General features: G+C 64.7%; 167 protein-coding genes, 1 tRNA gene and 1 pseudogene. 98 read left to right on the top strand and 71 right to left on the bottom strand.

Annotation, left to right across the window (positions count from 1 at the left end):
- Nucleotides 1-161, bottom strand: a 161-nt coding sequence (locus EN853_RS17900; protein WP_135855930.1) for a helix-turn-helix domain-containing protein, incomplete at its 3' end; no start/stop codon positions are given.
- A gap of 184 nt (nucleotides 162-345) precedes the next feature.
- Entirely contained in the window at nucleotides 346-702 is a 357-nt protein-coding gene (locus EN853_RS17895) for a hypothetical protein (protein ID WP_189343890.1), read from the bottom strand.
- 20 nt (nucleotides 703-722) lie between these two features.
- Here EN853_RS17895 and EN853_RS17890 point away from each other — a divergent pair.
- Nucleotides 723-1276: pseudogene (locus tag EN853_RS17890) on the top strand (alpha/beta-hydrolase family protein); the annotation flags it as partial.
- Nucleotides 1277-1392: 116 nt separating this feature from the next.
- On the opposite strand, the gene EN853_RS17885 reads toward EN853_RS17890, so the two are convergent.
- Nucleotides 1393-2394, bottom strand: coding sequence for an MBL fold metallo-hydrolase (locus EN853_RS17885; RefSeq protein WP_127859083.1), 1002 nt, complete (start codon nucleotides 2392-2394; stop codon nucleotides 1393-1395).
- 77 nt (nucleotides 2395-2471) lie between these two features.
- On the opposite strand from EN853_RS17885, the gene EN853_RS33990 reads away from it, so the two are divergent.
- Entirely contained in the window at nucleotides 2472-2636 is a 165-nt protein-coding gene (locus EN853_RS33990; RefSeq protein ID WP_167524510.1) for a hypothetical protein, read from the top strand.
- 149 nt (nucleotides 2637-2785) lie between these two features.
- On the opposite strand, the gene ftsZ is transcribed toward EN853_RS33990, so the two are convergent.
- Complete coding sequence (gene ftsZ / locus EN853_RS17880) at nucleotides 2786-3778, bottom strand: cell division protein FtsZ (protein ID WP_127859084.1); 993 nt, start codon at nucleotides 3776-3778, stop codon at nucleotides 2786-2788.
- Nucleotides 3779-4033: 255 nt separating this feature from the next.
- Nucleotides 4034-4606 (bottom strand): cytochrome b/b6 domain-containing protein, encoded by a 573-nt coding sequence (locus EN853_RS17875; RefSeq protein WP_127859085.1) that lies wholly within the window; start codon nucleotides 4604-4606, stop codon nucleotides 4034-4036.
- Between the two features lie 542 nt (nucleotides 4607-5148).
- Here EN853_RS17875 and EN853_RS34615 point away from each other — a divergent pair.
- The 4 genes from EN853_RS34615 to EN853_RS17855 all read left to right on the top strand — a co-directional run bounded on the left by EN853_RS34615 (nucleotide 5149) and on the right by EN853_RS17855 (nucleotide 8681).
- On the top strand, nucleotides 5149-5298 hold the full coding sequence (locus EN853_RS34615) for a hypothetical protein (RefSeq protein WP_245517072.1): 150 nt from the start codon (nucleotides 5149-5151) through the stop codon (nucleotides 5296-5298).
- 34 nt (nucleotides 5299-5332) lie between these two features.
- The gene (locus EN853_RS17865; protein ID WP_127859086.1) at nucleotides 5333-6118 is read left to right on the top strand and encodes an SDR family oxidoreductase; all 786 of its coding nucleotides are present in this window, start codon (nucleotides 5333-5335) and stop codon (nucleotides 6116-6118) included.
- Between the two features lie 659 nt (nucleotides 6119-6777).
- On the top strand, nucleotides 6778-7458 hold the full coding sequence (locus EN853_RS17860; RefSeq protein WP_245517081.1) for a WecB/TagA/CpsF family glycosyltransferase: 681 nt from the start codon (nucleotides 6778-6780) through the stop codon (nucleotides 7456-7458).
- Nucleotides 7455-8681 carry an NAD(P)/FAD-dependent oxidoreductase gene (locus tag EN853_RS17855; RefSeq protein ID WP_127859087.1) on the top strand — a complete coding sequence of 409 codons (1227 nt, stop codon included), beginning with the start codon at nucleotides 7455-7457 and terminating at the stop codon, nucleotides 8679-8681. The genes EN853_RS17860 and EN853_RS17855 overlap by 4 nt, the downstream gene beginning before the upstream one ends.
- 100 nt (nucleotides 8682-8781) lie before the next feature.
- Here EN853_RS17855 and EN853_RS17850 read toward each other — a convergent pair whose 3' ends face one another.
- Nucleotides 8782-9936, bottom strand: coding sequence for a GNAT family N-acetyltransferase (locus EN853_RS17850; RefSeq protein ID WP_127859088.1), 1155 nt, complete (start codon nucleotides 9934-9936; stop codon nucleotides 8782-8784).
- 259 nt (nucleotides 9937-10195) lie between these two features.
- On the opposite strand from EN853_RS17850, the gene EN853_RS17845 reads away from it, so the two are divergent.
- Nucleotides 10196-11677, top strand: coding sequence for a hypothetical protein (locus EN853_RS17845; RefSeq protein WP_245517444.1), 1482 nt, complete (start codon nucleotides 10196-10198; stop codon nucleotides 11675-11677).
- A 62-nt stretch (nucleotides 11678-11739) separates the two neighbouring features.
- Here the strand turns inward: EN853_RS17845 and EN853_RS17840 are convergent, their stop codons facing one another.
- Entirely contained in the window at nucleotides 11740-12834 is a 1095-nt protein-coding gene (locus tag EN853_RS17840; RefSeq protein ID WP_127859090.1) for a glycosyltransferase family 4 protein, read from the bottom strand.
- Entirely contained in the window at nucleotides 12831-14243 is a 1413-nt protein-coding gene (locus EN853_RS17835; protein ID WP_127859091.1) for a lipopolysaccharide biosynthesis protein, read from the bottom strand. The genes EN853_RS17840 and EN853_RS17835 overlap by 4 nt, the downstream gene beginning before the upstream one ends.
- Before the next feature lie 241 nt (nucleotides 14244-14484).
- Here EN853_RS17835 and EN853_RS17830 point away from each other — a divergent pair, with 241 nt between their 5' ends.
- From EN853_RS17830 to EN853_RS17820, 3 genes are all read left to right on the top strand, one after another.
- A complete protein-coding gene (locus EN853_RS17830; RefSeq protein ID WP_127859092.1) occupies nucleotides 14485-16644 on the top strand; it encodes a GumC family protein in 2160 nt (719 codons plus the stop codon).
- 20 nt (nucleotides 16645-16664) lie between these two features.
- Entirely contained in the window at nucleotides 16665-17774 is a 1110-nt protein-coding gene (locus EN853_RS17825) for a cellulase family glycosylhydrolase (protein WP_127859093.1), read from the top strand.
- 72 nt (nucleotides 17775-17846) lie between these two features.
- Complete coding sequence (locus tag EN853_RS17820) at nucleotides 17847-19370, top strand: hypothetical protein (protein ID WP_127859094.1); 1524 nt, start codon at nucleotides 17847-17849, stop codon at nucleotides 19368-19370.
- 31 nt (nucleotides 19371-19401) lie between these two features.
- Here EN853_RS17820 and EN853_RS17815 read toward each other — a convergent pair whose 3' ends face one another.
- A complete protein-coding gene (locus tag EN853_RS17815) occupies nucleotides 19402-20157 on the bottom strand; it encodes a hypothetical protein (protein WP_245517071.1) in 756 nt (251 codons plus the stop codon).
- A 572-nt stretch (nucleotides 20158-20729) separates the two neighbouring features.
- On the opposite strand from EN853_RS17815, the gene EN853_RS17810 reads away from it, so the two are divergent.
- Genes EN853_RS17810 through EN853_RS17800 form a run of 3 tightly spaced genes read left to right on the top strand, consistent with a single transcriptional unit; the run spans nucleotide 20730 to nucleotide 23580 of the window.
- Nucleotides 20730-21281 carry a MaoC family dehydratase gene (locus tag EN853_RS17810; RefSeq protein WP_127859095.1) on the top strand — a complete coding sequence of 184 codons (552 nt, stop codon included), beginning with the start codon at nucleotides 20730-20732 and terminating at the stop codon, nucleotides 21279-21281.
- Entirely contained in the window at nucleotides 21278-22438 is a 1161-nt protein-coding gene (locus tag EN853_RS17805) for a CaiB/BaiF CoA-transferase family protein (RefSeq protein WP_127859096.1), read from the top strand. The genes EN853_RS17810 and EN853_RS17805 overlap by 4 nt, the downstream gene beginning before the upstream one ends.
- Nucleotides 22435-23580 (top strand): extracellular solute-binding protein, encoded by a 1146-nt coding sequence (locus EN853_RS17800; RefSeq protein WP_127859097.1) that lies wholly within the window; start codon nucleotides 22435-22437, stop codon nucleotides 23578-23580. Before EN853_RS17805 ends, EN853_RS17800 begins: the two co-directional genes overlap by 4 nt.
- Before the next feature lie 7 nt (nucleotides 23581-23587).
- On the opposite strand, the gene EN853_RS17795 is transcribed toward EN853_RS17800, so the two are convergent.
- Nucleotides 23588-24424, bottom strand: a complete 837-nt coding sequence (locus EN853_RS17795; protein ID WP_127859312.1) for an amidohydrolase — start codon at nucleotides 24422-24424, stop codon at nucleotides 23588-23590.
- Between the two features lie 122 nt (nucleotides 24425-24546).
- A complete protein-coding gene (locus tag EN853_RS17790; protein ID WP_127859098.1) occupies nucleotides 24547-25332 on the bottom strand; it encodes an IclR family transcriptional regulator in 786 nt (261 codons plus the stop codon).
- A 159-nt stretch (nucleotides 25333-25491) separates the two neighbouring features.
- On the opposite strand from EN853_RS17790, the gene EN853_RS17785 reads away from it, so the two are divergent.
- The 10 genes from EN853_RS17785 (at nucleotide 25492) to EN853_RS17740 (ending at nucleotide 34892) form a co-directional block, all read left to right on the top strand.
- The gene (locus EN853_RS17785) at nucleotides 25492-26805 is read left to right on the top strand and encodes a sugar ABC transporter substrate-binding protein (protein ID WP_127859099.1); all 1314 of its coding nucleotides are present in this window, start codon (nucleotides 25492-25494) and stop codon (nucleotides 26803-26805) included.
- A gap of 199 nt (nucleotides 26806-27004) precedes the next feature.
- A complete protein-coding gene (locus EN853_RS17780) occupies nucleotides 27005-27901 on the top strand; it encodes a sugar ABC transporter permease (protein ID WP_127859100.1) in 897 nt (298 codons plus the stop codon).
- A 2-nt stretch (nucleotides 27902-27903) separates the two neighbouring features.
- Entirely contained in the window at nucleotides 27904-28770 is an 867-nt protein-coding gene (locus EN853_RS17775) for a carbohydrate ABC transporter permease (RefSeq protein WP_127859101.1), read from the top strand.
- 4 nt (nucleotides 28771-28774) lie between these two features.
- Nucleotides 28775-29872 carry a sn-glycerol-3-phosphate ABC transporter ATP-binding protein UgpC gene (ugpC, locus tag EN853_RS17770; protein ID WP_127859102.1) on the top strand — a complete coding sequence of 366 codons (1098 nt, stop codon included), beginning with the start codon at nucleotides 28775-28777 and terminating at the stop codon, nucleotides 29870-29872.
- A gap of 2 nt (nucleotides 29873-29874) precedes the next feature.
- A complete protein-coding gene (locus EN853_RS17765; protein WP_127859103.1) occupies nucleotides 29875-30996 on the top strand; it encodes a mandelate racemase/muconate lactonizing enzyme family protein in 1122 nt (373 codons plus the stop codon).
- Between the two features lies 1 nt (nucleotide 30997).
- On the top strand, nucleotides 30998-31327 hold the full coding sequence (locus EN853_RS17760) for an L-rhamnose mutarotase (RefSeq protein ID WP_127859104.1): 330 nt from the start codon (nucleotides 30998-31000) through the stop codon (nucleotides 31325-31327).
- Complete coding sequence (locus EN853_RS17755; RefSeq protein ID WP_127859105.1) at nucleotides 31320-32393, top strand: Gfo/Idh/MocA family oxidoreductase; 1074 nt, start codon at nucleotides 31320-31322, stop codon at nucleotides 32391-32393. The genes EN853_RS17760 and EN853_RS17755 overlap by 8 nt, the downstream gene beginning before the upstream one ends.
- An 8-nt stretch (nucleotides 32394-32401) precedes the next feature.
- Nucleotides 32402-32854, top strand: a complete 453-nt coding sequence (locus EN853_RS17750; RefSeq protein ID WP_127859106.1) for a MaoC/PaaZ C-terminal domain-containing protein — start codon at nucleotides 32402-32404, stop codon at nucleotides 32852-32854.
- Between the two features lie 15 nt (nucleotides 32855-32869).
- Entirely contained in the window at nucleotides 32870-33601 is a 732-nt protein-coding gene (locus EN853_RS17745; RefSeq protein ID WP_127859107.1) for an SDR family oxidoreductase, read from the top strand.
- Between the two features lie 13 nt (nucleotides 33602-33614).
- A complete protein-coding gene (locus EN853_RS17740; protein WP_127859108.1) occupies nucleotides 33615-34892 on the top strand; it encodes an L-fuconate dehydratase in 1278 nt (425 codons plus the stop codon).
- Nucleotides 34893-34954: 62 nt separating this feature from the next.
- Here EN853_RS17740 and doeB read toward each other — a convergent pair whose 3' ends face one another.
- From doeB to EN853_RS17690, 10 genes are all read right to left on the bottom strand, one after another.
- Nucleotides 34955-35956 (bottom strand): N(2)-acetyl-L-2,4-diaminobutanoate deacetylase DoeB, encoded by a 1002-nt coding sequence (doeB, locus tag EN853_RS17735; protein WP_127859109.1) that lies wholly within the window; start codon nucleotides 35954-35956, stop codon nucleotides 34955-34957.
- A 5-nt stretch (nucleotides 35957-35961) separates the two neighbouring features.
- Nucleotides 35962-37140 carry an ectoine hydrolase DoeA gene (gene doeA, locus EN853_RS17730; protein ID WP_127859110.1) on the bottom strand — a complete coding sequence of 393 codons (1179 nt, stop codon included), beginning with the start codon at nucleotides 37138-37140 and terminating at the stop codon, nucleotides 35962-35964.
- A gap of 83 nt (nucleotides 37141-37223) precedes the next feature.
- Nucleotides 37224-38216, bottom strand: coding sequence for a cyclodeaminase (locus EN853_RS17725; protein ID WP_127859111.1), 993 nt, complete (start codon nucleotides 38214-38216; stop codon nucleotides 37224-37226).
- A complete protein-coding gene (gene eutB / locus EN853_RS17720) occupies nucleotides 38213-39211 on the bottom strand; it encodes a hydroxyectoine utilization dehydratase EutB (RefSeq protein ID WP_167524508.1) in 999 nt (332 codons plus the stop codon). The genes EN853_RS17725 and eutB overlap by 4 nt, the downstream gene beginning before the upstream one ends.
- Nucleotides 39212-39222: 11 nt before the next feature.
- Nucleotides 39223-39999, bottom strand: coding sequence for an ectoine utilization protein EutA (gene eutA, locus EN853_RS17715; RefSeq protein ID WP_127859313.1), 777 nt, complete (start codon nucleotides 39997-39999; stop codon nucleotides 39223-39225).
- Between the two features lie 5 nt (nucleotides 40000-40004).
- Nucleotides 40005-40664, bottom strand: coding sequence for an ectoine/hydroxyectoine ABC transporter permease subunit EhuD (gene ehuD, locus EN853_RS17710; protein ID WP_127859113.1), 660 nt, complete (start codon nucleotides 40662-40664; stop codon nucleotides 40005-40007).
- Complete coding sequence (ehuC, locus tag EN853_RS17705) at nucleotides 40664-41323, bottom strand: ectoine/hydroxyectoine ABC transporter permease subunit EhuC (protein ID WP_127859114.1); 660 nt, start codon at nucleotides 41321-41323, stop codon at nucleotides 40664-40666. The genes ehuD and ehuC overlap by 1 nt, the downstream gene beginning before the upstream one ends.
- A gap of 231 nt (nucleotides 41324-41554) precedes the next feature.
- Complete coding sequence (gene ehuB / locus EN853_RS17700; protein WP_127859115.1) at nucleotides 41555-42406, bottom strand: ectoine/hydroxyectoine ABC transporter substrate-binding protein EhuB; 852 nt, start codon at nucleotides 42404-42406, stop codon at nucleotides 41555-41557.
- 82 nt (nucleotides 42407-42488) lie between these two features.
- Nucleotides 42489-43274, bottom strand: a complete 786-nt coding sequence (gene ehuA, locus EN853_RS17695; RefSeq protein ID WP_127859116.1) for an ectoine/hydroxyectoine ABC transporter ATP-binding protein EhuA — start codon at nucleotides 43272-43274, stop codon at nucleotides 42489-42491.
- A 136-nt stretch (nucleotides 43275-43410) separates the two neighbouring features.
- Nucleotides 43411-44796 carry a PLP-dependent aminotransferase family protein gene (locus tag EN853_RS17690; RefSeq protein ID WP_127859117.1) on the bottom strand — a complete coding sequence of 462 codons (1386 nt, stop codon included), beginning with the start codon at nucleotides 44794-44796 and terminating at the stop codon, nucleotides 43411-43413.
- A gap of 84 nt (nucleotides 44797-44880) precedes the next feature.
- On the opposite strand from EN853_RS17690, the gene EN853_RS17685 reads away from it, so the two are divergent.
- The 4 genes from EN853_RS17685 (at nucleotide 44881) to EN853_RS17670 (ending at nucleotide 49526) form a co-directional block, all read left to right on the top strand.
- Nucleotides 44881-45372 (top strand): Lrp/AsnC family transcriptional regulator, encoded by a 492-nt coding sequence (locus tag EN853_RS17685; protein WP_127859118.1) that lies wholly within the window; start codon nucleotides 44881-44883, stop codon nucleotides 45370-45372.
- Nucleotides 45373-45495: 123 nt separating this feature from the next.
- Entirely contained in the window at nucleotides 45496-46989 is a 1494-nt protein-coding gene (locus tag EN853_RS17680) for an NAD-dependent succinate-semialdehyde dehydrogenase (RefSeq protein WP_127859119.1), read from the top strand.
- A gap of 31 nt (nucleotides 46990-47020) precedes the next feature.
- Complete coding sequence (locus EN853_RS17675) at nucleotides 47021-48400, top strand: aspartate aminotransferase family protein (protein ID WP_127859120.1); 1380 nt, start codon at nucleotides 47021-47023, stop codon at nucleotides 48398-48400.
- Nucleotides 48401-48422: 22 nt separating this feature from the next.
- Nucleotides 48423-49526, top strand: coding sequence for an alcohol dehydrogenase family protein (locus tag EN853_RS17670; RefSeq protein ID WP_127859121.1), 1104 nt, complete (start codon nucleotides 48423-48425; stop codon nucleotides 49524-49526).
- 37 nt (nucleotides 49527-49563) lie between these two features.
- Here the strand turns inward: EN853_RS17670 and EN853_RS17665 are convergent, their stop codons facing one another.
- From EN853_RS17665 to EN853_RS17655, 3 genes are all read right to left on the bottom strand, one after another.
- Nucleotides 49564-50325, bottom strand: coding sequence for an SDR family NAD(P)-dependent oxidoreductase (locus tag EN853_RS17665; RefSeq protein ID WP_127859122.1), 762 nt, complete (start codon nucleotides 50323-50325; stop codon nucleotides 49564-49566).
- A gap of 36 nt (nucleotides 50326-50361) precedes the next feature.
- Nucleotides 50362-51132, bottom strand: coding sequence for an SDR family oxidoreductase (locus EN853_RS17660; protein WP_127859123.1), 771 nt, complete (start codon nucleotides 51130-51132; stop codon nucleotides 50362-50364).
- A gap of 113 nt (nucleotides 51133-51245) precedes the next feature.
- Complete coding sequence (locus tag EN853_RS17655; protein ID WP_127859124.1) at nucleotides 51246-52079, bottom strand: GNAT family N-acetyltransferase; 834 nt, start codon at nucleotides 52077-52079, stop codon at nucleotides 51246-51248.
- A gap of 333 nt (nucleotides 52080-52412) precedes the next feature.
- Between EN853_RS17655 and EN853_RS17650 the strand changes: the two genes are divergently transcribed.
- Nucleotides 52413-53279 carry a hypothetical protein gene (locus EN853_RS17650; RefSeq protein ID WP_127859125.1) on the top strand — a complete coding sequence of 289 codons (867 nt, stop codon included), beginning with the start codon at nucleotides 52413-52415 and terminating at the stop codon, nucleotides 53277-53279.
- A gap of 112 nt (nucleotides 53280-53391) precedes the next feature.
- The gene (locus tag EN853_RS17645) at nucleotides 53392-54273 is read left to right on the top strand and encodes a hypothetical protein (RefSeq protein ID WP_127859126.1); all 882 of its coding nucleotides are present in this window, start codon (nucleotides 53392-53394) and stop codon (nucleotides 54271-54273) included.
- Between the two features lie 14 nt (nucleotides 54274-54287).
- Here EN853_RS17645 and EN853_RS17640 read toward each other — a convergent pair whose 3' ends face one another.
- From EN853_RS17640 to EN853_RS17600, 9 genes are all read right to left on the bottom strand, one after another.
- Nucleotides 54288-55802: an aldehyde dehydrogenase family protein gene (locus EN853_RS17640; RefSeq protein WP_127859127.1), complete on the bottom strand. Its 1515-nt coding sequence runs from the start codon at nucleotides 55800-55802 to the stop codon at nucleotides 54288-54290.
- Nucleotides 55803-55977: 175 nt separating this feature from the next.
- Nucleotides 55978-57252: an RNA polymerase sigma factor gene (locus EN853_RS17635; protein WP_127859128.1), complete on the bottom strand. Its 1275-nt coding sequence runs from the start codon at nucleotides 57250-57252 to the stop codon at nucleotides 55978-55980.
- Nucleotides 57249-57623 carry a YciI family protein gene (locus EN853_RS17630; protein WP_127859129.1) on the bottom strand — a complete coding sequence of 125 codons (375 nt, stop codon included), beginning with the start codon at nucleotides 57621-57623 and terminating at the stop codon, nucleotides 57249-57251. The genes EN853_RS17635 and EN853_RS17630 overlap by 4 nt, the downstream gene beginning before the upstream one ends.
- 111 nt (nucleotides 57624-57734) lie before the next feature.
- Nucleotides 57735-58823 carry a DNA topoisomerase IB gene (locus EN853_RS17625; RefSeq protein WP_127859130.1) on the bottom strand — a complete coding sequence of 363 codons (1089 nt, stop codon included), beginning with the start codon at nucleotides 58821-58823 and terminating at the stop codon, nucleotides 57735-57737.
- A 200-nt stretch (nucleotides 58824-59023) separates the two neighbouring features.
- Nucleotides 59024-60001: a glycosyltransferase family A protein gene (locus tag EN853_RS17620; RefSeq protein ID WP_245517068.1), complete on the bottom strand. Its 978-nt coding sequence runs from the start codon at nucleotides 59999-60001 to the stop codon at nucleotides 59024-59026.
- Between the two features lie 72 nt (nucleotides 60002-60073).
- Nucleotides 60074-60949 carry a transglutaminase family protein gene (locus EN853_RS17615; RefSeq protein ID WP_127859132.1) on the bottom strand — a complete coding sequence of 292 codons (876 nt, stop codon included), beginning with the start codon at nucleotides 60947-60949 and terminating at the stop codon, nucleotides 60074-60076.
- Complete coding sequence (locus tag EN853_RS17610) at nucleotides 60950-63361, bottom strand: circularly permuted type 2 ATP-grasp protein (RefSeq protein WP_127859133.1); 2412 nt, start codon at nucleotides 63359-63361, stop codon at nucleotides 60950-60952.
- A 6-nt stretch (nucleotides 63362-63367) separates the two neighbouring features.
- Nucleotides 63368-66727, bottom strand: a complete 3360-nt coding sequence (locus tag EN853_RS17605) for a transglutaminase family protein (RefSeq protein ID WP_127859134.1) — start codon at nucleotides 66725-66727, stop codon at nucleotides 63368-63370.
- A 105-nt stretch (nucleotides 66728-66832) separates the two neighbouring features.
- Entirely contained in the window at nucleotides 66833-68023 is a 1191-nt protein-coding gene (locus EN853_RS17600; RefSeq protein WP_127859135.1) for an acyl-CoA dehydrogenase, read from the bottom strand.
- A gap of 106 nt (nucleotides 68024-68129) precedes the next feature.
- On the opposite strand from EN853_RS17600, the gene EN853_RS17595 reads away from it, so the two are divergent.
- Nucleotides 68130-69041, top strand: coding sequence for a LysR family transcriptional regulator (locus EN853_RS17595; protein WP_127859136.1), 912 nt, complete (start codon nucleotides 68130-68132; stop codon nucleotides 69039-69041).
- Here EN853_RS17595 and EN853_RS17590 read toward each other — a convergent pair whose 3' ends face one another.
- The 8 genes from EN853_RS17590 to EN853_RS17555 all read right to left on the bottom strand — a co-directional run bounded on the left by EN853_RS17590 (nucleotide 69042) and on the right by EN853_RS17555 (nucleotide 79739).
- Nucleotides 69042-71360, bottom strand: a complete 2319-nt coding sequence (locus tag EN853_RS17590) for a Tex family protein (RefSeq protein ID WP_127859137.1) — start codon at nucleotides 71358-71360, stop codon at nucleotides 69042-69044.
- Nucleotides 71361-71482: 122 nt separating this feature from the next.
- The gene (locus EN853_RS17585; RefSeq protein WP_127859138.1) at nucleotides 71483-72661 is read right to left on the bottom strand and encodes a serine hydrolase; all 1179 of its coding nucleotides are present in this window, start codon (nucleotides 72659-72661) and stop codon (nucleotides 71483-71485) included.
- A gap of 30 nt (nucleotides 72662-72691) precedes the next feature.
- Nucleotides 72692-73888 (bottom strand): serine hydrolase, encoded by a 1197-nt coding sequence (locus EN853_RS17580; RefSeq protein WP_127859139.1) that lies wholly within the window; start codon nucleotides 73886-73888, stop codon nucleotides 72692-72694.
- A 119-nt stretch (nucleotides 73889-74007) separates the two neighbouring features.
- Nucleotides 74008-75036 carry an extracellular solute-binding protein gene (locus EN853_RS17575; protein ID WP_167524507.1) on the bottom strand — a complete coding sequence of 343 codons (1029 nt, stop codon included), beginning with the start codon at nucleotides 75034-75036 and terminating at the stop codon, nucleotides 74008-74010.
- 40 nt (nucleotides 75037-75076) lie between these two features.
- Nucleotides 75077-75889: an ABC transporter permease gene (locus tag EN853_RS17570; RefSeq protein ID WP_127859140.1), complete on the bottom strand. Its 813-nt coding sequence runs from the start codon at nucleotides 75887-75889 to the stop codon at nucleotides 75077-75079.
- Complete coding sequence (locus tag EN853_RS17565) at nucleotides 75882-76829, bottom strand: ABC transporter permease (protein WP_127859141.1); 948 nt, start codon at nucleotides 76827-76829, stop codon at nucleotides 75882-75884. The genes EN853_RS17570 and EN853_RS17565 overlap by 8 nt, the downstream gene beginning before the upstream one ends.
- Nucleotides 76829-77932 (bottom strand): ABC transporter ATP-binding protein, encoded by a 1104-nt coding sequence (locus EN853_RS17560; RefSeq protein WP_127859142.1) that lies wholly within the window; start codon nucleotides 77930-77932, stop codon nucleotides 76829-76831. Before EN853_RS17560 ends, EN853_RS17565 begins: the two co-directional genes overlap by 1 nt.
- Nucleotides 77933-78077: 145 nt before the next feature.
- On the bottom strand, nucleotides 78078-79739 hold the full coding sequence (locus EN853_RS17555) for an amidohydrolase (RefSeq protein ID WP_127859143.1): 1662 nt from the start codon (nucleotides 79737-79739) through the stop codon (nucleotides 78078-78080).
- Nucleotides 79740-79990: 251 nt separating this feature from the next.
- Here EN853_RS17555 and EN853_RS17550 point away from each other — a divergent pair, with 251 nt between their 5' ends.
- The 4 genes from EN853_RS17550 to EN853_RS17535 all read left to right on the top strand — a co-directional run bounded on the left by EN853_RS17550 (nucleotide 79991) and on the right by EN853_RS17535 (nucleotide 83631).
- Complete coding sequence (locus EN853_RS17550; RefSeq protein ID WP_127859144.1) at nucleotides 79991-80644, top strand: TetR/AcrR family transcriptional regulator; 654 nt, start codon at nucleotides 79991-79993, stop codon at nucleotides 80642-80644.
- A gap of 41 nt (nucleotides 80645-80685) precedes the next feature.
- Complete coding sequence (locus tag EN853_RS17545; RefSeq protein WP_127859145.1) at nucleotides 80686-81717, top strand: histone deacetylase family protein; 1032 nt, start codon at nucleotides 80686-80688, stop codon at nucleotides 81715-81717.
- Nucleotides 81718-82153: 436 nt separating this feature from the next.
- A complete protein-coding gene (locus EN853_RS17540) occupies nucleotides 82154-82864 on the top strand; it encodes a helix-turn-helix transcriptional regulator (RefSeq protein ID WP_127859146.1) in 711 nt (236 codons plus the stop codon).
- Entirely contained in the window at nucleotides 82861-83631 is a 771-nt protein-coding gene (locus EN853_RS17535) for a helix-turn-helix transcriptional regulator (protein WP_127859147.1), read from the top strand. Before EN853_RS17540 ends, EN853_RS17535 begins: the two co-directional genes overlap by 4 nt.
- A gap of 134 nt (nucleotides 83632-83765) precedes the next feature.
- Here EN853_RS17535 and EN853_RS17530 read toward each other — a convergent pair whose 3' ends face one another.
- The 6 genes from EN853_RS17530 to motA are packed head-to-tail and all read right to left on the bottom strand — an operon-like array spanning nucleotide 83766 to nucleotide 88655.
- A complete protein-coding gene (locus tag EN853_RS17530) occupies nucleotides 83766-84203 on the bottom strand; it encodes a hypothetical protein (RefSeq protein ID WP_127859148.1) in 438 nt (145 codons plus the stop codon).
- 20 nt (nucleotides 84204-84223) lie between these two features.
- A complete protein-coding gene (gene flhB, locus EN853_RS17525; RefSeq protein WP_127859149.1) occupies nucleotides 84224-85306 on the bottom strand; it encodes a flagellar biosynthesis protein FlhB in 1083 nt (360 codons plus the stop codon).
- 25 nt (nucleotides 85307-85331) lie between these two features.
- Nucleotides 85332-86348: a flagellar motor switch protein FliG gene (locus tag EN853_RS17520; protein WP_127859150.1), complete on the bottom strand. Its 1017-nt coding sequence runs from the start codon at nucleotides 86346-86348 to the stop codon at nucleotides 85332-85334.
- A gap of 44 nt (nucleotides 86349-86392) precedes the next feature.
- Nucleotides 86393-86779, bottom strand: a complete 387-nt coding sequence (fliN, locus tag EN853_RS17515; protein ID WP_127859151.1) for a flagellar motor switch protein FliN — start codon at nucleotides 86777-86779, stop codon at nucleotides 86393-86395.
- A gap of 30 nt (nucleotides 86780-86809) precedes the next feature.
- Nucleotides 86810-87745, bottom strand: coding sequence for a FliM/FliN family flagellar motor switch protein (locus EN853_RS17510; protein WP_127859152.1), 936 nt, complete (start codon nucleotides 87743-87745; stop codon nucleotides 86810-86812).
- A gap of 34 nt (nucleotides 87746-87779) precedes the next feature.
- The gene (motA, locus tag EN853_RS17505; protein WP_127859153.1) at nucleotides 87780-88655 is read right to left on the bottom strand and encodes a flagellar motor stator protein MotA; all 876 of its coding nucleotides are present in this window, start codon (nucleotides 88653-88655) and stop codon (nucleotides 87780-87782) included.
- Between the two features lie 145 nt (nucleotides 88656-88800).
- On the opposite strand from motA, the gene EN853_RS17500 reads away from it, so the two are divergent.
- The 32 genes from EN853_RS17500 to EN853_RS17345 all read left to right on the top strand — a co-directional run bounded on the left by EN853_RS17500 (nucleotide 88801) and on the right by EN853_RS17345 (nucleotide 118325).
- Nucleotides 88801-89577 (top strand): DUF1217 domain-containing protein, encoded by a 777-nt coding sequence (locus EN853_RS17500; protein ID WP_127859154.1) that lies wholly within the window; start codon nucleotides 88801-88803, stop codon nucleotides 89575-89577.
- A gap of 7 nt (nucleotides 89578-89584) precedes the next feature.
- Nucleotides 89585-90307, top strand: coding sequence for a flagellar basal-body rod protein FlgF (gene flgF / locus EN853_RS17495; protein WP_127859155.1), 723 nt, complete (start codon nucleotides 89585-89587; stop codon nucleotides 90305-90307).
- A gap of 4 nt (nucleotides 90308-90311) precedes the next feature.
- Nucleotides 90312-91718 (top strand): flagellar protein export ATPase FliI, encoded by a 1407-nt coding sequence (fliI, locus tag EN853_RS17490; RefSeq protein ID WP_127859156.1) that lies wholly within the window; start codon nucleotides 90312-90314, stop codon nucleotides 91716-91718.
- The gene (locus EN853_RS17485) at nucleotides 91699-92361 is read left to right on the top strand and encodes a hypothetical protein (protein ID WP_127859157.1); all 663 of its coding nucleotides are present in this window, start codon (nucleotides 91699-91701) and stop codon (nucleotides 92359-92361) included. The genes fliI and EN853_RS17485 overlap by 20 nt, the downstream gene beginning before the upstream one ends.
- An 88-nt stretch (nucleotides 92362-92449) precedes the next feature.
- Nucleotides 92450-92830, top strand: a complete 381-nt coding sequence (gene flgB / locus EN853_RS17480; protein ID WP_124995611.1) for a flagellar basal body rod protein FlgB — start codon at nucleotides 92450-92452, stop codon at nucleotides 92828-92830.
- 2 nt (nucleotides 92831-92832) lie between these two features.
- Nucleotides 92833-93252, top strand: coding sequence for a flagellar basal body rod protein FlgC (gene flgC, locus EN853_RS17475; protein ID WP_127859158.1), 420 nt, complete (start codon nucleotides 92833-92835; stop codon nucleotides 93250-93252).
- Nucleotides 93249-93578 carry a flagellar hook-basal body complex protein FliE gene (locus tag EN853_RS17470; RefSeq protein ID WP_127859159.1) on the top strand — a complete coding sequence of 110 codons (330 nt, stop codon included), beginning with the start codon at nucleotides 93249-93251 and terminating at the stop codon, nucleotides 93576-93578. The genes flgC and EN853_RS17470 overlap by 4 nt, the downstream gene beginning before the upstream one ends.
- Nucleotides 93579-93587: 9 nt before the next feature.
- Nucleotides 93588-94376: a flagellar basal-body rod protein FlgG gene (flgG, locus tag EN853_RS17465; RefSeq protein ID WP_127859160.1), complete on the top strand. Its 789-nt coding sequence runs from the start codon at nucleotides 93588-93590 to the stop codon at nucleotides 94374-94376.
- Nucleotides 94377-94382: 6 nt separating this feature from the next.
- Nucleotides 94383-94913, top strand: coding sequence for a flagellar basal body P-ring formation chaperone FlgA (gene flgA, locus EN853_RS17460; RefSeq protein WP_127859161.1), 531 nt, complete (start codon nucleotides 94383-94385; stop codon nucleotides 94911-94913).
- Nucleotides 94914-95062: 149 nt separating this feature from the next.
- Nucleotides 95063-96151, top strand: coding sequence for a flagellar basal body P-ring protein FlgI (locus tag EN853_RS17455; protein ID WP_245517078.1), 1089 nt, complete (start codon nucleotides 95063-95065; stop codon nucleotides 96149-96151).
- A gap of 80 nt (nucleotides 96152-96231) precedes the next feature.
- Nucleotides 96232-96762, top strand: a complete 531-nt coding sequence (locus tag EN853_RS17450; RefSeq protein ID WP_127859163.1) for a MotE family protein — start codon at nucleotides 96232-96234, stop codon at nucleotides 96760-96762.
- Nucleotides 96759-97463, top strand: coding sequence for a flagellar basal body L-ring protein FlgH (gene flgH, locus EN853_RS17445; RefSeq protein ID WP_127859164.1), 705 nt, complete (start codon nucleotides 96759-96761; stop codon nucleotides 97461-97463). Before EN853_RS17450 ends, flgH begins: the two co-directional genes overlap by 4 nt.
- Before the next feature lie 17 nt (nucleotides 97464-97480).
- Nucleotides 97481-97975 (top strand): flagellar basal body-associated FliL family protein, encoded by a 495-nt coding sequence (locus EN853_RS17440; protein WP_127859165.1) that lies wholly within the window; start codon nucleotides 97481-97483, stop codon nucleotides 97973-97975.
- Nucleotides 97972-98703, top strand: a complete 732-nt coding sequence (gene fliP, locus EN853_RS17435) for a flagellar type III secretion system pore protein FliP (RefSeq protein WP_095777164.1) — start codon at nucleotides 97972-97974, stop codon at nucleotides 98701-98703. Before EN853_RS17440 ends, fliP begins: the two co-directional genes overlap by 4 nt.
- Before the next feature lie 214 nt (nucleotides 98704-98917).
- Nucleotides 98918-99802, top strand: coding sequence for a flagellin (locus EN853_RS17430; RefSeq protein ID WP_127859166.1), 885 nt, complete (start codon nucleotides 98918-98920; stop codon nucleotides 99800-99802).
- 279 nt (nucleotides 99803-100081) lie between these two features.
- A complete protein-coding gene (locus EN853_RS17425; protein ID WP_127859167.1) occupies nucleotides 100082-100966 on the top strand; it encodes a flagellin in 885 nt (294 codons plus the stop codon).
- A gap of 163 nt (nucleotides 100967-101129) precedes the next feature.
- Nucleotides 101130-102788, top strand: coding sequence for a flagellar basal-body MS-ring/collar protein FliF (gene fliF, locus EN853_RS17420; protein ID WP_127859168.1), 1659 nt, complete (start codon nucleotides 101130-101132; stop codon nucleotides 102786-102788).
- Between the two features lie 3 nt (nucleotides 102789-102791).
- Nucleotides 102792-103418: a hypothetical protein gene (locus EN853_RS17415; RefSeq protein ID WP_127859169.1), complete on the top strand. Its 627-nt coding sequence runs from the start codon at nucleotides 102792-102794 to the stop codon at nucleotides 103416-103418.
- On the top strand, nucleotides 103415-104851 hold the full coding sequence (locus EN853_RS17410) for a MotB family protein (protein ID WP_127859170.1): 1437 nt from the start codon (nucleotides 103415-103417) through the stop codon (nucleotides 104849-104851). The genes EN853_RS17415 and EN853_RS17410 overlap by 4 nt, the downstream gene beginning before the upstream one ends.
- On the top strand, nucleotides 104848-106233 hold the full coding sequence (locus EN853_RS17405) for a chemotaxis protein MotC (protein WP_127859171.1): 1386 nt from the start codon (nucleotides 104848-104850) through the stop codon (nucleotides 106231-106233). The genes EN853_RS17410 and EN853_RS17405 overlap by 4 nt, the downstream gene beginning before the upstream one ends.
- Nucleotides 106230-107600: a flagellar hook-length control protein FliK gene (locus EN853_RS17400; protein WP_245517067.1), complete on the top strand. Its 1371-nt coding sequence runs from the start codon at nucleotides 106230-106232 to the stop codon at nucleotides 107598-107600. The genes EN853_RS17405 and EN853_RS17400 overlap by 4 nt, the downstream gene beginning before the upstream one ends.
- Nucleotides 107530-108120 (top strand): lytic transglycosylase domain-containing protein, encoded by a 591-nt coding sequence (locus EN853_RS17395; protein WP_245517066.1) that lies wholly within the window; start codon nucleotides 107530-107532, stop codon nucleotides 108118-108120. The genes EN853_RS17400 and EN853_RS17395 overlap by 71 nt, the downstream gene beginning before the upstream one ends.
- 222 nt (nucleotides 108121-108342) lie before the next feature.
- Nucleotides 108343-109011: a response regulator transcription factor gene (locus EN853_RS17390; RefSeq protein ID WP_127859172.1), complete on the top strand. Its 669-nt coding sequence runs from the start codon at nucleotides 108343-108345 to the stop codon at nucleotides 109009-109011.
- A 196-nt stretch (nucleotides 109012-109207) separates the two neighbouring features.
- Entirely contained in the window at nucleotides 109208-110464 is a 1257-nt protein-coding gene (locus tag EN853_RS17385; RefSeq protein ID WP_127859173.1) for a flagellar hook protein FlgE, read from the top strand.
- A 32-nt stretch (nucleotides 110465-110496) separates the two neighbouring features.
- Nucleotides 110497-111951 (top strand): flagellar hook-associated protein FlgK, encoded by a 1455-nt coding sequence (gene flgK / locus EN853_RS17380; RefSeq protein ID WP_127859174.1) that lies wholly within the window; start codon nucleotides 110497-110499, stop codon nucleotides 111949-111951.
- Between the two features lie 3 nt (nucleotides 111952-111954).
- Nucleotides 111955-113004, top strand: coding sequence for a flagellar hook-associated family protein (locus EN853_RS17375; protein WP_127859175.1), 1050 nt, complete (start codon nucleotides 111955-111957; stop codon nucleotides 113002-113004).
- A 31-nt stretch (nucleotides 113005-113035) separates the two neighbouring features.
- Nucleotides 113036-113383, top strand: a complete 348-nt coding sequence (gene flaF / locus EN853_RS17370) for a flagellar biosynthesis regulator FlaF (protein WP_127859176.1) — start codon at nucleotides 113036-113038, stop codon at nucleotides 113381-113383.
- Complete coding sequence (flbT, locus tag EN853_RS17365; RefSeq protein WP_127859177.1) at nucleotides 113380-113817, top strand: flagellar biosynthesis repressor FlbT; 438 nt, start codon at nucleotides 113380-113382, stop codon at nucleotides 113815-113817. Before flaF ends, flbT begins: the two co-directional genes overlap by 4 nt.
- A 6-nt stretch (nucleotides 113818-113823) precedes the next feature.
- A complete protein-coding gene (flgD, locus tag EN853_RS17360) occupies nucleotides 113824-114231 on the top strand; it encodes a flagellar hook assembly protein FlgD (protein ID WP_127859178.1) in 408 nt (135 codons plus the stop codon).
- Nucleotides 114232-114255: 24 nt separating this feature from the next.
- On the top strand, nucleotides 114256-114522 hold the full coding sequence (gene fliQ / locus EN853_RS17355) for a flagellar biosynthesis protein FliQ (RefSeq protein ID WP_027165133.1): 267 nt from the start codon (nucleotides 114256-114258) through the stop codon (nucleotides 114520-114522).
- A gap of 132 nt (nucleotides 114523-114654) precedes the next feature.
- Nucleotides 114655-116520 (top strand): asparagine synthase (glutamine-hydrolyzing), encoded by a 1866-nt coding sequence (gene asnB / locus EN853_RS17350; RefSeq protein WP_127859179.1) that lies wholly within the window; start codon nucleotides 114655-114657, stop codon nucleotides 116518-116520.
- A 161-nt stretch (nucleotides 116521-116681) separates the two neighbouring features.
- Nucleotides 116682-118325 (top strand): MFS transporter, encoded by a 1644-nt coding sequence (locus EN853_RS17345; RefSeq protein WP_127859180.1) that lies wholly within the window; start codon nucleotides 116682-116684, stop codon nucleotides 118323-118325.
- 26 nt (nucleotides 118326-118351) lie between these two features.
- On the opposite strand, the gene EN853_RS17340 is transcribed toward EN853_RS17345, so the two are convergent.
- The 9 genes from EN853_RS17340 to EN853_RS17300 all read right to left on the bottom strand — a co-directional run bounded on the left by EN853_RS17340 (nucleotide 118352) and on the right by EN853_RS17300 (nucleotide 127149).
- Nucleotides 118352-118720 (bottom strand): cupin domain-containing protein, encoded by a 369-nt coding sequence (locus EN853_RS17340; protein ID WP_127859181.1) that lies wholly within the window; start codon nucleotides 118718-118720, stop codon nucleotides 118352-118354.
- A 9-nt stretch (nucleotides 118721-118729) separates the two neighbouring features.
- Nucleotides 118730-120115 carry an FAD-binding oxidoreductase gene (locus EN853_RS17335; protein ID WP_127859182.1) on the bottom strand — a complete coding sequence of 462 codons (1386 nt, stop codon included), beginning with the start codon at nucleotides 120113-120115 and terminating at the stop codon, nucleotides 118730-118732.
- A gap of 32 nt (nucleotides 120116-120147) precedes the next feature.
- The gene (locus tag EN853_RS17330) at nucleotides 120148-121260 is read right to left on the bottom strand and encodes an ABC transporter ATP-binding protein (protein WP_127859183.1); all 1113 of its coding nucleotides are present in this window, start codon (nucleotides 121258-121260) and stop codon (nucleotides 120148-120150) included.
- Nucleotides 121257-122054 carry an ABC transporter permease gene (locus EN853_RS17325; RefSeq protein ID WP_127859184.1) on the bottom strand — a complete coding sequence of 266 codons (798 nt, stop codon included), beginning with the start codon at nucleotides 122052-122054 and terminating at the stop codon, nucleotides 121257-121259. Before EN853_RS17325 ends, EN853_RS17330 begins: the two co-directional genes overlap by 4 nt.
- Nucleotides 122054-122923: an ABC transporter permease gene (locus EN853_RS17320; RefSeq protein WP_127859185.1), complete on the bottom strand. Its 870-nt coding sequence runs from the start codon at nucleotides 122921-122923 to the stop codon at nucleotides 122054-122056. The genes EN853_RS17325 and EN853_RS17320 overlap by 1 nt, the downstream gene beginning before the upstream one ends.
- 22 nt (nucleotides 122924-122945) lie before the next feature.
- A complete protein-coding gene (locus EN853_RS17315; protein ID WP_127859186.1) occupies nucleotides 122946-124022 on the bottom strand; it encodes a PotD/PotF family extracellular solute-binding protein in 1077 nt (358 codons plus the stop codon).
- A gap of 38 nt (nucleotides 124023-124060) precedes the next feature.
- Nucleotides 124061-124726 (bottom strand): XRE family transcriptional regulator, encoded by a 666-nt coding sequence (locus tag EN853_RS17310; RefSeq protein ID WP_127859187.1) that lies wholly within the window; start codon nucleotides 124724-124726, stop codon nucleotides 124061-124063.
- Nucleotides 124727-124890: 164 nt separating this feature from the next.
- The gene (locus tag EN853_RS17305) at nucleotides 124891-126672 is read right to left on the bottom strand and encodes a chloride channel protein (RefSeq protein WP_127859188.1); all 1782 of its coding nucleotides are present in this window, start codon (nucleotides 126670-126672) and stop codon (nucleotides 124891-124893) included.
- Nucleotides 126673-126849: 177 nt separating this feature from the next.
- Nucleotides 126850-127149: a putative quinol monooxygenase gene (locus tag EN853_RS17300; RefSeq protein ID WP_127859189.1), complete on the bottom strand. Its 300-nt coding sequence runs from the start codon at nucleotides 127147-127149 to the stop codon at nucleotides 126850-126852.
- 124 nt (nucleotides 127150-127273) lie between these two features.
- Between EN853_RS17300 and flhA the strand changes: the two genes are divergently transcribed.
- The 9 genes from flhA (at nucleotide 127274) to EN853_RS17260 (ending at nucleotide 134437) form a co-directional block, all read left to right on the top strand.
- A complete protein-coding gene (flhA, locus tag EN853_RS17295; RefSeq protein ID WP_127859190.1) occupies nucleotides 127274-129361 on the top strand; it encodes a flagellar biosynthesis protein FlhA in 2088 nt (695 codons plus the stop codon).
- A complete protein-coding gene (gene fliR / locus EN853_RS17290) occupies nucleotides 129358-130110 on the top strand; it encodes a flagellar biosynthetic protein FliR (RefSeq protein ID WP_127859191.1) in 753 nt (250 codons plus the stop codon). The genes flhA and fliR overlap by 4 nt, the downstream gene beginning before the upstream one ends.
- Before the next feature lie 5 nt (nucleotides 130111-130115).
- Nucleotides 130116-130499, top strand: coding sequence for a hypothetical protein (locus tag EN853_RS17285; RefSeq protein ID WP_127859192.1), 384 nt, complete (start codon nucleotides 130116-130118; stop codon nucleotides 130497-130499).
- 174 nt (nucleotides 130500-130673) lie between these two features.
- A complete protein-coding gene (locus EN853_RS17280) occupies nucleotides 130674-132200 on the top strand; it encodes an FAD-dependent oxidoreductase (RefSeq protein ID WP_127859193.1) in 1527 nt (508 codons plus the stop codon).
- Nucleotides 132201-132404: 204 nt separating this feature from the next.
- Entirely contained in the window at nucleotides 132405-132944 is a 540-nt protein-coding gene (locus EN853_RS17275; RefSeq protein WP_127859194.1) for a rod-binding protein, read from the top strand.
- Between the two features lie 8 nt (nucleotides 132945-132952).
- Nucleotides 132953-133375 carry a hypothetical protein gene (locus EN853_RS17270; protein ID WP_127859195.1) on the top strand — a complete coding sequence of 141 codons (423 nt, stop codon included), beginning with the start codon at nucleotides 132953-132955 and terminating at the stop codon, nucleotides 133373-133375.
- A 31-nt stretch (nucleotides 133376-133406) separates the two neighbouring features.
- A complete protein-coding gene (locus EN853_RS17265; RefSeq protein ID WP_127859196.1) occupies nucleotides 133407-133928 on the top strand; it encodes a hypothetical protein in 522 nt (173 codons plus the stop codon).
- Between the two features lie 69 nt (nucleotides 133929-133997).
- Complete coding sequence (locus EN853_RS33985) at nucleotides 133998-134141, top strand: hypothetical protein (RefSeq protein ID WP_167524506.1); 144 nt, start codon at nucleotides 133998-134000, stop codon at nucleotides 134139-134141.
- A gap of 11 nt (nucleotides 134142-134152) precedes the next feature.
- Nucleotides 134153-134437: an SCP2 sterol-binding domain-containing protein gene (locus tag EN853_RS17260; protein ID WP_127859197.1), complete on the top strand. Its 285-nt coding sequence runs from the start codon at nucleotides 134153-134155 to the stop codon at nucleotides 134435-134437.
- 61 nt (nucleotides 134438-134498) lie between these two features.
- On the opposite strand, the gene EN853_RS17255 is transcribed toward EN853_RS17260, so the two are convergent.
- Together EN853_RS17255 and odc2 are read right to left on the bottom strand one after the other, a co-directional pair.
- The gene (locus EN853_RS17255) at nucleotides 134499-135206 is read right to left on the bottom strand and encodes an N-acetyltransferase (RefSeq protein ID WP_127859198.1); all 708 of its coding nucleotides are present in this window, start codon (nucleotides 135204-135206) and stop codon (nucleotides 134499-134501) included.
- Between the two features lie 98 nt (nucleotides 135207-135304).
- Nucleotides 135305-136438, bottom strand: coding sequence for an ornithine/lysine decarboxylase (odc2, locus tag EN853_RS17250; RefSeq protein ID WP_127859199.1), 1134 nt, complete (start codon nucleotides 136436-136438; stop codon nucleotides 135305-135307).
- Between the two features lie 540 nt (nucleotides 136439-136978).
- Between odc2 and EN853_RS17245 the strand changes: the two genes are divergently transcribed.
- The 4 genes from EN853_RS17245 to EN853_RS17230 all read left to right on the top strand — a co-directional run bounded on the left by EN853_RS17245 (nucleotide 136979) and on the right by EN853_RS17230 (nucleotide 141093).
- On the top strand, nucleotides 136979-138178 hold the full coding sequence (locus EN853_RS17245; protein WP_127859200.1) for an amidase: 1200 nt from the start codon (nucleotides 136979-136981) through the stop codon (nucleotides 138176-138178).
- A 3-nt stretch (nucleotides 138179-138181) separates the two neighbouring features.
- Nucleotides 138182-139081 carry a LysR family transcriptional regulator gene (locus EN853_RS17240; protein WP_127859201.1) on the top strand — a complete coding sequence of 300 codons (900 nt, stop codon included), beginning with the start codon at nucleotides 138182-138184 and terminating at the stop codon, nucleotides 139079-139081.
- 125 nt (nucleotides 139082-139206) lie between these two features.
- The gene (locus EN853_RS17235; protein WP_127859202.1) at nucleotides 139207-139875 is read left to right on the top strand and encodes a DUF1007 family protein; all 669 of its coding nucleotides are present in this window, start codon (nucleotides 139207-139209) and stop codon (nucleotides 139873-139875) included.
- 6 nt (nucleotides 139876-139881) lie between these two features.
- The gene (locus tag EN853_RS17230) at nucleotides 139882-141093 is read left to right on the top strand and encodes a nickel/cobalt transporter (RefSeq protein WP_127859203.1); all 1212 of its coding nucleotides are present in this window, start codon (nucleotides 139882-139884) and stop codon (nucleotides 141091-141093) included.
- Between the two features lie 15 nt (nucleotides 141094-141108).
- Here the strand turns inward: EN853_RS17230 and denD are convergent, their stop codons facing one another.
- The 4 genes from denD to EN853_RS17210 form a co-directional block, all read right to left on the bottom strand.
- Nucleotides 141109-142083: a D-erythronate dehydrogenase gene (denD, locus tag EN853_RS17225; RefSeq protein ID WP_127859204.1), complete on the bottom strand. Its 975-nt coding sequence runs from the start codon at nucleotides 142081-142083 to the stop codon at nucleotides 141109-141111.
- A 2-nt stretch (nucleotides 142084-142085) separates the two neighbouring features.
- On the bottom strand, nucleotides 142086-142292 hold the full coding sequence (locus EN853_RS17220) for a hypothetical protein (protein ID WP_127859205.1): 207 nt from the start codon (nucleotides 142290-142292) through the stop codon (nucleotides 142086-142088).
- Nucleotides 142293-142337: 45 nt separating this feature from the next.
- The gene (locus EN853_RS17215; RefSeq protein WP_127859206.1) at nucleotides 142338-143339 is read right to left on the bottom strand and encodes a cation diffusion facilitator family transporter; all 1002 of its coding nucleotides are present in this window, start codon (nucleotides 143337-143339) and stop codon (nucleotides 142338-142340) included.
- A 66-nt stretch (nucleotides 143340-143405) separates the two neighbouring features.
- Nucleotides 143406-144092: a GNAT family protein gene (locus EN853_RS17210; protein WP_127859317.1), complete on the bottom strand. Its 687-nt coding sequence runs from the start codon at nucleotides 144090-144092 to the stop codon at nucleotides 143406-143408.
- Between the two features lie 101 nt (nucleotides 144093-144193).
- Here EN853_RS17210 and EN853_RS17205 point away from each other — a divergent pair, with 101 nt between their 5' ends.
- Both EN853_RS17205 and EN853_RS17200 read left to right on the top strand, forming a co-directional pair.
- Nucleotides 144194-145378, top strand: coding sequence for a pyridoxal phosphate-dependent aminotransferase (locus EN853_RS17205; protein WP_127859207.1), 1185 nt, complete (start codon nucleotides 144194-144196; stop codon nucleotides 145376-145378).
- 172 nt (nucleotides 145379-145550) lie between these two features.
- Nucleotides 145551-146000: an SHOCT domain-containing protein gene (locus EN853_RS17200; protein ID WP_210234800.1), complete on the top strand. Its 450-nt coding sequence runs from the start codon at nucleotides 145551-145553 to the stop codon at nucleotides 145998-146000.
- A gap of 27 nt (nucleotides 146001-146027) precedes the next feature.
- On the opposite strand, the gene EN853_RS17195 is transcribed toward EN853_RS17200, so the two are convergent.
- Nucleotides 146028-146780, bottom strand: coding sequence for an SDR family oxidoreductase (locus EN853_RS17195; protein ID WP_127859319.1), 753 nt, complete (start codon nucleotides 146778-146780; stop codon nucleotides 146028-146030).
- A 277-nt stretch (nucleotides 146781-147057) separates the two neighbouring features.
- The gene (locus EN853_RS17190; RefSeq protein ID WP_127859208.1) at nucleotides 147058-147786 is read right to left on the bottom strand and encodes a tellurite resistance TerB family protein; all 729 of its coding nucleotides are present in this window, start codon (nucleotides 147784-147786) and stop codon (nucleotides 147058-147060) included.
- Between the two features lie 187 nt (nucleotides 147787-147973).
- Between EN853_RS17190 and EN853_RS17185 the strand changes: the two genes are divergently transcribed.
- The gene (locus EN853_RS17185; protein WP_127859209.1) at nucleotides 147974-148333 is read left to right on the top strand and encodes a nuclear transport factor 2 family protein; all 360 of its coding nucleotides are present in this window, start codon (nucleotides 147974-147976) and stop codon (nucleotides 148331-148333) included.
- Between the two features lie 17 nt (nucleotides 148334-148350).
- On the opposite strand, the gene EN853_RS17180 is transcribed toward EN853_RS17185, so the two are convergent.
- Nucleotides 148351-149280 carry a rhodanese-related sulfurtransferase gene (locus tag EN853_RS17180; RefSeq protein WP_127859320.1) on the bottom strand — a complete coding sequence of 310 codons (930 nt, stop codon included), beginning with the start codon at nucleotides 149278-149280 and terminating at the stop codon, nucleotides 148351-148353.
- Between the two features lie 261 nt (nucleotides 149281-149541).
- Here EN853_RS17180 and EN853_RS17175 point away from each other — a divergent pair, with 261 nt between their 5' ends.
- A complete protein-coding gene (locus tag EN853_RS17175) occupies nucleotides 149542-150180 on the top strand; it encodes a 2-dehydro-3-deoxy-phosphogluconate aldolase (protein ID WP_127859210.1) in 639 nt (212 codons plus the stop codon).
- 65 nt (nucleotides 150181-150245) lie between these two features.
- Here EN853_RS17175 and EN853_RS17170 read toward each other — a convergent pair whose 3' ends face one another.
- The gene (locus EN853_RS17170) at nucleotides 150246-150995 is read right to left on the bottom strand and encodes an SDR family NAD(P)-dependent oxidoreductase (protein ID WP_127859211.1); all 750 of its coding nucleotides are present in this window, start codon (nucleotides 150993-150995) and stop codon (nucleotides 150246-150248) included.
- A gap of 187 nt (nucleotides 150996-151182) precedes the next feature.
- Between EN853_RS17170 and EN853_RS17165 the strand changes: the two genes are divergently transcribed.
- Complete coding sequence (locus EN853_RS17165) at nucleotides 151183-152076, top strand: AraC family transcriptional regulator (protein WP_127859212.1); 894 nt, start codon at nucleotides 151183-151185, stop codon at nucleotides 152074-152076.
- Between the two features lie 74 nt (nucleotides 152077-152150).
- On the opposite strand, the gene EN853_RS17160 is transcribed toward EN853_RS17165, so the two are convergent.
- The 3 genes from EN853_RS17160 to EN853_RS17150 all read right to left on the bottom strand — a co-directional run bounded on the left by EN853_RS17160 (nucleotide 152151) and on the right by EN853_RS17150 (nucleotide 156081).
- Nucleotides 152151-152224, bottom strand: a tRNA-Gln gene (locus EN853_RS17160).
- 85 nt (nucleotides 152225-152309) lie between these two features.
- On the bottom strand, nucleotides 152310-154160 hold the full coding sequence (locus tag EN853_RS17155; protein ID WP_127859213.1) for a DUF882 domain-containing protein: 1851 nt from the start codon (nucleotides 154158-154160) through the stop codon (nucleotides 152310-152312).
- A 379-nt stretch (nucleotides 154161-154539) separates the two neighbouring features.
- Nucleotides 154540-156081 carry a sigma-54 dependent transcriptional regulator gene (locus EN853_RS17150; protein WP_127859214.1) on the bottom strand — a complete coding sequence of 514 codons (1542 nt, stop codon included), beginning with the start codon at nucleotides 156079-156081 and terminating at the stop codon, nucleotides 154540-154542.
- A 144-nt stretch (nucleotides 156082-156225) separates the two neighbouring features.
- Between EN853_RS17150 and EN853_RS17145 the strand changes: the two genes are divergently transcribed.
- From EN853_RS17145 to EN853_RS17095, 11 genes are all read left to right on the top strand, one after another.
- A complete protein-coding gene (locus EN853_RS17145; RefSeq protein WP_167524504.1) occupies nucleotides 156226-158064 on the top strand; it encodes a M3 family oligoendopeptidase in 1839 nt (612 codons plus the stop codon).
- Nucleotides 158065-158426: 362 nt separating this feature from the next.
- The gene (locus EN853_RS33980; protein ID WP_167524503.1) at nucleotides 158427-159116 is read left to right on the top strand and encodes a proton-conducting membrane transporter; all 690 of its coding nucleotides are present in this window, start codon (nucleotides 158427-158429) and stop codon (nucleotides 159114-159116) included.
- Between the two features lie 158 nt (nucleotides 159117-159274).
- Entirely contained in the window at nucleotides 159275-160420 is a 1146-nt protein-coding gene (locus EN853_RS17135) for an aminodeoxychorismate synthase component I (RefSeq protein WP_127859216.1), read from the top strand.
- Nucleotides 160369-161031 (top strand): aminotransferase class IV family protein, encoded by a 663-nt coding sequence (locus EN853_RS17130; RefSeq protein WP_127859217.1) that lies wholly within the window; start codon nucleotides 160369-160371, stop codon nucleotides 161029-161031. The genes EN853_RS17135 and EN853_RS17130 overlap by 52 nt, the downstream gene beginning before the upstream one ends.
- Before the next feature lie 37 nt (nucleotides 161032-161068).
- Nucleotides 161069-162010, top strand: coding sequence for a DUF3445 domain-containing protein (locus EN853_RS17125; protein WP_127859218.1), 942 nt, complete (start codon nucleotides 161069-161071; stop codon nucleotides 162008-162010).
- Nucleotides 162011-162141: 131 nt separating this feature from the next.
- Entirely contained in the window at nucleotides 162142-163587 is a 1446-nt protein-coding gene (locus tag EN853_RS17120) for a homospermidine synthase (RefSeq protein ID WP_127859219.1), read from the top strand.
- A gap of 187 nt (nucleotides 163588-163774) precedes the next feature.
- Nucleotides 163775-164146: a hypothetical protein gene (locus EN853_RS17115; RefSeq protein ID WP_127859220.1), complete on the top strand. Its 372-nt coding sequence runs from the start codon at nucleotides 163775-163777 to the stop codon at nucleotides 164144-164146.
- A gap of 192 nt (nucleotides 164147-164338) precedes the next feature.
- Nucleotides 164339-166414, top strand: a complete 2076-nt coding sequence (locus EN853_RS17110; RefSeq protein ID WP_127859221.1) for a bifunctional UDP-sugar hydrolase/5'-nucleotidase — start codon at nucleotides 164339-164341, stop codon at nucleotides 166412-166414.
- A 147-nt stretch (nucleotides 166415-166561) separates the two neighbouring features.
- A complete protein-coding gene (gene hemH, locus EN853_RS17105; RefSeq protein ID WP_127859222.1) occupies nucleotides 166562-167626 on the top strand; it encodes a ferrochelatase in 1065 nt (354 codons plus the stop codon).
- Between the two features lie 137 nt (nucleotides 167627-167763).
- On the top strand, nucleotides 167764-168714 hold the full coding sequence (locus EN853_RS17100; RefSeq protein WP_127859223.1) for an SPFH domain-containing protein: 951 nt from the start codon (nucleotides 167764-167766) through the stop codon (nucleotides 168712-168714).
- A 26-nt stretch (nucleotides 168715-168740) separates the two neighbouring features.
- Nucleotides 168741-169205, top strand: coding sequence for an NfeD family protein (locus EN853_RS17095; RefSeq protein ID WP_127859224.1), 465 nt, complete (start codon nucleotides 168741-168743; stop codon nucleotides 169203-169205).
- A 111-nt stretch (nucleotides 169206-169316) separates the two neighbouring features.
- Here EN853_RS17095 and EN853_RS17090 read toward each other — a convergent pair whose 3' ends face one another.
- Nucleotides 169317-170318 (bottom strand): KpsF/GutQ family sugar-phosphate isomerase, encoded by a 1002-nt coding sequence (locus EN853_RS17090; RefSeq protein ID WP_127859322.1) that lies wholly within the window; start codon nucleotides 170316-170318, stop codon nucleotides 169317-169319.
- Nucleotides 170319-170478: 160 nt separating this feature from the next.
- On the opposite strand from EN853_RS17090, the gene EN853_RS17085 reads away from it, so the two are divergent.
- Nucleotides 170479-172257 (top strand): outer membrane beta-barrel protein, encoded by a 1779-nt coding sequence (locus tag EN853_RS17085; protein WP_127859225.1) that lies wholly within the window; start codon nucleotides 170479-170481, stop codon nucleotides 172255-172257.
- Nucleotides 172258-172481: 224 nt separating this feature from the next.
- Here the strand turns inward: EN853_RS17085 and galU are convergent, their stop codons facing one another.
- Nucleotides 172482-173387: a UTP--glucose-1-phosphate uridylyltransferase GalU gene (gene galU / locus EN853_RS17080; protein WP_127859226.1), complete on the bottom strand. Its 906-nt coding sequence runs from the start codon at nucleotides 173385-173387 to the stop codon at nucleotides 172482-172484.
- A 243-nt stretch (nucleotides 173388-173630) separates the two neighbouring features.
- Here galU and EN853_RS17075 point away from each other — a divergent pair, with 243 nt between their 5' ends.
- On the top strand, nucleotides 173631-174851 hold the full coding sequence (locus tag EN853_RS17075) for a lytic murein transglycosylase (RefSeq protein WP_127859227.1): 1221 nt from the start codon (nucleotides 173631-173633) through the stop codon (nucleotides 174849-174851).
- A gap of 112 nt (nucleotides 174852-174963) precedes the next feature.
- Entirely contained in the window at nucleotides 174964-176181 is a 1218-nt protein-coding gene (locus EN853_RS17070) for a DUF459 domain-containing protein (protein ID WP_127859228.1), read from the top strand.
- The last annotated feature ends 286 nt before the right edge of the window (nucleotides 176182-176467 follow it).

The raw sequence follows: 176467 nt of genomic DNA, 5'->3' as shown, positions 1-176467 counted from the left end.
AGCGCCTCCAGCCCTTCATCCTGGTAGCGGTTGAAGATCTTGTAGCCGGTCTTGCGCGAGATGCCGAATGCTCGGCACACCTCGCTCATCCCTTCTCCCTCGAGAAGACGGGCCACGAAACGAAGACCTTCCTCCATCACCGAACACTCTCTCCACGGCATCAACACCTCCGGCCAAAGCCAAAAGTGTTACCCATGTGTCCGGTACGTTCCGTCACCTATGTCTCGGGTCGCTCAAGCGTTAGGCGCCTCTCTCAGGCAATGTGCCCCTGCTTTATCGGCATCACGCTCGGAAGGGGACGACTCATGCACAAAATGGGCGGCTTTCGCGGGCGCCCCCTACCCGTTAGATAACGATATCGCCGCTGACAATTCCGTAGATGCCGAACAGGCACCCAATTACCGCGGCCGCCAGGACGATCCATTCTGCGCCGACGAACACCCGTTCTTTCTGCTCCCGCCTAACCTGAACGTAGAGCAGTGTACCTGGGACATAGAGAGCGGATGACAGCAGCAGAAATTTGAGGCCGCCGGCATAGATCATGAACAGCACATACAAAGTGGCGATGCCAGCGACCACCAAATCGCGCGAACGCCGCGCCGGTTCTGCATCGTTGGTCTCGTCGCGAAGGGCAATAAGCAAGCCGTAGCCAGCGACCAGCAAATAGGGGATCAACACCATAGCGCTGCTGAGCTTCACCATGAGCACAAACGCATCTTGCGGGCGCCATGAACTCCGAACGCGCAACCGACTTGTTCGAGGTCCTCGGAGATCCCTACCAAGGGGCGCTGTGGAGCGGACCACCGTACAGAAGCAGCTTGTGGCGGTCGATCACCGCCGACCGGGTTGCGGGCTCGCCGGCATGGTTGCCGCGTTTTCGCGACGGGTCGATTGTGCGCTTCATGAACCAGGGCGGCACGAGTATCGACGCAGGTTCACCCTGGGGGCCGATGCGGACGTATATCTTCAGTACGCGAGTGACCCGGTGACCTTTTTTGACTATCGCGACCTCTACCGTGAGCCAGATTGGATGAAGAGCCCACGTGGGCCAGACGTCTCATCGGAATTGCAATGGTACCCGGTGGTGACGTTTCTGCAGCTGACGCTCGACATGGCAATGGCCACGACGACGCCAATCGGGCATGGGCACGTTTATGCGCCGGGCGATTACATTAACGCCTGGATAGAGGTGACAAATGTTCACGGGTGGTCTTTGAAGCAGATCGCGCGGCTGAAGCAACGCCTTGCGGCTTCGCTGACGGTTAGCCGTTTATGATTGTAATTTTGCCGACCGCTGGTCGTCGCTGTCATTCAATCACCACCCCCAAAAGCAAGCCGGGCTGCCTGCTCCGACCGTGCGCAATAGTAGGGGCCTTACGAGGGGAACGAGCCTTATCTCGCTATAACGGACCCTCCGCGAAATTCGGCTTCGAATTCGGTCCGCAGCTCGTCCTCACGTCCGAGATACCGAGGCGAAAGGTGTATCTGGTGGGCGGAGATAGCGCCTGCTTGCCTGGCGATCGCGCCTGCCTGCGCGGCAGTCAGATGCTTCTTCGACGCCGCGAGGTCTCGGTCTGCCTCCAGGAATCCGCCTTCGATGAAAAGCTGATCGGCGCCGCGCACCAGGTTACAGAGACGAGTGACGTTCTCCGGACCGAAGGCTAAATCGGTTGCATAGGCGATGCGTTGGCCCGGCGCACGGACCAGCGCCTGAGCCCGCAACAGTTCCCCGAGCGTAACCTTCCTGCCCGCACTTGGCGTGAACTCGGTCGCCGCATCGGCGCCGCGACGTACCGCTCGCTTGGCGTTTGCCAGCCAAGGTCCGACAGGAAGATCGAGTTCATCCAGGCGCGAGTTGTGCACATTGACCCGTAGCTTTTCCTGGAAGGCGAAGGCTAGGCAAGGAATCCCATGATCCAGCGTAGCGGCTTCGATCGTGAACTCCGGATCGTCCAAGGGGAACTGAGTGTCCGGGTTCTGCCTATTCTGCCGCACGAAAGCCCTGCGCGCCCGGAAGGCGGCTGTGGTGGCAAAGCCTGCTTCCGTCCAATCTGAGGCAAAGATCGTAAAGTCCTGCGACCGCTCGTTGAGGAGATTCCAAGTGTAGGCCCTCAGCTTGGCCTCAACGGCATCCGCCAGTCCGGGCGGGCCGATGATATGGACCTGCTTTCCCCGATAGAGCGACACTGCGAGCAGACGATCGAACCCGCTGAAGTGATCCATGTGCATGTGCGACACGAACACGTGCGAAACGCGCAGGATCTCACGTGGCGAAAGCGCCGACACATCGCCGAGGTCAAAGAGGGCTGCCCTACTGCCGAACCGGAAATCGAGAAGCAGTCCCGCGTCGGAAAACGGCTCATTCACCAAGCGCGGCTGGACGAGAAGAGTCATGATAGGGAAGGCAAGAGTTGCATCCTCCAAAATTCAGGACGCATGCCGTTCGTTCCACCGGCCGGTCCGAATAGGCTATGGGGGACGCGCATCGCGCCTACACGGTCGAACGTGTCGCCGGGGATCTCGGCGTCAGCGAAGAGCTCGGGGCTAATGATGACGACGGGATCTTGGCCTTCGCCGATAATGGCACCAAGGAGATCGAACTGCAGCGCGACGGCCGGAGGCGAACGCGGCTATAGCGCTGTATTGACGGTATCCCTCCTCCACTACCATCGCTCACCTTGTGTACAGCCCGAAGACATAGGTAGCGGTTTGTACCTAGGACACGGGCGACAATCTCGTGCCGAACGGATTGTCGATGGTCTGCAAGGCGTTCTGCTCCAGATCCTCAGGCAGTCCTTTGCTCAAGCTGGGCCATGTCTGCGTTCTGCCGCAGGCCCGTTGCGACGACCGAGACGCGGAACTTTCCAGCCAAGGCCTGGTCGAAGATGGCACCGACGATGATGTCGGCATCGGCGTCGACCTCTTCGCGTATCCGTGTCGCAGCTTCATCGACCTCGAAGAGCGTCATGTCCGTCCCGCCGCAGATCGATACCAGCAGGCCCCTGGCGCCGGTCATTGAGGCTTCGTCCAGAAGCGGATTGGCGATCGCAGCCTCGGCCGCCGTCCTGGCTCGGCCTTCTCCGGAGGCCTGGCCGGTTCCCATCATGGCGCGGCCCATGTCCCGCATCACAGACTTCACATCGGCAAAGTCGAGATTGATCAGGCCTTCCTTCACGATGAGATCCGTGATGCAGCCGACACCCGCATAGAGAACGCGATCCGCCATGGCAAAGGCGTCGGCAAACGTGGTCCTGGCGTCGGCAACCCTGAAAAGGTTCTGGTTCGGGATGACGATCACCGTATCGGCACTCTCGCGAAGGCGTTCTATGCCTTCCTCGGCGGCCTGGGTCCTGCGCCTGCCTTCGAACGCGAAAGGCTTGGTGACAACGGCCACCGTCAGAATGCCGGCATCGCGGGCGGCGCGCGCGATAACGGGCGCGGCGCCAGTTCCGGTGCCGCCCCCCATACCCGCGGTGATGAAACACATATGGGTTCCCGCCAGATGATCCATGATCTCGTCGATGGATTCCTCCGCAGCCGCGCTTCCGACGTGGGGCAGAGATCCGGCGCCCAGGCCTTCCGTCACATGCGCGCCCAACTGGATCAGCCGCGACGCCTTCGACATGGTGAGCGCCTGGGCGTCGGTATTGGCGACGACGAACTCGACGCCCTGCAAACCTTCGACGATCATGTTGTTGACGGCGTTCCCGCCGGCGCCGCCGACCCCCACGACGGTGATCTTGGGCCTCATCTCCAGGATTTCCGGCTTGGCGGTCATTATGGTCTCTCTCTACCGAAAGGAGCCGCTGCACCGACGCGCAACCGGAGCAACGAGCGCACGAATCAGGCGACCCCCACCCACATCAGGGAATCAGAACAGCCCCCTCCCTGCAAGGTCCGCTGGACGTCCGCGCAAGCGCAGGCCCCTTCCCTCGACTGGAAGCTTCGAGCGCTGGATACCGGGCTTCAATCGCGTCGAAGAGTGGAGCGAAACAGGGCTGAAATCCCAATCAACCCGGGCGAGGCCGGGACGTCAAAACATGCGAGGAATGACATCCGTTGGTCCATTTTTGTCGATGAGCCTGTGCTTCAGCGAACCGGCCACATGCAGGGCGATGCACGCCAACAGAAGATAGGCACTGTATCTATGGAGCATCTGGAAGACCGCGAAGGCCGCATCGTTTTTAGGGAGCAGCTCCGGAAGATGCGCAATGATGAAGAATGGGACACCATCGCTTTGCGAGAAGCTGCTTGAAAGCGAATATCCGAGTATCGGTACGAGAAGCGTCAAAACGATCAGCGACCTGTGAACCATGTGGGAGAGAATTTTCTCCCAACGCGCGAGAGCCGGAGGCGTCGAAGGCACTATCTTCCTGTATCGCCAGCGAAGCGCGAGATGAACAAGCGCCAACAGCCATACGAGAACGCCGAATTGCTTGTGGTTCGGGTAAAAAAACGAAGCGGTCGCCGTGTCGCTCTCCGGCAGGCGCGTCATATACCAGCCGGATGCGATCAGACAGATCACCAGCACGGCCCGCATCCAGTGCAGACACCGGATCAGTAGAGGGTACTTCGTCGCAGGGCTTTGTCTTGTGGAACTTGACATCCGAAGGTTCTCCGAGATCGACATCTATCCAAATTGCGTGAGGCGAATGGGGCAGGCAGGCGTGTACGCAGCCGTCATTGTTCTCCCCCGGCATTCTTTGAGGGCGAAGAAGACCGCTGCCGATCAGCGTGGCGGCCGATGTGAGAAGCGCGGCATGCGCGGCGGAGAAGGCGCTTTTGCCCGCGCCAACCAACGATCCGGCAAGATCGAACGGTCAGAAATGCCAGCATGACTGCGAACAGGATCGGCCATCTAGCCCTTGGACGTTGCGACGGAGAAGGAGCTCCTTTGGCGCCGAAGGAGACTGTCATTGACCTTACCGCCGTCTACGCACACATCCCGGGACGCGGAGCGCCGCTGCCACCCGTCCGCGCACCCACGCGACAATCAAAATCCGCCTGCCGGCAATTGTCGGTCCGACCTTGCGTTTTGATGGAGAAAGTGTGGAGGTCGTGTGGACCCGAAGGGGTAATGGTTGCGATCGTCGATGACGCGATCGTCGAAACCGTCGAGCGCATCATGGCAGCGGAAGGGCTTTCGCCGTGAAAGCGTCCGTTGAGCCGCTTGATGGAAGCGGCGACCTAATAGTCCAGCGCCGTGGTGAGATCATCGCTGCCCTGCGCGACGGGCTGGCCTATGCCTGTCTGATGAGCCACCATCTCGATTTCGCCCTGCGATTCCTGCCGGAATAGCCGGCTTCCGAAAGTCCATGGAGGAGTTCCCGCAATGAAGGATTTTGACGGCAAGGTCGCTCTGGTGACGGGGACGACCGGAATTGGTCTCGCAACCGCCAGGCGCCTCGCGGCGGGGGGCGCAGCGATCATCGCCTGCGGCATCGACCGCGCGGCCAATGCGGCCATCGAAGCCGAGTTGGAAAGCTCCAAGGCCGGCGCGCTGGTCATTGGCACCGACGTTTCCGTGCCGGACCAGGTTCGCGACGCCGTCGCGGCCGGCGTCGAGCGCTTCGGCGGTCTCGATGTGATCGTCAATTCCGCGGCGGTCCATCCATACGGAACCGCCACGACAACCGACTGGGAAACCTGGAACCGGACGATGACGGTCAATGTCGGCTCGATCTACCTGACGGCGCATTTCGGCATCCCCGAAATGATCCGCCGGGGTGGCGGCGCCATCGTCAATGTCGCCTCGGTGCAGGGTTTCGCCTGTCAGCAGAACGTCGCCGCCTATGCAACGACCAAGGGCGCCATCCACACGCTGACGCGTTCGCTGGCGCTCGACTACGCGGCGGCCGGCATCCGGGTCAATTCGGTCAGCCCGGGCTCGATCCGCACGCCCATCCTCGAGAAGGCCGCGCGCGGTGAAAGCGGCAGCGACGCCGATGTCGAGGAAGCCTACAGGCGCTTCGGCGCGGCCCATCCGCTTGGCCGCATCGGCGAGCCGGAGGAAGTGGCGGAACTAATCGCCTTCCTGTGCTCGTCGAAGGCCGGCTTCTGCACCGGCGCGGACTACAAGATCGACGGCGGCCTGACGGCCGGCATCGGCGTGAAGTAATCAGAGAGATCGGTCTGGCCGCCTGCCCGTCAGGCTGGTGCCACACATATCATTGCCTGCCACCAGTTATTGCCGTGCGGGCTCACGCCCGCATTCGGTCCCACTATCATCTGCAGGTGAAAACAGTCGCCCATTTGGCACGCCAACATAGTCGCGATCGGCCGCAACCGTGCCGCAAATCGTCCAGACAACCGAAACTTAAAGTCAGCAATAAGCAAGCTGCAGTTGCCGATCAGAAGTATCCGATTAGCTTAAAAATATAGTCAATCTTTATACATTAACTAACTATTAATATATCACTTAACTTTTTGATTCTTTTACGTATGGTGCCCATGAAGGGGGTAGTTTGAATATCGGAGAGTGGGGCGACTTCTCCTATGCGAAAAGTTTTAGAAAGTTCAAAAAGAGATTTTGAACAAGACGGCGTTACGACCGGCGGATCGGATCCATTCTACCCCAGCCAACATTTGACGTCCGCGAACCATGAGACCTCTCGTTCTTCCCGGTTGCCCGATCAGGCTTCGACCGGGCACACAAGCGTGACCGCCGTGGCAGAGCTGGAAGCGGCGCCTTCCCGCCAGGATCTGCTTGCATTGCCGACGGTGCAACTCGGCGGGCTGCCGGTCACCGTGATCGACCGGCAGGGCGCCGCGCGCCTGATGATCGCCGCGGCGCGGCAACACCGCCACGGCAATCGTCCGTATTATTTCACGTCCGCCAACGGCGAGGTGATTGCACAGGCGCGCGCAAAGTCCGAGATCGCCGCCCTCTTTCGCCAAGCCGACCAGATCTTCGCCGATGGCCAGCCGCTTGTTCTCGCCTCGCGCCTTCTGTGCAGCACGCCGCTACCGGAACGGGTGGCCACGACCGATCTCTTTCACGACGTGGCAAGGCTCGCCGAGAACGAGGCTGCAACCTTCTATCTGCTGGGATCGACGGAGGCCCAGAACGGCAAGGCCGTGGCCGCCATCAAGGCGAGCTACCCGCGCCTTCGCATCGTCGGCCACAGCCACGGCTATCTCACTGGCGAGGCGCTCGAGAGGAAGCTCGATGAGATCGACGCCCTTGCGCCGGACATATTGTGGCTCGGCCTCGGCGTGCCGCGCGAGCAGATCTTTGTGCGCGACTTCGGATCGCGTCTGTCGAATGTCGGGGTCATCAAGACCTCGGGCGGCCTTTTCGATCATCTTGGCGGAAAAGTCCGGCGTGCGCCGCTCTGGGTCCAGAAGGCCGGCTTCGAATGGCTGTGGCGCATGCTGATGGAGCCGCGCCGGCTCTTCTGGCGCTACGTCACCACCAATCCCCGCGCCCTTTATGCGCTCCTGAGGTATTCGCAATGACCGCCGAACACTCGCCTCGTCCGCTGCCGGCGGGAACCGATACGGAGATCGCCATCGTCGGCGGCGGGCTCTCCGGGACGCTTGCCGCGACCCTGCTCGGACGGTCCGGCTACCATGTCACGCTGATCGACCGCCACCCCGTTTTCCCGCGCGAGTTCCGTGTCGAAAAGATCGCCGGCGACCAGATCGAAAAACTGCGCCGGATCGGTCTTCTGGACAGTCTTTCCACGGCGGCCGCGGCATTCGACGAGATCGTCAACGTGCGCAAGGGACGGGTGCTCGACCGCACGCGCGCCCGCCACTACGGCATCTTCTACGACGACCTCGTCGCAGCGATGCGGGCCGAATTGCCCAAGACCGTACGCTTCGTCGCCGGCCGGGTGAGCGCGGTGGAGGTCGGGCCCGAGCGGCAGCGCGTGTCGATCATCGGGCAACCGGATGTGACGGCTCGCCTGCTTGTGCTCGCCACGGGCATGGGGGACATCCTGCGACGCGATGTGGGTATCGAGCGCCGCTTCGTCCACCAGCGCCAATCGTTGACCTTCGGCTTCAATGTTCGCCCAGTGGGCGCAAGCGCCTTCAAGCATCCAGCGCTGACCTATTACGGCGAGCGGGTCTCCGACGGGATCGACTACCTGAACTTTTTCCCGGCCGGGGGCGTTACCCGCGCCAACCTTTTTGTTTTCCGGGCTCACACCGACCCGTGGGTCAAGGCGCTGCGCGACCGTCCCCGGGAAACGCTTTTCGACACGCTTCCCGGACTCCACAACACATTCGGCGATTTCGAAGTCATCGACCGTGTCTCGAGCTGGCTCACCGACATCACCGTCGCCGAGAATTGCAAGCGCGACGGCGTCGTCCTGATTGGAGATGCCTACCAGACATCCTGTCCGGCCGCCGGAACGGGCGTCAGCCGCCTGCTCACCGACGTCGAACGTCTTTGCATGGTGCACGTGCCGCAGTGGATGGCCTCGCCCGGCATGGCGGCGGCAAAGATCGCAGCTTTCTACGACGATCCCGTGAAGCAGGCGATGGATGAACGGGGCCTCGAGCTGGCGAATTTCCGCCGCAGCCTGACCATCGACACCAACCTGCGCTGGCGCGCGCGCCGGCAGGTTCACTTCAGCCGTCGCCGCATCCTGCACGAGATCGACAAGGTGAGCCCGAGCTTTGCCGCGAGGCTGCGCGGCCTCAAGCGGCCGAGCGTGGAAGCCGCCAGCTGATCACGGATCGTCGGTCGGCGCATTTTGCTCCAAGGCAGGGGCCGGCATGAAGATGCGCTGACGCCTGGCGGCGGGGCATTCAAAACCCAATGCGTCTCGATCAGGGCGATTCGGCAGCCTCATCGGAGGCCGGCGGCATGATGGAAGAAGGCTTGGCCTTCTTGACATGCGCGGCCTCCAGGATACGCCGCGCCAGCGCCTTGGCCGCCGGCAATTTCTCCACCGTCAGATGCGCCGCATAGCCGAGCGGGCTCCCCGCCCGGTAGATTTGCCACATTGGCGAAGGCCGGCCGCCGAAGACGCGCTTGTAGGGTTCGTCGCCGATGGTGAAATCGAGGTGATGGTCGCCACGCTCGATACAATCGCGGGCGATCTGCTCGAACATCAGGCTGCCGATCGACTGCTTCCTGTAGCCGGCCTCGTCGAAACCGCCGAGGATCACCAGGAGCGAGCCGCGGTGCTCCAGCCCGAGCGCGCCGGCGATCGGCCGGCCGTTCATCCAGAATGCGTAGGTGCGGGCGAAGCTGCCGCATCCTTCATTGGCGACGGCCAGGTAGAAATCGAAATAGGAGGGCAACTGCAAAAGGTCGGCGGGGCCGTTGCTCCCGTCGAAGCGTTTGCCGCGATAGAGCCTGAGGGCGTCGAATGTCGTGCGGATGGCGGCAGGACCGTCCACGCATTCGAAGCGCGCCTCGCCGATGCGGTTGAGCTGCCGGGACTTCTTGTCGAGCTCCTTGCGATAGGACTGGTCAAGCCGATGCTCGCGCCAGCCGGCGAACGTCGGCTCCAGCTTGCTGGAATAGGCGCTCATGCCCATGCTGTCGCGCTTGTCGACGCCAAGCAGGCGTTCCATCGCCAATGAACGATCCGCCAGCTTGCCGATGCGCAGCAGATCGTATGGCCGCAGGTGCATGCGGATGGCCGCGACCGTGCGGTCGTCAGCGAGGATGCGGGAGAAGGTCTCTTCATCGGCGACCGGCGACACATAGTCCGAAACCCGCATATCCGCGAATTCCACCACCTTCAGCAGCGTGTAGCGACGCCTCACCAGAGGCAGGACCATCGCGAGCTTTCCGCCTGCACGCGCGCGCACGACGACGATCAGCGGCGTGGCGCCGCCTTGCAGCACGATCTGCTCATAGAGTTGCGCGAGCCATATGGGGTGCTGAAAGGCGGTCGCCGCCGAACTGGCGAAGAGCTCGGCGTATTCCGTCGAACGGAAATCGAACGCATCCTCGGCAGTGACTTCAAACATATGATCCGAACCGGCGGGACAGCGGCCTATCGACGACGTCTTGCGTTTCAGGTCAAGATCGACCGCCGGGATTGTTGGAATCTTGGTATATGCGCAAAGTGCTAATGTTGCGTGCACAGAAGTCAGAGGCATGCGCCAAAGGGCCAGCAAGTCGAGAACTTCGCCCCGTGAAGTGCGAAGTCCGACTTTGCCCGTAACCTCGATGTAAGCATTTTCGACCAGTCTTTCGCTCCACTTTGTCGGAAATCCCGAACAGGATGTGGCCGCGGACTGGAATGGCATGCTGGCGATCGAGGTCATCATTCCGCAATCGGCGCCGCGCCATTGGCAGCAGGTCGCCATAGAGCGCCTGCAGGCGGACGGCCACGATGTCGCGGTAGCACATCAGCCCGGGCCGGCAGGCTGGCCGGCCACGGCAAAGGCCGCCTTCCAGTTCGAGCAACGTCTGTTCCGCCGTCACGGACCCCTCCTCGGCTCCGCGGTCCGGGCAATCCAGGCTCGGCCCGGCAATCGCCCGGCCACCCTGAGGCTCGACCTTGCCGGCAACGCGCCCCCATCGGACATCCCGACCATTGGCCTTCGGTTCGACGGATCCAGCGCCGATCTCTCGGCGGCCATTGCCGTTGCGGCGGGCAGGCTGCCGGTGATCGAAGCCGTCCTCGACGAGAAGACGGTGGTGGGCCAAGCGCGGCCGATGGTGGACAAGCGCGAATCCACGGCGCTCGGCACCGAGGACGTGTTTGCCCGGGCGATAACCCTGGTGCTATCGGTTGCGCGGGCTTTCGCCACGGACCGGCTGCCGAGCGAGCCGATGGCTGAAATCCATGGTCACGGCGGGCGAGCCCGGTTCACGTCCGCATATCTCGGCGCGGCGCTGCCGCGGCTTGGCCGGGAAGCGCTCCGGCGCGCGCGCTTCCGCCATGCGCATTGGCGCGTCGGCTACCGTTTCACCGATGCGCCAGGTGTCGCCGACACGGGCAGGCTCGGGACCGGCTGGTCGGTGCTGCCCGACCTGGGCGACCATTTCTATGCCGACCCGTTCCCCTTCTGGTGGCGGGATCAGGCATTCATGTTCGTCGAGGATTATCCGCACGCCACCGGCAAGGCGGTCATTTCCGTTGTCGCGTTCGATGCGAACGGCGTTGCTGAAAAACCTCGCGTCGTGCTGGAGGAAGCGCACCACCTCTCCTACCCGCAGGTCTTCCAGCGCGACGGCGCGATCTGGATGCTGCCTGAGGCAAGTGCCAGCGGCAAGCTCATGCTCTACCGCGCCGCGGACTTCCCGGACGGTTGGATCCCTGAGACCGTATTGGTCGAAGGCGAGATTTCCGACGCCACCCTGTTCGAGCATGAAGGCCTGCTCTGGCTGTTCGCCACGGATCGGGACGGCCATGGAAGCACTTCCGACACGCTGGTGGTGTTTTGCGCTCCAGCGCTCGCGGGTCCATGGCGGCCACATCCGGCGAACCCGATCCTGATCGACCATCGCATGGCCCGCCCTGGCGGAGCCTTCGTCCGCAACCGCGACGGTTGCGTCCTGCTTCCGGTGCAGGACGGAACGCTGGGCTATGGCGGCGGACTTGGCCTGTCCGAATTGCTGGAGCTCAACCAGCAGGCAGTGCGGCTCTCGGCGCCGCGGCCGATCGATGCGGCCGGCGACTGGCCCTATCCGAAGATCCACACGCTCAATCGGGCGGGCCGCCTGGAGGTGATCGACGGGATCGCCGCCGTGCGGAAGTAGCCAGAGACTGTTTCGAAACTCGCTCCTGCGATGGCCGCAGGAGTGGAGTTCCAATCAGGCTCTCAGACAACGAGCAGCGCCTCATAACCGGCGCACATCCTGGCCGGCGAATATTTGTCGCGCAGCCGCCGCCCGGCGGCCGAAAGCCTTGCCTTGGACTCCGGCCGCGCGAGCAGATCGGCGAGCCCTTCGGCCATGCCGCCGGCGTCTGCCTCGACGAACAGCGCGGCGGGTTCGCCGTCCTCGGCGGTCAGCACCTCGCGCATGACGTCAAGGTTGCTCGCAACGACCGGCAGGCCGGAAATAGCCGCTTCGACGCATGCGAGCCCGAAGGTTTCCGCCATCGACGGAAAAGCGTAGGCATCACCGGCCGCGAGGAATTCGAAGATGCGCGCCGGAGGAACCTCGCCGACAAGATGCAGGCGGTCGGCCACCCCTCGGCTTTCGGCAAAGGCGACGAGCGCCTCGCGCTCCGGCCCCGCGCCGGCGAGCGCGGCATGGACCTCGGGCAGCCGGTCGAGCGCCCCGACAAGCGCGATCTGGTTCTTCGTGCGCGTCAGCCGGCCGGACGAGACGGCCAGCCATACGTTCTGCGGCAGGCCGAAGGCCGCGCGCGCCGCCATCTTGTCGAACTCTTCGCCCGGTACGGGAACGCCGTGATCGATGCGGCGCATACGCCGCCGGTAGGACAGCGGATAGCGATCGAACTGCGCTTCCGTCCAGCCCGAATTGACGACATTGGCCTGGTAAAGGCCGGCCATGCCCATCAGCTTGTCGATCCGGGAGAGCAGACCCATGACGCCGCTGCTGTGCGGGGCGCCGCTCTGGTTTGCGACGATATGCCTGACACCGGCCAGCCGGGCGCCGATCGTGCCGAAGATATTGCCGTAGTGCTGGTAAGTGATGACGGCGTCCGGGCGGGCAGCGCGCAGATATCGCGCGAGACCGACGGTCGCCCGCACCTGTCCCGGTAATCCGCGCGGCTGCTCCGTCAGGATGAAATCCGCATGGGGATCGCCGTCATAGGCTTCGGTCTTCCGGTACATGAAGACGGTGCGCACCGCGTGCCCGCGCGCCCGCAATCCTTCGCCCACCATGTCGGAGATGCGTTGCGCCCCCGCGGCTTCCGCCTGGGTCTGCACCTGGACGATCTTCACGTGCGCCCTCTCAGCAGCGCATGCGGCACGAGCCCGATCCTGTCCAGGGATAGGCCGAGGATCGACGGGTTGATGCCGATCCTGCGCCGGGCGATCGACACCCCGAAGGCCGTCCAGGCGATGACGGTTCCGGCAATGCTGAGCGCTGCGCCAATGGGTCCCAGGTAGTAGGTTGCCACGGCCGTCACGCAAAGCCCCACGATGTTGACGACGACCAGCACCTTGAACAGCGCATGCTGGAGACCGGTCAACTGCAGCAGGACCTCGATCGGGCCGCAGGCGGTGCCGAATGTCGCTCCTATGCCGAAGATGACCAGCGTCGCCCTCATGGTCGGCGTCGCATAGGCCGGATTGAAAATGGACAGGATGAAGCTGCCGAACATCCAGAACGTCGCCAGCACGCATAGCGCAATGGCCGAGCCGCCCAGCGCGGCAAGGCTGGTGATGCGCTGAACGTGAGCCCTGTCGCCGCTGTAGAAGGCGGCCGATATCTGCGGCGCCAGCGCCTGGTTCAGGCCGTTGAGGGCAAGAGTGACGAAACGCGTGGTCCGGTCCGCCACGAAGATCGCGCCGGCCGCCTCGGGCCCCAGGATCATCGCCACGAGGAGCGTGCTTACCTGGCCGAGAGCAGGCGGCAGCGAGGTGACACCCCACAGGCCGAGCGTCACGGTCTTGAATTCCTGCTTTTGCCCTTCGGTGAGACCGCCGCGATCGGCCCGCGACGTGTCGCGCACCAGAATGATTGTCTGCGGGACGACCGACAGGATGAGCAGCAATGCCGTCAGATAGGTGGCGGTGACCGCATCCATCTTCACGTCCATCAGACGCAGCGCCAGAACGGCGGCGATCGTTGCAGCGCGCCAGATGATGTCGCGCGGCAACAGGCCGGATATCAGCGCGTTCTTGGCCCGGAAAGCACCGGAGGTGAATTCCGACCAGCCGAGCGAGAAGGACAGCACCGCGGCCGCCACGCACAGCGGCAGCCATTCCGGCGTTCCCCTCCCGACGAAGGGCAGGAATCCCACCACGACTATGAGCAGGCTGGTGGCGACCAGCCCTGCCAGCGCCACGAGAATGGCGCGCGCCATCAGCCCGTGGGCCGAGGCGAGGTCGCCCAGCCCGGCATATTGGGGCCAGAACCTGAGCACGGTGCTCTGCTGGCCGACCGAAGCGAAAAAGGAAACCAGGCTCGCGCCGGCATAGGTCGCGCTGTAGAGGCCGAACTCCCGTTCGTTCGTCACCATCGCGACGGCCACGAACATGAGGAAGGACAGGCCTGCGCTTGCGAGCTTGATGATGCCGGCGACGGCGCCGCTCTTGGCGAGCGCAGGAATCGACATGCGCATGTCGGCCGCCGGGCTGGCCGCTGCCCCCTGGGCGGCCTCGCGGTTCCCTGTCTTGTCCTTCAACGTCGCCTCCTGAGACGATCGGCGATGGGCCTACCCTGCACCTGCGACGACGCTCAAAACCCAGCCCTGAATAATGCAAAATGCCACAAACGCGCCAGCACGAACGCTTCGCATGGTTACCGCCATCGCCCACGCCGAAAGCATCGTCACGCCGCCACCCTTAACGGATGGCTAACGATAATCCTTAATAATGTGGAGACGAGTGAGGTCGCGAGGTCGCGGCTCTGCCCGAGGAAAATTGATGAAGCCAGCCAGGATCGACGAGCGCACTCTTCCGCCGCTGTTCGACATAGGTGCCGTGTGGGCGATCCTCTGGGCGCGTCGCGTGATGGTGCTTGCCATCGCCGGCGCGGCATTGCTGCTGGCGCTTTCCTATCTTGCGGTGACGAAACCGAGCTATACGGCGACCGCCTCGATACTGATCGATCCCCGCGACACGCGCGCGACCAATTTCAACAACGTGCTTCCCGGTATCGGGTCCGACAGTGCCGCCATCGCCAGCCAGGTCTTCGTCATCCAGTCGCCTGACCTGCTGGGTGCCGTCTTCAAAAATCAGAAGCTGGACAGCGATCCGGAATTTGCCGGCGCCGGCCTGACGTCACGCCTGTTGTCGCTGTTCGGAGCCGGAGCAACCTCGCCGCAGGACGCCGCCTTCAAGCGCTTCCAGAGCAAGGTATCGGTGGAGCGCGAAGGGCTTACCTACGTCATCAATGTCAGCTTCACCTCACCGTCGCCGGAAAAGGCGGCGCGCATCGCCAACGCCATCGTCGACCAGTATCGGGCAGGCCTGGTGGGAGAGCGCGAGACCGCCAACAGTGACGTCAACACGCTGCTGACGGACAGGATCTCCGGCCTGCAGAAGGACGTCAGCGACGCCGAGCGAACGGTCGAGGATTTCAAGACGAAACACAACATCCTGAATTCCACGGACGGCGGCACGCTGCAGTCTCAGCTCGATCAGCTCACGAGCCAGCTGATCGCCGCCCAGAGTGACGCCGACCAGGCCAAGGACCGCTACAACCAGGCGCTCGCGGCGGGAAGTACGCCGGCCGGGCTCGCCAAGCTTGCGGACATTCTCACCTCCACCTCGGCCGTCAAACTGCGCGACGACTACAACCAGCGCGCCACCGAGCTTGCCAGCCTGCAGACCATGTACGGGCCGCGTCATCCGACCATCGGGCGGCTTCAGTCCGAACTGGAGCGGATGAAGCGGCTGATGGCGGCAGAAGCCGACCGGATCAGGCAGCAGCTCAGGGCCAATTACGATCTCGCCGTGCAGAATGTCAGGAAGCTGCAGGACAAGCTCGAAGCCCTGCGCCAGCAGTCCACCAACTCGAACATCGCGCAGGTGCAGCTCAGGCAGCTGGAATCGCAGGCCCAGGCCGCGCGAGCCGTGCTCGACGACTATCTCAAGCGCGCGCAGGAAACGTCCCAGATGCAGGGCGTGCAAACCTCCGAGGCGCGCAAGATCGGCGCCGCCTCGCCGCCGGTGCAGCCGACGTGGCCGAAGCCGGTGCTGCTTCTCCTGGTGAGCGCCGTGCTGGGGCTTCTCGCCGGATGCGGCCTCGCTCTGGCGCTTGGTCCGATCCGGCAGCCGAAAGAGGGACCGCAGGCGCCGAAGGAAGCCGCGTCGGAGCCGGTCATGGACCGCAAGGACAGCGCCCCCGCCAGCCCCCCGCCGTTGCCGATGCCCGCCAATTTCGGCGAATACCGTTTGCCCGGCGTTGCCGGCGGGACCGCCTATTCCAGCATCAAGGCGATCAGGAAGCAGCTGTTCCAGACCGGAAACGAAACGCTGTCGCTCGACGTCCTGAAGATCATGCGGCAGATGGTGCTGCACCTCGACGACCACGGCAAACCCTTTGTCATCCTCGTGTCCTCCATTCGCAGCAGCTTCGAGGCAAGGGTTGCGGGCGCGATGCTGGGCATCGGCATGCAGCGGGCGGATCAGAACGTGCTGATGGTGGAAATCGGCGATCATCTGTCCAACCCGATGACGGACGGAGCCGGATTGTTCATCGATGGCGCGACCGGCTTGCGGACGGTCGTCTGCAGCGCCGTGACGGAGAAGGATGCCGGCGTTCCGGATCGCAACACGTTCCGGGGCATTCTGACCGAGGCCGGGAGCGCATTCGATTTCGTGCTCGTGATCGTGCCCTCGTTCAACGAGGACGGCTGGAATCCGGAACTCTTCGCCAAAGCCGACCTTGCGCTTCTGGCGCTCGGCCCGTCCGAGCAGCCTTCCGAGGCCGCCAAGCTCATCGAGCAGAAATTCGGCGCCGGCCAGATCGGCCGTAGTGCCACGCTTGTCGTCGCGCCGGACGGCGCGCGGCCGGCCGCGGCGGTCGACGGTCCGCGAGCGGCCGGCGAACGGCGCCTCGGCGCCGCTGCCCGGGGATAAGCCGTGGAGGCGGTGGATCGATGACATCGCCGCTCCGGCTGTCGCGTCGACATGCGCTGGCGCTCGCCGCCGGAGCCGTTTTCGCAACCTCCGCTCTGCCGAGATCCGCCGCGCTGGCGACGACCCGCGCGCGCGTTCCGTCACGCGGCTTCAACCTTCCTGGGTGGTTCGATCGAGACGATGGGCCTGCTCCCGCCACGGCCACGCTGGAAAAGCTGCGCCAAGCGGGATTCGAAACGATCCGGCTGCCGGTAGGCGGCGACCTCGTCTCCGGTGGTGACCCGGCAACGCTTCGCCGCATCCAGAACGGCATCAGGGATCTTGTCGGGTTGGGCTTTTCGGTCGTCCTCGACATGCATCCCGCAGGCGAGCTTGTGGCGGCTTTCCGAAACGATCACAAGGCCGCGGGCGAACAGGTGCTGCAGGCCTGGACGGCGCTGCGCGTCGTCGTCGCCGATCTGCCGGCGGATTGGGTTTATCCGGAACTCTTGAACGAGCCCCCCATGGAACGAGCCAACTGGCTGGCGCTGCGGGAAGAGATCACCGCAACGCTGCGCGCAAGCTGTCCGCTGCACACGCTGGTCTGGGGACCAGCGCGGTTTCAGGGCATCTGGGAAATCGCCGACACGCCACCGCTCGCCGACGACAACCAGATTGCCGCCGTTCACTATTACGCGCCGATGGCCTTCACCCATCAATGCGAGAACTGGGACGCCTCGCCGCTCGCCCGCATCGCCAACCTGCCCTTCCCGGCGGCCAGGGAAACGCCGCGGGTGAACCAGTTGCTTTCCAGATTGCGCGCCGCTGGCGACGAGGAGGCCGCGAACCTCGTCGAGGACGAGCTGTCCGCGCCTTGGACGGAGGCGCGGATCGTCTCGGATTTCGCCGACCTGGCGCGCTGGTCCGCGACCCATGGATGCCCGGTCATGCTGAACGAGTTCGGCGTGCTCAATTTCTGCGTGGATGCCGCAAGCCGCGTGTCCTGGGCGCGCGCGGTGCGCGAGGCGGCCGAAGCCAACCATGTGGCATGGACCTATTGGGAGCTCGATCAAGGTTTCGGCTTCATCAAAAGCCGGCAGAGTGTCGAGGGTTTCGACGGTGCGATGATCGCCGCTCTCCTTGGAGGTTAAGCGGGAAGCGGACGTGGACGACAGGGATCATGGAAATCTGCCAGGGCACACAATGACTGGAGCGCGCCGGCGATGAGCACGACGCGGGCCTACTCGCCTGCCCGACTGGGCGTACCGGGCCGCGACACGCCCGAGGCCCTGCTGCATGTCGGCACGGCCTTGCTTGTCGTTGCACTTGCCGTCTCCGCCTTCGCCGTCTGGACCCCGTTCGGGATTGCCGCGACTTTTGTGCTGACGCTGATCGTTGCGAACGCAATGCCTGCCGGCGTTCCAGTGCTGATCATCTGCGCCTTCCTCTACCAGAACCTCGGGGTCGCGTGGTTCACTCCTTACATTCCCGACAACGACACGTTCGACGCGCTGCGCGGCACCAACTTCATCATCCTGATGACCGCATTTGGCACCTTCCTGGCCGCCTCGTTTCAGTACCGCGTCCGGGCGCTGACCGAATTGCGGCCATGGCTGCTGCTGAACATGGCGCTGTGCGGAACGATCTGTTTCTATTTCGCCCTCGGCGTCGTGCATGGCGGCCCGAAGGATGCGGTCGTCTATTTCCGCAACACGATCACGCCGCTCGCCTGCTTCCACGTCGCGGTCCTCGCCGCCAGCCTTTATCCCGTCGACCTGCGCAGGAGTATGCTCTGGCTCGGCGCCGGCGCGATCATCTACGGCTATGTCGAGCTGATCTTCACCATGGATTTCCTCGGCCTCTTCCACGGCGACCTCTACATCGAGCGCAGCATCGCGCGGCAGATCGAGACCGGCGTGTGGGAAAAGGCGCTCCAGGAAACGGGTTTCGTCTACCGTGGGATCGAGGACGTGATGACCACGACCTTCTTCAACACGCCGCTGTTCAACGACATCCTGCCGAGCGTCTTCCGCATCGGCGGCCCGAACTTCCATCCGATCAGCTACGCTTACGCCTTGAGCATCATATCGGCCTGGCTCCTCTTCAAAGGACGATGGTTGCTGCCCCTCGCGGCCTTGCCGCTGTTGCTCGTCATCGGCTCCAAGGGAGCGACCTTCATGCTCTTCGTCGCGATTGCGGTGCGGCTGATCTACAGCCCCTCGCGCGCCGATCTGGCGCTGATCGCCGTGATAGCCCTGGCCGTGGTCTGGACGACGGCGGCGATCGCCTATGGCGCCACGCATGGCGACTACCATGTCCTCGGCCTGATCGCCGGCATGCGCGACTTCCTGGCCGATCCGCTGGGCCAGGGACTGGGTCTCGGCGGCAACCTGTCGAGCACCAGCATCAATCTCAACTGGCAAAGCGCTCAGGCCGAGGGTGCCGCCTCCGTGCCGGTCGAGAGCGCGGTCGGCGTCATGCTGTATCAGATGGGCGTCGGCAGCCTGGTGTTCTTCGGCTTCCTTGCGGCACTGGCGGTGGCGCTGCGGCGGCAGCTCATCGAAACCAGCGATCCGGATTTCCTGTTCGGCTTTGTCGGAATCGCCACCATTTCGGCCAATGCCGTCCTGCAGGAGGAAGCGTTCTACTCCCCTCTCGCCCTCGCCTTCTGCCTTTTGCTCGTCGGCGTCTCGCTCGGAACACGCTGGCGCATCGCCGCGGCGGCAAGGGCCGGGACGCCTGGCTGATGTCAAGGATCGGTCAGCTTCGCGACTTCGTTCAGGAGCCGAACACCACCATCTCGGTGAAGGTCAGATCTCCCGGCGAGGGAGATTTCGGGCCCTTGAAATATTTCAGCCCCTTCTTCGGAAAATACCGGCCGGACAGGCCGGGAACCGGGCCCATCGCGTCGACGAGGCAAAGCAGCTTTCCGCGCCGCAGGAGAAAGCGCCCCACAGCCCCGGCGCAGCGGACCAGATCCGCGTGGGAGCGGCAGTAGACCACCTGGCAGCACGGCAAGACGCCGTGCAATATCCGACGCGGCTTCAGCACAAGCGGCAACGGCAGGCCGTCGCAGATGCAGATCAGCGACAGGCAGCCCAGCGCCGCATGCTCGAGCAGTATATATCTCTCGTTGTCGGTGAATTCAGCCATTTCGGCGAGGTCCGCACGGACCTCCAGCACGCGGTCCGACGGCAGCGCGGAATTGAAAACAGGAAAGAAGGCGACCTGTCCGCCGGAAAACAGGCGAAAGCCGAACGCCTTGTTGAGCCTCACTGTCCCGGGCGACGGGGAGATATTGGTGTAGACCACGTCCTTGCGCATGATAACCGTCGCGATCATCCTGCTGGCATAGGGCCGGAACTCGGCATCCACGGACCAGCTCGAGAGATTGCAGCGGATCTCGTCGCCCTCCGGATCGCTATGCCTGGCATAGAGCGTAAGCACGGCGCCGACGACATGGCCTGACTTTTCAAGCACGAACCCATAGCGCGGGAAATCGGCGACGGCGGGCCTCTGCGACAGGCGGGTCAACGCCTCTATCCAATAGCCCCGGCTGCGTTCCGGAAAGCCCCTGTGCAGGCAGTCCGCAACACCCTCCCAATCCCCCTCATCGAAGGGTCTGCAGCCGACACCGGGAGGGAATGCGCCGAGAACCGCCATAGTCGACTCAAGGAAAAGGCACGGATATGGTTTGAGGTCCTTATTACCTGACGATCGATTACTAACGAATTACGCCGCTGGCGAAGCCAATTTTATCGGCCGGATTGACAGGTGCATGTAGCGCATCTCCGCTGCAACTGAACTCTCTAAATCTATACCCATGACACAGTTAGGAGTTGCAGGGCTGACTGATATTAGCATTTGTTTTGGCCACCTTGACCTGACCCGGGTTCTTCCGGCGCGCCGAGGTGCCTGTCGCGATCCTGCCCGCGAGCGACCCACGGGAATAGCAGAGGCAAAATTTCTGCCCGACCCCGCTTGTAGCGAAATCTCATATGTGAATATAATCTTCACGAGAGAAGATTTGGGGAGGATCGATCGCGCCTGGCTCCGGCCCTGCCCGGACGGCACGGCCTACTCTCCGGCAGCGGACGAACAGGATAGTGACCAGCTTTCCGCCCACCCTCGGCGTCGCTTCGACGCGCCCTTCCGACATGCCGGCCGATCACGCCGAGTTGCCGGTGTGGAATGCCGAAAACTGGTTCTATGAGGATTGGCCGGTCGGCCAGAAGATCCGCTCGCTCCGCCGCACCATGGCCGAAGGCGACAGCCATCTCTTCAACACCCTGGTGCTCGACATCCACCCTTACGTGCAGGACCAGATGTTCGCCGAGCGCGAGGGCATTTTCGGCAGGCGACTGGTGGCGGGCGCGTTCGTATTCTCCGCCGGGCTTGGCCTCGTCGCCACCAATTGCGTCAACGCCTTTTCCTACGGCTACGACAAGCTGCGCTTCATCAAGCCGGTCTTCATCGGCGACACCATCTATTCGATCCGCACCAACATGGCGAAAAGGCCTCGCTACAAGGACATGGGGCTGATCCGCGCCAGCTATGAAGTGTTCAAGGGCGAAGGCGAGTTGGTGCTCTACTGCGAGCATCTGCAGACGGTGAAATACAAGGATCCGGCCGACTTCGCCGGCAAGACGGAGAAGTGACCATGGCCGCCGACCTGCCGCTCTCCGGCCTTGTCGTCGTCGACATGAGCCAGTTCCTGTCGGGACCTTACTGCTCGCTGCGGCTGCTCGACCTCGGCGCCCGCGTCATCAAGATCGAACGGCCCGATGGCGGCGATCTTTCGCGCCGGCTCTATCTCAGCGACACCGAGATCGGCGGCGATTCCACCATCTTCCACGCCATCAACCGGGCCAAGGAGAGTTTCGCGATCGATCTGAAGAACGAGGCGGACCTTGCCGCGCTGCGCGGGCTGCTCGCGAAAGCCGACGTCCTGATCCAGAACTTCCGGCCCGGCGTCATCGAGCGGCTCGGCCTCGACTACGGGCATGTGCGCACGCTCAACCCGCGTTTGGTCTACGCCTCGATCAGCGGCTATGGCGAGGAAGGCCCATGGGTGAAGCGCCCGGGCCAGGACCTGCTCGCCCAGGCGCGCTCCGGCGTGATGTGGCTGAACGGTGACGAGGATCAGGGTCCGGTGCCGTTCGGCCTGGCGATCGCCGACATGCTGGCGGGTGCCGCCTGCGCGCAAGGCATCCTCGCCGCGCTGGTCCGGCGCGGCATCACCGGCCAAGGCAGCCATGTCGAGACCAGCCTTTTCGAGGCGCTGATCGACTTCCAGTTCGAGGTCCTGACGACCCATCTCAACGATGGCCGCCGCCTGCCGCGCCGCTCGTCCTTCCGCAGCGCCCATGCCTATCTGGCGGCGCCCTACGGCGTCTATCCGGCGCAGGACGGCTTCCTGGCGATCGCCATGACGCCGATCCCGAAGCTGGCCGACCTGCTCGGGATCGAGGCGCTGGCGCCCTACCGCGACCAGCCGTCGACCTGGTTTACCGCGCGCGACGAGATCAAGGCGATCATCGCGCATCGCATCGCGCAGAAGCCGGTCGACGACTGGCTGGCGATCCTCGAGCCCGCCGACATCTGGTGTGCGAGAGTGCTGAACTGGAAGGAGATGCTGGAGAGCGACGGCTTCAAGGCGCTCGACCTGCTGCAGACCGTGACGCGCGAGGACGGCGTTGCGATCCACACCACCCGGTCGCCGCTGAGGGTCGACGGCGTGCGCGCCAGGGTCGATCGGGCAGCGCCACTAATTGGCGAACACAGTGCAAGGATCCGCGAGGAATTCGGACTATGACGTCGCTCAAGGGCATGACCTGGAGCCATCCGCGCGGTTACGATCCAATGGTCGCCTGCTCCAAACTGTGGAAGGAAAAGACCGGCGTTTCGATCGAATGGGAGAAACGCTCGCTGCAGGATTTCGAATCCTTCCCAGTGGAAGAACTCGCCCGCGCGTATGACCTGATCGTCATCGATCATCCGCATGTCGGCCAGATCACGGCCGAGAAGTGCCTGGCGCCGCTCGACGTGCCGGGCCGCGAGGCGGAGCGCGAGGCGCTGGCGAAGGCAAGCGTCGGCCGATCCTATCCAAGCTACGCCTGGCAGGGGCGGCAATGGGCCTTCCCGATCGATGCCGCGACCCAGGTGCAGGCTTGGCGGCCCGACCTGATCGGGGCCCCGCCGACGATCTGGACCGAAGTACTGGGGCTCGCTGAGCAAGGCCGCGTGCTCCTGCCGCTCAAGCCGCCGCATTCGCTGATGTGTTTCTACACTCTGGCCGCCGATCTCGGCCGGCCATGCGCCGTCGATGGACAGAGTGATCTGGTCGACCCCGACACCGGCGAAACCACCTTCGAAATACTCCGCGAGATCGCGGCGCTGGTCGATCCGCAATGCCTGACCATGGATCCGATCGCCGTGTTCGAGAAAATGGCTGGGGCCGGCTCGCGAATCGCCTGCGCGCCGCTGATCTACGGCTACGTGCCCTATGCGAAAGACGGGTTCCGTCCGAACCGGCTGGCCTTTTGCGACATGCCGTCCGTGGGCGGCAGCGGTCCGGTCGGATCCGCCCTCGGTGGCACCGGCATCGCCGTCTCGGCCTTCTCCGCCGCCAGCAAGGAAGCGATCGACTTCGCCTATTGGATCGCCAGCGGTGAGGTGCAGCGCGGTCCCTACGCCGCCGCCGGCGGCCAGCCCGGACATGCCGCGGCCTGGGAGGACGAAGCCGTCAACGCCGCAACCGGCGACTTCTATCGCGGCACGCGGGCAACGCTGGAAGGGGCGTGGGTGCGCCCGCGTCACGACGGCTACATGCCGTTCCAGCAGGCCGCATCCGACCGCCTCAACGAGGGCCTTGCCGGCAGGCAGGATGCCCGCCGCGTCGTCGCCGACATCAATCGCCTGTTCCGGAAGAGTTTCGCGCCGGCCGTCGCCGGCTAGTTCGACATTACAGCCGCCAGAGCTTCTTCGCGTTGCCGGATAGGAGCTTTGCGCGCTCGCTCTCGCTCGCGCCGGAGATGAGTGCGTGCGTTGCCGCCACCCAGCTGAGCAGCCCGCCGCCCAACGTGCAGACCGGCCAGTCGCTGCCCCACACGACACGATCCCAGCCGAAGCTGCCGATCGTGTGCTCGACATAGGGCCGCAGCGTCTCGGCCGTCCAGGTCGACGGATCGGCATAGGCGACGACGCCGGAAATCTTGCCGACGACATTGGGGCGCCGCGCGATCGCGGTGATCTGCTCGCGCCACGGGTGCTCGGCCCTGCCCTTGATGTCGGGCACGCCGCAGTGATCGAGGACGAACTGCACGTCCGGCGCCAGATCGACGAGCGCGATCGCTTGGCTCATTTGCCTCGGCAGGACGCAGAGGTCGAAGGTCAATCCGCTGCCAGCGATGCGCCTGATGTTCTCGCGGAACAGCGCGCCCTCCGAAACGTCGTCGGGCACGACATGCAGCACGCGGCGGAAACCCTTGACGAAGGGATCGGCCTTCACCTTGTCCAGCCAGGCGGCGAAGCCGGGCTCTTCCGGCCGGCAGGAGACGATCGCGCCCCTGACCAGGCTGCCAGGCTTTTTCGACAACCCTTCCACATGGGCCGTCTCGGCCGCGATATCGGCCGGGTCGACATCGACCTCCATGTGCAGCGCCAGCTCGATGCCCGCGCGGCGCGCCTCGGTGGCATATTCGCCTTCAGGGAAGTTACGATCGAGCGCCGGCACCCCGGACAGCCACGGATAGCGCAGCGCCGCCTTGTCGATGAGATGCAGGTGGGTATCGACGATCATGGCTTCCTCCCTTGTCGCGCTCATGCATGTCGCCCAGAACCGTGCCGCGGTTTTGGGAAAACGACAGGCATCAAAACATGGATTCGATCATCTCACGGGAGAATTCATCATTCAAATAAGAATTACTCCTTGGGTCTCACATCGGACCCGGCGAGTTGCGACAAGCGCGCTGCGGCGGCCTGGAGCAGCGTGATAGTCTTGGTGATGTCGGGCGCGGCCGGTGCATTGACCAGCGTGATATAGGGTATGGTGAGCGCGGCGATGCCGCGTCCGTCGGGACCGAGCACCGGCGCAGACAGGTTGTAGACGCCCGCGGTCTGCAGCGAGGCCATCATTTCGTAGCCGCGGTCGCGCACCTGGTCGAGGCGGGCAAAGAAGTCGGGCGATAACTTCATCTCCTCATTGCTGCGCAGATGTTCGGCGATCATCATCTCGCGTTCCGCCGGCGAGCGGAAGGCCAGCAGTACATGTCCCGACCCGGTGTCGAACAAGCTGATATGCGAGCCGACGCGGATTGAAATGCCCCAGTATCGCGGCGCTTCCTGCTGGGCGATGACGACGGCGCTGCCGCGATCGAACACGACGAGCTGGTTTGCCTGCCATGAGGTTTCAGCCAATTCGCGCATGATCGAGGTGGCGTAGGAGACCAGCCTTCGCACCGGCGCATGCAACTGGCCGAGCCCGAACAGCTTCAGCGTCAGCGAGTAGCGGTCGCCATCCGGCCGGGTGACGTAGCCGCGTTTCACCAGACGGTCGAGCATCCGGTAGAACTCATTCGGGCTGCGGTCCAGCCGCTTGGCGATCTCCGCCTGGGTCAGGCCGCCGTCGACGCTGGCGAGCAGCTCCAGGATGTCCAGCCCTTTGTCCAGAGCCGGCGCGCGATAGCGGTCTTCCTCGTCTTCCTGCACCGGATGCCCCTCTGGTGAATTTCCATCTTCATATACGCAAGAGCCCCCTCCTTGGAAAGAAGTTTCGGCTTGACGACTGATGAATAGTTTGTTTGCATATGAATGAAGCGACAAGCTTCAGGTCATGACGACCCATGGGGCCGTCCAGGGAGGATATTCATGAACAGACTGCTTTCCGGCGTCGCCGCCGGCGCATTGCTCATGGCGTCGGGCGTTGCATTCGCGGCCGACCTGCCGGGCAAATTTCCCGGCGTCACCATCGACGCCAAGCTGATTGGCGGCCAGCAATACGAGAAGCTCTACGAGCGCATCGGCGAGTGGGAGAAGGCGACCGGCGGCAAGGTCAACGTCATCTCCAAGAAGAACCACTTCGATCTCGATAAGGAGATCAAGTCGGACATCGCCTCCAACTCGATCACCTGGTGCGTCGGCTCCAACCACACCTCGTTCGCGCCGCAGTATCCGGGCATCTACATCGATCTGACCAAGCTGTTGCCGAAGGAAGAGATCGACGCCTTCGTGCCGGCCAACATCGCCGCCGGCACACTCGACGGCAAGCTGGTGATGCTGCCGCGCGCGCAGTTCGACGTCTCGGCGCTCTACTACCAGAAGAGCCTCTACCAGGACGAAGCCAAGAAGAAGGCCTACAAGGACAAGTACGGCGAGGATCTCGCGCCGCCGGACACATTCGACGAGATGGCCCAGCAGGCGGAGTTCTTCGCCAGCCCGCCTGATTTTTACGGCACCCAGTTCGCCGGCAAGGAAGAGGCGATCAACGGCCGCTTCTACGAAATGGTGATCGCCGACGGCGGCGAATATCTCGACAAGGACGGAAAGCCCGCCTTCAACTCCGAAGCCGGCGTCAAGGCGCTCGACTGGTTCGTCAATCTCTACAAAGCCAAGGCGGTGCCGGCCGGCACCACCAACTATCTGTGGGACGACCTCGGCCAGGGCTTCGCGTCCGGCACGGTGGCGATCAACCTCGACTGGCCGGGCTGGGCCGGCTTCTTCAACGACCCGAAGTCGTCGAAGGTCGCCGGTAATGTCGGCGTCAAGGTGCAGCCGAAAGGCTCGTCCGGCAAGCGCTCCGGCTGGTCCGGCGCGCACGGCTTCTCGGTAACCGAGAACTGCGCCAACAAGGAAGCCGCCGCTTCGCTCGTCTGGTGGCTGACCAACGAGGACAGCCAGAAGCTGGAAGCCGCCGCCGGCCCGCTGCCCACCCGCACCAAGGTGTGGGAATGGGATCTCGAGCAGGCGAAGTCCGATCCTTACAAGACCGAAGTGCTGCAGGCCTTCCAGGAAGCCGCCAAGAACGCCTTCCCGGTGCCGCAGACGCCGGAATGGATCGAGATCTCCAACGCCGTCTATCCGGAGCTGCAAGCGGCGATCCTCGGCGACAAGACCTCCAAGCAGGCGCTCGACGACGCTGCCGCGAAGGCGACGCAGATCCTCGAGGACGCGGGCAAGCTCTAATGCATGTCGCCCAAAAGTGCGCAGCGGTTTTGGGAGAACGACATGCATCAGAACAAGGGCTTAAAGCGCGTTGCTCGCCGCGACGCGCTTTAAGCGCCATCCTCCCTGCGGCGCCGGTCCTCGTGGCCGACGCCGCTTTGACCGATGCGGCCGCCGCGCAATTGGAGCGCCGGCCGCGCAGATATCTTTGGGACATTGCATGACGGTCAAGCGGCTCTCCGCGCCAACCCTTCTCCTGCTGCCCGCCGTGCTCGTGTTGGCGGCGGTGGTGGTCGTGCCGCTGTGCCTGTCCTTCTATTCCAGCTTCACGCCGTTCAGGCTGACGCGTCCGGAAACCTTCTTCACCTTCATCGGCCTGCGCAGCTACCGCAACATCCTGTCCGACGCGAATTTCTGGTGGGCCTTCGGCCGCACGGTGCTTCTGCTGACCATTGCGCTCAATCTCGAGATGCTGCTTGGGCTCGGCCTGGCATTGCTGGTCGAGAAAGCCAGCCGCGGCCAGCGGCTGCTGCGCACCATCATGATGTTCCCGATGATGTTCTCGCCGATCCTGGTCGGCTTCCAGTTCAAGTTCATGTTCAACGACAATATCGGCCTGGTGAACAACGCCCTGCAGTCGCTCGGCGTGACGCGCGACGCCATCCCCTGGCTGATCGAAGGCCATCTCGCCTTCGTCGCCATCTCCATCGCCGAGATCTGGTCGTCGACCTCGATCTTCGCGATCCTGATCCTTGCCGGCCTGCTCGCGATGCCGAAGGAGCCGGTCGAGGCGGCGCGGGTCGACGGCTGCACGCCCTGGCAGACCTTCCGCTATGTGACCTGGCCCTTCATCATGCCCTTCGCCTACATCGCCATGACCATCCGCTCGCTCGACGTCGCGCGCGCCTACGACATCGTCAAGATCATGACGGATGGCGGCCCGGCCGGCCGCACGGAGCTGTTGTGGACCTTGGTCGCCCGCACTGCCTACAGCGATGCGCGCATGGGCGTGGCCAATGCGATGGCTTACTTCTCGATCCTGCTGTCGATCGTCTTCACCGTCTATTTCTTTAAAAAGCTCGCCGCGGCGCGCACCCAGATCGGCGCGGAGTGGTGACGATGGACGCCAATGCATCCGCCCGCCTGAAGCGCCGCGCAGCCACGATCGCGCACCGCGTCGGCCTGTTCCTCGCCATGCTCTTCATCTGCTTGCCCGGCATCTGGATCGTGCTTTCCTCGCTCAGGCCGACGGTCGAGATCCTCGCCAAGCCGCCGATCTGGATTCCGCAGCAGGTCTCGCTCGACGCCTACGTCGCCATGTTCAGCGGCGTCGGCAAGGGCGGCATTCCCGTCCTCGACTATTTCCGCAATTCGCTGATCATCTCGGTGACGTCGACGGTCCTTGCCATCGCCATCGGAATGGCCGGCGGCTACGCCTTCGCGCGCTACCGGTTCCGCGGCAAGTCGGCGATGTTCCTCGGCCTGATGCTGACGCGCACCGTGCCCGGCATCGCACTCTCGCTGCCGCTGTTCTTCGTCTATGCGCGCCTCGACATCATCGACACGCATTTCGGCCTGATCCTGGCCTATGTCGCGCTCAATGTGCCCTTCACCATCTGGCTGATCGACGGCTTCTTCCGCCAGGTGCCGAAGGATCTCGCCGAGGCCGCGCAGATCGACGGCTGCACGCGCTGGCAGGCCTTCTGGCAGGTCGAATTTCCGCTCGCCGGACCGGGCATTGCATCGGCCGGCATCTTCGCCTTCCTCACCTCCTGGAACGAGTTCGCGCTGGCCTCGCAGTTGACGCGCTCGATCAATTCCAAGACGCTGCCCGTCGGGCTGCTCGACTACACGGCCGAATTCACCATCGACTGGCGCGGCATGTGCGCGCTGGCCGTGGTGATGATCATTCCGGCGCTCATCCTCACTTTCATCGTCCAGAAACACCTCGTCGGCGGCCTCACCTCCGGCGCGGTGAAAGGTTGATCCGATGGCGATTGTCTCGCTCAAGAAACTGACCAAGCGTTATGGCAGCATGGAGATCGTGCACGGCATCGACCTCGACGTCGCCGACCGCGAGTTCATTGCGCTCGTCGGGCCGTCGGGCTGCGGCAAGTCGACCACGCTGCGCATGATCGCCGGGCTGGAGGACATCTCCGGCGGCACGATCGAGATCGGCGAGCGCATCGTCAACGACCTGCCGCCGCGCTCGCGCAACATCTCGATGGTGTTCCAGTCCTACGCGCTCTACCCGCATATGACGGTGCGCGAAAATCTCGGCTTCTCGCTGAAGATCGCCGGCGCGCCGAAGGAGGAGATGGACCGCCGCGTCGCCGAGGCGTCGGCCATCCTCGGCCTCGACGCGCTGCTCGAACGCCGTCCGTCCCAGCTTTCCGGCGGCCAGCGCCAGCGCGTCGCCATGGGCCGCGCCATCGTGCGCGATCCCGACGTCTTCCTGTTCGACGAGCCGCTCTCAAATCTCGACGCCAAGCTGCGCACCCAGATGCGCACCGAGATCAAGAAGTTGCACGCCAAGGTGAAGTCCACCGTCATCTACGTCACGCACGACCAGGTCGAGGCGATGACGCTCGCCGACCGCATCGTCATCATGCGCGACGGCTATATCGAACAGGTCGGTACGCCGGACGAGGTCTTCCAGCGCCCCGCGACGCGCTTCGTCGCCGGCTTCATCGGCTCGCCGCCGATGAACCTGCAGGAGGCGACCGTCGCCGACGGCAAGGTCGTTTTCGCCGGCGGCCAGAGCCTGCCGCTGCCCATCCGGTTCAAGGCCAAGGTGAATGTCGGCGACAAGGTGGTGTTCGGCCTGCGCCCCGACGATATCTACCCGGCCGGCCACGGCTTGCATTCGGGCGATGCCGCCGATGTTCATGATGTGGAACTGCCGGTGACGGTGACCGAGCCGCTCGGCAACGAGACCTTGGTGTTCGCCGAATTCGATCGCCGCGACTGGGTCTCGCGCATGCTGAACCCCAAGCCGCTGAAGGCGGGGGACCGGGTCGCAATGCACTTCGACCTGTCGCAGGCGCATCTCTTTTCCGCCGAAACCGGCAAATCGCTGAGGGCCTGACGATGGCGAAGATCGAAAAGATAGAGCTTTCGATGGTCGACCTGGCGCCGAAGGTGAGGCGCACCGACGCCATCCAGAGCTTTGTCAGCCAGGAGACGCCGATCGTCACCATCACCGACGCCGACGGCGCGGTCGGCATGGGTTACAGCTACACGATCGGCACCGGCGGATCCTCGGTGATGCGGCTTCTTTCCGATCATCTGGCGCCGCGCCTGATCGGCGAGGACGCCGACCGGATCGAGGCCATATGGCATGAACTCGAATTCGCCACCCACGCCACAACCATCGGCGCCATCACGGCAATCGCGCTCGCGGCAATCGACACCGCGCTCTGGGACCTTCGGGCGAAGAAGCAGAGACTGCCGCTCTGGAAGCTTGCCGGCGGCGCCAAGGACCGTTGCCCGCTCTACACCACCGAAGGCGGCTGGCTGCATATCGAGACGGGTGCCCTCGTCGAGGATGCCGTGGCCGCCAAGGCGAAAGGGTTCACCGGCTCCAAGGTCAAGATCGGCAAGCCGCATGGCGCCGAGGACTTCGCCCGGCTTTCGGCGGTGCGCAAGGCGGTCGGCGACGGCTACGAGATCATGACCGACTGCAACCAGGGCTTTTCCGTCGATGAAGCCATCCGCCGCGCCGAGCGGCTGCGCGACCTCGATCTCGCCTGGATCGAGGAGCCGCTGCCGGCCGACGACATCGATGGCCATGTGCGGCTGTCGAATGCGACCGCGACGCCCATTGCCGTCGGCGAGTCGCTTTATTCGATCCGCCATTTCCGCGAGTATATGCAGCAGGGCGGCTGCAGCATCGTCCAGGTCGATGTCGGCCGCATCGGCGGCATCACCCCCTGGCTGAAGGTGGCGCATATGGCGGAAGCCTTCGACATGCCGATCTGCCCGCATTTCCTGATGGAACTGCATGTCAGCCTGGCCTGCGCGGTGCCGAACGGCAAATATGTCGAGTACATTCCGCAGCTGGATGAGTTGACGGGCAGGAAGATGGTGATCAAGAACGGCCATGCGCTGGCGCCGAGCGAGCCGGGCCTCGGCATCGATTGGGATTTCGATGCGATCAGGGCGCGCGGCATCGCCGAGTTCAGCGTCACCGTCACCGAACGGAGGGATTGAGATGCAGCGCATGGGCATGGTGCTTGGTCTGAAGCCGGAGAAGGTCGAGGAGTATGTGCGCCTGCACGCCGCCGTCTGGCCGGACGTGCTCAAGATGATCTCGGCCTGCAACATCAAGAACTACTCGATCTATCTCAAGCGGCCGGAGAACCTGCTGTTTTCCTATTTCGAGTATCACGGCACTGATTACGCAGCCGACGCGGCCAAGATGGCCGCCGACCCGAAGACCCAGGAATGGTGGGAGTTCTGCATGCCTTGCCAGCAGCCTTTGCCGACCAGGCAGGAAGGCGAATGGTGGGCGATGATGGATGAAGTCTTCCACCATGACTGACACCTTCGATCCCGCCACGCTGGCACAGTCCTGGCCAGCACCTGCGAAGCCGCGCCCGATCGTCACTTTCGGCGCCGGCTCGATCGTAGGCGACGCGCATTTCCCCGCCTACCGCAAGGCCGGCTTTCCGGTTGTCGGCCTCTACGATCCGGACCAGGCCAAGGCGCAGGCACTCGCCGAGACATGGGGCGTGACAGCATTCCGCTCGGTGGATGAAGCGGTGGCGGTCAAGGACGCGATCTTCGACCTTGCCACGCCGCCCGGCCGGCACGCCGACGTGCTGAAGGCGCTACCCGACGGCGCAGTGGTGCTGATCCAGAAGCCGATGGGCAATTATCTCGGCGAGGCCACCGAGATCCTCGAAATCTGCCGCGCCAGAAAACTCAAGGCGGCGTTCAACTTCCAGCTTCGCTTCGCGCCGATGATGCTGGCGCTGAAGGATGCGATCGCCAAGGGCTGGCTGGGGGAGGTCGTCGACTTCGACGCCTGGCTGGCGCTGGCCACCCCGTGGCAGCTCTGGGAATTCCTGCTCAAGGCGCCACGCGTCGAGATCGCCATGCATTCGATCCACTATCTCGACCTGATCCGCCAGCTTCTGGGCGACCCCAAGGGCGTTCACGCGAAAACCCTCGGCCATCCCAATCATCGGGTGGCGCAGACACGCACCAGCGCCATCCTCGACTACGGCGACACGGTGCGCTGCGCGCTCTCGATCAATCACGACCACAAGTTCGGCCGCCGGCACCAGGCCTGCGAGTTCCGCATTTGCGGCACCGAGGGCGCTGCCTACGTCAAGCTCGGCCTCAATCTCGACTATCCGCGCGGCGAGCCTGACGTGCTCGAGATCTACCCCAAGGGCGGGTCGGACTGGGTCAGCGTGCCGCTGGCGGGCGAATGGTTCCCCGACGCCTTCGTCGGGCGCATGGCCAATGTCCAGCGTTTTGCTTGCGGCGACGACGCCGAACTGGTCAGCTCGGTCGAGGATGCCTGGAACACCATGGCGCTGGTGGAAGCCGCCTATAAATCGAGCGCCGCGCCGGCGACTCCGCTGGCCGAGAAACCGTAAGGAACGGCATGGAACAGGTCACCTATTTCGAGGACTACGAGATCGGCTCGTCGCGGCTGACCAGCGGCCGCACTATCACCGAGACGGATTTCGTCGTCCATGCCGGCCACACCGGCGACTTCTTCCCGCATCACATGGATGCCGAGTTCATGAAGACGACGCCATTCGGCCAGCGCATCGCGCACGGCACGCTGGTGTTCTCGGTCGGCGTCGGCCTGACGGCGAGCGTCGTCAATCCCGTCGCCTTCTCCTACGGCTATGACAGGCTGCGCTTCATCAAACCGGTGTTCATCGGCGACACGATCCGCACGCGCACGACCATTGCCGCGAAGGAGGATGACCCGAAACGGCCGGGCTCCGGGCGCGTCATCGAACGTGTCGAGGTTTTGAACCAGCGCGACGAGGTCGTGCTGGCCGCCGATCACATCTATATCGTCGAGCGGCACCCCCGGCTCGGCTGAAAGACGGAGAAAAACATGGCTGATCTGACAGGCAAGGTGGTGGTCGTCACGGCTGCCGCACAAGGCATCGGTCGGGCGAGCGCGCTGGCTTTCGCGAGAGCCGGCGCTACCGTCCACGCCACCGACATCAACGAGGCGGCTCTGGCCGAACTCGGCAAGACGCCCGATATCAAGACCCGCAAGCTCGATGTGCTGAGCGACGATGCTGTCAAAGCCGCCTCCGCCGAAATCGGCCGCGTCGACGCGCTGTTCAATTGCGCCGGCTTCGTCCATTCGGGCTCTATCCTGGAGATGAAGGACGAGGACCTCGACTTTGCCTTCAATCTCAATGTGCGCGCCATGATCCGCACCATCCGCGCCGTGCTGCCCGGGATGCTGGAGCGCGGCGACGGCGCGATCATCAACATGGCCTCGGTCGCCGGCGCGCCGAAGGGCGTGCCGAACCGCTTCGCCTATGGCGTGACCAAGGCGGCCGTGATCGGCCTGACCAAATCGATCGCCGCCGACTATGTCGCCCGGGGCATCCGCTGCAACGCCGTCTGTCCCGGCACGGTCGAGAGCCCCTCGCTCGAAAGCCGCATGCGCGCCCAGGGCGACTACGAAGTCGCTCGCGCGGCCTTCATCGCCCGCCAGCCGATGGGAAGGCTGGGCACGGCGGAAGAGATCGCCGATCTCGCGGTCTATCTGGCCGGTGCGACCTACACGACCGGGCAGGCGTATAATATCGACGGCGGCTGGTCGATCTGACGAGGCAATGAGCATGACCCGGATTACCGATCTTCGCGTCTTCGACCTGCGCTTTCCGACGTCGCAAAGCCTCGACGGCTCGGACGCGATGAACCCCGACCCGGACTATTCGGCGGCTTACGTCATCCTCGACACCGACGCTCCGTCGCTGAAGGGCCACGGCCTCACCTTCACGATCGGCCGCGGCAACGAGATCTGCTGCGCGGCAATCGAGGCGCTGCGCCACCTGGTCGTCGGGCTCGACCTCGACTGGGTGAAGCAGGACCCCAGCCGCTTCTGGCATCACGTGACAGGCGACAGCCAGTTGCGCTGGATCGGCCCGGACAAGGGCGCCATGCATCTTGCGGTCGGCGCGGTGGTCAACGCGGTCTGGGACCTGTGGGCAAAGGAAGCCGGCAAGCCGGTCTGGCGCCTGGTCGCCGAGATGAGCCCGGAGGAGATCGTCCGGATCGTCGACTTCCGCTATCTAACCGACGCGATCACACCGGCCGAAGCGCTGGAGATTCTAAAGAAGGCCGAGGCCGGCAAGGCCGGGCGTATCGCCACGCTCGAGCGCGAAGGCTATGCCTGCTACACCACCTCGGCCGGCTGGCTCGGCTATCCCGACGACAAGCTCAGGCGCCTCTGCCAGGAGGCGGTCGACCAGGGCTTCAATCACATCAAGCTCAAAGTCGGCCGCGACCGCGCCGACGACATCCGCCGCCTCAGGATCGCCCGCGAGGTGATCGGCGCGGACCGCTACCTGATGATCGACGCCAACCAGGTCTGGGAGGTCGATCAGGCAATCGATTGGCTCAAGGATCTAGCTTTCGCCAAGCCCTTCTTCATCGAAGAGCCTACCAGTCCGGACGATGTCGCCGGCCACGCCAGGATCCGTAAATCCGTGGCGCCGATGAAGGTCGCGACCGGCGAGATGTGCCAGAACCGCATCATGTTCAAGCAGTTCATCGCCGGTGGCGCGATCGATATCGTGCAGATCGATTCCTGCCGCATGGGTGGCCTCAACGAGGTCCTGGCCGTCCTGCTGATCGCGGCCAAGTTCGGCCTGCCGGTCTGGCCGCATGCCGGCGGCGTCGGCCTGTGCGAATATGTCCAGCATCTCTCGATGATCGACTATATCGCGGTGGCGGGCACCAAGGACGGACGGGTGATCGAATATGTCGATCACCTGCATGAGCATTTCCTCGAGCCCTGCGTGATCGAGAATGCGGCCTACATGCCGCCGACGGCGCCGGGTTTCTCGATCGAGATGAAGCCGGACACCATTGCCGCTTATCGATTCCAAGGTTGAACGCGGGCGTAACGCAGGTGGGACCTGCGTTACGAGATCGGCGCGGCGTGGGCAGATCAGCGTCAGTCGACCTCGGCGGCGATCACCGAGACACAATCGCCCGCCTTGACCAGGCCGGGGAAGTGACGGGCTGCGAGCAGGCCCGGCATCCTGGCCCTGATTTCCTGTGGCGCGATGCCGGTGCGGCCGGTCGAATGGATGCGCGCCACGACCTGGCCTTCCTCCACCGTCCCGCCGAGATCGATCATCGTCTCGATCATGCCGTCGCTCTCGGCGAAGGCGAAGCAATCTCCCGAAGGCATATCCAACCACTGAGTTCGAGTCTTCTCGACCGCCCCAGCAACAATGCCGGCATGGCGCAGCACGTTGAGGACGCCCCGCCGCGCGATGCTCACCGTCTCCGCGCGGGAGGTTCCCCCGCCGCCGAGCTCGGTGGTGACGAAGATCTTGCCCATCTCCTCGGCCGCCGTGTCATACATGCCGACCGCATCGATCTCGGTCATGCGCATCGAGAACGGCGCCGAGAAAGCCTCGACCGCGGCGAAGGCCTTTTGCTCCTGCGCCTTGTCCGGCAGTGTGTGCGCGGCGCAGAAGGGCACGAAGTCCAGCGTCTTTCCCCCGGAGTGGAAGTCGAACACGATGTCCGCCCGCGGCAGCAATTCGCGCTGGAAATAATCTGCAATCTTTTCTGTCACGGTGCCGTCGGGCCTGCCGGGAAAGCTGCGGTTCATGTTGCCCTTGTCGATCGGCGAGGTGCGCGTGCCGGCGCGGAAGGCGGGATAGTTCATCGCCGGCACGATGATGACCGTGCCGGAGACGTCCTTTGGATCGAGCATGCGGGCAAGCTCATAGAGAGCCAGCGGCCCTTCATATTCGTCGCCGTGATTGCCGCCGGTGAGCAAAGCCGCCGGCCCCTTGCCGTTGCGGATCACGCAGACCGGGATCATCACCGATCCCCAGGCAGAATCGTCGCGGCTGTAGGGCAGGCGCAGGAAGCCGTGCTGCACGCCGTCGCGCTCGAAGTCGACGGTCGGCGCGATCGGCGACGGACGCAGAGCTGCCATCGGGCTCAATCCTTCACGAACAACTTGCGCGGCACATTGGCCAGGCATTCGACGCCGGTCTCGGTGATCAGGATCGACTCGGTGATTTCCAGCCCCATCGTCTCCAGCCACAGCCCGGTCATGAAATGGAAGGTCATGCCGGGCCTGAGCTCGGTGCGGTCGCCGGGGCGCAGGCTCATGGTGCGCTCGCCCCAGTCCGGCGGATAGGAAAGGCCGATCGGGTAGCCGGTGCGGTTGTCCTTGACGATGCCGTACTTCTTCAGGACGGCGAAGAAGGCATTGGCGATGCCTTCGCAGGTGTTGCCCGGCTTGGCCGCGGCAAGGCCGGCCTCCATGCCTTCCAGCGTCGCCTTCTCGGCATCGAGGAAGGCCTGCGTCGGCTTGCCCAGGAAGACGGTGCGCGACAGCGGGCAGTGGTAGCGGTTGTAGCAGCCGGCGATCTCGAAGAACGTGCCCTCGCCCGCCTTCATCGGCTTGTCGTCCCAGGTGAGATGCGGCGCCGAAGCGTCGGCGCCCGACGGCAGCAGCGGCACGATCGCCGGATAGTCGCCGCCGATGCCGGCGACGCCGCGTGTGCCGGCGTCGTAGATCTCGGCGACCAGATCGCATTTGCGCATGCCGACTTCTATTCTGTCGACGATGCGCTGGTGCATGGCCTCGACGATGCGGGCGGCGTTGCGCATGTATTCGATCTCGGTCGCGCTCTTCACCGCGCGCTGCCAGTTGACCAGCGCGGTGGCGTCGACGAAACGGGCATTGGGCAGGTGCTTCTGCAGCGAAGCAAAGGCGGCGGCCGAGAACCAGTAATTGTCCATCTCGACGCCGATCGTCAGCTTGTCCCAGCGACGCTCGGCAAGCACGCTGGCGAGATAGTCCATCGGGTGGCGCTCGGTCGACTGCACGTAGTGGTCGGCGTAGCCGATGATGTTGTCATGGGCGAGATAGGCGGTGCGCTTGGCGCCGTTGGCATCCTGGCCACGACCGTACCAAACTGGCTCGCCTGACGGCGGCACGATCACCGCCTGATGCACATAGAACGACCAGCCGTCATAACCCGTCAGCCATGCCATGTTGGAGGGATCGCTGACGATCAGCAGATCGACCCCCTTGGCCTCCATGGCCTTCCGCGTCTTGGCGAGGCGTTCGGCAAATTCGCCTCGCGAGAATTTCAGGTTTGGCTGCATCGTTCTTAGTCCTCGTTTGTTGGGCCTATTTGAGCGTGATCTTTCGGAAAACCGGTTCCCTCGGATCACGCGCTGGCCAGGCATCAGCTTTCAAAAATCGTTCCGGCCCTCGCCGCCCGCGCGCGGTCGCGGGCCAAGGTGGCGATCGCGGTGTCCTGCACGCCTGTGCCGGTGAGGTCGGCGATGGTGATGTCGCTCGCCGAGCGTCGGCCGTGCCTTTCACCGGCGATGATCTGGCCGAGTTCGGTCACTTCGGCGTCGGCGGCCATCACGCCTGCGTCGATCGCGTGGTGGAGTTCACCCAGACGCCGCGTCTGCTTGGCGCTGTCGGCCACATAGAGATCGGCCATGCGCAGGATCGCCGGCGCGATCTCGTTCTTGTGCTCGGCATCCGAGCCCATGGCGGTGATGTGCTGGCCGGCGGAAACGAAACCGGCCTTGATCAGCGGCTCGGTCGAAGGCGTGGTGGTGACGATGATGTCGGCACCGGCCGCCGCGTTCGCCGCATCCGGCTCGGCCCGCACCATGATGCCCAGTTTCTCGCGCAGGCGGGCAGCGATCGCCTCGGCCTTGGCGGCGTCGCGCGCCCAGATGCGCGCTTCCTCGATCGGCCTGACAAGGCGCAAGGCTTCCAATTGCAGGCCGGCCTGCAAACCGGCGCCGAAAATCGCCGCGATCTTGGAGTCGGCTCGTGACAGATGCTTCGCCGCGACCGCACCGGCTGCGGCAGTGCGAATATCGGTCAGGTAGCCATTGTCGAGCAGCAGCGCCTCGACCACGCCGGTCTTGGCCGAGAGCAGCACCATCATGCCGCCGCCGCTCGGCAGGCCGAGCTTCGGATTGTCGAAGAAGCCGGAGCTTATCTTGACGGCGAAGCCGTCTATGCCGGGCACATAGGCGGACTTCACGTCGACCTCGCCGCGATGCTCGTGAATGTCGAGCCGCAGAATCGGCGGCATCGCCACTGGCAGCGTGGCCAAGGCGCGAAAGGCGTTTTCGACGCAGGCAACGGCATCGAGGTCGAGCGTCACGATCTTGTGAAGATCAGCCTCGGTGAGAATCGTCATTCGGCTCATGTGGCGCGCTCCACTGTTGATGGCGTCTCGCCGCAGACGATCTTGCGATGCAGCGCCATGTCAATGTTGCGGCCGGACAGGATCAGGACCATCGGGCCCGTCGCCCCAATCTTGCCGGCGAGCAGTGCCGCGATGCCGACGGCGCCGGCTCCCTCGACGATCTCGCGCTCCTCTTCATAGGCGTGGCGGATGCCGGCGGCGATCTCGTCCTCGGAGAGCATGACGACATCGTCGAGCAGGCCGCGGCACATGGCGAAGGTCAGTCGGTTGTCGAGACCGATGCCGCCGCCGAGCGAATCCGCCAGCGTAGGCAGTTCCTCGACCTGCACCGGATAGCCGGCATCGAGGCTTGCCTTCATCGCAGCACCGCGCGCCATCGAGACGCCGATGACTTTGGTGCCCCGGCTCAACCCCTTGACGGCCGCAGCGACGCCAGCCGCCAGGCCGCCGCCGGAGAGCGGCACCAGAACGGCCGCGACGTCGGGCACCTGCTCCACGATCTCGAGTCCGAGCGTGCCCTGCCCGGCGATGATGTCGGGATGGTCGAAGGGCGGCAGCATGACGAGCCCGTCCGCCGCCACCAGCCTGTCGACCTCCTGCTGGGCGTCGTCCTGGCTGTTGCCGACGATGCGGATCTCCGCGCCAAGGCGGCGGATGGCGTCGAGCTTGTTTTCGGGTACCAGCTTGGACATGCAGATCACCGCGCGCATGCCTTCGAGCTTTGCTGCGTGCGCGAGCGCACGGCCGTGATTGCCGGTCGACGCGGCGACGACCCCGCGCGATCGTTCTTCCGCGCTCAGCGCGGCGATGGCGTTGGACGCGCCGCGCAGCTTGAACGCGCCGGTGGTCTGATGATGCTCCAGTTTCAGATGGATAGGCTGGCCGATACGGTCCGAGAGGCTCTGCGACGGCACGGCAGGGGTACGCTCGATCTTGCCGGCAATACGTTCGCGCGCGGCGCGAATATGCTGAAGAGTGACTGGCATTTCGGTCATTGGCATTCCGATCACTCAGCCAACGGCTTCGTCATAAGCCGGCCGAACTCCGACCGCGGTGTGTCGTCGCCGCAGAGCCGCAGGCAATTCCAGGCGCTGGCTTGGTTGCTGGTGACGACCGGGCGGCCGATTGCTTCTTCGATGCCTGGAACCGCAAGCGCCGCGCGTAGCGCCGTGCATGAGACGAACAGCGCATCGGCCTGCGTGTGCGTTGCCTTGCGCGCCAGCGCGACGAGGGACGCCGGCGCGATGCGCGCCATCTCGCGGTCGTCCTCGAAGCCAAGACAGGTGAAGCTCTCGATATCGAAGCCGTGCGCGGTGAAATAGGTTGCCATCGGCCGGCTGGTCTCGACGGTGTAAGGCGTGAGGATGCTGACCCGCTTCACCCCAAGAGCGTTCAGGCCACGCACACCGGCCATGGGCGGCGTGACCACTGGAACATTCGGTTTGGCCGCCTGGATCGCGGCTTCGATCTCGGTGTCGCCGATCACAACGGAAGCCGATGTGCAGGAATAGCAGATGGCGTCGAGCGGCTCGTCCGGCAGGATCAGCGCCGCGCCCGCCGTCAAAGACGGCTGCATCTTGCGAAGGTTCTCGGGCGTCGTCGGATTGGCATAGGGAATGCGCGCGACATAGACGCCGATGCGTTCGCTCGCCACCATGCGGCGGAAGTCCACCTCGCTGGTATGGTCGGTGGCCAAGGAGATCAGGCCGACGCGCTTTTCCAGCGGACGCGCGTCGAGGACAGGCCGGCTCGATGCCAGGCGGATTTCGGGCAGCGGGTTCATGACTCTCATCTCTCGATCCTGCCGTAGCGGTGCTCCAGCCAGCGCAAGAGCACGACGGAGCAGAGGCTGATGACGAGGAAGAAGGCGCCGACCAGCGTCATCGGCTCGATGTAGCGGTAGTAGGTGTTGGCGACGCTCTTGGCCTGGTTCATCAGCTCCAGCACGGTGATAGCCGACAGCAGCGGCGTCTCCTTGAACATAGCGATGAAGTAGTTGGCCAAGGCCGGGATCATCGGCGGGATTGCCTGCGGCAGGATGATGTGCGTCCAGGTGTGGCGGCCGCTGAGATTGCAGGCCTTCGCCGCCTCCCACTGGCCGCGCGGCACATTGTCGATGCCGGCGCGATAGACTTCCGCGGTATAGGTGCCGTAGTGCAGGCCAAGGCCGATGACACCGGCCACCAGCGGCGGCAAAAGGATGCCGATGTCGGGCAGCACGTAGAAGATGAAGTAGAGCTGCACCAAGAGCGGCGTGCCGCGGATGAATTCGGCGAACCAGCCGACGCTGCGCGACAAAGCCCGGTTTGGCGAACGCCGCGCCAGCGCTATGGCCAAGCCGACGATCGCCGCCAGGATCGAGCCGAGCACCGTCGCCAGGATGGTGATCTTCACGCCCTGGATCAGGGTCGGCATGATCTCGCGGACAAAATTCCAATCCCATTCCATCAGGCACGCACTCCGTCGAGGCCACGCGCCATGCGGCGCTCCAGCGACCGGATGCCCCAGGAAATGATCAGCGCGAGCCCGAAATAGATGACGAGCACGGAGACGAAGGGCATCAGCGTGCTGCCGGTCTGCGAGCGCACCACCTGCGCCTGGAAGGTGAGATCGGCGAGCGAGATCAGCGACACGACCGAGGTCGCCTTGAGCAATTCGATCGCGTTGTTGCCGAAGGTCGGCAGCATGACCAGCAGCGCCTGCGGCAGGATGACGTGGCGCATGCCCTGCCAGCGGCCGAGGTTGAGCGCGGTGCAGGCCTCGTACTGCTCGCGGCCGACCGAGAGGATGGCGCCGCGCACGACTTCGGCGGCATAAGCGCCGACATTGAGGCCCAGCGCCAGCACGCCGGCCTGCAGCGGCGTCAGCGACAGGCCGGCGAACGGCAGCACAAAATAGGCCCAGAACAGTTGCACGAAGATCGACGTACCGCGGAAGAACTCGATGTAGATCGTCGCCAATGCACGCACGATGAAGAAGCGCGACACGCGCCCCATGCCGGCGAGGAAGGCCATGACCAGCGCCAGCACCGACCCCATCAGCGTCAGCTCGATGGTGACAAGCGCTCCCTGCAATATCAGGCCGAGATAGCCGGACCACTGGGTCATTTGGGTTTAGAACTTCCTGTCATTTTGCGGTTGCGCGAGGCGACGCCGACAGCCCCCTCTCCCCGTTCACGGAGGGAAGATGCCGGTTCACCCCCCGTAGCTGCAGCCCAGCTGCTGCAGGAGGGCAGGTGAATGAGGGACGGAGCCAGCTTCTGAGACCTTGGCGCCGTCCCTCATCCGAGCCCTTCGGGCCGCCTTCTCCCCGTGAACGGGGAGAAGGAAGAGTCGCGCCTACTTCGCCGCGCAGAGCTTCTCGCGCGTCGTCGACATCGCCGCCTTGGCGGAGAAGCCGTAGGGCTCGATGATCTTGGCGAACTCGCCGGACTTCTTCATCTTGGCGAGCTCGACATCATAGGCATCGCGCAGTGCCTCGTCGCCCTTCTTGAAGGCGGCGCCGTCGCAATAGACAGGCGCGCCCTGCACCGGCGCGATCACTTCGAGGTTCGGATCGTTGGCCTTCTTGATGAGATCGTTGATCGACAGAACAGGGAGCGAATAGGCGTCGATGCGGCCGTCCTGCACCATCTTCAGGCCGCTCTGGCCGTCCGGCACGACGATGACGCGATCGCGCGGCACACCGGCATTGAGCGCCAGCTTTTCCTCGGTGCCGCCGCCCGGCGCGCCGATGGTGGCGGACGTATCCTTGGCAATGTCCTCATAGCTCTTGAAGCCCTTCGGATTGCCCTTCTTCACCAGCATCGCTTCGGCATCGCACAGCACCGGTTCGGAATAGGCGACCGCCGCGCAGCGCTCCGGCTTCATGAACAGGCCTGCGGTGACGACGTCGAAGCGGCCGGCCTGCAGGCCGGGGATCATGGCGCCGTATTCGGAGATGGAGGCGACGATGTCGTTGACGCCGAGGCGCTTGAAGATCTCGCGCGCCACGTCCGGCGCTGCGCCCGAGACCTTGCCGTCGGCGGCCACCGCCGTGTAGGGCGGCTCATTGGCAATGGCGACGCGGGCGAAGCCTTGCCCCTTGAGCTGATCCAGCTTGGCGTCGTCAGCCGACTTTGCGCCGGAGGCGAGCAGCATCGTGATCACCGCGAGGCCGGCGACGCCGGCCAGAATGGCAAGTTTCTTCATCGTTCCCAACTCCTTGTTCTCTTCTTGGTTTGCGACGACTACGTCGCCTTGGGACGGCTTGCGCCGCCCATTTGCATTGCGGTCAGACGCGATGTCCGGCCGCGATGATCTTCTTCAGGAAGCTCTGCGTTCGCTCCTGCTTGGGATGGCGGAAAATCTCATCGGGCTTGCCTTCCTCGACGATCCTGCCGCGGTCGAAGAACAGCACCCGGTCGGCGAAGTCGTGGGCAAAGCCCATCTCGTGGGTGACGAGCAGCATCGTCATGTCGGTCTCGGCGGCGAGCTTGCGCATGACATTGAGCACCTCCTCGACCAGTTCCGGGTCGAGCGCCGAGGTGACCTCGTCGAACAGCATGATCTTGGGTGACAGCGCCAGCGCCCTGGCAATCGCGACGCGCTGCTTCTGGCCGCCGGAAAGCTGCGCCGGCATCGCCTTGGCCTTGTCGGCCAGCCCGACCATGTCGAGCAGTTCCAGCGCCCGCTTTTCGGCGGCGGCGCGCGAAACACCCTTGGTCAGCATCGGCGCCAGCGTCACGTTGTCCATGACGCATTTGTGCGGAAAGAGATTGAACAGCTGGAAGACCATGCCGATCTTCTGGCGCATCTTGGCGAGGTGCCGTTCGTCGGCCGGCAGCAGCTGGCCATTGCGCTCCATGTGATAGAGCTGCTCGCCATCGACCTGGATGTGGCCGCCGTCGATTTTCTCCAGCGTCATCAGGATGCGCAGGATCGTCGTCTTTCCGGAGCCGGATGGGCCGATCAGCGCCAGCTTCTCGCCTGGCATGACCTGCATCGACAGGCCGTCCAGCACCTTGAAGGTGCCGAAACTCTTCGAAATGGCGTCGACCTTGATGATGGGCGCGGGCAATCAATTTCCCCGTTCTGGAGAAGCCTATGCCCTTAACGATGCGGAACGCGCTAAATCATGTCAATTAGGAAAATAATATCATGACAATATTTCCGACGCGGCACAATTTCAGGGCAATCTGCGCTCCCCTTGTGCATCAGATGGCGAGCAGGAGATGCTCCGGATCGCCAAGCAGGAGCTTGGCCACAACGCTCAAGCCTGCACGCAGTTCCGCCTCGGTGGTCGATCCGAGCGAGATGCGCACGGCTGGATGCCAGGGCGTGTCGGCGATGCGGAAGGAGGTGCCGGGCGCGATCGCCACTCCGCGCAAGCGCGCCTGCGAGACGAAGCTCTCCTCGGCGCGATCGCCCGGCAGCTCGAGCCACAGATGCAGCCCGTCGCGATGGACGCGGTAGTCGACCCCGGTCAGCATCTCGGCGGCGATCTCCTGGCGTCGCCTCAATGCCGCGCGCTGCCAGTGGACCAATTCCAGCGCAGTGCCGTCGTTCACCCAGCGCGTCGCGATTTCCGCCACCATCGGTGTCGCCATCCAGTTCGAGACGAGATGGCGGTTGGCGACCGCCGCGACATAGCGGTCCGGCACCGCGAGATAGCCGATGCGCAGGCCAGGCACGGTGATCTTGGTGAAGGAGGTGACGTAGAGCGTCCGCTCCGGCGCAAAGGCGGCGACCGCCGGCGGCCGGCCTTCGACCAGCGGACCCAGCACATCGTTCTCGATGATGGCGATGTCATGCTTGCGCGCCACCGCCGCGATCTGCTCGCGCCGCGTGGCGTCCATCAAGGTGGCTGTCGGGTTGATCACCGAAGGCTGGACAAAGACAGCACGAATGTCCGACAGCCGGCAGGCCTCGTCCAGCGCTTCGGGGATCAGGCCATTGCCGTCGATCGGCAGGCCTTCGAGGTTGAAGCCGAGATAGCGGGCGAGCGGCACCAGCGTGTGGTGGCCGATCGCCTCGGTGGCGACGGTCGAGCCGGGTGGGGCGACGCTCATCAGCGCCACCGTCATGCCCGCGGTCGCGCCGTTGGTGAGGCTGATATTCTGCGGCGAAGCCTCGAGGCCGCAGAGCTTCAGCCACTCGACGGCCACCGCGCGATGACGCGGAAACACCATGTTCGGCCGGAACGACAGCGCCGAGCTCGACGGCAGGTTCTCCGAGAGCCACCCCAGCGCCTGCTTCAGCTTCTCCAGATGCATCGGCTCGCAGACCGGCTTCAGGATGGAGAGATCGATGACCTCGCCCAGGCGCTCCGGAATGTAAGGCGGCTCCGGTTCGCGGCGCTGCGTCTGCACGAAGCTGCCGCGTCCGACCTCGCCGGAAATCAGGCCGCGGCGGATCAGTTCCTCATAGGCGCGGCTGACCGTCTGCACCGAAAGTTTCAGGTCGTCGGCAAGGCGACGGTGCGTCGGCAGCCGCGCGCCATTGGCGAGCCGCCCGTCATGGATCGCGCGGGCGAATTGGTCGGCCAGCGAGAGATAGGCCGGTCGTCGGATGAGCGCAGGATCTGGCTGCCATAATGTCATGACTTATTAGAGATCGAAATCAGTGCAATTGACAATCGAAATAATGCATCGTCATGGTGTCCTGGACAATAAGCGGAGCCCCGCATGGCGGCAGCGAAACTCGATCCGATCGACCTAAAGATCCTGGACGCTATCCAGCGCGATGGGCGCATCACCAAGCTGGCTTTGGCCGAGAAGGTCGGCCTGTCGCCGACGCCTTGCTGGATGAGGCTGCGCAAGCTGGAGAAGGCCGGCATCGTCTCCGGCTACCACGCCTCGATCGCCATGCGCATGATCGCGCCGGTGGCGACCGTGCTGATGGAGGTGACGTTGGCCAGCCACCGCCAAGCCGATTTCGACCGTTTCGAGCGCGTCGTCCGCGACATCCGGGAGATCGTCGCCTGCTGGTCGGTGGGCGGCGGCGTCGACTATGTGCTCAAGGTCATGGCTCGCGACATAGACGCCTATCAGCGGTTGGTCGATGGCCTGCTCGAACGCGAGATCGGCATCGACCGCTACTTCACCTACATCGTCACCAAGACGGTGAAGGAGGAGACGGTGTTGCCGGTCGCCGATCTGCTGCCGGGGCAAAGCTAGAGACATTGTCTGGCGCCGCGGGCGATTGAAGACAATCTCTCTAGCCGATGGTGCCGAAACAGCCACTCTGTCTCAACCGCGCGGCTAGTCTCTCCGCATCGCTTCGGCACCGGGAGACAATCGATGTCCGCGCATTTCGCCCGCACCAACCACCACCACGCGCTCGACCGCCTCGCTGACCGCCGCCTGTTGCGCGCGCTCGCCTATGTCGACGGCCATTGGACCGCAAGCGAAGCGGCAGAAAGTTTTGAAGTCACCGATCCGGCCACCGGCGCCACCGTGGCGTTCGTCGCCGCGCTCGATGCAAGGCAGACGACGCAAGCGATAAATGCTGCCTCGCGAGCCTTCCCGGCCTGGCGGGCGCTGTTGCCGCAGGAGCGGTCGAGGATCTTGCGAAAATGGTTCGAGCTGGTCGTCGCCGCCAAGGACGACCTGGCGCTGCTGATGACGCTCGAACAGGGCAAGCCGCTGAAGGAGTCGCTCGGCGAGATCGACTACGCCGCCTCCTTCGTCGAGTGGTATGCCGAGGAGGCAAAACGCCTCAACACCGAGAACATCACCAGTCATCTGCCCAATGCCGAGATGACGGTGCGCCGCGAGCCGCTCGGCGTCGTCGGCGTCGTCACGCCGTGGAATTTTCCGTCGGCCATGCTGACGCGCAAGGCTGCGGCGGCCCTCGCTGCGGGCTGTACCATCGTTGCGCATCCCTCTTCCGAAACGCCATTGTCGGCACTGGCGCTGGCCGAGCTCGGCGAGCGCGCCGGGCTGCCGGCGGGCGTGTTCAACGTCGTCACCGGCGATGCGCGAACGATTGTCGGCGCGATGTGCGCTGACGCCAGGGTGCGCGCCATGAGCTTCACAGGCTCGACCGAAATCGGCAGGCTGATCGCCGCGCAGAGCGCGCCGACGATGAAGCGGCTGGTCATGGAGCTCGGTGGCCATGCGCCGCTGATCGTCTTCGACGATGCCGACATCGACAAGGCGGTGACGATCGCCATCGACGCCAAATTCGCCACCTCCGGCCAGGATTGCCTGGCCGCCAACCGCATCTATGTGCAGCGGCTGATCTACGACCGGTTCTGCGCAGCTTTCGCCCGCCGCATCGAAGGCCTCCGGACCGGCAACGGGCTTTGCGGCGACGCCGATATCGGACCGCTGATGCATGAACGCGCCGTCGAGAAGGTGGAGGAACAGGTTGCCAATGCCCTGGCCCACGGCGCGCGTTGTCTCGCCGGCGGCAAGCGCCACACCGCCGGGCCGCTGTTCTACCAGCCGACACTGCTCGTCGACGTGCCGGACGAGGCGCTGATCATGCACGAGGAAACGTTCGGCCCGGTCGCCGCCGTGACGCCGTTCGACGACGAAGCGGAGGTCGTCGCCCGCGCCAACGCCACCGAATATGGCCTCGTCGCCTATGTCGTGACCGAGAACGGCGCCCGGCAGGCGCGCATGGGCCGCGCGCTGGACTACGGCATGGTCGCGATCAACCGGGTCAAGATCACCGGTGCGCCGATCCCGTTCGGCGGCGTCAAGCAGTCCGGCATTGGCCGCGAAGGCTCGCGCCACGGCCTCGAAGCCTTCACCGATCTCAAATACCTTTGCCTGGATGTTGCGTAGGCCCATCCCGGAATTTTCAGGAGTCAAAAAGATGCTCGAACAGTCCAACGAACTTTCGGCCTGGGACCGCGACCACTTCTTCCACCCCTCGACGCATATGGGCACGCATGCGCGTGGCGAATCCCCCGCGCGCATCATGGCCGGCGGCGAAGGCGTCACCATCTGGGACAACACCGGCAAGAAGAGCATCGATGCCTTTGCCGGCCTCTATTGCGTCAATGTCGGCTATGGCCGCCAGAAGATCGCCGATGCCATTGCAAGCCAAGCCAAAAACCTCGCCTACTATCACGCCTATGTCGGGCACGGCACCGAGGCCTCGATCCGGCTGGCCAAGATGATCATCGACCGCGCGCCGAAGGGTATGAGCCGGGTCTATTTCGGCCTTTCGGGCTCCGACGCCAACGAGACCAACATCAAGCTGATCTGGTACTACAACAACGTCCTCGGTCGTCCCGAGAAGAAGAAGATCATCTCACGCTGGCGCGGCTATCACGGCTCGGGCGTCATGACCGGATCGCTGACCGGGCTCGAGCTGTTCCACAACGCCTTCGACCTGCCGCGCGCGCCGATCCTGCACACCGAGGCGCCCTATTATTTCCGCCGCGCCGACCGCTCGATGAGCGAGGAGCAGTTCTCGCAATATTGCGCCGACAAGCTGGAAGAGATGATCCTCGCCGAGGGTCCGGACACAGTCGCGGCCTTCATCGGCGAGCCGATCCTCGGCACCGGCGGCATCGTCCCGCCACCAGCCGGCTATTGGGAGAAAATCCAGGCAGTGCTGACGAAGTACGACGTGCTGCTTATCGCCGACGAGGTGGTGACCGGCTTCGGCCGTCTCGGCACCATGTTCGGCTCCGACCATTACGGCATCAAGCCGGACCTGATCACCATCGCCAAGGGGCTCACCTCGGCCTATGCGCCGCTCTCCGGCGTCATCGTCTCCGACAAGGTCTGGCAGGTGCTGGTCAAGGGCTCCGACAAGCTGGGCTCGCTCGGCCATGGATGGACCTATTCGGCGCATCCGATCTGCGTTGCCGCCGGCGTCGCCAATCTCGAGCTGATCGACGAGATGGATCTGGTGAGGAATGCCGGCGAGACCGGCGCCTATTTCCGCGCCGAGCTCGCCAAGGCCGTTGGCGGCCACAGAAACGTCGGCGAGGTGCGCGGCGACGGCATGCTGGCGGCGGTCGAGTTCGTGAAGGATCGCGACGACCGCGTGTTCTTTGATCCGGCGCTGAAGGTGGGGCCGCAGATCGCCTCGGCGCTTAGCGAGCGCGGCGTCCTCGGCCGCGCCATGCCGCAGGGCGATATCCTCGGCTTCGCGCCGCCGCTCTGCCTGACGCGCGAGGAGGCCGACACCATCGTTGCCAAGACCGCCGATGCGGTGAAGAGCGTGTTTGCCACTATCTGATAAGTCACATCTGAGAAGCGACATGAATGCCATGACCAGAACCGTTCCTGCAACGATGGCCGCCGTGCAGCTTACCGGCCATGGCGGCATGGAGAAGCTTGTCTACCGCACCGACGTGAAGGTGCCCTCGCCCGCTGCCGGCGAGGTGCTGGTCAAGGTCAACGCCTGCGGCATGAACAACACTGATGTCTGGGTGCGCCAGGGCGCCTATGGCACGGAGGAGGATGCGGCCGCCGTCTCGACCTGGCGCCGGCAAGGCAACACACTCACCTTCCCGCGCATCCAGGGCACCGACACGGTCGGCACCATCGTTGCCGTCGGCGCCGGCGTTTCCGCCGGGCGCATCGGCGAACGGGTGATGGTCGACTTCTCCATCTACAACCGCGACGACGATTCGCTTGCCGACATCGACTATATGGGCCACGGCCGCGACGGCGGTTACGCCGAATACCAGGCGCTGCCGGCCGAGAACGCGCATGTCGTCGACACCGACCTCAGCGACGTCGAGCTCGCCACCTTCTGCTGCGCCTATCTCACCGGTGAGCAGATGCTGGAACGTGCTGGCTTGAAGGCCGGCGAGCTGGTGCTCGTCACCGGCGCGTCTGGCGGCGTCGGTTCGGGCATCGTGCAGCTGGCGCGGGCGCGCGGCGCCATTCCCTATGCCGTCGTCGGCAAGGGCAAGGAGCAGGCCGTGCTCGACATCGGCGCCGAGAAGGTGATCACGCGCGGTGTGGCCGATCTGCCGGCCGCCGTCGACGAAGCGACGGGCGGAAAACCGATCGACGTGGTCGCGGATCTTGTTGGCGGCTCGATGTTCAACGACCTGCTGCGCATCCTGCGGCCAGAAGGCCGCTACACAACGGCCGGCGCGATTGCCGGCCCGGTCGTGCAGCTCGATCTGCGCACCATGTATCTCAAGCAGCTTCAGCTGCACGGCTCCAGCCAGGGCACGCGGGCGGATTTCCGCCGCATCGTGCGCTACATCGAGGAGAAGAAGATCCGGCCGCTGGTCGGCGGCGTCTACAAACTGTCCGACTTCCACCGCGCCCAGACGGACTTCATGGCGAAGGATTTCGTCGGCAAGCTGGTTGTGGTGCCGGACGCGGTGGCTGCCACGAGCAAATAGCGGCGATGGCAGCGGCCGAGCGGCTCGCCCTTCGTGGTCAGCCCTTGCGTTCCTGCAGGATGTTGCCGCCGTCCACGACGAGGACGGCGCCGTTGACATAGCTGGCGCCATCGGATGCGAGGAACAGGACGGCGGCGGCGACTTCCTCAGGCGTCCCGGCACGCCCCAGCGGCGTGTTTTGCGCGGCGACGAGTTCCTCCGGCGTCGAGGCGCCGGTCGCGATCCAGCCCGGTGCGACGGCGTTCACCGTGACGCCGCTGCGGCCGACCTCAAGGGCAAGCGCGTGCGTCAGGCCGACCATGCCCGCCTTGGCAGCGGAGTAGGCGGCCTCTCCTTCGTTGGAGACGTAGGGTCCTGTGACCGAGGCCATGTTGACCACGCGTCCATGGCCGCGCCGGACCATGCCCGCCAGAAAGCCGCGTGTGGCCAGAAAGGCGGTCTTCAGGCTGACATCGATGCCCCGATCCCAGTCGCTTTCGCTGAGGTCGAGAAACCGCCGCTGCAGCGCCGGCTGTGCCACCGTTCCCATCCCGGCATTATTGACGAGGATGTCGATCTCGCCGGCCTCCGAGCACAGCCGTTCGACATCCGCCGAGCGCGTCAGGTCGGCCACGACCGCGCGGACATCGAGCCCGTCGGCCCGCAACTCTTCGGCGCGCTGTTCGACACGTTGCGACGAGGCGGTGATGGCGACCGAAAGCCCGGCTTCGCCGAACGCACGCGCGACCGCGACACCGATGCCGTCGGCGGCGCCCGCGCCGGTCACCAGCGCCGTGCGGGATTTGCGAAACACGACCATGAACCCTCCAGGCGATGAAGCCGATGCCGCCGCGCTTCAGTAGCCGGCGCTGACCCCGAAATCGATCGAAAGCGCGGCCCCGGTGATCGGCGCAGCACCCGGCTGGCAAAGATAGTGGATGAAGGACGCGATCTCTTCCACGGTGATGAACCGCGCTCTTTCTCCTTGCGGGTAGTGCCCCAGGAGGCGGCGCTTATAGCCGTCCGGGTCATTGCCGCCGTAGGTCCTCGCCTGATACTCGATCATCGGCATCGCCGTGTCGCCGGGACACACGGCGTTGACTCTGATGCCATGCGGGGCAAGCTCCAGCGCGAGCGCCTTGGTCAAAAGCACCAGACCGCCCTTGGAGGCGCAGTAGACCGCCGCGCCGTTGTTGCCGACGATGCCTGCGTCGGACGCAATGTTGATGATCACGCCTTGCGCCGCAGCGAGATGCGAAATGGCGGCCGAGATCAGGAAGAAGGCACCTTTGAGATTGACGTCCAGCACCAGATCCCACTGCTCTTCCCGGACCTCGCTTGCCGGCCCCTCAAGCCAGACGCCAGCCGCGTTCACGAGAATGTCGATGCCGCCTCCCCATTCGCTGGCCTTGTCCACCACCTCGCGGCAGGCGGCGACGGAGCGGATGTCGAGTGGCAGAGCGGTCGCTTCGGCGCCGGTCGCGGCAATCCTGGCCACGGCATCGTCGAGTCTTGGGCCAGGCAGGTCGGCGAGGGCGATCCGCTCGCCGTCCGCCGCGAGGCGCAATCCCGTCGCAAGACCCATTCCCCCGGCGCCGCCCGCGATCAGGACCGTCCTGCCAGCCATTCGATAACCTCCACGAAGCGCCGACTACATGCGAACCACGTCCGCAAGACATGTCGCATGCACCACGCCGGACAAACAATGATCACAGGAGATCGAACCGTCCGCTCCGGCGATCAACCCAGCTCCAGCGTCGTGATGCCGAAGACCTTCGTCGGCGCATTGCCGGGCTTGCCGCCCTTGTACATGCGGGTGGTCGTGAAGCCCGGAACCATGCCGGCGGCCTGGAGCATTGCGGTGAAGCCGGCCTGGGTGGCCGGCACGTCGACATGCAGCTCTCCGCCCTCCGTCCTTCCCGCCAGTTCCGCCATCAACGCCAGGGCTATGTTCATCTCGTCGGCGAACAGGGGACCGACCTTGAAACCCTCCCGGCATCGGCGCGCCACGCCATAGCCGGCAATCCCGGCCGACCCGGTGGACATGAGCGCGATCCGGGGCGCCTGCAGCCATTCCCGCAGGAAGGCCTCACGCCGCGCCGGAAAGCACTGACGGTCGTAAGCCAGGATCTCGGCTGCGTTGGCGGCCGTCACGGACCGTGCGCCGCCACCGCCGGTCAGCCCGGCCGCGCGCCCGCTGAAGCGGACGGTCTCGTAGGCAGGCACGAACCCCTTGCGCTGGTAGTTGGCGCGCTGCTCGGCCACGCCGTCGAGGCCGATGATGCGGTTGCCGAGCCGGGTCATGCCGGCGTCCCACACCGCCTTGCCATGGCCTTCGCCACGCCGGTCGGGCCGGCAGATGTAGAGGCCGATGAAGCCGAAATCCGCGCCATAGGCGACGGCGGAAATGCCGGCCACCATCTCGTTGCCGACGAAGGCGCCGATGAAGCCCGCGGGGTCGGCCGCTCGCAACGCGGCAGCGTCGCCGACGCCTGGATTCCAACCCTCGCCCGCCGCCCAGTCGACCAGCGTCTCCACCTCGCTCGCGGTCAGCGTCCGGATCGTTCTCGGCATTGTTTAACTCGGGCAGCGGCCTGGGGCGTAGGATTTCAAGCCGCCACGATAGGGCGCGACCTGCAGCTTGCAAAGGGCTCTTTTCGCGGTGGCCTGACTAGACAGTGAAGACAAATGCCGACGCGCCTCAACCCGGCTGACGGCGCAAACATCTTGACGGCTGCAGGGTTCTGGCCTGATTTCATCGGGAGGGGTTTTTCAAACTGAAGCAAAGAGTTAGCGAGGAGCACGCTGAGCAACTGTCCGTTGTTCCAAAGGGCAACTGGACACAATCGGCGAAGGCTATAAATCTGCATTTGCCGTTGCCTGGAATCGAATGGAGTGCCGCAGGAAATGCCGCTGACAGCCGAAGAGATCGCTAGTCATCCGGCAGCGCTTCGTCATGTTCAGCAGCAGTCGCGCGCGCTCATCCATGTCTACGAAACCAGCCCGCGCCTTGCCGCTGTCTTTGCCACCCAGCAGCGCTGGCTGCTCGGCCATGTCGGGCTCGCCCTGCATTTCAGGCACGACCCCAACGACCGTCGCACCGAAATGACGATGGCGCGTTTCATCGAGGTCGTGCGCCGCAACTCGGTCGCCAGCCGCAACACCGCCGAGGCGTTTGTCAAGGAAATGCTGCACTACAACATCGCCGAATATCTTTCGACGAGCGGCGATGGTCGCGCCCACCCCTTGCGGGTGAGCGCGGCCACTATTGAGACCTTTACCAGCTGGATCCATGCCCATTTGAGAACACTCGATCACATTGACGGCGGAGCACGGCTGGCAACCTTCCTCGAGCGACGCGATATGCTGGCGAAGCTGCAGCCGTTGATCTGTGACGGGCTGCTTGCGTCCATTCCGGTGCGGGAACCCCAACAAACCTTCTCGTTGTTTATCTGGCTGAACAACGGCGGCATTGTCATGGACTGGCTGATGTCGGGGATCGATCCGGACGACGCCAAGCTCGACAAGATTCCGACCGGCGTCATTTCGATCAGCGAATTCGCGCATTGGCTGAAGCTCTCGCGCACGCATCTGGCGCGCAAGCTCCACGACGCCGAAGTGCTTGGCAGCATCGGCTGGGTCGGCCAGCGCGGACATTCCGTCATGTGGGTCTCGCGACAGTTCTTCGAGGAATACATGGCCGTGCAGGCGGCCAAGCTCGCCATCGTCGACGCAGCCTTCGATGCCTGTTTTTCCAGCGCAAGCGAGGACTGAGCGCCCGGCACCTGCATGCTCATCCGGCAAAAACCGGTGGTTGCACTGGCGGGTGCCAGCCGAAACTGCTATCGGCATCGGATATTGCGATGCTTGGCGGGTTCTGGGGGGAATGGCGCTGACGTTCGAAGACATTGCGGGCCATCCTGCGCTGCCCGCCTGCGTCCAGGCACAGGCGCGGGCGATGTTGGTGGCCTATCAAGGAAACCCGCGGGCGTCCTCGGTCTTTGCCACCCAGCAGCGCTGGCTGATGGCCCATATCGGGCTTGCCCTGCATTTCCGCCGAGACCCCAGCGACTATCGAAAGGAGCTGACGGCGGCGCGTTTCGTCGGCGTCACGCTTCAGCATTCGGTGGCCAGCCGCAACACCACCCATGCCTTCATCAAGGAAATGCAGCACTACAATTTCATCGTGGATGCGCCGGGCGGTGACGACGGCCGCATTCGCCCCTTGCGGCCGACGGCCGCGGCATTGGTGGAGCTGACAGGCTGGGTTCTCATGCATCTCAAGACGCTTGACGATCTCGACGGCGCGAACCGGCTGGAGACGTTCCAGGCAAGGCCGCAAATGCTGGCGCAGCTGCAGCCGCTGATCGCGGACGGGCTGGTCTCCTCCGTGCCGGTGCGCGAACCGGAAAAGACATTCTCGCTGTTCACCTGGCTCAACAATGGTGGCGTCGTCATGGACTGGCTGATAGCCGGCGTCGAACTCGAGAATGTCGGCCAGGAGCGTATCCCGACCGGCATCCTCTCGATCGGCGATTTCGCCAGATGGCTGAAACTGTCGCGTACCCACCTGGCGCGCAAATTGCGCGACGCCGAGTCGCTCGGCAGCGTCGGCTGGCTCGGCCAGCGCGGTCATTCCGTGATGTGGGTTTCGAACGAGTTCTACGGCGAGTATGTGACGGCGCAGGCGGTCAAGCTCGCCATCATCGACGCGGCCTTCGCCGCTTGCATGGAGAATGCGGCCAGCGGTTCAGCGTCTCCAGGCTGAACCGCTGGCATATCTCAGTCGATGTCGAACGACACGCCTTGCGCCAGGGGCAGCGCCTTGGAGAAGTTCACCGTGTTGGTAGCCCGTCGCATATAGGCCTTCCAGGCATCCGAGCCGCTCTCGCGGCCGCCACCGGTTTCCTTTTCGCCGCCGAACGCGCCGCCGATCTCCGCGCCCGAGGTGCCGATATTGACGTTGGCGATGCCGCAGTCCGAGCCGTCGACGCCAAGGAAGCGCTCGGACTCCTGCAGGTCGCGGGTGAAGATCGACGACGACAGGCCGGCGCCGACCGCATTGTGCAGGTCGAGCGCCTCATCGAAATCGGAATATTTCATCACATAGAGGATCGGCGCGAAGGTCTCTTCCGTCACCGGCGAAACCTGGGCCGGCATCTCGACCAGCGCCGGATGCACATAGTAGGCTTCCGGGTGTCCGTTCTCGACGCGCGCGCCACCGGTCACCTTGCCGCCATGCGCCTCGGCCTCCTTCAATGCCTTCTGCATGTTGTCGAAGGCGGCCTTGTCGATCAGCGGGCCGACCAGCGCCGACGTCTCCAGCGGATTGCCGACCGAGACGCTCTGATAGGCTTTCTTGAGACGCGGCAGCAGCGCGTCATAGACGCTCTCATGCACGAACAGGCGCCGCAGCGTCGTGCAGCGCTGGCCAGCCGTGCCCATGGCGCCGAAGGCGATCGCACGCAGCGCCATGTCGAGATCGGCGGTGGGCGCCACGATGCCGGCATTGTTGCCACCGAGCTCCAGCACCGCGCGGGCGAAGCGCTTCGCGAGTCGCGGGCCGACCTCGCGGCCCATGCGGGTCGAGCCGGTGGCCGAAACCAGCGGCACCTTGGGATGGTCGACCAGCACCTCGCCGACGGCGCGGTCGCCGATCAGCACCTCGAGCAGGCCCTCCGGCGCGTCGGTGCCGAAACGCTTGGCGGCACGCTTGAAGATCGCCTCGCAGGCAAGCGCCGTCAGCGGCGTCTTTTCCGACGGCTTCCACACCACCGCGTCGCCGCAGACGAAGGCAAGCGCCGCGTTCCACGACCAGACCGCGACCGGGAAGTTGAAGGCCGAGATGACACCGACGACACCGAGCGGATGCCAGGTCTCCATCATGCGATGCCCGGGACGCTCGGTGGCGATGGTCAGGCCGTACAATTGCCGCGAAAGGCCGACCGCGAAATCGCAGATGTCGATCATCTCCTGCACTTCGCCGAGACCCTCGGACGGGATCTTGCCGACCTCGATCGACACCAGCCGGCCGAGTTCCGCCTTGTGCGCGCGCAGTTCCTCGCCGAGCAGGCGCACCAGCTCGCCGCGCTTCGGTCCCGGCACCAGTCGCCAGGCCTTGAAGGCCTTGTGCGCCGCATCGATCGCCTTGCCCGTATCGGCCGCCGAGATCGACTTCAGCGCCGCGATCTGCTCGCCCGTAACGGGGCTGCGTACGATAAGGTCGCCGCCGGAAAGCGCATCCTTGGCGACGCCCAGTTTCTCCAGAAGTGAGGTCGTTTCCTTCGCTATCGTCATTTTTATCCCTTTCAGATATGGCGGGCGTCAAAGCCATACGCCGTGCCTTGCCATGCCCTTGGGCACGTCCGGGCGCTTTTGATGGCGTGGCATTACTCGTTTCAGGGAAAAACCGCCACCCCGGCATGGTCCAAGGCAAAAAGCGCGAAATTGGGCCAGACAACGGAGCCGGGGATCAGCGTGCCTTCTGGATGGGCGACTTGCCGGCGCTTTCCTTGATCAGCCGGTCGATATGCATGCGGATATGAGCGGCCTCGGCGGCGGTGTTGGCGAGCGCGATCGCGCGGTCGAAGGCGACGCGCGCCTCTTCGTTGCGGCCGAGCTGCATCAGCAGACCGCCCCTCAGGCCGAAGAAGTGGAAGTAACCCGCCAGCCGGTCTTCCAGCGGCTCGATCATGGCGAGCGCCGCTTCCGGGCCGCGCACCTTGCTCACCGCGACGGCGCGGTTGAGCGTCACCACCGGCGACGGCTGCATTTGCTCGAGCAGGCCGTAGAGCAGGTCGATCTCGGTCCAATCGGTCTCCTCGGGCGTTGCCGCCCGCGCATGCAGCGCTGCAATCGCCGCCTGCACCTGGTAGGGGCCGGGCTTGCGGTGGCGCAGCGCCTTGTCGACCAGCGCCAGGCCCTCGTCGATCATCTTGCGGCTCCAGAGCGACCGGTCCTGGTCCTCGAGCAGCACGATCTCGCCATTCTCGTCGAACCGCGCCGGCGCGCGCGCATGCTGGAGAAGCAGCAGCGCGGTCAGCCCCATGATCTCAGCTTCCTGCTGGAACAGCCTGAGCAGCAGCCGGGCAAGCCGGATCGCTTCCTCGCAGAGGGGCGCGCGGGCCGGCGCCTCGCCGCCATTGGTCGAATAGCCTTCGTTGAAGATGAGGTAGACCATCGCGGCGACCGCCGCGAGCCGCTCGGAGCGTTCGACCGCGCCCGGCGTCTCGAACGGCACGCCGGCATCCGCAATGCGCGCCTTGGCGCGGGTGATGCGCTGCTCCATGGCGCTCTCGCCGACCAGGAAGGCGCGCGCGATCTGCTTGACGGTGAGGCCGGAGACGATGCGCAGCGCCACCGCGATCTGCTGCGTCGCCGGCAGGTCCGGATGACAGCAGATGAACAGGAGCCGCAAGATGTCGTCGCGATAATGCGCGCCGTCCAGCCGCTCGGCCATATCGCCTTCGGCATCCTCGAGGTCGGAAATCTGGTCCTCTTCCGGCATCGGCGCCTGCTTGGCGCGCTTGCGCACAGCGTCGATGCCGCTGTTGCGGCCGACAAAGATCAGCCACGCCGCCGGATCGCGCGGCGGACCGTTCTTCGGCCAGTTCTTCAGCGCCCTCAGGCAAGCATCCTGGAAAGCTTCTTCCGCGGCGTCGAGGTCGCGGAAATAGCGCAGCAGCGCGCCCATCGCCTGCGGACGGGCGGTGCTGATCGCGTTGCTGATCCAGGCAAGATCGGTCATGCGGGAACCTTGGTCGGATTGAAGATGGAGATCGGCCTGATCTCGTAGGAGCCGCCGCTCGGATTGACCTCGGAGAGCTCGCGGGCGAACTCGACAGCCTCGTCGAGGTCGCGGCACTCGAGCGTGTAGAAGCCGAGGAACTGCTCCTTGGTCTCGGCGAACGGGCCGTCGAGCACGATCGCTTCGCCCTTGACCTTTCGCAGCGTCGTCGCGGCGGTGGTCGGCAACAGACGCGCCACCGGGCCTAGCCGGCCTGCCTTGGCGTATTTGTCCTGCACGTCGAGAAGCTTTGCCATCACCTCGTCGTCCTGTTCCTTGCTCCAGGAGCAGACGACGTCTTCGGAGGCGTAGCAGAGGATGGCGTAAAGCATGGTCTCGTCCTTTCCGTATCAAAGGACGCGACAGTAGGACCCTTCCCGACACAACGTCGATAAAAAAATTGATAGGACGATCACGGACTTACCCTATTCCCTCGCCGCTCGTCAGACCCCGCGCGCCTTGAGCCATCTCAATACCAGCGTCTCTTCCTCATCGAGGCCCGGTATAAGGCGCTTCCGCCCGTTGGCTTGCGCCATTTCGCCGAGCCTTCCCTCGGACCAGGCTTCGAAGACAAGCGGGTGAATATAGCATTTCCGGCAGACGGCGCGCGTGTTGCCCAGCCGTTCGGCAACTTTGTCGACGATCTTGTTCATCACCCGCTTCTGCTGAGTCAGGTTTTCGGGAAGCTCCGCCTGGGCGAACAAGGATACGGCGTGGATCGTTCCACCCCAGGTGCGGAAGTGCTTTGAGCTGAACTCCGCGTCGGACGCCTCGCGAATGTAGCGGTTGATGTCCTCGGAACGCACCGGCCGGCGATTGCCGCCTTCGTCGAGATACTGGAACAGCGTCTGGCCAGGCAGGTCCTGCGCGCCGCGCACAATTCTGGCGATGCGGCGGTCGACGAGCTTCAGCTTCCATTCCTTGCCGGACTTGCCCTTGAAAGCGAAGCGCAGGCTGGAACCGGTGATATCGACATGGCGGTCGCGCAGCGTTGTCAGCCCGAAACTCTTGTTGTCCCGGGCATAGGCGGCATTGCCGACGCGGATCATGGTGTTGTCGAGCAGCCAGACGACCGCTGCGACGACACGTTCCATCGGCAGGCCGTGCCGGCGCAGGTCGACATCGACCTGACGCCTGAGAGCCGGAAGACGTTCCGCGAAAGCGACCAGGCTGGAATATTTGGCGCCGTCCCGCTCCTCGGTCCATTGCGGGTGATAGCGATATTGCTTGCGCCCGCGCTGATCCCGGCCGGTCGCCTGGATATGGCCGTCCGGATCTGGCGAAATCCATACGTCTGTCCAGGCCGGCGGGATGACGATCGCCTTGATGCGGTCAAGCGTCGCCGCATTGACCGCGCTCCCGTTCGGGCCGAGGTAGAAAAATCCCTTGCCTTTCCTCAGGCGCCGGATGCCCGGATCGGCGTCGCTGACATAGCGGAGCAAGGCGCGCTCGGCCGAACTTTGCGCGCCGTTCCTTTGCATTTGCTCGCCACCCGCCAGGCGATCGGAAGACGACTGTGCTCGTTGCAGCATGATGGCTCCACGGAACTGGTCTGGAGATAAGCCGCGCGACCAGCGGCTGGTTCCACGTCCCGGAGAGCGCCCTTCAGCCGTGCCGGGCGCCCGATACAACTCCGGCAGTGGAATCCCCAAGCGACGCGCCTGGATCCGCTGGTCAGTTGGCCGATCCGGTCAACCAATCGCCGGGACTGCAAGCTCCGGCCCGTCGGCCATCAGGCGCTTTGCAACTGGATGTGATGGACTGAGAACCGGCGCCGCGCCGCGATTTTCAACCGGTAGCGCATGCGGCGCCAGATGTCGGCGGAAACCATCGGGGCGGCTTCGGCCACCGCCAGGAATTTTGCCGCTGTTTCGAGATCGCCGCGCGCGTAGTGAACACGTGCGATTTTGAGCGCCACAAGCCCTTCCCGCGCCTTCAGCGACGATTTCGGGATGCCGCAGTCGGCGAGTTCGCGCAGCGCCAGGCGCCATTCGAGGAAGCGCCGCGCGGGCTTGACCGTGAAGCGGTCGTCCGAGCGTGCCGACGACACGATGTAGGTCATGATGGGCTGGGTCACGACCGCGAGCGGTGCCTTGCTCATCACCCGTACCCAGAACAAAGTGTCCTCATCGTAGGCAAGCCCGGTCGGGAATCGCGCGTCGCCGACGGCACGCCGCGAAACCAGCGCGCTGCCGACGGCAATCGACCGCATCCGGCCTTCCAGATAGGCGGAGGCATTGGCGAGCCCGGCAGCCATATAGCCAACCGGCGTTTTGAACTTCCGGTCCAGACCGTCGGTTCGCCGGCGGTAGGCGCCGACCACCATATCCGTGCCTGGCTTGGCCCTGGTCTTGGACAGCAGCGCCCGCAACCCACCCTTGAGATGCAGATCGTCGGCGTCGATCATATAAATCCAGGGAAAGCGTGCTCCGGTCAGCGCTAGATTGCGGGAGCCGCCCGCGTCCCGGCAACTCGACTGGACGACGCGCAGCGGCAAGGCCAGCCGCAAGGCAGCATCCGCGGCGGCGGCCGCCGTATCGTCTGTCGAGGAATCGTCGACCAGAATCACTTCGCCGATGATCTCGGCTTCCGGCGCAAGCGATGCCAAGGTCCGCGCGACGGTCGCCGCGGCGTTGTGGGCTGGAATAATGACGCTAATCGCTGTCAACGAGCGCTCCCCGCCGTCAAATGGAGCGGCAGCATTCAACATCCTCCTGGTCAGGATAGCCGCGGTATCGCGAGAAGCAATCCTTCCCAAAGAGCTATCGGCGCTGTCGCGCCTTCAGGCAGCGACGGGGATGACGTCGACGGCCTGTTCGCCGACCTGGCCGCCGGTGGTTTTCAAGACGCCGACGATCGGCGCCACATCGGAATAGTCGCGACCGTACCCGACCGTAATATGGTCGTTGCTCGCCCGCATGCCGTTGGTCGGATCGAATTCCTGCCAGCCGGCATCGCGGCCGCACCAGGCCTTGACCCAGGCATGCATGGCATCGGCGCCTTCGAGCCTCGGTTTGCCCTTGGGCGGGATTGTGCGCAGGAAGCCGCTGACATAGCCGGCGGGGATGCCAAGCCCGCGCAGGCCGGCGATCATGATGTGCGAAAAATCCTGGCAGACCCCGCGTTTCAGCGCGAAGGCATCGCCGGCCCGCGTCTGCACGGTGGTCGCCTTGCCATCATAGGTGAAATCGCCGTGGATGCGGTTGCAGAGATCGACAGCCGTTGCGACCGCCGACCCGGCGAGGCTTTCCCGCGCATAGGCCGTGATCGCCGTATCGATGCCGACGTGATCGCTGGCGGCAAGAAAATGGTGCGGCGCGACGGGGGACAGCGAGCGCACCGCATCGAGTTCCGCCCGCAAACCGTGGATGTCGGGCGAGACGTCAAGACCGGGTTCCGGCCGCGAAACCGACACCCGCGCGCTCATCCTGATGTCGAGCGTGTCGTGAGCGTCGCGGAATGCGATCGAGGTGACGCTGTTGCCGAAGAAATCGGAAAAATCTGCGCGCTCGGTGGGTATCGGCGCAAATGACAACGACGCGGCGATGACCCGCTGCACGCCGGCGATCGTCTGCGGCAGCACGCGCACCTGGTGCCTGCCGCCGCCGGCAGCGGCAGCATAGTCGTAATGCAAATGAAGCCTGATGTCGTAAAGCATCTAACCGAAATACGCCTTGGCGAGGCTGTTGTAGAGATCGCCGATCTGGTTGGCGAGATCGTCAAGCACCTTCGCGGTCATGTCCTGGGGCTCCATCACGGCGATAGCCGTGTTGAGCTGCAGGATTTCTTTCGCCGCGGGCGACATGTGTCCCTCGCCGCCGACGGACGGCAGCATGCCGATCTCGGCCTTGAGCCGCTCGAGCTGGAACAGGATGGAGCGCGGGTTGAGCGGGTCGAGCGCCAGGAGGTCGATCACGGTGCGCCGGCCGGCCTGCACCGGATATTGCCGGCGGTGGGTCATCACGCTGTCGCCGATCTCCAGCATCATGTCGAGCGCGCCTTCCGGAGCGCTATTTCCGGTCAGCCGCGCCAGAGTGCGGGCGATCTGGATGCCACGCTCCAGCCGGCGGCCGATCTCCAGGAAGCGCCAGCCCGTGAAGCGGTACATGTTCTCGTGCAGCAGGCCCGAGAAGCCGGCGAGCTTGCGCAGCATCACGGTCATCGCCCGCGTCGCATCATCGCCGGGCACCACGGTGGCGGCGAATTTATGGATGGTCTTCGACAAATCCTTCAGCGCCAGCCAGCCATCCGGCGAGAAGCGGTCGCGGATCTGCCCGGCGCTGTAGACGGCGCTGTCCAGCGTGCTGATCAGTCCCAGCGGAATCGCGGATTCAACCTCGATGCCGAACGGTTCGAGATAGTCCCTCATGTCGGCGAGGAGGGGCATCTCGGGATCGGAGGTCTCCGCCAGCCGCACATGATAGGCGCGCAGGATTCGCACCGTGTCTTCCGAGCGCTCGATGTAGCGGCCGAGCCACGTCAGGTTTTCCGCCGCGCGGCTCGGCAGGCTGCCGGGCATGGTGCGGGTGAAGCTGTCATGCTCCTGCGGCAGCAGTGTCTCGCGCTCGACCGGCCTGTCGCTGACCACCCAGACATCGGCGGCCTGGCCGCCGCGCTGCATGGCTATCGCCGTTGGGTCGAGCGAGAAGCCGACGCGGGCGAAGCCGCCGGGCATGACGGTCCAGCCTCCTTCCGTTCGTGCCAGATAGACGCGCAGGCTGGCGGGCCGAGGCTCCAGCACACCGCCGACAAAGACAGGCGTCGTCGAGAGCGTCACGGCCTCCTGGCCGACAAAGCCCGCGCCGTCGGCTTCGATCCGCGCGATCAGCTCCGCCCGTTCTCCTGCCGACAGCAACGAGCCTAGCTGCGTCGCGCCGTCGTCCTCGAAGGCGAGCCGCGTCGACAGCGCCGGGCCAACCACTAGGCGGTCGATATTGGCCAGCACATGGTCGCGTTCGATCTCCTGCCCGCACCACCAGGTGGCGATGCTCGGCAGCCTGAGCTCTTCACCCTGCAGCTCCCGCGCGATCCTCGGCAGGAAGGAAAGCAGCGCCCGTGTTTCCATCAGGCCCGAACCCAGCGCGTTGACGGCCGAGACCGTGCCGCGGCGGATCGCCTCGACCAGTCCGGGCGTGCCGATCTGCGAGTCCGGCTTGAGCTCGAGCGGATCGGCGAAGGCGGCATCGAGCCGCCGCCACAGCACGCCGATTGGCATCAGCCCCGAAACGGTGCGCACCATCAGCCGGCCACCGGACACGGTCAGGTCCTCGCCCTCGAGCAGCATGATGCCGAGATAACGAGCGATATAGGCGTGCTCGTAATAGGTCTCGTTGAGCGGCCCGGGCGTCAGGATGGCGACGCGGCCGCCGGACTCTCTTGCCATGCCGTTCAGCGCATCGCGGAAGCGGCGGAAGAAGCCGGCCAGCCGATGCACATGCAGCTCGCCATAGATGTCGGACAGCGCGCGCGTGGTGGCGACGCGGTTCTCCAGCGCGAAGCCGGCGCCCGACGGCGCCTGCGTGCGGTCGCCCAGCACCCACCAGCGGCCGTCCGGTCCGCGGCCAAGCTCGAAGGCGACCATATGCAGGAAATGACCGCTCGCCGGCCGCACCCCGACGACAGGGCGCAGATATTCCGGACTGGCCGCGATCAGCCCTGCCGGGAGAATGCCCTTCTCGACCAGCCGGTTCGACCCGTAGATATCGGCCAGGATCGCCTCGAACAGGTCGGCGCGCTGGACGAGGCCGGCGCTGATGTCGGCCCATTCCTTTTCGTCGATCAGCAGCGGGACATGCGCCAGCGGCCATTCGCGTTCATTGGCGCCTGCCTTGTCGTAGACGCGGTAGTAGACGCCGGCATCGCGCAAATACTGGTCGGCGCGGGCAAATCGCTGTCCGAGCGTTTCCGCTCCCAGATCGTCCAGCGCCTCGATGAAGGATCGCCAGGCCGGGCGCGGATTGCCTGACGAATCGACCATCTCGTCGACGACGCCATCAATCGGCCGGTAGTGCTCCAGCAGGCTCCGCGCCCGCAGCCTGCCGCCCGCCCGTTTCTGATTCCCCTTTGCCATGGTCGATCAGAGTCTCGCTGGCCGCCTCAGGTCAAGGGTCATGGGAAAGTCTTCAGAGCCTTCTTCGGCATGGAGCACGTAGCCGCCCGGCGTATGGCCGCGCGGCTCGAAGCGGGCAAGCCGCCTCGCTTCCGCCTCGTTGCCGTTCACGGGGAACGTGTCGTAATTGCGGCCGCCCGGATGAGCGACATGATAGACACAGCCGCCGATAGAGCGGCCCGACCAGCGGTCGTAGATGTCGAAGACCAGCGGCGTGTTCACCGGCAAGGCCGGATGCAGGCCCGACGCTGGCTGCCACGCCTTGAAGCGCACACCCGCCACCGCGACCTCACGATTGTCGGTCACCTTCATCGGCACGATACGGCCGTTGCAGACCACCGCGTGGCGTTCCGGATTGAGGCCTTCGGTCCGCACCTGCAGCCGCTCGACCGAGGAATCGACGAAGCGGACCGTGCCGCCGATGGCGCCCTGCTCGCCCATCACATGCCAGGGCTCCAGCGCCTGCCTCAATTCCAGCTTGACGCCGCCTTGGCTGACCTCGCCGCAGAAGGGAAAGCGGAATTCGAGCTGCGCGGCGAACCATTCGGGACGGAACTCGAAGCCGTTTTGCTTCAGGTCCTCCAGCACGTCGAGGAAATCGGCCCAGACATAGTGCGGCAGCATGAAACGGTCGTGCAGCGAAGTGCCCCAACGCACGAAACGGCCGTCGAGCGGGTTCTTCCAGGCTCGGGCGATGATCGCGCGCACCAGAAGCTGCTGCGCCAGGCTCATGCGCGCATTGGGCGGCATCTCGAAGCCGCGGAACTCGACCAGCCCAAGCCGGCCGGTCGGACCGTCGGGCGAAAACAGCTTGTCGATGCAGATCTCCGAGCGATGCGTGTTGCCGGTCACGTCGGTCAGCAGATTGCGGAACAGCCGGTCCACCAGCCACGGCAAGGGCGCCTCGCCCTTGCCCGGGTGCGGCACCTGCGCCAGCGCGATCTCGAGTTCATAGAGCGAATCGTGGCGCGCCTCGTCGATGCGCGGCGCCTGGCTGGTCGGACCGATGAACAGGCCCGAGAACAGGTAAGACAGCGAGGGGTGCCGCTGCCATTGCAGCACCAGGCTTTTCAAGAGGTCCGGCCTGCGCAGGAAAGGGCTGTCGTTCGGCGTCGCGCCGCCGACCACGACATGGTTGCCGCCGCCGGTGCCGGTGTGGCGGCCGTCGATCATGAACTTGTCAGTTCCGAGCCGCGCCTGCCTGGCCTCCTCGTAGATCGCCGAGGTCGTGGCGATGCATTCCTGCCAGTTGGCGGCCGGATGGATGTTCACCTCGATGACGCCGGGATCGGGCGCGACACGGACGATGTTGAGGCGCGGATCGTGCGGCGGGCCGTAACCCTCGATATGCACCGGCAGGCCAATGGCCCTTGCCGCGTTCTCGGCTGCCGCCACCAGCTCGAGATAATCCTCCAGCGCCTCGACCGGCGGCATGAACACGCAGAGCCGCCCGTCGCGCGGCTCGACCGTGAGCGCCGTGCGCACCGCGCCGCCGATCTCGGTCAATTGCTGCTCGACGCGATCCTGCTGGCCGGTCGCAGCCGTGAACGATGCCGCCTGCTGGCGGCGCGCCATTTCGTCGGCGCCTTCAAGCTCAGCCGGAGCGGCTTCCGGCAAGATGGCTTCGCGCACCGGCAACGGACCACGCGGCACCGATGGATCGACTGGCACTATGTAAGGGAATTGCGCCGGCGGCACATAAGGCAGCGTGCCAAGCGGCAAGCGGTAGCCGACCGGTGAATCGCCGGGGACAAGGAACAGGCGGCCGCGCCGGGTCTTCCACTTCTCCGAGCGCCAGCGCTGACCCGCGGCCTGGCTGTTCCAGCGCTGCACCGGCAGCACATAGCCCGACGGCTTGGTCAGGCCGCGTTCGAAGACGCGCGCCATGCGGCTTCGCTCTTCGGGATCCTCCAGCTTCGAATTTGAAGGGTCGACATTGTCCGGCAGCTTGCCTTCCTTGAGCAGCCATTCGGCCGGATCCTCGTAGGCCTCGCTGACCATCGCCTTGTCGATACCGAGTTCTCCGGCAATCGCCGTGAGCAGGCTTTCGGCCTGCTCGGGCCCGACAGGGACGGCGCTCTTTTCGCGCGCGATCAGCGACGGGTCGCGCCAGACCGGCTCGCCATCGGTGCGCCAGTAGAGCGAGAAGGTCCAGCGCGGCAGGCTCTCGCCGGGGTACCATTTGCCCTGGCCGTAATGCAGGAAGCCGCCCGGCGCGAAGCGCTCACGCAGCCGGCGGATCAGCTCATCCGCCTTGTCGCGCTTGGTCGGGCCGACGGCTGCCGTGTTCCATTCGGCGGACTCGAAATCGTCGACCGACACGAAGGTCGGCTCGCCGCCCATGGTGAGGCGAACGTCCTGCTCCAGCAGGACTGCGTCGACCTCGTTGCCCAGCGCGTCGAGCGCTTCCCAGCTCTCGTCCGAGAACGGCTTGGTGATGCGCGGATGCTCGGCGATGCGGTCGACACGCATGTCGAAACCGAAATCGACATTGGCGAAGCTCGCCATGCCGGAGATCGGCGCGGCATTGCGAAAATGCGGCGTCGCCGCCAGCGGCACATGGCTTTCGCCGGTGAGCAGGCCGGAGGTCGGATCGAAGCCGATCCAGCCGGCGCCCGGAATATAGACCTCGCACCAGGCATGCAGGTCGGTGAAATCGACCGCGGTTCCGGGCGGCCCGTCAAGCGAAACCAGATCGGGCTTGAGCTGGATGAGATAACCCGAGACGAAGCGCGCGGCGATGCCGAGGTTGCGCAGGATCTGCACCAGCAGCCAGCTCGAATCCCGGCACGAGCCCTTGGCCGCCGCAAGCGTCTCCTCCGGCGAATAGACGCCGGTCTCCATGCGCACGATGTAGGCGATCTCGCGCTGCAGCCGCGCATTGAGGCCAACCAGGAAATTGACCGTGTTGACCGGGCTGCGATCGATGCTCTCCAGGAATTTCGACAGCAGCGGGCCGGCCGGCTCCGGCGCGCGGTATATTGCGAGGTCTTCCCGTATCTCTTCCGGGTACTCGAACGGGAAATTTTCCGCCGTTTCCTCGACGAAGAAGTCGAACGGATTATAGACCGTCATGTCGGCGACGAGATCGACCTCGATCTTGAGTTCCGTTACCGGCTCCGGGAAGACGAAGCGGGCAAGGAAGTTGCCGTAAGGGTCCTGTTGCAGGTTGACGAAATGGTTCTTCGGCTCGACCTTCAGCGAATGGCTGAGCACCTTGGTGCGCGAATGCGGTGCCGGCTGCAGCCTGATCACCTGGGGGCCGAGAACGACCGGTCGGTCATACTTGTAGTGGGTCAGGTGGTGGACGGCTGCCAGAATTGCCATGGGGCCCCGAGGTTCGGCGTTTCAGTCGCCGAACCCTGACACAAATGAAGACCATTCTCCAAGCAGAGATGTTGCGCTGCACCTAATTTAAGCAGCGTTGCCGGCTTAGAAAAACGCCTGGAGCCCCGTCTGCGCCCTTCCGAGGATCAGCGCATGCACGTCATGCGTGCCCTCATAAGTGTTGACCGTCTCCAGGTTTTGCGCGTGGCGCATGACGTGATAGCCGATCTGGATGCCGTTGCCGCCATGCATGTCGCGGGCCTGGCGGGCGATGTCGAGCGCCTTGCCGCAATTGTTGCGCTTGACGATCGAGATCATCTCCGGCGCCATCTTGCCTTCGTCCATCAGCCGGCCGACGCGCAGCGAGCCCTGCAGGCCGAGCGCGATCTCGGTCTGCATGTCGGCGAGCTTCTTCTGGAAGAGCTGCGTGGCGGCGAGCGGCTTGCCGAACTGCTTGCGGTCGAGGCCGTATTGCCGCGCCCGGTGCCAGCAGTCCTCGGCGGCACCCATAGCGCCCCAGGAGATGCCGTAGCGCGCCCGGTTGAGGCAGCCGAACGGCCCCTTCAGGCCCGAGACGTTGGGCAGCAGCGCCTCCTCGCCGACCTCGACGCCTTCCATCACCACCTCGCCGGTGATCGATGCGCGCAGCGAGAGCTTGCCGCCGATCTTCGGCGCCGAAAGCCCCTTCATGCCCTTTTCCAGCACGAAACCGCGGATCTGGTTGTCGTGCGCTGCCGACTTCGCCCAGACGACGAAGACGTCGCCGATCGGCGCGTTGGAGATCCACATTTTCGAGCCGGAAAGCCGGTACCCATTGGCAGTCTTCTCGGCCCGCGTCTTCATGCCGCCCGGGTCGGAGCCTGCATCCGGCTCGGTCAGGCCGAAGCAGCCGATCCATTCGCCGGAGGCGAGCCTCGGCAGGTACTTCTTGCGCTGCTCTTCCGAGCCGTAGGCATGGATCGGGTACATGACCAGCGACGACTGCACGCTCATCATCGAGCGGTAGCCGGAATCGATGCGCTCGACCTCGCGCGCCACCAGACCGTAAGTCACGTAGTTGGCGCCGAGCCCGCCATATTCCTCCGGGATGGTGATGCCGAGGAGGCCCGCCTCGCCCATCTCGCGGAAGATCGAGGGATCGGTCTTTTCGTCGAGATAGGCTTCCTCGATGCGGGGCGCGAGCTTGTCGGCGGCGAACGCCGCCGCGCCGTCGCGGACCATGCGTTCGTCCTCGGAAAGCTGATCCTCGATCAGGAAAGGATCGTTCCAGACGAAGGCGTTCTTCTCGGCGGCCATGACCTTGGACTCCCGGCATATTTTCTGTGTGCCGGGCTTATCCGCCTCCGCAGGGGAAAAATCAAACAAAATTGCATCACCGATCAATGAGCGTTAGTAATGGATCATGAACGTCCAGCGCCGTCTCTTGCCGAACACCGCCGCGCTTGCCGCCTTCGAGGCGGTGGCGCGCCTCGGCTCCTTCACCGCGGCCGCCCGCGAGCTCGATCTGACGCAAGGCGCCGTTAGCCGGCAGATCAACCTGCTGGAAGAACAGTTCGGCCGCCGGCTGTTCGAACGCGACAGCCGCAATGTCCGGCTGTCGGCGGCGGGCGAGATCTATGCCGAAGCGGTGCGCTCGGCGCTTGGCCAGTTGCGCGATGCCGCTCTTGGATTGATGAGCAATCGGCATAGCGGCGTCCTCAACCTTGCCATCCTGCCGACCTTCGGCACGCGCTGGCTGATGCCGCTCATCCCGGATTTCGTCGCCCGCCACCCCGACATCACCATCAACTTCGCCACCCGCATTGGCCGCTTCGACTTCGCCCGCGAGCGGCTCGACGCCGCCATCCACCACGGCATGCCCGATTGGCCGGACGCGGATTGCACGCTTTTGATGCGCGAGACCGTCATGCCGGTGGTTTCACCCCAATTTCTGGCCAGCCGCGACATCGCCACGCCGGCCGACATCGGCCGCCTGCCGCTGCTGCACATGGCGACGCGCCCAGGCGCCTGGAGCGAATGGTTCGAAGAGCAGGGCCTCAGCGCGCCGACCGGCCCCGGCATGCAGTTCGAGCAGTTCGGCACGGTTGCCCAGGCCTGCATGGCCGGGCTCGGTGTCGCGCTGCTGCCGGAAATCCTGATTGCCGGAGAGTTGCAGCGCGGCCAGCTCGTGCCGACGCCGGGTCAGCCGATGCAGAGCCGCAGCGCCTATTACCTCGTTGTCCCGCATGACAAACGCGGCCACCCGCCGGTCGCCAGTTTTCGCGACTGGCTGCTGGGCCAGGTGGAGAAGGAGCCGGCTTTTCTGGCCTGGTAGCTACTTCCGCTTCATCGCCTCGGCGAGCGCCGCGCCGAAAGCACCTTGCGCCGGCCGTTCGGGCTGGCGCTGCGGCATCGGCGAGCGCGGCGCCGGCTTGCCGCCGCCATTGTCACGCTGGCTGCCACGCGAGGCTCCGCCGTCGCCGTCCTTGCGCATCGAAAGCCCGATGCGGTTGCGCTTGATGTCGACATCGACGACCCGTACCTTCACCACGTCGCCGGCCTTCACCACCTCATGCGCATCCTTGATGAATCGATCAGCCAATTGCGAGACATGCACCAGCCCATCCTGGTGCACGCCGATGTCGACGAATGCGCCGAAGGCCGCGACATTGGTGACGGTGCCTTCGAGCAGCATGCCGGGCTTCAGGTCCTTGATGTCTTCGACGCCCTCGGCGAAGGTCGCCGTCTTGAAGCCTGGGCGCGGGTCGCGGCCCGGCTTTTCCAGCTCGGTGATAATGTCGCGCACCGTTGGCAGGCCGAAACGCTCGTCGACGAAGACACGCGGATCAAGCGCCTTGAGCGCGGCGCTGTCACCCATCAGCGAGCGCACATCGCGGCCGCAGGCAGCCACGATCTTCTTCGCCACGCCATAGGCTTCCGGATGCACCGAGGAAGCATCCAGCGGCTCGGCGCCGTTCGGAATGCGCAGGAAGCCGGCGCATTGCTCGAACGCGCGCGGCCCGAGCCGTGCAACCTTGAGCAAGTCGCGCCGGGTGGAGAAAGGACCGCTGGCATCGCGATGGGCAACGACCGCTTCGGCGAGCGACGGCCCCAGCCCTGAAACCCGCGCAAGCAGCGGCGCCGACGCCGTGTTGAGATCGACGCCGACCGCGTTGACCGCGTCTTCCACCACCGCCTCCAGCGAGCGGCCGAGCCGGTACTGGTCGACATCGTGCTGGTACTGGCCGACGCCGATCGACTTCGGCTCGATCTTGACCAGCTCGGCGAGCGGATCCTGCAGGCGCCTGGCGATCGACACCGCGCCGCGCAGCGACACATCCAGGCCCGGGAACTCTGCCGCTGCCGTGGCCGAGGCGGAATAGACCGAGGCGCCCGCCTCGCTGACGATAACCTTGAGCGGCTTAGGACCGGCACCAGCCGGCAGGTCCGACAGCATGTCGGCGACCAGCTTCTCGGTCTCGCGGCTGCCCGTGCCGTTGCCGATCGAGATCAGTTCCACCTTGTGCTGGCGGATGAGGGCAGCAAGTTCCGCCTGCGTGCCGCGCACGTCGTTTCTCGGCGGAAACGGATAGACCGTCGTCGTCGCCACCAGCTTGCCGGTGCCGTCGACCACCGCCACCTTGACGCCGGTGCGAATGCCCGGGTCGAGACCCATGGTCGGCCGCGAGCCGGCGGGCGCGGCAAGCAGCAGATCCTTCAGATTGCGGGCGAAGACATGGATCGCCTCTTCCTCGGCCCGTTCGCGCAGGTCGCGCATCAGATCGAGCGTCAGATGCAGCGACAGTTTTATCCGCCAGGTCCAGCCGGCGACCTCCGTCAGCCATTTGTCACCCGGCAGATTGCCGCCGATCGCATAGGCATTGGCGATCATGCGCTCGACCGGCTTCACCGGCGACTGATCGTCGGCATCGACCTCGATGTCGAGCGACAGCACCTCTTCGTTGCGGCCGCGCAGCATGGCCAACGCACGGTGGCTGGGCACGCCGGCCCAACGCTCCACATGGTCGAAATAGTCGGAGAATTTCGCGCCCGCTTCCTGCTTGCCGTCGACCACCTTGGCGCGCAGGAAGGCGCGTTCCTTCATATAGACGCGCAGCTTGCCGACCAGATCGGCATTCTCGGCGAACTGCTCCGACAGGATGTCGCGCGCGCCTTCGAGTGCCGCCTTGGCGTCCGGCACCTCTTCGGTGACATAGGCGAGCGCCAGCTCTGCCGGCACCGCCGAACGGTCGGCAAGGATCGCCTCGGCCAGCGGTCCAAGCCCACGCTCCCTGGCGATCTCGGCCTTGGTGCGGCGCTTCGGCTTGTAAGGCAGGTAGATGTCTTCCAGCTCGGCCTTGGTGCTCGCCCCCGCGACCTTGGCCTCCAATTCCTCGGTCAGCTTGCCCTGCTCGCGGATCGAGCCGAGGATCGTGTCACGGCGCGCATCGAGTTCGCGCAGATAGGCAAGCCGCTCGGCAAGATCGCGCAACTGCGTGTCGTCGAGACCGCCGGTGACTTCCTTGCGGTAGCGCGCAACGAACGGCACCGTGGCGCCCTCGTCCAGCAGGCCGATAGCCGCCGCGGCCTGCTCCGGCCGCGAACCGATCTCGGCCGCGATGATTGCTGCGATGCGCTTGATGTCCGATGCCATGCTGGTCCCTGTCGAAAAGAGCGGCGACCATAGGCCGGGATGCTCCGCTCGCCAACCTTGGTGCGGTCACCGGACCCGGAAGGTCCACAGGAAACAGCCGTGAGACGAAGCGTCAGAACAGTTCAGACCATCCCGCTCAGCGCCTCCAGGAAGGCGACGACATCGACGTCGAGCCGGTCGTCGACAGGTTCCGGCTGCGATGACATTTTCGCGATTACCACCTCGGCCTTCGGGTTTACATAAAGCCATTGGCCGTGGATGCCGATGCCGCAGAAGGCGCCGCTGGCTGTGCCCATCTGGTACCATTTGTTGCAGTAGCGCCCCTTCGGGAAAAGGAACGCCATGGTGCCGCGCTGCCAGGCCTCATAGCTGCCGCCGGCGGCAACCGTGTCGCGCACCCAGGCGTCCGGCACGATTTGACGACCGTTGGCCGCCCCGCCCTGCCGCATCATCTCGCCGATGCGGGCGAGGTCGCGCGGCGTCATCGACATGCCGCCCGCCGTGCGCGCGGTGCCCTCCATGTCGACCGTGACCGACATCTCGCTCGCGGCACCGAGCGGCAGCCAAAGCTTTTCGCTGAGCAGGTCGCTGACGCGCTTGCCGGATGCCCGCTCCAGCAGGATGCCGAGCATGTCCGAGTTGGGGGAGCGGTAGCGGTAGGTCTGCCCGTGCGGCTCGGCGAGACGCTGGATCGTCAGCAGGAACGCCGCAAGGCTTTCCGAGCCGCCGCCGGGGTTCCACAGCGTCGCGCGGCGATACCGGGCAAAGGCGCTTTGCGGATCGAGATAGGCCTCCTCGAAGTCGAGGCTGACCGTCATGTCGAGCACATTGCGCACGCTCGCGTCGCCATAGGCCGAGCCCTCGGCTTCGGGAATGTACTCCGTCACCGGCGCTTCCGCGTCGAACACGCCAACGCCTTCCAGGATGCCGGCGAGGATCGCCGTCACCGACTTGCTGATCGAGAAGACGATGTGGCGCTGGCCGAACGGCATATGCGGCGCCGACCAGTCGCCGACCGGCCGGCCAGCCTTCATGATCGCCAGCCCGTCGGTGTCGGAACGCTTGAGGAAGGCCTCGACGGTTTCGGGCCCGCCAGCGAGTGTAACCTTCTCGCCGAGCAACCCGCCCAGAGCTTTCGCCTGTTCCTCGCCACCGGGCGCGGCCGCAACGTGCACGCTCGGCACCAATTCGCCGACATTCTGAAACGACCATTGGCTGAATGGCCTCAGACGCCAATTGTCCAGCCTCACATCCTTGCGGGCAAAGCCATATCTCGCCTCGAACGCGGTCTTGCCGGTCACGATCTCTCTCCCGGGTGTCTTGTCTGCAGGTCAGGTCAGCGCGGCGGCGATGGCGTGCACGGCCTTCAGCGTCGCCACCGAATAGGCGATGTTGGTGAAATCCGGATAGGTCGAAAGCTTCACCACGACCATCCTGTTGTCCCAGTCGATGTGGATCAGCTGCCCGAATACGCCCCGGCACATCAGCGCGCGCGAGTGCGGGTCCTCGATCCAGAACTGGTTGCGGTAGCTGCCCTCCGGCAGGCTGGGATTGAAATCGGGACCGTGCCTGCCGCTGCGCGTCGCGTCGATCCACTCGGCCGGGATCACACCGCCGCCATTGTCGAGGATCAGCTGGCCGAAACGACCATAGTCGCGCAGCGTCGCGTTGAAGCCGCCATCGGCCAGCGCATAGCCGGCGCTGTCGACGGTGAAACAGGCGCTCTCGTCGGCGCCGAGCTTCTGCCAGAGTTCTTCCGAAATCAGTTGTGCCAGCCGCTTGCCGCTCACCCGCTCCATGATGAAGGCGAGCACGTCCGTCTCGATCGAGCGGTATTCGAAGGCCTCGCCATGTTCGCGCACCTTGTCCTTCAGCCGCAGGATCAGCTCGAACAGATGTGACGGCCACTGGAAGTCGGGATCGCTGCCCGGCGGGATCGGCTTCCAGCCGCTGGCGACATCGACCTGGCCGATTTCGGAATAGCGATCGGTGTACTCCTCGGAGAAGCGCACGCCTGTCGTCATGTCGAGCACGTGCTGAACGGTGGCGCCGGCCCAAGCGGTCTCGGCGAGCTCCGGAAGGCAGTCGGTCACCAGCCTGGCCGGATCGATCAGGCCCCGCCCGACCAGGATGCCGAACACCGATCCGGTGACCGACTTCGCCATCGACTGCGACAGATGCAGCGTGCGTTCGTCCATGCCGTTGAAATAGCGCTCATAGGCGACCCTGCCGTTCTTCAGCACCAGGAAGCCGTCCGTATAGGTTTCGTCGAGCAGCCCGGCGAGCGTCGTCGGACGGCCTTCGCTGTCCGCTACTGCCAGGCCGTCGAGATCGACATCGGCGCGGTCGAGGCGGCGGCGATGGCCATGGCCGCGCCAGACCTCGACGGTCGGCAGGAATTCGCTGATGTGCTGAAAGGCCCAGCGATTCCACGGCGGCCGGTCCCAATCGAGCTTCGGCAGCACCAACTTGGGCGGCGAGCCCTGCATGATCGGCGGCCGCGGATCGGAATTGCGATAAGACCTCATGAACCCCTCCCCAATACATGTCACCCAAAAAGTGTGTGGCGGTTTGGGAGAACGACATGCACAGAAACAAACAAAGAAGGGAGGCCGGAGCCTCCCCTCCTGCATGATCTTGCGCCGGACTATTTGCGCAGGTTGGTCCAGATCTTGTTGTAGATCTCTACCACTTCAGGCGGGCACGGCGGCACGAATTCAGGCGCCGACGCGCCCGCCGGCGGGTTGAGTTCCGGTGAGTTGGCGAATTCCGGCGGCAGGAACTTGTGGCTGCCGGCAATGCCGTTGTCGTAGCCCGCGAAGTCCGAGATCAGCGCCGCGTTCTCAGGCGCCATGACGAAGTCCTGGAACAGCTTGGCGTTCTCCAGGTTCTTGGCGCCCTTCAGCACCGCGACATTGTCCATCCAGCCTTCGATGCCTTCCTTCGGATAGGCATATTTGATCGCCGGGATCTGCTTGCGCGAACGATAGGCTGCGCCATTCCACTGCTCGGTCACGATCACGTCGCCCGAGGTGATCTTGGTGATGGTGTCGTAGCTGAACGTCTTCCACGACGGCTTGGCGGCCACGAGGATGTCGTTGACCTTCTTCAGATTGGCCTTATCGGCGCCGCAGCGCGGCACACCGGCATAACGCTCGGCCGCATGCATGACGGAGTTGACGTCGTCGAGCACGTTGATCTGGCCCTTGAGCTCATCCGGCGGATTGAACAGGATCGCCAGCGTGTCGATATCGCCCTTGAACTTGTCCGTATTGACCGAGAACGTCGTCGTGCCGAACTGCCACGGCGTGGTGTAGTGGCGCCCCTTGTCCCAGTAGACGTCGACAAAGCGCGGATCGAGGTTCTTGCCGTTCGGCATCGCGTTGGGCTCGGTCTTTTCGAGCAGGCCCTCTTCGATCATGATCTTCACAGTGTAATCCGACGGCACCACGATGTCGTAGCCGGAATTGCCGGCGCGCACCTTGGACAACATGGTTTCGTTGGAGTCGTAGTCGTCCAGCGTCACCTTGATGTTGTACTGCTTCTCGAACTTCTCGATCAGCTTCGGGTTGGTGTAGTCGCCCCAGTTGTAGATGTGCAGTTCGCCGTCGGCGAGCGCCGGCACTGCCCATAACAGCACGGCCGCGGATACGGCCGCCATCAGTTTTCTAGACATTTTATGTTCTCCTTGCCTTCCCATTGTTTTGTGTTGGAGCTCATTTGGCGCGTCGGCGCGCGATCAGGAACGAGACCGAGACGAACAGGATCGACACCATGAGCAGGATGGTGGAGATGGCGTTGATCTCTGGCGTCATCGGGCGCCGGATCTGGTTCCAGATGTACAGCGGTAGCGTCGTCTGGCCGGGACCGGCGACGAGTTGGGTGATGGTGAAATCGTCGAAGGAGACGATGAAGGCCAGCGCCGCGCCCGACATGATGCCTGGAACCAGCAGCGGCAGCGTGATGCGCTTGAAAGCATTCCAGGGCGTCGCATAGAGGTCGGCCGCCGCATATTCCAGCGTCAGGTCCATGTCCTCCAAACGCGCCCGGATCGGCATATAGGCGAACGGAATGCAAAACACGGTGTGGGCAAGGATCAGATTGCCGATGCCGAAATTCAGCCCAAACGCGCCGGCGATCAGCGCGAAGAAGGAGAGCGTCGCCACCGCCGTGATGATCTCCGGGACCATCAGCGGCAGGTTGATGACCATGAAGGCTGCCGCAAGCCCGCGCCACGGCTTCACCCGTGTCATGCCGATTGCGGCAAGCGTCGCGCAGATCGTCGAAACGATCGTCGCGCTCACCGAGATGATCAGCGTATTGCGCGCCGCGGCATGGAATTCCTCGTTGAGGAACGCACTGCCGTACCAACTGAGCGTGACGCCTTCCCAATGCGTGATCAGTGAGCCGCTGTTCAGCGAGAAGATCATCAGAATGAGCACCGGTACATAGAGCACCAGCAGACAGATGATGGCGATCGACCGGAAGCCCGGTTGCTCCTTGATGTCGATCGCGCGGGGATCAGCCATGCTGCACCTTCCCCGCCGTGTTGCGGACGTAGAAGTAGAGCGCCACCAGCACCGCGGCCATCAGGATCAGCGCCTGCGCGCAGCCCAGCGGCCAGTTGCGTCCCGAGCCGAACTGCTGCGCGATGAGATCGCCGATCATCAGGTGGATGCCGCCGCCCAGGATCAGCGGCGTCACATAGGCGCCAAGCGCCGGGATGAAGACGAGCAGGCAGCCGGCGACAATGCCGGGCTTGGACAGCGGAATGATCACCCGCCACAGCACCTGCCGGCGCGTCGCATAGAGATCGTAGGCCGCCTCGATCAGCCGGAAGTCGAGCTTCTCCAGACTGGAATAGAGCGGCAGCACCATGAACGGCAGGAAGGCATAGAGCAGGCCGAGCTGGATGGCGAAGTTGGTGTAGAGCATGGTGATCGGCTTATCGATCACGCCGAGCGCCAAGAGTGCGTTGTTGATCAGGCCCTCGTCGCGGATGATGAACATGATCGCCAGCGTGCGCACCAGAAGGTTCGACCAGAACGGAATGGTGATCAGAAGCACCCACCAGTTGCGCTGCGCCGGCGGCCGCGTCGCCATGAAATAGGCAGTCGGGAAACCGAGCAGCAGGCAGATCACCGTCGTCACCACCGCGAACAGGAAGGAGCGCAGGTAGATGATCAGGAAATCCGGCGTGAACTGCAGCGTGTCGTCGAAAATGTCGCGCTGGAACAGGAAGTTCAGATAGGCGTCGGTCGAGAACTTCCACTGCACGCCGCCATAGGGCGCCGCGGCCAGGAACGAATAAACGCAGATGATGATCAGCGGCAGCACGCCGAACACGCCGATGATGATAAGCGCCGGCAGCGACAGAAGCCGGTTGCGCCGCGCGCTGGTCTTCACTGCCTTGGCCTCGAACAATGCGGCCTTGGAGAGCGTGGTCGGGGAGAGAGCGGCTGTCGTCATCAGTCTTTCAGGACGCGGGCGGCGTCCTCCTCGAACTGGATGCCGACCTTGGCGCCGGTCTCGTAGGTCACCACGCTCGAACGGCTGTTCTGGTGGCGCACGATGAAATTCTCGCCGCCGCCGTCGAGCTTCACGTGGTAATGCGTGTCGGTGCCGAAATAGACGATGTTGGAGAGCGTGCCAGTGACCGTTCCCTTGGCCGGATCGGGCACCAGATCGGCATGCTCGGGTCGCACCACCAGCGTCACCTCGCCGGCCGGATCGAAGCCTTCCGGATAGCCGGCGCTGATCGTCGCGTTGCTGGCGAATTTGACTGTCGCCACGCCGGCCTGTTTCGACACCACCGTGCCCGGCAGGAAGTTGGTTTCGCCGATGAAGTCGGCGACGAAGCGCTCGGCCGGCCGGTCGTAGATGTCGCGCGGCGTGCCGACCTGCAGGATCTTGCCCGCCGACATCACGGCGATGCGATCCGACATGGTCAGCGCTTCTTCCTGGTCGTGGGTGACGAAGATGAAGGTGATGCCGGTCTCGTGCTGCAAACGCTTCAGTTCGATCTGCATTTCCTTACGCAGCTTGTAGTCCAGCGCCGAGAGCGGCTCGTCGAGCAGAAGCACCTTCGGCTGCGGCGCCAGCGCCCGGGCAAGCGCCACGCGCTGCTGCTGGCCGCCGGAGATCTGGCTGGTCCGGCGCGCCTTGAGCGCCTCCATCTTGACCAGCTTCAGCATCTGGGCGACGCGCGCCTCGATCTCGGCCTTCGGCCTGCCGAGCATTTCCAGCCCGAAGCCGATATTCTGCGCCACCGTCATGTGCGGGAACAGCGCGTAGCTTTGGAAGACGGTATTGACCGGGCGCTTGAAGGGCGGCAGCGGCGCGATGTCCTGGCCGTGCAGCAGTATCTCGCCGGCGGTAGGGAAATCGAAACCGGCGATCAATCTCAGCAGCGTCGTCTTCCCGCATCCGGATGGGCCGAGCAGCGTGAAAAACTCGTTCTCGCGGATCGACACCGACACCGTGTCGAGGGCGGCTACCTGGCTTTCACCGGTTCCAAATACCTTGCGAACACCGCGAACTTCGATCGCGTCCTTACCCGGTTGTTCCGGCACGATTACCCCATTGAGAGAGCCTGCTCTTGGCGGCAGGTGTGTTCCTGATTGATTGTCACCACAAGCCAGCTGCCTTGGCAACTGCGGAGCTGCTATTCGACTTTTAGACGCAATTCCCATGCCACAACCTCAGGTTTGGTTATGCTTAGGCTTGGTAAGTGACCTTTCCGCCGCAGATCGTGGTCACTGGCCGCACAGTGTGCAGCGCTTCCGGCGCCGTCGCCTCGATATCGGCCGACAACACGACGATATCGGCGAGGTATCCGGGTTTCAGGCGGCCCTTTCGATGCTCCATGAACTCGGCATAGGCGCCCTCGACCGTGTAGCCGGCAATCGCTTCATGGAGCGAGAAGCTCTGATCCGGCAGGTCCTCTGCCCAAGGCTTGCGCATCACCGCCGCCTGGATGCCCAGGATCGGATCAACCGGCGAGACGGGCCAGTCGGAGGCGAAGACGACGCGCGCACCGGCGTTCTTCAGCGTGCGCCAGGCATAGCTCAGCGGCCACTTGTCGCGGCCGATGCGCGAGATCGTCGGCTCCAGGGGAAAGTTCATGGCGCCCGGCGGGTGCGGCGGCTGCATCGAGGCGAGCACGCCGAGCTCGGCAAACCTTGGCACGTCGGACGGCGTGGTGACCTCGATATGCTCGACGCGGTGGCGGCTGTCGCGCCTGCCGTTCTTCTTCGCCGCTGCCTGATAACCGTCAAGCACCGCCCGCACGGCGCCGTCGCCGATCGAGTGCACGGCGATCTGCAGGCCGCGCCGGTCGGCCTCGACCGCCACTTCGGCGAAATGCTCGGGCGAAAAAAGCGGTTCGCCGCGCCAGCCCGGCCGGTCGGCATAGTCGTCGACCATCACCGCGGTCCAGGAATCCAGCACGCCGTCATAGAAGACCTTGACCATGCCGGACGACAGCCACTCGGAACTATAGGCCGCCGCCATGCGCGAGGCTTTTTCCAGCATGTCCAGCTTCATGAAATTCTTGAAGTGGAACGGGATCTTGGTGCGGCAGAGCAGCCGCCCTTCTTCTTCCAGCCCGGCCAGCAGCTCGAGCTGATAGAGGTTGCCGTCCATGTTCTGGATCGAGGTGATGCCGTGCTTGGCGCACCACTGCAGCCCGCGATGCATGAGGTCGCGGTCAGCGGCAAGTTCGGCGGCGGACGGATAAGGGTCGGGCTCCGCTCCTTCCAGACCAAGCCGCGTCCGGTTTGCGCCGAAATGGTCGAGGACCGGCCCGAACGCTTCGCTCTCGCGCAACTCGCCGGCGGCAAGTCCGTCCGCGCCCATGACGACTTCGTTGCCCGGCCCCACCCGCTTGCCATGGAGCAGGCCGGCCTCTTCGAGCGCCTTGGTGTTCGCCCACATCGTGTGGTGATCGGAAGCCGACATGACGAAGGGCCGGTCGGGAATGATGCGGTCGAGATCGTGGCGCGTCACAGGCTCGGGCAGGATCGCATAGTCGACGCCGGCGCCGATCAGCAGTCTCGCATTTGGACGGTCGGCGGCATAAGCCTGGATCGCGTCGCGCAGCGCATCGAACCCATGCACGCCCGCCAGATGCAGGTTGTCGAGCTCGGCCGCGCCGCCGAAGAGGTGCATATGCGCTTCGATGAAGCCCGGCAGGACGGAGCCGCCCTGGGCATCGATGACCCGGGTGGCAGGGCCTTTGAGCTCTTCGATGGAAGCGCGGCTGCCAATGGCGATGATGGCGCCGTTCTTGACGGCTATAGCCTCAGCGGCGGGATTGTCATCGTCCATGGTCAGCACACGGCCGTTGACGACTATCAGATCCGCACCACCAACCGACATCGCGACTCCACATTTTGCTGAGGGACCGACAACGCCAAGTCCAGCGAGCTGCCGCTCCACTGGGGCGGCGCCGTGGGACGAGAGTCGATGCCGATGCGCCGTCTTCGAAATTCCCCTTGTTATCGTGGAAGACAGCGTGGATAAAGAATGCGACTGTTTATTCGCGTTTGTCAACAGCCGGAATTTGCAATGTATAGTGGAAAGCACCCGCGCCTGTGTTGAGGCCGGGCGATGAACGAGGGCATCGGAACGTGAAGCGCAGTCTCGACCGCAAGACTAGGATAGCGCTCGAACCGCGCAAGCAGCCACGGCAACAACGGTCAAGCAAGGTGGTCGACAGGATTCTCGACGCGGCGCTGATCTTGACCCGGGAGCAGGGAACCAGGACGCCGACGACGCTGGCCATCGCGCAGCGCGCGGGCCTGTCGGTCGGATCGGTCTACCAATATTTTCCCAACAAGGAAGCCATTCTTCTCGACCTCGCCAGGCGCTGGCTGTCGTCCTTTCCCGAGGTCATCGCGAAGCGCATCAAAGTCCCCCCGCCCACCAACCGCGAAGAGTTTCGCCGGGAAGTGCGCAAGCTCTTCATCGACACATCCAAGATCTATCTCGACAACGCCACCCTGATGCCGGTGATCGAGGCGATATCCGGCAACGCCGATCTGAGGCCGATCCAGGACGAATACGACAAAGAGATCATCGCCCTCTACGCAGCCTGGCTGCAGCATGTGAATCCGTCCCTGGAAGAAAAGACCGCTAAACGGTTGGGCCTGGTGATGATGGAGGTCGGGCACGCCTGCAGGCTTGTCGGACTGAAGAGAGATCGCAAGACATTCGACCTCATCGAGGACGATGTGGAAGCCATGTGGCTGGCTCTTGTGAACCCCTATCTCAACCTCGACTGATTTCACGTTTCCAACTGATTTCGCACTCCAGGGGAATTCGTATGAAAACTGTCTTTTCGCCTCTCCACGCCGGTCATTCGGGCCAGATGGAACTGGTCACTTCGGCGATCGTGCCGGGTTTCGAGAAGCCGTCGCGGGCTGAGTTCATCAAGGCAAGGCTGGAAAGCGAGAAGCTTGGCCCAATCATCGGCCCGGTCGAGCATGACCTTGCCGCCGCCAAGCGCGTGCATGATGCGCGCTATGTCGACTTTCTGCCGACCGTGTGGCCGGAATGGGTCGCCGCCGGCTTCAAGGGCTCGGCCATGGGCTTCACCTGGCCGACGCGCGGGTTGCGCAGCGATGTGCCGCCGAAGCGCATCGACGCCCTGCTCGGCTATTACTCCTTCGACGCCGGCGCCACCTTCGTTGAGGGCACCTGGGCGGCGATCAAGTCCTCCTATGACGTCGCGCTGACGGCGGCAGCCCTGGTCAAGGGCGGCGAGCGGACCGCCTTCGCGCTCTGCCGGCCGCCCGGCCATCACGCAGGCGCCGCCTTCATGGGCGGGTACTGCTTCATCAACAACGCCGCCGTCGTCGCGCAGTGGTTCCGCGACCAGGGCGCAAGCCGCGTCTCCATCCTCGATGTCGACTACCACCACGGCAACGGCACGCAGGAGATCTTCTACCGCCGCGGCGACGTCCAGGTGCTCAACCTGCATGGCGACCCGATGGTCGAATACCCCTTCTTCCTCGGCCACGCCGACGAGCGCGGCGAGGGCGAGGGCGAAGGCTTCAACGTCAACTATCCGATGCCCTTCGGCACCGACTGGGACCGCTGGAACGCTTCGCTGGAGGACGCCTGCGCCAGCCTTGCCGCCTACGCGCCCGAAGTCGTCATTGTCTCGCTCGGCGTCGACACCTTCGAGAAGGATCCGATCAGCCAGTTCAAGCTGAAGAGCGAGGATTACCCCAAGATCGGCCGCAGCATCGCCAGGCTCGGCCTGCCGACGCTGTTCGTCATGGAAGGCGGCTACGCGGTGGAAGAGATCGGCATCAACGCCGTCGGCGTGCTGACCGGATTCGAGGACCGCTGAGCGGACGCCCGGTCGAAACGACAACGCCCTCGGATGCGGCAGCGGGGGCGTATTTTCCAGCGACCCCGCCGGAAAACTATCGGCTCGATCCACCCCTGAATTTGCCGCCCCGTAACGCGAGTTGCGGCGTCTGAGTCGCGATGCGAGTCCACCAGATTCGATTTTGTCAAATCGCGTTTGATGTCGGATTCATCTGCGGGTAGATTAGACCCGAATCAGCCGGTCCACGGGGGGCGCGGCGACCACCCAAAGTCTCAAGTTCCGGCATCCGGCCGGCACCAGACGCGGACGGCTTCGCGTGCCCTGCAAGGATTCGGCTTGGTTGGGCGCTGTGCGCGCCCTTGAGTGTGTCTTCGTGAACGTGACGCGTTTCGGGTCCGGACGCTGGCAAATGCCGGCACCGGGCACAGGGATCGATTCCGGCCAGAACATCAAAATGAGCAGTCCCGCCGCGCTTCTTCAATCCGACGCTTCAGGCACGCGCCTGGCGTCCCGCGGCGATCTCACCAGCTTCTTCATGCAGCTTGCCGCCGATATCGGCGCCGACAGCTACATGCTTGTGGCCATCGTGCACGACCAGGACCGCAACGACGCGCGCATCGTGTCGTCGAACTGGATTTTCGATGCCATCGAGCTGATCGGCAAAAGGCTGATCGCCAACCTTGCGCTCGGGCCGCTGACGGCGGCTCCCGGCGTGCGCCCTAAGCCATTGGTCGCGGCTCATGCGCCCGATGCCGGCGCGCTGCTGACCGGCGAGGAAGCCCGGCTGCTCGACGTGCTCGGCCATGCCGAGATCTATTCGCTCAGGCTCAATGTCGGCCGCCAGCGCCTGTTCGTGCTGTTTTCCGCCGCCGAGCCCGACAAGATCGACCTCACGGCCCTGATGAGGGCGCAGCTGAAATGTTGCTACGCGCTATCCAGCATCCCGCAATTGATCGCCGCGGCATCCATGCAGGATCCGCTGTCGGACCGCGAGCGCGAGTGCCTGTTCTGGGTGTCTGAAGGCAAGACCACCGACGAGGTGGCCCTCATCCTTGGCGTCTCGTCGAACACCGTCAACAGCTACATCACGCATGCCATCCAGAAATTCGCGGCCAGCAACCGCGCGATGGCGATTGCGACCGCGATCAGGAGCGGCATCATTTGAAGCACGCACAGGTCAGAGAGGCGGCGGCCGCCCTTTTCGACGATCAGCGCAATCCGTTCGGCGCCTTCTCGCTCGGATCGGAGACGCATCATGCGGTGACCATCCCGGACGCCGTGCGCCGATGCCGCTGGATTGCCGTCGACATCAATGCTTCCGGTTTCGGGCTGTTCTTCGTCAGCCCTTCGCTGGAGCGCGCGCGCCTGGTCGCCTGCTTCGATTCCGATTACCCATCGACCGCCGTCACGACCAAATTCATCTCGGGCGCCAGCGGCGAGGAGATGGTGCGCCACAGCCGCATCTCGACGGCACCGCGCTGGTGGGCCGATGACGGCATCGCCGGCTCGCGGGGGACGTTTGAGAAGCTGGCATGGTCCGAGCCGACCGCGCCGCTGGCGCCCGGCACCGACGGCATCGCCTTTCCGGTGCACGCGGAGCGCGGCCAGTGCGGCCTGGTGGTCTTCCTGGGGTCGGACATCACGCTATCGGACGACACGCTTTGCGAAATCCACGCGCGCTGCTTTGCGCTGTTCGCGGCAGTCGCCCGAGTCCGTCCAGGCGAAACCGGCAGGACGCGCGCGATCTCCAAACGCGAGCTCGAATGCCTGAAGCTCACCGCCAACGGCAACACCAGCGAAGAGATCGCAAAGCTCCTGAAACTGTCGGTGCACACCGCCAACCAGTACCTGACCCAGTCGACGCAGAAGCTCAACGCGGTCAATCGCAACCAGGCGGTCGCCAAGGCGCTGCGTCTTGGCCTGATCGAATAGAGCGTGATCCCGAAAAGTGGTTCCGGTTTTCGGGAAAGATCATGCTCAAACAAATAGATAGAGCCCCATCCCGATGAATCGGGATGGAATAGGCTCTAGTCGCTCGGGCCAAGCGTCTGCTGCCGAAATTGTCGTCAGGGATAGGCGAGCGGTTCCGTTTTACGGATGCGCGCCTGATCGATGGCATCCTCGAGCAGAGCCGTGTTGTGCTCCGGGCTCTCGCCCGGCTTCTCGAAAGACACGTAGTTGACGACCACGGACGACCCCTGCCCGGTCAGCGTCAGCTGGAAATAGACGGTGACGCCGCGCGGGCGAAGCTCGAGATCCAGCACGATGCGCGGATGGCCCGTCCAGTCGACATGCGCTTCGCCGCCATGGCCAAGCCTGAGCGTGCCCGGCTGGAAATAGAGTTCGGCGGCCGAGTCCACCAGGTCCGACAGGCAGGCGAAATGCTCAAGCCGGATGAAGGCGATGTAGTCTGCGACCTCGATCAGGCGCAGCTCGCCCACCACGTCCTGGATGGCGCCGGCGACGATCTGCTCGCGTGAATTGGCGTGTGGTTGCCGGTTCATGGATTACAAGCAGCGTCCGTTCATGAGGTTGCTCTGCGCTCGGCCTTCTTCGAGTAGACGATCCGCACCAGCTCGGCGACGGCCTGATAGAATTGCGACGGGATCACGCTATCAACCGAAACTTGCTTGTACATGGAGCGGGCAAGCGCCACGTCCTCGAAGATCGGGATGTTGTGCTCCCTGGCGATCTCGCGAATTTTCAGCGCCACCAGATCCTGGCCCTTGGCGAGCACGACCGGAGCGGAGTCCTCTTCGCGGACATATTTCAGCGCGATGGAGTAGTGGGTCGGGTTGGCGATGATGAGCGTCGCGCGCGGCACCGCTGTCATCATGCGTCGCCGCGCCCGGTCGCGCGCCAGCGAGCGCAGGCGCGATTTCACGATCGGATCGCCTTCGGACTGCTTCAGCTCGTCCTTCACCTCCTGCTTGGTCATGCGCAGATCGCGCCGCCAGTGGAAGCGCGACCAGACGATGTCGGCGACCGCGATCAGCCCCATGACGAAGACGATCGCCGTCAATATGTCGACGGCGATGCCCCGGATCTCCAGGCCGAAGGCGACGGGGTTGGTGATCATGCCGGCGAGCAGCCTGCGATGATCCTCCGAAAGCGTGAAGGCCAGCACGGCGATGGCAAAGGCAAGCTTGGCCAGCGACTTGCCGAATTCGACGAAGCCCTGCAGGCCGAACAGGCGGTTCCAGCCCTTGGCGATCGAAATGCGTGACAGTTGCGGCCTGATCCGATCGCCGACGAATTGCGGCAGGTTCTGGAATACCGAGGCACCGACGCCGGCAACCACCAGCAGCACCAGCAGGCTGACGACGGCGTGGCCGATTTCGAACAGGACTGTCTTGTAGAGCTCGATGACGTCGGTCTCGGTGTCCATCGGCCACGCTTCCGGCTTTTCCAGGAACATCGCCAGGAACATGCCGAGATTGACGATGGCGCCCTTGGCGTAGAAGACGGTGAACACCAGTATGGCGAGGAAGGAAGCAAAGATCGCCGTCTCGCGCGAGTGAGGCAGCTTGCCCTGCTCGATCGTGTCGCGAATCTTCTTTTCTGTGGCTTCCTCGGTTTTGGAATCCTTGTCGACCGCCTCAGCCATGGTGACTCAACCTGACCGCTATTTGTCAGGCCGCTTCGGCGGGGGCCTGCATCGCGGGAAGCTCGAACGCTCCTTGACGCGACAGCCGGATGGTCGCCACGGCGATCGTCTTGCGCGCCGCCATGATGTCGGCCAGCGCGATGCCTTCCGATCCCTGTCCGAGCTCGGATTCGATCATGCGGCGCGAGCGTGCGCCGATCGCCGACAGGGCGGCCTCGGTAAGCTCCGCCGGTGCGCCGCGCAGCGCCAGCGTGACGAGCTCGGTCGACAGCCCGTCGAACAGAAGCACCCGCGCCTTCTGGGCGAGCAGCGGCAAGTCGTCGAAGGCAAACAGCCGCGACCTGACGCCGGCGAGGTCGGGCGTGCCGGCTTCCTCCAGGTCCTGCATGAGCTCGTCGAGCTCGGGCTTGGCCATTTCGTTGAGCACGCCGGCGACGCGCTCCTGGCCGGCCGACGTATCCCTGGTCGTTTTTTGCGAAAGCACGCTGGCGCGCAACTGGTTCTCGACGATCCTGGTTGCCGTGTCGGGAATGTTGGCCATCGTCACCATGCGCCTGATGATCTGGCTGCGTATCGGCTTTTCCATGGTCAGCAGCACATTGGCGGCGGTCTGCGGCGCAAGTTTCGACAGCACCATGGCTGATGTCTGCGGGTGTTCACCCGCCAGGAAGGTGCCGAGACGCGTCGGCTCGAGCTTTTCGAGATCCGGCCAGATCGGCGGCGGTCCCTCCGGCGCCGCCTCGAACTTCCTATCGCCCATGATGGCGCTCATTTCCTCGGGCGACAGCGATTCGTTGAGGATCGTGTCCATCCGGTCGGCCGAATCGAGCAGGCCGGCGCCTTCGGTGAACTCGGCCTCGAATTCCGCGACGATGCGTTCGAGGTCACCCTGTGGAATGGTCCGCAGCAGACGAGCGCCCTCGATCAGCGCCTTCAGCTCTTCCTGCTTGAAGAATTTGAGCAGCCGGCTGGCCGAGGGCTTGCCCATCGCCACCAGTATGGCGGCGGCCTTTTGCGGGCGCGTCAGCGTCAATGATGTCATCTATGCCTCGCTCCGCTGCCGGTGAATGCTCCCGCCGGCCATCCTCAGGCACTCTTCGTCGCTGCGATGATCTCGGTAAGCCTGATGCCGAAGCGCGACGGATCGTGTTCCAGAACGGTGATCTCGCCGCGCGCGATTCTGCGGCCGTTGACCACCACGTCGACCGGCTCGCCGATGCGGCGGTTGAGCGCCACGGTCGAGCCTTTCTGCAACGCCATCAGCTCCGACACCGGCATTTCGGTGCTGCCGAGGATGATTTGCACGTCGACCGGGATGGTCATGATGATCGAGGAATTGGTGCCCGCCTGGAGGGCGGCGTCCGGACGCTTCTCCTCTTCCCGGAGCACGCCGCGCAATTCCTCGATGGCGCGGTCGAGCTGCTCGTCCGGCTGGTCGGCTTCGGGTTCAGCTTCCACCTTGGTCTTTGCCATGCCTCGTCTCCAATAATCCCAAGCCGGGCCTCAGCCTGGCATCAATCCGTCGATGAAATCCTGCCCGCCATCGTGGGGATGCCGGATGCGGACCGTGTAATTCTGTCCGAGCTTGCCGAACTCGCAGACAAACAGCGTCTTGTCGCGCGCGTTGAGCTTGGCCTGGATCTGCGCGTTCTCCTCGAACTCGATCACCTGGCCGGGCTGGAAGGCGGCAAGGTCGCCAAGCGTCAGCCTGGCGAGCGGCATGGTGGCCTCGAGCCGCACGGCCGAGCGCATCACTTCTTCCGAGAAGCGCGCGCGCCAGTCGACCTCCGTCATCCCGTCTTCGCCCGTATTTGCGGTGGCGCCACGCGTCGCCAAAAGGATGCGCTGCGGGATCATCACCGTCACCGTGCCGGTGTCGGTCGGCGTCGAGATGCCGTAGACGATGCGAATCGCCGCGCCGTCGCGCAACACGCGCCGTCTTGCCTCGTTGCCGGACATCGTCTTGGTGATCGGAAGGCGCAGCTCGAGCGAACGCCTGCCCGACCCGTTGAGCGCCACCGCGACCTCCTGGAAGACAGTGGTCGCGACATCGATCTCGATCTGCGACAGCTCGCGTTCGATCGGCGCCACCGGCTGGTCCGGGTCGCCGCCGAACAGCGCCGAGACCATGACCGCGATCGCCGGCGCGTCCATGACCAGCGTCATGGCATCCGCGGAGGTCGGCGACGAAATGATCGTCAAGGCGAAGGTCTCGCCGGCGCGCATACGCGCATCGGGCACACGGCTCACTTCCACGGCTTGGAGGTCGACCGTAACCGGCGCGCCAAGCTCCCCGGCAAGGGCTTTCTGCAACAGCGGCAGCGAGCGCTCGGCCATGCCGCGGCCGACGCCGATCACCTGCGCGGCCTCGCCGCTGTCGCCGACGAGACGCTCGATGATCAAAGCCCGGGTTTGCGAAGGACTGCCCGGACTGGTCATGACGGCAAGCGGCCCCGGCTGAAATTCTGCATGGTCAGGCCGCCTTCTTCTCGGCGCCGCCCGTGTTCATTGTGCTCTGCTCGACGGCGTCGATCGTCGGCCGCTCATAGGAGGAGATGGTCTTGCGGCCGAACTCGATCGCGACTTGCGGCAAGGCGCCGTTCATGTAGGCGAGCAACGTCTGCTTGACGATGATGTAGAGGCGGTTCTTCTTCTCGCGCACCGTCTTGATCTTGGTGGCGACCGGACCGACTACGGCATAGGAGAGAAAGATGCCGAGGAAGGTACCGACCAGCGCCGCGCCGATCAACCCGCCCAGGATCTCCGGCGACTGGTCGAGGGCGCCCATCGCCTTCACCACGCCGAGCACGGCCGCGACGATGCCGAGCGCCGGCAGGCCGTCGCCGACCGCGACCATCGCGTGATAGGCCTTCAGCTTGTCGGTGCGGATCGTCTGGATCTCTTCGTCCATCAGCGCCTCGATCTCGTGCGAGCGCGCGTTGCCGATGATGATGATGCGGCAATAATCGCAGATGAAATGTGTCAGATCGTGGTTCTTCAGGACAGTTGGAAACGCCTGAAAGATCGCCGACTCTTCCGGATTGTCGATATGCGCCTCGACCTCGCTGCGCGACTTCGAGCGCAGCTCGCGCATCAGGCTGTGCAGGACGCCCAGCGTTTCGAGATAGTCGCGCTCCTTCGGCACCGCCTGCTTGAAGGCTTCGAGAATGCCCTTGCCGGTGTCCTTGACCGTCTTCATCGGATTGGCAACGAGGAAGGTGCCGAGCGCCGCGCCGCAGATGACCACTGCCTCCCACGGCTGCATCAGCACATGCAGATGGCCGCCCATGGCCATGAAGCCGCCGAGGACGCAGCCAAGCGTCACCACAAGTCCGATCAGAATACCCACGACAGGTCCTTCCGCATGTCACGTCGTGGATCAGGGATAGTCCTCGTGCCTTGTGTGAGGCTTGAATCGCAGCTCAAGAAACCGATTCAGCTTCGCACAAGGAAGCTTCGCTATCGTCCTCGGACAGCTTCGGCCGGAGGCGCATATGTTGAATACCTATACGAGCTACCAGCTCATCGCCAGGGACATCCCCAAGGCGATCGACCAGGTCGAGTCGCAGCCAGTCGTGAAACGCGAGACCGACTACTATCTGGCCAATATCGGCAACGTCAAAACCATCGACGATTTCGTCAACAACACCCGCCTGTTCACCTACGCCATGAAAGCCTATGGCCTGGAAGACATGGCCTATGCCAAGGCCTTCATGGTCAAGGCGTTGAAGGAAGGGGTCTCCGACGAGGACAGCTTCGCCAACAAGCTGAGCGACAAGCGCTACGCCCAATTCGTCAAGGCGTTCAACTTCGCCGCCTATGGCCCGACCGCCACCCTCTATCCTTCCGCCCAGCAAGGCGCGGTCGACAAATACATGCGCCAGACGCTGGAGGAGAATGCCGGCGAGACCAATCAGGGCGTGCGGTTGGCGCTCTACTTCCAACGCAAGGCGCCTGAAATCACCAACTGGTATGACGTGCTCGCCGACACGGCGCTTTCGAGCGTGGTCCGCACCGCGCTCGGTCTGCCCGACTCCATCGCTGCCGCCGACATAGACAAACAGGCGCAGATGTTCGAGCAGAAGCTCGATATCGCCGACTTCAAGGACCCCGACAAGCTGAACAAGTTCCTGACCCGCTTCACCAGCCTGTGGGAGATCAACAACCCGACCTCCAGCGCCGTGACGTCGGTCAGCGTGCTCTTCGCGCAGCCGACCACGATCGGCATCTCGACCGATCTGATGATGGCCATGCAGAAGCTGAAATTCTGAGAACACCATGCAGGACAGTCTCTACGTTGCCCTCTCCTCGCAGGTCGCGCTTGAGCGCCGGCTGGACACCATCGCCGACAATGTCGCCAACGCCTCGACCATCGGCTTTCGCGCCACCGGCGTGAAATTCGAGGACGTGGTCTCCGGCACCGGGCCGAGGTCGGTCTCCTTTGCATCCTCCGGCAAGACTTATCTTTCCACCGCGCACGGCTCGATGACCGAAACCGGCAATCCTTTCGACTTCGCCATACAAGGCGACGCCTGGTTCGCCATCGAGACGCCGGCCGGCACAGTGATGACCCGCGACGGCCGTTTCTCCATGAACGAGAACGGCGAGCTGATGTCGATCGAGGGCTATCCGGTGCTGGACAGCGGCGGCGCGCCGATCCAGCTCGATCCGCGCAACGGCCCGCCGAAGGCCGGCGCCGACGGCTCGCTCAGGCAGAACGACCAGCTCGTCGGCGCCATCGGCCTCTATGATTTCGACCCCGGCGACAATTTTGTCCGCTACGGCAATTCGGGCATCGTTCCCGCGCGCACGCCCGAGCCGGTCACCGACCGCTCCGACGTCGGTGTCGCACAAGGGTTCCTGGAAGAATCCAACGTCAATCCGGTGCTGGAGATGACCCGACTGATCCAGGTGCAGCGCGCCTTCGAGAACACCGCTGCGCTGATCCGGCAGAGCGCTTCGTCCACCGACGACGCGATCAAGACGCTCGGCTCCAAGTAGCGGCATGACGACCGGCTCGTCCCTGCTGCGCGCGCCCGAGAAGCTCGCCGAGGCCGGTTCGACGGACCGGCTCGCCGCGCTCGAACGCGTCTGGCGGCGATTCGACAATCCAGAAACATTGTTGAGCCGCGGCGGCCGCGTCGCCGAGATCTCGCCCACCCACTACAAGGTGCGCGGCCTCTCCGGCATTGCCAGGCTCGGCGACATCGTCGAGCAGCGCGGCAAGGCCGGCGCGCGCCGCGGCGAGATCGTCAGGATAGGCCGCGACGAGGTCGTGGTCGCGCCGTTCGAGCGCAGCGCCGATGCCGGCATCGGCGACGCCGTATTCCGCCGCGGTCCGCTTGGCGTCGCGCCGCACGTTTCCTGGCGCGGGCGCGCCATAGACGCTTTGACCCGAGCCATCGACGGTGGTCCGCCGCTGGTCAGGCCGGATGCCGCCGGCGGCGCGGACACTGTGACGCCCGGCGCCATGTCGCGCCAGCGGGTCGGCACCGGCTTCCTGACCGGCGTGCGGGTGATCGACATCTTCACCCCGCTCTGCTTCGGCCAGCGGCTCGGCATCTTCGCCGGTTCCGGCGTCGGCAAATCGACGCTGCTTGCCATGCTCGCCGGCGCCGAGGCCTTCGACACCGTCGTCGTCGCGCTGATCGGCGAACGCGGCCGCGAGGTGCGTGAATTCCTCGAGGACACGATCGGCGCCGACAGCATGGCCAAGACCATCGCCGTCGTCGCCACCAGCGACGAGAGCGCCATGATGCGCCGGCGCGCGCCCGACACCGCCATGTGCGTGGCCGAGCATTTCCGCGACCAGGGCCATCGCGTGCTGCTGGTGCTGGATTCGATCACCCGTTTTGCCCATGCGCTGCGCGAGGTGGCGACAGGGACCGGCGAGCCGCCGGTCGCGCGCGGTTATCCGGCGTCGGTCTTCACCGACCTACCCAAGCTGCTCGAGCGCGCGGGACCAGGCGCCGAAGGCAAAGGCTCGATCACCGCCATCATCTCGGTGCTGGTCGACGGCGACGACCACAACGATCCGGTGGCCGATTCGGTGCGCGGCATTCTCGACGGCCATGTCGTTCTCGACCGCGCGATCGCCGAGCAAGGCCGCTACCCGCCGGTCAATCCGCTGTCGTCGATCTCGCGTCTCGCCGACAAGGTCTGGAGCGCCGAGCAGCGCATGCTGGTGACAAGGCTGAAGTCCATGATCGTGCGCTTCGAGGACACGCGCGACATCCGTCTGCTTGGTGCCTACCAGGGCGGCGCCGACGCAGAGCTCGACATCGCCGTGCGTCAGGTGCCGCTGATCTACGAGGCGCTTACGCAGTCGCCGAAGGACCGCGCATCGGCCGATCCGTTCGCCGACCTCGCCCGCCATCTCAAGGGGAAGCAGAATGGCGATCAAGGAGACTGATCTGCAGCAGACCGAGCGCTTGCTGCGCGAGATGATCGCCGAAGCCAAGGCCGCCGAGGAGGCCGACGCCAGCCGCGACTCGCTGATCAACGGGCTGTTTCCGAAGAGGGTGGAGTGGCCACAGCCGCCGCGGGCCGAATTCCCGCGCCTGGCCAACAGGAAGGCGGACCGGCGCAGCGATTTCGTCATCGCCGCGCTCGGCATCACGCTCGGCCTGATCTGCGCGCTGTTTCCCTGGTACATCTTCTTCAACCAGGAGCAGTTCGGCGTGCAGGCCATCAAGTTCGGCGGCAGCGGCAGCAATTCCGGACGCGCGGGCGGCGGGGTGGCGACCGAACGCGGCGGACCGCTGACGGCCAAGGACGTCCCCGATGCCGATATCGACCTGCTTGCCACCGGAACGGTGCGGGACGATCCGGCCCCCGCGCCGGCGCCCGACGAGCAGCCCTTCCCTGCCGCTTCGGAATTCAAGATCGTGCATGTCGCCAATGGCCGCGCCATGATCGAGGACGACAGCGGCCTGTGGCTTGTCCAGCGCGGCTCGGTCCTGCCCGATTCCAGCCGCGTCGCTTCGATCGAGCAGCGCGGCGGCAAATGGGTGATCGTCACGGACGCCAACAGGGTGATCGAGTTTTCCAGGTGACGGCCCCCTGCGGGCCGCGGGCTCGTCCCGCGCAAGGTCCGCGCAAGACTGGCGGCCTAGTCTTGTGCGTGCTCGCCCGGAGAGTCCCATGGAACCCGTCAACCTCTTTGACCTCGCCACCCGGCAGTCGCAATGGCTGGCCGTGCGCCAGTCGGCGATCGCCTCCAACATCGCCAACGCCAATACGCCGGGCTACACGGCAAACGATGTCGAGCCGTTCGAAAAGGTTCTCGACAGGACCGCGGTGACGTTGAAGGCCACCGAGGCCGGCCACCTCGGCGCGGAGGCGACCAATGCCGGCTTCAACGTCAAGCCGGAGGAGGCCACCGGTTCGATCATGCCGTCGAAGAACACGGTCGTTCTTGAAGACGAGTTGATGAAGGCTGGGGAAGTGCGCCGCTCATTCGAGCTCAACACGGCGATCGTCAAGGCATTCCATTCGATGATGACGATGGTGGTGAAGAGCTGACCATGGACGCGCTGACCGCAGCCCTCAAAGTCGCGGCATCCGGCCTCGGCGCCCAGTCGGAGCGCCTGCGCGTGGTGTCGGAAAACCTCGCCAACGCGCAGTCGACCGGCAACACGCCTGGCGCCGACCCCTATCGCCGCAAGACAATCACCTTCCAGTCCGAGCTCGACCGCACATCCGGTGGGTCGCTGGTCGAGGTAAGCTCGATCGAGCGCGACCCGTCCGTCTTCCCGATCGAGTTCCAGCCCGGCAACGAGGCCGCCGACGACAAAGGCTACGTGAAGATGCCCAACGTCAACGTGCTGGTCGAGATGGCGGACATGAGCGAGGCGAACCGCTCCTACGAGGCCAACCTGCAGGTCATCAAGCAGGCCCGCGATCTGATCTCCATGACCATCGACCTGATGAGGAACCAGCAATGATTGGCGGTATCGGGGCACTACAGTTCAAGCCGGCAACCGACGGCGCGGAGGCCGGCTCGCCGGGCCTGCTCCAGAGCGGTGCCGGGACACAGGCAAGCGAAAGCGTCGCCGGCAGCTTCGCGGAGGCGCTCAGCCACGCTGCGAGCAAGACCGTCAACTCGCTGCAGAACGCGGAGCAGATGTCGATCCAGGCGCTCAAGGGCGACGCCGACACCCGCCAGGTGGTCGATGCGGTGCTGAGCGCCCAGCAGGCCCTGCAGACGACCATCGCCATCCGCGACAAGGTCGTCTCGGCCTACCTCGAAATCAGTCGCATGAATATCTAGGACCGCGTCATGAAAGCCCTTGCCATCGCCGCGACCGGCATGAACGCCCAGCAGACCAACCTGGAAGTCATCGCCAACAACATCGCCAACATCAACACCACGGGCTACAAGCGGGCTCGGGCCGAATTCTCCGACCTGCTCTATCAGGTCGATCGCACTCAAGGGGTGCCCAACCGCTCGAACACCTCGCTGGTGCCCGAGGGTGTCTCGATCGGCCTCGGCGTCAAGACGACAGCCGTGCGCAACGTCCACACACAGGGCGAGCTGACCAGCACCGGCAACAGCTTCGACCTGGCGCTGACCGGCCGGGGCTGGTTCCAGATCGAGGGCGCCGACGGCGGCACGCTGTACTCCCGCGCCGGCGCATTCAACACCAATGCCACCGGGCAGTTGGTCACAGTCGACGGCGCCAACGTCATTCCGGCGATCACCGTGCCGACCGACGCTGTCGAGGTGATCGTCAACAAGACCGGCCAGGTCTTTGCCCGTATCGATGGTCAGACCAACCTCCAGCTTCTCGGCCAGCTCCAGATCGCCAACTTCGCCAACGAGGCGGGTCTGGCGCCGCTCGGCGACAATCTGTTCCAGGAAACGGCGGCTTCCGGTCCCGCCAATGTCGGCGTTCCAGGCGATCCCGGCTTCGCCACCATCGAGCAGGGCTATCTGGAGTCCTCCAACGTCGATCCGGTCAAGGAAATCACCGAGCTGATATCGGCGCAGCGCGCCTACGAAATGAACTCCAAGGTCATCCAGGCCGCCGACGACATGGCCTCGGTGGTCTCCAAGAACATCAGGTAACCGACGATGGCTATGCCGGCCTCCTGCCCCGCCTTCAGTCGCGCCGTGCTGGCCCTTGCGCTGGCGGTCGTCGGCTTGCCGGCGCTTGCGCAGGAATCGGCCAACCAGACGCAGTCGGCCGGCCAGGTCGCCGCCAGCCAGGCGGTCGGCGATGCGGTGCTGATCCCCAACCGGGTCATCTATCCCGGCGAAACCATCGAGCTCCCCGCCCTCAAGCAGGTGACGCTCATCCCCGGCAAGCACAAGCCGGATGGCATGGCGACGCGCTCCGAAGACCTTCAGGGCAAGGTCGCCAAGCGCACCCTGCTGCCCGGGCGCTACATTCCGGCAGCCGCCATTCGCGATGCCTGGCTGGTCGAGCAGGGCGCCTCCGTGCAGGTCTATTTCACCGCCGGCGCGCTGACCATATCGGCGGCCGGCATCACCCTGCAGCCGGGCGCTGCCGGCGACCTCATCAAGGTCCGCAACATCGACAGCGGCAAGATCATTTCCGGCATTGTCATGGCCGACGGCACCATCAAGGTCGGCGCATCGTGATGCGCGCTCTCGCACTTCTGCTGAGCGCCGCGATCGGCCTTCAGCCTGCGCTGGCCGATGGGCTCACGCCCAAGGCCAAGCGCGAGCTCGCGCAGAAGAATGGCGGCGTCTACGACGACCCTGAATACGATCCGGCCACCACGACGCGCATGTTCCGCGTCTCGACGGGACCCAGCACGCTGCCGCCCGGCCAGGTCGCCGCGCGCATCAAGGACATCGCCCAGCTGCAGAGCGCGCGGGACAACCAGCTCGTCGGCTACGGCCTTGTCATCGGCCTGGCCGGAACCGGCGACAGCCTGCGCAACTCGCCCTTCACCGAACAGTCGATCCGCGCCATGCTGGAGAACCTCGGCATCGCCACCGAGGGCGGCAGCGCGCGCGCCAAGAATGTCGCCGCCGTCATCGTCACCGCCAACATGCCGCCCTTCGTCCAGTCGGGCGCGCGCATCGACATCGACGTCTCCTCGATGGGAGATGCCACCTCGCTTGCCGGCGGCACGTTGGTGATGACGCCTCTGAAGGCGGCGGACGGCGAGATCTACGCCGTCGGACAAGGCTCGGTGATCGTCGGCGGTTTCACCGCCAAGGGCCAGGCGGAGGAACTCACGCAGGGCGTGCCCACCGCCGGCCGCGTGCCGAATGGCGCCATCGTCGAGCGTCCGGTACCCGCCGAGTTCGACGACCAGGGCGTGCTGACGCTGCAATTGCGCAATCCCGATTTCTCGACCGCCATCCGCATCGCCGACGCCATCAACGATTACACCTCGCAGCGCTTCGGCGTGCGCGTCGCCGCCGAGCGCGATGCCCGCACGGTGCAGATCAGACGGCCGAAGAATGTATCGGCCGCGCGCTTCTATGCCGAGATCGAAAACCTTGTCGTCGAGTCGGATGCGCCTGCCCGCGTCGTCATCGACGAACGCACCGGCACCATCGTCATCGGCAACAACGTCAGGATCTCGCGCGTCGCGATCAGCCATGGCACGCTCACCGTGCGCATCACCGAAGCGCCGAAAGTGGTCCAGCCCGAGCCCTTCTCCAAAGGCCAGACCGCGGTCGAACCCTTCACCGCGATCGAGGCCACGCGACCCGACGCCCGCGTCGCAGTGCTCGACGGCCCCGATCTCGAAACGCTGGTCTCCGGCCTCAACCGTCTCGGCGTGAAGCCCGACGGCATCATCGCCATCCTGCAAGGCATCAAGTCGGCCGGCGCCCTGCAGGCCGACCTGGTTCTCCAATAGGCACGCCGATGATCGAGCTTCTCGCCTCAAGACCGTATCGTCGCCCGAAACTTCATTCAGGACAGAGACTTCATCCAGGAATGAGCCTCCTCGCCGCTGCTGCGATCGTTGCGCTGGCGGGCGCCGCCGCCGGCGCGGAAGAAGTCCGCCAGGTGCTGCCCGGCGGACAGGTGCCGGCTCAGCCGGCGCCGCTCACGCGTGAAAAGGCGCCGGACGAAAGCGAGATCCAGCGCTTCTGCTCCAACATCGCCGATGCCGCGCGCGACCGCCGCTACGCCCTGCAGGCCGAGGAGTTGAAGCAGCTTCAGGCCAGCATCGACCAGCGCATGAAGGCGCTGGACGACAAGCGGGCCGAGTACGAGCAATGGCTGAAGCGCCGTGAGGTGTTCCTGGCGCGCGCCGAGGACAGCGTGGTCAAGATCTATGCCGGCATGAAGCCCGATGCCGCTGCCGAGCGGCTGGCGATGGTCAATGCCGAGCTCGCCGCGGCCATCCTGATGAAGCTCGATGCGCGCAAGGCCGGCGTCATCCTCAACGAAATGGACCAGAAGGCGGCGGCGACGCTCACCGGCATCATGGCCAGCGCGGCGCGAAGGGTTGATCCGTCATGAAGTTGAAATTGCTCGCCCTTGTCGCGGCGGCGGCGCTGTCCGGTTGTGGCACCGACCTCAAGGAGGTCGGCAGGGAGCCTGCGCTCTCGCCGGTCGGCTCCGGCATCGGCAATGGCGGAGGTGCTCCCTACAGCTATCCGGAGCCGCCCGCCGCGCGCGTGAAGAAATTCTCGCTGTGGGATGACCGGCAGAGCAGGCTCTTCACCGATCCGCGGGCGCTGCGGGAAGGCGACATCCTGACCGTCAACATCAAGCTCAACGACAAGGCCAACTTCAAGAACCAGAACGACCGCAGCCGCACCGCCGCGCGCAAGCTCGGCTACGACGTCACGCTCGGATGGGATGGCAAGAGCACCAGCGGCAAGGGCGATGCGGGCTTGAGCTCCAGCACCGAGACCAACGCCGACGGCGAGATCAAGCGCTCGGAGAGCCTCGAGCTGAACGTCGCGGCCGTCGTCACCGAAGTGCTGCCCAACGGCAACCTGATGATCAGGGGCTCGCAGGAAGTGCGCGTCAACTACGAGCTTCGGGTCCTCGCCATCGCTGGCATGGTACGTCCCTCCGATATCGGCGCCGAGAATACGATCCCCTACGAGCGTATCGCCGAGGCACGCATCTCCTATGGCGGCCGCGGCCGTGTGAGCGAGGTCCAGCAGCCGGCCTACGGCCAACAGATCCTCGACCAGGTTCTGCCTTTCTAGGACCGGGGAGCGCTGTCGTGGCAAATGTCGAGCAGGCCCAGCCAAAAAAAGGCCCCTCCCTTGTGATCCAGCTCGCCGCGCTTCTGGTCATGACCGGCGCGGCCGTCGGTTTGGGCTGGGTTTCGGGCGGCTATCTCAAGCAGGGAGAGGGACCGGCGCCGGTTCCTGCCGCGCCCGAGAATGCCGGCACCGCCGAGAAGGCGGCCGAGGGCGACAAAGCGGCTCCGGGACCGACGGTGGTCCAGCTGGCGCCGATCACCACCAATCTCGCCTCGCCGAGCGAAGTCTGGATAAGGCTGGAGGCATCGGTGCTCTACGACGCGCCGCAGCCGGCGGACATGACCGAGCAGATCCATCAGGACCTTCTCGCATTCGTGCGCACGCTGAAGATGCATCAGATCGAAGGCGCCAGCGGCTACCAGCATCTCAAGGCCGATCTCGACGAGCGTGCGGCGCTACGCAGCGGCGGCCATGTCAAACAGGTTCTCGTCAGGACGATGTTGCTCGAATGAGAAAGTTCCTCATCGCCACGGCGCTCATCGTCGTCACCACCTCTGTCGCCGCGGCCCAGCAGCTCGACCTCGGCGGTATCGGCAAGGCCGACGGCACGACGGTCGGCTACCTCATCCAGATGTTCGGTTTGCTCACCGTGCTTTCGGTGGCGCCGGGCCTGCTGATCATGGTGACGAGCTTCACCCGCTTCGTCATCGCCTTCTCGATCCTGCGCGCCGGCATCGGCCTGCAGTCGACGCCCGCCAACCTGATCCTGATCTCGCTGTCGCTGTTCATGACCTTCTATGTCATGGCGCCGACGTTCGACCAGGCCTGGAACACCGGCGTGAAGCCGCTGATGGACAATCAGATCACCCAGGCCGAAGCCTTCGAGAAGATCTCAGATCCGTTCCGCAGCTTCATGCTGCACAATGTGCGCGACAAGGATTTCGACCTCTTTGCCGATCTCGCCCGCGAGCGCGGCCAGACCGTCTCGCGCGACACCGTCGACCTGCGCATCCTGGTGCCCGCCTTCATGATCTCGGAAATCAGGCGCGGCTTCGAGATCGGCTTTCTGATCGTGCTGCCGTTCCTGGTGATCGATCTCATCGTCGCCACCGTCACCATGGCGATGGGCATGATGATGCTGCCGCCGACGGTGGTCTCCCTGCCGTTCAAGATCCTGTTTTTCGTGCTGATCGACGGCTGGAATCTTCTGGTCGGCAGCCTGGTGCGGTCCTTTACCTGAGGCCCGCCGGTGATGCCCCGGTGCATCGCTCGAACGCCGAGCAATATATTTTCGATTAACCCTCCAGCTTAGCCGTTTGGTAGGAAGTTGCCCGCATAGTCCGCTCCAGATGGCGGGTGATCGGGTCTCAGCGATCATTGGCATGATGCCGCACCGTCATACCGGACAAGCCGGCATGTCAAAAAAATCCGTGTAAAAACAAGGTACGTGTATCATGGCCAGTATCATGACCAATTCCGCCGCGCTGACCGCGCTGCAGAGCTTGAACAACACCAACAAGCAGCTCGAGACCACCCAGTCCCGCATCTCCACGGGTTACCGCGTCGCCACCGCTTCCGACAACGCCGCTTACTGGTCGATCGCCACCTCGATGAAGTCCGACAACAAGGCGCTCTCCGCCGTCCAGGACTCGCTCGGCCTCGGCGCCGGCAAGGTCGACACCGCCTACACCGCCATCAACGACGTCAAGGATCAGGTCGATCTGATCAAGTCCAAGCTGGTCACCGCCCGCGGCGCCAGCCAGGAAGACCAGCAGAAGATCGCGACCGAAATCAACGCCATCCAGGCGCAGATCAAGTCGTCGGTCACCAACGCAAACTTCGCCGGCTCGAACCTTCTGCAGAATGGCGGCACGTCCGCGTCCGACCTGAATATCGTCGCTTCGTACAACCGCACCGGCGCGACTGTCACCATCGACACGATCACGGTTAAGTCCTCCGACACGCAGGTTCTCGACACGGCCGGCACCGGCGGCATCGTCGGCGGCCTGCTCGCCACGACCTTCTTCGACCCGAGCAGCGCTGCCGTCGCCGACACCGCCATCGACACCGCGCTCGGCAGCGTTGAAACCGCGCTTGCCAAGCTCTCCACCGGCGCTGCCTCGCTCGGCGCCGCCAAGTCGCGCATCGACACCCAGAAGAGCTTCCTGTCGAACCTCAGCGACTCGATCGACAAGGGCGTCGGCTCGCTGGTCGACGCCGACATGAACAAGGAATCGACCCGCCTGCAGGCGCTTCAGGTGCAGCAGCAGCTGGGCATCCAGGCCCTGTCGATCGCCAACGGCAACTCGCAGCAGATCCTGTCGCTCTTCCGCGGCTGATCACCTAGCGAACTTCGGACTTTTGCATCGGGCCGCGCCATCAGCGCGGCCCGATTTTCATTGTGACGCCGCTGCCCTCCGAGGCGCGCCTCTTCCCTTAAGAAATACTACCGCATTGCGGTTTCAAGGCAGGCTTTTAACGCGACATTAACTGTGACGCGCTAATTATGGTTAACCAATCGCTATGACGGGCCGACCGCTGGTCGACAGGCATGACGCCCCCCGCCAGAGCGTTGACCGGCATGCACGAGGCATGCCTGCTTTGAGAAGGGGTGTATCTTGGCAAGTATCATGACCAACGCCGCGGCGCTGACCGCGCTGCAGAGCCTCAACGCCACCAACAAGGCGCTTGAGACCACACAGGGCCGCATCTCGACCGGCTATCGCGTCGCCACCGCTTCCGACAACGCCGCCTACTGGTCGATCGCCACCTCGATGCGGTCCGACAACCAGGCCCTCTCGGCCGTCCAGGACGCGCTTGGCCTCGGCGCCGGCAAGGTCGACACCGCCTATACCGCAATCACCCAGATCAAGGATCAGGTCGACTCGATCAAGGCCAAGCTGGTCACAGCCCGCGGCGCAAGCCAGGACAACCAGCAGAAGATCGCCACCGAAATCAAGGCCATCCAGGACCAGATCAAGTCGTCGGTGACCAATGCCAGCTATGCCGGCTCGAACCTGCTGCAGAATGACGGCACCGCCGCCTCTGATCTGCAGATCGTCGCTTCGTACAACCGCACCGGCACGACGGTCGCCATCGACACGATCACAGTCAAGTCTTCCGACACGCAGGTCCTCGATACAGCCGGCACGGGCGGCATCGTCGGCGGCCTGCTCGCCACGACTTTCTTTGACCCGAGCGCCGCCGCCGTCTCCGACACCAACATCGACACCGCGCTCGACGCCGTTGAAACCGCGCTTGCCAAGCTCTCCACCGGCGCTGCCTATCTCGGCGCCGCCAAGTCGCGCATCGATACCCAGAAGAGCTTCCTGTCGAACCTGTCGGACTCAATCGACAAGGGCGTCGGCGCCCTGGTTGACGCCGACATGAACAAGGAATCGACCCGCCTGCAGGCCCTCCAGGTTCAGCAGCAGCTCGGCATCCAGGCGCTGTCGATCGCCAACGGCAACTCGCAGTCGATCCTGGCCCTGTTCAAGAGCTGATATTCCGGCTGAGGCAAACCGTTCCGTCGCAAGGCCGCGTCTTGGGCGCGGCCTTTCGCTTGTACGGCGGAACGCTGCTCCCGTGCTGTCCCGGCCTATCATCCTCGCACAAGCTTCGCGGTCTAGTCTTCCGGCGGACAGTCATGCTGGGAGCGGTTGAATCGTGCCGGAACAGATCCAGAGCCTCATCGCGAACCTCCGCGGATTCGGCGTCAGGCGTCTCGCTCTCATGGGCGGCATCGCAGCGCTGGTCATGGCGGTCATCGGGCTCGCCTCCGTCTACCTCAACCGTCCGGCCTACGAGACGCTTTATGTCGGACTCGACCGCAACGACGTGAACCAGATCGGCCTGGTGCTGGGCGAGGCCGGCATCGGCTTCGATGTCGGCGCCGACGGAACGTCGGTGCTGGTGCCGGCCGGCACCACCGCGCAGGCGCGCATGCTGCTCGCCGAGAAAGGCCTGCCGACCAGCGCCAACGCCGGCTACGAGCTATTCGACAATGTCGGCTCGCTCGGCCTGACATCCTTCATGCAGCAGATCACCCGCGTGCGCGCGCTGGAGGGCGAGATCGCCCGCACCATCCAGTCGATCGCCGGGGTCAAGGCCGCGCGCGTCCACATCGTCATGTCCGAGCGCGCCAATTTCCGCCGCGACGAGCAGCAGCCTTCGGCCTCGGTGGTGATCCGCTATGCCGGCGTCGACGCCGAGAAGAGCGCGCAGTCGATCCGCCACCTGGTCGCCGCGGCTGTTCCCGGCCTGTCGGCCGACAAGGTGACCGTTCTCGATTCCAACGGCAACCTGCTCGCCGCGGGCGACGACACTTCCAACACCAGCGCCGCCCGCACGCTCGGCGTCGAGCAGACGGTCGAGGCGCAGATCGCCGACAACATCCGCCGCGCGCTGACGCCTTATCTCGGCCCCGACAATTTCCGCGCCAGCGTCAAGGCCGATGTCAACACCGACACCCGTCAGACCGAAGAGACGATCTTCGATCCCGAATCCCGCGTCGAGCGTTCGGTGCAGTCGGTGCGCACCAATGAGGCCAGCAACCAGAAGCAGGCCTCGACCCCGACCAGCGTCGAGCAGAACCTGCCTGAGACGCAGACGGCCACGACCGAAGGACCGCAATCCTCCTCGCAGAACGACCGCAAGGAAGAGATCACCAACTACGAGATCAACTCCAAGAAGATCGCCACCGTCTCCAACGGCTACTCGGTGACCAAGATGTCGATCGCCGTCGTCGTCAACCAGGACCGGCTCAAGACCATTCTCGGCAAGGACGCCACACCCGAGCAGATCGCCAAGCGCGTCTCCGATATCCAGAAGATGGTGGCCTCCGCCACTGGCTTCGACGACAAGCGCGGCGACATCATCGACGTTTCGGCGGTCGAGTTCATCGACGGACTGGACGGCGAGCCGATCGACCAGCCTGGTGTCCTCGCCTCGATCGGCACATACACCGGCACGCTGATCAATGCCGGCGCCTTCATCGTCGTCGTGTTCCTGGTCGCCTTCTTCGGCCTGCGGCCGATGGCGGCCGCGCTGACGGCGCCGGCGAAGCCCGCGGCCGTCGCCGGCCCGAGCTTCGACGACGTCCAGCGCTCGCTGCCGACCCCCGACGCGCCGGTGGCCGCGATTGCCGCCGATGCGCCGGTCGGCGCCCTGCCGGGCGCCCGCTCCGGCGCCACCCCGCTTGACGACCTGCGCCAGAAGATCAGGCCTGCGCCGCAGGAACGCCTGGCACGCATGGTCGACCTCAACGAGGAGCGCACCGCCCAGATCCTGCGCAAATGGGCGGCCGCCCCGGAAGCCGCGGGTTAAGCCATGGCTTCGGGAGCCCTTTTCGATCTCCTGCCTGACTTCGGTTCGCGCGCTCCGCGCGCGGGCCAGCCACCGGCGGCACCTGACATCGAGCGCAAGCCGGACGCATCCCCGCCGCAGGCCGACATCGGCGCGCTGATCGCCGAGGCGGTGGCCGAAGCGGAAGCAGCGCTGGAGGCGCGCCTCGGGGCGACCCACGCTGCGGCGCTCGAGGCCGAACGCCGGGCCAATGACGATGCCGCGAAAGCGTTCCTGGAAAGCTTCGGCGGCGATCTTGGCACGGCGATCGCGACGCGCATCGACGCCATGGAGGCGCGCGTTGCCGCGCTCGCCGGCGTCACGATCGCCCGCATCATCGGCGGCATCGTCAGCGACGATCTGCAGAAGCGCTCGCTCGACGCCCTTGCCAGCACCATCAGCGCCGCGATTGCCGATAGCGAGGCCGTGCGCATCGGCGTGCGCGGGCCGCTGTCGCTGTTCGAGCCGCTGAAGGCCGCGCTTGGAGACCGCGCGGCCAATCTCGATTTCACTGAGGCGCCAGGCTTCGACCTGACCGTGACCATCGATGAAGCCGTGTTCGAGACGCGTATCGCCGAATGGTCGGCTTCCCTGTCGGAGGTCCTGTCATGAGCGCTGTCGATCACGGCGAGCCCAGGCACGAGATCATCATCGTCAAGCGCAATCACGACGGTCATGACGACGACCATCATGGCGGCGTCTGGAAGATCGCCTTTGCCGACTTCATGACCGCCATGATGTGTTTCTTTCTCGTCATGTGGCTGATCAACGCCGCCAACGAGCAGACCAAGGCGGCCGTCGCCAGTTATTTCAATCCGGTCGAGCTGATCGACCGCAATTCCAGTCGTAAGGGCCTGGAAGACCTTGGTGACGGCCCGAGCAAGGTTGGCCTCACCGCCGACAACCCGCAGGATGGCGCAAGCAAGGCCGGCGAAAACGGCAAGGGCGGTGCTGGCTCTTCCGACAGGCGACAGACCAAGGAAGCCTCGCAGAAGTCATCCGACCTCTCCGACGAGCATCTGTTTGCCGATCCGTATGCCGTGCTGTCGGAGATCGCCACCGACGCCGGCGTGATGCAGAATGTCAGCGCCAAGGGCGAAGGCGGAGCTCAGAACGCCGGTCCGGCGACCGGCGCTTCCGGCGGCGAATCCTATCGCGATCCTTTCGCGCCGGATTTCTGGTCGCAGCAGGTGGCGACGCCCGGCGCCGAGGCCAGCGCCGAGCGCAAGAAGATCGAAGGCGATCCGGCCAAGCCCGGCGAGAAGGTCGCCGAGGTTGAGGTGCCGAAAGTCAAGGCCGTTCCGCCCGCGCCGCCGCAATTGGATGCGCCGCTCGAGCTGTTGGCGACATCGCAAAAACCCGGTGCCAAGGCGACCGCCGGATCGGTCGACACGAAAATCGGGAAAGCCGAAAGCAAGGAAAGCAAGGGCGAGAAAGCCCAGGCTGAAATGGCCGGAGCCGAGGCCGCCGCGATCGACACCGCAAAACCGGAAACCGCTGGGGCAGAAACGGCAAAGGCCCAAATGGCGAAGGCGGAGCCGGAACAGGCTTCCGACAAGCAAGAGAAAGCCCCGAGCAGCGCCGCCCTCAAGGCCGCGGCGGAGATCAAGCAGGAGCTGGCCAAGGCCTTCACGCCGGGGGAAAAGCTGGCCGATGGCGTCTCTGTCGAGGCCACCGACAAGGGCGTCGTCATCTCGATCACCGATCAGCTCGACTTCGGCATGTTCGAGATCGGCTCGGCCGTGCCGCGCCGCGAACTGGTGCTGGCGATGGAGAAGATCGGCCACATCATCAACGGGAAGAAGGGCACCATCACCATCGGCGGCCATACCGACGCGCGGCCGTTCCGCAGCGACACCTACGACAACTGGCGCCTGTCCACCGCGCGCGCCCACTCCGCCTATTACATGCTGGTGCGCGGCGGCGTCGACGAGAGCCGCATCACCGAGGTCGCCGGCTTCGCCGACCGTCAACCCAAGATCAAGTCCGATCCGCTGGCCGCCGCCAACCGCCGCATCGAAATCCTGATGGCGACCGGCGGATGAGGAGCGGGACCGTCATCGGCCGCGCTGTCGGGCTGCTGCTTCTCGCGGCGGCATCGCCGGCCGCAGCTTTCGCGCAGGACGGCAGCTTGCAGCCTTATCAGCTGGTGCGTTCGCTGCAATTGATCCAGGACCGCATCGCCGGCGGCGATCATGCGGCGCTGCCGATGCAGGCCAAGCTCCTCGAAATGACCGATGCCGGGCTTCGCGCCGCCGATGCCGAGGATTTCAAGGATCCCAAGAATTTCCGCGCTCTGCTCGTCTACGGCATGAGCGGCGGCAACCCCGTCACCGTCGAGGCGGCGGCCTCGCGCGCGACGACCGACCCGCAGAGCTTGGCAATAGCCAAGGGGATCGTCGCCTATCTGAACGGCAGGCCGGCCGCGGCAATCGAGATCCTGAAACCGATCGACCCGATGAGCGTGCCCGCCGACCTCGGCGCCTTCCTGGCGCTGGTCAAGGGCTCGCTGCTTGCGACCGACGAACCCGTAACCGCGCTCGCCTTGCTGGACGAGGCCCGCCTGCTCAGCCCCGGCACGCTGGTCGAGGAGGCAGCGCTCCGCCGCTCGGTCGGCCTCGCAGTGGCGCAAGGCGACGCCGCGCGCTTCGCCCTCGCCTCGACGCAATATGTCGCGGCTTACCTCTACTCCCCCTATGCCAGCCAGTTCGCCGATTCCTTCGTCTCCGGCGTCATTCAACTGCACATGTCGATCAGCCAGGACAAGCTCGCCGACATCACCTCGATGATGGACCCGGAGCGCGAGAAGGTGATCTATCTGCGCATCGCGCGCCGCGCCGCGATCGACGGGCTGAGCGATCTCTCTGCCTTCGCCTCGGCGCGGGCCGAGCAGGGCCGGACCGGCAAAGGCAATCAGGATGACCCCCGCGCCGTGCTCTATTCGAGCCTCTCCTCGGTGACGTCGGCCACGATCGACGACGTGCGCACCCGGCTCGGCACGATCGATCGCGGCAAGCTTTCGGAGAGCGACCGCGCCCTGCTCGATGCGGCGCAAGCCGTTGCCGGCGAGGTTGTCGCTCCCGTGCCGGCGGCCGGACAGGGCGAGACCGAGGCCGCAGGTTCGGCAAGGGGCGATGGGGCAAAGCCCGCCGCCGAGACCGCGCCCGTGAGCCAGGCCGACGCCGAAGCGTTGCCGCCGGTGGAAGGCGCAGTGTCCGAGCAGCCGGCTGTCGCGGCCCCGGTCAAGCCGGCGGCGGACGCGCCGGCCGCCACCCCGGCACAATCTGAACCGCCGCCTGAGCTGCCTGCATCCGCGCCGGCGGCCGCAGCAAGCCTTGATCCGCACGATCCCACCGACGCCGCGATGATGAACGCCCGCCGCCACCTCGACCAGATTGACCAGTTGCTCGGAGCCGCTCCCAAATGACCAGCATCAGTCAGGCCCTGCCGGGACCCGGATCCGCCCACCCCCAATCACGTCAGCACGCAGCCGGCGGGAGGGAAAATGGCGCGGATTTCGGCGAGATGGTGCACGGCGCCGAAAAATCGGCCCGGCAAGGCAAGCGCTCGGCCGAGTCCCTTTCCTCCGATTCGCATCCGGCGCGGCGCGCCCCTGCCGGTTCGCCCAAAGTGCAGCCTGACCAGGATGGGCAGAGCAAGACTGCCGTGCAAAAGCCATCCGGAAAGGCCACGAGGACCAACGCCGACGCCGATCATGCGAAAGCGATGGACGACGCCGGCACAACGGCGCAGTCATCCGATGCGGCATCGCCCCAGGATGGCTTGCCCTTGTTGATGGCGCTGAGCGACATCCGCCATTTCGCAACCTCGACAAAAGCCGATCGCGGCGGGTCCGCCGCCGAGGGAGAGGCAGGGATCCAGCCCTCGATCGGCCAGTCCGCCTCTTCGCAGCTGACGATCCGTCAGGGCAAACGCACCCTGACCGACGCCTCAGAAGATTCCGGGCCATTGCCGCAATCGGGTCGCGCGACGATGGCGACGGGGAAATCCGGGCCCGACTTCGGCCGGAAACCGGCCAGCGTCGGTCTGGCCGCGGACACATTGGTCGGCAAGGACGGCATCCAGCCGGGAACGCAAGGAGCCGAGACCGACGCCGCGGCGCCGCAAGCCTGGCGGCCGGCAGCCGCCCAGAAGACGGCCCAATCTATCGCCTCGATCAATCAGGCCAAGCCATCCCCCGCCGCCGGTCGCATGGATGTCGTCAGCCAGCAGAGCTTCCCGGCGCCGGCGCAAAACCCCATCGGCCAGACCGCATCGGCGCTGGTCGAGGCGATCGCCTCGGACAATGGCGTTCAGCAGGCCTTCTCGAGCGCCTCGCTTGCCTCTCAAACGGCCAATTCTGTTGCCATTCCGACACATGTGCTCAAGATCGAGCTCCATCCTTCGGAGCTCGGCATGGTGACCGCCAGCCTTCGGCTCTCGGGAGAGCAACTTTCTATTGAGATGAAGCCGGAGACGCATGAGGCATACCGCCGGCTGACCGCCGACAGCGACGCCATCATCAAGTCGCTCCGCGGCCTTGGCTTCGAGGTCGATCAGGTGACCATCTTGCAACCCTCGATCGCAGTTCATTCGTCTGGCCGCGCCGATGCGAACGGCGCCCTGCCGATGTCGACGGGGCGCGACCAGCCTTCATTCCAACCCGGGAATTCGGGCGGCAACAGCGCCGGCGGCGATCGGCAACCGGGAAGGAACGACGGCAATGGCGCACAGGAATTCAGCCGCGCTGCTCCGCCTCTTCGCGAGCGCGGTGGCGACGATATCTATATCTAGCCTGGCTGCCGCCGCCGCCGCGAGCGCCTCCAATCCTTGCGAGCCGGAGATCCTGCGTGCCGCCGACCGCTACGGCGTGCCGGCGGGAATCCTCTATGCGGTCGGCCTGACCGAGACCGGGAAGAAGGGGAGCCTTCAGCCTAATGCCTTGAATATAGAAGGAAAAGCTGTCTTTCCGCACAGCCGTGCGGAAGCGCTCTCGGCATTCGAGAATGCCCGCCGCGAAGGCAAGACGCTGATCGATCTCGGCTGCATGCAGATCAATCATCGCTATCACGGCACGCATTTCCGCAGCGTCGAGGACATGCTCGACCCGCATCAGAACGTCGACTACGCGGCACGCTTCCTGGCAAGCCTCCATGCCCGCCACGTGACCTGGTCGATGGCCGTGGCCCGCTACCATGCCGGGCCTGACAACGACCCGGCACAGAAGGTCTATGTCTGCCGCGTCATTGCCAACATGGTCGCCACCGGCTTCGGCAAATGGACGCCGAACGCCAGCACTTTCTGCAATCAATAGTTGTCACCGCGGCAGACCCGCGGCCCGCCGCAAACGAGGTTCACGGCGGCTCCAGTATCGTCGCGATCCGACGCCGCCAGTACACTTTTGCAACCGCTTTTATTACGGGTCCCAAAAAAACTCCCAAGAAAATAGCTACAAGAAATGACGGTTTTTCAGGATTCCCGCCACCGGGTACCCCTTTTCGCACGGGGCAAATGAGATGATTCGGAGGGCGGGCCGATGATCGTGATCGTTGATGAGCGAGAGCTCGTAACTGAGGGCTATAGCTCACTTTTCGACCGCGAGGGCGTCGCCACCGCGGGCTTCGCGCCGGGCGAGTTCGGCGAGTGGGTGAACTCCGCCGCCGACACCGACCTCAGATCTGTCAGGGCCTTCCTCATAGGCGACTGCCGCGACGGCGCCGTGTCGCCGCGCCAGATCCGCGACCGCACAGGCGCACCGGTGATCGCGCTCAGCGAGCAGCACTCGCTGGAACACACGCTGCGGCTTTTCGAGAGCGGCGTCGACGACGTCGTCCGCAAGCCCGTGCACATCCGCGAGATTCTCGCCCGCATCACCGCCATCCGGCGCCGCGCCCATGAAGAGGCCGCCTACACCGAAGTCGGCGCGATGCGCATTTTCATGGACGGACGCGACCCCGAGATCGACGGCGAGCCGCTGCCGCTGCCGCGCCGCGAGCGGCGCATCCTGGAATATCTGGCCAGCAATCGCGGCCGGCGCGTGACCAAGACGCAGGTGTTCAACGCCATCTACGGCATCTTCGACGAAGAGGTCGAGGAGAACGTGGTGGAGAGCCACATCTCGAAGCTGCGCAAGAAACTGCGCGAGAAACTCGGTCACGACCCGATCGATTCCAAGAGGTTCCTCGGCTACCGGCTGGTGTTCTGATGGCCCCTGCCGGCACAGCCCGCGCCAGCCTCGCGCAAGACACGAGGCCTACCCTGACGGCCTCTGATCCAATGCATGTCGGCCAAAAATGCGCAGGGGTCCTGGGAGAACGACATGCATCAAAGCAAAGACATAGAGCGCGCCGCCTGAATTCGTTTCGCCGCGACGCGCTTTCAGCCACCGAGGAGACGTATCCATGAGCCTCTATGGAATGATGCGGACCGGCGTTTCCGGTATGAACGCTCAGGCCAACCGCTTGTCCACAGTGGCCGACAACATCGCCAACTCCGACACCACCGGCTACAAGCGCTCCTCCGCCGAATTCTCGACGCTGATCATGCCGACCACCGGCGGCGCCTACAATTCGGGCGGCGTCACCACCACGATCCGCTCCGCCGTCAGCTCGCAAGGCGTTCTGCAATACACCACTTCGGTGTCCGACCTAGCCGTCAATGGCGATGGCTTCTTCGTCGTGCAGGACCCGAGCGGCACGCCCTATCTGACCCGGGCCGGCGCCTTCGTTCCTGATGCGCAGGGCAGGCTGGTCAACGCCGCCGGCTACCAGTTGATGGCCTACAGCTACGCCAACGGCGAGCCGGCCGCGACCGCCAACGGCTTCGAAGGCCTGGTGCCGGTGCAGATCTCCGATCAGGAGATGACGGCGACGCCGAGCACGGAAGGCAATTTCACCGGCAACCTGCCGGCAGGCGCGACGCCGGTCGCGGCAGGCAGCCTGCCGTCGACCAACAGCGCTTCGGCGCAGTACACGTCGAAATCCTCGCTGGTCGCCTACGACAATCTCGGCAACAAGGTGCTGCTCGACGTCTACTTCACCAAGACCGGCACCGGCACCTGGGAGGTTTCGGTCTTCGACCAGTCGAAAGCGACCGCCGGCACGTCCTTTCCCTATACCGGCGGCGCGCTGGGTTCGGCCAACCTCACCTTCGACACCACCACCGGCAAGCTGACCGGCGCGACCACAGGCCTCTCCTTTACGGTGCCGAACGGGTCGACGCTCAATCTCGATCTTTCAAAGCTGACGCAGCTCGGCACGGGCTTCACGGTCTCCGATGCCAAGGTCAACGGCAATGCCCCGAGCACGATCGAAAAGATCCAGATCAGCCAGGACGGCGTCATCTACGCGCAGTTCCAGGACGGCTCCACCAAGCCGCTCTACAAGATTCCGCTGGCCGACGTTCAGAGCCCCGACAACCTCACCGCGATGCCGGGCAACGTCTATGTGCAAAGCGCCGACTCCGGCGCCGTCCGCATCGGCTTTGCCAATGAAGGCAAGCTTGGCGCGGTCGTCTCTGGAGCACTCGAGAATTCCAACGTCGATATCGCCGAGGAACTGACCAACATGATCGCGGCGCAGCGCAGCTACACCGCCAATTCAAAGGTCTTCCAGACCGGTTCCGACCTGATGGATGTCCTGGTCAACCTGAAGAGATAACCCCTTCGGGCGCCAGCCCGTGAAAGACCCGCATGTCGCTTTCCACCGCATTAAGCATCGCCCAGTCGGCGCTCCTGGCCACGTCCAAGCAAACGAGCGTCGTGTCGCGCAATGTGGCCGACGCATCCAACCCGGACTATGCCCGCCGCGTCGCCGTCGTCACCAGCACGGCGCCCGGCGCGCGATCGGTGGAGATCCAGCGCGCCGCCAATGACCTCCTGTTCCGGCAGAACCTTTCCGCGCTGTCGGCATGGAGCGGCCAGAGCGCGCTTTACAGCGGCATGGATCAGCTCGACCTCTCCGTCAACGGGGTCGACAACGCGTCGTCCCCGTCGACCGCGATCGCCAATCTGCAGCGGGCGCTGCAGCTCTACGCCACCACGCCTTCGAACCAGAATCTCGGCGCCAGCGTCATCAACGCAGCCAAGCAGGTGGTGAGCTCGCTGAACGACGGCACCAAGGCGATCCAGGATTTCCGCACCCAGACCGATGGCCAGATCGCCACCGCGGTCGATGACCTAAACTCGCTGCTCGGCCAGTTCCAGGACGCCAACACGGCCGTCATCGCCGGCACGCGTTCCGGCACGGATGTGTCCGACGCGCTCGACCAGCGCGACGCGCTTCTGAAGAAGATCGCGGAATATGTCCCGGTCTCGACCTTCACGCGCGGCGACAACGATATGGTCATCACCACCAAGGACGGCACGACGCTGTTCGAGACGGTGCCGCGTTCGGTGACCTTCACGCCCTCGGCCGGCTACACGGCCGGCGCGCCCGGCAACACGATCTACATCGACAACGTGCCGCTTTCGGCGGGCACCGGCGACAACAGCAGCGCCGACGGCAAGCTTGCCGGCATGCTGACGCTGCGCGACGGCGTCGCCGCGACCATGCAGAGCCAGCTCGACGAGATCGCCCGCGGCCTGATCACGGCATTTGCCGAGACCGCGCCGTCTCAGCCAAACGCCGCCGGACTGTTCACCTGGCCCGGCGCGCCGGCTATTCCCGCTTCCGGCACCCTGGTCAACGGCCTCGCCGGCTCGATCAGCGTCAACGCCGCGTTTGACCCGAGCGCCGGCGGCAGCGCGGCGCTGTTGCGCGACGGCGGCGCCAACGGCGCGGCCTATGTTTCCAACACCAGCGGCGCCGCTTCCTACTCGGACCTTCTGATCGCCTACGGCAACAAGCTGGATCAGCCGATGGCCTTCGACAGCTCCGCCGGCATCACCGCCACTTCTGGTGTCTCCGACTACGCAGCGAACGCCATCGGCTGGTTCGAAGGCGTGCGCCAGCAGGCCTCGACCAACGCCGACGCCAAGGAGGCGCTGGCCGCGCGCACCGCCGAAGTGCTGTCGAACGATACCGGCGTCAATGTCGACCAGGAAATGTCGCTGCTTCTCGACCTCGAGCACACCTATCAGGCGTCAGCGCGCATGATGAAGACGGTCGACGACATGCTGAACGCCTTGTTGAGCGCGGTGGGATAAGCCATGAAAGCGACAGCCGTCTCCTCAGCCGCCATCTCCAACGCCCTGCGCTATCAGCAGATGCGCATGCAGGCCGAACTCGTCAAGGCAACGACCGAATCCCAGACCGGCAAGGTCGCGGATGTCGGCCTGGCGCTTGGCGGACGTACGACCCAGGCCGTCACTTTCCAGCGCGATCTCGACCGGCTGAACGGCATCATCGATTCCAACTCGCTGGTCGCCGCGCGCCTGACGTCGACGCAGGATTCGCTGGGCCAGCTCTCCGACGTCGCGCAGAACCTTCTGACGGCGCTGACCAGCGCCGTGTCGGGCGACTCTTCGACCAGCATCACGCAGACCGCCGGCGCCTCAGCGCTGCAGCAGATGACGGGCATCTTGAACACCAGCGTCAACGGCGAATACCTGTTTGCCGGCCCCAACACCGACGTCAAGCCGATCGAGGACTTTACGGCCGCCGGCTCGCCGGCGAAGGCGGCGTTCGACGCCGCCTTCGTCAGCTATTTCGGCTTCACGCAGAGCGATCCGGCGGCCGCCGGCATCACCTCCGCCCAGATGGACAACTTTATCACCACCCAGGTGGAACCGCAGTTCCTGGGCTCAGGCTGGCAGACCAATTGGTCGAACGCCACCGACGATCAGATCACCAGCCGCATCTCGCTGAGCGAGACCACGCAGACATCGGTCAGCGCCAACGAGCAAGGCATCCGCAAGCTCGCCATGGCCGCCGCCATGGTCAGCACGCTCTTCACCGGCAGCATCAGCCAGGCCGGACAGAACACGATCGTCAGCCGCGCGCAGAAGCTGGTCGGCGAAGCCATAGGCGGCATCGTCCAGGTGCGGTCCGAAACCGGCCTTGCCCAGCAGCGCGTGTCCGACGCCAGCGACCGTATGAAGACCCAGGTCGACCTGTTCGAGAAGCACATCCTCGACCTCGAAGGCGTCGACCCGTCGGAGGCCGCCACCCGCGTCGCCGATTTGACGCAACATATCGAGACATCCTTCGCCTTGACCGCGCGTCTGCAGCAGCTCAGCCTGTTGAAGTACCTGACCTGACAACCTCACCCGGAACGCCAGAGCTTCCACGATGTACCAATTCTCTTACGCCGACATCCAGACCGACTCCGTCACCGACGCCAAGGATCGGGAGCGGCAGTTGCTCACCCGCTCGATCGACATGTTGTCCGCGGCAGCGGCCGTCGGGCCGGAATCGATGGAAGCGGTCGAGGCACTGCACTTCACCAACCGCATCTGGACCACCTTCGTCGAGGATCTCGGCTCCAGCGACAATGCACTGCCCAAGGAATTGCGCGCCAATCTGATCTCGATCGGCCTGTGGCTGCTGCGTGAGACGGAGGACATCCGGCAGGGCCGCACAAACAATTTCGAAGGATTGATCGAGGTCTCCCAGATCATCCGAGACGGCATCCAATGACCAACACGCTGAAGATCTCGCTGAAGCCGAACGAGAAGATCTACATCAACGGTGCCGTCATCCGCGTCGACCGCAAGGTCACTATCGAGCTGATGAACGACGTCCAGTTCCTTCTGGAAAGCCATGTCATCCAGGCCGACCAGGCCTCGACGCCGCTCAGGCAACTCTACTTCATCGTCCAGATCATGCTGATGAACCCGTTGGGCGCCGCCGAGGCGCGCGACATGTTCCGCCGCTCGCTGCCGATGCTGATCGCAAGCTTCGACAACGAGGACATCTGCAACGCTCTGAAGCAGATCGACCGCATGGTCGGCGAGGGTCACATCTATGAGGCGCTGAAGGCGATCCGCGCGATCTATCCGCTCGAGCGCCAGGCGCTTGGCGGCGGCGACGACATTCCGGAGGCGCCCCGAGCGCTGGCTATGGGAGCATAGAGACCGATGACCGTGGATATGACAACAACGATCCCAGTTGGCGCCAACCAGGCCAGCCAGCAGACCTCGAAGACCGCCGTCGACTATCAGTCGTTCCTGAAGCTTCTGATCGCCGAGATGAAGAATCAGGATCCGACCAAGCCGATGGATTCGACGCAATATGTCGCGCAGCTCGCGACCTTCTCGCAGGTCGAGCAGTCGGTCCAGACCAACACCAAGCTCGACCAGATCATGCAGTCCTCGGCGCTGTCGCAGGCTGACGCGTTGATCGGCCGTTCGATCACCTCGGCCGACGGCAAGACCACGGGGATCGTGGCTTCCGTGAAACTCGCCAGCAGCGGCCTGATCGCGGTGCTCAAGGACGGCACCGAGGTTCCAGTCGGCGCGGGCGTGTCGATCAAGCCGGCCGCCTAGCCGGTTTTCGTAAGCGGTCCGCCCATGAACGAGGCCGACGCCCTCGATATCGTGCAATACGCGGTGTGGACGGTGCTCACCGCCTCCGCGCCGGTGGTGCTTGTGGCCATGGCGGTCGGCATCGGCATCGCGCTCATCCAGGCGCTGACCCAGATCCAGGAAATCACGCTCACCTTCGTGCCCAAGATCGTCGCCATCATGCTCGTCGTGGCGCTGACCGGCCCGTTCATCGGCAGCCAGATCTCGGCCTTCACCAACGTCATCTTCGAGCGCATCGAGCACGGCTTCTGATCCACGGCTCTTGGGTCTCGAGGCGGATCGCTTGCGGCCGGCCCTGTTGCGGCTAGATTATTGGCCGCGCCGGCGTCGGCCGGCATCTTGGATTTCGGAAGCGATGGATCAGGCAGAAGCGGGCGGCGGGCCATGTGCGGGATAGCCGGCGTCTGGCGAAAGCGCGATCCGATCGGCGCCGGCGACCTCTCGGACATCGCCCGCATGATGCAGACGCTCGCGCATCGCGGCCCCGACGATCACGACAGCTGGAACAGCGCCCGGCTGGCGCTCGGTCATCGACGGCTCACCATCATCGACCCCTCGCCCGCCGCGCGAGAACCGATGCTGACAACCGACGGTCAGGGCGTCCTTTGCTACAATGGCGAGGTCTATAACTACCGCTCGCTGCGTAAGACGCTGGAAGCCGAAGGCCTCGAGTTTCGCACGGTCTCCGACACCGAGGTGGTGCTGCAGGCCCTGCATCACTGGGGCGCCGCGAAGGCTGTGCCGCTGTTCGACGGCATGTTCGCTTTCGCCTATTTCGATCAGCGCGACGGCGCCTTGTGGCTTGCCCGCGACAGGCTCGGCATCAAGCCGATGTCGGTGGCCGACACCGCGGACCGATTGCTTTTCGCCTCCGAGGACAAGGCGATCCTCGCCTGTCACGATTTTACGCGCAGGATCGACGCCCGCGAGATCACCCTGCGGCTTGCCTGGCAGAGCCGCGATTCCAGCTACAGCATCTTCGACGGCATCGAGCGCCTGCCTCCCGCCGGCCTCTGGAAAATCAGCGACGGCGGCATCGAGAAGCGGTGTTTCTGGCATGTGCTCGACGTCCTGGAGATCTCGCGCATCGTCGATGATCGGGCCTCCGACGCCGGGCATCTGGCAACGCTTCAGGCGCTGCTCGAAGACAGCGTCGAGCTGCACTGCATTGCCGACGCCGGCCTGGCCACCGCCTGCAGCGGCGGCGTCGATTCCGGCCTGATCACCGCGCTCGCCAAGCGTTACAGGCCGGAAATGCATGGCTATGTCGTCGACCCGCGGCTTGGCCGCAGCGAGGCCGAAAGCGCGGAGCGGACGGGCCGCCATCTCGGCGTCGACCTGCGCCGCGTGCCTGTCGACCGGAACCGGTTCTTCGAGCTGTGGCCGCGCGCGGTCTGGCATATCGAGAGCGACGGCTGGCATGCCAGCGTGGCTGGCCTGCTGGCGCTTGCGGAGCAATGCCGCGCCGACGGCATCAAGGTGCTGCTCACGGGCGAGGGTTCCGATGAGTTGTTCGGCGGCTACAAATGGCAGGCTTCGACGATCAGGTTGTGGCGCCCGTCATGGCTTCGGCACCTGTTTCGTTCCAAGGCGGCGCGCGAGCGTAAATTCGCGCAGCTTCGCCATGCGCCGTTCCGCAATTCGATCGGCCGCGGCTCGCCCTGGGACCGCAACATTGTGTTGAGGGCCTTGTCGCCCGAGCTGAATTTTCTGCAGACGAAGCTGTTCGACCGGCTCGACGGCGTCAGCCCGGACGGCGACCGCGCCTTCCTGGCAAGCTGCTTCTACGATCTCTATTCGCATTTGCAGGACCTGCTCCACCGGCATGACCGCCTGAGCATGGCCGCTTCTGTCGAGCTGCGCGTTCCTTTTCTGGAGAATCGGCTGATCGATTTCGCGATGCATCTGCCGAGGCGGCACAAGTATCGCCATCGGACGAGCAAGTGGCTGCTGAAGAAGGTCGCCGAACGGCATCTGCCGCGTGAAAACGTCTATGCGGCAAAGAACGGCTTCGAGATGTCCGGCGCCTTCTCGGCTGGCACGCAGGGGCTGCTGCGCGGCGGCTTCCTGCGCGACGCCATGAAATGGTCGGCATCCGAGTTGGACGACCTTATCGATTTGGCGAAGGGCCAGGAGCCATCCAGGCTCAGGCTTGTCGGCATGGAAATGTTGCTGAGACTGTATATCGGCAGCGAAACGATAGGCAATCTGACCGAGGCATTGCATGCCGAGGTCAGGGGCGCGAAATGATCAACAATTGGTCCACACCACCAAGATGCTTGGTCTAAAGCTTCGCCGACGCATTTTCGCCTTTGCCTTCCTGTTGTTGGACCGCGATCCTTTGACGAGTCGCCGGCGCGGCCCTGGCACGCGTCGGGCGCAACACAGCAGGTAAAGGCGGGACAGCGGCCATGATCGACGACGAGCCGGAAAGCGAACGCGTCTCGGCGTTGGCGCCGTTCCGGCACGGCATCTTCCGCGCCGTCTGGTCGGCAAGCCTGGTGTCGAATTTCGGCGGCCTGATCCAGGGCGTCGGCGCCGCCTGGATGATGACCACCATCGCCACCTCTTCCTATCAGGTCGCGCTGGTCCAGGCTTCGACCACCTTGCCGATCATGCTGTTCGCGCTCATTGCCGGCGCCATCGCCGACAGCTTCAACCGCCGCAAGGTCATGCTGGTGGCGCAAACCTTCATGCTGGTCGTCTCGGCGCTGCTCACCGTCTTCACCTGGTTCGGCTGGATGACACCGTGGACACTGCTTGCCTTCACCTTCCTGATCGACAGCGGCACGGCACTGAACAGCCCCTCGTGGCAGGCCTCGGTCGGCGACATGGTGCCGCGCGCCAAGGTGCCGGCGGCGGTCGCGCTGAACTCGATGGGCTTCAACATCACGCGCAGCGTCGGCCCGGCGATCGGCGGCATCATCGTCGCCGCCGCGGGCGCCGCCGCCGCCTTCGCCGCCAACGCCATCAGCTATATCGGCCTGATCGCCGTGCTGTTCCGTTGGAAGCCCGAAGTGCCGGCGCCGACGCTGCCGCGCGAGGCGCTGGGTGCCGCGATGGGCGCCGGGCTGCGCTATGTCGCCATGTCGCCCAACATCGGCAAGGTACTGGCGAGAGGCTCGGCCTTCGGCTTCAGCGCCGGCGCGGTGCTGGCGCTGCTGCCGCTGGTGGCGCGCGACGTCGTCAAGGGCGACGCGCTGACCTATGGCATCATGCTAGGCGCCTTCGGCATCGGCGCGGTTGGCGGCGCGCTGATCAGCGTGCGGCTGAGGCAATTGCTCTCCAGCGAAACGATGGTGCGCGCCGCCTTCGCCGGCTTCGCGCTCTGCGCCTTGAATGCCGCCGTCAGCCACAATGCCTGGCAGACATCGGCGGGCCTGCTCATCGGCGGCGCCTGCTGGGTGATCGCCCTCTCGCATTTCAACGTCACGGTGCAGATGTCGACGCCGCGCTGGGTGGTCGGCCGTGTGTTGTCGATCTACCAGACGGCGACCTTCGGCGGCATCGCGCTGGGCAGCTGGATTTGGGGCGTCGTCGCTGACGCCCATGGCGCGGAGACGGCGCTGATGGCGGCCGCCGTCGCCATGCTGGCGGGCGGCGCCATCGGCTTCTTCCTGCCGCTGCCGCAGCAGACGGCACTCAACCTCGACCCGCTCAACCGGTTCAAGGAGCCGATGCTGGCGCTCGACCTCAAGCCGCGCAGCGGACCGATCGCCATCATGATCGAATATGTCATTCGCGAGGAGGACGTTGCGGAATTCCTCGCAACCATGGCCGAGCGCGGCCGCATCCGCCGCCGCGACGGCGCCCGCAACTGGACGCTGGCACGGGATCTCGAAAATCCCGGCATTTGGATCGAGCACTACCACACGCCGACCTGGGTCGAGTACATCCGCCACAACAGGCGCGCCACCCATGCCGACGCCGTGGTCGGCGAACGCATCCGCGCGCTCCACAGCAGCCAGGATCCGCCGCGCGTGCGCCGCATGATCGAACGCCCGACAACCGCCGGAACGGCGCTTGTCTCACCCAAGGGACCGATCGATCACTGACCCGAGTCTCTTTTTGGCTCGGAAGATCAGCCGGCGCTCTGGATCATATAAAGCTTGCGCGTCGTCTCATGGATCCGCCATTCGCCCTTCCATCCTTGCGGCAGGACGAGAAGGTCGCCCGGGCCGAGCTCACGCATCTTGCCGTCGGCGCGGCTCACTTCCGCGCGGCCGGAAATGATGTGGCAGATTTCCGACGAGCCTGAACGGTCGGCGGTGAAGCGGCCGGGCGTGCATTCCCAGATGCCGATATCGATGGTCCCGTCGGGCGACTGGAAGAACGAGCGCACGGCTTCGACCTGATTGCCTTCGATTGAGGTCGGCTTGGGCGAGAACGCGCCGATGTCGGCCCTGGCGAGGTCGTGGAAAGTCGAAAGGTCGATCACGTTCGGCTCCATAATCAGTAATCAGTGACCAGTGATGCTGTCGGCGAGCGAGGCCAGTTTCGAAGTGTGATCGAGCCCCGCCGCCTCGCGCTGGTCGGCGATGCGGTAGAGCTGATACATCGAATGGACGCCGAGCCAGCGCAACGGCTCCGGCTCCCAGGGCCGCACCTTGCGGTTGACCCAGGGCAGGCGCGTAAGGTCGGTCTCATTGCCGAGGATCAGGTCGGCAAGCGTGCGACCCGAAAGATTGGAGCTCGACACGCCGAGCCCGACATAGCCGCCGGCCCAGCCGATGCGCGTCCTGGGGTCGAGGCCAACCGTCGTGCACCAGTCGCGCGGCACGCCAAGCACGCCGCACCAGGCATGGTCGATGCGGCATCCCGCCGTCTGCGGCAAAAGCGTCGTCAGGATCGCATGCAGCTGGTCGATCGTCGCCTGTTGCGTTTGCCCGTTGATGTCGGTGCGCGAGCCGTAGCGATAGGGTACGCCGCGCCCGCCCATGGTGATGCGGCCTTCGCGTGTGCGCTGCGCATAGCAATAGGTATGCGCCGCATTGCCGAGCAGCTCGTGCCCTTCCCAGCCGATCTCGCGCCAAAGCTCCGGCGACAGCGGCTCGGTGACGATCTGCGCGCTGTTGAGCGCCAGCCATGTCCGCTCTTCCCCTGGAATGCCGGCGGTGAACCCTTCCGTTGCGCGGATGATGGTTTCGGCCCGCACCGTGCCACGGTCAGTGGTCACGCCGCCCTTGGCGATCGATGTCACGGCGGTCTTTTCGTAGATCGGCACGCCGAGCCGCTCGACCGCTGCCGCCAGACCGCGCACCAGCTTGGCCGGCTGCACCCGCGCCTGGCCGTGGATGACGAAGCCTCCCATGATATTCTTGATGTTGATGCGCGCGCGTGTCGCGGCGGCGTCCAGCAGTTCGATGCGTTCGGGGTCGGCGTCCCAGGAGCGGATCGTCTCGCACTCCTCTCGCACGCGCTCCAGCTGAGCCGGATTGGTGGCGACCGTCAGATTGTCGACGCGGCGGATATCGGCGTCGATGCCTTCCTCGGTCGCGACCCGGATCACTTCGTCGACGCAGCCGGCCATCGCCTTCTGCATGGCGGTCACGCCTTGTCTTGTCGAGGTCTTGAGATATTTCTCGCGCGACCAGCCGAAGCCGCCCGACAGCCAGCCGCCATTGCGCCCCGAGGCGCCGAAGCCGGCGAACTCGCGTTCGAGGAGCACAATGCGGAGCGAGGGCTTCGCCTTCTTCAGATAGTAAGCGGTCCAGAGCCCGGTGTAGCCGGCACCGACGATCGCGACATCGGCTTCGATGTCACCGGGCATGGGCGGACGCGGGGCGGGAACCGCGCCCAGATCCGCGTACCAGAACGAGATGTCGCCGTTGCGCTTGACTTGCATGGGATAATTTCCAGGGAGCAGGTGAGAGGAGATCAGGTGAGCGTCGCGTCGGCCGTGCTGTCGTCGGCCAAAAGCTTGGCGTCGGTGCCGTCGAAGCAGAGCTCCACCTTTTCACCGAGGCCGAAGCTCTCGCCGGTCAGCGGCGAGCGCACGATCGCCACCGAGCCGTCGGCAAGCTTCACGTCGTATTTCGAGCCTGAGCCGAGATAGATCGCTTCGGCGATCGTTCCCGACAGCCGGTTGGCGCCGGCGGCATCACTGCCAGGCCTGCAGATGGCGAGTTTTTCGGGTCGCAACAGCATGACGGGATTGGCCTCACCCGCGATCCGGCGCGGCGCGGTGACCGTCTCGCCGGCGATGCTGAGCGCGGTGCTGGTGCCATCGTGTCTTGCCTCGCCGCGCAGCACGGTGGAGTCGCCGATGAAGCGGCCGACGAACAGCGTCGCCGGCTCGTCATAGAGCTGGCGGCCGGTGCCGACCTGCTCGATCCGTCCGCGGTTGAAAACCGCGATGCGGTCCGAGAGCACCAGGGCTTCTTCCTGGTCGTGCGTGACATAGACGAAGGTGGTGCCGAGCTCGCGGTGGATGCGCTTGATCTCGAGCTGCAGCCACTCGCGCAGCTTCTTGTCGAGCGCGCCGAGCGGCTCGTCCATCAGAAGCAGCGGCGGATCGAAGACGATGGCGCGGGCCAGCGCCACGCGCTGCTGCTGGCCGCCCGACAATTCGCTCGGATAGCGATGCGCGAAGTCGCCCATTTTGACCATGTCGAGCGCTTCCGCCACGCGCGCCTTCCGTTTCGCCTGATCGAAGCCGCGCAGCGTCAGCGGATAGGCAACGTTGCGGCCGACCGTCATGTGCGGGAACAGCGCGTAGTGCTGGAAGACGACGCCGATGTTGCGCTTATGCGCCGGCACGCCGACGACGCTGTTTCCCCCGACCAGCAGCTTGCCGTTGGTCACGTCGGTGAAGCCGGCGATCACATTGAGCGTCGTCGTCTTGCCCGAGCCGCTGGGTCCAAGCAGCGTCATGAACTCGCCGGGTTCGATCCTCAGCGACACGCCGTCCAGCGCCTTGAACGCGCCATAGGCCTTGCTGACCGTTTCGAGGTCGATCGCCGCGCCGCGATTGTCCGATCTTGGGTTCATAGGCGTCCCTTCCGCTCGCGGCCAAGAAGAAGCATGCCACCGCCGATCAGGATCGTGGTGGCACACAAAAGGATCGTGCCGACGGCCGCGACCGTCGGGTCGGCGTCGCGCGTGATCGAGGAAAAGATCTGCACCGGCAGCGTCCTTAGGTAGGGATTGGTGATGAACAGCGAGACGATGATCTCGTCGAAGGACGTCGCGAACGCGAAGAGCAGGCCCGACAGGATGCCGGGCAGGATCAGCGGCAGGGTGACGGTCCGGAACGTGGTCAGCGCGCCCGCGCCGACGCTCGCCGCCGCCGTCTCCAGCCGCTTGTCGAACACTTCGAGATTGGCCGAGACAGCGATCAGCACGAAGGGCAGCGCCAGGATGGTGTGGGCCAGCACGAAGCCCGCCAGCGTTCCGACGAGTTGCGCATCGAGATAGACGGCATAGATGCCGATGGCCAGAACCACGCCCGGCACCACCATCGGCGTCAGCATCAGCATGCGCAAAAGGCTCGCAGGCCGCGCCTTCATGCGGTCGAGGCCGAACGCGGCGAGCGTGCCGAGCACCGTCGCCAATAAAGCCACGATCGAGGCGACCTTCAGCGAGTTGAGGAAGCTGGTCGACCATTCCGGGTTGGTGACGAAGTTCTGGTACCACTGCCAGGAAAAGCCTTGCGGCGGGAAGGCGAGCGACTTGTTGCCGTTGAAGGACATCGGCACGACGACCAGCGTCGGCGCAACCAGCCATATCGCCACCAAGAGGCAGACGAGGCCGAGGATCACGCGGGTGAGCGGCTTCATCTCCATTAGCGTCGCCCCGCTTCCCGGTGCCTTGACCGCATCACCGGCGCTGCCAGCGCGAGCAGCAGGAAGGTCGTGACCAGCAGCACCACGCCCATCGCGCCGCCGCGTCCCCATTGCAGGAGGCTGAGCACCTGGGTCTGCACCAGCGTCGAGAGCATCGTCGAGCGCGGCCCGCCGAGCAGCGCCGGCGTGATGTAGAAGCCCAGCGCCAGGATGAAGACGATGATCGCGCCGGCATAGACGCCCGGCAGCGACAGCGGCAGGTAGACCGTGAAGAAGGCGCGGGACGGCCGGGCGCCCAGGCTTCGCGCCGCCTGCACCAGCCTGAGGTCGATCCCTTTCATCACCGAATAGAGCGGCAGGATCATGAAGGGCAGAAGCACCTGCGCCATGCCGATCACGACGCCGGTCTGGGTGCGGATCAGTCGGATGCCGGTGAAGCCGGCCGACCTGAGCAGCGAATTGATGACGCCGGAATCCTGCAGCAGGATCACCCAGGACAGGGTGCGCACTACCCCGCTCACCCAGAACGGGATCAGCACGCAGAGCACCAGCACGAGCCGGACGCGCGGCCCGACCGCGGTCATGAGGTAAGCATAGGGGTAAGCGCACACCACGCAGACCAGCGTGACCCATGCCGAGATGGAGAAGGTGCGCTGCAGCACCGCGAGATTGACGGGTGCGCCGAAGAACCAGGCATAATTCTGCACCCCCCACTGCGGCTCCGAAAGGCTACGCAGCACGATGGTGAGCAGCGGGTAGCCGATCACGGCGGCAAGCAGGACCAGCGCCGGCAGCGTGAGCGCGTACGGCCGCCATGCCCACCCTGCCCTCTTTTCGGCAGCAGGCGTTGTCGGCTCGAGCGCGCTCACGGGCTTTGCCTCCGTCAGCGGGTCAGTTGCCGGCCATCAGCGCGGACCACTTCTCCTGCGCCAGCGGGAAGTTCTCGACCCAGAACTTGATGTTCTGCTTGTAGCCCTGCTTTTGGCGCTCGGGCGTGTTGGTCAGGAAGGCGGCGACGGACGCGTCGACCTTCGGCTGCGCATCGTTGTTGATCGGCGTGTAGGAGGTCTGCTGCGCCAGGATCTCCTGCGACTGCTTGCCGAGATAGGCATTGAGCAGCGCATAGGCGGCATCCGTGTCCTTGACGCCGACGGGGATGGTCATCTGATCCATCACCACCAGCCAGTCCTGCCAGGCGGGCGCGTATTTGGCGCCGTTCTTGACTGCGGTCATGGCGCGGCCGGTCCACATCATCAGCATGTCGGCTTCGCCGGACTCGGCGAGCTGCTGCGATTCAGCGCCCGTCTTCCAGTAGATCGTATCCGGTCCGAGCTTGCGGATCACGTCGATGGCTTTGTCGATGTCGCCGGCGGTCATCGCCTTCGGATCGCCGCCCGCCACCTTGAAGGCCTGTTCGAGCAGGCCGCCGGTCGGATCGCCCGAACCATCGAGCCCGCGCACGCCCGGGAATTTCTCGGTGTCGAAGAAGTCGGCCCAGCTCTTGGGCGGGTTATCCTTGTACTTCTCCTTGTTGTACATCAGCACGACGCCGTAGTTCATCGCCGGTACCGAGCACTCGCCGACCTGACCCTCGGGAATTTTCGAGACATCGAGCTTGGAGAGGTCGAGCTTCTGGAACAACTTGCCGCAGTGGACGTAGGGCGGCAGATCGCCGGTATCGACGACGTCCCAGGTGACATTGCCGGACTCGACCTGGGCCTGCAGCTTGGCGATCTCGGTCGGGCCGTCATTGAGCAGCTTGACGCCGGACTTGTCGACGAACTCCTTTAGCGCCGCCGCCTGGCCGTCCTGGTAGATGCCGCCATAGGAGACGAAGGTGAGGGTCTTGCCCTTGAGCGAGCCTTCCTTCACCTCGCCCGCGACAGGCTTGTCTTGTGCGAAGGCGGCGGTCGTCAGAACTCCGAGCGCCAGCACGGCGCCAATACCTGCAAGTTTCGACTTCAACATGACTGTAACTCTCCCATTGAGGCCCGCGTTTGGTCGGACTACCTGGCCGCGGGCGGCTTCCAGGTCGTGTATTGATCGAGCTCGGCGCGCGCCGATGTCGGCGGCGCGATGATCCACATCACCTCGGCCCGGCCGCTGCCGATGTTCTCGCTGCGATGTGATGTCGATGTCGCGTATTCGATGCTGTCGCCCTCTTCGAGGACGTGGCGTGCATCGCCGAGAGAGACCTCGACGATGCCGCGAAGGACGACGAGCATCTCGTGCGCGTCGCCATGCGTGTAGAGCGCGGAGCCGGTCGAGCCGCCGATATCGAACTCGCCGACATAGACTTCCATGTCGCTCAGCGGCGGACGCGACAGCAGCATCTTGCGGCAGCCATCACTCGGCGGAAGGCTTGGCCGCTCGCTGCGCCGGAGCACACCATGACTCTGCGCCCTGCTTTCCTCGAACAGCATCGCCACGCTTACGCCCAGCGCCGAGGCTATCTGGTTGAGCGAGGCGGTGCTGGCCCCGGTCAGGCCGCGTTCGAGCTGGCTGATGAAGCTGGCGCTCGTGCCGGTCGCCTCCGCGAGATCGCGCAGGGACAGCCTGCGCGCAAGGCGAAGGCCCTTGAGACGCGCGCCCAGCACCTGTTGCGCGTGGGCCGCGGCCGAGCTTGCGCCGTTCGCCGCCTGAACCTCACCGTTGTCGGAAGCCTTGGGCATCCCGTTTTCCTCCACTTAACACTTTGTACAGTACCACTGTACAGTTGACAAGCCGCGCGTGGCGCCAGGCCCGCGCCAGTATTTGGGCCAGGCTGCAAGTTTGGGGGTATCCGCAGGAGAAAGGCGCGGCGTCCGATCGACAAGCTACGCTCGGAGCAGTCCCGCTACCCTTCGCAGGACAGGTCCCGGCGCGCCTTGTCGAGCTCCTCGGCGTAGCGCCGCATCAGGTGGCTTTCGGTGAGCAGGCCGAGGACGATCCGGTCGTCGAAATCCTCAACGACAGCCAGTTCTTCCGCGCCGGCGCGCTGAAAAGTCTCGGCGGCGGTCTGCACGTTCATCGACGGCACCAGCACCGCATCCTTGAACTGGGCGAGCGCCTGCACCAGGGTTTCGCCGTCGGAGAGGTCGCTGTGCAGTTCGGCAACGAGCAGCACACCGACATAGTGCTGGCCCTGTTCGACGGCGATGACGCGCTGCGCGGAGCCGAGCGGGATTTCCCTGCGGAACTCGGCCAGGGTCGTCGCGGCATCGATGGTGCGGACGTCCTTGCGCATCATAGAGCCGACGGTGAGGCTGCGCATCCAGCCGACGTCGTGGGCGCTGCGGATCGTTTCGCCGCGCAGATGGAAGCGCCAGGTCGAAAAGGAGTAGCCGAAGGTCTCGCGCACCAGGATCGCCGACATGATCGAAGCCGCCAGCACCACACCGGTCAGCGTCAGGTCGCGGGTCGATTCCAGCGCGAGAAAAGTCATGGTCAGCGGACCGCCCACGACACCGACGGCAAGCGAGGTCATGCCGACCACGGCGGCGACCGCCGGATCGATGCCTGTCGATGGCGCGGTAATGGCCATGACGCCGGCAAAGACCTTGCCGAGGAGCGCGCCCAGGAACAGCGAGGCAAAGAACAGGCCGCCGCGAAAACCGGAGCCGAGCGAGATCGCCGAGGCGGCGAGCTTCAGCACGAAGACGCTGGCCACCACGGGAAGCGCGTAGTTCATGGCGAACTCGCGATGCAGCGCGCCATGCCCGCTGGAAAGCACCTGCGGCGTGACCAGCCCCAGCAGCCCGACAACGATGCCGCCGACGAGAGGCCTGAGCGAAGCGTCGATCGCCAGCCGCACAAAGATGCGCTCGACAATGCTCACCAGATGCATGATCGCGATGGACGCGGCCCCGCCGAGGAGTCCCAGCAGCAGGAACGGCACGTACTCGCTGGCGGTCAGCGTCGGCAGGCCGGAAAGCTCCAGTGGAAAGGGCACGCCGCCGAACACTTCCGCCGTCAGTGAGGCCGAGATCGCCGCCGTCATGACCGGCGCGACATTGGCGACGGAGTAGATGCCGATGACCAGCTCGAAGCCGTAGAAGGCGCCGGTCAGCGGCGCGTCGAAGGCGGCCGCGATCGCGCCGGCCGCACCGCAGCCGACCAGGATACGGACGTCGTTGCGGCGCAGCCGGAAGGCGCGCGCCAGCCGCGAGGCGATGCCCGAACCGATCTGTGTGTAGCCGGCTTCCAGCCCGACCGAAGCGCCGAAGCCGCTGGAGATCATGGTCTGGCCGACGATGATGAACGTATCGGTGAGCGACATGCGCCCGCCATAGAGCGCGTTGGCCTCGATCGGGTCGACCGGCGTTCGGAACTTCCGCTTCCTTAGCCAGATCACCGAAAGGCCGAGCAGCAGGCCGCCGATGGCCGGAAACATCGCCTGCCCCGGATTGGCGAGCGAAAACATCGCCGAAAGCCGCCCGCCCGGCTGCACGTCGAAGAGCAGGAAGTGCATGCCTTGCACAAGCGCGCTCATGCCGGTGACCAGCGCGCCCGCAATCGCGCCGACCACACCCGCCATCAGCACGATGACGATGCCGCGCGCCTCGAGCACGGGGATGGAATTGATCAGGACCGCCCGAAGCCTGCGGGCGTAGACTTGCGGTTCGTTTCTGGCAGGCAACGGAGCGGCTCGCCGGTATGCGGGGATGGAAGCTGCCGTGCCTGATACGCCCGGCGGCATTGCGTGGCAACCGCAATGCCGCCCGCTTGTGGCGCCATTTTGGCGCGGTTTCGATCACTCACGCCGTCAGGCGGAATTCGGCGTGCTGGTCGGGGTCGCGACAGCGGACGCAGCCGGTTAGGTCGCGGTACCCTTGCCCGCTTCGTAGAGCATGAGGTTCCGATCTCCGATGCCGAGCTCCGCCCAGCTCGCGCGCCATTCGGCGATATGCGCCGACTTGAAATGCGCATCGAGCGCGGCGCGGTCGCTCCAGACTTCGCAAACACGGATCAAGCCGGGATCGAGCACATCCTGCGCATAGGAATATTCGAGGCAGCCGGCTTCGGCGCGGCTCGCCGAGATCATCCGCTCCATGGCTGGCTTGGCCTGCCCGAATCTATCGTGCGGCAGTCGAACGGTGCCGATGATCAGGAGCATCTGTTTTTCCGTTCGTCAGGGCCGGGATAAGTTCCCGTAGCCCCTCTCCCACCCTCGCGCAAGCTTGGCCGGTTACGGTCAGGGGCCTGCCCTGTATGCGGTGGGCTCTGGAATTGAGGACGATATGGCAATCAGCGAAACAATCCCGTCCGGCGTGGTGGCCAAGAACGGCCGCGACGTCTTCTTCGCGCTGGGCATCGTCGTCATCCTGGCGGTGCTGTTCCTGCCGATCCCTGCCTTCCTCATCGATATCGGTCTTGCCTTCTCGATCGCGCTGTCGGTGCTGATCCTGATGGTGGCGCTCTGGATCCAGCGGCCGCTGGATTTCTCCTCCTTCCCGACGGTGCTGCTTATCGCCACGATGCTGCGGCTGTCGCTCAACATCGCCACCACGCGCATGATCCTGTCGCACGGTAATGAGGGCACGCATGCGGCCGGCTACGTCATCTCGGGCTTCTCGAAGCTGGTGATGTCGAGCGATTTCGTCATCGGCCTGATCGTCTTCATGATCCTGATCGTGGTGAACTTCATCGTCATCACCAAGGGCGCTACCCGCATCGCCGAGGTCGGCGCGCGCTTCACTCTCGACGCCATTCCCGGCAAGCAGATGTCGATCGATGCCGACCTTTCCGCCGGCATGATCGACGAGAAGACCGCGCAGCTCCGCCGCCGCGAGCTGGAGGAGGAATCCTCCTTCTTCGGCTCCATGGACGGCGCCTCGAAATTCGTCCGCGGCGACGCCATCGCCGGCCTCATCATCACCGCCATCAACATCGTCGGCGGCATAGCCATCGGCTATCTGCGGCACGGCATGGGACTCGGCCAGGCGGCCGACGTCTTCATCAAGCTGTCGGTCGGCGACGGCCTCGTCACCCAGATCCCGGCGCTCATCGTCTCGCTCGCCGCCGGCATGCTCGTCTCCAAGGGCGGCACCCGCGGCTCGGCCAACCAGGCGGTGTTCGGCCAGCTCGGCGCGCATCCGCGCGCGCTCTATGTCGCGGCCTCCCTGCTGGTCATCCTCGGCCTGATGCCCGGCCTGCCGCTCTTTCCCTTCTTTGCGCTCGCCGGCGCCATGGCCGGCCTCGGCTACGTCATCCCGCTGCGCCACAACCGCGAGCTTGCCGCCGCGGAGGCTCTGAAGAACCAGGAGAAGGCGAACAAGGCGGAGGAAGAGAAGAACTCGGTCAAGGCATCTTTGGCCACCGCCGAGATCGAGCTCCTGATCGGCAAGCAGCTTTCGACCCGGCTGCTGGTCGCGCATCAGGAACTGGTGTTCCGCATGTCGAAGATGCGCAAGAAATTCGCCCAGCAATACGGCTTCGTGGTGCCGGAGGTGCGCGTCGCCGACGACTTCGCCATTCCGCCCAAGAGCTATCAGATTAAGGTCCACGGCACCGTCGTTGCCGAATACCAGATGCGCGTCGGCGAGGTGATGGTCCTGCTCGGCACGCGCGGCGTGCCCGACATCCCCGGCGAGGAGATCCGCGAGCCGGCCTTCGGCATGCGCGCCTATTCGGTGCTGGAGACTTTCGCAGAGGACCTGAAGCGCGAGAACTACACCTTCGCCGACAACATGTCGGTGCTGCTCACCCACCTCTCCGAGGTCATCCGCAACAACCTGCCGCAGCTTCTCTCCTACAAGGACATGAAGGCGCTGCTGGAACGGCTGGACCCCGAATACCGCAAGCTTGCCGACGAGATCTGCACCTCGCACATCTCCTATCCGGGCCTGCAGGCGGTGCTGAAGCTCCTGCTTGCCGAACGCGTCTCGATCCGCAACCTGCATCTGATCATCGAGGCCATCGCCGAGATCGCGCCGCATGTGCGCCGCACCGAGCAGATCGTCGAGCATGTCCGCATCCGCATGGCGCAGCAGATCTGCGGCGATCTGTCCGAAGGCGGCATGCTCAAGGTGCTGCGCCTCGGCAACCGCTGGGACCTCGCCTTCCACCAGAGCCTCAAGCGCGACGCCAAGGGCGAGGTGCGCGAGTTCGACATCGATCCGCGCCAGCTCGAGGAGTTCGGCCAGGATGCGACCAAGGCGATCCGCAAGCATCTCGAGGCCGGCGAGCGCTTCGTGCTCGTCACAGCGCCCGACGCCCGCCCCTATGTGCGCATGATCATCGAGCGGCTGTTCACCACGCTTCCCGTTCTCTCCCATGTCGAGATCGCCAAGGGTGTCGAGATCAAGGTGCTCGGAACGATCTCGTGAACGCGCTCTCGCAAGGCGTCGTCATCGCCGCCTTCCTTGCCTTCTGCCGCATCGGCGCCTGCTTCATGCTGATGCCCGGCCTGTCGAGCGCCCGCGTGCCTCTCCAGGTCCGGCTGTTCGTGTCGATTGCGGCGACCGGCGGCCTGCTTGCTTTCCTGTGGGATCGCATCTACCCCTATGTCGACCCGCGCCCGCAGGTCCTGGCGCCGATGATCGTCTCCGAGCTTCTGGTCGGCGGGCTGATCGGCGCCATGACCAGGCTCTACATGGAAGCGCTGCGCTTCATGGGCTCGGCCATCGCTATGCTGATCGGCTATGGCGGCTCGGGCGGGCCCGCGATCGAGGAACCCGAGCCGCAGGCAGCACTTGCCGCCATCATCTCGTTCTCGGCGCTGCTTCTGCTTTTCGTCTTCGATTTCGACCATGAAATCGTGCGCGCGCTAGTCGCCTCCTACACGGTCGCTCCGGTCAACGTGTTCTTCAACCCGCAGGCAGCGCTTGTCGACGTCACCGACACGGTGTCGGATGCCTTCTTCCTGGTCATCCGGCTCGGCAGCCCGTTCGTCGCCTATGCCATCCTGGTCAATTTGACGATCGGCTTCGTCAACAAGCTGACGCCGCAGATCCCGGTCTATTTCATCTCGCTGCCCTTCGTCATCGCTGGCGGCCTGATCATCTTCTACTTCGCCATCGGCACCTTGCTGTCGCTGTTCGCCGACGGCTTCGTCGACCTGACGCTGACGAGGTAGGCGTCATGACCACGCGCAAGGACCGCCTGAAGAAGCTGGTCAAGGTGCAGGAGCAATTGAAGGCGCTGCACGAAACCCGCCATGCCGGCTTTCTCTCGGCGGCGGCTGCCGCCGAGACGGAGGCCAGGGAACTCATCGAGCATTTCGACACCGGCAACTCGCTCGCCAGCCTGTTCCCGGAACTCTACCATCGCCGCATCGCCGATGCGCTTGGCCAGCGGGAACAGAACCTTGAGAACGCCCGGCAAGAGGCGGCCCTGATCGCCACCGCGACGGCGCGCACCAACATGGTCGAGCGCGCCTACAAGGATGTGCGCCGCCGCGACGAGCGCGAACGCTCCGACCGCGAGCGGCTCGACCTGATCACGCAGAAGCGGCGGGACGAATAGCGTCCGGAATTCCGCGCTCGACCCGATGCTGATGTCTGCAAGCATCGCGCGGCGATGCGACAACGATCGCGCCGGCCATCAATCTCAGGAACCTTTTGGCTGGCGCGGCGTCAATTCTGGGTCCGACGCCCGAATGGATGGATCGTCGGCAAACGTTCCGAAGGAGAGCCACCAATGGCCGCGCAGAAAAATCCTGATATGGGCCCCGACTTCGCGGTCGGAGTGCCGATTGCCGCATTTGGCGACAGGGGGCTGCTTGGGGGACATGTCGGCGAGGAGCCACTGCTTCTGGCGCGCGTCGGCGAGGAAGTGCTGGCAGTCGCAGGCAAGTGCACCCACTACGGCGGGCCGCTGGCCGACGGGATCGTGGTCTACGACACGGTTCGATGCCCCTGGCACCATGCCTGCTTCAATCTCCGTACCGGCGAGGCACTCGCCGCGCCCGCATTCGACCCGCTGCAGCGATGGAGTGTGGAGCGCCGAGGCGATCGTGTCTTCGTGACTGGCAAGGCTCCGGCAGACAAGGAGGCCACACCGTCGTCGCAGCCCGATGCGGCTGGCCAACAGGAGCGCATCGTCATTGTGGGTGGCGGTGCCGCCGGGTTCGCGGCCGCCGAAATGCTGCGCCGCAGCCGGTTCGCCGGCGAAATCACCATGCTCAGTTCGGACAATGACGCGCCCTACGACCGCCCCAACCTCTCCAAGGACTATCTTGCCGGAACGGCGCCGGAGGCATGGATTCCGTTGCGCGGCCCAAAATTCTACGCCCGCAACAAGATCGATCTTCAGTTGCGGACGACGTGTGAGCGCATCGACGTCGACGCGCGGGCGGTGATTGCGGACGACGGGCGGGTTTTTCCCTTCGACCGCCTTCTGCTGGCGACAGGGGCAGAGCCGGTTCGCCTGCCGATTGCCGGCGCCGATCGCGACCACGTCTTCACATTGCGGTCGCTGGCCGACAGCCGTGCCGTCATCGAGCACGCAAAAAGCTCGAAGACGGCGGTACTGCTTGGCGCGGGGTTCATCGGTCTGGAAGTCGCGGCCGCCCTTCGCAGGCGCGGCCTCGCGGTCCATGTTGTCGCGCCGGAGGCCTATCCGCTCGAAGCAGTCCTTGGATCGGAACTCGGCGCATTCATCCGGTCGCTGCACGAAGAGCACGGCGTGGTTTTCCATCTGGGCGCGACGGCTGAACGGATAACCGCCGGGGCGGTCGCGTTGAGCGATGGCAGCGTGATCGATGCCGATCTTGTCGTCGTTGGCGTCGGCGTGAAGCCACGCGTCTCGCTGGCCGCCGATGCGGGTATCGCAATCGACCAGGGTGTGCTCGTGAACGAGTTCCTCGAGACGAGCGTGGCCGGCATATTCGCTGCTGGCGACGTCGCCCAGTGGCTTGACTTGAACACGACTGAATCGCGGCGCGTCGAGCATTGGGTCGTGGCAGAACGCCAAGGGCAGACCGCTGCGCAAAACATGCTCGGCCTTCGGCAACCCTTCTCAAGCGTTCCGTTCTTCTGGAGCGAGCACTATGACGTATCGATCCGCTATGTCGGCTACGCCCGATCATGGGACTCCGTCGAAATCGACGGAAGCATCGCCGATCGCGATTGTCTGGTTGGCTACAAGAAGGACGGCAAGATCGTCGCCGTTGCCGCCATCGGCCGTGACGTTCAGGCGCTGGCCTGCGAGGTTTCCATGGCTTGATTCCACACTCGCGCGGTATCGAGATTGTCGAACGCCTGCCGGACTTTGACGCCAAGGGCGCAGATCCGTACCTGTGCGCTCGGCGGACGAACGACCCAAATCCCCTGGTAAGCCTGCCACAAGCTTGTTGCGTCATTGTGCAACTGACAATACCCGGCAAAAGGCAGTGCTTTCTTGGCGATTTCACCCCCCAGCGACATCGTGATGGACGTCGCTCGCGCAGCGGAGCCGGCCGATGTCGAGGCGGCGCGAGCGGCGCTTGCAAGGCGGACCGGCGGGGCTTCGGGTACGTTTTCGGTCGACCAGACCGCCTCCGTCGATGCCGGCTCGGTGCTTTCGCGCGCCGCGGCGGACAAAGCCGAAGCGGCAAATCCGGCCAAAAAATTCCAGCGCTTCGAGGCGATGGTGCTGACCACTTTCATCCAGAACATGATGCCCAAGGACACCGAAGGCGTTTATGGCAAAGGGCTGGCCGGCGACATGTGGAAGTCGCAGCTGGCGGAAAAGGTGGCCGATGTCATGGCCGCGCATGGCGGCATCGGCATCGCGAAATCAATGCTTGCCGACCACTATATGGACGGCAAGCGCAAGGTGCCGGTCGGACCTGTTGGGGGCGGACCGGAGAAAGCTGAGATCGACCAGCAGACCAGGCTTTCGACCTCGATGATCGAGGAGCTTGAGCGCAAGGCCGCCCGGTCGATGACGGGCGACGACACAACCATAAAAACGGATATCAGTATCTAGGGACTTACATGGCCGACCAAACGGACCTTTCCAATCTGCCCGCACGGACCACCGCCACGGAAGCGCCGACCGCGTCTGCGCGGCCCGGCAACCTCGCCGCCATCATCGGCCGCATCGAGGAAGCGGTGGACGAGGAAACGGCGGGTATCCGCAGCGGGACCGGCTACGACCTCAAGGCCTCGAATGCCCGCAAGAGCCGCTATCTCTACGAACTGACGCGCGCCCTGAAGGGCGCCAATGAGATCGAATTCCTCGAGCAGCATCGCGAGGGGCTGTCGCGGCTGCGCCAGAAGCTGGCGAAGAACGAGGCGGCGATCCTCGCCCATCTCAACGCCGTCAACGAGGTCGCAACGCTATTGAAGAACGCCATCCAGCGAGCCGATGCCGACGGCACCTACTCGGCCGGCGAATTCGGATACGCCCGGGCCTGAACGAGATGGCAAGGGCGCGAGGAAGGGTCCGGTGATCAAATTCATCGCCGCAGCGCTTTGGATCTGCGCCGTGACGCTCGGCGCGGTGTTCTATTCCTTCCAGGCAGCGGGCGAACGCGGCGTCGGCGAGCCGCCGAAGCCGATGCTGGGTGGTCTCGACTATGTCAAGACCGACATCATTTCGGTGCCGCTCATCCGCGACGCCAAGATCGACGGCTATTTTCTCACCAAGCTCGTCTACACGGTGGAACCGGATCAGATAAAGAAACTGTCGATCCCGGCGCCGGCGATCATCACAGACCAGGTCTATTCCTACCTCTATTCCAATCCGCAGATCGATTTCACCAAGAAGGAGACGATCGATCTCGACGCCTTCCGCAACGCTATCCGTGACACCGTCAACGCCCGCGTCGGCGTCGAGCTGGTGCATGACGTGCTGATCGATCAGGTCAACTTCCTGTCCAAGGACGAAATCCGCGACAACGCCATCCGTCGCCGCAAGAATGCCGGCGAGACGGCCCAGGAAATGACCAAGGCCTTCAAGCAGCATTGATTGCGCTGCGGGTGTCTCCGCCGGGTTTGACGCCTCGCCTCATCATCCGCCAATTATGCGACATGCAGCATGGTTGCCACCATGCCGCATGGCGGCCACGTTGACGTAAACGTCAACCCGAAGCTATATGCGCTGGTGCCCGTGAACGCCAGGCGCGGCGCGGGTGCCTCGCCCAGCGGCCGCGAGCCGATGCGCGTCAAACGCAACGATTGAGGAGGACCGCCATGGGCGTTCAGGAGATTGCCGACCGGATCAAGTCGCGCGTGGCAGGCGCCGGCTTCGAGCACTCGGTCAAGTTCGACACCGGCAGCGACGGCGTCGTCGTCATCGACGGCGCGACCGTCTCGACCACCGATGCGCCGACCGACTGCACGATCAAGCTCTCGCTCGACGACCTCGACTCGCTGATCGCCGGCGACCTCAACCCGACCATGGCCTTCATGGCCGGCAAGCTGAAGGTCGAGGGCGACATGACGGTCGCCATGGCGCTCAGCCAGTTGCTCGGCTGATCCTTCGCAAAAAACAACGCCGCCCGATGGGCGGCGTTGTTTTTTTGTCGAACCACCAGGTTCAGGCAACGAAATCCAGCGCCTTGACCTTGCGGCCGGCGGCCTTGATCGTGCCCTTGCCGCCGTCGAGCACACCTTCCTTCAGCTCCAGCGCAAGCAGCCGGTGCCGCTCATAGGGGCCGGGCATGGCAAGCGATCCGGTGCGGTCGGCCGAGAAGCCGAACCGCCCGTAGTAAGGCGCATCGCCGACGAGCAGGATCGCGCCATGGCCAAGCCGGGCGGCCTCGGCGACCGCGTGCCGCATCAGCGCCGAACCGATGCCGCCGCTCTTCAAGTCCGGCTCGACCGCCAGCGGCCCGAGAAGAAGTGCCGCAGGACCGCCCTCGCCCAGGGTCACGTCCCACAGCCGCACCGTGCCGACGACTGCGCCCGACGGATCGCGCGCAACAAAGACCAGACCCTCCGACGGCCGGCGGCCGCGCCGCAGCTTCTCGGACGACTTCTTCCTGCGCTTCGGCACCATGGCACGGTCGAGCAACGCTTCGCGCGCCTCTACGTCAGCAGCGCCTTCGGCAAGGATGACGAAGGCCGGCGCCTGGGCGGCCCCCTCGTCCGGCGCGCCGCGCGAGCCAGCCTGTGCCCAGAGAGCAAGGGAGGGCGCCAGCGCCGTCGAAAAACTCTTCTCCCCCGCGGAGAACAGCTCATCCGACGGTCCGGACGAGGGGGCGATTTCGGTGGCCGCAACGGCCGATTTGATCAGGTATTCCATATCCGCGATCCTTCACGAGCGGAGATCTGTTCCACAAGCGAGCCCCGGTGGGCGACAGGCGCCCACCTGGGATGATCTGAGCGACTCTTGCGAACCGGTCAGATCACGTAGGATCGGAGAGGCTCGAAGCCGTTGAAGGCGACCGCCGAATAGGTGGTCGTGTAGGCTCCGGTGCCCTCGATCAGCACCTCGTCGCCGATGGTCAGCGACAGGGGCAGCGGATAGGGCGTCTTCTCGTAGAGCACGTCGGCCGAATCGCAGGTCGGGCCGGCGAGCACGCAGGGCACGGTCTCCGAGCCGTCATGCCGGGTGACGAGCGGGTAACGGATCGCCTCGTCCATGGTCTCGGCGAGGCCGCCGAACTTGCCGATGTCGAGGAACACCCAGCGCACATTGTCGTTGTCGGCCTTCTTCGAGATCAGCACGACTTCCGACTTGATGACGCCGGCGTTGCCGACCATGCCGCGGCCCGGCTCGATGATCGTCTCGGGCAGCGCGTTGCCGAAATGCTTGCGCAGCGCCGAGAAGATCGCCTGGCCATAGGCCTGCGCCGCCGGCACGTCCTTCAGGTAACGGGTCGGGAAGCCGCCGCCCATGTTGACCATCTTCAAGACGATGCCTTCCTCGGCGAGCGTCGCGAACACCTTCTTGGCGTCGCCCAGCGCGCGATCCCAGGCCGTGAGGTCCGTCTGCTGCGAGCCGACATGGAACGACACGCCATAGGCGTCGAGGCCGAGGCCCTTGGCATGGCGCAGCACGTCGACGGCCATCGCCGGCACGCAGCCGAACTTGCGCGACAGCGGCCATTCGGCTCCCTCGCCGTCGGTGAGGACGCGACAGAACACGCGCGAGCCGGGGGCGGCGCGGGCGATCTTCTCGACCTCCTCGACGCAATCCACCGCATAGAGGCGGATGCCGAGTTGGTAGGCGCGCGCAATGTCGCGCTCCTTCTTGATGGTGTTGCCGAAGGAAATGCGGTCGGCCGGCGCGCCGGCGTCCATCGCCATCTCGACCTCGGCAACGGATGCGGTGTCGAAGGACGAGCCCATCGCAGCAAGCAGGCGCAGGATCTCCGGCGCCGGGTTTGCTTTCACCGCATAGTAGATCTTGGAATCGGGCAACGCCTTCTCGAAGGCGCGGAAATTGTCGCGCACGACATCGAGGTCGACGACGAGGCAAGGGCCATTCGGGCGTCGGGTGGCGAGAAAGTCAAGGATGCGCTGGGTGGCCATCGAGGTCTCTCCATCTGCGCCTTTCGGCGCGCACAAAGGCTACGGAACGCGGGCACTCAGCCTCGCGAACTCGCGGTGGACAAAGGCGGGACGGAAAATCCATGGAACCAGCCGGTGGAGACCCCGGAACCATGAATCGCCGTCTCGCGGCGGTGAACCTGGCCTTGCCCGGCCTCGGTTCTCTTTGTCTGCCTTGGCTTGGATGGGAGAACCCCGTCCGCACTACAGGCAATGAAGGTGTGCCTCTTCAGTAACCCCGGTCTTTGGACGACCGGCAGACACCAGAAAGGCCCGCACCGTCGTTGCTTCAAGGTGTCCTCGGTCTTGTGGTTGGCCACTGACCGACTGGAGGGGTTGGCTCCAGTTACCTTACCGATTGCCCTCACCATTCGAGGATCGGCGGACACCCACAGGCACGTGCGACTTTGGGCAAGCGCGATATAAGAGCGAAGAGTTTCACAATCAATAAAAATCGTAGGCGCCGGTTGTAAAAGTTCCGGCATCGAACAATGTTTGTGGACTGTATCCGGAAATCGAACGATGCCAGGAACCCACGGCCCTCTGAACGCCTTCCTCGATCTGAGCCAAATGCCCGTGGCCAATGCGCAATTGGGCCCGCTTGCCGGCCTGCGCCTGGCCGTCAAGGACATTTACGACGTCGCCGGCTATCGCACCGGTTGCGGCAACCCGCGCAAGTTCGAGGAGGCTCACACCGCCTCGCGGACGGCCGACGCCGTGCAGATGATTCTCGATGCCGGCGCGCGATTCGTCGGCAAGACACAGACCGATGAGCTTGCCTTCTCGCTGTTCGGCCAGAATTCGCATTTCCCGTTTCCAGTGAACCCGGCAGCGCCCGACCGTGTCACAGGCGGCTCCTCCTCCGGCTCGGCGGCGGCAGTGGCCGGCGGGCTGGCCGACATCGCCATCGGTTCCGATACCGGCGGCTCGATCCGCGCGCCGGCGAGCTTCTGCGGCCTGATCGGGCTGCGCACCAGCCACGGGCGGATCTCGCTCGAGGGCGCGATGAAGCTGGCGCCGAGCTTCGACACCTTCGGCTGGTTCGCCGACGACATCGAGACCTACGAGGCGGTCGGCAAGCTTTTGCTGGGCCGCGATCGTCATCAGCATGCGCTCAACCGCCCGCTGTCGATCCGCCGGGTCGATGCCTTCGTCGCCGGGCCGGCCGAAGCCACCGAATATGCGCGGATGAAGGCATTGGCTGCCGACGTCGTCGGCGAGCCGGCCGAGACCGAATACGCTTTCGCCTCCTTTCCGGACGACCTTTATTGGTGCTTTCGCCGGTTGCAGGCGTTTGAAGCCTGGCAGGTGCATGGCGGCTGGATCTCGGCAGGCAACCATGGCCTTGGACCCGGTGTCGACGAGCGTTTCGGCTTCGGCCGCACGATCGATGCCGCGATGGTCGCCGCCGAGACCGAACGCAGGCAGGCCTTCCGTTCCGAGCTCGGGGCCCTGCTCGGCAACAACGGCTTCCTCGTTCTGCCGACCGTTCCCGGCGCGGCGCCGCTCGCCGCGAGCACGCCGGAGCAGTTCCAGGCCTATCGCGAAAGGGCGCTGCATCTTTTGTGCCTGGCGGGCCTGTCGGGTTTCCCGCAGATCACCTTGCCACTCGGTTCCGTCGACGGCGCGCCCTTCGGCCTGTCGCTGCTGGGCCCTTCCGGCAGCGACGTCGCTTTGATACGGCTCGGCCGCAAGATTCTCGACGCGGCACGAAAGGTCTGACCCATGGACACATTGACCCGCATGCGCGCCTTCATCGACGTGGTCGAGGCGGAAGGCTTCTCGGCCGCCGCGCGCAAGATCGGCCGCTCGAAGGCGCTGCTGTCGAAATATGTGCGCGAGCTGGAGGACGAGCTCGGCGCACTGTTGTTGAACCGCACCACCAGGCAGTTCTCGCTGACCGAAGCCGGCCACACCTATTATCAGCGCGCCTCGGAGATCGTGCGCGAGGTCGACAGCCTGGCCGATGCGGTGCGCGAATCGTCCGGCGACGTGCGCGGCCGCATCAAGCTCTCGGCGGCGCGCACCTTCGCCGATGCGCCGATAGGACAGTCGCTGATCGACTTTGCCAAGCAGCACCCCGACATCGTGCTCGACATCCACCTCGACGATCGTTTCGTCGACCTGGTCGAGGAAGGCTTCGATGTCGCCGTGCGCATCTCGCGGCTCGAGAACTCTTCGCTGATCGCCAGGCGCCTGGGACCGTTTTCGATCAAGCTTTGCGCGTCGCCCGAGCTGATCGCAAGGCATGGCATGCCGACGCGTCCGCAGGACCTTTCCAGCATGCCCTGCATCGTCGACACCAATGGCCGCTCTCTAGCCAACTGGCGCTTCAAGGGTGACGGCGAGGATTCGGTCAGCGTCACGGTGTCGGGTCCGATCGAGGTGAACAGCCCGATGGCGGCGAGAGCCGCCGCCGTTTCGGGCCTGGGGTTCACCATCCTGCCGGATTTCATCGCCGCCCCTGACGTTGCGAGCGGCCGGCTGGTGACGGTGCTCGACGACCGCATTCTCTCCGGCAGCGGCATCTTCGCCGTCTATCCGCACCGCCGCTACCTGCCCGCCAAGGTCCGCGTCTTCGTCGATTTCCTGGTGCACTGGTTCAGGACGCGCGACGGAGCGTGATGCATGTCGCCCAGAAGGTTACGGGACGACGACACCGGAACAGTCGCATAGCGAGTGTCCCAATTTCGCCCCCTTTATGCTAACTCTCGGGCTTCACCCCCGAAGTTGATGGAATGCGGCCCAGAATGCACCTGAAACGGCAAGCAACCATGCTGGCTTCGGCCTTTGCGGCCACGTTTGCCGCAGTCGAGCCGGCCGAGGTGCACCCCCACGTCTTCGCCGAAGCCCGCCTCGACGTGATCCTCAGCGAGGATCACCAAAGTGTGACGGCGCTGCGCCACCTTTGGCGCTTCGACGATCTTTTTTCGAGTACGGTGATGATGGAGTTCGACAAGAACTCCGATCTGAAGCTTGACGACAAAGAGCTCAAGGACGTGGCCGACACCGTCCATTCCTCGCTGGCCGAATTCAACTACTTCCAGCTCGTCACGCAGGACGGCAAGGACGTGCCCATGGTCCCGCCGCCGCATCTGATGGCGAACTTCGACAACGACCAGCTGATCATCCTGTTCGAGTCGCAGCCGAAGACGCCGATCAAGCTCGCCGGCAAGATCGACATCGGCGTCTATGATCCGACCTTCTACACGGCGATCGACTTTACCGACGACGCCAACCTGACCGTCGATGGCCTGCCCTCGACCTGCACCAAGAAGGTCATTCGCCCCGATCCCGACGAAGCGATCAAGGAAAACCAGAAGACCCTGACGGAAGCTTTCTTCAACGATCCGACAGGCACCGACATGAGCAAGATCTTCGCCACCAAGCTCGAACTGAACTGTCCGCCAGAAGGATAACCGGTGATGAAACCGTTGCTGCGCTTGGCGCTCGGCCTTGCGGCCGCCACCCTGGTGATCACCCATCTGCCCGGCGTCGCCCATGCCCAGAGCTCGCTCGGCATCGGCACCAATGACGGCATGGCGCCCAGCTCGACCGGCCCGTTCGCCCATATCCTGATGTGGATCAACCTGCGCCAGCAGGAATTCTACCATTCGCTGGCGGCCGCGATGAAGGCGATGCGCCAGGACGGCAGCAAGCTCTGGCTGCTGGTCGGCCTTTCCTTCGCCTATGGCATCTTCCATGCCGCCGGTCCCGGCCACGGCAAGGCGGTAATCTCGTCCTACATGGTCGCGAATGAAGTGGCGCTCAGGCGCGGCATCCTGCTCTCCTTCGTCTCGGCGCTGCTGCAGGGGCTGACGGCGGTCGTCGTCATGGTGCTCGCCTATTTCGTGCTGCGCGGCACCGCGGTGTCGATGACCGATGCGGCGTGGTTCCTCGAAATCTCGAGCTTTGTGCTGGTGACGTTGTTCGGCGCCTGGCTTTTGTGGCGCAAGCTCGGTCCGTCGATCCTGCGCCTGCTCGGCAGGGCGCCCGCCTACAGCCTGTCGGCGGCCCATGCCGGCCATTCGCATGGCGGGCACTCGCATGCTCACGCGCATTCCCACGCCGATCATTCCCACGCCCATTCGCATTCCGCGCATGCCCACTCGACGCATTCCCACGCGCTGCACGCGCATCACGACCATGATCATGCCGCGCGTTCGCATGCGCACAGCCATGAGGCGCATGATCACGACCACGCGGCGCACGACCAGGATCACGCTGGGCATCATCACCATGGCCCGGGCGAAGTGTGCGAGACCTGCGGCCATTCGCACGCGCCGGATCCGGCGCTGCTTTCAGGCGATCGCTTCGACTGGAAGACCGCCTGGTCGGCGGTGGCCGCCGTCGGCATCCGTCCGTGCTCCGGCGCGCTGATCGTGCTGAGCTTCGCGCTGCTCAACGGGCTTTGGCTGGGCGGCCTGCTGTCGGTGCTGGCGATGTCGATCGGCACCGCGATCACCGTCTCGGCGATGGCGACGATCGCGGTGACAGCCAAGAACTGGGCGGTCTATCTCGCCGGCGACGGCCGCATCGGCAACTGCATCCACTCGATCGTCGAGATCGGCGGCGCGGCCTTCATCTTCGTGGTCGGCCTGCTGCTTCTGTCGGCCAGCCTGACGGGCGGCGCCTGAAGCCGACGGCACCTTTCAGGGAATCTTGCCGCCCAGTTCGTCCTCGATGTGGGCAAGGATGATCTCGTCGAAGCTGCTTTCAGCTTTGAAGCCAAGCTCCCTCGCCTGTCTGGCCTCGAACCGCGTCGGCCAGCCCTTGACGATCGCCCAGATCGTCTCGTCGGGCTGCTCGCGGATACGCCTCGCCACCTCGGGGCCGGCGATGCGCTCCAGCGCCTCGATCTGCTCGCCGACGGTGGCAGCCACCCCCGGCATGGTGAGATTGCGGCGCGGCCCGATCGCGTTGCCGTCGATCTGCGCGGCGTGGATCAGGAAATTGACGGCGGAGCGTGGGCTGGCATGCGTGTGCAGCACCGAGCGCGGCACCGGCAGGATCGCTTGCTCACCGCTCAACGGCTCTCGGATGATGCCCGAGAAGAAGCTCGACGCCGCTTTGTTCGGCTTACCCGGGCGCACGCAGATGGTCGGCAGCCGGATGCCGACGCCGTCGAAGAAACCCCGCCGCGTATAGTCGGCAAGCAGCGCTTCGCTCATCTGCTTCTGCGTGCCGTAGGAGGTGAGCGGCGTCGGGTGGAACTCGTCGGGGATGACATCGGGGAACGGCGCGCCGAACACCGCGATCGACGAGGTGAAGACGAGGCGCGGCGCAAAGCCCGCCAGCCGCACGGCATCGAACAGCGCGCGCGTGCCGTCGAGATTGACGCGGTAGCCGAGATCGAAATTGGCTTCCGCCTCGCCGGAGACGATGCCGGCAAGATGGAAGATCACGTCCGGGCGCGACGCGACCAGGCTTGCCGCCGCCCCGGGGACAGCGAAGTCGCCGGTGTGGATGGAAACCTTCACACCGTCGATCGCCGGCGCCAGCGCCGGCACGATATCATGCAGATCGAGCGCCGTGATCTTGCGGCCGGCGAGTGTGCCGTCCTTGGCCAGCCTTGCGATCAGCTTGCGGCCAACCATGCCGGCAGCACCGGTGATCAGAATTCTCATCTTCAGAGACCCTTCTTGCGCTGGCTGCGTCCGCGCAGCCACAGGACAACGAACAACGCCACCATGAAGATCGCGGCAACCAAGGCTGCCAGGATCGTCGAGATCTTGCCAACGGCCAGCATGATGGTGGGCAGGAAATAGGCGGCGAGGCCAAACAGGAGCAGTATGCAGGCGGCGGCGATCGCCGCATTACGCGTCTCGCGATCCATCACTCACCCTTTTCGTCCGAGGCAGTTCAAAAGTCATCCCCCGGCTCAGTGATAGAGACGGCGATCGCGTGGCGCGTCATGCGCATGGTCGAGATCGTGATGGTGGCCGTGCTCGTCATGGCTGTCGGCGCAGAGCCCGAACTCGGGTTCGACCGTTGCATGGTCGATGCCGTGCTCGGCGGCAAGCCGCTTCTTGATGGCGCTCACCGCCGCATGCGGATCGACGCCGTCATTCAGGCAGGCATGCAGCGTCGCCATGTTGCTGGTGCCGTCAAGCGACCAGACATGCATGTGATGCACCTCGCGCACGCCCTTGACCGTGGCTTCCAGATCCTTGGCGATCAGGTCGCGGTCGAGGCTCGCAGGCACGCCTTCGAGCAGGACATGGGCGGATTCCCGCATCAGCGACCACGCCGTCGACAGGATCAGCAGCGACACCAGGACGGAAAGGATCGGGTCGATCGGCGTCCAGCCGGTTGCGAGGATGACGAGCGCTGCCGCGATTGCCGCGGCCGAGCCAAGCAGGTCGCCCAGCACATGCAGTATGGCGCCGCGCATGTTCAGGCTCTCGCGGTCGCCGCCATGCAGCACGAAGAAGGCGGCGATGTTGACCATGAGGCCGGCGACCGCCACCACAAGCATCGGCCCGCCCAGCACAGGCGCCGGGTGCATCAGCCGCCCCCAGGCCTCGTAGACGATCCACAGCGCGATGGCGAAGATGGCGATGCCGTTGGTGTAGGCGACCAGCGTCTTCACGCGAGCAAAGCCGTAGGTGAGACGACCGGTCGCCGGCCGGCCGGCGAGATGGAAGGCATACCAGGCAAGGCCGAGCGCGATCGAATCGGCGAGCATGTGACCGGCGTCCGCAAGCAGCGCCAGCGACCCGGTGAGCAGGCCGCCGAGCGCTTCGGCAACCATGAAGCCGCCGGTCAGGCAGGCCGCGATCAGCACACGCCTCTTGTCGGTCGAGCCATGCACGTGGCCGGGCCCGTGGCCGTGGCTATGACCCGCCGCGTGCGGGCCGTGGTCATGTGAGCCGTGCGCCATCGCGGAACTCCTGTTACCCACCATGATCTCGCCCAAAACCGGTTTCCCACTTTTCGGGATCATGGTCTACGCGCCGAACTCGGCGCGGAAATCCTCGAGCCGCCGCTTCTGGCGGCCCTCGCCATCGAAATTCGCCGGATCGAGCCAGGCCTCATAGGCCCTGCGCAACGCCGGCCACTCCTTGTCGATGATCGAATACCACGCCGTATCGCGGTTTTCGCCCTTTACCACAAGATGCTGGCGGAAAATGCCTTCGAACCTGAAGCCGAAGCGTTCGGCCGCGCGCTTCGACGGCTCGTTGCGGTTGTTGCATTTCCATTCGTAGCGGCGATAGCCGAGCTCGTCGAAGGCGTATTTCGTGAACAGGAACTGCGCTTCGGTCGCCTGCGGCTTGCGCGAGATCAGCGGTCCCCAATAGATGTTGCCGATCTCGATGACGCCGTTGGCGGCATCGATGCGCATCAGCGTCTGGCGTCCCGCGACCTTGCCGCTCGCCTTGTCGACGACGGCGAAGAACAGCGGATCCTCGCTCGCCTCGACCCTGTCCAGCCATGGCTGGAAAGCGGCGCGGGTTTGCGGCGGATAGTCCGGCAGGTAAGCAAAGCGGCCGCCGACATCCGGCACCGACGATGCCTCGTAGAGCCCGTCGCCATGCTTTGCCGCGCTCAACGGCTCGAGCCTGACGGTGCGTCCCTCAAGCGTCTTGCGTTCCGGACGCGGGCGCGGCTGCCAATCTTTCAGATTTTCCGACACCCCAATATTTTCTGACACCGGGAACTCCAATCTGTTTGACTTTTATGAACGGACGCTCACAAAAACGCTCGCCAACAGAAAGAACCACAGGGACGGGAAAAATGCTCCACACGATCGCGGCCTTCGACCGTCTCGGCGAGGAAAATGCGTTTGCGGTGCTGGCGCGAGCCACCGCGCTTGCCCATCAGGGCCGCGACATTATCAATCTTGGCATCGGCCAGCCCGACTTCAAGACGCCGCAGCACATCGTCGAGGCGGCGATCAAGGCGCTGCGCGACGGTCATCATGGCTACACGCCGGCCAATGGCCTGCTCGCCACCCGCGAGGCGGTGGTGCGTCGCACCCTGACCACCACCGGCGTCGAGGTGTCGCCCGAAAACGTGATGATCCTGCCCGGCGGCAAGCCGACCATGTTCGCGGCGATCCTGATGTTCGGCGAACCGGGGACGGAGATCCTCTATCCCGATCCCGGCTTTCCGATCTATCGCTCGATGATCGAGTTCACCGGCGCCGCGCCTGTTCCCGTGCCGATCCGCGAGGAGAACGGCTTTGCCTTCTCGGCGGAAGAGACGCTGGCGCTGATCACGCCGAAGACCAGGCTGCTGATCCTCAACTCGCCCGCCAATCCGACCGGCGGTGTGACGCCCCGCGCCGAGATCGAGAAGCTGGTCAAGGGCCTGGAGAAGCACCCTGACGTCGCGATCCTCTCCGACGAGATCTACGACGTCATGACCTATGACGGCGAGACGCATTTTTCGCTGCTCAACTTTCCGGAAATCCGCGACAGGCTGATCGTGCTCAACGGCTGGTCGAAGACCTGGGCGATGACCGGCTGGCGCATGGGCTGGTCGATCTGGCCGAACGGCGAAAAGGGCGCTTACCTCTATGACAAGGTGCGCAAGCTCGCGGTCAACTGCTGGTCCTGCGTCAACGCGCCGAGCCAGTATGCCGGCATCGCCGCGATAGACGGCCCGCAGGACGATGTCGAAAAGATGATGCGGGCTTTCGACAATCGCAGGAAGATCGTGGTCGAGGGCCTGAATGCGCTCCCCGGCATTTCCTGCATCACGCCGAAGGGCGCCTTCTATGCCTTCCCCAACGTGTCGAAGACCGGCTGGAAGGCGAAGAAGCTTGCCTCGGCGCTGTTGGAGGATGCTGGCGTGGCCTTGATCGGCGGCCCGGACTTCGGCGTGCTCGGCGAAGGCTATGTCAGGCTTTCCTACGCCAATTCCGAAGAGAACATCCTGCGCGCGCTGGAACGGATCGAGGCGTTCCTGGCGAAGTGAGCTTCCCCCGCTCGTCGGGGTGGCGAACCAGGCGGATTCGCCAAGCGGCACCGGGTCGGTCGAGATGATCATCTCGCTCGGACCTGCTCTCGTGAGCTGCCCGCCCTAAGCGTGTCCATCAAGCGCTTGTTCGCGATGATGCGGTTGGTCGTCGCAAGCATCGTTGCCGCAAATGAACGAGCGCAAATGCAGGCGTTTGATCTGGCGCAAAATGCCAGGCCGCCTGGCGGCGTACAATGAGGGCGATCAACGATGGGGCAAGCCCATGCGGAAAAACCTGATGAAATCAGCCGCGACGATCAGCGCGATCCTGGCAATTGCGCCCGTTGCTTCATGGGCACAGGCACAGCCGGATGCCGACAGGTATGCCTATGGTCCCGGGATGATGTGGTGGGGCGGAGGTTGGGCGATGATTTTCGGTCCGTTGTTCATGATCCTCTTTTTCGTCGTGCTGGTAGCAGCCGTCCTGCCTCTCGCTCGCTGGCTGGGTGGACCCGGCGCGGTGCCAACTCATCACTCGCTGCCGGGCCGCACGCCGCTTGACATTCTCAAGGAGCGCTTCGCGCGTGGTGAGATCGACAAGAACGAGTTTGAGGAGCGGCGGCGGGTGCTCGGCGAATAGACACTCCGTTCGACTGGCGCTCGGAGGCTATCCGCGCCCGACAAACGGCATCTTCGTCGCCATCACGGTCATGAAAAGCACGTTGGCGTCGAGCGGCAGGCTCGCCATGTGAAGCACCGCATCGGCGACGCGCTGCACGTCCATCACCGCTTCGGCGGCGATCGAGCCGTTGGCCTGCGGCACGCCAACCGTCATCGGCTGCGCCATCTCGGTCAGCGCATTGCCGATGTCGATCTGGCCGCAGGCGATGTCGTAGGGCCGGCCATCGAGCGCCAGCGTCTTGGTCAGCCCGGTGATGGCGTGCTTGGTCGCCGTATAGGGCACCGAGCCCGGGCGCGGCGCATAGGCCGAGACCGAGCCGTTGTTGATAATGCGGCCGCCCATCGGCTTTTGCCGGCGCATGACGCCGAAGGCGGCGCGGGCGCACAGGAACGAGCCGGTGAGGTTGACGCCCACGACATCGTTCCACACTTCGACCGGTATCTCGTCGATCAGCGTCGACTTGTAGCCCATGCCGGCGTTGTTGAAGAGCAGGTCGACGCGTCCGAACGCCTCCACCACCGTTTCGAACATGTCCTCGACTTCGCCTGGCTTGCTGATGTCGCAGGCAACCGCAAGCGCCCTGGCGCTCGTCTTCCCGGCTTCGGCGATCGCCTCTTCGAGCACCTTTTTGCGCCGCCCGCAGAACACGGTGTTCCAACCAGCCTTGAGCAGCGTCGTGGCGACACTCTTGCCGATGCCGGTGCCAGCGCCGGTAACGATGGCGGTTTTCTGTGTCATGGCGGTCATCGTCGTCCTCCTCCCCGGTCATTTCCGGAAGAAGACGTGGCATCGCAAATGATAAGGGTCGTGGCAAGCGGCCCTTGCCGACAAAAAACGAGCGCGCCAACAAAAGGAAGGGTCGACAAAAAGGGCGGTCATTGGCGACCGCCCTGATCTGAACCGCGCTTGGGAGGAGGAAAAGCCGGTCCGACTGCTTAGAATGATGCGCTTGCTGGGTTAACGAAAGATTAACAACCGGCAAGGCGCCGCAAGCGCGTTTACCAACTCGGATTTGTCAGCGCGGATTAGACACGGTTCCAGCCGTCGCCTTCGCCGCCGACACCGTCGCCTCGACGTGATCGACCAGCGCGTCCGGCAGGCCGAGCCGGCCGGCGAGCAAATCGAGATAGCCGCGCTCGGTGCGGGTGTCGGGATCGATGGTGAGGCGGGAGGCGGTGTAGAGCTCGAGCTTCTGCGCATCGGTCTTGGCGCTTGCGACCAGCGCATCGAGGTCGAGCGGGCGTTCGAGTTCGGCCATCAGGAACGTTTCCGCTTCCGCGCCGATGCCGGCAAGTTTCAGCTTGTCGGCGATCTTCCGCCGCTCCTCGTCATCGACATGGCCGTCCGCCTTGGCGGCCGAGATCATCGCCCGCACCAGCGTCAGCGTGAATTCGGCCTCGCCTTGCGGCGCTTGCGATGGATCAAAGGCCGTGTCGGCCGGCGGCGGCAGCAGTTCCGGCTCGCCGGCGGCCGGCGTCTGTGCCGGTTCGGCGCCGTTCTTGTAGTTCTGGTAGGCCTTGTAGGCGAGGCCGCCAATAGCCGCCAGGCCGCCGAGCTTGATGGCGGCTCCCGTTACCTGCCGTCCGGTACCTGTGCCGAGCAGCACGGCGGCGAGCGCGCCGGCGGCAAGCGGATTGTCCTTCGCCATCTGCACCGCCTGCCCAGCCTTGTCGCGAACGGTCGATCCCGTGCCAGGAATTTGCGAGCCGAGAAGGTCGTCGAGCAGCTTCTTGGGGTCGAGCATCAATGCCTCCAGAATTGGCCCGGCCGAATGCGCCCGGGCGGGGTTTCGGACCGGCAAGACGTAGGCCCCGCGCATTGACATTACAATGACGGGCGCATGTTTTGGCCTGATGCCTGCGTCGGGACGGAAGCCGATGTGTCGAACGCAACCAGCACCCCAGCGGGCAGTTTGCGAGGGAGCAAGTTGAATGTCGGATGCAGTCAGCCGCGAACCAGCGTGCGATCCCCAGGATCTCGAGCGCATGCTGATCGAGCGCCAATGGGCAGGGGATATCGAGGGCATGCTGGCGCTTTTCGAGCCCGACGCCGTCGTCGACAGCGGTGCCGGCGAATTGATCCGCGGCCGTGGGGCCATGCGGGCGCTTTTCGAGAAAGGCTTGGCCGAGGGACGCAAATTCCAGCGCGGCGAGCAGCGCCCTGCCCTCGTCAACGGCGATCTGGCGCTCACATCGACGAAACTACCCGACGGCAGCATTACGAGTGAGGTCGCCCGCCGGCATGCCGATGGAACCTGGCTCTGGGTGATCGACCGCTATTCGGTGACCTGAGCTTCCGGCAACGCGCCTCAGCTTCCGATATGGCGCCTGCCGCCCCGCGCCTGTGCCAATTCCACCTGGCGATGGCGCTCGGCGTAGCGGGCGCGGTCCTCGTCCGAACGCGCCTCAAAGCAATGCGGGCATGAGACGCCTGTCGTATATTTCGGCGACAGCCTCTCCTCGACGGTCAGCGGATGCCGGCAGGCGCGGCAGAGTTCGGCCTCCCCTTCGGCCAGACCATGCGACACCGATACCCGCTCGTCGAAGACGAAGCACTCGCCCTGCCACAGGCTCTCTTCGGCCGGCACCTCCTCGAGATATTTCAGGATGCCGCCCTTGAGATGGAACACTTGCCTGAAGCCAAGCGACTTCACGTAGGCCGTCGCTTTCTCGCAGCGAATGCCGCCCGTGCAGAACATCGCCACCTTGCGGCCTTCGAGTTCATCCTTGTGCTCTTCGACCCAGGCCGGAAAATCTCGGAAGCTGGCGGTCTTCGGATCGACCGCGCCCTTGAAGGTGCCGATCGACACCTCGTAATCGTTGCGCGTGTCGATGACCAGCGTATCGGCATCTGAGATCAGCGCATTCCAATCGGCCGGCGCGACATAGGTGCCGGCGCTGGTCGCCGGATCGATATCGTCGATGCCCATGGTGACGATCTCGCGCTTCAGCCGCACCTTCATGCGGTGGAACGGCATCTCGGCGGCGCTGCTGTATTTGACTTCCAGGGCGGCAAGCCCTTCGATCGCCTGGAGGTGATCGATCAGCGCGGCGATCGCTTCCTCGGCGCCGGCGACGGTGCCGTTGATGCCTTCACGCGCCAGAAGCAGCGTGCCCTTGATGCCGCGTCCGCAGCAGAAGGCGGCGAGCGGCGCGCGCAGGGCCTCGTAGCCGTCGAGCCGCGCGAATTTGTAGAGCGCGGCGACGCGGATTGGCTGAATTTCCTTGGCTGTTGTCATGGCCATGCCATAGAGCAATTCCAGGAAAAGTGTGAAACGGTTTTCCGTCAGGAATTGCGTAAACCAAAAAAGAGAGAGCGGTTTGCCGTTTCCGTGAAACGGTGAACCGCTCTAGACCGTGGTGAAAGCGGTTTCAAGGCAGAGAAAGTTCGAGTGCCTCGCGCGATCGGCTGCGTGACATCGCGACACGCCTGCCTTCGTGGACTTGGGATACCCCTTCTGCTAATCGGTTGAAATCGATCGGAACGGAGAGACAAGCCAATGACCAGCAAGACCGAAAAGCTCCTGTCGCTCCTCAATGGCCAGCCGGTCATCCCGGTGCTCAAGATCGCCAACGTCGCCGATGCCGTGCCGCTGGCGCGGGCGCTTTCGCGCGGCGGCCTGCCGGCGATCGAGATCACGCTGCGCACCGCCGACGCGCTCGAAGCGATCCGCCGCGTCGCGGCCGAGGTCGATGACGCAATCGTCGGCGCCGGCACCATTCTCGATGCGAAGCAGTTCGACGAGGCGGCAGCGGCCGGCTCGCAATTCATCGTCAGCCCCGGCATCACGAGCCAGCTTCTGGACGCTGCGAAGGACAGCCCCGTGCCGCTGCTGCCCGGCGCCATCACCCCCGGCGAGATCATGGCCGCGCGCGAAGCCGGCTTGCGCTTCCTGAAATTCTTCCCGGCCGAGCAGTCCGGCGGCATCGCTTCGCTGAAAGCTTTCGCATCGCCGCTCGCCGACGTGAAGTTCTGCCCAACCGGCGGCATCACGGCCAAGAATGCCGCCGACTATCTCAGCCTGCCCAACGTCATCTGCGTCGGCGGCTCGTGGGTCGCGCCGGACGATCTCATCAAGGCCGGCAAATGGGACGAGATCGAAGCGCTGGCGCGTGAGGCGAGCAAGCTGGCTAAGTAATTCCAGGTGAAGTGGATACCGGTTTTCCGTCCGGAAGTGCGTCAAATCAGACGTTCCACCTGCGCTCACCAAGGCAGCGGACCGTTTTCGTCGAAATAGCCGCCGGTCGGCCCGCCGGCATCCAGCGTCGCCAGGCGCACGACGATCTCGGCCGCCTGCTGCACCGTGCGGTGGCCTTTGTGCCCGTTGAGGTCCGTCGCCGTGTAGCCGGGAGCGGCGGCGTTGACCATGATGCCGCGTGGCGCAAGTTCCCTGGCAAAGGCCACCGTGATGGCATTGAGCGCGGTCTTTGAGCTGCCATATCCCATGACATTAGGGGATTGGCTTTCGCCGGCCGCTCGCGCGATCGACCCGAGATAGCTGCTGACCATGACGACGCGGGCTCCGGATGATGCCAGGAGCAGCAGCAGGAATGCCTGTGTGACGCGGACCGGACCGAAGACGTTGACGTCATAGATGGCCCTGATGTCGGCGATGTCCTCCCGGCTCGGCGGCCGCTCGTAGCGGCCGTCCGGGCCAAGTGCATCGACATATCCGGGCGCGATGCCGGCATTGTTGACCAGCACATCGAGGCTGGACACCCGCGCAGCTATGGTCTGGGCCGCGGCTGCGACGCTCTCGTCGCTGGTGACATCGAGCTCGAGCCACTCGACGTCGGAGCCCTCACCGCGCAACGCTTCCGCCGCGGCCGCGCCACGCTGGGCGTCGCGGGCGCCCAGCCAGACTTTGAACCCCAGCGCGGCCAGTCGCCGCGCGGTCTCGAGGCCGATGCCCTTGTTGGCGCCGGTCACCAGCGCGTTCTTCCGTGTCGTCATGTCCTTGGTCTCCGTTGCAGAGCCTAGAGATGACGTGGAACGGCCGGTTTCGCGCGCCGGAAGCTCTCATGCTCTTGCCTAATCCTCTCGGGTGCGTGCACTTGCGCGTACCTAGGTGCGCGCTTGCGCGTCACCAGGTGCGCACCTGTGCGTTGCGCGGCTCGCGCCGATCGGCAATGCTGCGACGATGGATGAAGCACTGCGGGAATTGATAGCGATCGCCGGCCGGCATGCGCGGGGACGGCGGACGAGTACGGCCGTTCCTCGCGTCACCATCGGCCGCAGCGAAGTTCCGACACCGCCGCTGCCCGAGCTGTGCCAGCCGACGGCCTTGTTCGTGCTGCAGGGCACGAAATCGGTGCTGATCGGCGACCGCACGCTTCGCTACAGCGCCAGCAGCTGTTTCGTCTATGCGGTCGAGACACCCGCCACCAGCCAGCTGATCGAGGCGAGCGCCGCCCACCCCTACATGGCCATCGCCTTCAGGCTCGATATCGAACTGATCGCCACTTTGCTCATCGAATACAAGCCGGCGGCAGGCGGCGACAGCTTCGCGACCTATCCCGCCGATGACGAGCTTATCGACGCATGGCGCCGGATGCTGCGGCTGCTCGACCGGCCGGACGAGATCCCGGTGCTCGCACCCATGCTGGAACGGGAGATCGCATTTAGGCTGCTGCAAGGCCCGCAAGGCGAAAAGCTGCGCCAGCTTGCACGCGCCGACGGACGCCTGTCGCAGATCCGCCGCGCCACCCAGTGGATACGCGCGCACTACAACGAACCGATCGATGTGACGGAGCTGGCCGCGCTCGCCCATATGAGCAACGCCGCATTCCATCGCCACTTCAAGGCGGCGACAGCCATGAGCCCGATCCAGTATCAGAAGCAGGTCCGCCTGCTGGAGGCCCGCCATCTGCTGATCGCACAGCCGGGCAGTGCCGCGCGCGTCGCCTTTGCCGTCGGCTACGAAAGCGCTTCGCAGTTCAGCCGCGAATATGCGCGCCAGTTCGGCCTGCCTCCGGCGCGTGACGCCGCGCGGCTCCTGGCGAGGGGCGAAGCGCCCGCGCTGGAGGTCGACTAGACCGCCTCCAGCGCATGACGAACCTGGCCAGCTTATGCCGACCGGGTAAGGGCTTGGAAACCACGACCGCCGACTGGTTCCCGCTCATGGATTCGAACCACGATTCACGCCTTCAAAGGGCGCTGTCCTACCATTAGACGAAGCGGGAGGGCCGGTCGGTCAAATACGCCGCCAGGGATGAAAAAGCAAAGCCGCGCTGTTATCCGACAACGCGGCCTTTACTGGCGGGCTGGTTACTTCGTCTGGAAGCGGGCGACCGAAAGGAACTTCACGGCGTTGCCGGTGAACCGGCTGGCATCCGGCGTCTGCGGGTCCGTCTGGAAGCCGGCCGTGTAGACCTCGCTCGGCGGCGTGTGCACGATGTTGTAGGCATAGCGCGGCGCCGTCGTCGGGTCGGAGACGGTGGCGATGTTCGCGCCGCTGCCCAGCGCCCAGCGCGCTGCCTGCGGCGGCGTCGCCACCACCATCGCCTTCGGGCCGGGCTTCAAGTCGCTGGCACCGGCTCTGGCCTCCTTGCGCGTCGTCTTCACGCCGGCGCCGATCGCCTGCGCCGGGTCGGTGCCGGCCGGGCGGGCGGCGATGGCCCCACGCGGCGAGGCGGCATCGAGCCCGGACGGATCGTTGAACGCCGAGCGCGGCTCCGGCGCTGTCAGCGAAGCAACCTCATATTCGGCCCCGCTCGCACCGGCTGCGGTGGTCGCGCTGGCCTGTTCGAGGACAGCCTTGATCTCATCCGGCTTGCCCGCGTCGGGCCGCGCGGTCGGCAGCACCGAGAAGGCATCGGTAGCGCTCTTGTCCCGCGAGGCCGTTTCCGCCAGCGCCAGAAGCACGCTCTTGTCCTTGGACGTCAATTCAGCCGGCGTGGAGCGGTCGGGACGCCAGGTCGGCAACGGTATGTTGTTGACTGCCACCTGGACAGGATCCGCCGCGGCCTGCGCCGCACCGCCGGCGGCGTCAGCCATGCCGAACGGCACATTGACCGGAGCATGCGCGGTCGCGACCGCCTGCTCGGTCGTGGCCGAGGCGTCCGCAGTGGCGAACGGCACGTTTTCAGGCGTCTGCTGGCCGACATCGGCCTTCGGCCTCGGCGCGAAGGCGGGCAGAGGAACCTCCTTCGGCGGCAGCGCGGCGATGATGGTCTCAGGCGTGTCCTGCTGCGGCTGCGAATCGTCGGAGCTGTCGTCGGCGATCTGCGGGATGTTGGCGCGCTTGGCGTCCTGCGGCGCGACGATCGCGATGCCCGGCAGGTTGCTGCTCTTGGCCGCCGCCAGCTGCTTCACAGCCTTCGGCCGCGGCGCGGGTTCGGCGCTCGCGACATCGGCGCTATCGTCGGCCTCGTCGTCGCCGCCGCCAAACCAGGCGGCAAACAATCCGCCGGACCGCTTGGTCGAGCCGCCGGCGCTAGCCAGCTCGATATTGGGCGTGCCGGCACCCTTGCGCGCCTTGTAGGCGGCCAGAGCCTGCTCATAGCCCGGCAGCGGCCGGCCGTCGCTCGGGACATGCAGCGTCTTGCCATTCGGGAAAAGGCTGACCAGTTCCTGGCGGCTGATGCCGGGCCAGTGACGCACATTGCCGACATCCATGTGGACGAACGGAGAACCCGAAGTCGGATAGTAGCCGACGCCGCCGCCCTGCATCTTGAGGCCGATGTTGCGCAGCTTCTTCAGCGGCACGCCGGGAATGTAGAAGTCCATCGCCTTGCCGAGCATATGCTGGCTTTTCTCGGCAACGCCGCGGCTGCGGCTGCGCAGCATCGCATTGGTCGACGGCGAGCGATAGCCGCAGACCACCTGGATGTAGTCGGTCGCTCCGCTCTGCCGATAAGCTTCCCACACCAGGTCGAGCAGCCGCGGATCCATCTTGGTCGGCTCGTTGCGGCGCCAGTCGCGCAGGATGATGTTGATCTTGCGCAAGCCCTCAGGATCGTAGCGGCCATTGCGCTTGTAGACGATCTCGGCCTTTTCGTGCGTATGCAGGTGATAGAGCTTCAGCGTACGGATTTCGGCCTTCGCGCCGGAGACGGCTGCCGAGAGGAACCCGACGGCCAAAATCACAAACGTCAGCCACCTCGGCCAGACGCTCATGTGAAAATGCCGCCCGTTTGTGTGTCGTTCGACTTGGTTCAAATCAAAAGGCCTTGCAGGCTGCCGTTTGTCCCCGGATTTGCCCAAACGGATGCGTGGTTCTCACATCCGAATATCGATCCTAATGGTTAATCATCGCTTATTGAAGCCGAAATGCGGTAACACCGTGGCGATATCCCGTCAAAAATGATGCACCGCGTTTCGTGGTAAATCACTGGTTTAGATCGAGAATTCGGCTCAAACCGAAACACGATCTGTTACCGTTCGCCTCAATGCGTGATCGCCAGCGCGTAAGTCACTGGAAAAAAGCGCCTTCCAACCGAAAAGCGACAATTTGACTCGGATTTTAAGCTGGCAGGCTGGGCCGGCGCCTTGCAACTCAGGAGGCAAGCCGGTCGAGGCGACCCGCTTCGGGGTCAATGCCATATTCCTTCAACTTGCGGTAGAGCGTCGAGCGTCCGATGCCGAGGCGGCGCGCCACCTCGCTCATCTGGCCGTTGTAGTGGTCGATCGCAAGCTTGATCATCTCGAGCTCGACGTCGGCCAGCGCCCGCACATTGCCGCGCTCGTCCAGGGCTCTCAGCGTACCGAAGCGGGGCTGCAAACGCGCCGGCACCTCGGCCTCGGGCAAGGCTGCGGCGGCTCCGCCGGAGGCGGCCTGATCGCTCGCCTGCGGCTCATCCGCGACCGGCGCGAGGGCCAACGTGGGCTCGGCATCCAGCTTCACCGTGCCTTCGACCTGTGCGCGGATCTGCGGGAATTCCTCTTCGGTCAGCAATTCGCCTTCGGCGAGCACGGACGCCCTGAACACGGCATTTTCCAGCTGCCGGATGTTGCCAGGCCAGTCATAGGCCTGCAGCATCGCCAGCGCCTTGGCCGATATGCCGGTGAGGCGATGGCGCGGATCGGCCGGCGCCACCTTATCCATGAAGTGCCTGACCAGATAGGGGATGTCCTCGCGCCGGTCGCGCAACGGCGGCACGAAGATCGGATAGACGTTCAGCCGGTAGAACAGGTCCTCGCGGAACTTGCCGTCCTTGACCTGCTGCAGAAGGTTGCGGTGCGTCGCCGAGATGAGCCGGATATCGACCTTGACGGTCGAACGGCCGCCAACCGGGTCGACCTCGCCCTCCTGGACGGCGCGCAGCAGCTTGACCTGGACGTCGAGCGGTAGGTCGCCGATCTCGTCCAGGAACAGCGTGCCCGAATGCGCCTCGACGAATTTGCCGGTGTGCTTGTCGGTGGCGCCGGTAAACGAGCCCTTCTCATGCCCGAACAGGATCGATTCGACGAGATTGTCGGGGATGGCACCGCAATTGACGGTGACGAAGGGTTTCGAGCGGCGGTCGCCGCTGCCCTGGATCGCACGCGCCACCAGCTCCTTGCCGACGCCCGACTCGCCTTCGATCAGGATCGGTATGTTGGAGGCCGCCGCCTTCTGCCCGAGGCGGATCACCCGGTCCATCGCCGGGCTGCGCGTGATCAGGTCCTTGAAGGTGAGATGGCCGCCGCGCCGCCGCGAGGTGCGCTTCATCTCGTCCTCGACCGCCTCGACCTTCAAGGCGTTGGAAATCGATGTCTGCAGCCGGTCGGGCGAGGCCGGCTTGACGACGAAATCGAAGGCGCCGTGACGCATCGCCGAGACGACGGTCTCGATGCCGCCCTGCGCGGTCTGCACGATGACCGGCAGGTTGATGGCGCGCTCGCGCATCGCCTTCAGGACGCCGATGCCGTCGAGACCGGGCATGACGAGGTCGAGGATGACGACCGACACATCGCGCGCGTTCGGTCCGTCGAGCACGTCGAGACCCGCCTCGCCGCCATCGGTGACGATGGCGCTGTGGCCGAATTTCGTCACCGCCGCCTCGAGCAGCCTGCGCTGCACGGGATCGTCATCGACTATGAGTATGGAACCTGTCATGACTGTTTAAGTTGTTCCGCCCGAGAAATCCCCATGGATCATCTTGGCACAGGGTTCTAAATAAGGTTTCAAAAAACCCGGTGAACGAATTCCTTAGGATTTGACCGGCTTCTCCTTTCCCCTTGGTCCTGGAAGGTATTTTTGATGCGCGTGATGTTTGGTCGGCGGCTTGCGGCGTCTGCGTCTGGTCAGGGCGCGGCAGAGCTTGGCGACCTGCCGGAGTGGAATCTCGCCGATCTCTATTCCGGCATGGAAGCGCCGGAGCTGAAGCGCGACATCGCCCGGGCGGCGAGCGATGCCATTGCCTTCGAGGCCCGCTGGAAGGGCACATTGGCCGCCGAGGCCGGGCGCGGCACCGCCGGCCGGCTCGGCGCGGCGCTGAAAGACTACGAAGCGCTGGAGGAACTGATCGGCCGCATCGTCTCCTATGCCGGGCTGGTCTATGCCGGCAACACCGCCGATCCGCAGCGCGCAAAGCTCTATGGCGACGTCCAGGAGAAGATGACCGATGCCAGCGCGCATCTCTTGTTCTTCGCGCTCGAGCTCAACCTGATCGACGACGCGGTGATTGAAAGCGCGCTTGCGGCCGACGCCGCCTTCGCCCACTACCGTCCGTGGGTGCTCGACCTCAGGAAGGACAAGCCCTACCAACTCGAGGATCGCGTCGAGCAGCTGTTCCATGAAAAGTCGGTCACCGGACGCGGCGCCTGGAACCGCCTGTTCGACGAGACGATGACCGACCTGCGCTTCGATCTCGACGGCGAGGAACTGACGCTGGAGCCGGCGCTGAACCGGCTGCAGGACGCTGACGGCGATGTGCGCCGCCGCGCTTCCGATGCCCTCGCCGCGACCTTCCGCAAGAACCTCAGGACCTTCACGCTGATCACCAACACGCTCGCCAAGGACAAGGAAATCTCCGACCGCTGGCGCGGCTTCGAGGACATCGCCGATTCACGCCATCTCGCCAACCGCGTCGAACGCGGCGTCGTCGATGCGCTTGCGGCCGCCGTGCGCGAGGCCTATCCGCGCCTGTCGCACCGCTACTATCAGATGAAGGCGCGCTGGCTCGGCATGGAGGTGATGAACCATTGGGACCGCAACGCGCCGCTGCCCGAGACGCCGCAGGCGGTGATCCGCTGGGACGATGCCAGGGACACGGTGCTGTCGGCCTACCAGCGCTTTTCGCCGCAGATGGCGGAGATCGCGCGGACCTTCTTCGACCGCAAGTGGATCGATGCGCCGGTGCGGCCGGGCAAATCGCCCGGCGCCTTCGCCCACCCGACCGTGCCTTCGGCCCATCCCTATGTTCTGCTCAACTACATGGGCAAGCCGCGCGACGTGATGACACTGGCGCATGAGCTGGGTCACGGCGTTCACCAGGTGCTCGCCGCCGGCCAGGGCGCGCTGATGGCTTCGACGCCGCTGACCTTGGCCGAGACGGCCTCCGTCTTCGGCGAGATGCTGACTTTCCGCTCGCTGCTCGACCAGACCTCCGACAAGCGCGAGCGCAAGGCGATGCTCGCCCAGAAGGTCGAGGACATGATCAACACCGTCGTGCGCCAGATCGCCTTCTACGAGTTCGAGCGCAAGGTGCATGCCGAGCGCCGCAACGGCGAACTGACCTCCGACAGGCTCGGCCAGTTCTGGCTGGAGGTGCAGGCCGAGAGCCTGGGCCCGGCGATCAAGCTGCGGGACGGCTACGAGGTCTTCTGGACCTACATCCCGCACTTCATTCATTCGCCCTTCTACGTCTACGCCTATGCCTTCGGCGACTGCCTGGTGAACTCGCTCTATGCCGTCTACCAGAATGCCGAGCGCGGCTTTCAGGACAAGTATTTCGAGATGCTGCGCGCCGGCGGCACCAAGCATCACTCGGAGCTTCTGGCGCCCTTCGGCCTCGACGCAACGGATCCCGCCTTCTGGCAGGTCGGCCTTGGCGTGATCGGCGCCCTGATCGACGAGCTGGAGGCGCTCGACAAATGACGGGGTGTTTCGCCCGGCGACGTGGACCAGAATAATTTAGCCGGAACGCATATTTTGGGCAGCTCTATTCTTGTCCTAAATACCTGTTCTCCAACAACTCTCCGCGGCATTTTTCAATTAGCTTTCCGCAGGCCATATGATAGCGTCCGGCCTCAAGCTCAGCCGGACGCATCGCCAAGGCCAGAGATGGCCTTCGCGGCGCTTCGGCGAATGCGATGACGGCCGTCGGCCATAGCCGGAGGAGAGCCAAGCGCCGGTAGCTCGATTGAAGCGGCTGTTCCGCCGATCGCGGAACGATTGACGATCCTCGCGGCAAGCTCGCCACCACTGGCCCCGGCCGCCCGATCGGACTGGAGAGGGAAATGAGCACTTTCTTCTACATGCTGTTGGCGTTCGTTGTGGGTGTCTTGGTTGGCTGGTTCCTCTGGGGCCGCCTGCGCGGCGAGCTCGACAGTCTGCGTGTCGACCTCGATCGCACGCGCAGCGAACGAGACAAGGCGCGCGGCGACCTCGATGCCTGCAGCCGCGCCCGAGCCGACCTCGAGGTCCGGTTGCGTGATGCGCCTGCCGCATCCGGCGCCGCGAAGGCCTCCGCACCGGCGCCGGCGGCGTTGATGTCGACACCGGCAAAGGCGAAATCCGCGCCTTCCAAGGCGGCGGCAAAGCCCGCCGCAACCAAATCCGCCGCCGCGAAACCGGCAGCCAGGTCAACCGCCGCGTCGAAGCCGGCTGCGAGGACGGCAGCCCCAAAGGCGGCGGCAAAGAAGGCCGCGCCGGCATCGGGCAAAGCGGCTGCCAAGGCGGACAATCTGCGCCGCCTGATCGGTATCGGCCCGGTCAACGAAAAGCTGCTCAAGGGTCAGGGCGTCACGAGTTACGCCCAGATCGCCGCCTGGACCGATGCCGACGTCAAGCGGATCGAGGAGGTGCTCAATTTCGACGGTCGCATCGCGCGCGAGAAATGGATCGAGCAGGCGAAATTGCTGGCCTCGGGCAACGAGGCCGAATTCGCCCGCCAGTTCCCGACGGCTGGCACCGCCAGCAATACCTGATCCCGCCTCGGCAACGGCCAGTGCACGGCGGCGCCCGTTGCGGACGCCGCCTTTCTCTTGGGCCAGACGCCTTTGCGCCGCCTGACGCCGTTCCCTCGATTGCGCCTGCCCCAGCCCCCATATAGAGCCATCCGCTTAATCGACCGCATCCGAGGCTTATGTCCCTGCCTTCCGCCATCTTCCGCAACGACGAGACCGGCAGGCAGCTCGTCTTCGACAGGCCGCGCGAGATGATCGTCGCGCGCAGCGCGGACGAGTTCGCGCCGGCGCTCGAAGCGGCTCAAGCCTGCTCCGACGCCGGCAAATGGCTGGCTGGCTATTTCTCCTACGAGGCCGGTTATCTGCTCGAGCCGAAGCTGGTGCCCTTGCTGCCCGAGGGCCGCCGCGCGCCGCTGATCTGTCTCGGCGTCTTCGATGCGCCGCTCGAACAGGCCGTGCCGCAGAATTCGGGCCACGCCAGCAACGGCCCGATCTTCGACGCCAGGGCTGGATGGTCCGCCGGGGACTATGCCGTCCGCTTCGCGCGCCTCCATGACCATATCCGCAAGGGCGACTGCTACCAAGGCAACCTGACCTTTCCGGTCCACGCGCAATGGTCCGGCGATCCGCTTGCCGCCTTCGACGCGCTGACCGGGCGTCAGCCGGTGAAATACGGCGCGCTCATTGCGCTCGGCGATCCGATCGTGCTGTCGCGCTCGCCGGAACTTTTCTTCGAAATCGGTGCCGACCGCATGATCGAGACGCATCCGATGAAGGGCACGGCGCCGCGCGGCGCGACCAGGGCCGAGGACGCGCGGCTGAAGGCGTTCCTGCGCAACGACGAGAAGAACCAGGCCGAGAACCGCATGATCGTCGATCTGTTGCGCAATGACATCTCGCTGATCAGCGAGGTCGGCACGCTGGAGGTCCCGGAACTGTTCCGCATCGAGACCTATCCGACCGTGCACCAGATGGTGAGCCGGGTGCGGGCAAAACTCCTGCCGGACATCGGCATCCGCCAGATCTTTGCCGCGCTCTTCCCTTGCGGCTCGATCACCGGCGCGCCGAAGATCCGCGCCATGGAGATCCTGCACGATCTGGAAGCCACGCCGCGCGACGTCTATTGCGGCGCCATAGGCTGGGTAGCGCCTGGCGGCACGATGCGCTTTTCGGTGGCGATCCGCACCATTTCGCTCTTTGCCGATGGCGAGGCCGTCTACAATGTCGGCGGCGGCGTCGTCTTCGATTCCACCGCCGAGGAGGAGTATCGGGAGTGTCTTCTGAAAGCGCGCTTCGCGACGGGAACCGTGCCGACTTCGAACTGATCGAGACGATGCGCTGGGAACCGGGCTCGGGCTTCCTGCGCTTCGACCGTCACCTTGCGCGGCTTTACGCTTCCGCCGCGGAACTAGGCTTTGCCTGCGACCCGCAACGGATCGGCGAAGTGCTGATGACCACTGTCGGCGGACAGCGGACCGCGCTGCGCACGCGCCTCGCCCTGCAGCGCAACGGCGAGGCGACGGCCGCGGCGCAGCCTTATGAACCGTTTCCTGCAGACAAGGTGTGGCGGCTGCAGCTGGCGCGGGTCCGGCTCGATTCCGGCGACATGCTTTTGCGCCACAAGACCAGCCGCCGCGACACCTACCAGCGGGCGCGTGCCGAGTACCTCGCCACCCGCGCCGACGAGGTGCTGCTCGCCAACGAACGCGGCGAGCTCTGCGAAGGCACGATCACCAATCTCTTCGCCGACTTCGGCGACGGTGTGCTCGCCACACCTCGGCTCCACTGCGGCCTGCTGCCTGGAGTACTGCGAGCCCAGCTTCTGGACGAAGGCCGCGCCGTGGAAGCGATCTACACCTTCAACGATCTCAAATCCGCGAAGGCGATCTTCGTCGGCAATTCACTGCGCGGGCTGATCCCGGCGCGACTGGCCTGACACTGGAGCCGCCGGCCATTTTCTGTTTGATGAAAGCATGACCGTTCGCCAGCCGACCCCGACCCACACGCCCTATGACGGGTCCTCGAAGCTCTTCACCATCGGGCTGAAGCCGCTCGAACTCGATCGCTGGATTGAGCTCGACGGATTCCTTTTGCCGCATCTCGCCGAGAAGCAGCGGCTTTACGCGAAGATCCCGGAAAAGGTCTTTGTCGAGGAACATGGCACCCGCGACGCGCAGCGCGAGGTGCTCGACCTGCTTGTCGCGCATCTTGCAGCGAAGCATTCCGCCACCCATCGCAGCAGCGGCTCGGATGTCGAGGTGGTCGGTCTGGACGCGGCGGTCCACAGGCTGCCCGCCGCATTGCGCGAAGCACCATTGGCAAGAGCATCGCTGCTCGTCCAGGAAGACCTGATCCTGATGCGCCGGGGCGATGACGGCTGGCGGCTCGCCGCCGGTTCGCTCTGCTTCCCCTCGTCATGGTCGCTCCAGGAAAAATTCGGCAAGCCGCTGCAACGCATCCACGCGCCGGTGCCCGGCTTCGGCCCCGGCACCCGGCCCGCCGAGGTCATCAACCGGATGTTCGACGGTCTGCAAGGCCAGGCGGTCGAACGCTTCAACTGGTCGATCCAGGCGGGCGACGCGCTCTATCATCCGCTCTCCAACGGGGAGCGCATGGACCGCGCCACCAGCCGCCCGACGCGCTTTCCGGACGGCGATATCAACGCCCATGCCTTCATCCGCGTCGAGCGCCAGACGCTGCGCAAGCTGCCGGTCTCGCGCGATATCCTGTTCACCATCCGCATCCATCTCGATCCGCTGGCTGTGCTCGCCCGGCACCCCGGCAGGGCGACGCTTGCAGCCTCTTTCGCCGAGCAGCTCAACGCTCTTGACCAGGCGCAGCTTGATTACAAGGGCCTGACGGCTGACCGCGATCGGCTGGTTGCCTTCCTCGACGGCATGGCCAAAGCAGCTTAACCACATCGCCAAACCGGCTTGGCCGGCGGTTGGCTCTTTTCACTGGTTTATGACAATGATCTGTGGTGTAGCGCTTGGCTGCCCGGCGGAAACGCCGGGCTTTCCCTGTATTTTTAGGAGTGTCCGAAAAAATGGCGAATGAAAACTGGCCCGTTTACGGTGAAATCACCGGCCCTGTCGTGATGATCGGCTTCGGCTCGATCGGACGGGGAACGCTGCCGCTGATCGAACGCCATTTCAAGTTCGACAAGTCGCGCATGGCCGTCATCGACCCGCGCGACACCGACCGCAAGCTGCTCGACGAGCGCGGCATCACCTTCGTCCAGGACGCGGTGACCAAGAAGAACTACAAGAAGCTGTTAACTCCGCTTCTCACCAACGGCGGCGGTCAGGGCATGTGCGTCAACCTGTCGGTCGACACCTCCTCGCTCGAATTGATGAAGCTCTGCCGCAAGCTCGGCGTGCTCTATATCGACACCGTGGTCGAGCCGTGGCTCGGCTTCTACTTCGACGAAACGGCCGACAACGCCTCGCGCACCAACTATGCGCTGCGCGAAAGCGTGCGCCAGGAGAAGGAGAAAGGGCCCGGCGGCACCACAGCGATCTCCTGCTGCGGCGCCAATCCGGGCATGGTCTCGTGGTTCGTCAAGCAGGCGCTGGTCAATCTCGCCACCGATCTCGGGCTCGAATTTGTCGTGCCGGCGGAGCACGACCGCGAAGGTTGGGCCAAGTTGATGAAGAAGGCCGGCGTCAAGGGCATCCACATCGCCGAGCGCGATACCCAGCGCACCAAGAAGCCGAAGCCGATGGACGTGTTCTGGAACACCTGGTCGGTCGAAGGCTTCATCTCGGAAGGTCTGCAGCCGGCCGAGCTCGGCTGGGGCACGCATGAGAACTGGATGCCGAAAAACGGCAGGAAGCACAAGCACGGCTCGCAGGCGGCGATCTTTCTGGAGCAGCCCGGCGCCAACACCCGCGTGCGCAGCTGGTGCCCGACGCCGGGTGAGCAATACGGCTTCCTGGTGACCCATAACGAGGCCATCTCGATCGCCGATTTCTTCACCCTGCGCGGCAAGAAGGGGAAGGTGCAGTACCGCCCCACCTGCCACTATGCTTACCACCCCTGCAATGACGCGGTGCTGTCGCTGCACGAGATGTTCGGGGCCGCCGGCAAGGCGCAGCCCGTCCACCATGTGCTCGATGAGAACGAGCTGGTCGACGGCGTCGATGAGCTCGGCGTGCTGCTCTACGGCCACGACAAGAACGCCTACTGGTACGGCTCGCAGCTGTCGCTGGCCGAGGCGCGCAAGCTGGCGCCCTACCAGAACGCCACCGGCCTGCAGGTTACCTCGGCAGTGCTGGCCGGCATGGTCTGGGCGCTGGAAAATCCGATGGCGGGCATCGTCGAGGCCGACGAGATGGATTTCAGGCGCTGCCTGGACGTGCAGTTTCCCTATCTCGGGCCGGTCAGGGGTTATTACACCGACTGGACGCCGCTCGATAACCGTCCAGGCCTCTTCCCCGAGGATCTGGATCGGGACGACCCGTGGCAGTTCCGCAACATCCTGGTGCGATAGCAGCCAGGTCCACCGCCGTCCCCACCTTGCAATCGCCCGGAAATCGGGCGATTGAAGACGGGCGGCCCAGAGCGGCGTGCGTCCATTCGGAGGCACAAGCTACGCTCTAGCACTTCGAATGGACGCGTCGTGCCTGCCGAAAATCGAAACCGATTTTCGGGCCGATGCGAGAGGAGAGGATTTTCAAATGACCATTGCGCGCAAATTGCTTTCGGCGGGCGCCGCGGCAAGCCTTCTGGCCGCTGCCGCCTGCACCACCACCGGCCCTTCCGAGCCCATCGCAGCGGCTCCCAAGGGCGTCGAGGGCAACTGGATCGACGCCAAGGGCACCGGCCTGTCGACCTTCATGGCCGGCAGCTTCACCACCGTCGCGACCGATACCGGCCAGAAGCTGTCCGAAGGCAGCTACACCATGACCGGCCCGACCTCGGTCGAGATCCACGGCACCTCGCTGATCCGCCAGACACCGGTCAGCTTCAATTGCCTGATGGTCTCGACCAGCCAGCTCAACTGCACCAGCGCCAGCGGCCAGAATTTCGTGCTGACCCGCCGGGCCTGAGCGCAAGCGGATACACCATCTTGCTGAGGACGGCGGCGCGGGCCGCCGTCCTTTTTTGTGCCGGCAAACCTCCTCCCGATTTCTGCTTGCATCGGCCAAAACGCGATGTGAACATGCCGGAAAAGCTGGCTGTTATGTTCCAGTCAAGCCAGGGCTTTAAGCAGTTCAGGTCAGCTCATCCGGGAGACGAAGATGAAGAAGATTGCCGCCATTCTAGCCCTGTCTGCCTCTACGCTTGGCCTCTCGGCCGGAACCTCCTTTGCCGACTACACGCTGAACATCCTGCATTTCAACGATTGGCACAGCCGCATCGAAGGCAACAACAAATATGAGTCCACCTGTTCCGCCGAGGAGGAAACCAAGGGCGAATGCATCGGCGGCGCGGGCCGGCTGATCACCGCGATCGCGCAGGAGCGCAAGAAGCTCGAAGGCCAGAACGTGCTGCTGCTCAATGCCGGCGACAGCTTCCAGGGATCGCTGTTCTACATCACATACAAGGGTGCGGCTGAGGAGGAATTCCTCAATCAGATGAGGCCCGACGCGGTGACGCTCGGCAATCACGAATTCGACGACGGCGAGAGCGCGCTGGTGCCTTACCTCGACAAGGCGAAGTTCCCGATCGTCAGCGCCAATGTCATGCCCAACGACAAGTCCGGCGCCAACGGCAAGTTCAAGCCGTCGATCGTGGTCGAGGTCGGCGGCCAGAAGATCGGCATCGTCGGCGCCGTCACCAACGACACGCCGGAACTCGCCTCGCCCGGCCCCAACGTCGCCATCGCGGACGACGTCAAGTCGATCACCGCCGAAGTCGAGAAACTCAAGGGAGAGGGCATCAACAAGATCATCGCGGTAACCCATATCGGCTACAACCGCGAGCGCGATGTCATCGCGAAAATCCCCGGCGTCGACGTGGTGGTGGGCGGGCACAGCCACACGCTTTTGTCGAACACCGACCCGAAGGCGGCGGGCCCCTATCCGACGATGGTCGACAACCCGGACGGCTACAAGGTGCCCGTCGTGCAGGCGGCGTCCTATTCGAAATATCTCGGCGAGTTCAAGGTGGTGTTCGACGACAACGGCGTCGTCAAGGAAGCGAGCGGCGATCCGATCTATCTAGACAAGTCGATCACCCCCGATCCCGCCGTTCTCGCCCGCATCAAGGAGCTTGGCGCGCCGATCGAGGCACTGAAGAACAAGGAGGTCGCCGAGACCACCAAGGCCATCGACGGCAGCCGCGAGAATTGCCGCGCCCGCGAATGCGAGATGGGCAATCTCGTCTCGGACGCCATCCTCGATCGCGTCAAGGGCCAGGGCGTCGAGATCGTCATCTCGAATGGCGGCGGCCTGCGCGCCTCCATCGACCAGGGCACCGTGACCATGGGCGAGGTGCTGACGGTGCTGCCGTTCCAGAATACGCTGGCGACGTTCAAGATCTCCGGCAAGGATCTGGTCGCCGGCCTCGAAAACGGCCTCAGCCAGATCGAGGACGGCGCCGGCCGTTTCCCGCAGGTGGCCGGCCTTAAATACGCCTTCGACAAGTCGGTCGCGCCCAATGCCGGCCGCGTCAAATCGGTCGAGGTGATGGAGAACGGCGCCTGGGCGCCGATCAATCCGGACAAGCAATATCTCGTCGCCACCAACAACTATGTCCGCCAGGGCGGCGACGGCTACAAGGTCTTCGCCGAAAAGGCCACCGACGCCTATGACTACGGCCCGGGCCTGGAGCAGGTGGTGGCCGACTATCTCGGCGCGCACCGGCCTTACACGCCGAAGCTCGATGGCCGCATCACCGAGATTGGCGCGACGGTGGCGGCAGCGGAGCCAGCAAAGCCCGCCGAGACCGCTCCCGCAGCAACCGCGCCGGCGCCCGAGCCCGCCAAACCGGCCGAGACGGCGCCCAATGCCGCCGAGACCGCAATGCCGGCTCTGCCGTCCAATTCCGGCGATATCGCCGGCACGCCGCCGACCGTTCCGACCGAGACGGCAACCTCGGAGGCGGCGAAACCTGCCGAGGCTGCCCCTGCGACGAGTGCCCCCGCGGCCGAACCGGCCAAGCCGGCCGAGACAGCGCCTGCCGAGGCCAAGCCGGCCGCGACCAGCCCAGAAACCAGCCATGTGATCGCCGCCGGCGACACCTACTGGGACCTGGCCAAGAAGAACTATGGCGACGGCAGCAAATGGAAGCTGATCTCCGAGGCCAACAAGGACTACAGGCCGCGCCGCCTGCCGCTCGGCGCGACGCTGACCATTCCGCCGGCCGCGAAGTAAATCCTTCCCCCCGGGAATTCACGGCACCCGCCCGGGAAACCGGGCGGGTGTTCCGTTTTCAGGTGCAAACGCGATAAGGTGCGGCCAGACGCGGCATTGAAAACCGGCAGGGCATCGCTAGTTTCGCGGCGCTACCGGAGACTGTCTATGACGCCTGCCAACTCTGCCGATGCCAAGGCCGCAAAGGCCGTCGGTCCGCTGTCCGCCGATGCTGCGCCGGTGAAGGCGGGCAAGATCGGCATCATGCTGATCAATCTCGGCACACCCGACGGCACCGACTTCAAGCCGATGTGGCGCTATCTGAGGGAATTCCTCTCCGATCCGCGCGTCATCGAGCTCAACAAGGCGATCTGGTATCCGATCCTCTATGGACTGGTTCTCACCACGCGGCCGAAAAAGTCCGGCGCCAACTACGCCAGGATCTGGAACCAGGAGCAGAACGAGTCGCCGCTGCGCACCTTCACGCGCTCCCAGGCCGAGAAGCTGGCAGGCGCGCTTGGCGACCTGCCGAACGTCGTGGTCGACTGGGCGATGCGCTACGGCAATCCCTCGACGGCAAGCGTCGCTCAACGGCTGGCCGAGCAAGGTTGCGAGCGCATCCTCACCTTTCCGCTCTACCCGCAATATTCGGCGACAACGACAGCCACCGCCAACGACCAACTGTTCCGCGCGCTGATGAAGATCAGGCATGCGCCGGCGATCCGCAGCGTGCCGCCCTATTACGACGAGCCGGTCTATATCGAGGCGCTCGCCCGTTCGATCGAGCAGAATCTGGCGACGCTCGACTTCGTACCGGAGGTGGTCATCACCTCCTACCACGGCATTCCAAAACCTTATTCCGACAAGGGCGACCCTTATCAGACGCATTGCCTGGCGACGACGCGGCTGCTGCGCGCCAGGCTCGGCTGGGACGAGGAGAAGCTCATCACCACCTTCCAGTCGCGCTTCGGCGCGCAGGAATGGCTGCAGCCCTACACCGACGTCACCGTCGAGAAGCTGGCTAAGGACGGCGTCAAGTCGATCGCGGTGGTCAATCCGGGTTTTTCCGTCGACTGCATCGAGACGCTGGACGAGATCGGCCGCGAAGCCGCCGAGACCTTCCACCATGCCGGCGGCAAGAACTTCGCGCACATCCCTTGCCTCAACGACAGCGCCGAAGGCATGGCGGTGATCGAAGCGCTGGCGCGGCGCGAGCTCTCCGGCTGGGTGTGACCGGCTTCACCGACAGGCCTTGAAAGCGGTGCGCAAAAGCCTCCGCCGACCAATATTCATGATCACCTGATTGTAACGTTGCGGAAACACACTTAAGTGATTTCGCGAGGTCGCCGCCTTTTGAGGGAGGAAACGAAATGGGCTTCAGCGGTTTCGATATCGCCATCGTTGTTCTTGTCTTCCTGGTCATCATCCTTCTTTTCAAAGGCATCAGGACGGTGCCGCAAGGTTACAATTACACGGTGGAGCGTTTCGGGCGGTACACCAAGACGCTGACGCCTGGCCTCAACATCATCAACCCGATCTTCGAGCGCATCGGCGCCAAGATGAACATGATGGAGCAGGTGCTCGATGTTCCGAGTCAGGAAATCATCACCCGCGACAACGCCATAGTCGGCGTCGACGGGATCGCCTTCTTCCAGATTCTCAATGCGGCGCAGGCAGCCTACCAGGTCTCCGGTCTGCAGAACGCCATCCTCAACCTGACCATGACCAACATCCGCACCGTCATGGGCTCGATGGACCTCGACGAATTGCTGTCCAACCGTGACGCGATCAACGAGCGCCTGCTGCGCGTCGTCGACGAGGCGGCGCATCCCTGGGGCATCAAGATCACCCGCGTCGAGATCAAGGACATCAACCCGCCGGCCAATCTGGTGGAATCGATGGGCCGCCAGATGATGGCCGAGCGCGACAAGCGCGCCCAGATCCTCGCCGCCGAAGGTTTGAAGCAGTCTCAGATCCTCGAGGCCGAGGGGCGCAGGGAAGCTGCCTTCCGCGACGCCGAGGCACGCGAGCGCTCGGCGGAAGCCGAAGCCAAGGCGACGCAAGTGGTGTCGGAAGCCATCGCCAAGGGCGACGTGCAGGCGATCAACTACTTCGTCGCCCAGAAATACACCGAGGCGCTGGCCAGGATCGGCTCGTCCAGCAACAACAAGATCGTGCTGATGCCCTTCGAAGCCTCTTCGCTGATCGGCTCGCTGGGCGGCATCGGCGAGATCGCCCGAGAAGTCTTCAAGGGCGACGGCCCCTCCGGCACGCAGCGGCAGGGCTCACGGCCGCCGGTCGTGCGGCCGAGCGACAACTGACCATGTAATTCTGTGGGAGACCGTCAATGATCGACCGCATCGTTTCGGAACTCGGCCCATGGAACTGGATGGTTCTCGGCATCGTGCTCCTGGTGATGGAAGTCGTGGCACCGGGCGTGTTCATGCTGTGGATCGGCATTGCGGCGCTGATCGTCGGCGCCGTATCCTTGGCGATCTGGGACGCCGCCTTCTGGACCTGGCAAGTGCAGGTCCTCGCCTTTCTCGTGCTCGCCGTGGTCTCGGCCTATGTCGGCCGGCAGATCACGGTCTCGCGCCAGGGCAGCGTCGACCAGCCGCTGCTTAACCGCCGCGGCGCGCAGATGGTCGGCCGCACGGCAACGCTTGCCGAACCGATCAAGAACGGCCGCGGCCGTATCCGGCTGGGGGATACGCTGTGGCGCGTCTCCGGCCCGGACCTGCCGGTGGGCACGCAGGTGCGCGTGACCGGGGCGGCGGACACCGATCTGGAGCTGACGGTCGAGGCTGTGTGAAACGAGACGCCTAGAGCAATTCCAGGAAAAGTGTGTAACGGTTTTCCGTCCGGAATTGCGTAAAAACAAATATTTAGAGAGGTTCGGCGTTCTATGAATCGCTGAAACGCTCTAGGCGGCGCCGATCCGCAGCAGATCGTGCAGATGCACCAATCCTACCGGCCGGCCGTCTTCCACCACCATCAGGCTGGTGATGGCGGAGGTATTGATCGTCTGCAGCGCCGTCGCCACCAGCGTGTCGGGGGCGGCCGTCTTCGGCTTCTTCGTCATCACCTGATCGACGCTCATCGACAGAAGATCGCTCCCTATATGGCGGCGGATGTCGCCGTCGGTGATGATCCCGGCCAGCGCGCCGTCGGCGCCGGTGATCGCCACGCAGCCGAAGCCCTTGCGCGACAGTTCGACGATCGCTTCACGCATGCCGGTGCCCGACGGCACCAGTGGCAGCCGCTCGCCGACATGCATGATCTCGCGCAGCTGCATCAGGTTCGCGCCGAGCTGGCCGCCGGGATGGAAGGTGCGGAAATGGTCCGGCGTGAAGCCGCGCGCCTCGAGCAGCGCGATCGCCAGCGCATCGCCCATGACCAGCTGCAGCAGCGCCGACGTCGTCGGCGCCAGCCCGTGCGGGCAGGCTTCCGGCACGGCCGGCAGGAGCAGCACGACGTCGGCGGCGCGCGCCAGCGCAGAAGTCTCGCCGGAGGTGATGGCAATCAGCGGGATCGAAAAGCGCCTGGAATAGGCGACGATGCCCATCAGTTCCTTGCTCTCGCCCGACCATGACATGGCGATGATGGCGTCGTCCCTGGCGATCATGCCGAGATCGCCGTGATTGGCCTCGGCGGGATGGACGAAAAAGGCAGGCGTGCCGGTCGAGGCGAGCGTCGCGGCGATCTTGGAGCCGATATGGCCGCTCTTGCCGACACCGGTGACGATAACCCGGCCCTCGATCCGCGAAATGAGATCGATGGCGGCCGCGAACGGCGCGGCCAAACCGTTGTCGAGCGCTGCGGCAAGCGCCGCGACGCCAGCCTGCTCCGTCGCCACTGTTCTCAGCGCCGATTCGATCGCAGCCTGACTGTCCGGCTGCTTCCTTCCTGGGGACCCCGCATGCATGGCAAATGCCCTTAGCGCCATGTCGCCCGCCTGTCCAACGGAATTCCCGTTTCGCGTGCGTCGGGGGCAGTGGAATCGGCCCGTTTCAACCCTCCGTTAACCATCCGCATTTACGGTCCGGTAAGTATGGCGCGCCTGCGCCGCGCGAGCAGTGGTGTCGATGTCCGGGGGCGAGCCAGATACGAAAGGGGGTCGGAAGGGCATTGCCGTTGCAGCGCTTTTGCTGACGGCAAGCGTTGTTGCCTTGCTGCGCCCGGCGCCGGCATTTTCGCAGGAAACCGAGCTGCGCGGCGAGGTCTCCGAATCGGCAATCCTGGCCGACCAGCAGCGCAAGGCGAGACAATTGCGCGCGCAAGGATCGCTGGATCAGGCGGCGCCGGCGGCCCAGGCGGCTGAGGATCAAACGCCCGCGAACCCCTATGAGCCGGCAAGCCCGGGCGCGGTGCCCGACGGCGAAGGCGCGACGGCGAGCATCTTCGACCAACCGCAGGCGACCGACGACCCCTTTGCCGACGATCAGGTCGCGGCCCGGCCGCGCCGGCCTTCGACCGCCAGGCAGCGCGCTGCCTATGCCAGCACGAAGAGCGACACCAAGGCGACCGACAAGAAAAAGGCCAAGAAGAAGCCAAGCCAGACCAGCACGGCCAAGGCCGCAGCCAGGGACGACCAGGCCGATACCGCGGCCGCCGACGAAGACGGCGCCAATCGCCGCGCCGTCACCATCGACAGCGTCGACCGGCAGAAGCTCGATCCCGGCGCGGAACGCACCGGGTCGATCGAGGGGCAGAAAGTCAAGCCGGAGGACGATCCCTTCGCCGCCCCCGGCATCAAGGTCGGCACCTTCGTCTTCCGGCCGACGCTGGAGCAAGGCTTCACCGCGACATCCAATGCCGATGCCAGCAGCGGCGGCACGTCGGCGGTGCTGTCCGAAACGGCATTGCGTTTTACCGCCACCTCGGACTGGCGTGAGAATTCGGCCGTCATCGACGGCTACGGCATCTTCCGCAACACGCTGTCGGGCCAGAAGATCAACGATGCGCAGGGCCGGATCGAGGGCCAGTTCAATGTCGACCTCGACAATGAGCTGCGCGCCGTCGCCAAGCTCGGCTACGAGGCGGTGCCGGAATCGGCCTCCTCGCCGGATGCGATCGCCGGTGTCACCTCGCAGCCGCTGCGGCAGACGGTGGACGGCAGCCTTGGCGTCGAGAAGGATCTCGGCAAGATGCGTTACACGCTGACCGGCGCTGTCACGCATGACTTCTTCGGCGACCCCAAGCTTTCCGACGGCACCATCGTGTCGCAGAAGGACCGCGACTCCACGCTCTACTCTGCGACCTTGCGCACCGGCTACCAGGTCTCGCCAGCCATCACGCCCTTCGCCGAAGTTGAAGCCGGGCGGCGGATTTTCGATCTGCGCCTGGACAGCAACGGCTATGAGCGCTCCTCGACGCGGCTCGGCGCGCGCGCCGGCCTCGAGCTCGACATGGACGACAAGCTCTCCGGCGAATTCTCCGTCGGTTGGCTGCGCGAGGCGATTGATGACGACCGCCTGCCGGCCAATGCGGGGCCGTATGTCAACGCCGACCTCAAATGGTCGCCTGAGCGCGGCACCATCATCGGGCTCACTGGAAGGACCACGATCGAGAGCACGACCACGGCCGGCGCGAGCGGCGATGTCCTCTACTCGGGCCGGCTCACCGGCGAGCGGCAGGTCCGCGCCAACCTGACGGCGAATTCGGCGCTTGGCCTCGATTGGCGCGATTATACCGGCTCCGACGGCCACGACCTGATCCTGAGCGCCGAGGCCGGGCTGACCTGGTGGCTGAACCGCTATGCCGGCCTCACCACGCGGGTGAGGACGGAGAAGCTGACCAGCAACCTTACGGGCCGCGACTATGTCGCCAACAGCGTCTATCTCGGCCTGAAGGTGCAAAGGTGACGCCTCGTCATCCTCGGGCATAGCGGTAGCGAAGCGGACGCGCAGACCCGAGGATCCATGCCGTGACTTGGGCCGAATAGTAAAAGCGGCGCATAACAGAGGTCGTTCTGCACCGCTGCGACGCTCGTAGGTAAAGGCATGGCAACTGATCCTATGGTCTGCGCCGCGTCGCTTCGCTCCTTGCTACGCCATAGGATGACGAAGTACGGTTGGCCTTCAACAACCTACGATGCCGTGCCAAGCCGTTCCGCCGGACGCACTTCATCCAGCAGCGTGCGGATGACGCCGGCCATGCTCTCGTTCATGTCGTTGCGCCACAGCGCGAAGGCGACATTGGCTTCGACGAAGCCTTCCGGCGAGCCGCAATCGAAGGTGCGTCCCTTGTAATGATAGCCGTAGAAGGGCTGCTGCTTCTCCAGCTTCAGCATCGCGTCCGTCAGCTGGATCTCGTTGCCTGCGCCGCGCTCCTGGCTTTCGAGGATACCGAAAATCTCCGGCTGCAGGATGTAGCGCCCGTTGATGAAGAGATTGGAGGGCGCCGTGCCCTGTTTCGGCTTCTCCACCATCCCGGTGATGCGGAAACCGTGATGGGTGTCCTCGCCACGGCCGACGATGCCGTATTTGTGCGCCTCGGCCGGATCGCATTCCTGCACGGCGATGATGTTGTTGCCCGTCTCGGCGTAGAGCTCGACCATGTCCTTCATGCAGCTCTTTTCCGACTGCATGATCATGTCGGGCAGGAGCAGTGCGAACGGTTCGTCGCCGACCAGCTCGCGCGCGCACCAGACGGCATGGCCGAGCCCCATCGGCACCTGCTGGCGCGTGAAGCTGGTCTGGCCCGGCGCCGGCTGCAGGCGCTGCAGCCGGGCGAGCTGGTCGTCCTTGCCGCGCTGGGCCAGCGTGTCGTAGAGTTCGAACTGGACGTCGAAGTGATCCTCGATGACCGCCTTGTTGCGGCCGGTGACGAAGATGAAATGCTCGATGCCGGCATCGCGCGCCTCATCGACCACATATTGGATGACCGGACGGTCGACGACGGTCAGCATCTCCTTCGGAATGGCCTTGGTGGCCGGGAGAAACCGCGTGCCGAGGCCGGCGACCGGGAAAACTGCCTTGCGAACTCGTTTCATGCTCCACCCCATCCGTTTTGAGCCCATTATCCGCTCGGCGATCTGCTCCGCAATCCCCCCCGACATTTTCACGCCGGAAATCCATTTTCACGCCGGAATGTTGAACTACCGAACGGCTGAGTTGAACGTGCAGGACTAAAGCCGCGACCTCTCTTTTCGTTCCCCGCGGCACCTATGGTAAACTAAATCCTAACCCGGTTCGGCGTTGAATGATCCTTCCTGATTTGACGAAGGAGGAAACAGATGTCCGTTCGCAACACCGCAAGGCGCCTGACGGCACTGGCGACGGCCGCCGGCCTCACGCTCGCCTTGCTGATGCCCGCCGGACCCGCTTTCGCCGATGCGGGGTTCCGCCAGTGGGTTGCGGGCTTCCGTGCCACCGCGGTTGCGGGCGGCGTTTCGGGCGCCGTCTACGACCAGGCCATGAGGGGCATCGAGCCCGACCCGGTCGTGCTGGAAAAGGCACAGACCCAGCCGGAATTCACCGCTCCCGCCTGGGATTATTTCGACAACCGCGTCCATGACCAGTCGGTGGCCAACGGCCAGGCGATGGCGCGCAAATGGAAGCCGTGGCTGGATCGCATCGAGGCGCGGGTCGGCGTCGACCGCAACATCCTTCTCGCCATCTGGTCGATGGAATCGAACTATGGCGAAACCCTCAAGCGCGACGACATCATGCGCAATGTCGTTCGTTCGCTGGCAACCCTTGCCTATGGCGATCCGAAGCGGTCGAAATATGCCCGCACCCAGTTGATCGCCGCTTTGAAGATTTTGCAGACCGGCGACATCGACGAAAGCCACCTCATGGGCTCCTGGGCCGGCGCGATGGGTCAGACGCAGTTCATCCCGACCAGCTACCAGCGCTACGCGGTCGACATGGACGGCAACGGCCGGCGCGACATTTGGAATTCCATCCCCGATGCGCTGGCAACCTCCGCGAACCTTTTGAAGAAGAACGGCTGGCAGGCCGGCAAGACCTGGGGCTACGAAGTGACGGTGCCGGCCGGCAAGCTGCCCGGCGGATCCAAGACGCTGGCGCAATGGCAGGCGCTCGGCGTCGCCAGGGCCAATGGCAAGCCGTTCAGGAACCTGACCGACAAGGCGACGTTGAAAGTGCCGGACGGCAGGGGCGGCCCGGCCTTCCTGATGATCAGGAATTTCTCGGTCATCAAGGCCTACAACAATGCTGACAAATATGCCTTGGCCGTCGGCCTGCTTGCCGACGAGATCGCCGGCGGCACCGGCCTTGTCCAGGACTGGCAGAGGCCTTTCACCAAGCTCAGCTTCGAGGAACGCCAGGAACTGCAGAAGCGGCTTTCCGAGCACGGCTACTATGACGGCAAGTTCGACGGCAAGATCGGCGAAGGGTCGAAGGCCGCCATAATGGCTTACCAGGCGAAGGTCGGCCTGACCCAGGATGGCTATCCGAGCCTGGAAGTGCTGAAATGGCTCCGGAAGAAGTAGAGCCGTCCATGGCGTCAAGCATCCTTTCAATGGCTGAAAGGATGCTGTAGCGCTTCGGCTTGCGCAGGACTTCCGCTTTTGCAGGCCCATGCGCCAAGGGATGGAGACTGGATTGGTTACGGTTGCGCGCATCTGGCTGATCGTTCGCCGCCTGCCAATCCTCGTTCTGGCCATCGCCGTGCTTGCCGTCGCCGGCTCCAGCGCCTTCCATACGCCGGCTTTCGCGCAGGAAGAGGAGAGCCGCGGCTGGTCGCTGCGCGATCTTCTGTTCCCGCGCCGCAGCGAGCGCATCGAGCTGCCAGCCGAAATCCAGAAGGCGCGGCCGAAACCAAAGAAGAAGCCCAAGCCGCGCCCGCCGGCCGAACCGGAGACGCCGATCGTCGAGAAGACGCCGGATGCCCGCGTCGTGCTGGTGGTCGGCGATTTCCTGGCGGGCGGGCTGGCCGAGGGTCTCGACACCGCCTTTGCCGACAATCCGGCTGTCAGGATCGTTATGCGCAGCAACGGCTCGTCCGGCTTCGTGCGCGACGATTTCTACAACTGGCCGGTCGAGATCAAGTCGTTGATCGAGACGGAGAAACCGTCCGTCGTGGTAGTCATGCTCGGCTCCAACGATCGCCAGCAGATGCGCGTCGGCGACGTGCGCGAGCAGCCGCGCTCAGAGACCTGGACCAAGGAATATGAGCGCCGTACCGATGCGCTGGGCAAAGCCATTCAGGATAGCAAGGTGCCGTTCCTGTGGGTCGGCATGCCGGCGTTCAGGGTGGCGAAGATGACCTCGGACATGCTGGCCTTCAACGACATCTATCATTCGGCTGCCCAGAACCATGGCGGCGAGTTCGTCGATGTCTGGGACGGCTTCGTCGACGAGAACGGCGCCTTTGTCACTTCCGGTCCTGATATCAACGGCCAGCCGGTGCGCCTGCGCTCCGACGACGGCATCAATGTCACCAAGGCCGGCAAACGCAAGCTCGCCTTCTATACAGAAAAGCCGCTGGCGAAGATCCTTGGGCTGGCGGCGCCAGGAAGCGTCACGACGGTTTCCGCGCCGGCCGGCGCCCCGGTCGAGGCGTCGAAGCCCGCCGCGGCGCCTGTCATCGTCGATCGTACCGCGCCGATGCTGCTCAGCGACCCCGCGCTCGACGGCGGCACGGAACTGCTCGGCGCCGTGCCGCCCGCCAAGGCGGATCCAAACCTGCCGGGTGAGAAGCTGACCGTCGAGGGCAAGGCGCCGGCGGCTTCGCCCGGCCGCGCCGACGATTTTTCCTGGCCGCCGAAACCGGCAGCCGCGGCCGCCGCTTCTGACACGACGACGGCGATCACCCCTTAACGCATGCAAAGCGCGCGGCGGTTGGGAAAGCGACGCGCACAATGCAAAGACGAGTCGCCTGAATCCGTTTCAGCGCGACACGCTCTAGAGCAATTCCAGGAAAAGTGTGTAACGGTTTTCCGTCCGGAATTGCGTAAAAACAAATACTTAGAGCGGTTCGGTAAGAGGGGCAAAAGTTGTGGCGAGGGCTGCGTCAGATTGACTCGGGTTGGGGTGGCCCGATTCCGGCCTGGCCGCATTTCTGATTCATTGCGGCGATGTCGCCGCCTGCGAACATTGAGTCGCT

Source organism: Mesorhizobium sp. M1C.F.Ca.ET.210.01.1.1 (assembly GCF_004791585.1).
Classification (GTDB): domain Bacteria; phylum Pseudomonadota; class Alphaproteobacteria; order Rhizobiales; family Rhizobiaceae; genus Mesorhizobium.
The sequence above is the reverse complement of the archived record's forward strand: the minus strand, read 5'-3'. Positions and strand labels throughout refer to the sequence as shown.

Bases quoted from the DNA above. Each gene is read 5' to 3' on its own strand.
- EN853_RS17600 (WP_127859135.1), bottom strand. From the start codon at position 68,023: ATGGCCGCCGAGAAGAACGCCTTCGTCTGGAACGATCCTTTCCTGATC.
- EN853_RS17155 (WP_127859213.1), bottom strand. From the start codon at position 154,160: ATGAGCGTCTGGCCGAGGTGGCTGACGTTTGTGATTTTGGCCGTCGGG.
- EN853_RS33990 (WP_167524510.1), top strand. From the start codon at position 2,472: ATGGGGGACGCGCATCGCGCCTACACGGTCGAACGTGTCGCCGGGGAT.
- ehuD (WP_127859113.1), bottom strand. From the start codon at position 40,664: ATGGAATGGGATTGGAATTTTGTCCGCGAGATCATGCCGACCCTGATC.
- EN853_RS17235 (WP_127859202.1), top strand. From the start codon at position 139,207: ATGCACCTGAAACGGCAAGCAACCATGCTGGCTTCGGCCTTTGCGGCC.
- EN853_RS17610 (WP_127859133.1), bottom strand. From the start codon at position 63,361: ATGGCAAAGGGGAATCAGAAACGGGCGGGCGGCAGGCTGCGGGCGCGG.
- fliQ (WP_027165133.1), top strand. From the start codon at position 114,256: ATGAACGAGGCCGACGCCCTCGATATCGTGCAATACGCGGTGTGGACG.
- EN853_RS17520 (WP_127859150.1), bottom strand. From the start codon at position 86,348: ATGACATCATTGACGCTGACGCGCCCGCAAAAGGCCGCCGCCATACTG.
- flgD (WP_127859178.1), top strand. From the start codon at position 113,824: ATGACCGTGGATATGACAACAACGATCCCAGTTGGCGCCAACCAGGCC.
- fliP (WP_095777164.1), top strand. From the start codon at position 97,972: ATGAGAAAGTTCCTCATCGCCACGGCGCTCATCGTCGTCACCACCTCT.
- EN853_RS17660 (WP_127859123.1), bottom strand. From the start codon at position 51,132: ATGGCTGGCAGGACGGTCCTGATCGCGGGCGGCGCCGGGGGAATGGGT.
- EN853_RS17775 (WP_127859101.1), top strand. From the start codon at position 27,904: ATGGACGCCAATGCATCCGCCCGCCTGAAGCGCCGCGCAGCCACGATC.
- EN853_RS17780 (WP_127859100.1), top strand. From the start codon at position 27,005: ATGACGGTCAAGCGGCTCTCCGCGCCAACCCTTCTCCTGCTGCCCGCC.
- EN853_RS17570 (WP_127859140.1), bottom strand. From the start codon at position 75,889: ATGGCTGATCCCCGCGCGATCGACATCAAGGAGCAACCGGGCTTCCGG.
- EN853_RS17215 (WP_127859206.1), bottom strand. From the start codon at position 143,339: ATGGCGCACGGCTCACATGACCACGGCCCGCACGCGGCGGGTCATAGC.
- EN853_RS17765 (WP_127859103.1), top strand. From the start codon at position 29,875: ATGGCGAAGATCGAAAAGATAGAGCTTTCGATGGTCGACCTGGCGCCG.
- EN853_RS17640 (WP_127859127.1), bottom strand. From the start codon at position 55,802: ATGACGATAGCGAAGGAAACGACCTCACTTCTGGAGAAACTGGGCGTC.
- EN853_RS17565 (WP_127859141.1), bottom strand. From the start codon at position 76,829: ATGACGACAGCCGCTCTCTCCCCGACCACGCTCTCCAAGGCCGCATTG.
- EN853_RS17345 (WP_127859180.1), top strand. From the start codon at position 116,682: ATGATCGACGACGAGCCGGAAAGCGAACGCGTCTCGGCGTTGGCGCCG.
- EN853_RS17850 (WP_127859088.1), bottom strand. From the start codon at position 9,936: ATGTTTGAAGTCACTGCCGAGGATGCGTTCGATTTCCGTTCGACGGAA.
- EN853_RS17830 (WP_127859092.1), top strand. From the start codon at position 14,485: ATGAAGCCAGCCAGGATCGACGAGCGCACTCTTCCGCCGCTGTTCGAC.
- EN853_RS17170 (WP_127859211.1), bottom strand. From the start codon at position 150,995: ATGACGACACGGAAGAACGCGCTGGTGACCGGCGCCAACAAGGGCATC.
- EN853_RS17325 (WP_127859184.1), bottom strand. From the start codon at position 122,054: ATGGAGATGAAGCCGCTCACCCGCGTGATCCTCGGCCTCGTCTGCCTC.
- EN853_RS17115 (WP_127859220.1), top strand. From the start codon at position 163,775: ATGACCATTGCGCGCAAATTGCTTTCGGCGGGCGCCGCGGCAAGCCTT.
- EN853_RS17415 (WP_127859169.1), top strand. From the start codon at position 102,792: ATGGCTTCGGGAGCCCTTTTCGATCTCCTGCCTGACTTCGGTTCGCGC.
- ehuB (WP_127859115.1), bottom strand. From the start codon at position 42,406: ATGAAGAAACTTGCCATTCTGGCCGGCGTCGCCGGCCTCGCGGTGATC.
- EN853_RS17580 (WP_127859139.1), bottom strand. From the start codon at position 73,888: ATGAGGTCTTATCGCAATTCCGATCCGCGGCCGCCGATCATGCAGGGC.
- flgA (WP_127859161.1), top strand. From the start codon at position 94,383: ATGGCTATGCCGGCCTCCTGCCCCGCCTTCAGTCGCGCCGTGCTGGCC.
- EN853_RS33980 (WP_167524503.1), top strand. From the start codon at position 158,427: ATGAGCACTTTCTTCTACATGCTGTTGGCGTTCGTTGTGGGTGTCTTG.
- EN853_RS17280 (WP_127859193.1), top strand. From the start codon at position 130,674: ATGGCCGCGCAGAAAAATCCTGATATGGGCCCCGACTTCGCGGTCGGA.
- EN853_RS17665 (WP_127859122.1), bottom strand. From the start codon at position 50,325: ATGGTCGTGTTTCGCAAATCCCGCACGGCGCTGGTGACCGGCGCGGGC.
- EN853_RS17800 (WP_127859097.1), top strand. From the start codon at position 22,435: ATGACGTCGCTCAAGGGCATGACCTGGAGCCATCCGCGCGGTTACGAT.
- EN853_RS17300 (WP_127859189.1), bottom strand. From the start codon at position 127,149: ATGCTCCTGATCATCGGCACCGTTCGACTGCCGCACGATAGATTCGGG.
- EN853_RS17120 (WP_127859219.1), top strand. From the start codon at position 162,142: ATGGCGAATGAAAACTGGCCCGTTTACGGTGAAATCACCGGCCCTGTC.
- EN853_RS17410 (WP_127859170.1), top strand. From the start codon at position 103,415: ATGAGCGCTGTCGATCACGGCGAGCCCAGGCACGAGATCATCATCGTC.
- EN853_RS17545 (WP_127859145.1), top strand. From the start codon at position 80,686: ATGAAAACTGTCTTTTCGCCTCTCCACGCCGGTCATTCGGGCCAGATG.
- flhA (WP_127859190.1), top strand. From the start codon at position 127,274: ATGGCAATCAGCGAAACAATCCCGTCCGGCGTGGTGGCCAAGAACGGC.
- EN853_RS17180 (WP_127859320.1), bottom strand. From the start codon at position 149,280: ATGACAACAGCCAAGGAAATTCAGCCAATCCGCGTCGCCGCGCTCTAC.
- EN853_RS17865 (WP_127859086.1), top strand. From the start codon at position 5,333: ATGAAGGATTTTGACGGCAAGGTCGCTCTGGTGACGGGGACGACCGGA.
- eutA (WP_127859313.1), bottom strand. From the start codon at position 39,999: ATGAACCCGCTGCCCGAAATCCGCCTGGCATCGAGCCGGCCTGTCCTC.
- EN853_RS17785 (WP_127859099.1), top strand. From the start codon at position 25,492: ATGAACAGACTGCTTTCCGGCGTCGCCGCCGGCGCATTGCTCATGGCG.
- flgB (WP_124995611.1), top strand. From the start codon at position 92,450: ATGGAACCCGTCAACCTCTTTGACCTCGCCACCCGGCAGTCGCAATGG.
- EN853_RS17670 (WP_127859121.1), top strand. From the start codon at position 48,423: ATGAATGCCATGACCAGAACCGTTCCTGCAACGATGGCCGCCGTGCAG.
- EN853_RS17745 (WP_127859107.1), top strand. From the start codon at position 32,870: ATGGCTGATCTGACAGGCAAGGTGGTGGTCGTCACGGCTGCCGCACAA.
- EN853_RS17285 (WP_127859192.1), top strand. From the start codon at position 130,116: ATGACCACGCGCAAGGACCGCCTGAAGAAGCTGGTCAAGGTGCAGGAG.
- EN853_RS17655 (WP_127859124.1), bottom strand. From the start codon at position 52,079: ATGCCGAGAACGATCCGGACGCTGACCGCGAGCGAGGTGGAGACGCTG.
- EN853_RS17625 (WP_127859130.1), bottom strand. From the start codon at position 58,823: ATGCTGCAACGAGCACAGTCGTCTTCCGATCGCCTGGCGGGTGGCGAG.
- EN853_RS17590 (WP_127859137.1), bottom strand. From the start codon at position 71,360: ATGGCATCGGACATCAAGCGCATCGCAGCAATCATCGCGGCCGAGATC.
- EN853_RS17540 (WP_127859146.1), top strand. From the start codon at position 82,154: ATGAGCAGTCCCGCCGCGCTTCTTCAATCCGACGCTTCAGGCACGCGC.
- EN853_RS17855 (WP_127859087.1), top strand. From the start codon at position 7,455: ATGACCGCCGAACACTCGCCTCGTCCGCTGCCGGCGGGAACCGATACG.
- EN853_RS17605 (WP_127859134.1), bottom strand. From the start codon at position 66,727: ATGGCAATTCTGGCAGCCGTCCACCACCTGACCCACTACAAGTATGAC.
- EN853_RS17085 (WP_127859225.1), top strand. From the start codon at position 170,479: ATGTCCGGGGGCGAGCCAGATACGAAAGGGGGTCGGAAGGGCATTGCC.
- flbT (WP_127859177.1), top strand. From the start codon at position 113,380: ATGACCAACACGCTGAAGATCTCGCTGAAGCCGAACGAGAAGATCTAC.
- EN853_RS17125 (WP_127859218.1), top strand. From the start codon at position 161,069: ATGACCGTTCGCCAGCCGACCCCGACCCACACGCCCTATGACGGGTCC.
- EN853_RS17230 (WP_127859203.1), top strand. From the start codon at position 139,882: ATGAAACCGTTGCTGCGCTTGGCGCTCGGCCTTGCGGCCGCCACCCTG.
- EN853_RS17895 (WP_189343890.1), bottom strand. From the start codon at position 702: ATGGTGAAGCTCAGCAGCGCTATGGTGTTGATCCCCTATTTGCTGGTC.
- EN853_RS17645 (WP_127859126.1), top strand. From the start codon at position 53,392: ATGGCGCTGACGTTCGAAGACATTGCGGGCCATCCTGCGCTGCCCGCC.
- ftsZ (WP_127859084.1), bottom strand. From the start codon at position 3,778: ATGACCGCCAAGCCGGAAATCCTGGAGATGAGGCCCAAGATCACCGTC.
- EN853_RS17500 (WP_127859154.1), top strand. From the start codon at position 88,801: ATGTTGAATACCTATACGAGCTACCAGCTCATCGCCAGGGACATCCCC.
- EN853_RS17575 (WP_167524507.1), bottom strand. From the start codon at position 75,036: ATGTCTAGAAAACTGATGGCGGCCGTATCCGCGGCCGTGCTGTTATGG.
- EN853_RS17110 (WP_127859221.1), top strand. From the start codon at position 164,339: ATGAAGAAGATTGCCGCCATTCTAGCCCTGTCTGCCTCTACGCTTGGC.
- EN853_RS17400 (WP_245517067.1), top strand. From the start codon at position 106,230: ATGACCAGCATCAGTCAGGCCCTGCCGGGACCCGGATCCGCCCACCCC.
- EN853_RS17740 (WP_127859108.1), top strand. From the start codon at position 33,615: ATGACCCGGATTACCGATCTTCGCGTCTTCGACCTGCGCTTTCCGACG.
- flhB (WP_127859149.1), bottom strand. From the start codon at position 85,306: ATGGCTGAGGCGGTCGACAAGGATTCCAAAACCGAGGAAGCCACAGAA.
- EN853_RS17885 (WP_127859083.1), bottom strand. From the start codon at position 2,394: ATGACTCTTCTCGTCCAGCCGCGCTTGGTGAATGAGCCGTTTTCCGAC.
- EN853_RS17335 (WP_127859182.1), bottom strand. From the start codon at position 120,115: ATGCAAGTCAAGCGCAACGGCGACATCTCGTTCTGGTACGCGGATCTG.
- EN853_RS33985 (WP_167524506.1), top strand. From the start codon at position 133,998: ATGGTTGCCACCATGCCGCATGGCGGCCACGTTGACGTAAACGTCAAC.
- EN853_RS17270 (WP_127859195.1), top strand. From the start codon at position 132,953: ATGGCCGACCAAACGGACCTTTCCAATCTGCCCGCACGGACCACCGCC.
- EN853_RS17875 (WP_127859085.1), bottom strand. From the start codon at position 4,606: ATGTCAAGTTCCACAAGACAAAGCCCTGCGACGAAGTACCCTCTACTG.
- EN853_RS17190 (WP_127859208.1), bottom strand. From the start codon at position 147,786: ATGCTCGACCCCAAGAAGCTGCTCGACGACCTTCTCGGCTCGCAAATT.
- EN853_RS17095 (WP_127859224.1), top strand. From the start codon at position 168,741: ATGATCGACCGCATCGTTTCGGAACTCGGCCCATGGAACTGGATGGTT.
- EN853_RS17175 (WP_127859210.1), top strand. From the start codon at position 149,542: ATGACCAGCAAGACCGAAAAGCTCCTGTCGCTCCTCAATGGCCAGCCG.
- fliN (WP_127859151.1), bottom strand. From the start codon at position 86,779: ATGGCAAAGACCAAGGTGGAAGCTGAACCCGAAGCCGACCAGCCGGAC.
- doeA (WP_127859110.1), bottom strand. From the start codon at position 37,140: ATGCAGCCAAACCTGAAATTCTCGCGAGGCGAATTTGCCGAACGCCTC.
- EN853_RS17150 (WP_127859214.1), bottom strand. From the start codon at position 156,081: ATGACAGGTTCCATACTCATAGTCGATGACGATCCCGTGCAGCGCAGG.
- EN853_RS17760 (WP_127859104.1), top strand. From the start codon at position 30,998: ATGCAGCGCATGGGCATGGTGCTTGGTCTGAAGCCGGAGAAGGTCGAG.
- EN853_RS17100 (WP_127859223.1), top strand. From the start codon at position 167,764: ATGGGCTTCAGCGGTTTCGATATCGCCATCGTTGTTCTTGTCTTCCTG.
- flgK (WP_127859174.1), top strand. From the start codon at position 110,497: ATGTCGCTTTCCACCGCATTAAGCATCGCCCAGTCGGCGCTCCTGGCC.
- EN853_RS17725 (WP_127859111.1), bottom strand. From the start codon at position 38,216: ATGAGCCGAATGACGATTCTCACCGAGGCTGATCTTCACAAGATCGTG.
- EN853_RS17690 (WP_127859117.1), bottom strand. From the start codon at position 44,796: ATGACATTATGGCAGCCAGATCCTGCGCTCATCCGACGACCGGCCTAT.
- EN853_RS17615 (WP_127859132.1), bottom strand. From the start codon at position 60,949: ATGCTTTACGACATCAGGCTTCATTTGCATTACGACTATGCTGCCGCT.
- EN853_RS17310 (WP_127859187.1), bottom strand. From the start codon at position 124,726: ATGCCCAAGGCTTCCGACAACGGTGAGGTTCAGGCGGCGAACGGCGCA.
- EN853_RS17485 (WP_127859157.1), top strand. From the start codon at position 91,699: ATGGCGATCAAGGAGACTGATCTGCAGCAGACCGAGCGCTTGCTGCGC.
- ehuC (WP_127859114.1), bottom strand. From the start codon at position 41,323: ATGACCCAGTGGTCCGGCTATCTCGGCCTGATATTGCAGGGAGCGCTT.
- EN853_RS17205 (WP_127859207.1), top strand. From the start codon at position 144,194: ATGCTCCACACGATCGCGGCCTTCGACCGTCTCGGCGAGGAAAATGCG.
- EN853_RS17430 (WP_127859166.1), top strand. From the start codon at position 98,918: ATGGCCAGTATCATGACCAATTCCGCCGCGCTGACCGCGCTGCAGAGC.
- EN853_RS17630 (WP_127859129.1), bottom strand. From the start codon at position 57,623: ATGCTTTACGCCATCCTCTGCTACGCCTCCGAAGACGTCGTCTGCTCC.
- EN853_RS17275 (WP_127859194.1), top strand. From the start codon at position 132,405: ATGGACGTCGCTCGCGCAGCGGAGCCGGCCGATGTCGAGGCGGCGCGA.
- galU (WP_127859226.1), bottom strand. From the start codon at position 173,387: ATGAAACGAGTTCGCAAGGCAGTTTTCCCGGTCGCCGGCCTCGGCACG.
- hemH (WP_127859222.1), top strand. From the start codon at position 166,562: ATGACGCCTGCCAACTCTGCCGATGCCAAGGCCGCAAAGGCCGTCGGT.
- eutB (WP_167524508.1), bottom strand. From the start codon at position 39,211: ATGACCGAAATGCCAGTCACTCTTCAGCATATTCGCGCCGCGCGCGAA.
- asnB (WP_127859179.1), top strand. From the start codon at position 114,655: ATGTGCGGGATAGCCGGCGTCTGGCGAAAGCGCGATCCGATCGGCGCC.
- EN853_RS17680 (WP_127859119.1), top strand. From the start codon at position 45,496: ATGTCCGCGCATTTCGCCCGCACCAACCACCACCACGCGCTCGACCGC.
- flgG (WP_127859160.1), top strand. From the start codon at position 93,588: ATGAAAGCCCTTGCCATCGCCGCGACCGGCATGAACGCCCAGCAGACC.
- EN853_RS17200 (WP_210234800.1), top strand. From the start codon at position 145,551: ATGAACGAGCGCAAATGCAGGCGTTTGATCTGGCGCAAAATGCCAGGC.
- EN853_RS17860 (WP_245517081.1), top strand. From the start codon at position 6,778: ATGATCGCCGCGGCGCGGCAACACCGCCACGGCAATCGTCCGTATTAT.
- EN853_RS17075 (WP_127859227.1), top strand. From the start codon at position 173,631: ATGTCCGTTCGCAACACCGCAAGGCGCCTGACGGCACTGGCGACGGCC.
- EN853_RS17455 (WP_245517078.1), top strand. From the start codon at position 95,063: ATGTTCCGCGTCTCGACGGGACCCAGCACGCTGCCGCCCGGCCAGGTC.
- flgH (WP_127859164.1), top strand. From the start codon at position 96,759: ATGAAGTTGAAATTGCTCGCCCTTGTCGCGGCGGCGGCGCTGTCCGGT.
- denD (WP_127859204.1), bottom strand. From the start codon at position 142,083: ATGAGAATTCTGATCACCGGTGCTGCCGGCATGGTTGGCCGCAAGCTG.
- EN853_RS17395 (WP_245517066.1), top strand. From the start codon at position 107,530: ATGGCGCACAGGAATTCAGCCGCGCTGCTCCGCCTCTTCGCGAGCGCG.
- odc2 (WP_127859199.1), bottom strand. From the start codon at position 136,438: ATGGCCACCCAGCGCATCCTTGACTTTCTCGCCACCCGACGCCCGAAT.
- doeB (WP_127859109.1), bottom strand. From the start codon at position 35,956: ATGGCAGCTCTGCGTCCGTCGCCGATCGCGCCGACCGTCGACTTCGAG.
- EN853_RS17240 (WP_127859201.1), top strand. From the start codon at position 138,182: ATGGACACATTGACCCGCATGCGCGCCTTCATCGACGTGGTCGAGGCG.
- EN853_RS17675 (WP_127859120.1), top strand. From the start codon at position 47,021: ATGCTCGAACAGTCCAACGAACTTTCGGCCTGGGACCGCGACCACTTC.
- EN853_RS17685 (WP_127859118.1), top strand. From the start codon at position 44,881: ATGGCGGCAGCGAAACTCGATCCGATCGACCTAAAGATCCTGGACGCT.
- flgF (WP_127859155.1), top strand. From the start codon at position 89,585: ATGCAGGACAGTCTCTACGTTGCCCTCTCCTCGCAGGTCGCGCTTGAG.
- EN853_RS17755 (WP_127859105.1), top strand. From the start codon at position 31,320: ATGACTGACACCTTCGATCCCGCCACGCTGGCACAGTCCTGGCCAGCA.
- EN853_RS17135 (WP_127859216.1), top strand. From the start codon at position 159,275: ATGTCCCTGCCTTCCGCCATCTTCCGCAACGACGAGACCGGCAGGCAG.
- EN853_RS17595 (WP_127859136.1), top strand. From the start codon at position 68,130: ATGAACGTCCAGCGCCGTCTCTTGCCGAACACCGCCGCGCTTGCCGCC.
- EN853_RS17470 (WP_127859159.1), top strand. From the start codon at position 93,249: ATGATTGGCGGTATCGGGGCACTACAGTTCAAGCCGGCAACCGACGGC.
- EN853_RS17090 (WP_127859322.1), bottom strand. From the start codon at position 170,318: ATGCATGCGGGGTCCCCAGGAAGGAAGCAGCCGGACAGTCAGGCTGCG.
- ugpC (WP_127859102.1), top strand. From the start codon at position 28,775: ATGGCGATTGTCTCGCTCAAGAAACTGACCAAGCGTTATGGCAGCATG.
- EN853_RS17555 (WP_127859143.1), bottom strand. From the start codon at position 79,739: ATGTCGGTTGGTGGTGCGGATCTGATAGTCGTCAACGGCCGTGTGCTG.
- EN853_RS17820 (WP_127859094.1), top strand. From the start codon at position 17,847: ATGAGCACGACGCGGGCCTACTCGCCTGCCCGACTGGGCGTACCGGGC.
- EN853_RS17165 (WP_127859212.1), top strand. From the start codon at position 151,183: ATGGATGAAGCACTGCGGGAATTGATAGCGATCGCCGGCCGGCATGCG.
- EN853_RS17450 (WP_127859163.1), top strand. From the start codon at position 96,232: ATGAGCCTCCTCGCCGCTGCTGCGATCGTTGCGCTGGCGGGCGCCGCC.
- EN853_RS17385 (WP_127859173.1), top strand. From the start codon at position 109,208: ATGAGCCTCTATGGAATGATGCGGACCGGCGTTTCCGGTATGAACGCT.
- EN853_RS17390 (WP_127859172.1), top strand. From the start codon at position 108,343: ATGATCGTGATCGTTGATGAGCGAGAGCTCGTAACTGAGGGCTATAGC.
- EN853_RS17375 (WP_127859175.1), top strand. From the start codon at position 111,955: ATGAAAGCGACAGCCGTCTCCTCAGCCGCCATCTCCAACGCCCTGCGC.
- EN853_RS17510 (WP_127859152.1), bottom strand. From the start codon at position 87,745: ATGACCAGTCCGGGCAGTCCTTCGCAAACCCGGGCTTTGATCATCGAG.
- EN853_RS17185 (WP_127859209.1), top strand. From the start codon at position 147,974: ATGTCGGATGCAGTCAGCCGCGAACCAGCGTGCGATCCCCAGGATCTC.
- EN853_RS17255 (WP_127859198.1), bottom strand. From the start codon at position 135,206: ATGGAATACCTGATCAAATCGGCCGTTGCGGCCACCGAAATCGCCCCC.
- EN853_RS17795 (WP_127859312.1), bottom strand. From the start codon at position 24,424: ATGATCGTCGATACCCACCTGCATCTCATCGACAAGGCGGCGCTGCGC.
- flaF (WP_127859176.1), top strand. From the start codon at position 113,036: ATGTACCAATTCTCTTACGCCGACATCCAGACCGACTCCGTCACCGAC.
- EN853_RS17650 (WP_127859125.1), top strand. From the start codon at position 52,413: ATGCCGCTGACAGCCGAAGAGATCGCTAGTCATCCGGCAGCGCTTCGT.
- EN853_RS17405 (WP_127859171.1), top strand. From the start codon at position 104,848: ATGAGGAGCGGGACCGTCATCGGCCGCGCTGTCGGGCTGCTGCTTCTC.
- EN853_RS17635 (WP_127859128.1), bottom strand. From the start codon at position 57,252: ATGACCGATCTTGCCTGGATCAGCAACGCGATCAGCACCGCCCGTCCG.
- EN853_RS17220 (WP_127859205.1), bottom strand. From the start codon at position 142,292: ATGGATCGCGAGACGCGTAATGCGGCGATCGCCGCCGCCTGCATACTG.
- EN853_RS17750 (WP_127859106.1), top strand. From the start codon at position 32,402: ATGGAACAGGTCACCTATTTCGAGGACTACGAGATCGGCTCGTCGCGG.
- EN853_RS17315 (WP_127859186.1), bottom strand. From the start codon at position 124,022: ATGTTGAAGTCGAAACTTGCAGGTATTGGCGCCGTGCTGGCGCTCGGA.
- EN853_RS17195 (WP_127859319.1), bottom strand. From the start codon at position 146,780: ATGACACAGAAAACCGCCATCGTTACCGGCGCTGGCACCGGCATCGGC.
- EN853_RS17340 (WP_127859181.1), bottom strand. From the start codon at position 118,720: ATGGAGCCGAACGTGATCGACCTTTCGACTTTCCACGACCTCGCCAGG.
- EN853_RS17530 (WP_127859148.1), bottom strand. From the start codon at position 84,203: ATGAACCGGCAACCACACGCCAATTCACGCGAGCAGATCGTCGCCGGC.
- EN853_RS17260 (WP_127859197.1), top strand. From the start codon at position 134,153: ATGGGCGTTCAGGAGATTGCCGACCGGATCAAGTCGCGCGTGGCAGGC.
- EN853_RS17330 (WP_127859183.1), bottom strand. From the start codon at position 121,260: ATGAACCCAAGATCGGACAATCGCGGCGCGGCGATCGACCTCGAAACG.
- flgC (WP_127859158.1), top strand. From the start codon at position 92,833: ATGGACGCGCTGACCGCAGCCCTCAAAGTCGCGGCATCCGGCCTCGGC.
- EN853_RS17620 (WP_245517068.1), bottom strand. From the start codon at position 60,001: ATGTTGAATGCTGCCGCTCCATTTGACGGCGGGGAGCGCTCGTTGACA.
- EN853_RS17145 (WP_167524504.1), top strand. From the start codon at position 156,226: ATGCGCGTGATGTTTGGTCGGCGGCTTGCGGCGTCTGCGTCTGGTCAG.
- fliI (WP_127859156.1), top strand. From the start codon at position 90,312: ATGACGACCGGCTCGTCCCTGCTGCGCGCGCCCGAGAAGCTCGCCGAG.
- EN853_RS17245 (WP_127859200.1), top strand. From the start codon at position 136,979: ATGCCAGGAACCCACGGCCCTCTGAACGCCTTCCTCGATCTGAGCCAA.
- EN853_RS17825 (WP_127859093.1), top strand. From the start codon at position 16,665: ATGACATCGCCGCTCCGGCTGTCGCGTCGACATGCGCTGGCGCTCGCC.